The sequence below is a fragment of the Flavobacterium sp. Arc3 genome (assembly GCF_041431375.1).
Taxonomy (GTDB): Bacteria; Bacteroidota; Bacteroidia; order Flavobacteriales; family Flavobacteriaceae; genus Flavobacterium.
On the sequence record NZ_JASMRI010000009.1, the window covers coordinates 1 to 174,636 of the forward strand.

163 protein-coding genes and 1 pseudogene are annotated in these 174,636 nt (G+C 33.5%); 77 read left to right on the top strand and 87 right to left on the bottom strand.

Annotated features, from left to right (window positions below; all coding sequences use genetic code 11):
• Positions 1-607: 607 nt before the first annotated feature.
• From QO200_RS07980 to QO200_RS08145, 34 genes are all read right to left on the bottom strand, one after another.
• Positions 608-2,008, bottom strand: a complete 1,401-nt coding sequence (locus QO200_RS07980; protein ID WP_371538520.1) for an exopolysaccharide biosynthesis polyprenyl glycosylphosphotransferase — start codon at positions 2,006-2,008, stop codon at positions 608-610.
• Positions 2,001-2,411 (bottom strand): VanZ family protein, encoded by a 411-nt coding sequence (locus QO200_RS07985; RefSeq protein WP_371538522.1) that lies wholly within the window; start codon positions 2,409-2,411, stop codon positions 2,001-2,003. The genes QO200_RS07980 and QO200_RS07985 overlap by 8 nt, the downstream gene beginning before the upstream one ends.
• A 280-nt stretch (positions 2,412-2,691) precedes the next feature.
• The gene (locus QO200_RS07990; RefSeq protein WP_371538523.1) at positions 2,692-4,998 is read right to left on the bottom strand and encodes a GumC family protein; all 2,307 of its coding nucleotides are present in this window, start codon (positions 4,996-4,998) and stop codon (positions 2,692-2,694) included.
• A gap of 4 nt (positions 4,999-5,002) precedes the next feature.
• Positions 5,003-5,767: a polysaccharide biosynthesis/export family protein gene (locus QO200_RS07995; protein ID WP_371538524.1), complete on the bottom strand. Its 765-nt coding sequence runs from the start codon at positions 5,765-5,767 to the stop codon at positions 5,003-5,005.
• A gap of 136 nt (positions 5,768-5,903) precedes the next feature.
• Entirely contained in the window at positions 5,904-6,650 is a 747-nt protein-coding gene (locus QO200_RS08000) for a glycosyltransferase family 2 protein (RefSeq protein ID WP_371538526.1), read from the bottom strand.
• Positions 6,651-6,776: 126 nt separating this feature from the next.
• Entirely contained in the window at positions 6,777-7,718 is a 942-nt protein-coding gene (locus tag QO200_RS08005) for a UDP-glucuronic acid decarboxylase family protein (RefSeq protein ID WP_371538527.1), read from the bottom strand.
• Positions 7,719-7,735: 17 nt separating this feature from the next.
• Positions 7,736-8,551, bottom strand: coding sequence for a glycosyltransferase family 2 protein (locus tag QO200_RS08010; RefSeq protein ID WP_371538529.1), 816 nt, complete (start codon positions 8,549-8,551; stop codon positions 7,736-7,738).
• Positions 8,544-8,699 carry a hypothetical protein gene (locus QO200_RS08015; protein ID WP_371538531.1) on the bottom strand — a complete coding sequence of 52 codons (156 nt, stop codon included), beginning with the start codon at positions 8,697-8,699 and terminating at the stop codon, positions 8,544-8,546. Before QO200_RS08015 ends, QO200_RS08010 begins: the two co-directional genes overlap by 8 nt.
• A gap of 305 nt (positions 8,700-9,004) precedes the next feature.
• The gene (locus QO200_RS08020; RefSeq protein WP_371538532.1) at positions 9,005-9,550 is read right to left on the bottom strand and encodes a hypothetical protein; all 546 of its coding nucleotides are present in this window, start codon (positions 9,548-9,550) and stop codon (positions 9,005-9,007) included.
• Between the two features lie 370 nt (positions 9,551-9,920).
• Entirely contained in the window at positions 9,921-10,454 is a 534-nt protein-coding gene (locus QO200_RS08025) for a putative colanic acid biosynthesis acetyltransferase (RefSeq protein ID WP_371538534.1), read from the bottom strand.
• On the bottom strand, positions 10,435-11,439 hold the full coding sequence (locus QO200_RS08030; RefSeq protein ID WP_371538536.1) for a glycosyltransferase: 1,005 nt from the start codon (positions 11,437-11,439) through the stop codon (positions 10,435-10,437). The genes QO200_RS08025 and QO200_RS08030 overlap by 20 nt, the downstream gene beginning before the upstream one ends.
• A gap of 71 nt (positions 11,440-11,510) precedes the next feature.
• A complete protein-coding gene (locus QO200_RS08035) occupies positions 11,511-12,599 on the bottom strand; it encodes a glycosyltransferase (RefSeq protein WP_371538538.1) in 1,089 nt (362 codons plus the stop codon).
• Positions 12,596-13,762, bottom strand: coding sequence for a glycosyltransferase (locus QO200_RS08040; protein WP_371538540.1), 1,167 nt, complete (start codon positions 13,760-13,762; stop codon positions 12,596-12,598). The genes QO200_RS08035 and QO200_RS08040 overlap by 4 nt, the downstream gene beginning before the upstream one ends.
• Entirely contained in the window at positions 13,763-15,055 is a 1,293-nt protein-coding gene (locus tag QO200_RS08045) for a hypothetical protein (protein ID WP_371538542.1), read from the bottom strand. It abuts the gene before it with no gap.
• Positions 15,056-16,312, bottom strand: coding sequence for a glycosyltransferase family 4 protein (locus QO200_RS08050; protein ID WP_371538544.1), 1,257 nt, complete (start codon positions 16,310-16,312; stop codon positions 15,056-15,058).
• A complete protein-coding gene (locus QO200_RS08055) occupies positions 16,309-17,394 on the bottom strand; it encodes a glycosyltransferase (RefSeq protein ID WP_371538545.1) in 1,086 nt (361 codons plus the stop codon). The genes QO200_RS08050 and QO200_RS08055 overlap by 4 nt, the downstream gene beginning before the upstream one ends.
• A 214-nt stretch (positions 17,395-17,608) precedes the next feature.
• Complete coding sequence (locus tag QO200_RS08060) at positions 17,609-18,628, bottom strand: glycosyltransferase family 4 protein (RefSeq protein ID WP_371538547.1); 1,020 nt, start codon at positions 18,626-18,628, stop codon at positions 17,609-17,611.
• A 454-nt stretch (positions 18,629-19,082) separates the two neighbouring features.
• Positions 19,083-20,231, bottom strand: a complete 1,149-nt coding sequence (locus QO200_RS08065) for a hypothetical protein (RefSeq protein WP_371538548.1) — start codon at positions 20,229-20,231, stop codon at positions 19,083-19,085.
• 4 nt (positions 20,232-20,235) lie between these two features.
• Positions 20,236-21,126 carry a hypothetical protein gene (locus QO200_RS08070; RefSeq protein ID WP_371538549.1) on the bottom strand — a complete coding sequence of 297 codons (891 nt, stop codon included), beginning with the start codon at positions 21,124-21,126 and terminating at the stop codon, positions 20,236-20,238.
• Between the two features lie 189 nt (positions 21,127-21,315).
• Entirely contained in the window at positions 21,316-22,308 is a 993-nt protein-coding gene (locus QO200_RS08075) for a glycosyltransferase family 2 protein (RefSeq protein WP_371538551.1), read from the bottom strand.
• Positions 22,309-22,393: 85 nt separating this feature from the next.
• A complete protein-coding gene (locus QO200_RS08080) occupies positions 22,394-23,371 on the bottom strand; it encodes an exostosin family protein (protein ID WP_371538552.1) in 978 nt (325 codons plus the stop codon).
• A 938-nt stretch (positions 23,372-24,309) separates the two neighbouring features.
• Positions 24,310-25,281, bottom strand: coding sequence for a hypothetical protein (locus tag QO200_RS08085; protein WP_371538553.1), 972 nt, complete (start codon positions 25,279-25,281; stop codon positions 24,310-24,312).
• A 19-nt stretch (positions 25,282-25,300) separates the two neighbouring features.
• On the bottom strand, positions 25,301-26,299 hold the full coding sequence (locus QO200_RS08090) for a hypothetical protein (protein WP_371538554.1): 999 nt from the start codon (positions 26,297-26,299) through the stop codon (positions 25,301-25,303).
• Between the two features lie 10 nt (positions 26,300-26,309).
• Positions 26,310-27,233 carry a hypothetical protein gene (locus QO200_RS08095; protein ID WP_371538556.1) on the bottom strand — a complete coding sequence of 308 codons (924 nt, stop codon included), beginning with the start codon at positions 27,231-27,233 and terminating at the stop codon, positions 26,310-26,312.
• Positions 27,230-28,300 carry an acyltransferase family protein gene (locus QO200_RS08100; protein WP_371538557.1) on the bottom strand — a complete coding sequence of 357 codons (1,071 nt, stop codon included), beginning with the start codon at positions 28,298-28,300 and terminating at the stop codon, positions 27,230-27,232. The genes QO200_RS08095 and QO200_RS08100 overlap by 4 nt, the downstream gene beginning before the upstream one ends.
• A gap of 3 nt (positions 28,301-28,303) precedes the next feature.
• Positions 28,304-29,209, bottom strand: a complete 906-nt coding sequence (locus QO200_RS08105) for a glycosyltransferase family 2 protein (protein WP_371538559.1) — start codon at positions 29,207-29,209, stop codon at positions 28,304-28,306.
• A gap of 3 nt (positions 29,210-29,212) precedes the next feature.
• Complete coding sequence (locus QO200_RS08110; RefSeq protein WP_371538560.1) at positions 29,213-30,502, bottom strand: lipopolysaccharide biosynthesis protein; 1,290 nt, start codon at positions 30,500-30,502, stop codon at positions 29,213-29,215.
• A gap of 62 nt (positions 30,503-30,564) precedes the next feature.
• Entirely contained in the window at positions 30,565-31,977 is a 1,413-nt protein-coding gene (locus QO200_RS08115) for a nucleotide sugar dehydrogenase (RefSeq protein WP_371538561.1), read from the bottom strand.
• An 80-nt stretch (positions 31,978-32,057) separates the two neighbouring features.
• The gene (gene gmd / locus QO200_RS08120) at positions 32,058-33,182 is read right to left on the bottom strand and encodes a GDP-mannose 4,6-dehydratase (RefSeq protein WP_371538562.1); all 1,125 of its coding nucleotides are present in this window, start codon (positions 33,180-33,182) and stop codon (positions 32,058-32,060) included.
• A 149-nt stretch (positions 33,183-33,331) separates the two neighbouring features.
• The gene (locus QO200_RS08125; protein WP_371538563.1) at positions 33,332-33,484 is read right to left on the bottom strand and encodes a hypothetical protein; all 153 of its coding nucleotides are present in this window, start codon (positions 33,482-33,484) and stop codon (positions 33,332-33,334) included.
• Between the two features lie 1,521 nt (positions 33,485-35,005).
• Positions 35,006-35,143 carry a hypothetical protein gene (locus QO200_RS08130; RefSeq protein ID WP_371538565.1) on the bottom strand — a complete coding sequence of 46 codons (138 nt, stop codon included), beginning with the start codon at positions 35,141-35,143 and terminating at the stop codon, positions 35,006-35,008.
• Positions 35,144-36,589: 1,446 nt separating this feature from the next.
• Entirely contained in the window at positions 36,590-39,037 is a 2,448-nt protein-coding gene (locus QO200_RS08135; RefSeq protein WP_371538567.1) for a fibronectin type III domain-containing protein, read from the bottom strand.
• Complete coding sequence (locus QO200_RS08140) at positions 39,034-39,774, bottom strand: hypothetical protein (protein ID WP_371538568.1); 741 nt, start codon at positions 39,772-39,774, stop codon at positions 39,034-39,036. The genes QO200_RS08135 and QO200_RS08140 overlap by 4 nt, the downstream gene beginning before the upstream one ends.
• A 4-nt stretch (positions 39,775-39,778) precedes the next feature.
• Positions 39,779-40,309 carry a T9SS type A sorting domain-containing protein gene (locus QO200_RS08145; RefSeq protein WP_371538569.1) on the bottom strand — a complete coding sequence of 177 codons (531 nt, stop codon included), beginning with the start codon at positions 40,307-40,309 and terminating at the stop codon, positions 39,779-39,781.
• Between the two features lie 442 nt (positions 40,310-40,751).
• On the opposite strand from QO200_RS08145, the pseudogene QO200_RS08150 reads away from it, so the two are divergent.
• The 7 genes and pseudogenes from QO200_RS08150 to QO200_RS08180 all read left to right on the top strand — a co-directional run.
• A pseudogene (locus QO200_RS08150) lies at positions 40,752-41,063 on the top strand (AMP-binding protein); the annotation flags it as partial.
• A gap of 160 nt (positions 41,064-41,223) precedes the next feature.
• On the top strand, positions 41,224-41,490 hold the full coding sequence (locus tag QO200_RS08155; RefSeq protein WP_371538784.1) for a hypothetical protein: 267 nt from the start codon (positions 41,224-41,226) through the stop codon (positions 41,488-41,490).
• Between the two features lie 6 nt (positions 41,491-41,496).
• Positions 41,497-42,564 (top strand): thioesterase domain-containing protein, encoded by a 1,068-nt coding sequence (locus QO200_RS08160; protein WP_371538570.1) that lies wholly within the window; start codon positions 41,497-41,499, stop codon positions 42,562-42,564.
• A 286-nt stretch (positions 42,565-42,850) separates the two neighbouring features.
• The gene (locus tag QO200_RS08165; protein WP_371538571.1) at positions 42,851-46,849 is read left to right on the top strand and encodes an amino acid adenylation domain-containing protein; all 3,999 of its coding nucleotides are present in this window, start codon (positions 42,851-42,853) and stop codon (positions 46,847-46,849) included.
• A 114-nt stretch (positions 46,850-46,963) separates the two neighbouring features.
• Complete coding sequence (locus tag QO200_RS08170) at positions 46,964-49,624, top strand: amino acid adenylation domain-containing protein (protein ID WP_371538573.1); 2,661 nt, start codon at positions 46,964-46,966, stop codon at positions 49,622-49,624.
• Positions 49,611-50,414 carry a 4'-phosphopantetheinyl transferase superfamily protein gene (locus QO200_RS08175; protein ID WP_371538575.1) on the top strand — a complete coding sequence of 268 codons (804 nt, stop codon included), beginning with the start codon at positions 49,611-49,613 and terminating at the stop codon, positions 50,412-50,414. The genes QO200_RS08170 and QO200_RS08175 overlap by 14 nt, the downstream gene beginning before the upstream one ends.
• Positions 50,415-50,572: 158 nt before the next feature.
• Entirely contained in the window at positions 50,573-50,728 is a 156-nt protein-coding gene (locus tag QO200_RS08180) for a hypothetical protein (protein ID WP_371538577.1), read from the top strand.
• A 456-nt stretch (positions 50,729-51,184) separates the two neighbouring features.
• Here QO200_RS08180 and QO200_RS08185 read toward each other — a convergent pair whose 3' ends face one another.
• The 18 genes from QO200_RS08185 to QO200_RS08270 form a co-directional block, all read right to left on the bottom strand.
• A complete protein-coding gene (locus QO200_RS08185; protein WP_371538579.1) occupies positions 51,185-51,481 on the bottom strand; it encodes a DUF721 domain-containing protein in 297 nt (98 codons plus the stop codon).
• Positions 51,462-51,905, bottom strand: coding sequence for a lipocalin family protein (locus QO200_RS08190; RefSeq protein WP_371538581.1), 444 nt, complete (start codon positions 51,903-51,905; stop codon positions 51,462-51,464). The genes QO200_RS08185 and QO200_RS08190 overlap by 20 nt, the downstream gene beginning before the upstream one ends.
• Before the next feature lie 658 nt (positions 51,906-52,563).
• A complete protein-coding gene (locus QO200_RS08195; RefSeq protein WP_371538582.1) occupies positions 52,564-52,686 on the bottom strand; it encodes a hypothetical protein in 123 nt (40 codons plus the stop codon).
• Positions 52,683-53,099, bottom strand: a complete 417-nt coding sequence (locus tag QO200_RS08200) for a GreA/GreB family elongation factor (RefSeq protein WP_371538584.1) — start codon at positions 53,097-53,099, stop codon at positions 52,683-52,685. Before QO200_RS08200 ends, QO200_RS08195 begins: the two co-directional genes overlap by 4 nt.
• Before the next feature lie 90 nt (positions 53,100-53,189).
• Positions 53,190-54,470, bottom strand: coding sequence for a Glu/Leu/Phe/Val dehydrogenase (locus QO200_RS08205; protein ID WP_371538586.1), 1,281 nt, complete (start codon positions 54,468-54,470; stop codon positions 53,190-53,192).
• Between the two features lie 6 nt (positions 54,471-54,476).
• Entirely contained in the window at positions 54,477-54,698 is a 222-nt protein-coding gene (locus QO200_RS08210; protein ID WP_371538588.1) for a hypothetical protein, read from the bottom strand.
• A 211-nt stretch (positions 54,699-54,909) separates the two neighbouring features.
• The gene (locus QO200_RS08215) at positions 54,910-56,244 is read right to left on the bottom strand and encodes a sigma-54-dependent transcriptional regulator (RefSeq protein ID WP_371538590.1); all 1,335 of its coding nucleotides are present in this window, start codon (positions 56,242-56,244) and stop codon (positions 54,910-54,912) included.
• Positions 56,244-57,344: a sensor histidine kinase gene (locus QO200_RS08220; protein ID WP_371538591.1), complete on the bottom strand. Its 1,101-nt coding sequence runs from the start codon at positions 57,342-57,344 to the stop codon at positions 56,244-56,246. Before QO200_RS08220 ends, QO200_RS08215 begins: the two co-directional genes overlap by 1 nt.
• Positions 57,345-57,598: 254 nt before the next feature.
• Complete coding sequence (gene ftsY, locus QO200_RS08225; protein WP_371538592.1) at positions 57,599-58,552, bottom strand: signal recognition particle-docking protein FtsY; 954 nt, start codon at positions 58,550-58,552, stop codon at positions 57,599-57,601.
• Between the two features lie 128 nt (positions 58,553-58,680).
• Positions 58,681-58,833 carry a DUF4295 domain-containing protein gene (locus tag QO200_RS08230; RefSeq protein WP_371538595.1) on the bottom strand — a complete coding sequence of 51 codons (153 nt, stop codon included), beginning with the start codon at positions 58,831-58,833 and terminating at the stop codon, positions 58,681-58,683.
• 75 nt (positions 58,834-58,908) lie between these two features.
• Positions 58,909-59,091 (bottom strand): 50S ribosomal protein L33, encoded by a 183-nt coding sequence (gene rpmG / locus QO200_RS08235; protein ID WP_016988713.1) that lies wholly within the window; start codon positions 59,089-59,091, stop codon positions 58,909-58,911.
• 29 nt (positions 59,092-59,120) lie between these two features.
• Positions 59,121-59,357, bottom strand: a complete 237-nt coding sequence (gene rpmB, locus QO200_RS08240) for a 50S ribosomal protein L28 (protein ID WP_007138096.1) — start codon at positions 59,355-59,357, stop codon at positions 59,121-59,123.
• 72 nt (positions 59,358-59,429) lie between these two features.
• Complete coding sequence (locus QO200_RS08245) at positions 59,430-60,683, bottom strand: CinA family nicotinamide mononucleotide deamidase-related protein (protein WP_371538597.1); 1,254 nt, start codon at positions 60,681-60,683, stop codon at positions 59,430-59,432.
• A 102-nt stretch (positions 60,684-60,785) separates the two neighbouring features.
• The gene (locus tag QO200_RS08250; RefSeq protein ID WP_371538598.1) at positions 60,786-61,130 is read right to left on the bottom strand and encodes an Hpt domain-containing protein; all 345 of its coding nucleotides are present in this window, start codon (positions 61,128-61,130) and stop codon (positions 60,786-60,788) included.
• Entirely contained in the window at positions 61,130-61,741 is a 612-nt protein-coding gene (locus QO200_RS08255; RefSeq protein ID WP_371538600.1) for a fumarylacetoacetate hydrolase family protein, read from the bottom strand. Before QO200_RS08255 ends, QO200_RS08250 begins: the two co-directional genes overlap by 1 nt.
• Before the next feature lie 123 nt (positions 61,742-61,864).
• On the bottom strand, positions 61,865-62,635 hold the full coding sequence (locus QO200_RS08260; RefSeq protein ID WP_371538602.1) for an exonuclease domain-containing protein: 771 nt from the start codon (positions 62,633-62,635) through the stop codon (positions 61,865-61,867).
• A gap of 173 nt (positions 62,636-62,808) precedes the next feature.
• Positions 62,809-64,119: a dihydrolipoamide acetyltransferase family protein gene (locus QO200_RS08265; RefSeq protein ID WP_371538603.1), complete on the bottom strand. Its 1,311-nt coding sequence runs from the start codon at positions 64,117-64,119 to the stop codon at positions 62,809-62,811.
• Between the two features lie 84 nt (positions 64,120-64,203).
• On the bottom strand, positions 64,204-65,367 hold the full coding sequence (locus QO200_RS08270) for a glycosyltransferase family 2 protein (RefSeq protein WP_371538605.1): 1,164 nt from the start codon (positions 65,365-65,367) through the stop codon (positions 64,204-64,206).
• Between the two features lie 161 nt (positions 65,368-65,528).
• Here QO200_RS08270 and QO200_RS08275 point away from each other — a divergent pair, with 161 nt between their 5' ends.
• The 18 genes from QO200_RS08275 (at position 65,529) to QO200_RS08360 (ending at position 85,047) form a co-directional block, all read left to right on the top strand.
• Complete coding sequence (locus tag QO200_RS08275; protein ID WP_371538606.1) at positions 65,529-66,497, top strand: T9SS C-terminal target domain-containing protein; 969 nt, start codon at positions 65,529-65,531, stop codon at positions 66,495-66,497.
• Between the two features lie 191 nt (positions 66,498-66,688).
• A complete protein-coding gene (locus tag QO200_RS08280; protein WP_371538608.1) occupies positions 66,689-67,960 on the top strand; it encodes a DUF445 domain-containing protein in 1,272 nt (423 codons plus the stop codon).
• A gap of 230 nt (positions 67,961-68,190) precedes the next feature.
• Positions 68,191-70,053 carry an ABC-F family ATP-binding cassette domain-containing protein gene (locus QO200_RS08285; protein WP_371538609.1) on the top strand — a complete coding sequence of 621 codons (1,863 nt, stop codon included), beginning with the start codon at positions 68,191-68,193 and terminating at the stop codon, positions 70,051-70,053.
• 360 nt (positions 70,054-70,413) lie between these two features.
• Entirely contained in the window at positions 70,414-70,869 is a 456-nt protein-coding gene (locus QO200_RS08290; protein ID WP_371538611.1) for a MarR family winged helix-turn-helix transcriptional regulator, read from the top strand.
• Positions 70,870-70,879: 10 nt separating this feature from the next.
• Entirely contained in the window at positions 70,880-71,512 is a 633-nt protein-coding gene (locus QO200_RS08295) for an NAD(P)H-dependent oxidoreductase (protein ID WP_371538612.1), read from the top strand.
• 35 nt (positions 71,513-71,547) lie between these two features.
• Complete coding sequence (locus tag QO200_RS08300) at positions 71,548-72,114, top strand: YceI family protein (protein WP_371538613.1); 567 nt, start codon at positions 71,548-71,550, stop codon at positions 72,112-72,114.
• Between the two features lie 332 nt (positions 72,115-72,446).
• The gene (locus QO200_RS08305; RefSeq protein WP_371538615.1) at positions 72,447-73,847 is read left to right on the top strand and encodes an anthranilate synthase component I family protein; all 1,401 of its coding nucleotides are present in this window, start codon (positions 72,447-72,449) and stop codon (positions 73,845-73,847) included.
• An 85-nt stretch (positions 73,848-73,932) separates the two neighbouring features.
• Positions 73,933-74,499, top strand: coding sequence for an aminodeoxychorismate/anthranilate synthase component II (locus QO200_RS08310; RefSeq protein ID WP_371538617.1), 567 nt, complete (start codon positions 73,933-73,935; stop codon positions 74,497-74,499).
• 112 nt (positions 74,500-74,611) lie between these two features.
• Positions 74,612-75,604 (top strand): anthranilate phosphoribosyltransferase, encoded by a 993-nt coding sequence (trpD, locus tag QO200_RS08315; RefSeq protein ID WP_371538619.1) that lies wholly within the window; start codon positions 74,612-74,614, stop codon positions 75,602-75,604.
• Between the two features lie 85 nt (positions 75,605-75,689).
• Complete coding sequence (trpC, locus tag QO200_RS08320; RefSeq protein WP_371538621.1) at positions 75,690-76,475, top strand: indole-3-glycerol phosphate synthase TrpC; 786 nt, start codon at positions 75,690-75,692, stop codon at positions 76,473-76,475.
• Between the two features lie 122 nt (positions 76,476-76,597).
• Complete coding sequence (locus QO200_RS08325) at positions 76,598-77,278, top strand: phosphoribosylanthranilate isomerase (protein WP_371538622.1); 681 nt, start codon at positions 76,598-76,600, stop codon at positions 77,276-77,278.
• Positions 77,279-77,296: 18 nt separating this feature from the next.
• Entirely contained in the window at positions 77,297-78,478 is a 1,182-nt protein-coding gene (gene trpB / locus QO200_RS08330; protein WP_371538624.1) for a tryptophan synthase subunit beta, read from the top strand.
• Between the two features lie 207 nt (positions 78,479-78,685).
• Positions 78,686-79,006, top strand: a complete 321-nt coding sequence (locus QO200_RS08335; RefSeq protein WP_371538626.1) for a gamma-glutamylcyclotransferase family protein — start codon at positions 78,686-78,688, stop codon at positions 79,004-79,006.
• A 53-nt stretch (positions 79,007-79,059) separates the two neighbouring features.
• On the top strand, positions 79,060-79,821 hold the full coding sequence (gene trpA / locus QO200_RS08340) for a tryptophan synthase subunit alpha (RefSeq protein ID WP_371538627.1): 762 nt from the start codon (positions 79,060-79,062) through the stop codon (positions 79,819-79,821).
• Positions 79,822-80,972: 1,151 nt separating this feature from the next.
• Positions 80,973-81,425, top strand: coding sequence for a DUF1569 domain-containing protein (locus tag QO200_RS08345; RefSeq protein WP_371538628.1), 453 nt, complete (start codon positions 80,973-80,975; stop codon positions 81,423-81,425).
• Positions 81,426-82,244: 819 nt separating this feature from the next.
• Complete coding sequence (locus QO200_RS08350; RefSeq protein ID WP_371538629.1) at positions 82,245-83,081, top strand: carboxypeptidase-like regulatory domain-containing protein; 837 nt, start codon at positions 82,245-82,247, stop codon at positions 83,079-83,081.
• Positions 83,082-83,256: 175 nt separating this feature from the next.
• A complete protein-coding gene (locus QO200_RS08355; protein WP_371538630.1) occupies positions 83,257-84,330 on the top strand; it encodes a serine hydrolase domain-containing protein in 1,074 nt (357 codons plus the stop codon).
• A 165-nt stretch (positions 84,331-84,495) separates the two neighbouring features.
• Positions 84,496-85,047 carry a peptide-methionine (S)-S-oxide reductase gene (locus tag QO200_RS08360; protein WP_371538631.1) on the top strand — a complete coding sequence of 184 codons (552 nt, stop codon included), beginning with the start codon at positions 84,496-84,498 and terminating at the stop codon, positions 85,045-85,047.
• A 99-nt stretch (positions 85,048-85,146) separates the two neighbouring features.
• Here QO200_RS08360 and QO200_RS08365 read toward each other — a convergent pair whose 3' ends face one another.
• Positions 85,147-86,022 (bottom strand): EamA family transporter, encoded by an 876-nt coding sequence (locus QO200_RS08365; RefSeq protein ID WP_371538632.1) that lies wholly within the window; start codon positions 86,020-86,022, stop codon positions 85,147-85,149.
• A gap of 793 nt (positions 86,023-86,815) precedes the next feature.
• On the opposite strand from QO200_RS08365, the gene QO200_RS08370 reads away from it, so the two are divergent.
• The 4 genes from QO200_RS08370 (at position 86,816) to QO200_RS08385 (ending at position 90,407) form a co-directional block, all read left to right on the top strand.
• Positions 86,816-87,250, top strand: coding sequence for a hypothetical protein (locus tag QO200_RS08370; RefSeq protein ID WP_371538634.1), 435 nt, complete (start codon positions 86,816-86,818; stop codon positions 87,248-87,250).
• Positions 87,251-87,536: 286 nt separating this feature from the next.
• Positions 87,537-88,028, top strand: coding sequence for a hypothetical protein (locus QO200_RS08375; protein WP_371538636.1), 492 nt, complete (start codon positions 87,537-87,539; stop codon positions 88,026-88,028).
• Positions 88,029-88,254: 226 nt separating this feature from the next.
• A complete protein-coding gene (locus QO200_RS08380; protein WP_371538637.1) occupies positions 88,255-88,488 on the top strand; it encodes a hypothetical protein in 234 nt (77 codons plus the stop codon).
• Between the two features lie 1,022 nt (positions 88,489-89,510).
• Positions 89,511-90,407 carry a metalloprotease gene (locus tag QO200_RS08385; RefSeq protein ID WP_371538639.1) on the top strand — a complete coding sequence of 299 codons (897 nt, stop codon included), beginning with the start codon at positions 89,511-89,513 and terminating at the stop codon, positions 90,405-90,407.
• Positions 90,408-90,607: 200 nt separating this feature from the next.
• On the opposite strand, the gene QO200_RS08390 is transcribed toward QO200_RS08385, so the two are convergent.
• Positions 90,608-91,174: a DUF4494 domain-containing protein gene (locus QO200_RS08390; RefSeq protein WP_371538640.1), complete on the bottom strand. Its 567-nt coding sequence runs from the start codon at positions 91,172-91,174 to the stop codon at positions 90,608-90,610.
• A 181-nt stretch (positions 91,175-91,355) separates the two neighbouring features.
• A complete protein-coding gene (locus QO200_RS08395; protein ID WP_371538641.1) occupies positions 91,356-91,760 on the bottom strand; it encodes a hypothetical protein in 405 nt (134 codons plus the stop codon).
• Positions 91,761-91,987: 227 nt separating this feature from the next.
• On the opposite strand from QO200_RS08395, the gene QO200_RS08400 reads away from it, so the two are divergent.
• Genes QO200_RS08400 through QO200_RS08415 form a run of 4 tightly spaced genes read left to right on the top strand, consistent with a single transcriptional unit; the run spans position 91,988 to position 96,620 of the window.
• A complete protein-coding gene (locus tag QO200_RS08400; RefSeq protein WP_371538643.1) occupies positions 91,988-92,620 on the top strand; it encodes a TetR/AcrR family transcriptional regulator in 633 nt (210 codons plus the stop codon).
• Complete coding sequence (locus tag QO200_RS08405; RefSeq protein WP_371538644.1) at positions 92,610-93,941, top strand: TolC family protein; 1,332 nt, start codon at positions 92,610-92,612, stop codon at positions 93,939-93,941. Before QO200_RS08400 ends, QO200_RS08405 begins: the two co-directional genes overlap by 11 nt.
• An 11-nt stretch (positions 93,942-93,952) precedes the next feature.
• The gene (locus QO200_RS08410; protein ID WP_371538646.1) at positions 93,953-95,032 is read left to right on the top strand and encodes an HlyD family secretion protein; all 1,080 of its coding nucleotides are present in this window, start codon (positions 93,953-93,955) and stop codon (positions 95,030-95,032) included.
• A 1-nt stretch (position 95,033) separates the two neighbouring features.
• Positions 95,034-96,620, top strand: coding sequence for an MDR family MFS transporter (locus QO200_RS08415; protein WP_371538647.1), 1,587 nt, complete (start codon positions 95,034-95,036; stop codon positions 96,618-96,620).
• 122 nt (positions 96,621-96,742) lie between these two features.
• On the opposite strand, the gene yaaA is transcribed toward QO200_RS08415, so the two are convergent.
• A complete protein-coding gene (gene yaaA / locus QO200_RS08420) occupies positions 96,743-97,501 on the bottom strand; it encodes a peroxide stress protein YaaA (protein ID WP_371538649.1) in 759 nt (252 codons plus the stop codon).
• A 635-nt stretch (positions 97,502-98,136) separates the two neighbouring features.
• Here yaaA and nhaA point away from each other — a divergent pair.
• Entirely contained in the window at positions 98,137-99,327 is a 1,191-nt protein-coding gene (nhaA, locus tag QO200_RS08425; protein ID WP_371538651.1) for a Na+/H+ antiporter NhaA, read from the top strand.
• Complete coding sequence (locus QO200_RS08430) at positions 99,308-100,660, top strand: TIGR00341 family protein (RefSeq protein ID WP_371538652.1); 1,353 nt, start codon at positions 99,308-99,310, stop codon at positions 100,658-100,660. The genes nhaA and QO200_RS08430 overlap by 20 nt, the downstream gene beginning before the upstream one ends.
• Before the next feature lie 173 nt (positions 100,661-100,833).
• Here the strand turns inward: QO200_RS08430 and QO200_RS08435 are convergent, their stop codons facing one another.
• Complete coding sequence (locus QO200_RS08435; RefSeq protein WP_371538653.1) at positions 100,834-101,079, bottom strand: hypothetical protein; 246 nt, start codon at positions 101,077-101,079, stop codon at positions 100,834-100,836.
• A 119-nt stretch (positions 101,080-101,198) separates the two neighbouring features.
• The gene (locus QO200_RS08440) at positions 101,199-103,679 is read right to left on the bottom strand and encodes a zinc-dependent metalloprotease (protein ID WP_371538655.1); all 2,481 of its coding nucleotides are present in this window, start codon (positions 103,677-103,679) and stop codon (positions 101,199-101,201) included.
• Between the two features lie 225 nt (positions 103,680-103,904).
• Here QO200_RS08440 and QO200_RS08445 point away from each other — a divergent pair, with 225 nt between their 5' ends.
• The 3 genes from QO200_RS08445 to QO200_RS08455 all read left to right on the top strand — a co-directional run bounded on the left by QO200_RS08445 (position 103,905) and on the right by QO200_RS08455 (position 105,431).
• Positions 103,905-104,234 carry an Ada metal-binding domain-containing protein gene (locus QO200_RS08445; RefSeq protein WP_371538656.1) on the top strand — a complete coding sequence of 110 codons (330 nt, stop codon included), beginning with the start codon at positions 103,905-103,907 and terminating at the stop codon, positions 104,232-104,234.
• Complete coding sequence (locus QO200_RS08450) at positions 104,210-104,821, top strand: alpha-ketoglutarate-dependent dioxygenase AlkB (RefSeq protein WP_371538786.1); 612 nt, start codon at positions 104,210-104,212, stop codon at positions 104,819-104,821. Before QO200_RS08445 ends, QO200_RS08450 begins: the two co-directional genes overlap by 25 nt.
• A gap of 349 nt (positions 104,822-105,170) precedes the next feature.
• Complete coding sequence (locus QO200_RS08455; protein WP_371538657.1) at positions 105,171-105,431, top strand: hypothetical protein; 261 nt, start codon at positions 105,171-105,173, stop codon at positions 105,429-105,431.
• A 147-nt stretch (positions 105,432-105,578) separates the two neighbouring features.
• On the opposite strand, the gene QO200_RS08460 is transcribed toward QO200_RS08455, so the two are convergent.
• The gene (locus tag QO200_RS08460) at positions 105,579-106,619 is read right to left on the bottom strand and encodes an RluA family pseudouridine synthase (RefSeq protein WP_371538658.1); all 1,041 of its coding nucleotides are present in this window, start codon (positions 106,617-106,619) and stop codon (positions 105,579-105,581) included.
• A complete protein-coding gene (locus tag QO200_RS08465) occupies positions 106,609-107,226 on the bottom strand; it encodes a PASTA domain-containing protein (protein WP_371538659.1) in 618 nt (205 codons plus the stop codon). The genes QO200_RS08460 and QO200_RS08465 overlap by 11 nt, the downstream gene beginning before the upstream one ends.
• Positions 107,227-107,522: 296 nt before the next feature.
• Between QO200_RS08465 and QO200_RS08470 the strand changes: the two genes are divergently transcribed.
• The 8 genes from QO200_RS08470 to eutC all read left to right on the top strand — a co-directional run bounded on the left by QO200_RS08470 (position 107,523) and on the right by eutC (position 114,081).
• Complete coding sequence (locus tag QO200_RS08470) at positions 107,523-108,494, top strand: D-alanine--D-alanine ligase (protein WP_371538660.1); 972 nt, start codon at positions 107,523-107,525, stop codon at positions 108,492-108,494.
• Positions 108,495-108,503: 9 nt separating this feature from the next.
• Positions 108,504-108,725: a hypothetical protein gene (locus QO200_RS08475; RefSeq protein WP_371538662.1), complete on the top strand. Its 222-nt coding sequence runs from the start codon at positions 108,504-108,506 to the stop codon at positions 108,723-108,725.
• Between the two features lie 48 nt (positions 108,726-108,773).
• The gene (locus QO200_RS08480; protein ID WP_371538664.1) at positions 108,774-109,169 is read left to right on the top strand and encodes a YetF domain-containing protein; all 396 of its coding nucleotides are present in this window, start codon (positions 108,774-108,776) and stop codon (positions 109,167-109,169) included.
• 72 nt (positions 109,170-109,241) lie between these two features.
• Positions 109,242-109,697, top strand: coding sequence for a pantetheine-phosphate adenylyltransferase (coaD, locus tag QO200_RS08485; protein WP_371538666.1), 456 nt, complete (start codon positions 109,242-109,244; stop codon positions 109,695-109,697).
• A gap of 101 nt (positions 109,698-109,798) precedes the next feature.
• Positions 109,799-110,377: a PhnA domain-containing protein gene (locus QO200_RS08490; protein ID WP_371538667.1), complete on the top strand. Its 579-nt coding sequence runs from the start codon at positions 109,799-109,801 to the stop codon at positions 110,375-110,377.
• A 223-nt stretch (positions 110,378-110,600) separates the two neighbouring features.
• On the top strand, positions 110,601-111,902 hold the full coding sequence (gene eat / locus QO200_RS08495) for an ethanolamine permease (protein WP_371538668.1): 1,302 nt from the start codon (positions 110,601-110,603) through the stop codon (positions 111,900-111,902).
• A 47-nt stretch (positions 111,903-111,949) separates the two neighbouring features.
• Entirely contained in the window at positions 111,950-113,326 is a 1,377-nt protein-coding gene (locus QO200_RS08500) for an ethanolamine ammonia-lyase subunit EutB (protein ID WP_371538669.1), read from the top strand.
• 14 nt (positions 113,327-113,340) lie between these two features.
• Positions 113,341-114,081, top strand: a complete 741-nt coding sequence (gene eutC / locus QO200_RS08505; RefSeq protein ID WP_371538671.1) for an ethanolamine ammonia-lyase subunit EutC — start codon at positions 113,341-113,343, stop codon at positions 114,079-114,081.
• 98 nt (positions 114,082-114,179) lie between these two features.
• On the opposite strand, the gene QO200_RS08510 is transcribed toward eutC, so the two are convergent.
• A complete protein-coding gene (locus tag QO200_RS08510) occupies positions 114,180-115,526 on the bottom strand; it encodes a DEAD/DEAH box helicase (protein WP_371538673.1) in 1,347 nt (448 codons plus the stop codon).
• Positions 115,527-115,663: 137 nt separating this feature from the next.
• Here QO200_RS08510 and QO200_RS08515 point away from each other — a divergent pair, with 137 nt between their 5' ends.
• Entirely contained in the window at positions 115,664-117,391 is a 1,728-nt protein-coding gene (locus tag QO200_RS08515) for a M14 family metallopeptidase (protein WP_371538674.1), read from the top strand.
• 7 nt (positions 117,392-117,398) lie between these two features.
• Here the strand turns inward: QO200_RS08515 and QO200_RS08520 are convergent, their stop codons facing one another.
• The gene (locus tag QO200_RS08520; RefSeq protein WP_371538676.1) at positions 117,399-118,001 is read right to left on the bottom strand and encodes an NUDIX hydrolase; all 603 of its coding nucleotides are present in this window, start codon (positions 117,999-118,001) and stop codon (positions 117,399-117,401) included.
• 7 nt (positions 118,002-118,008) lie between these two features.
• Here QO200_RS08520 and pyrE point away from each other — a divergent pair, with 7 nt between their 5' ends.
• Together pyrE and QO200_RS08530 are read left to right on the top strand one after the other, a co-directional pair.
• Positions 118,009-118,659, top strand: a complete 651-nt coding sequence (gene pyrE, locus QO200_RS08525) for an orotate phosphoribosyltransferase (protein ID WP_371538678.1) — start codon at positions 118,009-118,011, stop codon at positions 118,657-118,659.
• 12 nt (positions 118,660-118,671) lie between these two features.
• On the top strand, positions 118,672-119,064 hold the full coding sequence (locus QO200_RS08530; protein WP_371538679.1) for an SRPBCC family protein: 393 nt from the start codon (positions 118,672-118,674) through the stop codon (positions 119,062-119,064).
• An 83-nt stretch (positions 119,065-119,147) separates the two neighbouring features.
• On the opposite strand, the gene QO200_RS08535 is transcribed toward QO200_RS08530, so the two are convergent.
• Positions 119,148-119,876: a biotin--[acetyl-CoA-carboxylase] ligase gene (locus tag QO200_RS08535; RefSeq protein ID WP_371538681.1), complete on the bottom strand. Its 729-nt coding sequence runs from the start codon at positions 119,874-119,876 to the stop codon at positions 119,148-119,150.
• 96 nt (positions 119,877-119,972) lie between these two features.
• Between QO200_RS08535 and rsfS the strand changes: the two genes are divergently transcribed.
• From rsfS to QO200_RS08570, 7 genes are all read left to right on the top strand, one after another.
• A complete protein-coding gene (gene rsfS / locus QO200_RS08540) occupies positions 119,973-120,344 on the top strand; it encodes a ribosome silencing factor (protein WP_074722868.1) in 372 nt (123 codons plus the stop codon).
• 18 nt (positions 120,345-120,362) lie between these two features.
• Positions 120,363-122,285, top strand: a complete 1,923-nt coding sequence (gene ftsH / locus QO200_RS08545; RefSeq protein WP_371538682.1) for an ATP-dependent zinc metalloprotease FtsH — start codon at positions 120,363-120,365, stop codon at positions 122,283-122,285.
• Between the two features lie 113 nt (positions 122,286-122,398).
• Positions 122,399-123,004 (top strand): lactate utilization protein B/C, encoded by a 606-nt coding sequence (locus tag QO200_RS08550; RefSeq protein WP_371538683.1) that lies wholly within the window; start codon positions 122,399-122,401, stop codon positions 123,002-123,004.
• A 1-nt stretch (position 123,005) separates the two neighbouring features.
• Complete coding sequence (locus tag QO200_RS08555; RefSeq protein WP_371538685.1) at positions 123,006-123,851, top strand: phosphatidate cytidylyltransferase; 846 nt, start codon at positions 123,006-123,008, stop codon at positions 123,849-123,851.
• A complete protein-coding gene (locus tag QO200_RS08560) occupies positions 123,841-124,494 on the top strand; it encodes a phosphatidylserine decarboxylase family protein (RefSeq protein ID WP_371538687.1) in 654 nt (217 codons plus the stop codon). The genes QO200_RS08555 and QO200_RS08560 overlap by 11 nt, the downstream gene beginning before the upstream one ends.
• Positions 124,494-124,763, top strand: coding sequence for an acyl-CoA-binding protein (locus QO200_RS08565; protein ID WP_371538688.1), 270 nt, complete (start codon positions 124,494-124,496; stop codon positions 124,761-124,763). The genes QO200_RS08560 and QO200_RS08565 overlap by 1 nt, the downstream gene beginning before the upstream one ends.
• Positions 124,764-124,771: 8 nt before the next feature.
• Positions 124,772-125,548, top strand: a complete 777-nt coding sequence (locus tag QO200_RS08570; protein WP_371538690.1) for a superoxide dismutase — start codon at positions 124,772-124,774, stop codon at positions 125,546-125,548.
• A 107-nt stretch (positions 125,549-125,655) separates the two neighbouring features.
• Here QO200_RS08570 and QO200_RS08575 read toward each other — a convergent pair whose 3' ends face one another.
• On the bottom strand, positions 125,656-127,524 hold the full coding sequence (locus QO200_RS08575) for an alpha-amylase family protein (RefSeq protein ID WP_371538691.1): 1,869 nt from the start codon (positions 127,522-127,524) through the stop codon (positions 125,656-125,658).
• A 322-nt stretch (positions 127,525-127,846) separates the two neighbouring features.
• Here QO200_RS08575 and QO200_RS08580 point away from each other — a divergent pair, with 322 nt between their 5' ends.
• The 7 genes from QO200_RS08580 (at position 127,847) to hemN (ending at position 137,755) form a co-directional block, all read left to right on the top strand.
• Positions 127,847-129,475: an OstA-like protein gene (locus tag QO200_RS08580; RefSeq protein WP_371538692.1), complete on the top strand. Its 1,629-nt coding sequence runs from the start codon at positions 127,847-127,849 to the stop codon at positions 129,473-129,475.
• Positions 129,476-129,526: 51 nt separating this feature from the next.
• Complete coding sequence (gene lgt / locus QO200_RS08585) at positions 129,527-130,363, top strand: prolipoprotein diacylglyceryl transferase (RefSeq protein ID WP_371538693.1); 837 nt, start codon at positions 129,527-129,529, stop codon at positions 130,361-130,363.
• A 41-nt stretch (positions 130,364-130,404) separates the two neighbouring features.
• On the top strand, positions 130,405-131,601 hold the full coding sequence (locus QO200_RS08590) for an aspartate aminotransferase family protein (RefSeq protein ID WP_371538694.1): 1,197 nt from the start codon (positions 130,405-130,407) through the stop codon (positions 131,599-131,601).
• A gap of 132 nt (positions 131,602-131,733) precedes the next feature.
• A complete protein-coding gene (locus QO200_RS08595; protein ID WP_371538695.1) occupies positions 131,734-133,128 on the top strand; it encodes a tetratricopeptide repeat protein in 1,395 nt (464 codons plus the stop codon).
• A 2-nt stretch (positions 133,129-133,130) separates the two neighbouring features.
• Positions 133,131-133,883, top strand: coding sequence for a shikimate dehydrogenase (locus QO200_RS08600; protein WP_371538697.1), 753 nt, complete (start codon positions 133,131-133,133; stop codon positions 133,881-133,883).
• Between the two features lie 340 nt (positions 133,884-134,223).
• The gene (locus tag QO200_RS08605) at positions 134,224-136,248 is read left to right on the top strand and encodes a DUF349 domain-containing protein (RefSeq protein ID WP_371538698.1); all 2,025 of its coding nucleotides are present in this window, start codon (positions 134,224-134,226) and stop codon (positions 136,246-136,248) included.
• A gap of 142 nt (positions 136,249-136,390) precedes the next feature.
• Positions 136,391-137,755, top strand: coding sequence for an oxygen-independent coproporphyrinogen III oxidase (gene hemN, locus QO200_RS08610; protein ID WP_371538700.1), 1,365 nt, complete (start codon positions 136,391-136,393; stop codon positions 137,753-137,755).
• A 384-nt stretch (positions 137,756-138,139) separates the two neighbouring features.
• Here the strand turns inward: hemN and QO200_RS08615 are convergent, their stop codons facing one another.
• The 8 genes from QO200_RS08615 to QO200_RS08650 form a co-directional block, all read right to left on the bottom strand.
• Positions 138,140-138,841 (bottom strand): sulfite exporter TauE/SafE family protein, encoded by a 702-nt coding sequence (locus tag QO200_RS08615; protein WP_371538701.1) that lies wholly within the window; start codon positions 138,839-138,841, stop codon positions 138,140-138,142.
• Positions 138,842-138,897: 56 nt separating this feature from the next.
• Positions 138,898-139,347 carry a FixH family protein gene (locus QO200_RS08620; RefSeq protein ID WP_371538703.1) on the bottom strand — a complete coding sequence of 150 codons (450 nt, stop codon included), beginning with the start codon at positions 139,345-139,347 and terminating at the stop codon, positions 138,898-138,900.
• Positions 139,348-139,391: 44 nt separating this feature from the next.
• Positions 139,392-140,810 carry a cytochrome c oxidase accessory protein CcoG gene (gene ccoG / locus QO200_RS08625; RefSeq protein ID WP_371538705.1) on the bottom strand — a complete coding sequence of 473 codons (1,419 nt, stop codon included), beginning with the start codon at positions 140,808-140,810 and terminating at the stop codon, positions 139,392-139,394.
• A 21-nt stretch (positions 140,811-140,831) separates the two neighbouring features.
• Positions 140,832-141,743, bottom strand: a complete 912-nt coding sequence (locus tag QO200_RS08630) for a cbb3-type cytochrome c oxidase N-terminal domain-containing protein (protein WP_371538708.1) — start codon at positions 141,741-141,743, stop codon at positions 140,832-140,834.
• A 24-nt stretch (positions 141,744-141,767) separates the two neighbouring features.
• Positions 141,768-141,938: a CcoQ/FixQ family Cbb3-type cytochrome c oxidase assembly chaperone gene (locus tag QO200_RS08635; protein WP_371538709.1), complete on the bottom strand. Its 171-nt coding sequence runs from the start codon at positions 141,936-141,938 to the stop codon at positions 141,768-141,770.
• Positions 141,939-141,943: 5 nt separating this feature from the next.
• Positions 141,944-144,133: a cytochrome-c oxidase, cbb3-type subunit I gene (gene ccoN, locus QO200_RS08640; RefSeq protein ID WP_371538711.1), complete on the bottom strand. Its 2,190-nt coding sequence runs from the start codon at positions 144,131-144,133 to the stop codon at positions 141,944-141,946.
• 2 nt (positions 144,134-144,135) lie between these two features.
• Positions 144,136-144,327 carry a cbb3-type cytochrome oxidase assembly protein CcoS gene (gene ccoS / locus QO200_RS08645; protein WP_091432391.1) on the bottom strand — a complete coding sequence of 64 codons (192 nt, stop codon included), beginning with the start codon at positions 144,325-144,327 and terminating at the stop codon, positions 144,136-144,138.
• A gap of 95 nt (positions 144,328-144,422) precedes the next feature.
• Positions 144,423-146,801, bottom strand: coding sequence for a heavy metal translocating P-type ATPase metal-binding domain-containing protein (locus QO200_RS08650; RefSeq protein ID WP_371538714.1), 2,379 nt, complete (start codon positions 146,799-146,801; stop codon positions 144,423-144,425).
• Between the two features lie 103 nt (positions 146,802-146,904).
• Here QO200_RS08650 and QO200_RS08655 point away from each other — a divergent pair, with 103 nt between their 5' ends.
• Positions 146,905-147,585, top strand: coding sequence for a Crp/Fnr family transcriptional regulator (locus tag QO200_RS08655; RefSeq protein ID WP_371538717.1), 681 nt, complete (start codon positions 146,905-146,907; stop codon positions 147,583-147,585).
• Between the two features lie 8 nt (positions 147,586-147,593).
• On the opposite strand, the gene QO200_RS08660 is transcribed toward QO200_RS08655, so the two are convergent.
• The 4 genes from QO200_RS08660 to def all read right to left on the bottom strand — a co-directional run bounded on the left by QO200_RS08660 (position 147,594) and on the right by def (position 151,295).
• A complete protein-coding gene (locus tag QO200_RS08660; protein ID WP_371538720.1) occupies positions 147,594-149,042 on the bottom strand; it encodes an APC family permease in 1,449 nt (482 codons plus the stop codon).
• A 236-nt stretch (positions 149,043-149,278) separates the two neighbouring features.
• A complete protein-coding gene (mazG, locus tag QO200_RS08665) occupies positions 149,279-150,061 on the bottom strand; it encodes a nucleoside triphosphate pyrophosphohydrolase (RefSeq protein WP_371538722.1) in 783 nt (260 codons plus the stop codon).
• A 110-nt stretch (positions 150,062-150,171) separates the two neighbouring features.
• Positions 150,172-150,618, bottom strand: a complete 447-nt coding sequence (locus QO200_RS08670) for a DUF5606 domain-containing protein (protein WP_371538725.1) — start codon at positions 150,616-150,618, stop codon at positions 150,172-150,174.
• 89 nt (positions 150,619-150,707) lie between these two features.
• Positions 150,708-151,295 (bottom strand): peptide deformylase, encoded by a 588-nt coding sequence (gene def, locus QO200_RS08675; protein WP_371538727.1) that lies wholly within the window; start codon positions 151,293-151,295, stop codon positions 150,708-150,710.
• Positions 151,296-151,494: 199 nt separating this feature from the next.
• Here def and QO200_RS08680 point away from each other — a divergent pair, with 199 nt between their 5' ends.
• Entirely contained in the window at positions 151,495-153,723 is a 2,229-nt protein-coding gene (locus tag QO200_RS08680) for an FUSC family membrane protein (protein WP_371538730.1), read from the top strand.
• Between the two features lie 24 nt (positions 153,724-153,747).
• Here the strand turns inward: QO200_RS08680 and QO200_RS08685 are convergent, their stop codons facing one another.
• From QO200_RS08685 to QO200_RS08695, 3 genes are all read right to left on the bottom strand, one after another.
• Positions 153,748-155,244: a malate:quinone oxidoreductase gene (locus QO200_RS08685; protein ID WP_371538733.1), complete on the bottom strand. Its 1,497-nt coding sequence runs from the start codon at positions 155,242-155,244 to the stop codon at positions 153,748-153,750.
• A 121-nt stretch (positions 155,245-155,365) separates the two neighbouring features.
• Positions 155,366-155,782 carry a Holliday junction resolvase RuvX gene (gene ruvX, locus QO200_RS08690; RefSeq protein WP_371538735.1) on the bottom strand — a complete coding sequence of 139 codons (417 nt, stop codon included), beginning with the start codon at positions 155,780-155,782 and terminating at the stop codon, positions 155,366-155,368.
• Positions 155,783-155,804: 22 nt separating this feature from the next.
• The gene (locus tag QO200_RS08695) at positions 155,805-156,044 is read right to left on the bottom strand and encodes a hypothetical protein (RefSeq protein WP_371538738.1); all 240 of its coding nucleotides are present in this window, start codon (positions 156,042-156,044) and stop codon (positions 155,805-155,807) included.
• Between the two features lie 110 nt (positions 156,045-156,154).
• Here QO200_RS08695 and QO200_RS08700 point away from each other — a divergent pair, with 110 nt between their 5' ends.
• From QO200_RS08700 to QO200_RS08710, 3 genes are all read left to right on the top strand, one after another.
• Complete coding sequence (locus QO200_RS08700; RefSeq protein ID WP_371538740.1) at positions 156,155-156,970, top strand: 2,3,4,5-tetrahydropyridine-2,6-dicarboxylate N-succinyltransferase; 816 nt, start codon at positions 156,155-156,157, stop codon at positions 156,968-156,970.
• A gap of 65 nt (positions 156,971-157,035) precedes the next feature.
• Entirely contained in the window at positions 157,036-158,109 is a 1,074-nt protein-coding gene (locus QO200_RS08705; protein ID WP_371538742.1) for a glycosyltransferase family 9 protein, read from the top strand.
• On the top strand, positions 158,099-158,893 hold the full coding sequence (locus QO200_RS08710; RefSeq protein WP_371538744.1) for a glycosyltransferase family 2 protein: 795 nt from the start codon (positions 158,099-158,101) through the stop codon (positions 158,891-158,893). Before QO200_RS08705 ends, QO200_RS08710 begins: the two co-directional genes overlap by 11 nt.
• On the opposite strand, the gene QO200_RS08715 is transcribed toward QO200_RS08710, so the two are convergent.
• A complete protein-coding gene (locus QO200_RS08715; protein ID WP_371538746.1) occupies positions 158,890-159,660 on the bottom strand; it encodes a lipopolysaccharide kinase InaA family protein in 771 nt (256 codons plus the stop codon). The genes QO200_RS08710 and QO200_RS08715 overlap by 4 nt on opposite strands.
• Positions 159,661-159,883: 223 nt before the next feature.
• Here QO200_RS08715 and QO200_RS08720 point away from each other — a divergent pair, with 223 nt between their 5' ends.
• From QO200_RS08720 to QO200_RS08750, 7 genes are all read left to right on the top strand, one after another.
• Positions 159,884-160,996, top strand: a complete 1,113-nt coding sequence (locus QO200_RS08720) for a glycosyltransferase family 4 protein (protein ID WP_371538748.1) — start codon at positions 159,884-159,886, stop codon at positions 160,994-160,996.
• Positions 160,983-161,552, top strand: a complete 570-nt coding sequence (locus QO200_RS08725) for an L-threonylcarbamoyladenylate synthase (RefSeq protein WP_371538751.1) — start codon at positions 160,983-160,985, stop codon at positions 161,550-161,552. The genes QO200_RS08720 and QO200_RS08725 overlap by 14 nt, the downstream gene beginning before the upstream one ends.
• Positions 161,553-161,616: 64 nt before the next feature.
• Positions 161,617-162,000, top strand: a complete 384-nt coding sequence (locus QO200_RS08730) for a GxxExxY protein (RefSeq protein ID WP_371538754.1) — start codon at positions 161,617-161,619, stop codon at positions 161,998-162,000.
• Positions 162,001-162,065: 65 nt separating this feature from the next.
• Positions 162,066-163,487 carry a CCA tRNA nucleotidyltransferase gene (locus tag QO200_RS08735; RefSeq protein ID WP_371538756.1) on the top strand — a complete coding sequence of 474 codons (1,422 nt, stop codon included), beginning with the start codon at positions 162,066-162,068 and terminating at the stop codon, positions 163,485-163,487.
• Between the two features lie 49 nt (positions 163,488-163,536).
• A complete protein-coding gene (locus tag QO200_RS08740; RefSeq protein WP_371538759.1) occupies positions 163,537-164,559 on the top strand; it encodes a COX15/CtaA family protein in 1,023 nt (340 codons plus the stop codon).
• 61 nt (positions 164,560-164,620) lie between these two features.
• A complete protein-coding gene (locus QO200_RS08745; protein ID WP_371538761.1) occupies positions 164,621-165,394 on the top strand; it encodes a CDP-alcohol phosphatidyltransferase family protein in 774 nt (257 codons plus the stop codon).
• A 220-nt stretch (positions 165,395-165,614) separates the two neighbouring features.
• Positions 165,615-165,797, top strand: a complete 183-nt coding sequence (locus QO200_RS08750; RefSeq protein ID WP_371538763.1) for a CsbD family protein — start codon at positions 165,615-165,617, stop codon at positions 165,795-165,797.
• 110 nt (positions 165,798-165,907) lie between these two features.
• Here QO200_RS08750 and QO200_RS08755 read toward each other — a convergent pair whose 3' ends face one another.
• The 7 genes from QO200_RS08755 to QO200_RS08785 form a co-directional block, all read right to left on the bottom strand.
• Positions 165,908-166,663, bottom strand: a complete 756-nt coding sequence (locus tag QO200_RS08755; RefSeq protein WP_371538765.1) for a LytR/AlgR family response regulator transcription factor — start codon at positions 166,661-166,663, stop codon at positions 165,908-165,910.
• A gap of 52 nt (positions 166,664-166,715) precedes the next feature.
• Positions 166,716-168,206, bottom strand: coding sequence for an ArnT family glycosyltransferase (locus tag QO200_RS08760; RefSeq protein ID WP_371538767.1), 1,491 nt, complete (start codon positions 168,204-168,206; stop codon positions 166,716-166,718).
• A gap of 35 nt (positions 168,207-168,241) precedes the next feature.
• Complete coding sequence (locus QO200_RS08765; RefSeq protein ID WP_371538770.1) at positions 168,242-168,595, bottom strand: 2TM domain-containing protein; 354 nt, start codon at positions 168,593-168,595, stop codon at positions 168,242-168,244.
• A 15-nt stretch (positions 168,596-168,610) separates the two neighbouring features.
• Positions 168,611-168,934, bottom strand: a complete 324-nt coding sequence (locus tag QO200_RS08770) for a 2TM domain-containing protein (RefSeq protein ID WP_371538772.1) — start codon at positions 168,932-168,934, stop codon at positions 168,611-168,613.
• Positions 168,925-170,262 carry a 2TM domain-containing protein gene (locus QO200_RS08775; protein WP_371538774.1) on the bottom strand — a complete coding sequence of 446 codons (1,338 nt, stop codon included), beginning with the start codon at positions 170,260-170,262 and terminating at the stop codon, positions 168,925-168,927. Before QO200_RS08775 ends, QO200_RS08770 begins: the two co-directional genes overlap by 10 nt.
• A 39-nt stretch (positions 170,263-170,301) precedes the next feature.
• Positions 170,302-170,952 (bottom strand): hypothetical protein, encoded by a 651-nt coding sequence (locus tag QO200_RS08780; protein WP_371538776.1) that lies wholly within the window; start codon positions 170,950-170,952, stop codon positions 170,302-170,304.
• A gap of 195 nt (positions 170,953-171,147) precedes the next feature.
• Positions 171,148-173,307 carry a TonB-dependent receptor domain-containing protein gene (locus QO200_RS08785; protein WP_371538778.1) on the bottom strand — a complete coding sequence of 720 codons (2,160 nt, stop codon included), beginning with the start codon at positions 173,305-173,307 and terminating at the stop codon, positions 171,148-171,150.
• A gap of 209 nt (positions 173,308-173,516) precedes the next feature.
• Here QO200_RS08785 and QO200_RS08790 point away from each other — a divergent pair, with 209 nt between their 5' ends.
• Both QO200_RS08790 and QO200_RS08795 read left to right on the top strand, forming a co-directional pair.
• Positions 173,517-174,074, top strand: coding sequence for a sugar O-acetyltransferase (locus QO200_RS08790; protein ID WP_371538780.1), 558 nt, complete (start codon positions 173,517-173,519; stop codon positions 174,072-174,074).
• A gap of 3 nt (positions 174,075-174,077) precedes the next feature.
• Entirely contained in the window at positions 174,078-174,467 is a 390-nt protein-coding gene (locus QO200_RS08795) for a VOC family protein (RefSeq protein WP_371538782.1), read from the top strand.
• The last annotated feature ends 169 nt before the right edge of the window (positions 174,468-174,636 follow it).

The window sequence follows — 174,636 nt, forward strand, 5'->3', positions numbered from 1 at the left end:
ATGGATGGTGTACTTTGCAGCGGAATCGTGGTGCACTTTGTAGCGGAATCGTGGCGACCTTTGCAGCGGAATATCCACAATTCTTAACTTCGATAAGAAAACACTTTTTATTTTCCAACTGTACGGTTACTGTTTTAAAAACTGCAGTAGATTTTAAAAAAAATCAATCATAATACACGATAAACTACAACCTCCTTATTTTAATAATACACTGACTATAAATAAATTATACTTAAAAAGCAGAATTAAAATAAGATCACATAAAACAAAAAACACTTACAAAAACGTTTTGCAAGTGTTTAATTAAATATTTTTGTCTAATAATCTGTATAGATAATTTAGGACGAGACAGCATGAGTATCAGTGAAAAAAAATAACGAAGAAAATAAATCTATAGATCAGGATTAGGAGTTTTTCCATAATCCACATCGTTCATTTTCAGTATCTTATCATTAAGTTTTATTATACGATCTAATTGTTTTCGTTGTACCTTGTATTTTATATAATACTTGTACAATTCTTTACCTACGAAGTATGAAGATAATGATGCTCCTGTAAGTAAGCCAATAAAATAATAGGTAATATTCATAAGTACTATTTTTTTAATTTAAAATGCATTATCATCTCCTTTTAGAGTTACAATAATCGTCATAAAACAAATTTTAATATCAGTGATTATGCTCCAAGTTTGAACATACTTGATGTCTGTTGTAACCCTGCGTTTCATATCCGATACTTTTTTAGTTTCACCTCTAAGCCCTGAAATTTGAGCAAGACCAGTAATACCTGGTTTAACAAAATGTCGAACCATAAAATTATTGATATGATCATTGTAATCAGTAGTATGTTTAATCATGTGAGGACGTGGCCCTACAACACTCATACTTCCTAACAGTACGTTAAAGAATTGAGGCATCTCATCCAGACTAGTTCGGCGAATGAATTTTCCAATTGGAGTTGTTCGAGAATCTCCCTTCTTAGCTTGTTCGCTTTCGTCGCCTACATTTATATACATGCTTCTAAATTTATAACACCAGAAAGGCTCATTTTTCTTACCCGTTCGTAATTGTTTGAACAAAACAGGTCCTTTACTTTGTTTTTTAATTATAATTGCCAAGATAGGATACAACCATGACATAATAAAGACAATGACTAACACACTAAAAACAAGATCAAATATTCTTTTAAATAATCTATTATTAGCATCTTGCAGCGGTTCATTACGAGGTTTTATTACGTGAAAATTATTTACGTGACTAACACTAAAATGAGCTCTTGAAATTGTTGAAAAGTCAGGTATAAATTTCAAGCGCATACAATGCTTGTCTCCAAGTTCAAAAAAGTAGTTTAAATCAATAATAAAATCAGGCTTTGTTACAATATATAATTCATCAATATTCTCTTCAGATGCACTGTGAATTGCATTAGCAAGTGCAAAACTAAAAGCTTCTTTAGTCTTATAATTTACAGATGAGTTTTCGTTCAGGATTCCTATAAAATCAATAAAATAGGCATTGGTTTCTAATTGTGATGCTAGTTCAATACTCGTTGAATTAAACCCCCATATTGCAACGGTGTATCGCTTAGTAATCCATCTTTTAATTTTCACTATTACTAGTGTGAATAAAACTCTAGAAAATAAAAAATACAACATCAAAAAGCATAGTTGAAACAAACTAGCTGTACTCAAAACAACATAAAATATATCATCATGAAAAAAGAAAATATAAGTGTGCCAAAGAATCCTTTGTGTTAAAAAGGCCCGCCAACTATCACCGTAAAATTGCTCTAAATCAAAAAGAGAATCAACACGATAAAGACGAAAATAGGTAACTGAAAAAAACCAACTTAGTATTGTAATAGGCATCAATGTGTTAAGGAACAATTCCTCCCACCTAACATCTTCATTACTTACAAACTTCAAAAATATTAATGTACCAACGACCATAGCGAGCATGTCTATTATTAGACAGCACATCATAAAAGTAAATTTATGTCTATTACGCATTTCTCAATTTTTTATTAAATAAATTGTACCCAAAGGCTCCTACTAAACTTCCTATAATTCCAAAATAAATATCCATAAAATCGGGGCTCCTATTTTTAATTAGAAATTGACCACATTCGGCAATAATAACAACAACTGCTGATACTCCCAAATTTCGAATAAAAACAAACTTTCTATCTACATTTTTATTCTGTGAATTCTTCTTAAAGGAATAAGCCTCTAGTAAGTAACCAAAAACAACAAATGGAATAGCAGTCCGTACATTAAAGTTTTCATTACTCCAATTCAATAACCATTGAGGCAAATAGTTCTCAGACCTCATATTAGGATCAGGCAACCAAGAATAGTAAAAAACAGCAACAATAACAAGTAGTAATAAAAATCGAATTATTTTTTTTGACATTTTATGCTATTTAACTTAAATAAAACCCTTTTGGCTCGCTCTTTTCTACCATTTTTTTCGCATAATCTCATTTAAAACAGAAAACTACATGAAAAATAATTCCATCAAAAAACACCCTTATCTAAAAAATGTATGTTCTACAGATGCAAATCATAATGTTGCATTTTAGCTCTAATTCTCTCTGTAAAAAAGTTAAATAGAAAGAGTAGAATGTTAGCCCACCAATCAAATAAAAACTTTTTAATTGTATTCAACTTCATTTTTTTTAACCAAGTCTTTATTAAGCTTTTTTGAACCAAGGTTTCTTTTCTTTCTGGTCTTTATAAGTGTAAGCGTAATCATAGCCGTAACCCATGTTTCTGCTCATTCCATTGATAGCAATACCAACATTCTTTAATTGTCCTTTCTTTATAAAGTTATTGAGATATGTTAGCGTTTTCTTATCTGAATAATCAGCTCTTGTAATGTAAACAGTAACATCAGCTAAAGCACTAAAATTAAAAGTATCAGATACAAATTGAAGAGGAGCCGAATCTATAATAATAAAATCATATAAACTTTTAGCTTCTTCGATTAAAAGTTCAAAATTAGAATTCGTTAACAATTGAGTAGGATTAGGTGGAATTTCACCTGAAAGTAAAACATCAAGGTTTTCAGAAAAACTTCCTTCTTTCACCAGAGAGCTCTTCCAGTCTTCACTTCTATTAGATAAAAAACTGGTAAGTCCTGGTACGTCTTTGTCTTTATTAAAATAATCGTGTAGTTGAGGATTTCTTAAATCGGCACCAATTAGTAAAACTTTTTTATTTAAATTACTAATTGTTATGGCATTATGAAAGGCACAAAAAGATTTTCCCTCTCCCTGAACAGAAGAACAAAACAATACTACGTTTCCTTTCTTTTCGTCTTTATTGGGTAATAAATAGGAAATATTAGAAAACAAGGTACGCGTTGCTTCTGCAATTACAGAGCGAGAATTTGCTGAGTTATCTAGTTTTTCATTATCATCTACTTTAGGAATCGTTCCTAAAAATGGAACATCAGCTAGTTCTCCTAGGAAATCCTCCTCGCTATGAATGGTAGAATCCATCTGAAGCATTAAATAAACAATACCAAATGCCAAAATAAAACCAAATAAAACACCACCTAGCATAAAAGTTTTCCTTTTTGGAAAAGTGTCTGAATAATTAGTTTGTGGAGAATCGAGAATCCTTAGATTGGATTCTAAAACGGCGCCATTTAACAACATTTCTTCCCTCTTTTGCAATAAAGACAAATAGGTCTCCTCCTTCAAGCTCAAGTTATTATTAATATTTCCTAACACTTTGTCTTTTGTAGGAATACTTTTTGCTGCAGAAGCGGCGATATTTTTCTCTGTCCTATTAACAGCATTCGTTTGGTTCAAATAGTTTAAATAATCGCCTAAGGCATTTAATATTGCTTGTTTTCGACCTTTCAATTGTGCCATTAAACTCAGGTAAGCAGGATTATTTTTTTGTGCTCTTTGCAAGAGTAACTCACTTTCCATAAGACTTGAATTGTAACTTATAAGCATTTGATTGACTGATGGAGATTCTAAATTATAATCTGTCCCCAAAGCGGAAGTACTATTACTTCTTCTAATGTCATTTATAGCCAATTTGGTCAAATAGATTTGTCTTTCATTGAGCGCTGAATTAGCTGCTGTTGTACTTTTTTCACTTGTTTTAGCAGTAATAAATTGATCTAAAACATAGATATTATTATCGCGCAAATAACTCTCTTTGACACTTTGAATAGAGTCTTTTTGTTTTGCAAAAATAGCTATACGTTCGTTTAAATAAGCAATTGACTTGGAAAATGATTTTTGTTTATTAACAACAATGTTTTTATCAAGCGACTCAATAATTTTCTTTAGAATTTTTGTTGAAAGCTCCGGATTTATTCCTCTATAGCTCAAAACCAAGTTATTATTAGGACTATCAAATGACTCAATTTCTAGCGTTGCTTTTAAATTATTTACTGCTGTCGCAGTTGGCTCAATCGTTACAACATATTCTTTATTTATGTAAGAACCCACTTCACTTTTAGCTTTTTCTGTCAATTCAATAGTGAAAGGCAAACCTGTAATAACTCGACTAGTTTTATATCCATGTAACAAATATTGCTTTTCAGTAGTTTGATCACGTACCAAAAAACCTTCGCTCACAACCTGAACGTCATAGCCTTTTTGTGGTAATGAATCATTGGATCTAGCTGCCTTAACTATAAAAGGAATGTCATCTATGAATTTATTTTGTAGATAACCCTTCTCATAATAATTAATGTTCAGTTTTAAATCAGTGACGATCTGAGCCAAAAAATTATTAGAAGTGATCATCATCTTTTCTTCTTCGAGACCTACCTCTTTGTCTTTTTGAGTATTAGTAGCGGTGATTATCTGTGAGTCTCTTTCTTTCTCTTTATCAATATTGATTAAGGCAGATGTTTCATAAGAAGGAGATACTGCCTCTAAATAATAATAGGCCGCAACCAAACTTATTATTAAGCAAATTAAAAACAAAGGCCAATACTTTACATATTTTAAAAACTCTTTCTTAAAATCCATAGTACTAATTTCTAATAATTAAAAATATTGCTAATACAGTACTCAAAACACCCAATATCTGCAATGGATCTTTTATGGTACGACCACTGTTTATTTTTAGCTTATTAGGCGTTACCATAATAACATCATTTTGCCTAATGCGATAATCTGGATTAGACATCCACGAAGCCGTCGTTAAATCAATATGATATACCAAACGTTTACCATCTATTTCTCGAATTAGCGTTACATCTTTTCTAAGTCCTGAATAAGTTAAATCACCAGCCATACCTATCGCGTCTAATAAGCTGATTGATTGTTCTGTAAAATTAATAACACCTGGACTATTTACCTCCCCCAAAATAGTAAACTTATTATTTAGAACACGAACTTGTACCGTTGGATTTACTAAGTATCCTTCATCAATTAAGGTTTGTTTAATTTTTATCTCTGCTTGAGACGGAGTCAATCCCCCAACGCCCATTTCATTTAAAATAGGCATCATAATTGTTCCTTGAGGAGTCACTAAGTAGCCACTTAACTTCATCATATCTGCAGATGTTTGTCCTGCTCCAGATCCCATTATATTAAAAGGTGCCGCTACTATAGGATTCAAATCGCTCACTTCTACTTTTAGTATATCGTTGGGTTGTATCTTTGTTGTAGTGTAGACTAAAGATGTATTAGCGTATTCATCTAAATCTTGCAAGTACAAAATCTTTTTCTTACTACCGCAAGACTGCATCACTACTAAAAGTAATAAAAGTAACGAAATCGGGATTTTTTTCATGGTTATCATAGTTTATAATTGTATTTTGGTTTAGGTTTACGTTATTTCTTTCGAAATATAAAGAACAATACGTACAAATGTATATAATCTATCTTTAAGAAATTAAAGAATCTATTATATATTGTTTTTGAATGTTTTAACGAACTAAATATTGTTTTAAAGCAATTGTTTTTTTAAGAAATACGACGCGCAAAGCAGATAAACCATGGTACTTATAGATTTTATAATCCTCCTGCAAAACTTCAAAAGCACGTTTTGCATTAGTACTCATCCCTCCCATTCGCATCTTAACAAAATAATGGTTAACATAACTCATTTTAATTTTGTACTTGTACAAATAACGTAATAAAAATTCTGTATCCGAAGCGATATTAAAATCTAGGTTGTACATCCCGTATCTATCGATTATAGATTTTTTCAAATAAACTGTAGGATGCAAAGGTAACCAACCCGATTTTACTCTACTAAGACTAAAATCCCCTCCAATACGATTACGAATCAAACGTTCTTTTGTATCATTAGACACATACACACCGTCACCATATACTCCTTCGATAGTGGCATCCAATTTAAAACGTTCTACTATTTTACTAATTGTCGTATTGTCATAAAACTCATCATCAGAATGCATCAAACCGATTGCATCGCCTGTGGCCATTTGAATTCCTTTGTTGATGGCATCATACATGCCTTTATCTGGCTCCGAGATATATCGACTTATTCTATCTTGATAAGACTCGATAATTTCTTTGGTTCCATCTGTAGAATTACCATCAATTACTATATATTCAATGTTGGGATAATTTTGATCCAAAACACTTTGAATGGCTTTGGCCATAGTATCTTTTCGATTGTAACAGACAGTAATTACAGTAATTCGCATAAAATTTATTTAAAAATTTAAAAGGGGGTAGTCTATTAAAAATATAACGAGAATTATAATCTCTGTACACAATTGAATCAAACACCACCAAACATCAATCAAGATGACTTACAAAAATAGACTTTATTATTTTATTAATAAATTATCAAAATAATTAATGGTCGTAATCAAACCTTCACGCAATTGTATTTTTGGTTCCCATCCTTCAAGTTTTGCTTTCGCAAGAGAAATATCTGGCTGTCTTTGTTTTGGGTCATCTTGTGGTAAAGCCAAATGTATAATTTTCGATTTAGACCCTGTCAATTCAATTACAGCCTGCGCCAATTCAAGCATCGTAAATTCATTGGGGTTTCCTAAATTCACAGGACCCAAAAAAGTTGGATCCGATCCCATCATTCTAATCATTCCTTCTACTAAATCATCTACATATTGAAAAGAGCGAGTTTGCAAACCATCTCCAAAAATAGTAATATCTTGGCCTTGTAAAGCTTGTACAATAAAATTAGAAACCACTCTCCCGTCAACTGGGTTCATATTAGGGCCATAAGTATTAAAAATTCGAATAATCTTAATAGCTACCTTATTCTGATTGTGGTAATCCATAAACAAAGTTTCGGCGCAACGCTTTCCTTCATCATAACAAGAACGAATCCCTATGGGATTTACGTGCCCCCAATAAGTCTCAGGCTGTGGATGTACCAATGGATCGCCATATACCTCACTAGTGCTTGCTTGTAGCACTTTTGCTTTTACTCGTTTGGCCAATCCTAAAACATTGATTGCTCCCATTACCGATGTTTTAATTGTTTTAATGGGATTGTACTGGTAATGTACTGGAGAAGCCGGGCACGCTAGATTATAAATTTCATCAACCTCTGCATAATAAGGTTCTGTTATATCATGACGTACCATCTCAAAATACGGATGATCTAATAACTCAATAATATTCGATTTGGCACCAGTAAAATAATTATCTAAGCAAATCACTTCATTACCTTCACTTAATAATCGTTTACATAAATGAGACCCCACAAAACCGGCTCCTCCTGTTATTAATATTTTTTTCATTTTTTATTTTTTATTTTTTATTTTTTTAGTGAATTAACTTTTGTTTGAATTTGAAAGAAGTAATGGGATTTAAAACGTGCTAAGTAAAAACCTTCCTTACCGTCTAAAAAACCTAATTTCAAAAAATAGGCTCCTACAAAATAAACAGCAGGAAGAAGCCCTGTGTTTAACAATCCATATTTTATTTTTTGGTTCAAAGATAAATGACTGTTTTTTGCTTCTTTGAGTTGCAAATATCTTTTGGCTTCCCAGGTAGAATAGGCATTGTGTTTGGCAATATAATGCTCCAAATCTTTAAAATCTTTATGAATGATCTTAGATTTGATCACACCCACCTGACCTTCAATGATTGGGTGTTCATGTACTTCCATGTCCAAATGACTCCATAAATCTTCGTCAATTTTTTCATAGGCTCCTTTGGACTTCTTAAATAAGGCTGATTTTTTAAAACCATAGCCATAACACAGTTTTTTACCCATAAAATAGTTTTCAAACTGAATCGTAAAACCATTAAAATTAGGATCTTTCGTCTTAATCGATATTTCATCCACAAAAGCCTCTGTTACAAATTCGTCAGCATCAAGAAACAAAACCCATTCGTGCTTAATAATGGCATTTTGTAAGACCCAGTTGCGTTTTTTTGGAAACTTACCATTCCATTGAAACTGCAAAACTTCAGCTCCCTTTGCTAATGCAATAGTCATTGTTTGATCTGTACTCCCTGAATCAACCACAATAATTTGATCAAATCGTACTAATTTATCTAAACAAGATGGTAAATTTAACTCTTCGTTTTTTACTGAAACAATTACTGTAATAGGTATATTATTCAATAGTTCTAAATTTTATATGTTTAGCAGGATTCCCTCCTACAATTGAATTCGTTTCGACGTTTTTGTTAACTAGACTCCCTACTCCAACAATAGTGTTCTCTCTTAGTGCAATTACTGGCTTAATAAAAGCTCCTACTCCAATAAACACATTTTTGAAAATCGTGTGATGTTAGTAGATATCAAATGCATTGATGGTTTATGAAAGTACTTTGACCTTATTTAAGCTTTAATTGCATTTGAGACGACATTATAATTAGCTCTTAACCATGTATTTTAGTATGAAATTTCATTTGACTATTAGGCATTCTTGCCAAATTGATCATGCACTTCTTTTGCTATTTCAATGATAAAACAAAAGTCAACCAAAAACTAATAATGATGATAATAGATACTGCTAAAACTTTAAGTAATACTGTATAAAATTAAGCTCCATTTCATTTTCCTTTAATAATTTCAAGATTCTTGATACCCTCCTATTTGATCAATTGAATCATAAAACATTTTTTTATTATAACCTTTCAATTGATTTTTAAAAATTAAATAGTTGTTTGCAATAATAAAAACATCATAAATTCTACATTCCCATAACACACCTGAAGTCCTGTAATAGTAATCATCCTTATCATAGTCAAGAATTACAATTTCTGCATTTTGTAACATATTAAGAAACACCTCTTTTGATTGAGTCCCATAACTAATAAGGTTTTTTCCTATTTCCCTATTAGTATTTGATTTTCTATTTGGTATTAAAACTGTATATCCTTCAAAAATATTTGTTTTAATAATTTCGAGATATCTTTTTGAAAAAATTACAATTTCCTTTTTTTTACAATTTATTGTTTTTGGAACTATTTCAGAATCAATATTAATTCTATTCTTAAATAATTTTTCATCACTTAAATTAAATTTGCTATCAATAGTCAATAATTGAATCCCTACTGAATCCAAAAAAAGATGTAATTTTAAATTCGGGTCATGTGCAAGATTATGATTTATCAAAAATAACAGCTTACTTTTAAATATATATATAAAAGGAAACATTATTAAAATTTGTGAATTTCTATATTCCCTAACTACGCAAGGAAGATGATCTTTAGATGATTTTTTAATCCCATAATAAATAACTCTTGTTAATCGATATAAACATTTAAAGTACGAATCCTTCATTTGAACCACTGGATACTTTTCTAAAATCGTATATATGGTTAAATAGGCTTTATTTGACTTTAAAATAATGTCAAGTATACCATGTACATCTTGTTTGTGTAATCTATTCATTTAAATATAAAATAATGCATGTTTTTATACTCCTTTTTAAGTATCCAAATAACTACTTTTTATGCGACTTTACTGAATACTTAATCTAAATTTAAATTCTATTTTTAATTTTAATAGCAGGATTTCCACCAACCACCGTATTTCCGTCTACATTTTTCACTACTACAGCTCTAGCCGCCACAACAGCATTGCTACCTATTGATACTCCCGGACCTATAAAAGCATCCGCAGCAACCCATACACCATTACCGATAGTAATATTTTTTAAAATCAAAGGAAAATCTTCTTTTGTATAATCATGAGATGAAGCACAGAGATAAGTTTTTTGGGAAATAATGGTATTGTCTCCAATTCTAATTTTTCCTTGATTATAAATATCAACATCGGGGCCAACACAGCAATTATTACCAAGTTCTAAATTCCATGGTGCCCAAATTTTTGCCGAAGCATTTACTTCGCATGACCATTTAATTTTTGCTCCAAAACATTTTAAGACCAAAACATGCCATCTTTTAAAAAGCCGAGATGCTAAAGGACGGAATAATAAAAGATAAACAATATTCCACAATAATCTATAGGCTTTATTTTTAAAACCAAAACTATGACTATATTTCTCTAGATCCATTTCTATTATTTAATTCAGATTTAAGTTTTTTCGTAAAAACATCAGTCGTAAAGCATTTAGAATAGTCCATTAACGATTTATTCAGTTTTGTTTTCTCTATGCTACAAAAATCAATAATTTGAGAATTAGCTTCTTTTATATCATTACTTAAAAGGAGACCACATTTAGATGTAGTAATATGATATTTATGTGCAATATTATCCGATAATATTGGAGTTAACCCATATGACATCGCTTCTACAATACTAATTCCAAATCCTTCATATTTACTTAATGAAATATAATAACTTGATTTTTTTAAAATTTCATCAATTTCTAAGTCACTTATTTCTCCAAAAATTCTTATGTTTTTTGTGATTGGATTTAACTCCTTCGTACCTCTACCGATTATATTTAACCTAAAAGTTTGCATAGTATCTTGATTGAATAGTAAGATAAGTTTTTTTAAATTCTTGTTTTTATTATTAGGGCCAATGTATACAAATTCACCATTAAAAGTTAGACTTTCTAGTGGGCCGTCGTAAATCCTTTTGACTGGATTCCATAACAAAGATGCATTGGGCATATCATTACCATCAATTGCTATCAAATCTTGGGGACTTACACAAAAGATTCTGTCTATACTTGACAAAGATACTTTAGAAAGTATTCTAAAAATTAATTTCCTTGAAAAACTTCTTGAATCATGAAAAATCCATCCATGAGAAAAAAGAATTATTTTAAATTTTTTATTTAAAATGGTATACCAAGTTAGCCTTCCAATATGAGGGTCATTCAGAATAACAATGTCATAATCTTTAGCAAAATTCAATCCTTTTGGCTTTGTAGGAAGATAGAAATTTATAAACGAGTTCTTCCCATCATTTAACACATATATTTCAACTTTAAACCCATTGTTTTTTAAAATTTCAATTAAAATATTTTGTTGTGTTAGTATTCCACCTGATTGTTCTGAGCTTATACTTGTTAAAATTAATGCTAGCATAATAATTAATGTTATAAAAACGATAATGAAAATCATTGTTTTTTGGCAATCTTCAAATTTGATAAATTTATTTAAATTCCATTATTTAGTAAGTGTTGATACAATTCATTCATTTTTATAGCTATTGCTTTTATTTCATATTTATCCCTCACTAAGTGTTGTCCATTATCACCCATATTTTTAATTTGAGATGCAGACATACGCATAATTTCTTCAAGAGTAAGTTTAATATTAAAAACAGATAAATGGATCCACCAACCGCAATGGTGTACTTCTAGATCTTCCCAAGGAGTTCCTTGGGTTGTTATCACTGGAACACCAACTGCCAAAGCCTCCGCAACTACTATCCCAAAATTCTCACTATACGTGGGAAGAAGCATAACATCCGCAGATCGTAAAAAGTCCCATTTGGCTTCACCAAATTTTGCTCCTACAAAACTAACGTTTTTTAAATCTTGAGCACTCTGAGTTAAGTTTTCTATATAATTTTCATCCCCATTACCAGCAATTTCTAAAGTCCATCCATCAGTATTACTATTTCGCCACGCCTCTAGTAGCAATTCAATACCTTTTTTAGGATGAATGCGAGACAAGAACACCACTTTTTGGCTACCGTAATAGTCTTTAATTTCTTTAACATCCCTCAAATCAATTCCATTTGGAATAATAAAAATAGGATTTTTAAAACCTAAAGCCTGAATATTCTCAGCTTCCATTAGAGCCGTTGCATGCAAACAATCAGCTCTTTCTATTGCTTTTTTTTGATACAAAAATAAACCTAATTTTTTCTTCCAAGGATTTTGAGCCAATATCCAAGGTTCCAACATGCCGTGAGGAGATAGGATTACTTTAATCCCTAATTCTTGAGCTACTTTTTGGAAACCCCAGTTTTGAGGACTCCAAATACCATTAACATGAACTAGATCTGGTTTTTCAGCTACTAAAAATGTATGAAACTCTTTTAACATAGAAAACCATCTTACAACATTGGTGTTAAAAAATTGTATTTTAACACCTTTAATTTTAATCGGACTTTCAGATATTCCTGTTGCAACAATTAGCTCCGTATGATTTTTTAACTCTGTACCCAATAATCGCATATATTCGGCTGTTCCTCCTTCATTCTTATTAATTCCGGCAATAAAATGGATTACTTTCATTTAATTTGACTTATTTGTTTATAAATAACCTCAATAGCATTTAAGGAATTTTCAGTAGTAAATTTTTGAGATTGATTTAATGAACTTTCAATAGTTTCTTTTCGTTGGACCATATCTAGTGATACAAGCTTTTCTAATATGCCGGCGGATTCCTCTTTCCATTTACCCCAAAGTATTTCATCATTGGGTTTTTTATCAATATAAAAAGCTGCCGTACCTCCAACTTCGTTCATAGGGTCTTTATTGGTAGTAATTACGGGACAACCTGAAGCCATAGCTTCTACAATAGGCCAACCAAACCCTTCATCTAATGAAGGAAACAACAAACAAAACGCTCCAGAGTAAGCATTATTAATATATTCATCCGATAAATCAGTAAGAAAATGAATATCCTCTTTAAAAATTGATTTCTGTCTCAGATAAGACAATTCACCTGATGGCTCTGAACCAATCAAAATCAATGACATTTTTTTATTATATATCGTACGCCAAGTATCGTATATTTCTATTACACCTTTTCGGTTTTTATAATATTGATTTCCACCAATATGCATAAGATACCCTTTTGATAATGTAATGTTTAATTTTGTTTCTAATAAATTACGCGAGTCAATTGGAGACAATTCATAGAAAGGACGATTTAAACCGTTGTAACATACTACCGAACTTACAATTTCACCTTGATGTAATTCATGCAAATCGTGTTGAGTTTTTTTAGAAATAGAAATGAAATGCTTCCCTTTTGAAAACCCTTTCCTAATATAATTTTGATATAGCTTACCCGTGTATGACGTTGGGTTTTCTGGAATAGTGCCTAGGGCGGATTTCAATGCTAAAAAATCATGACAATGCACTACATGATTCCTATTTTTCACTAAGGGTACCCATGGCCCTAAAGCTTGATCAGCAAATACAAAAAGAGCATCATTTGCACAATTACGTAGTTTTAATTTTACTTCAATTGGAAACAGAACATACTGATCAATATAGCTAAGCCATTTTTTTAATGACTGCATAACTGGCAGTTTATAAAAACGTGCTTTGGGACTCCAAACTTCCACTTCATGCCCTCTTTCTTGCATGCCCTCGAGCAACATGTTTGCGTAACGAGGCATGCTTTGATGAGCTAAAAAAGAAGGATGAGTAAAAAGGACAATTTTCATCTATTCCGTTTTTAAATTATTATTAATACTTGCCTCTAACAAACCTGCTGCAATCACAGCACAGCCTAGGATACTGGGTTGTGCCCATTGTCCTTGAGTAATCAAAAATAAAGCAGTACCGCACAAAGTTAAAGGCAATAATTTGGAGGCATTAGGCAAACGGATTGATTTAAAAAATAAGGCAAGAGCTAAAAATAATCGTAAGGCAATTAGCCCACCTCCAAAAACAAGACCTTGCTCGCCTCCTAATCGCCCTAATTCCCCTTCTGAAATTAAATATTTAGTTTTTCCTGTGAGCATCTTCGCTCCCGCATTAGTCCCCATTCCTAAATTACCAGCAAATAAAGGTTGATTCAATAAATCAGCAATTGGATCCGTAAATCCTTCCACCGATCTTAAAATAATAGACCCTCCTTTCTGACTGCTAGCCGTGTCAACGCGATCCATAAAAACCTCAGTCCCTAAATTAAAAATCGTAGTTGTTTTTTGCAAAATAGTAAATAAACCAAAAAGTATAACGACAGTAAACACCGTTTTCATAATAGATTTAATACTGGTAGAAGAACCAATAAAAGCGAAAACGCCTACTAATAAAACCCCAACAACCGCTCCACGACTTATAGTTAGAGGCAATCCAATCACTAGAGCAATCGTACTAGCCAAAAGCAATAAGTGGGAACAAGACTCTTTAGACAACCAAAAATAAAATACAAATACTGAAGACAAAATATAGAAAGAAGACAAACCCGATATAAAAGAGAAAGTTCCTGATGGCCGAAAATAGCCCATGGCCCCATCAAAACCAGCACTCCCTTCCCCTCCGATCCCAATGTTGATATAAGCAGATTGTGGACTGGTAAATTGAAAATAAATCAATACCGTCATCAAGATATTGATCCAGAGCATCAGACGTCCCATTTTAAGCACATCCACTTTGGTAAAAACGGTTCCGATGATAAAAATAATTGGAAAATGAAACAACATAATTCGTGCCCCATAAAGCCCAACAAATAGATTTTCATGTCCAAAAGTGAGGGTTATGGCCAAACCTAAAAGGGTAAATAGCAACCCTAGAACTACATAAGGATTCATAAATTTAACATTCAAATAGAGTGCTCTTACAACGATATATATTGCAATAGGGTCACGTACTACCAATAAGGGGGTCGCCAAACTGGGTAAAATCCATTTACGCAAAGCCCCTTCAAAAATCCATAGCAAAAAATACAACCAAATAGCCATTTTTAATGAACTGTAATTGGGTTCTGCTGCTGGTACTGTAATTGTATTCATTTATAACTTTTTTTTGTCAATTGCTAACGAAGAAAGGGCAGCAGCCATTTCTTGGCCATAAACCGACCATGGTCGGGTTTGAGCCTTAGTTTGAGCAGCTAATCCTAATTGTTCCAATAATTCTGGTTTTTCAAGTATCTTTTGCAAAACTTCTTGTATGGCATTGGATGAGCCTGCTGGCACAATCCAGCCGTCCACTCCATCTTCAATCAAATCAGGTCCAGCAGTTCGATCGGTTGTGATAACAGGAACCCCTTGAGACATGGCCTCCGTAATAACCAAGCCAAAACCTTCAAATAAGGAAGGAAATACAAATACATCATGCTCTCGCATACAGCCTAAAACTTGTTCATGAGACAACGAGGGAATCCAATGGTGTTGCTCTAAAGCCCAATTCAATGCATTGCAATTGGAAACGGCTTTATGACCAACAATGGTCAACTCTACCGTACTTTCCATTCCTTCAACCGCTTCAAACAAATAAGACAAGCCTTTTCGTTGCGATAGGCCACCGATAAATAAAATCTTAAGTTTTCGATTAGCAAGAGGTCGGTATTCTTTTTGATGTTGAACCTTTGGAAAACCATAGGGAATTACTTTTATTTGAGCTAAAATTCCCGGATAGGCTTCTAATGTTTTTTTGGTAAAACTACTGGCTACAAAAATAACATCGGCCAAAGCCAATTCTTGGTCTTTTTTAGCCAACTTGGCTGGAGAGTCACTAAAACCAGTGAGTGTGCTGGACCATTCAGGGTTAAGATCAAATTCCTTTTGCATTAACAAACGCGCACTTTTCCAATACCCTATCGGTAAATCATAAATACATGTGATACCCAATGATTTTGCTTTGGTAAAAGTAGCTAATGCGCCATCCTCATAGGCATACACTCCTGATAATCCTTCTTTTTTTGCTTTTGCTAAAGAATGAGCGACCCATTCATCGTGCATTTGATATACCCGATCAATACAAAAAAAACCTTTTTCATGCCGTATTAAAAAATCCAATTTCAATTTGGATGCCAATAAACGACCAAATTCAAAAAAAGAATTAGATCTAGTATAAGCTTGCCAGGATGGATCTAGTCTTCTTCTTTTTAAATCTTTTAATTTGGGATAGTCTCTTAACTTATAGGCCAATTGCCCCGGAAAAATAGCAACACAAGTAAACAATCGATATAAAATTTTATTTTTCAATAATCCATTTACGAGATTTTTAGAATTTGCATTTAAAGTGGGATGAGAAACAACTATCTTCATTTGATCGTAATTGAATTAATAAATTGATTTGCAATACTACTTAAATCAAATACCTCCATGTCCCCCTTTGATATTAAATCTAAATTATTTTTTTCGTACTTAATAATCTGTGGTGTGGAATGGAATCCATTTATCGGTGTCCATTTTCGAGATACGCAAATAGAATTCAATTGATGCTCTTTGTAGGCCGCATAAATGCCGCTTTTTTCGGTTTGAAAATAAGGCGTAGTCGATATGCCGTAATTGCTATCGATCAATATTTGCGAAATTACACTTTCAGCTTGTATGCCCAAAACTTCGTAGTCTATCTTAAAAAGATGTAAAACAGCTTTATAACTAGAAAGTTCCGAACCACTTTTACCAATAAAAAAAAATTTTATGGGCCTGGAAAGCGAGTCTTTATTGATAACTAAATCTTCGATAAAATCTTTAAAAGGAGCTCCAGGATGAATAGTTCCAAACAAAACAAATTGGGTAATTTCCTTCTTACCTCTTTTAATCCCAGTCAAAGGAATATTGCTACAAATAGGCAAAACACTTGCATTAATATTGCACTTTTTAAGGCTAAAAAGATACAATTCATTTTGGGTGTTAATCCGTTTTGGGGAAATATTCCCTAGGACTCTTTTGATTATATTTTTTTGTAGTACACCAATGCATTTGTGTTTAAAAGAAGCCTCCCGATCGATTCCCAACCACAATTCATGAAACATAACATGCCAATGGTACTTTCCCTTTAGTTTATTCAAAAATGAGGGCAACCAAAAGGGCAACCCCTTGGGATTAAAACTATACGGTACAAATTGCAAAGAAATCCAATCGGGCTGATATTTCGCTACAATATCCTGCGCAATGGTATACCGTTTGCTATGAGAATAGCATAAAGGAAGCCTATTTACGACCACTTTATTCCCACCTACCTCTTGTATTTCATTTAGATACTCAGAAACATAAGGATCACACAAAGACAAAATCTGTGCCTCATGCCCTAGTCTAATTAGTTCACCACATAAAAGACGGGTATAATCACCCACCCCATCATTACCGTATTCTACTGAACCACAAAAGAATAGTATTCTCATTTATTTAAACCTTTTTTTAATTTTACTGACAATCTGCAATAAAGTTATTATTTCTAATTCTAAAATCATTGCTTGTTTGTCAAATTTTATATTTTGAAATAATACCAAATACAAAAAATGTACAAATAGAAATCTGCTTATTAAATCTAAAATCTCGAGACTTATTCTAAAACAGCTTATTTTTTTTATATACCAAGATTCTACATTTGAAACCTCATGTCTTTGAAGCTTTTAATATTAAATTAAAATATTGCTGACACACCTCTTCTTCTGTATGTTCCCCGAGATGAGCTTTGGCATTTCGCAAGAGGCTTTGCTGTAACTTGGTATTCTCTAAAAGTTGGACCGTTTTTTGAACGAAAGATTCGTGCGAATTACGCTCAAAAACCACTCCTGCATTTCCTACCGCATCAGGCAAACCACCACCATCCGAAACAATCGGGATACAACCACAAGCCATCCCTTCTAGTACGACAATACCAAAAGGCTCTTCCCAACGAGAAGGCACCAATAAAAAACGATTTTCATTTAATTCATATGCTATCGCTTCAGCAGATAAAAAACCCAAAAAACGAATTTGACTTGTCAGTTTGTAACGGGAAGTCAATTCCTTTAATTTTACCATTTCTGGACCATCACCAATAATTGCTAAGGAATATTTTTCATCTTGAATTGTATTCAATTCATGCAATAACTCAATACACATATCAGCACCTTTGTCTGAAACCAAACGCCCAACAAAGGCAAAATCTTTTGTTTTCTTAATAGTAGTTGCTTTAAAAACAGCTGCTTCATATGAATTTTCAATAACAGTGGCTTTCTTAAAAGTATGTTCCTTTATTTTTTTACTACAAGCAATTACAGCATCATAGTCGTTTAGAAAAAATGTTTTGGCTTTTTGATGGATTAATTTCTTTTCTTTTGGTAATCCGATCCAAGTGTGCAATGCCACTATCTTGGGTTTCCTCACTATAAAGTTTAACCAACTCATTCTAAAACAGGGATTATTTTCAAAAACAACATCACACCATTTCAATAAATTATAAATCACTTTAATGGAAGGATCTCTAACTACTTTAAACGGTAATTTTTCAGTACCATCCTCTTTTGTATGAGTTACTACAATTACAGAGACCTCTCTTTTATTTTGAAAATTTTTAGCCAACATTAATGAAACTGTTTCAATACCACCAATGCGAGGATAAAAGGAATGACTGAATAAGAGTATTTTCATAATCAATTAGGGTTCTATTTTTTTGAATAAAAAAGATAATTTAATCTAATCCATTTTCTTTTTTTTTATCTGAAATTAAAATAACTACCCTAAAGCGAATTTAGAAATATAAACTCTTAGTAAAATAATCAATAAATTACTTTTTATATCAAACAGCTAACGTATTTTCTTAGCTAAGATGACACGACTAATATTGCGTTTAAGAAAAAAACGAAATAGAATACATTTACGTTAAACACAGAATTAACAATCAACTAAAGCACTCATTTTTTTTACAAAAGTAAGGTAGGTATGTTAGTTTTCCTGGTATAAAAAACAATTATAAGTCCTCCATACACGAAAAGAGCTAATAAAATGGATTCTTTACTGCTTTTTTTTGTAGCACTTGAAAGAGTAAATTCGTTTAAAAGCTTAAATAAATAACAAATTTACATTATTAAGTCCTCATTAACCCTTAAGTTGATGTTTTGGTAATTTCAACTAAATCATTCATAAAACTAATGCTTGTGTATTCAACGGTAAACAGTTGCTTATGCTGGAAAGCGGCTTTTTGAGCGGCATGCAGCGCATTTAGACTTGGATTTGTCAAAATGGCTTTGCTCCAATTATCATCAAAAAAACCAATACCACTATCCGTATATTCTTGATTTACTATGGGTGCAGCCACAGGAATCCCATGGGCTAAAAAAGTAGCTGCGCTCCCACTCTTTCCAAGGGCGTGTTGAGGTACTGGTGTAATCCCCATATCACAAGATGTTACTAGGTCTGAGATTTCCGTCTCGTTCAAAAACCCAGTGCACGAAACAGTGATTAGCAAAGGACAGTGATTTTTAAAGTACTCCACATAGGGTAACATTCTACTTTTATTCCCTCCAATGAAAATCAACTCAGTAACAATTCCTTTTTCTTTTAGCGCAATATTAAAGCTGTTTATAAAATCGATGATGGAAATTTCTATTTCTACCTGACTAAAAAAGGCCCATCTAAAGGTACTAAGTGGTTTATTTTCCAAAACGCCTGCTGATATTGGACTAATATTCGAGAACAGCGGCAATGCTTTTACCCTATACCCCAATTTTTCAATATTCGATCGATAGGCTGGCAAATGCGTATGAATCAATTTTGGATTAATTTTCTTCAACAATTGCTTGATGATGTGTTTTTGAAAATAAGATACTACTTTATTTTTAAACGCACCCTTTTTTGCCGTCCCCATCCATAACTCATGAAACATAATGTGCCATTGCTGCACTCCCTTCAGCTGATCTAAAAAACCAGGCAACCAAAAGGGCAAACCCTTAGCATTATAGCCATAGGGTACAAACTGCAAACTTACCCAATCTGGACCAAATTCATTGACAACTTCTTGAACCCTCAGAAATCGTTCGTTTTGTGAGGTTTTCCCTGAAATTCGCGTTATTGTACAAGATGAGTTTTCAACATTTTTTGTTTCTTTAACAATACCTTCGACATGGCTATCACACAAAGCAAGAATATGTACTTGGTAACCTTTTAGAACTAAAACACTTCCCAAAAGTTTGGTATAGTCTCCAACACCATCTTTTCCTGCTTCAACAGAACTACATAAAAATAAAATTTTCATTGACCTAGCAGTTTAATTCTTTAAATAAGGGCTCACAAATAATATGACAACTGTTTGCTTTTATTTTTTGCATCTCTTTTATATCAATGCGATACCCTAAATGCCATAAATCTAATAATTTTTCAGAAGTATACTCATCACCACAAGCAAAATCATTATTTTCAATATTTACTCGATTGAGTGCAAAATTTAAGATGATAGGGTGTTGTAAACAAAGCCCTTTTCTGTATTTAAATTTAAATCGATAGGGGCCAAATGCTTTTTCTAAAGTGTTTGGTGCTTTAAATTGGGTTCGTTCCAAAAGAAATAGAATTTCTTTGGTGTCAAATACATTTCCATCTACAGCTAATGGCATAGACCAATAACCGGATGATTCCATCCAAGAAAAACTAGACCAAGGCTCCATTGCGAACGGACTAAGATAAGGAGCTGGACTAATCGAATCACTAGGTTGCGTATAATTGATCCCTGACCACAATCGAATGCTTGGCACATTTTTTCTTAAATCGATATCGTTTAACCATTCAATAGAAAAAGGATTCACAAATAAAATATCATCAACTAAAAACATCAAGCGCGAAAATTTGATGTTTTTGACTACATTTATTAAATCCGATTTGAAGTTTGTTTCTTTTACATGTTCGAAAATGATATCCGAGTATTTTTTTAAAACTTGCCCATAGGCCTTTTCAAAATCAGCAGAAGAGGTTTGCCATTGAATAACAATCTGACAGTCGCCTGATATGCATTGCTTTATAGATTCAAGCAAAGCCTCTAGCTGCATCGGCCTATCCTTACTAAACAGTACAATACCAAGTCCACCACCTGAAGCAGGAGCTGATTTAGTAAAAAATAGACCAATAGAATTTAGTATACGTTTGTATGTACCAATCATTGATTATGCTATAAAAATTAATATTTACTTTAGTTACAACTATCTCAATTTCTTTTTTAGAAGCTAGAAATTACAGCTTAAATTTGTGTCTACATCCTCATATCATAAAAAATATACTTTACACCCTATCTATCATGAAATTAATAGAAATAACACTTTGTCTACCCGTCTCCTTAGTGTTTAGAAAAATTATCTTTTTCTAATATTTCTCCATTTTAATGTTATAAAATTCAGTAAACTAAAATATAAGTCTATAGATTTTACATAAAATTTATTAGGTTTATTTATAGGTTTTCCAGGTATTCCTTCAATGCCTCTATTTAATCCTTCTAATCGGCAAGATTCCCAATCAAAATACCATATAGGCTCATTATAAAATAATCTTTCCCCATATTTACTGAATAATTTTAAAACTTCAAAATCCATATAATAGTAGGTATCATTTTTAAAATCCTTCAAATTAAGCCCCATTTCATCATATAACTTATACCAATTAGTATCAATTTTTTCTGTGTTGCCTAACTTGACATAATCGTCAGGTTTAAAGAAACTATACATTAATCTACGAATTCTAACTTTTTGTTTCTTTTGTATTTTTTCTAAAGAACAATAATATCTGTTTTTTGAAAATTGAATATTTTCCCTTACAAAACATAAATGCAAAAATGAAATATTTTCAATTAGTATATAAGTTGCATGTATAGGTGTTGGTATTCTTACACTATGTATTTCAGAAGGAAAATGTTCTGAACCATCATCAACAAATCCTAATGGAAAACCCTCACGATAAATCAAGGCCAAATTCAAGTTGAACAGCGGGGTTGGCTTGTCAAACAAAAAAACTGTACCAAGTGCAGCCTGTTTTATTTTTTCCCAATCTTTAGAATATAAGCTATTCGCTGTTATTAATTCGTCCGCATCTAATGCCAATAAAAAGTTCCCCAATCCAAATAACTCTCTAGCTGTGTTAATTAATAGCTTTTGTCTATCTCCTTCATTAAAATCAGTATTTTCATTTTTAATTAAAGTAACTTTATCATAATTTAAGGCTATTTCAACCGACTTATCACTTGAATTTTGATCAGCAATAATAATATGATCAGCAAAAAGTGAGCAAGTCTTAAGAAATTTATCCAAAATCCACTCTTCATTTTTTATTGGAGTTAAAACGACTATTTTCATAAATTTTATTTTACCTAACTGACTAATCTTTAATCAATAAAAATGTGTTCATAAAACGATATTTAATTAAATACTTACAGAATATTTAATGTGTAATTTTGTTTTTATAATATCTTAATAAATTTCGAAAATGAAAAGGTTCTAAAAATCTCAAATATTCTTTTAAATAATCAAATGCAGTTACTTGTTTTCTAAAAGTATGTAATTCAGCTGCCGCTTCAGAAAGATAATGGAACTGATTTTCAAACGAAAGGAATTGTTCATAATTTTTTCTTGCATTAATACCTAATTCCAAAAAATCTTTTTCTCTATTTTTAAGTATATTGTGTATTTCACTAACATCTTTTTCTTTTATTCGAATCGAACAACTTTTCCAATCAATAGCCTTGGTTTCAATCCATTCGTTAGAAATAATAACAGGAGCAATTCCCATTTTCATACTTTCATATTGTCTATATGAACTTGGACCAATACCCCTAGGACATAAGATAAATTTACTCTGAAATAAAATTTTCGCATAATTTTGAAAATATAAATCACGCTCCTTTTCATCTAATTCCCAAGAATTACAATTATTTGTGTCTAGCACATTTTCATCACCTTGAAATATTTTTATAATATTCTCCCTTACTTTAGGATAAGTCCGACTTGCACCCATAAAAGAAAACAAATATTTTTTTTCAATAATTTTATTAGGAATAAATTCAACGTAAGGGTTTAATGAAATTTGTTCAAGGTAATGATAGGAAAAATGCAGTTTTTTATTGAAATGACTAACGCATATCGAAGGTGAAATTGTTGGAATAAAAGTTAGATTAATATCACTATCATGGTACAAATAACATTTTTTTTTATATTTTTTATACAAAGAATGCTGTAATACTTGAAAAAAATATGGATCAGACCATGGATGATGTTCAACAAAAATAATTAAATCTGCAACTTCAGGATTAACTTCTAATTTGTGTTTTTCAAAAGAATCAAATAAACTTGATTTCTTTATATTTTTGTACGCAAAATTATGTTTGTGCTCAGGATAAGCGGATAAAATAAATATTTTCATACTAAAAACAATTCTGCTATATTAAAAGAAACTCTAAAAAAATTCAGTTGTACCGCGTAGATAATTTTAGCAAGAATACAAGTTTAAATTAAAAATTGACTCATTCAATTCAATTCATTTCATAAACACAAAATTTCATTGATTTGCAAAATTTTAAATTACTCAAGAAATTTATGATTTTTAGGCTAAAACTTTTTAAGAATCAACAATCATTAAATTTATTTATGATAGTTATGTTTTCAGGTATAAATCATTTGAATGAAGTTTTTCTTAAATTCTGATAATATAAATATTTATAAGGATGATTACTTCTAAAATTCCAAGGTTTAATTGCACCTGTGAAATGAACTATTATTGGCAATTTAGTGGATTCCTCAGCTTCTGTATTTGAAAATTATTCAAGTAATTGCTTATTATCTTCCTCAAAAATAACAGATTGTTGATCATAGCGTAAATACATCCTTTTCCATTTTCCATCAATGATTGCATCAAGCCCACATTTATCAAGATACCTGACTACACTTGGATTAGAGGATATAAAATTTATATTTAACTGAGTATCTTTCCATAATTTCAAATTAATTACATTACACCTGCATTAAAATAATATGAATCCAAGCTCATTTTTGACTCTAGACGCATGTCAAAACCGGGATTTTCAATTGCTACAGTAATAATCTTCTAAATCAGTTTGATAAAATTCTTTTATTCAATCATTTACAACTAAATCTGAATCAAGACCAAAATTTTATTTTCGTTAATATAATCTGAAATTAACAATCTATAATAATTAACTTTTCTAAAATGATGTGTTAAAACTAAATTATCAAATATTTCATCATTAATAGCAATAAAAAAAATCACATTGATAATTAAAAGTAACTTTCTTCAAATAAGATACGTTTTTATCAACTAAACCTTCACTTATTACATAAATTTTAAACTTTATAAAACCTTCCAATAAACTTACCTACAATAACACTAATTTTCTTTTTAAAAATTTCGAATTTAGTATGTACAAAAATTGGACTCTTTGTATTTTCCCAGTAAAAAGTATCTAAAATTCTAGGAGGTCTTCCTTGAATAGCTCTTAGTAAATGATAAGTGTTCCATGGTTTTGGACTTCCTAATGCATGAAACATGGTTACATGGCCATACTTAAAGCCCATACCTTCTTTACCTAAATAACTTATAGAACCATCAAAAGCTTCAATAGTAGCGTTCAATGCGTCTTGATCTGATTTGTCAAAAATAGTAAAACCTTCCATTTCCACTAACATTAAACTGTGTGATTCATTTGAAAAAATAGAATTTTCTAACCCTCCTATTGCTGCCCCCATATTTACTTGAATTTGATTCCACAATTTCAAAAAAGAAATATCTTTTTTTAGCAGTCCGACAAAGCCTCCATTTACATAGGTTTGATTTTTATATTCTAAATCGATATTGAATTTTTTAAAATAATTTCTCCATCCTACTCTCCGGGGATGAAATTCTTGTAGAGGAGAATCGATATCCTCACAAAGTCCTACTCCACATTGTACCCATTGCTCAAAACAAACCCATGAGTCATTGACCACAATATCGGGATCAAAATAATAAAGCGCTTCTGCATTCTTAGCTGGACCTTCCCATAATTCCAGCATAAAGTCAGGTTTATAATTGGTTAAACTATAATTCGTTTCTAATTTTAAGAAAACCAACTTCAATCCTTCTATTGGTGATACGATTATAGCTTCTTTCCATTTATCAATAGCCTCTTTTTTTCCCTTTAATGCCCAACTAGGTAATGAACCACGATACCCTACATATACAGTTCCTCGAAACCCATTTTTATAAAGAGAGTTGGAGAGTGTAGCCACTCCATAGTGATAATGTCCTTCGAAAAGAGTGCAAATTGCTGCAATCATATGTCTTGTTTTATTGTAATTAGCGGTTTAAATATCGTTTAACTCGTTTAAATTGATTTTTCATAAAAGTGATGTAAAACATATCAGCTAGTTGTATTTTAAAAAATCCCATCATCCTATTTTCATCTGTTTGGCTCGAAAACATCAAATCATCAATGGGTTCACTACCTAGACGACCTCGTCCTGAATAATGCAAATGACTGATTGAAGCATTCTTATATTCTTTTAAAGATTGTTTCTCATATTGCTTTTTATTTTCATCCGACAAAGTCGCATACCACGAACGGAATGAAATCGACCTTCTTTCTTCATTTCCTTGAATGGCTTGAATTAAATCCAAACTATTTTTATAATCTCCCGACCAAGAACTCAACCAATTATAGGGAGGTTTGCATAAATTCAGTAATTTCCATTCTCCAAGTTGTGTTGCAATATGCAATAAGGATTGGTCGTGTTTTTTGGGTATTTCAGGATACTGTTTAAACCACTCAACAGCGGCATTCATATCTGCAATCATTTTGGGATTCTTTTTTATCAGAATGTGGCCTGCAGTAATAGCCGTGCTCAAACTACCTTTGCCAAACAGTTCTTCTATTTTATTAGGTATTAAATAATTAAATATGCCTTGTGTCGTATATTCTTCGTCAGCATGAACTAAATCATATCCTTCGGCATAATCAAACAATCGTTCCCAATTCATCAAGGCGACAATATCATTGTCTGAATAAATAAATTCGTCCCAATCAGAAAACCATGCTAAAAAACGGTAGAGAAACCCCATAGGACAATCTGTCAATACACTTCTTAAATTGGCAATAAACACCTTGGCCTCTTCTGGAAAATCATCCACGGTCATAAATTCTACTTCATCTAAGATTTTTTTTGAATTGATAGGGGCTCCACCAAAGTGAATCAATCGAATAGGAAGTCTACAACCACTTTTTCGAATGGAAAAAATTAAATTTTCACAATACCACTGACTCTTTAAATTGGCCACTAAAACAATACCTTTTTTCATTCTATATATTTTATAATCCTAAATGCCATTTGTAATCCTTTTGCCACATCTTATGACGAACGGGTCCCGTATAATGACGAACAGCCATTTCACTTGGTTTATGCAAATAGGAGAAATCAAATTGATCTCCTGTGTCTAAAATAAAAGTTTTAGGTGTTAATGGCATAAATTTATTATCCTTTAGCAAAATATTAATTATAGTCTGTTCACTAAAATATTCATATTTTGATTCTAAAACTTTATAAAACTCAAGAGCGTTTTTATATTTCTCAAACTTTCTTATCACAAACATTAAACCCGCATTTACTTGCAATGATTGTTCTGTGTGAGTAGCTATATATCTGCTATCCAAACAACCCCATCCTACATCTGGCATAAACCATCCATTTTCTGCAGGCATTTCCTTAATCATCATTTCGAACTTATTTGCTTTTTCATAAAATAAAATATCCGAATCAATAAACAAGGTAGGACTATTAATTGGGTGATTCAAATAATAAAACAATCGTTTTCCAAATGCATGATTTAATGCATAATCTAAAATATAGGAATGATACGGTTTTAATTCCTCACAACATAATTCTTCAATTGAAGCCATTCCCCCCCATTTAATACTTTTGATTTCAACATATTCAAAATCGTTTGCTATTTGTTGTTTTTGTGCATCAGTATGTGACCCATCAGAATAAATGGTCCATTTTATTGGAATACCAACATGCTTAATAAATGATAGTATTGACAATAATTGCTCAGGAAAATCATTACAAGAAGAAAAACTTGCCACTTCCATTGCAATAGTCTTTTTTTGATTGACTTGTGCTAATAAATTTCTCAAATCATCTGTTACCTTCTTTGCAAATTTCTCACGATTCCTTTTGCCAATCGCTGTCGCCGTCTTTTTAGTAAGACCACTTTGTCCTGGTATCTTTCTCATGCTTTAAGGTTTTTAATAGAAATCGATTTAATCTTATATTCATTTAATTGTGAGTCTAATTTATTTACTAATGGTTTCCAAAATATTTTTTTTAACCAATCATCAAAAATATAATTAAATGGAATACAAAGTAATATGGCTAGACCTACAAAAAGATAAGATTCTCGAATACCTAGATGGTATAACAATAAATATAATGGTATATGTATCAAATACATTGGATAAGAAATAGTTCCTAAAAAATTAAATATAGTTTTGGTGTTTTTTGATAAACTTATTTTAGAAAACAAGATAATGAAAATGATTAATACTGAAATTAAAAACCAAACAAAAGAATACTTTTCAAATACTGTCTCTTTTAAAAAATTATAATAAATACCACAAGCACCTATTAAAACTAAAGGAATAATTCTCCAAAATTGTTTTCTAACGGCAATTAAAAAACCTAAAATAAATGGCCAAGCATACATTAAATGTTGTACTCCATATAAAGATATTGAATATAAATGTGCATGATAAAAATAAAAAAATAATGAAATCACTACAATCAAATAAAGATAACGCAATCGAATTGCAAAAAATAAAGGAAGTAAAAGGTATAAAAAAACTTCTACACTTAAAGACCAAACAGGTACGTTATACATTATGTTTAAAGAAAAGATACCTTGTAATAGTAAAAAATTTGCAATACTTGTTGCATTTCCCGCTGCTACAAAATGCATGTTATTTACTGGATATGGTGACCCTAAATAGTATTGTAAAAAAACTGTACCTAAAACAGCCATAAAATACAAGGGATAAATTCGTAAAAAGCGACGTTTAAAAAACCCAATTTTATTTTTATCAAATGAATAACCTACAGAAATACCAGAAACCATAAGAAAAACCATCACCGCAGTTTTACCTCCAAAATTACTTAAATTGTTAAATATATCACCCTCATGTGCAAAATTACTTAAATGCCCAATAGAAACCATCACTACCAATGCTAAGCAAAAACGAGTTATAGCCAAAAGTGCCCAAGTACTTTCAGTAAAAGTAGGAACTTTATAAAAAATATTTTTCATGTTTTATAGTTTAATAATTGACAAGCAGGTAAAAGCAAAAAAATAGCATGCGTTTTTTAAACTTTTTTTAATTTTCAATGCATTCAAACTATTCTCAACTCCCTTATTTAAATCATTATGTCTTATTAACCTAGCATATGATAAGTACGCATCAGACAATTGATTAATTCTAATTTTTAATGGAATAGCATCCCAGTCAAAATGTTTTTCATAAATATACAGAGAACCCAATGCCATTTTAGAATCATTATTTGAAGCTGCTGACACATTAGAATGTTTTCTATATAGAGCAGTATGTTGATTTGAAAATTTAAATCTATAATTCATTTTTGCTAATCTGATAAATAAGTCTTTATCTTCTGCATGCTGAAGATTTTGCACCATGCCTCCAACCCTATTCCAAGAATTTGTATCTAACAAAACAGTACAAGGATTGATCCCAATTTGATGGGTAAACAAGGAAACGTTAAAATTGTTCAACATGTCCTCACTGATTTCTTGTTTAAATATAATAGTTTCTACAGTATCTAAAAAAACCAAACAGCCCGCATAAACCAAGTTTAATTGGGGATCTTTGTCCACTTCATTCATCAAAGTTTCTAAATGATTGGGCAACCACACATCATCACTATCGAGCAATGCCAACCACGTTCCAGAGGCATTTGCCACCGCAACATTACGAGAAACACTTACACCTGAGTTTTTCGCATTGGTAATCAATTTTACAGAATTGGAAATACCTTTTGAAAATTCATTTACAATTTCGATGGTATTATCTGTAGAGCAATCATTGACCAAAACAATTTCCCAATTGGTATAGGTTTGTCTTTTAACGGACTCCAGAGTTTCAAGTAAAAATTTACTTGCATTATAGGCGGGAATTATAATACTAATTAGTGGATTTGTCATTGACTACTTATTTAAAATTAATTTATAAAAACTAAAACTATAATTAACAGTTAAAGAAATACACTGGTACAAAATACTATAATACAAAATACCCTGTAGTGTAGACAAATCCCAAATAAAAAAGGCAGCCGTTACCGTACCCAAATTCATGACAATAACCAATATGGGGTTTAAAAAATGCCCTCTGCTTCCAATCAACTGTCCGGTCATAGAAGTGATAAGCCCAATACAATTGGCTAATAAGATTAAAAACAATTCGGTAGACAAACCACTATAAGAAGCCCCCAACACCCATAACATTTGTGTTGGAAAAAGAAAGACAATGAACATTACAAAACCCGTAAATAAAAAGAGTAGTATTTGAAAAACGATAAAAGCTTTTACTATTTTAGATTTATTATCTTCTAATCTTGAAAATCGAGGAACAAATAAGGTAGATAATAAACTGGTAAAAAGCCCAATTAGTATAGAAAATCGGCCCAAGGCTCCTATACTCGCTAATTCGTTGGCATTCCCAAAAACCGATAAAATCCAGATCACAATTTGACCTGAAAAGGCAAAGAAAATAATATTGGGGAGTATTCGAGCAACCACTCGCAAAATTTCTTTCCGAACTACGGGGTCTGGTTTTTGATTAGTATCAACAAACTTCGCATTTATTTTTTTTAATTTATGATTCCCATAAATTCTGGGGATTCCCGAGGCTAACAAAATGACAAAAGTAAAAGGAAAAATAAATACAGTTAATACTGTTAGTACTAATCGTCCAACGTTAACAGTTATTTGATTTTTTTGCAAACTAGCGATGTCCTGATGCAATTTGGGTGTAATTTCTAGTAAAGAATCAGACAAATCCGCATAAAAAGCAGGAATTAAAGAAAGTACAATCAAAACCGCTGTCAACCAACTGGCCTTATTAATAAGTAATAAATAAATTATAATGGGTACAACTACAATTAAAGTGACAACAGCAAACTTTTTTCTAAGGTCCAATCCTGTGGCTAATACCGACCCTAATTTTTGAGGATCCTGCCAAACCTTACCACTCATGGCTAATACTCCGTTTGAGACCCCACCATCGGTCAAAACAATCAAAGTACCCACCATCGTATTGGCTAAGGTATACCATGCATATTCCTGAACAGGCAACATTCGTACAATCAAAATCCCAGTTACAAATCCGATTCCCTTTAGTAGAATTTCTGTACTACCTACTAAAGATACTAACTTTAGAATATTAATACTTTTATCGTAATGCCGGTGTTGCTTTATTTTATTAAAAGACTTCTTCATTCTTTACTATTTGTTGATAACAATAAAACAACATAATCCTGATTTTTATTTATAATACTTTTTTACCCTTTCCCAATCCCCTTAACTTGAAAACCTATAACGGTTAATGCATCCGCATCTAAAATATTACGACCATCAAATACAAAGGCAGGTTTGTACATGTTTTGGTAAATAGTTTCCCAATCGTAAGTTTTAAATTCGTCCCACTCAGTCAATAGAGCTACTGCATGGGCCTGATCCAAAGCTTCCAAAGGCGTTTGGTAAACAAATAGTTGTTTGAGTTTGGCGGCTATTTTTTGCTCGCTTAGCCCATTCAATTCCCATAAATAAGTCATGTCGGCTTTTATTTTGGCCTCAGAAACCTTAGGGTCGTATACGTGTATTTGAGCACCATCTTCAATAAGGTGATCGGCTACATAAATGGCTGCCGACTCCCGGGTATCATTGGTGTCTTTTTTAAAAGCCCATCCCAAAAAAGCAATCTTTTTATCACTAACCGTATTAAACAGCGAACTGATGATATTTTTGGCAAAACGGTATTTCTGATAATCGTTCAGAATAACCACTTGCTCCCAATAATTGGCGACTTCGGGTAGGTTGAAAAAACGACACAAATACACCAAATTCAAAATATCTTTTTGAAAACAAGAACCTCCAAATCCTACTGATGCCTTAAGAAACTTAGGCCCTATACGACTATCGGTTCCAATGGCATTCGCCACCTCATCCACATTAGCTTCCGTGGCTTCACACAAAGCAGAAAGCGCATTGATCGAAGAGATTCGTTGCGCCAAGAAAGCGTTCGCAGTTAATTTTGACAATTCCGAGGACCAAACATTCGTAGTCAAAATCTGTTTCGGCGCTAACCAATGCGCATATACATCCACCAAAGCTTGAATCGCTTCTTTTCCTTTTGGCGTTTGTTTTCCCCCAATCAGTACTCGATCCGCATTTAATAAATCTTCGATCGCAGTTCCTTCAGCTAAAAATTCTGGATTGGATAAAACCTCAAAATGAACGCCATTCCCCGTACTGTCTAAAATAGTCTGTAACGTTTCTGCAGTACGAACGGGTAAAGTCGATTTCTCTACAATAATTTTGTCGTTTTTAGCAATACGCGCGATTTGTCTAGCGCATAATTCCACAAATTTCAAATCAGCAGCCATCCCCTTTCCTTCACCATAAGTTTTGGTTGGGGTATTGACCGCAATAAATATCATATCCGCTGCATCAATTGCAGCATCAACATCGGTAGAGAAAAAAAGATTCCGACCACGTGCTTCCCCTACTACCTCTGCCAATCTAGGTTCGTATACGGGTAAATTATCTAAATTGACATCATTCCATGCGGCAATACGCGCTTCGTTTAAATCGACTACAGTCACTTTAATTTCAGGACATTTTAAGGCGATAACGGACATAGTTGGACCTCCAACATAACCAGCACCCAAACAACATATATTTTTTATTTTCATTTTATAATTTTATAATTGCTAACAATTAAATTTAATTAGTAGTTGCTAAACGCTTTTTTAAGCAATAGGCAAAAGACAAACTACTCGAAATAATTCAAAGTCGTATAACCTCCCTCTTTCAAATACTGGTCTTTTTTCATCAGTTTCAAATCCGATTGCATCATGTCTTTTACTAATGCTGCCAAGTCGTATTGGCATTCCCACCCTAGTTTTGTTTTTGCTTTGGTAGGATCCCCTATCAACAAATCCACTTCCGTAGGACGGAAATATTTAGGGTCAACCGCTAATATTTCTTTACCTATTTCTAGTTGGAATTTTGGGTTGTTACAAGCTTTAACAAATCCTTTTTCATCGATTCCATCGCCTTTAAACTCTAATTCGATTCCAACTTCAGCAAAACTCATACGAACAAATTCTCGAACAGGAGTAGTCGTTCCAGTTGCAATAACCCAATCTTCTGCTTCGTCGGCTTGTAAAATCATCCACATCATGCGAACATAATCTTTAGCATGTCCCCAATCACGTTTAGCATCTAAGTTTCCTAAGTAAAACTTATCTTGTAAACCTAAAGCAATTCGTGAAGTCGCTCTTGTAATTTTACGAGTTACAAAAGTTTCTCCTCGTATAGGGGATTCGTGATTGAACAAAATACCATTGCATGCATACATCCCATAAGCCTCTCTATAATTTACAGTAATCCAAAAAGCATACATCTTAGCTACTGCATAAGGCGAGCGTGGATAAAAAGGAGTAGTTTCAGATTGAGGTACTTCTTGTACTTTACCATACAACTCTGAAGTCGAAGCTTGGTATATTCTAGTTTTCTTTTCTAATCCTAATAAACGTACCGCATCCAGAATTCGTAAGGTTCCTAATCCATCCGCATTTCCAGTATACTCAGGAGTTTCAAATGACACAGCAACGTGACTCATAGCAGCCAAGTTATAAATCTCATCTGGTTGGATTTCCTGAATTAAGCGAGTCAAATTTGTGCTATCTGTCATATCGCCATAATGCAAAATGAAGTTCCTCTTTTCTACATGAGGATCTTGATACAAATGATCAATTCTATCTGTATTGAATAATGAAGAACGTCTTTTTAATCCGTGAACGATATACCCTTTTTTTAATAAAAATTCACTTAAGTACGCTCCGTCTTGTCCTGTTACTCCCGTAATGAACGCTATTTTTTGTAATGGTTTCATGATGTAATTATAAAGCACAAAGGCATTGTGTAGCAAAGTTGCAAAAACTATATATATAGTTCTAGAAATGATATTATGAAAAAATATTAGTAACTAATTTATTTGAAATTTTCAATGTTTTCTAAAAACCAATTGTAGGTTCTCTGAACTCAATCTTCTAGATTAAATTGGTGATTCCAACCGATAGCATACATCTTAGAAATATCCATTAATTTTAGAGGAGCACCGTCAGGTTTGGTATCATCCCAAAGGACAACCCTAGTCTGTCCCACAATCTTTTGAATTGGAAGAGCTAACTCCATTATTTGTTAAATCTAATTCTTTGTTATAAGCACCAATAAGATGGGTATAGCCTTTCGCGGTCAAGATTCTCCAAATGGCTCTTACTAACATGCCATTGTGACCTGCTATATGAATGAGGAAAGCTTTATTTATCAATGAGGAACTAATTTTTTAAAGTAAAGTGGGATCTAACAACTCTAGTTGCGGGTTAATTTGCGTTACCGCTTGCTCATTATTTTAAAAAAAGCTACTAATCCTGCACAAGTTGCACGCGGAATAACATTAACGACAACTGGAAACAGCCTTTTCAATTTTGACAGCGTCCTTCACCTTGTTGAAACGCAATAAAGCAGACTATTCTTAGGCATCAATAAATAATGTTTAAAGTTCTTTCGAATCGGCAGTAAACTACTTTTGACCCATCAGACGACCAAATTGAAACTAACTCTAATCCAATAAAACATGGTAAACGAATAAGTAAAGACAATTTTTTATTTAAAATTTTAATATGGGTACCCCATCAATAGTTACATAATAACTATCCAGTAGAGAAAAATTTTTCAACCCATTATTCTCTTTATTAATGTAAACGATTTAAATAGTATCGTCAAAAAACATCGATCCCTAAATCAGGATTAACCTCCAGTAAATAATGAAAACAGCCACAAATATAATAAAATAAAAAGCACAACTACATTGTATTTAATAATTAAATAGCCTTGAAAAGACCAAATTACTATAAAACACCAATTAAATCGTTTTTTTAAAAATTAAATTTACAGCTGTAATCCCTTGGCGACTTCCTATTCAAGCATCAGCAGTAAAGCACTAAGAGTCAAATCAGAACACCAAATAAAAAAAGTATAGAAAGCCCACTATAATAAAAAGAAACTTATAAACTAAAAACTACGAAATAGCATATAGTATACACAAGACCAAAATTGTAAAAAAAAGAGGCGGAACAATTAACCCAGTTTCAGGTAAATTACTACTCTCCGATGTTAAAAAAAGTACAACAAAAGTCTGAGAGGAAAATAGAGGCCGAAGTCCCTTTATTCAATAATTACACTTTTTTCAGTTACCTGAAAAAGACAGGAACCTAATATTCAATTCGCCCGGGTTATAGTTTACGTATTCTGGTTAAGAAGTCATGCTACCGTAAAAGACAAAGAAATTAATATCATCAAAAATGGCTTAATAGTAACGATACGGCAACAGGGTTTTCAGTAATACAGTACTAAATTGGACAATAAACAAAGTTAAACTCAGGCCCATTTTATGAGCAAAATGGGCCTGTCAAAGACATCACAAAAACACAGTACGCTTTAATAGTAGAATCTTTAGGATATGCGCTAAAAGTAAAACACATTTAAAAATAATTCGGGGATCTCAGCCAATAATAGCTAAATCCCTAAAATTCAACTCCCTATTTGCAGCTTATAAAATAAGAGTTTAAGTGGTGAAAGTAGGTGATGAAAAACAAAGAATTAATACTCCATTTTAAAAATGGCACTCATTTTGACCCCTAAAAATTTGGAGAACTAATCCAATTTTGAGAATTTCAAGTTCACCCCTCCTTTTTCAATTTGCGCATACGTTTTAACGCTCATCTCCATCTGAATCATTTCCTCTACTTTAAAGATTCCGCTTATTTTTTTTAACGGGTTCTTTGGACTCATTAAAAAAAATGGAAAAATCAAATTTAAAGATAAACTCAATAAAAGCCTCTACAAATTTTGGGTATTTCAATCAATTTTGAAGCACTCAAATCAACATCGCATTTTTCTATTTTACCATAACCATTGATACTCATTTTTAATTCAGATGCAACATACTCTCTGGTTAAATTTTTTAATTCTCTTATTTTTATTATATTTTGGTATACATTATATTTCATAAAAATAAACAATATAAAATTCATATTTAAAACCTCCTTCCTAATTACTTAAACTTGTAACAAAAGCTACCACCATAGCACAACAATTTGCTTTAGCGTTACTTAGTTATACACATTCTATTTTTTAAATTCACAATCGATATATTAGATATAAAACCCACTTAATGGCAAGTAAAACCCACAGCGCTCTTTGCATAGTACCATATTATATCAGTACTAAGACTAACCACACGGAAACAGAAAACTGCTTGTGTAGTCTTCCTGAGCGTCTCGAAGGACATTCCCACCCATAGGCGAATACCCTGAACGGCTAAAAGCAACTTTTTTTCATTGCGCTCTTTTTATTTTTTTTCAAAAATATAGTAAATTGCATAAGGTTTAAAATTTTAAAGAACAAATCGGTTCAAAAGGATTTTAAAATCCGATGAAATACATTTTTGACTAATAGCAGTGCGATCCAATAAAAAAAGGAATAGGTTTTCTAAACTAAACGACAAGGAACTCGAGGTATTAGGTGCCCTCAACAGACTAAAAGACCTCAAGAGGAAATCCATTTATGAAACCGAAGAATAAAAGGAGGTACACGAACGCATCCCCGTTGTGAACTCCAATCAGCCACAAAAACAGCTAGAAGCAAAAGCCAAAACCCGCCATTCAACGGCAGTTTCATTGTTAGCGCTAAGCACCCAACGAAACTCTTAGCTCTTGGGTCTAATTATTAAAGCATAAGCCTGAATATTTTTTTTACAAAAAAGGAATATAAAATAACGCACGTATAGTTAGAAGCACTCCTACCCCCCCTTTTAGGCGGCTGGGAGGGGGCAGGGAGGTGTTTTTTCTATGAAATTGTTCTTGTTCTCGATACAACCCCGCCCAAAATAGAAGTCGAAACTGACGAAAAACTATCATCACAAACTAATTAAAGCCAACGGGCTTTTAGAATCCATTACTTATACCAATATAGTTAATCAAATAAAAGCAAACGGAGTTACCAAAACACCTAACCGCTGCAAAGTGAAAATACTTACTGAATCTTATTCGTAAGATGTAGTTTGGCCCAACGAACAGATAGTTTTTAATAGAATTGCCTTTTTGTTTAAAAAAATTATTTAGAAGGATCTGATAAAAACAAAGGTTCCAATTAATTAAGCTTAATCGGAACCCCTGTTTATATTATTATTTATTTTAGAAAAATAAATGGTATTTAAACCTAAATAGTTCTATTTTTTTATTGAGTCACTAAAAGTTGTGGGTAAGGATTAGGAATTGCATCTATAAATACTGTAGGTACATCTATAGCTGTTCTTGATAAAAGTTTACTAAAAGTAGAGTTTGACAACAACTTACTATTTATGTACAGCGTATAAGGAGGAGATCCTACAGCATTACTAATAATCGCTTCTCCAGTTATTGTTGAATTGAATACGTGTACATTTGAAGTATTATAACTGTAAGAGCGCATAAAGTTTATGTTATCTAGAAAATTACAACCTTCTATGTCAGCGTATAAAGATTGAATAGTGGCTATAGCATTTGTGTTATCATAAAAATTACAACTAATTATATTTACATTACCACAATCAAAGGTATAATCTCCTGTGAAACGTGTAAAATCACAATTGGCAAAAATAGTAGATTCCGCAGACATCTTTACTGCCGTTTTTCCTCCATCATATTTACATTCTACCCAAGCATTCATATTGGATGTTCTATTCCCATGTAAATCCATTGATGTATCACAATCTATAAATTGACATTTATAAAAAACGTTTTTATCCATATAGGCACTTCCTAATATTTCTCCATTAGCTTGTTCTATATTAGACTCATTAAATATGCCTTTTGTACAATTTACAAAAGATAAATGCTCCCAAAAGTTATTATCTGTACCGTATATATTTTTAGTATGAATACCATTAACCTGATCTCTAAATACGACATATTTCATACTTTGATAAGCGGTCATTAAATTTGGATTCGTAGTGTACAAACCATCACTACCACCTTGTAAAGTTAAAAAACCTAAATTAATATTTCCGAAATTTCCAACAGTAACGGTCAATAAAGGGAAATCATCCGCCAATCCACAAATAACAGTCTTTCCTGTACCTTTTCCTACAATTCCGCTATGACCATCATTAGGTATATTCAAAGTTGAACTTATATAAAATACACCTTCCGGTAACTCTGCTACTCCATTAGTATTAATTAAATTTTGAATGTAACTTGTACTATCGGGCTTACCAATTCTTTCTTTTCTCCAGTTCACACCCAATGGGTCGGATAAAGCCTCAAAATTAGGTCTTGCCCAAGGTGTATACTTAGTACTTAAAATACTATTACTCAATTTTGAAATGATAGTAGGGTCAGTAATAGTTGAAGATTGCTCTACACCATTATATTCAAAATGCTGAGTATAGACTCTTTCAACTTCATCAGTGTAAAATGAACTTAAGTCTCCTGTAACTTTACCATCACCCCTAACGAAAGCATCATTTGAAAAACCAAAATTTAATTTGTTAGTCCTAGCTGATAACTTTGACGCTGTAGAAGCTCCTCCATCACCTCTCACAGACCAAACTTCACCAGCATCTATACTGGAGTACCCGTAACCACTATCATAATTTATTCCTCCTTGAACAGCTATGATTTTCAATCTATCTACCTTATTAAAATGTAATAATTCTCTTGTAACTCCTCCATAGGTTTCACAGTCTACACCTACAAATGTAGCTGACTCAAGATTGTCAATGTCCATTGTCTCAAAATTAGAACTCAGGAAATTTGAATGTATATTCACATTTCCATAACTAGGTGTTATCCTATTTCCCCTCATTATAAGAATATTAGCATTATAACCCATGTGTTTAATAATTCTATTATTTCTAAAATAACCTGATGCACTACAATCAAAATGTATATTTCCAATTACATCAAGGAAGATGTTATTTTCAAGCATTGCATTAGTAGCTGTTATTAGCGCATACTTTAGGGTCTTAAAAGTGCAATTAGTGATAGGACTTCCTGCCTGAAAATCTATAAATAATACACTATCCTGAGCAGGTTTTAAAGACTCTACATGTACATTAGTACTTCCTGCTGCAATTGTTATACTCGTTATGTTATTTGTAGTAGGGTGTCCGTATAAACTTTGATTACTATGCAGAACTACAGCTACGCCAGCATAATCTCCTTTTTCCAATCGTACAGCCCCATAAGTATCAAGCGCTTGTTGCAAATTAGCTTTTTGTGCTAATGGCAATAAATATGCCTTGAAATATTCAATCTCTTCTGGTTGATTTTTTACTCCTGTATATTCTTTTGTTGTTGTCAATGTTTGACTGTTACTATCTGCCGTTAAATTACCATCGGTATCACTGGCTTTTACAGTTAAACTATAAGTTGTTTCTGGAGTAAGTCCAGTTATGCTATAACTAGTGCTTTTACCAGAGGACTTTACCAGCAAACCAGTTTTGCTGTAAATCATATAATCAACTACAGACGACGCATTGGTCGAGGCTGTCCATGTCAAATATGCACTCGTGCTGGTAACGTTGCTTACGACTAAATTAGTTGGTGCTCCTGGCGGCTTTTTAACCTCCTCAAGAGCATACTGATAATTTTGTGAAAAAACCGCTGTCGAAAAGAGTAAAAAATAGTATGTTAATTTTTTCATTGTCCCGATATTATATAGGCGTTTTGTCCCGTTTTTCTAAGAAAACCAAACCTTACGTTTCCACTTGTGCTAGTAAACTTTGCACTTCCACTTGCATTATAATTTATTGTCACACCTGATGCCGCCTGTATTGTTAATACAGCACCATTATGTGCTTCTAGATTGATAGTATCTCCTATTCCCATAGTTCCAAATGCAGCCGTTAATGTTAAAGTAGCAGCCGTTGTACATTCTATCGTATTATTTACATCCGTACTAGTAATGTTTCTAGAAGAAGTAAATGGAATAATTGCAGCTTTAGAAATAGTGTTTGTAGCGCTACTACCCACTAATCTATCAGCCGTTTTTGCATGTAAAGCATAAGGCACACTCAATAGTTGGGTAATCCCAATAATATTATAATTAAGCCCACCTGCCACGTCTACTTGTGTTTCTATAAAATAAGGTCCTTTTTCCCAAGCTATGCCACTAAAAGTGCCTACAACAATTTTTCCCGTTCCTATTTCAAGAGAAACTAAACCATTATTATTTGTCTTAACCGAATGTGTTTCTTGGTAAACAATAGTTCCCGTTGCCGTACCTTGATGTACAATAATTTTAAGACTTATTTTTGAATTCGTTACCAAGCTATTGTCTTGTCCTCGAATAATTGCTTGATAACTCATTTTTTCTGGTGACTGTGCAAAAGCACTGAGCGTAACAGTCACAAATAATAATATAGTAAGTATAAATTTCATTATTTTAATTTTTTATTATTTTGAATGTTTTTATAATTTCATTATCACCATATACTTGAAGTATATATATAGAGGAACTAAGATAACTTAAATTAATCTGAGTTTCAGTTTGACTGATTGTATTTTGTTTTAAAATCCTACCTTGAATGTCATATAGCTGATAAGATCGCTGTACATATCCCAACTCAAGTCCTTCCATATTTATAGTAATAAAATCTGTTGTGGGATTCGGAAAAATGAATATTTCTATTTTAGGTTCAATACTATTCTCTGCTGTACTCAGAATATTATCCGGTAGGTCATGCTGTACGCCTTGGGCTACATTGTAAACTGATTGTCCAATGTAGGTATAGAATACTTGCCCGATTGAATAAGAAACTGAACCATAGCTACCACTTGCGTCGTCACCAGATGCAATTATGGTTCCCATAACATTCGTTGTGCTTTCTTGAGTATTTTGACTAACACCTTCAAAAGAAAAAAACATCATCATAATTACGATGAGGTTAATAAATTTTAATTTTAGATACTTCAAAGGTTATAGCGCTTTTAATTAATTCTAGTTATTCACCCCGCTAAAATATATAAACAAAAAAATAAAATCGACATAATAGCACTTTTTTCCGATAAAAAGCATAACATATATATTATTAATAGCTATATACTTACAATAATGCTCATTAGTAAAAAAATAGATGTGTCAAGTAAATCCTACAATTAAAAGCATATCGTAAAATATTACTTAGACAAAAAACAACACATTTGAAAAATCAATTGTTAATAAAAAACAGATAATATTAATTACCCAAAATAACGATGATTTATTTAATTTAGTATTATACTAAACACTTCATATTTAATTTTTAATATACCTATGATTATTATTTATATTTCAAAATCATTAGGGCTATAAACAAAACATTAAATAATTATTTCACTGGTTTTAAACCACTTTAAATAAAAAAACAAAGAAAAATAAAATTACCCATTTAGATATTACACCAATTTTTTTAGAAACATTAGGTGACATTTCACATTTACAATCACTTAAAATAATAATAGTTGGAGGAGAAGTATGTTCTTTAAAATTAGCCAAAAGACTGGGGAGCGTTTTTGAATTTTATAACCATTATAATCCAACAGAAAATACGATCACATCAACTACTTTTAAATATTCTGCTGAAATTAAAACCTCAAATTCTCTTTCTATAGGAAAACCAATCAGTAATACAGGTGCTTATCTTTTATCAGACTCTTTACAATTAAAACCTATAGGTGAAATAGGCTAGTTATGCCTTTCAGGAATTTATTGATAATCCTTATGTAGAAAACAGTAAACTATTTCTAACAGGAGATTTTGCAAGATGGCTTCCTAACGGTGATATTGAATATATTGGACGACAAAACGATCAGGTAAAGATTCGTGGTTACCGTATTGAACTAGGCGAGATTGAACAAACTCTTGAAAATATTGATAATATTAAAACTGCATTTGTATTAGGTCATAATGACATGCTTATTGCTTATATATTATTAGAAAATTATGAAGAGGTAGGTAATACTAAAATAAAAGAATGGAAAAACTATTTAGCTAGTTGGTTACCCGAATATTTTATACCGCATAATTTTAATATAGTAAAAGAACTTCCAATTACCCCTAATGCCAAATTAGATCGAAATGCACTCTTAAAAATAAGTAATTCCAAGCCTATTTAAAATGGTATGATTACCAAACCTAGAAATTACAATAAAAAATTAGTAGCTACAATTTGGCAAGAAGCCCTCTCAATCGATTCAATAGATATTACTAGTAACTTTTTTAAAATGGGGGGCCACTCCATCATGGCTGTAAAAATAATGATTAGAATAGAAAAAGAAACAACTAAAAAGATACCTTTATCAGCATTGTTTCAAAATGCAACTGTTGAAAAATTCGCCAAATTACTACATGCAGATATCGAAATTGACTCAGATTGTTTAGTTCCTTTAAAACCAAACGGAAGCAAAGCACCTCTCTTTATTATTCATGGAGCAGGCCTTAATGTACTAAACTTTATTGATTTGAGTAAGCATTTTGACGAAGACCAACCTATTTATGGTCTTCAAGGTACCGCAAAAAAGTATGACGACTGGTATGAATCAATTGAAGCAATGGCTGGACATTATATAGAATCAATAGTAAAAATTTATCCCGAAGGGCCTTATGCTTTGGCTGGATTTTCTTTTGGTGGTGTAGTTGCTTTTGAAATGACCCGTCAATTAAAAGAACAAGGGAGAAAAGTCATATTGACAGCTTTACTCGATACTTATGTTGATACTTCTTATTACTATAAAACATATAGACAAAAGAAACTTGTTCAATACTGTAACCTTACTCGTAGAAGGTTAGATTTTTTAAAAGAAATAGTAACGAGTTGGAAGTCATTAAAGCTGCGTACTAATGGAAAAAAAGAGTATTTGTTAAAAAAATATTTTGGACAAGACAACACAATGACTGAAATGGAAACTTTAGCTCTTGAACAATTTACAGAAGCGAATCATATGGTTAACATAATCGTTGATCGTTATCATCTTAAACCTCAAAACTTTGTCATAGATTTATTTAGATCAAAAGATGACATGGAATATAAGTTAGACCCTCAATATATGGGATGGAAAAAAGCGACATTACAAGATATCATAATCCATAATATTTCTGGAAATCATTTAGATATTGTTGCGCCACCACATGATAAGGTTTTAGCGGGATTACTTCAGGATATTTTAAATAAAAAGCATAAGATTAGTTAATCGTAATTATTACTAATACAAAATTTAAAGAATTAAAATTTAACTAAATAATATTTTTTCAACACGAATAATATAAAAAGTAAGAGTTAATCTATCTACAAATACCTAATTTAAAAAAACCTATAAAAAACAACCGTTTTTAGTAAAATATAAATTTTATACTATTTCGTTCTTAACCAAAATTAAAGTTGACTTATTTTAATTATGCTAAAGTTTTTGATAACTATAAATAATTAACTTACTTTTATGATTCCCAAATCAATATTAAATATAAATCCTACTAAAAATGGAAGGTCAAGCGCATAAGTACAAAAAAACGCAATTCGATCCGCTTTCTACTGAGATTGAAAGTGTCATTCATACGACCAATACACAGTTAGAGATATGGACGGATTGTTTAATTGGAAGCAGTGATGCAAATAAGGCCTATAACCTATCTTATACTATTTCATTCAAAGGAGAATTAATCTTTGCAGCATTGCAGCATGCCGTAAACACTTTAGTTCATCGTCATGAAAGTTTGAGAGCTTCTTTTAGTTCAGATGGGGCTTATATGAATATCTATAAGGACCGTACCATTAAAATATCCCATAATGACGTTTCTCCACTTGCATCAAATCAAAAAGAAAAGGCCTTAGAAATTATAATTAATGAAGAAGTTAATGCCCTTTTTGATCTTGTCAAAGGTCCTTTATTTAAAGTTAAATTAATTAAATTTGATGATTTAGAAAATAAAGTAATACTAACTCACCATCATATTATTGGAGACGGTTTAAGTATTAATATAATGCTTGAAGAACTTAGTATCCTTTATTCAGCATCTATTAAAAATACGGTACCAAAACTAAAAACCCAAGAGCGCTTTAGTGACTATGTTACAAAAGTAAATTCGTTGAAACAAAACGATGAACTGAAAGAAATCGAAGATTTTTGGCTTGCGATTTATAATGAATCTGTTCCAGTTGTTGAATTACCGATAGATTATACTAGACCTCCTTTACGAACTTATAATAGCGAACGTCTTGATTATACTATTGATGCCAAACTCATAAATTCACTTAAACATCTGGGGAGCAATGCAGGTTGCAGTTTAGTAACAACTTTGCTTGCAGCATACGAGGTGTTTTTATACCAACTTACAGGTCAAGATAATTTAGTCGTAGGAGTTCCAATTTCAGGAAATACTCAATACGACATGAAGCATTTGATTGGTAATTGTTCAAACCTTCTACCTATACGAAGTAAAATAGACCCAAATAACAGCTTCTTAGAATACTTAAAACAAAGAAATCCAGAGGTTTTACAAGCAAAAATACATCATCAAATTAGTTTTGGACATCTTCTTACTAAGTTGACACTTGCTAGAGACCCTTCTAGGGTACCCATGGTTCCCCTTACATTAACCGTTGATTTAAATCGGGATATCGAAAGTGATTTTTCATTTATTGGACTCACTTATGATTTTAAAATTAACCCCCGAAAATACTCTTCCTTTGAACTGCATCTTCATGCTTGCATGTCAAAAAATGTTCCCACTTTTCAATGTTCTTATAACTCTTCCCTTTTTAAAGAAGAAACTATCCATAAAATGATGGTTTCATTTGAAGACATTATAAATAAATTAATAGTAGAGCAAAACAGACCATTAATTGATCTTTTAAAACGTGATTATTTAGCAGACTACACAACTCTTAATGATACAGAAACTCCATACCCTAATGTTTCATTATCAGAATTACTAAATGAACGAGGAGAAGTTTCATCAAATAATATCGCTCTTGAATATAAAAACACTAAAATAACATATCGTGATTTACACATTAAAGTAAATCAATTTGCGCATTTTTTAGAAGCAGAAGGTGTTAAATCAGGTGATTACATAGCTGTTTCGTTTCCACGAAGCCCAGAGTTAGTATATGCTATTTTAGCAATTATCCAGTGTGGTGCTGCATACCTTCCCCTCGACCACGAGTACCCAAGTAAACGTGTAGAATACATGATGGAAGACTCCCAAGCTACATTTTTATTAACGAGTAGCGCTTTAGCTTTAACATTACCAAAATGTTCCAATACAATTTTGATAGATGACGCGATTCAGTCATTAGATCAATATCCATCTACAAAACTAGATAGGTATGTCGATCCAGAAAATGTACTGTACCTTTTGTACACATCTGGTTCTACCGGAAAACCAAAAGGAGCTAAAATAACCAATAAAAATATAGTTAATTTACTTTGCTCTTTAGAAAGTGAGCCTGGCATAAAAGAAACAGATAGAGTTCCCTTTATCTCTACCATTTCGTTTGATATTGCTAGTTTTGAATTGTTTTTTCCTTTATACAAGGGAGCCGTATTAGTATTACCTGACCATGAAACATCAAGTGACGGTAGACTATTTTATGAAATGCTAGACAAAGAAAAAATATCCTTAATTGTAGCTACACCTACTACGTACCAAATGCTTTTGGACTCTGGATGGTCAAAAAAACTGCCTATAAAAATATGGTGTTGTGGGGAACCGCTACCTGCTAAATTGGCTAAGGAATTAATACAAAAAAGTGAGGAACTATGGACCTTGTATGGGCCGACTGAAGTAACCATTTTTTCTTCTTGTAAACATATAAAGAGCGAAGAAACAATAATTTCTGTTGGAGCTCCCATTGCTAACATGCAATATTATATCGTTGATGATAAAATGAACCTGCTACCACCTAATGCGATTGGTGAAATTGCCATTGGAGGTGATGGAGTTGGGAAAGGATATTTGGGAAAACCAGAATTAACTGCCGCAAAATATATTCCTAATAAATTTTCTGATAAAAAAGATGCTATCATGTATCTGTCTGGTGATATAGGGAAGTTACTTAAAAGCAATGAAGTAATGTGCTTAGGGCGTATTGATCATCAAGTTAAAGTAAGAGGCCATCGAATTGAAATTGGTGAAATAGAACATGCTTTGACATCAATAGAAGGAGTAAAATCAGCAATTGTATTAGCTAAAAATGATATTCTTGTTGCTTTTATTGTAGTCAATTATGAATTTCTGTCAGAACTTGATGAGATTAGATTATGGCGAAATGAATTGGCATCACAATTACCTACTTTTATGGTTCCGCATGTTTTTCATATCCTTGACACATTGCCACGAACACTGAACGATAAAGTAGATCGTACAGCTTTATTAGAATATAAATCCAATTCAGAAAGCGAAGAAAAATACACTGCTCCACGTACAAAAGAAGAAAATCTAGTCGCAGAAGTTTGGCAAGAAACTTTAAAAAAAGAGCGTATTGACATTTTTAGCAACTTTTTTGAAATTGGCGGACACTCTATCATGGCGGTAAACGTAATGGTAGCGATAGAGAAAAAAACAGGTATAAGAATTCCTCTTTCTGCATTATTTCAACACTCAACTATAGAGAAATTTGCAAAATTATTAAATGTCGAAAACGAAATTCTGGCAGATTATCTGGTACCACTTAAACCGAAAGGTAGTAAAACGCCTCTTTTTATCGTTCATGGGTCTGGACTTAATATTTTAAATTTTGCACATGTAATTCATCACTTTGATGAAGACCAACCAATCTATGGTTTTCAAGGGATAGGACCTAATGGTTATGAAAATTGGTTTGAATCCGTCGAAGCTATGGCGGCTACCTATATTAAATCAATTGTTAAAATAAATCCAAATGGTCCTTACGCAGTAGCTGGATTTTCATTTGGAGGTATCGTTGCTTTTGAAATAGCTCGTCAATTAAAGAAACAAGGTAAAACAGTAAGTTTAATTGCAGCATTAGATACCTATGTAGATTCATCGTATTATTATTCATCCTCTTTACAGAAAAAACTAGTACGATATTATGATCGCACCTACAGACGATTAGATTATTTAATTCAAATGTTCACATGCTGGAAGTCTTTAATATTACGTTTTAACTCGAAAAAAACACATCTACAAAAAAAATATTTAGGTCTAAAAGATAATATAACTGAACAAGAGGCTGTCGCACTTGAACACTTTATAGAAGCGGATCATATGGTTAATAAAATAGTTGATCGCTATCATCTTATTCCCCAGGATCTTGAAGTGGAATTATTTCGAGCAAAAGATGATCAGAACTACAAATTAGACCCAACTCACTTAGGATGGGAAAAAGCAGCTTTAAACGGAGTTAACATTCATAATATCACTGGCAATCATCTTAATATTGTAGCCCCTCCAAATGATAAAGTTTTAGCGAGAATGCTTCAAGAACTATTAGATAACAAACATGCAAAAATCTAATTTGTGCTTTAAAACTATTAATAAGCATTTATTGCAATATTAAAAAGACTTATTAAATTTTATTTAAGCTCATTTGAGCTGTATATAACAAAAACATTATGATATTAAGAAATCATGAATAACTCATTATATGACCTAAAGGATCCATTAGCAAGGCTAATAGGAACTGATTATTTAGCTGATTACAGTATTCTAAATAATACTGATATTCAATATCCAGAGTTAACTTTGATTGAATTGCTACGAAAGCAAGCAGAGCTGACTCCTGGCAATATTGCTTTAGAATTTCATAATTCTAAAATTACTTATCTTGAGTTACATAAGAAGGCAAATCAATTAGCACATTATTTTAAAGATCAAGGTATTCAGTCCGGTGATTTTATTGCAGTATCATTTTCAAGGAGTCCAGAGCTGATTTATACTTTATTAGCTATTATGCAATGTGGCGCTGCCTACATTCCATTAGATCCTAATTATCCTAAAGAACGTTTAGAATTTATGCTTACTGATTCTGGGGCTAAAATTTTATTAACCCATAAATCGCTATATCAATCTTTACCTTCATGGCCAAATACTCTATTTATAGAAGAGGCCATGAACACATTAGACCATTATCCTACAGTGTCAATTGACTTTACTATTTCTACAGATGATTTGGTATACATACTATATACCTCAGGATCAACCGGTAACCCAAAAGGAGTTCCTATTACGAATAAAAATTTAGTGAACTTTCTTTGTAGTATGGCATTGGAACCTAGTATTAACGAAAGTGACAGAGTACTCGCCATCACTACAATCTCCTTTGATATTGCGGGCTGCGAATTGTATTTACCGCTTTCTAAAGGAGCAACATTAATACTATGTGAAAATGAAACTGCTAAAGACGGAAGGCTCTTGTTGGAATTAATAGAGCAAGAAAACATTAGTTTTTTACAAGCTACACCTACAACTTGGTCCATGCTTTTAAATTCTGGCTGGTCTAAATCATTACCAATTAAGGCGCTATGTGGCGGTGAGGCAATGCCCACAGATCTTGCAAAAGAACTTTTAACGAAATGTGATACACTTTGGAATGTCTATGGACCTACAGAAACTACAATATACTCAACTGTTAAACAAATAAAAACTGACGATGAAATAATTACCATTGGTACTCCTATCGCAAACACACAACTTTATTTAATTGATGATCAAAATGAACTTGTCGCACCTGGAGGTATTGGTGAAATTGCCATTGGTGGTGATGGGGTTGCAATAGGGTATTGGAATAGACCTGAGCTTACCGCTGAAAAATTCATTGACAACAAATTTTCTAATAGTAAAAATGATATCTTATATCGTACCGGTGACTTAGGGAAACTCCTTCCCAATAATGAACTACAATGTTTAGGCCGTATAGACCAACAAGTTAAAATAAGAGGCCACCGTATTGAACCTGGTGAGGTTGAGCAATCACTACTTTTACTTGATGGTGTGAAAAATGTTGTTGTCCTAGCTGATGAAAATTTCCTTATAGCTCATATTATACCTGTTTCTAGCGTAGAAAGTGCAAAATTGCAAATACCTTTATGGCAAGAAGAATTGGCAAAAAAATTACCAGTACACTTACTCCCTCATGATTTTAATATTCTGGAGGAAATGCCAACCACTCCTAACGGGAAGATAGATCGCAAAGCATTATCACAATATAAAATAAATACACAAACCCAATTTACTGCACCTCGAACAGAAGATGAAAAGATAGTGGCTGATATTTGGAAAGAAAGTTTAAATTTACAAATTATCGATATTTTTAGTAATTTTTTCGAAATTGGCGGACATTCCATCAAGGCAGTAAAAGTTATGTTTGAAATAGAAAAACATACTGGCAAAAGAATTCCTCTATCTGCATTATTTCAACATTCAACAATTGAAAAATTCGCTAGACTATTACAGGATAGCGAAATTAATTCAGATTGCTTAGTTGCAATAAAACCTAACGGAAATAAAGTACCACTTTTCATTGTTCATGGAGCAGGATTAAATGTTTTAAATTTTTATAATTTAGGTAAACATTTTGATGAAGACCAACCTATTTATGGACTTCAGGGTAATTCTAAGCCATATGATAAATGGTATGAATCAATTGAAGATATGGCATCTCATTACATAGATGCTATTATAAAAATAAATCCAAAAGGTCCTTATGCTTTAGCTGGTTTTTCATTTGGTGGGATTGTTGCTTTTGAAATGACCCGCCAATTAAGGGAGAGAAGTAAAACAGTGAGTACTATTGCATTATTAGACACTTATGTAGATTCATCTTATTACTATGGATCTCATAGGCAAAAAAAATTAGTGAAATATTATGACTTTACTTATAAGAGGTTGGATTATTTAAAGGAAATGCTGACTAGCTGGACGTCTCTTAAATTGCGCATTAGATCGAAAAAAGAGTATATACAAAAAAAATATTTTGGCATGCCTGATATTATGACTGATCAAGAAGCGTTAGCACTTGAGCAATTTATAGCTGCTAATCATATGGTTACGAAAATCGTTGATCGTTACCACCTTAAACCACAAAACATTAAAGTAGATTTATTTCGATCAAAAGATGATACGAAATATAAAAGAGATCCTATGTATTTAGGGTGGAAAAAAGCAGCACTAAAAGGTGTTACAATTCATGATATCTCAGGTAATCATTTAGACATTGTAGCACCACCAAATGACAAAGTTTTAGCTAAAATAATTCAGGATCTTTTAGATAAAAACCATGCAGAAATCTAACGTTTTTATTTCTTTTTCAAATATAATGGCGGCTCCATTAAGTCCTAATAAAAATCATTCATTGAGTTCTAATGATTTGATTATTTATAGCATTTACTTACCCCATTTTATCGAATTAAAATCTGACTTAGTTAAGTTTCTTAATTCCAAAGAAGTAGAAAGAGCCGAACGATTTCACAAAGAAATAGACAGAAACCGATTCATTATTTATAGGTCAATTTTAAAATTTGTTTTATCAGCTCACACTCAATTGGATGTAAAAAGTACGCACTTTGATTACACCGTCAATAAAAAACCCTATTTAGCCACTCACCCTTGGTTACATTTCAATATTTCGCATTCTGAAGATTATGCCGTTATTGCAATTTCACGTAAAAAAGTTGGAATCGATATTGAATATATGTCTAAAGATTTTGACTTTGCAAACGTAGTTCCAGATGTTTTTGAGGATAAGGAAATTTCGATAATTCAAAATGCTATTAATAAAAAATCTGCCTTTTACACATTATGGACAAGAAAAGAAGCTTTTGTGAAGGGGTTGGGAAAAGGTATCGATGAAGATTTTAAATACATTCCATGTTTAGATGGAAACCATATTATAGATTCTAACCTATTAAAAAATACTGAAAACTGGCAGCTTTACAGTTTTGATCTTGCAGAGCATTATTTGGGTACAGTCGCTTATAATAGCTTGTCCACAATTTCTGAAAATTTAGTAGTATATACTATCCCAAATACCATGAAAGATTTACTGGAAATGACTCGAATAAGAAATAATATCGCAGATTAACGATTGAAATTCAATTCATTAAAACTATAACCGATAAATTATTTGATATACTCGAATCTACTTTTTATTTATACAACCAAAGCGTAGTTATCATATAACCACTAATTCAAATCATCGTTTTAGAAAGCATCAAAATTACATTCTTAGTTTAAAAATAAATGATCCTAATCAGTTTAGGTTTTAGAAACAACAGACTACACTATATTGTAGCGAATATTCTAGGACTAAATGAAACCATGACCCAAACCCAGTTGTTTGTACTGCTCGAATTCCCCCCTTTTATTCTTTCTAATGTTGTTGAACCAAATATTTAAGAATATCCTGCCGAAGCTGTAATGCCTTTTTGTAGAGCAGAACTTGTAGTGAAATATAGTTCTGTTCCTAAACAGCTATCCATTTTTTCATTGGAGACATCCAAAACTGTATTTGGAGCTGAGAATAAATAATGAAAGCATAAGTAGCCCTAAAAGTTACAATAATGAGGAAACTTTGATAATTTAAAAGCGTTAACAAATAACTTAAAAAAATAACACCTCCCTATTGAAGTCAAACTGATAAAAAACACAATTTATAATTGGCACTATTTTCCTCAGAATTAAAGAGGAGAATAGTTCAAAATTGCAATGGTACCGAAATAACTTAAATAGCGCTATTTCAAAACAGCAAACTAGAAAAGAGCAAATTGTGTCAAAAAAGAAGTGTGTTTTTAGAACACCTCAAATAGCTTAAACGTACTATTTTTAAGTTCAAAACAGAAAACTAAAAAATAGTTACCTTAAAACCACATCCTTTACCACATCGCGACGCAGTTCTTCATTGATCATTTTTACAATTTTACTTCTTCCGTGGCTTAATTCTTCACGAAGTACTGACGAACTTAACTCAACATACAACGTACTTCCTTTCAATACCACATTTTTAGTATAACTGTTAACCCCGTTTCCCATCAGGTTTTTCCAAGCGTCCTTAACGTCAATCTGGTCCATTCCTGGTTGCAGTTTATTCACTTGGATAATTTGCTTTAAAACATCCCCTACTGTACTTTGATTATTTAGTCTTTTCGCCATCGCCTGTCAAATTTATTGGTCCCGTTTTCTTATAATGATATTCCTTCTTCTCTTCATTTCGAACCACTAACTCGGTATCCGATATAGTGATTAACTCTTCACTCCATTTTGCATATGGAGTGGAATAATCCAAGAACACTTTATCATCCTTAAATCGTACCCCAACATTCTCATACGTGTCATTAACTAAAAAACTACCATCTAATTGTGGCATTACTTTCTTTCGGGTTCCCTTATTGTTCTTGGAAATATCAAAATAATCATAACTTTCATTCATTTTATAATCCTTGTCTTTCCCTTCATCAAAGACCACTTTTTCTATTTCCCAATACCCATTTATCTTGGCAATATCAGCAGGTTCAATCTTTTGCTGACAACCCACAAAAAACAATGACAGCACTAAAATTCTAAAGGTATTTTTCATATCAATTATATGTTTTATTTGAAGCTTTTTCCCGCTTTCCGCTATAATCTTTTCATTTTTAAAAGAAAAATAAAAAGGATTTCCGCTTCAATCAGGGCTAGGTATTTTGAATAAATAAGTTTGTTCTTTTTATGCCACAAAGTTAACCTTATAAAATTCAAAGAAAACAAAAATAGCAAAACACATTAAATTATTTTGTTTATTTTTTATCAAAGAGGTTAGTGAAATAAAGATCCCATAGAACGAACTCATTTTAGATTTTAGGCCTAAGATAAAAATAAACACAAAACCTTACTGCTCACCGCTAGTAAAAAAATGCAATTCCGTTTACTTTTTCGATAACAAAAGCCAAACTTTTGTTTTAGGCAACGTCTTCTAAACAAATATCAAAAAACAAAATAACATTCATCTTGTAAAATCGATAAGCTGAAAAATGACTCTCAATATCTGCCCTAAATCTAGTATGATTATTTAAATAAAAAGTCTCACACTGCACATCATCACACTCTCTAATCATTTCTAATTTATTAACGAATTCGACTAAACTATCACTGTAGGATTCGTTTATATCTTTAACGTTAGTTAAGTCAGTGATCAAATTTCCCTTCTTTTGCTGATTCGAATTCAAAACTCTAAAAATGGAGGAATGTAACATCCTTTAAAAAAAAAGAATCTCTACTCTAACAATAGAAAGGTCTTCTTTCCACCGCTCAATATCTCTGTCCATGAACTTCATTTGAATGTCGTCAATTGTCTCGTGCTTATAAATTAAATCTTTCATATTGTTTCAGTTCCTATAGTTCGACCTTGTTGCTTTACTCCAATAATTTTAATCGTATTCATTCCTGATGGAAACTGCCATACAATTTCATCTCCTGTTGCATAGCCAAAGAGAGCCAATGTCATAGGGGACAAAATAGATATCTTGTTTTGTTGAATATTGCTTTTTTCAGGAGTTACAATTTGATAGCTGCGTTCAACATTAAAAGAAGTTCTAATACATACAATAGAATTGTACCGTATTACATCTTCTGGCACCATTCTATCTTCTACAATTTTAGCCGTTTCCAGCTCTAATTTTAATTTTTTAATTGAGTCTCTGTATATTTTATCTTCATGGCTCCTTGAGTTTTCTATGTTTCCTTTTAGTAAATCATACTCACTCTTATCTATTATTATTTGACCGTATTTCATAATTTAGTTATAACGTATAAATTTTAAACCTTTATAGAAATGGGTAATAACTATAAAGGTTTTTAAAATCTAACAGAATTAATAAAAAGATTAAGGAAAAATACCTCTTTGAATATAAGCGGTTTCTATTCTTGTAATTGCTAAAATATAAGCTGCTGTTCTCCAGTCTATTTTACCTTCCTTAACAAGCCCTTCCACTTTATAAAACACCTCTGAAAGTTTTTTGTCAATCTTTTGCATCACCTCTTCAAGTTGCCAAAGTTCTCCATTCCTGTTTTGCAACCACTCAAAGTAGCTTCCTATTACACCTCCAGAATTACATAAAATATCAGGAATAATAGTAATTCCATTCTGCAGTAATATCTTTTCACCTTCGGTATCGATTGGTCCATTAGCACCCTCAGCGATAACATTCGCTTTAACTAAATAGGCATTATCCTCTGTAATTTGATTTCCTAATGCAGCAGGAATAAGAATGTCACATTGAAGCGCAAAAAATAATTCTGGATCAATTTCTTCTGCACCTGCGAATCCTTGAATAGATCCTTTTCTTGGTTTAGAATGCTCAAATAATTCCTCTACTGCGATTCCATTTTCATTGATGATAGTGGCGTGAGCATCTTGTACAGCGAGTAGAACAGCTCCTTCTTGTGTTAAAAAATGAGAAGTCCAATATCCTACATTACCAAAACCTTGAACAATAAACTTTTTACCTTCTAAACTTTCTCCTCGGCTTTTGTACAACAATTTAATTGTCAAATACACTCCGTAACCAGTAGAGCGGTTTCTTCCTTCTAAACCACCTGAACCAACTGGTTTCCCTGTTACGACATGCTGATTACGAGAGCGCTCTGATGATGACTTAGTAGACATGAAAGTATCAGCCATCCAAGCCATAGTTTGCTCGTTAGTATTGACATCTGGTGCCGGAATATCATGTTCAGGCCCTATGTTTTCTCCTAAAGCATACGTAAAACGGCGTGTAATTCGTTCTAATTCACCTATCGAATAATCACGAGGATCTATTTGGATTCCTCCTTTTGCACCACCATAAGGCAAGCCCGCTAGTGAAGTTTTCCAAGTCATCCACATCGCAAGTGCTTTGGCATCATCAACATTTACAGTTGGATGATAACGCAGTCCTCCCTTATATGGTCCCAATGCATTATTATGCTGGACACGATATCCTGTAAAAATCTGAACTGCACCATTATCCATTTTTACAGGAAAGTGAAGTATAATTTCATTATTTGTTATTGATAAAATTTTTCTAATGTTTGAATTTAAGTTAATAGAATCAGCTGTTTTATTAAACTGTTCCATTACGTTGTCAAGCATGCTTCTTTTTGTTGCTTCTTTTATAGCTATCATATTAATTTATTGATAATGTTCACAAAATATTTTGTTATTACGCTGCCAAGTACAATGCATATTCCTATCACAATTGATACACAATCCCACATTCACTTCTCCTTTAAAAACCGATTCTTCGTTTGCACCGACAGAAAAATCCAAGTCAATTATCACTTTATCTCTTTTGACTTTTCTTTTAATGGCTGCAGGAATAGAACTAATTCCTTGTTTCTCTAGAATGTTCATTTCATCTAATTTTAATGTTTGTTTAGTAAAAAACAGCAATTGTTTCCATGACAATAGACAAACTACATGCCAATGGGACATACGAGAACAGCACAAACAACAAAACCCTTGTAAACAAAGGGTTTATATAAAATGTAAAATATATTATGGTAAAAATCAGTGGGGAGAAATTCCCCGAAAGAGGAGAAATTCCTCGAGTAAATAGGAGATATTACTCAATTTTTTGACGTAGTGTTTTTCTATCAATTTGAAGAATTTCCGCAGCTCGGGTTTTATTGTTATCAACCGCCGCAAGTACTTTTAGAATATGAGCTTTCTCAATATCTTTTAATGTTCTAAGTTCTTCTTTTTCAAAAGGCATAGGATATTTTAAGTATTCAGGAATATCTGCTACTTCAATTTGATCACCACTCATGATAATCATTCTTTGAATAACGTTTTCTAATTCCCTAACGTTTCCTGGCCAAGAATGACGCATTAAAACCAAAATAGCCTTCTCTGCAATAGTAATTTTAGGTTTATTATACTCGGCACCGTATTTATTAAGAAAAGTTGTTATCAATAGCCTTATGTCGTTTTTACGATTACGGAGCGGAGGCGTTTCAATATTCACTACATTTAATCTATAATAAAGATCTTCACGAAAGCTGCCTTTACTAGACATTTCATATAAATCATTGTTAGTAGCAGCTATAATTCTCAGCTCTATTTTTTGGGTTTTCTGAGAACCAATCATACTTACCTCCTTTTCTTGTAATACTCGTAACAATCTGGTTTGAACTGCTAACGGAGCTGTTCCTATTTCATCCAAAAATATAGTACCACCAGCTGCGGCTTGAAAAAAACCATCTCTGGTATCATTAGCACCAGTAAAAGCCCCTTTTACATATCCAAAAAGTTCCGATTCCATTAAATTCTCTGGTATAGCACCACAGTTTACGGCAATAAAAGGCTTAGAAGAAAAAGCGCCTTCATAATGAATCGCTCTGGCTACTAATTCCTTTCCTGTACCACTCTCCCCTTGAATCAATACGGTAGCTCTGTTATCTTTAACCCGTTGGATTAAATCTACTAATTGCACAATCTGTTGAGACTGCCCCACGATTCCTGCGTATTCATTTATTTTATTGGTAGAACTGATACTAATTTCCTCTGTACTCTTTTTAGTATCCCATTTTGAGTCAATTAAAGCTTGTACAGCCTTTTTTAACTCATCATTAGTAAAAGGTTTTGCTAAATAATCTAAAGCTCCTGATTTTACGGCTTCAACAGCACTATCTACTGAAGGAAATCCGGTAATAACGAGTTTTGGAATAGTAGGGAAATGTTCCTGAACATATTTTATCAGTTCAATTCCATTAATACCAGGCATTTGCAAATCAGTAATTAACAAATCTATAGTACTGAATTTTAATATCTCTATTGCCTCCACAACAGAAGAGGCTTTATAAGTATGAAAATTTTGAGCTTTCAAATTGCGATGAAGCAATTCCAGCATATCATAATTATCGTCAACAATTAGAATATTTTCTTTCTTTAATTTCATTACATCATCTTTAAGGGTAATCTTACCTGGAAAATAGTTCCTTGTGGTATATTATCAATAGAGAGAATATCCCCTTTATGACTTTTAACAATTCCATGTACTACACTAAGTCCCAAACCAGACCCTTCACCAATAGGTTTTGTAGTAAAAAAAGGTTCAAATATTTTAGACTTCAATGCTTTGTCTATACCAGGTCCAAGATCGGCAATTTCAATAACAAAATTCGCCTCTTCTGAATATACCTTTACTTTAATGACCGTATCTTTAGGAGCCGCATAAATAGCATTTATCAGAATGTTAAATAAAACTTGGGTAAGTTGAATGGGATCGAGCTGTGCTTCTAATTGCGCATCTTTAAAGTCAAACTCATATCTAATTTCGGCTTTTTTAAAATTTGGTCCCAATAGACTTAATGCTTCCGAAATGATAGGTATAACTTTAACAAACTTCATGTTTTGTGGCATTTCGCATGAAAAAAACATAAGCTTCTTAACCACTTCTCTAGAATAAATGGCAGCCTTAATAATCTTATCACTGTCTAGTTGCGATTGTTTATCTTTAGTTCGTTCTCGGATGAACTCAGCAAAACCAAGAATATTTCCTAGTGGCGTATTTAATTCGTGAGCGCTACCTGCAGTAATTTCTCCTAAAATAGAGAGACGATCTGCCCGTTCTACACTTCGTTTCAACAGTTCTTCTTTCCCTATATTTAATTGTCGCTCATAAAATACACTAATATCTGAAGAGACTTTATTAAGCAGCTTTTCTTCATCGTCTAAAAAGTTTTCTTTGGAAAACTGATTTGATGGATAATGCACTTTTACATATCCTTTACCTTCATTAAAAATGATTAAAGATGACTTTTGAAAAACAGTATTTTCGGGAATTACACTTGTGCAATAATAGTAATCCTCCAGCTGCAGTTCTACTATTGACTGCTCTGAAAATCGCCAAGCATTTTTTAAAATAGAACAAATCTTATCTAAAGTCTTCGAGATCGATTCTTCATGCTGAACAATCACTGACGAAACATCATATAAACAAGACAATTCTTTAATTCGCTCCTGAAGTATTTCTTCTGTAGATATAGTGGAATCCATAGTTCTCAAAGTGATAGATTATATAGAAAATCAGCTTAAACAAAAGCTGTGCTTACAACACTACTTTTAAGTCACTTTTTCCTGGCTTTAAAGAAACCAAAAATAAAAAATAATGCCCCTGCAATTAACAATACGTAATAAAGAACATCATTTTTGTCTCGAATTACATTTGACAAAACAAAGCAAATAACGCTGATTAAGTACAAAACGATCGGATGTATATTCTTAATGGAAGATAAATTCATAAAGATATTTTATTTAAAGAAAGAATCTACAAATTCATGTTTATTGAATACTTGCAAGTCTTCTATTCCTTCACCAACACCAATATATTTTACGGGAATTTTAAATTGATCTGAAATACCAATAACGACACCACCTTTTGCAGTACCATCTAATTTGGTTACAGCAAGAGATGTTACCTCAGTAGCCGCTGTAAACTGTTTCGCTTGCTCAAAAGCATTTTGACCAGTTGACCCATCCAAAACTAACAAAACGTCATGAGGAGCATCAGAAATAACTTTTTGCATCACACGTTTGACTTTTGTCAACTCATTCATCAGATTAATTTTATTGTGCAAGCGTCCTGCTGTATCGATAATTACGACATCAGCATCCTGAGCCACCGCAGATTGCAAGGTGTCAAATGCTACAGAAGCGGGATCAGACCCCATATTTTGTCTAACAATAGGAACTCCTACTCTGTCAGCCCAAATTTGTAATTGATCTATTGCAGCGGCACGAAACGTATCTCCTGCACCTAAAACTACTTTATAGCCTGCTTTTTTAAATTGGTACGCAAGTTTTCCTATGGTGGTTGTTTTACCAACACCATTTACACCCACTACCATTAAAACGTAAGGTTTTTTATCTTTTGGAATTACAAATTCTGTTGCTTCCCCAGTATTGGTTTCGGAAAGCAAACCTGAAATTTCTTCTTGAAGAATTTTATTGAGTTCATCAATACCAAGATATTTATCAGCCGCAACACGACTTTCAATACGAGTAATGATTTTAAGAGTGGTATCAACCCCTACATCGGAGGAAACAAGAATTTCCTCTAAATTATCCAACACAGCATCGTCAACTTTAGACTTTCCTGCAACAGCTTTACTTAACTTAGAAAAGAAAGTTGTTTTTGATTTTTCAAGACCTTTATCTAAAGTCTCTTTTTTTTCCGATGAAAATATTCTTTTGAAAAAACTCATTGTATTAACAGTGTTAGGAATGAAGCATTAGACACAATGAACTAACACTCTCTTCAGAACGGTAAAGATATAAAATAAAAAAGCTACTTCCGAATGAAAGTAGCTTTTCTATATAATGCTTTTATTAATTAATTCTTTTTCAAGAATTCATCAACTAGTTCAGGTGCCATTATAGATTCTACGAATGTATAAGCGCCAGTTTTTGGAGATTTCACCATTTTGATGGCTTTTGATAATCTCTTAGAAGATGTTTGTAACGATGCTACGGTTTTCTTTGCCATGATTCAAATGTTATTTAAATTTAAATATAATCTTCAAATGTTACCATTTCAGATTTTTATTAAAATCTCTAATTATTATTTAATTTCTTTGTGAACAGTTACACGTTTCAAAACTGGATTAAATTTCTTAATCTCTAATCTATCAGGTGTATTTTTTTTGTTCTTCGTTGTTATGTATCTTGAAGTTCCTGCCACACCACTTGTTTTGTGCTCAGTACATTCTAAAATTACCTGGATTCTATTACCTTTCTTTGCCATCTTGCTATTTTTTTTTTAGAATTTAAAGATTATTTAATAAATCCTTGTGCTTGAGCTTTTTTCAAAACTGCAGCAATTCCATTTTTATTAATTGTTTTTACCGTAGATGCTGCTACTCTAAGAGTAATCCATCTATCTTCTTCTGGAAGATAAAAACGCTTTTTCACTAAGTTAACAGAAAATTTTCTCTTAGTTTTATTCATAGCGTGAGAAACGTTATTTCCTACCATCGCTCTTTTACCTGTAAGGTCACAAACTCTTGACATTATGCTTATCTTTTATCGTTATTCAAAATCAGGGTGCAAAGAAAAGAAAAATAAACCTATAAACCAACAAATTTACAGCACATTTTTAAAAATTTCTTCCTTTAACATTTCTAAACTTTTAATCACCGCCCTATCTATCACTTTTTCACGGGGTTGGCCAAAATTATATTCTTTTACAATAACTGCATTCGGGGTGGCGATTGCTATAAAAATAGTTCCAATTTCGGCATTTTCATCCCCTTTTGATGGTCCTGCATTTCCGGTTGTCGCAATTGCATAATCCGTATTCATAATTTCTTTTACGCGCAAAGCCATCGCCGAAGCCACTTCTTTGCTTACTACAGAAAACTCTTTTATAACGCTCTCAGGAATCCCTAAAACGTCTATTTTAGCCTCCGTAGCATAAGAAACGACGCTACCCTTGAAATATGCAGAAGCGCCCGCTATCGAAGTTAACACCGCAGCAATTTTACCTCCAGTACAACTTTCAGCGGTAGCCACTGTTTTTTGTTGTTGCTTCAGCATTTTTCCTACTAAGAACTCGATCGTTTCCTCTTCTTCAAACCCAATAATTATATCGTTTATAATCGCATTTAAAGAGCTAATGTACTGTTCCAATGCGCTTTCTAAAAATTCTTTATTTGTACCTCTCGCTGAAAGACGCAAACGAACGCTTCCTGGACTTGGCAAATAAGCCAACTTCAAAAACGCTGGAAGATTGTTTTCCCAATCTTCAATCCGTTCTGAAACCATACTTTCCCCTTGCCCGTAAGTAAGAATTGTTTTATGTATGATATAGGGACGACTGTACTCTCGTACTACTTTTGGTATAATTTCGCTTTCAACCAAATACTTCATTTCGTAAGGCACTCCCGGTAGCGAAATAAAAACAGTACCCTCTTTTTTCATCCACATTCCCGGAGCCGTTCCTACTGCATTGTGGAGTACCGTACATTTTGAAGGAACAAGCGCTTGGTCCTTATTGATTTGTGTAATCGTTCGTTTATAAAAGCCTTCTATCAGCTCGGTAACATGCACCAAAACAGTTTGATTCACGACCAATTCATCTTCGAAATAATCACAAAAGGTCTTTTTAGTAACATCATCTTTTGTAGGTCCAAGACCACCAGTGATAATAACTAAATCTACCGTATTTTGAAGTTTCTCAAACGTATCCAAAATATGCTGTTTATCGTCACTAATCGATATCATTTCGTTGATTTCGACGCCAATTTTATCTAACGATTTGGCTATAAAAGCCGAATTTGTGTCAACAATTTGACCAATTAAAATTTCATCCCCAATAGTAACTATGGTTGCTTTCATTTTTATGATATGGATTTAGGGTTTGCTTTATACCTAAAATTCAACATCCAAATAATTTGAATGTTGAATTTTAGTGTTTAAAAAATAAGGATTGATAGCACTTTACAAATCAAAATCCTTTTTTATCTCTTTGATCGCATCTTTAACCTGAGACTTTATACTCTTGAAAGTATGATCTATATCTTTTCTTTTTCCTTCAATTTTTGTCCATGCTTCCACCTGAAGAATTTCTTCAAACGCAACATTCAACCCAAGCAAGTCCAAGGTTGGTTTTATTTTATGTGCATAAGCATAAGCATGCTTGTGATCTTTCTTTTTAATTCCTTCTTTGATTTGCAATAAATCTTCTGGAACTTCTGTAACGAATAACGTTAGAATTTCATTTACAAATTCTGGGTCATTATCCGAAAGCGCGTACACTTTTGCAAGGTTGTAGTTTAAAGCCATTATTTTACTTGTATTCTAAATAGTTTTTGTCCCTCTAAAAATCCCTCTAACACGTCGTCTGATTTCACTGCAGCAACCCCTTCTGGAGTTCCCGTAAAAATAATGTCTCCTATTTTCAATGTGAAAAATTGAGAAACATATGAAATAAGCTCATCAATTTTCCAAAGCATGTAGCTAGAATCACTTATTTGAACCGTTTTACCGTTATTGGTTAACTCAAAAGTAAGATTTTCTAACGAACTAAATTGTTCTTTTGGTAAAAAATCTCCAATTACAGCAGAACCGTCAAATGCCTTGGCTTTTTCCCAAGGCAATCCTTTAGCTTTTAACTTCGCTTGTAAGTCTCTGGCGGTAAAATCAATCCCTACACTAATCTCCTCATAATACTTATGAGCAAACTTTGGCTCTATGTATTTCCCAACCTTATTTATTTTGACAATAATTTCAATTTCATGATGAATATCTTCCGAAAATTCAGGGATTACAAAAGGATGTTGTTTTAATAAAATCGCCGAATCGGGTTTCATAAAAATAACTGGCTCCGTAGGCCGCTCGTTCTGCAATTCTTCTATGTGGTTAGCATAATTTCTACCAATACAGATTATTTTCATTTTTTATTTTTTAGTCCTTAGTTATTACGTCGCGCTTTGTGTTTGGTTCAAAAACAATGAATTTGGAATTATATAAATGTTAACTAATTATTTTTTTCTTTCCACTAAGGACTAACGCCTATCTTATTTCGTATTTAATTTTCTAAGTTTGATCGCTGTCAACACCTTTTTAGTATACAAAGGGAAATCTGCATTTTGAATCCAACTAAAATAGCCCGGTTCTGTTTCTAAAATCTTATCAACCTTCACTCCTTTGTGCTTACCAAAAGCAAATATTTCATTATCCTCTTTATCAAATGCAATCATTCCTGCAAAATCAGCAATTTTCTTTCTTGTCGAAAATTCCGATAATGCTTTCATGTCATTTTGCAAATCTGGATAACGTTCTAACTGCGCTTTTAATATCTCGTAAGTCGCCATAGTGTCTGCTTCCGCTGAATGCGCATTTTCTAAACTTTGCCCACAATAGAATTTTAAAGCAGCACTTAACGTACGCTCTTCTTTTTTATGAAAAATCGTTTGAACATCTACCGAAACACTATTTTTCATGTCAAAATCAACTCCTGCACGAAGTAATTCTTCTGCCAGCAAAGGAATATCAAAACGGTCAGAATTAAATCCGGCCAAATCACAATCTTTTATCATGCCATGAACTTGCGAAGCTAATTCTTTAAAAGTAGGCTCATTCGCTACCTTTTCATCCGTTATTCCATGTACCGCAGTGGTTTGCGCCGGAATAGGAATCGTAGGATTCACTAACCATGTTTTACTTTCTTTGTTTCCGTTAGGAAAAACTTTAAATATTGATATCTCTACAATTCTGTCTTTTCCAACATCAATTCCAGTGGTTTCAAGGTCAAAAAAGCAGATTGGTTTATTAAGTTTGAGTTCCATTTTTTGTTTTTATTATCATACAAATGTAAATTTTAAAGCTGAGTTTTACCAATTATCAGGCATTAATTTCCTCTAAAATTACAAAGCTTTTTGATGTCGCAATCTATCTGTAAAAAACAAAACCCAATAAATTTAAAAAATCTATTGGGCTCTATTATGTATTTATTTCAATATTAAATATCTCTATTCACATCAAATGCTTCTAGGTATTCAGCAACTCTTTTTACAAAACCACCTCCTAGCGCTCCATCTACAACACGATGGTCGTAACTGTGCGAAAGAAACATTTTTTGACGAATTCCAATAAAATCACCTTCTGGTGTTTCTATAACAGCAGGTACTTTTCTAATGGCTCCAAGAGCTAAAATCCCAACTTGCGGTTGATTCAAGATAGGTGTTCCAAAAACACTTCCGAACGTCCCAACGTTTGTAACAGTATAAGTCCCTCCTTGCGTATCATCTGGTCTCAATTTCCCTGCTTTAGCACGTCCTCCTAAATCATTCACTGCTTTTGCCATACCCACTAAGTTCAATTGATCTGCATTTTTAATAACAGGAACAATTAAATTACCGTTAGGCAATGACGCAGCCATACCTAAATTGATGTTTTTCTTTTTGATGATATAGTCACCGTCTACCGAAATATTCAAACCTGGAAAATCTTTCAATGCTTTAGCCACCGCTTCCATGAATATTGGAGTATAGGTTAATTTCTCCCCTTCTCTTTTTTCAAAAATATTTTTATTTTTTTCTCTCCACTTAACAATATTAGTCACATCTACCTCGATAAAAGACTGAACGTGTGCCGAAGTTTGCACTGAAGCGACCATATAACCCGCAATAAGCTTACGCATTCTGTCCATTTCAACAATCTCATCACCACCGTTTACAGAAATAGGTGCTGCTTTTTGTGCTACAGGAGCCGCTACTTGCGCAGCTTTTGGAGCTTCTACCGTTTTTATCGGAGCAACAACAGCTTGACTTCCTTTATTTTTAACGTACTCTAAAATATCATTTTTAGTAACTCTACCGTCTTTTCCCGTACCATTAATCTGTTCCAATTCAGCTACAGAAACACCTTCTGCTAAAGCAATATTTTTTACTAAGGGAGAAAAGAATTTATCCGAATCAGAAAAATCAGTCGCTGTTGCAACGCTATCTTTAGCTGCATCAACCGTTTTAGTTACTTCAGCAACAGCTTCTGGACTTGCAGCCTCTTTAACTACAGCAACCATCTCACCACCTTCGGTTTCAATAATAGCAATGGTTTGACCCACTTGAACTAAATCATCTTTACCAAATAATTGCTCTACCAAAATACCTGAAACTTCACTAGGTACTTCACTATCAACCTTGTCAGTTGCAATTTCAAGTACCGCTTCATCCGCTTCAATTTTATCGCCAACTTCTTTCAACCAATTTGTAATAGTTGCTTCTGCGACACTTTCTCCCATTTTAGGAAGTTTTAATTCAAATTTTGCCATATTGTTAACCTAAGAAGGCGTTTTTGTTTTCAGTTTGCGAAATTACTAAATATTTTAAACATAAATTACATTTAGTGCAATTTATCACTCTAATTTTACGATCACTCCTCTTTCATTAGAATTATCACTTCCAATAAAAAAAGCAGTGCTTTTTGGTAACACTTTAAAAGATATCCCCCTGTTTTTTAACGATTCTATAAAATTTATAATCTCTTTAAAAGAAATATAATGACCATCCAGCAACATTTCTGTATTGGTTAGCGATGAAATCTTTGACGAAATTACCATTTTTTCTGTTTTCAAATCGTGCAAAAGCACTTTTTTTTGAAGTATATACGTTATTTTGTTAATTAGCTCATCATTAGAAGAATATAGAATATATGACTGTGGGAGTTTTTTTACTTTGGCCTTACCTTGAAACATTTTGATAAAAGAAAAGAATAGAATTCCTGTTTTCATAAAAAATGAAAAAAACGTCGAAACCTTGAAGTGCTTTTTATAGAAAAACTCCATCGCCTCCTGAAAACGCTTCATATATACCCCATCCTTAATAGTACTTTCCCCCTTATAATGGATCACGGTTGTTTCGTGAAAATAGTAGTTTAACTTTCCGTTAAGCAACATTCTATAAGATAAATCTATGTCGTCTGAATACATGAAACAGTTCTCATCAAACCCGCCTAATTCCTGATATAAATCCCGTTTCATCAGCATGAATGCACCAACGAGAATATCGACTTTCGCTGTTTCATTTTCTGTGATATGTTGAGCATAGTACTTTCCAAATGCATTCACTTTTGGAAACAACTTGTACAAGCCCATCATTTTTGTAAAAGCAACAAAAATCGTAGGAACTCCCCTTTTACTTTCAGGCAAAAAATTTCCTGCTCCATCAATGAGTTTGACCCCCACTATTCCTAAGTTGTTTTGCCTTTCGGCAAAAGCCAACACTTTCGTAAAAGTATCCTCGGCAACCACGGTGTCAGGATTCAGAATGCAAATATATTCGCCCTGAGCACTGCCAACTCCTATATTATTCCCTTTTGGAAAACCTGAATTGTCTTTATTTTCAATGAGTTTTATATTGGGAAAACGTCGCTTCATCATTTCAACGCTGTCATCTTGCGAATTATTATCGACAACGATTATTTCGCTGTCAACATGCTCTAAAGCACTTTGAACACTTAAAACACACAATTCTAAAAAATAGCGGACGTTATAGTTGAGAATAATTACTGACAATTTCATTTTTCAAAGATATATTTTAAGATGCAAAATTACAACGGCAAAGTCATCTACCGCAGTAGTCGACCAAATAAAACATGATGATTCCTCCAAATACTAATTTTAATCCCGGGAAAAAATTACTTTTGGAAAACAAAACACCGTAACAAATCCATTCCAAGTCATTGAAAAAAGTATTTTTATTAGCATTCGTATTTTTCATCAATCAAATCCATGCCCAAATTTCGGGATGTACTGACCCGCTGTCTAAAAACTTTAATCCCTCAGCAACTATAAATGATGGTAGTTGCGTATATCGTTCGGCAAAAGTGAAGCTGAAATATTCGAAACAATTAGCAGCTGTACTTCATGAAACATCAGGCTTAGTTTTAAGTGACACTCTTTTATGGACGACAAATGACGATAAAGACACTACAATCTATGGCATAGATACTCTCGGTGTGATTCAAAAGAAAATAGCCCTTAAAAACGTAAGCAACAAGGACTGGGAGGAGATTACGCAAGACAGCAGCTATTTTTACATTGGGGATTTTGGCAATAATGTCTCAGGAAACAGAAAAGACCTGCATATTTTAAGAGTTGAAAAAAAATCTATTGAAGGGAATACTCCAAAAATCGATACCATTTCATTCTATTATTCCGACCAAAATAACTTCAATAAACTGAAGTCCAACACTACTAATTTTGATTGCGAAGCCTTTGTTGTTCTAGATGATAGCATCTATTTATTTACAAAACAATGGAAACAAAAAAGAACAGCAGTATATGTCATACCAAAAACGCCCGGGAATTATAGCGCACAATTGAAAGATACTTTTAATGTAAAAGGCTTAATTACTTCGGCTACAATTGTACCCGATAAAAACCTACTTGTCATTAGCGGATATAGTACATTATTGTCTCCGTTTGCCTATCTGTTTTATGATTACGACCATTCAAATTTCTTTGCAGCCAATAAGCGAAAAATCAAAATAGCCCTTCCTTTTCATCAAATCGAAGGAATTACTACCAAAAATGGACTGCAGTATTATCTAACTAACGAAAATTTTACAAGAAAACCATTTTTAGCCATACCCCAACAATTGCATCAGTTGGATTTAAGTCCTTTTTTGTCTCATTATCTTCAACGCTAAACTATAAATAACTCATCCACGTTTCCATTTGGCAAAAAGGAATATGAAGTCTCTCGATAAAATATTTTTTTAAGTAATCAAAGTTATTTATTCTTTTTAATTTTAAAAAAATTTAGATTTCGGCAAAAATATTCCACTATAATTACTTACATTTCTACTACTTAAGGAGTCTTTTAAAAATACGAAAAAACATGAAAAACAAGCTCGGATCGATCTCATTACTTGTTGCCTTTGGAGGTCTGGTGCTTTTTGAAGTACTGCTGCGTTTAGATATTCTCAGTCATCAGGGATGGAAAATTGTCACAGCAGGTTTTGAGGCGGCGACTATCGGTGGATTTGCAGACTGGTTTGCAGTTAGTGCTTTATTTCATGAAATTCCAATTCCCTTTGTCCGTAAACACACGAACATTATTGCTAAAAACAGAGAAAAACTGACCGAAGGAATAGTTGATTTAGTAACGAATAAATGGCTTTCCCCAGATATTATTGCCGAGAAATTAAACGAAGTCGACTTGGCTAAAACCATTTTAAATTTCATCCAACAACCAAAAAACCAACAGAATGCGATTGGTTTAATTCAAAATATAGTCTTAAAATTAGCAAATGAATTAGACAATCCAAAATTTGCAGATGCCTTACAAAAAATACTAAGAGAACAGATTGCAGGTATAGACTTAGCTTCCCCTCTAGGGACTTGGTTGGAAAAATCTATTAAAAATGGCGACCATCACCAAATATGGAAATTAATTATCGAGGAGAGCACGACCGCTCTTACTAACCCCGAGACAAAAAAATTGCTTCTTTCTAAACTCAAAGATGCAGCCGATGAATACTCTGATAAAGGTTTTTTTAAAAAAACAGCCTTGTTTTTAGCTGAGAAAAGCGGTGGAATAGATTTAGACCTTATCGCTGACGAGCTTCTCACTAAAGCAAAAGAGCTCATGTCTGAAGCCAAAACAGATGCTAACCACCCCATTCGTGCCAAGTTTGATGACTGGTTGCTTGATTTTGCGCAACAACTTACGTCTGGCGATGAAAAGTCACTCAACCTCATCCAGAATCTTAAAGAACGTGTTATGCAACATGTAGAAGAGGAAAAAGTCATCCATACACTTTTAATTCGCTCTAAAGAAACTCTTTCGGCGCAACTAGAAAATAACGATACTCCGTTGATGCAATTCTTGATTTCTAATCTTAATCGCATGCTGACTGATTTACAAGAAGACGCAGCAGCTCAGCAAAAAATAAATCTGTGGATACGAGAAACCGTTTCGCAACTGTTGGTGAAATTCCACAGTGAAATTGGAAATATGGTACGCAGCAGTATGATGAAGCTTAACAATAAAGAACTGGTGGAGCAAATTGAAGACAAAGTAGGTAATGATTTACAATACATTCGCTTAAACGGAGCTGTCGTAGGAGGTTTAGTAGGTATTGTGCTTGCTTTGCTAAAATTGCTTTAATTTAAGACTAGAAAATCATACAATCTTCCAAATATTCGCACTAAATATTCATTTAAGCAACTTAAAGTGGCTGAATTCGAGAAAGTTCTTCTTTGCAAATAATTTTAACCTAAAAATAATAAACTACCTTTGCACGGTGGTTTTTTTTTGGCTCCTCGTAATTAGGCAACTAATTAGCGATTGGAAACTAAAAAAGCCTCTAATTATAACAAATACATCTAGTTACAAGCATGAATTACTTATCTGTTGAAAATATCTCGAAATCTTATGGTGAGAGAACGCTTTTTGAAAATATCTCTTTTGGGATTAGCAAAGACCAAAAAATTGCTTTTATAGCCAAAAACGGCTCTGGAAAAACTACCATAATGAGTATCATTAATGGCTTAGACGAATCAGACACTGGACAGGTAGTTTTGAGAAAAGGAATCAAAATGGCTTTCTTATCACAAAACAATAACCTACAGGACGAACTGACCATTGAGGAAAGTATTTTCGCCTCGGATAATGAAACTTTGAAAGTAATTGAAGCCTACGAAAAGGCTTTGGAACACCCCGAAGACGAAGAAGCATACCAAAAAGCTTTTGACGGAATGGACCAACACAATGCTTGGGATTTTGAGACCCAATACAAGCAAATTTTGTTCAAACTGAAGTTGGAAGATTTCAAACTAAAAGTAAAAAACCTTTCGGGTGGACAACAAAAACGTTTGTCACTGGCTATCATTTTGATCAACCGTCCAGACTTATTGATTTTGGATGAACCTACGAATCACTTAGATTTAGAGATGATCGAATGGCTGGAAGCCTATTTTGCTAAAGAAAACATTACCTTATTCATGGTAACGCACGACCGTTTCTTCTTAGAGCGTGTTTGTAACGAAATCATCGAACTGGACAATGGAAAACTATATTCCTACAAAGGGAACTACTCTTACTATTTAGAGAAAAAAGAAGAACGCATTGCTTCTGAAAATTCAAGTGTGGACAAGGCTCAAAACCTGTTCGTTAAAGAATTAGAATGGATGCGACGTCAGCCAAAAGCGAGAACGACCAAGTCAAAATCGCGTCAGGATGATTTTTACGACATTAAAGAAAAAGCACAAAGCCGCCGTAAGGAAAACAAGGTAGAGCTGGAGATCAACATGGAGCGTATGGGAAGCAAGATCATCGAGCTTCACAAAATTTCTAAGAAATTCAAAGACCATGTGATCATGGATAATTTCAGTTACGACTTTCAGCCGGGAGAACGTATTGGAATTATTGGGAAAAACGGGACAGGAAAATCAACCTTTTTGAACTTATTGACTGGTGCACTTCCTCTTGATGGTGGAAAAGTGGTGATTGGTGAAACGATAAAATTAGGGTACTATACTCAAAGTGGAATTAACCCAAAACCAGGACAACGTGTAATTGATGTCATCAAGGAATACGGAGAATTTATTCCGTTGATGAAAGGAAGAATGATTTCAGCATCACAATTGCTAGAGCGTTTCTTATTTGATGCTAAAAAACAATACGATTTTGTGGATCGATTGAGTGGTGGGGAATTGAAACGTTTGTACTTATGTACTGTTTTGATTCAGAATCCTAACTTCCTGATTTTGGATGAGCCAACCAACGATTTGGACATTGTGACCCTGAACGTTTTAGAAAGCTTCCTTTTGGACTACCCTGGGTGTCTATTAGTGGTATCGCATGACCGTTATTTCATGGATAAAATTGTGGATCACTTGTTCATCTTTAGAGGTGATGGAGTAGTCGAAGATTTTCCTGGAAACTACTCTGATTTTAGAGCCTACGAAGACAGTACAGATGTAGCTCAAAAAGAGGAAAACAAAGCGGAAAAGAAAGACTGGAAGCAAAATAACCCAACAGGGAATTTGACTTTCAACGAGCAAAAAGAATATCAAAAAATAGAAAAAGAAATCAAGGATTTAGAAGTTCAAAAAATTGCAATTGAGCAATTATTCACTGACGGAAAAGTACCCGATAACGACATTTCAAAAAAAGCAAAAGAACTAGAAAATATCAACAATAAAATTGAAGATAAAGAAGAGCGCTGGTTCGAGCTTTCGGCTAAGATAGAAGGCTAAAAACACGTCATCCCGTATATTTATAATCCCAACACTTACAGCTCTATTGCTGTACGTGTTGGGATTATTTTTTAAGTAAAAAAAGCACGCTACGGTTTAATAAGAAAAATTGCAGTTAACAAACAGCCTAGTGCCAATTTATAAACTAATAACCTTTATGTTTGAAAAGAAAAGGACGTTACATGTCTTATAAATTCAGACTGCTTCGAAAAGCAATCTGGTTAGGGAAAAATGTATAAAGCTAAATCTTGATTAAAATAACGGCACTTTTAATTATTTTAACAAAAAAACAAGAAGACACTTGTATATACAAATAAAATAAGTGTTACATTTGTACCAACAAATAAAAAACGTGTTGGTATGAAAATTGAAGACATTATAAAAACTACAGTCATTTTGAATAATTCGAAACGAATTATCCTCAATGTAATGTATACGCAAAATGTAGTCAATGAGAAATTCAATGAAATTTTGAAACCGTATGACTTATCTGGGGAACAATACAATGTGTTACGGATACTACGAGGACAAAAAGGAAACCCAGCTAATATGAGTGTCATCCAAGAGCGCATGATTGCCAAAACGAGTAACACCACCCGTCTGGTAGATAAATTATTATTAAAAGAGTTGGTTACCCGTAAAGTTTGCCCCGAAAACAGAAGAAAAATTGAGGTTTTGATTACGCAAAAAGGATTGAACCTTTTACAGGAGTTAGACCCTAAAGTAATTAATCACGAACAACACTTCTCTAAGAATTTAAACGACGAAGAATTAGAGCAATTAAATACACTATTAGAAAAATACAGAAATCAATAAAATATAAATTATGAGTACTTTCTTAGAACATCAGAATTGGAGATACGCAACAAAGAGATTTGACGCCAGCAAAATAATAAACACTGAAGATTTAAATACTTTAAAAGAAGCAATCCGTTTAAGTACTTCTTCTTATGGATTACAACCATACAAAATTATCATTGTTGAAAACCCAGAATTAAGAGCTAAAATCCAACCTGCTGCATGGGGACAAGCTCAAATAGTGGAAGCTTCACATCTTATCGTTTTTGCAAATGAAACTCAAATAGCGGAAAAATCTATTGATAGTTATGTAGAAAACATAAGTGCTACCAGAAACATCCCAATTGATTCATTAACTGGATACTCAGACTTCATGAAGTCAAAAATAATAACGCTTGATGACAGTTCAAAAAACATATGGGCGTCAAAACAAACCTATTTAGCAATGGGTAACTTATTAAATGCGGCTGCCGAACTAAAAATTGATGTTACTCCTATGGAAGGTTTCGTTCCTGAGTTAGTAAACGAAATATTAGGTTTAGACAAATTAGGTCTTACCGCTTCTTTATTAGCAACTTTGGGTTATCGACATGATGAAGATGCTACTCAACATTACAAAAAAGTTAGAAAATCAAACGAGGATCTATTTATTACACTCTAATTATTATTTCAAACCAAATTAAACAAATTAAACTCATGAAAAATTTAAAAGCAATTGCATTAGCATTAACTGTAGTATTCTCTACTCTATCAGTAGCAGCACAAACAAAAAAAATTGATGCTTCAACAAGCACAATCAGCTGGGTAGGAAAAAAAGTAACAGGACAACATAATGGTACTGTAAACCTAAAAAGTGGGACTTTAATCTTCAAAGGAGACAAATTAGCTGGCGGAACTTTTATGGTTGATATGACTTCATTAACTTCAACAGATCTTTCTGGTGAGTACCAAGGAAAATTAAACGGTCACTTGAAATCAGCAGATTTCTTCGGAACTGAAAAATTCCCAACTTCGACTTTAGTTTTCAAAACTATCGCAGCTAAATCTAAAACCGTATATACTGTAACGGCAGACTTGACTATAAAAGAGAGTACAAATCCAGTAACGTTTGATATTACTGTAAATGGAAATACTGCTACAACAGCTTTCAAAGTTGACAGAACTAAATATGACATTAAATATGGTTCAGGAAGTTTCTTTGACAATTTAGGAGACAAAGCAATTTCTGATGATTTTGAATTGGCAGTAGCCCTAAAATTCTAATATTTTTCAAAATAAATACATCAACCCCTGCACGTATTTGCTGGGGTTTTTTATTACTTGCTGAAAAATAATCTAACAAAAAAGACGAAAAATTTAGTTTTTTTTTATTCCTTTCCGATTGAAAAACCAAATTACATTTATATCTTTGTCATATGAAAACAACAATGAACAATACTTGGTGGTGGAACAATTTACGTCAAACGTCGTGAACTAAGCTCCTATGGTATTATCAACTATAAATATAAAAGGCTTGTCATCACGACAAGCCTTTTTTTTATGCTTATTTATTTTCAACATCACTCAAAACTTTAAACCTTAAAATTTAAAAAAAATTGAAACCTTTTATACTCAACACAAAATACAAACAAATACTCGCTGATACCATAACTCCTGTTAGTGTGTATTTCAAAATTCGCGACAAATTCCCAAATAGCCTCCTTCTAGAGAGCAGTGATTACCATGGTAGTGACAACAGTTTCTCTTACATTTGTTGCAATCCGATTGCTTCTATAAAAATAGAAAATGAAACGATTTATAAAACCTTCCCTGACGGTACTGAAGAAAAAATAGCTATCGATGCCAACACGAATATTCCTGAAGTAATCCAAGAGTTTTCAGGACAGTTTAAATCAGAGAAAAACGACTTTAAATTTATCAATAATGGTTTGTTTGGATACATTTCCTATGATGCCGTTCGTTATTTTGAAAAAGTAAACATCGCTAAAAAAGACAATAGTATTTCGATACCAGATGTGTATTATGCGGTATACCAAAATATTATAGCCATCAATCATTTTAAAAATCAAGCCTATATCTTTTGCCATAGTTTAGACGGAAAAAACAACATTTCTGAAATCGAGCAATTATTGCAATCCAGAAATATTGCTTCCTATAAATTTTCAAAAGAAGGTGAAGGTTTTTCAAATTTGACTGACGAAGAATTCAAACATAATGTGGCTTTGGCCAAAAAGCATTGTTTCCGTGGAGATGTGTTTCAATTGGTTCTGTCCAGAAGATTTACTCAAGGTTTCAAAGGAGACGAGTTCAATGTATACAGAGCGTTGCGAAGCATTAACCCTTCCCCCTATTTATTCTTTTTTGATTACGGGGATTTCAAAATATTTGGTTCTTCGCCCGAAGCGCAAATTATTGTCAAAGACCGTAAAGCTGAAATCCACCCTATCGCTGGAACCTTCAAGCGCACAGGTAATGATGAAAAAGACGCGATACTGGCCAAACAACTATCCGAAGACAAAAAAGAAAACAGCGAGCACGTAATGTTAGTCGATTTAGCTCGAAATGATTTAAGTAGAAATGGTCATGATGTAAAAGTTGAAAAATACAGAGAAGTGCAGTTTTTCTCGCATGTGATCCATTTGGTTTCCAAAGTAATTGGCCATTTACATGATAAAGCTACTACAATGCAAGTGGTCGCCGATACTTTTCCAGCTGGAACATTAAGCGGAGCTCCTAAACATAGAGCAATGCAACTCATCGAAGAATATGAAAAAACAAATCGTAATTTTTATGGTGGTGCAATAGGCTTTATGGATTTTGAAGGAAACTTTAACCATGCTATTATGATTCGAACTTTCCTGAGCAAAAATCACCAACTACACTCTCAGGCAGGAGCTGGAATTGTAGCCAGTTCAGACGAAGAAAGCGAAATGCAAGAAGTATACAATAAACTCCTTGCCCTAAATAAAGCGCTGGATTTAGCCGAAACAATATAAAAAATAAGTGGTCCGTTTTTAGTGATTTAGTATCAATTGGCAGAACCTGAAACTTTAAACTTTAAACTTTAAACAAAAAGACAAAATGAAAAAAGTATTAGTTATAGATAATTACGATAGTTTTACTTACAATCTAGTCCATTATTTGGAAGATTTAGAGTGTGAAGTGACAGTGTACAGAAACGATGAATTTGATATCGATGAGATTGCAGCATTTGATAAAATATTGCTTTCTCCTGGTCCTGGAGTTCCTGATGAAGCGGGATTATTAAAAGATGTAATTCGCAAATATGGACCTACCAAAAGTATTCTTGGCGTTTGCCTAGGACAGCAAGCAATAGGTGAAGTCTTTGGAGGGACATTATCAAATTTAGATAAAGTATATCACGGGGTTGCCACAATAGTAAAAACATCAGTTAATGATGAACTTTTATTCGAAGGGCTCGGAAGTGAGTTTGAAGTGGGACGCTACCACTCTTGGGTTGTCGATGCGACTTTACCAGAAATGCTTGAAGCGACTTCCTTTGATGAAAATGGTCAGGTAATGTCGTTGCGTCACAAAACCTTTGATATCCGTGGGGTACAATTTCACCCAGAAAGCGTGTTGACGCCAAACGGAAAAAAAATATTAGAAAACTGGGTAAATAGTTAAATCCTCCCCCCGACCCCTCCGAAGGAAGAGGAGCCAAAACAGATACTTAGATTACAGTTTTGAGGTCAAGCAATAAAACTTTAAACCTCAAACTTTAAACAATAAAATCAAAATGAAAAATATATTAAACAGATTGATCAATCATGAAACGCTTACCGCAGTGGAAGCAAAAGAGGTTTTGGTTAATATTTCCAACGGAAGTTATAATCCAAGTCAAATCTCCGCATTTCTTACGGTATTTATGATGCGTAGCATTAGTATCGAGGAACTTTCAGGTTTTAGGGAAGCCTTATTAGATTTGTGTATCCGCGTTGATCTATCAGATTATAACACAATCGATTTATGTGGAACAGGTGGTGATGGAAAAGATACTTTTAACATTTCGACCCTTGCCTCTTTTATAGCTGCTGGAGCAGGAGTAAAAGTTGCTAAACATGGTAATTACGGAGTTTCGTCTATTTCTGGTTCCAGTAATGTGATGGAGAAACTTGGCATCAAGTTCAGTAATGATGCCGATTTCTTAGAACGAAGTATTGACAAAGCAGGGATTTGTGTTTTACACGCCCCTCTATTTCACCCTGCCATGAAAAACGTTGGTCCAATCCGAAAAGAACTGGCAGTGAAAACCTTTTTTAATATGCTGGGGCCTATGGTAAACCCATCATTCCCAAAGAATCAATTAGTAGGGGTTTTTAATTTGGAACTAGCTCGAATATATTCTTACCTATATCAAAATACCGATGTGAATGTAACCATTCTACATTCATTGGATGGCTATGATGAAGTTTCACTGACCGGCCCCACAAAGATTATCACTAGTTCGATGGAAGGAATCCTAAACCCAGAGGATTTTGGTGTTAGTCTCTTAGCACAAAGTGAAATCGAAGGCGGAAAAACAATTGAAGAATCAGCACAAATGTTTACGGACATTATTTCTGGAAATGGTACGGAAGCCCAAAACAATGTGGTTTGTGCCAATGCTGGACTGGCAATTGCAACAGTAACAAAATGTACGCCGTTGGAGGGGTTTCAATTAGCAAAGGAAAGCTTACTGTCTGGAAAAGGATTGAAAGCATTAACGACTTTACAGGAATTGAGTAAATAAAATAGTTTAAAGTTTAATGGTTAAAGTTGGTGGAACGTTCAGCAACTTTAAACCTTAAACAAAGAAAACTTTAAATAAATTAAAAATGAACATTTTAGATAAAATAATAGTTGATAAAAGAAGAGAAGTCATTCTCAAAAAATCAATCATTCCAGTTTCTCAATTAGAAGCCTCCGTTTTTTTTTCGAAAAAGACTATTTCATTAAGTGATAATTTACAAAATAGTACTTCTGGAATTATTGCCGAACACAAACGACGTTCTCCTTCAAAAGCGGAGATAAATTATAGTTTCACGGTGGAAGAAGTGGTAAAAGGATATGAAAATGCGGGTGCATGTGGAATTTCGGTATTAACGGACGGGAAATATTTTGGTGGTTCTTTAGATGATTTACTTTTAGCGAGAGCCTCGGTAGCGATTCCATTGTTGCGAAAAGAATTTATTGTAGACGAATACCAAATCCTTGAAGCCAAAGCCTACGGAGCCGATTTAATTTTGCTAATAGCGGCGGTATTAACTAGAGATGAGATAAAATCTTTATCAGAATTTGCAAAGAGTTTGGGACTAGAAGTATTATTAGAAGTACACAATCAGGAAGAATTAGAAAAATCAATTATGCCTACTTTGGACATGATTGGAGTCAACAATCGAAACTTAAAAACTTTTGAAGTAAGCTTGGATTTCAGCAAACAATTAGCGGCACAAATACCGGACGAATTTGTAAAAATATCGGAAAGTGGTATTTCATCTATTGAAGCGATAACAGAATTAAAACCGTTTGGCTACAAAGGTTTTCTAATAGGCGAAAACTTCATGAAAACGCAAAATGCCGGAAAAGCAGCAACCGAATTTATTAGGAAACTAACCCCCTAACTCGGCAGGGGAACGTTCCTTTTGTGAGAAAGATGTAAGAAGAAAGAGCAAAGAGTAGAGAGTAGAGAGTAGAGAATAAAATTAAGCAAAGCTTAGTGAACTTAGCGGTTAAATACAACACAATGAAAAACCCAAACAAAGATAACACAACGTCTCCCTCACCTCCGGGGAGGGCTGGGGTGGGGATAAAAATCTGCGGCATGAAATACCCCGATAACATACTCGAAGTAGGATCACTCCTACCCGATTATATGGGTTTTATCTTTTGGGAAAAATCGGCTCGGTATTTTAATGGTCTGATTCCTGAACTGCCAAAATCGATTAAAAAAGTTGGCGTTTTTGTCAATGAAACAGCGGCCATTATTACCGAAAAAGTCGCAAAACACGATTTACAGGCCGTTCAGTTGCACGGAAAAGAATCAGCTAGTTATTGTGAAACATTGCGCAACCAACTGCCAAAAGACATCCAAATCATCAAGGTGTTTTCTATACAAGATGAATTTGACTTTAGCACTTTAGAACCGTTTGAATCCCTTTGCGATTATTTCCTTTTTGATACTAAAGGAAAATTACCCGGAGGAAACGGAACTACTTTCGATTGGAAAGTATTGGAAAATTACCCTTCGACAAAACCCTTTTTTCTTAGTGGAGGCATAGGATTGGAAGAATTGGAGGCCGTTAAACAAATATTAAAAATGAATTTACCCGTTTATGCTATTGATGTAAACAGTAAATTTGAAACAGCGCCGGGATTAAAAAACATAAAATTAGTGACAGAGCTTCAACGAAACTTTAAACTTTAAACCTTAAACAAAAAAATAATGTCATACCACGTAAACGAAAAAGGCTATTACGGCGAATTTGGAGGAGCCTACATTCCTGAAATGTTATATCCAAATGTTGAAGAATTACGCCAACAATATTTAAAAATCACTGCAGAACCAAGCTTTCAAGCAGAGTTTGATGCACTTTTAAAAGATTATGTAGGACGTCCTACTCCTCTATATTTTGCAGAACGCTTATCTGAAGAATACAATACAAAAGTATACCTTAAAAGAGAAGATTTATGTCACACTGGAGCGCATAAAATCAACAATACAATTGGCCAAATTTTACTTGCCAAACGTTTGGGTAAAACACGTATTATTGCCGAAACTGGTGCAGGTCAACATGGTGTTGCGACAGCAACTGTCTGTGCTTTAATGGGATTGCAGTGCATCGTCTATATGGGCGAAATTGACATCGCGCGTCAGGCGCCAAATGTAGCGCGTATGAAAATGCTAGGTGCCGAAGTGCGTCCGGCACTTTCAGGATCAAAAACCTTAAAAGACGCGACAAACGAAGCTATTCGCGACTGGATCAACAATCCAGTAGACACCTATTACATCATTGGTTCTGTGGTAGGACCGCATCCATATCCGGATATGGTAGCTCGTTTTCAAAGTGTCATCTCTCAAGAAATAAAAACACAATTACTGGAAAAAGAAGGAACAGAAAAACCTGATTATGTCATTGCCTGCGTTGGTGGCGGAAGCAATGCTGCCGGTACCTATTACCATTTTCTGGATGATGAAGACGTAAAGATCATCGCTGTCGAAGCGGCAGGTCTAGGAGTAGATTCTGGAGAAAGTGCAGCTACCTCCGTATTAGGAAAAGTAGGTGTGATTCACGGTAGCAAGACCTTATTGATGCAATCTACAGATGGCCAAATTACCGAACCGTATTCCATTTCGGCAGGATTGGATTACCCAGGCGTTGGCCCTATGCACGCTAATCTTTACGCAACGGGAAGAGCACAGTTTATCTCGATTACTGATGAACAAGCAATGCAATGGGGATTAAAACTTTCTAAAATGGAAGGACTTATTCCGGCAATTGAAAGCGCTCATGCCTTTGCCGTTCTCGACGAAATGAAATTCAAACCAGAGGATATTGTCGTGATTAATTTGTCTGGACGTGGCGACAAAGATTTAAATACGTATATTGACTACTTTAAATTGTAAAATGGGTTGCTCCTGAATCATTTTCAGGGCGTTCCCGCGTACCCTGAAAAAAGTTTCAGGGCAAGCGGGCGGGCTGTTCGCTATATTCCCGATTAACAAAAACTACGGCAATTGCCTTGTTTTTCTAAATCGGGAGATGCCGCTGCCATCCCTAACGCAATCCACTTAAGAAGATCAGATTTAAAAATAAATTATAAATAGAAAAAAATGGAAAATTTATTTGCCTACGGTTCATTACGAGAAGAAGAAGTACAAAAAACTGTTTTTGGAAGAATTCTAAAAGGGGTTCCAGAAAAACTATCGGGATATGCGGTAAAACAAATTGAAATTGAAGAAGAATTCGGAATAGAAACCTACCCAATTATTGTTCCTTCCGAAGATAATGAAGATGCTATTCATGGAATAGTGTACGAACTAACACTAGAAGAACTATCGCTTTCTGACACTTACGAAGGAAACTCTTATACCCGAATCCAAGTCCCATTGCAATCCAAACAAATGGTATGGGCTTATAGCGCCAAAGTATAAAACAATCAAAAACAGGCTGCAAAACAGATTCACAATCTGATAAAACAATAAAAATGAACAGAATAAATCAAAAATTACAGGCAGACAAAAAGATACTCTCCATCTACTTTTCTGCTGGATATCCTAACTTAGATGATACCGTACAAATCATTCAGGATTTGGAAAAAAATGGCGTAGATATGATCGAAATCGGATTGCCGTTTTCTGATCCCTTAGCCGATGGACCTACAATACAAGCCAGTTCCACTCAGGCGTTGCATAACGGAATGAATACTCAAATGTTGTTTGACCAACTAAAAGACATTCGGAAATCAGTTGCTATTCCTTTAATAATCATGGGATATTTCAACCCAATGTTACAATACGGCGTGGAAAATTTCTGTAATAAATGTGCTGAAATCGGTATTGATGGCCTAATCATTCCTGACCTTCCAGTTGATGTCTATGCCGATGAGTACAAAGATACTTTTGAGAAATACGGACTAATTAACGTACTCCTAATTACACCGCAAACTTCTGATGAGCGCATTGCTTTTATCGACAGCGTGTCTGATGGGTTTATTTATATGGTCAGTTCAGCCAGTGTAACGGGATCACAATCTGGATTTGGAAGTACACAAGAAGCTTATTTCAAACGTATTGCCGACATGAACCTAAAAAACCCACAAGTCATTGGTTTTGGAATCAATAACAAAGAAACTTTTAATCAAGCCACACAATTTGCCAAAGGCGCTATTATAGGCAGTGCTTTTATCCAGTACCTAACCGAAAATGGAACTGGAAAAATCGAAGAATTTGTAAAAGCGATTCGATAAGGAATATCCTTTCTATATAAAACAAGCGGTGTTTAAGTAATTTAGACGCCGTTTTTTTTTGACTTTTTTATCAAACGTAATAAAAAGTCTATTTGATAATTTATACTATTTTATTTATATATTAGTAAAATAAATAACAGCTACTATTATGGCACAAAGCCAACCTAAATTGGGTGGATTGTAGTTATTTTATGGCTAGTATATACTAGTTGTGCGTCATACTGCAAGACTCGGGAGAATACAACAACTACTTGTACCAAGTAATAAAATTTTGATACTAATTATTAACCTTTAAATATTAATTCTTAAAAGAAGAAAATAAAAAAAAGAAAATCACTAATTCTAATGTCAATTGGAATGTTCGAAATTGCAGTTTCACAAATCTAATCTCATTTTGTAGAATTACCTGATTTGACAGAAGGTTTATTTTTTGGAATTGGAATTGGAATGTTATTATTGGCAATAATTTTCAGCAATTTTAAAACTGCTAAATAAAATTAAGTTTAAATCCAAACTGTGAAAAAGTACGAACGCACAACCGCCGTTTTGATATAGTATGTGATTTAGTGGAATTACCGTTTCGCATCATGATTTCGTTAAGCCTAAAATAGTTCGTTATACAGACAAAACAAGCTGTTGCTTTGCAGGGTGAGTTCCATTTTTTGAGTTTGGCAATTAAATCAGCCACGCCCAGTATATTGACCGAGCATTTTATGTTGTATACCAGAATAATTAAACTGTGTTCCCCATTTACTTTTTCGAGTCCCGTTAAATTAGTGTGATTATAACCCCATTGTCTTTTTATAGTGCCGAATATATGTTCGTTTATCTATTGTCATGTTCGGTATAACTGTGGATTTTCCTGATAGCGTTTGTTATTTTCTTCAACGCCTTGCGCGTACTCGCTCCGATCGATTTCTCTTCCTGCTGGTCTAGAGGTACAAAGGTGTTTTACGGTAAAATAGTGTCTTCTAAACTAGAAAAAAATAGCTGATTGCGAGGAATTCCTGTGACGTGTTGCATCATTAAATATACAACTTTTCTTGCTTTAATATTCAAAATATACATTATATTTGAAAGAACATAACGGCGGTTTTTTCACAGACTGACGTTGTGCGTCAGTTTGAAACTGATAGAAACCTAATCAATAAATGAGAAATAATTTACATAATAAATCCGATGTTATAGAAATTTTATCAAGAATTGAAAAATTATCTTCAAGTTCTGAAAACCTTTGGGGAATAATGAATGTTGAACAAATGTTATCTCATTTAAATGCATTTCTTGAAACATCATTAGGTGTTAATTCTCCTAAAAGACTATTTATTGGAACAATAATTGGAAAATTTTTTAAAGCGAGATATATCCGTGAAATACAATTTTCTAAAAACTCAAGAACACATAAAACGTATATATTTACAGATTTACGAGATTTTGAAATTGAAAAGTTAAGATGCGTTAAATTACTTAATCAATTTCAAAAAGGTGGAATATCAAAATGTACGACCAAACCTCATTCATTTTTTGGTCACTTAACTCCAGAAGAATGGGCAATTGTACAATGGAAACATTTTGACCATCATTTACGACAATTTGGAGTTTAAAAAAAAATGGAATTAAAACATAATTGACCAAATATAAATGGAAAATAAAACCGAACGCACAATCGAGTAGACGGCTCCGCCAGTAACTGACGGAGTGAGCCTCTCACACCACCGTACGTACGGGTCTCGTATACGGCAGTTCGTTATTCATAAACTAATTGCTATTTACACCAATTAGGCTATCTGCGACTTTATAAATAAACTAAGAATATCTTTCTTATTATGATTTTACAGAGAATAACGTTCAGTCCTTCCTTGTTTGTGAGCCCTATGTGGTATCTATTCGCAACTCGTTACCCCAAGTACTATGACTTCTGCTGACTTCTTCACTTAACCAACTCGTGGTTGTGAAGACCTCCCTCGGTAAGCACTTCCTCTTTCCGTCTATCCCCGACGCATCTACTAACTAAACCTGTTGTCTTTAGGCTGTGCATTGCTGTGCATGCTTACCCAATTCAGCTAGCCTCTTATGCGCTTTGTGTTCCTCGGTACAGACAAAAATTAAGGAAGGTATTGCTTCGCTATAATCTTCACTGCATCGATCACTCCAAACCAGCTTGTCAAGTGCTAATCAGCTCAATATAATACAACAACTTGCCGAATAGGGACTTGCACCCTATAGATAAAATTCCTACTTTTGAAGGAATTGGAAGTGCATGCAAGGCACATACAGCCATTTTGATATAGCTGGAATTTAGTGGAATTACCGTTTCGCATCAAGTTTTCGTTAAGCCGAAAATTGAAAGGTTACGAATTTCCAGCCATCTTAAAGGGGCTAAACTAAAACGTTATCTGTCATTTTAAAAAAAATCGTCATAAATGAAAAAAATTAAATTTACATTACTATTTATTTTAATTACAATTAGTTTTCACGCTCAAAAACTTTCAGGAAAAATTTTGGATGAAAATAACAATCCCATTTCTGAGGCAAGAATCGGAGTTGAAAACAAAGAAATTGGCGGTGTAACAGACAGTAATGGACATTACACTATTGACTTAACTAACATTGATAAAACCGAAACTTTCAAAGTAATAGCTAATGAATATGAACCTTTTAAAGTTTCAATTGCTGAATTTATCAAATCTCAAAATCATACTTATTATTTAAAGAAAAAAATTATTAATCTTGAAACAGTAATAATCAATCCCAAAAAACATGTCTATAAGAATTTAGGAACTTCAAATACCAAAAAAGCATATTTCGGAATTGATTCAAATGACCCAGACGATATTTTTATAGAACACGCCATAAAAATTAAAAACAAAAAGAAACTCAAGATAAAGAACATAAATATTAATATTGTTGATTTCAAATTTAAAAAAACTGCAACATTTATTTTTGACATACAAAATGAAAAAAATGGTTTCCCTGATGATTCTCAATCTTTAGTTAATGAAACTTTAAAATTGACGGTTACCGAAGATGACTTAAAAAACAAGAAATTGTCTATAGATATATCTGATAAAAATATTTGGACAGATAAAGATTTTTTTATCTTAGTAAGAATTGCAGAAGACTTTAAAGGAAAACTTTCTTTTGGTGGAAATATTTTTGCATTTTCAAAAGATACTTATTACAGAAATTATTTTGGAGAATGGAAAAAATATTCAGGAGGAGAACCATCAATAAATGTTGATGTAATGATAGAGAAATAAAAAACGACAGATAACCGCCGTTTTGATATAGTATGTGATTTAGTGGAATTACCGTTCCGCATCAAGTTTTCGTTAAGCCAAAAAATGAAAGGTTACGAATTTCCAGCCATCTCAAAGTGGCATAACGTTGGCAGTAATTGCACCACAGAGTCAAGAATTTAACAAATAAAAAAACATGAAAAAAATAACGTTTTTACTTACCTTTTTTGCATTAAGTAATTTTACTTATTCACAAGTCGACAAAGTTGATGATGTAATAAAAAACATAATGCAAAAAAATAGAATTGTTGGTTTGCAATTAGCAGTAATTAAAGATAATGTGATTGTTAAAACAAGTCATTACGGACTAGCATCAGTTGAAGATTCGATTGCAGTTGATAGCCAAACTATTTTTAGCATTAATTCTATTACTAAATCATTTACAGGAGTAGCTATTATGCAATTAGTAGAAAATGGTAAATTAAATCTTGACGAACCTATTTCAAAATATTTGGATAAGCTCCCTAAAACTTGGCAAAATATTACAGTAAAACAAATAGTGACTCATAAATCGGGGCTTCCTGAAATTTGGGACTCACAAGGAAATTTGTTATCTGAAAATAGTGAAACTTTATTACAAAAAATAAAAGAATTGCCTCTTATTTTTAAACCTGATAAAGAATTTAGAGACAGTCAAGCGAATTATCTGCTGCTTGGAATGCTTATTGAAAAAATAAGTGGACAGTCATTTGAAAAATTCATTACTGAAAACCAGTATAAAAAAGCGGGAATGAAGAATTCCATCAAAGCTGGGATAGGCGATTTTTACAACATAATTAAGCACTCCGCAAAGCCCTATTCTTATTTTAGAAATAATATTCTAACCAATGTGTATCAACCGATACCTTCAAATTTGTATCCAGCCGGTGGAATCTATTCAACGGCAACTGAAATGGCACAATGGGTAATCGCATTACAAAGTAATCAATTAATTAATGCCGAAAATCTAAATACGCTTTGGACTCCAATCCGATTAGATAATGGAGAAATATATCAAGAAAACGGTTTTCTGAATCAGAGTTCGATTGGTTTTTATTCCTCTTCAAGCGAAAAAATTCCTGTAATTGCTTCGCTTGGTGGTAGTAGAAATGCTTTATACATTTATCCAAAAGATAATATTTCAGTTGTGATTTTGACAAATTTAGTGGGTTCTCGTCCTGAAAATTTTATAAAAGAAATTGCGAATTTATATTTAGCGGAGAAAAAATAACGGCAGTTTTTTTACAGACTGACGTTAGCAGCAATTCCTCTCTTCTCCAAAAAAAATGATTACTTTAAGGTAACGTTTTTTACGGAAAAATTTGAATAATTTGAAAACCAATAAACAAAAAACTGATTTTCATAACATTAAAAAAAACGTTACTCAGAATTAAAAATGACAAAAAAAGAACAATTAATTGAACAAATAGTATCAATGGAAACGATATATATTGCAGGAGGCTGCCTTTGGGGCGTACAAGAGTTCTTAAAATACCTACCTGGCGTACTTGAGACCCAAGCCGGCAGAGCTAATGGCTTCACGAAATCCACTAAAACAGCCTATGATGGTTACGCAGAATGTGTCAAAACAACCTTTGACTCTAAGGTTGTTTCAATTGAAGATTTAATTCATTACTTTTTAGAAATCATTGACCCTTATAGTATCAACCAACAAGGAAACGATATAGGAGAAAAATATCGCACAGGTGTCTACTGCGATAATCAAAATCACTTGCTAAAGGCAAAAAATTGCATTAAGAAAGTAGAACAGACACTAAATCATAAAAATAAAACAATAAAAGAGATAGCTATTGAAGTGCTTCCTTTAACAAATTTTATCCCAAGTGACGCAGAACATCAAGATAGATTAACCTTACACCCAAATGACTACTCTTATTGCCACATTCCTTTAGACTTACTGTATAAGTATAAAAAAAATAGCAACTAATATTTAGATAGGTGGCTAGAATTTCGTCAAGACTGTAATTTAAACTAAGAATAGAAAAGCCAATCTTTAGCAGTCATTCTATTCTTAATTAACAAGAACTTAGCTATTCTTATATGTATTTCTTTTATTTACGTATTCATTAAGCGCAAGAGAAGCGAAAATAAGACTACCACCAATTAAAATCTTCTTAATATCTGCCTCTTTATTCCATATAACAAGGTTGACAATTAATCCTACTGGAATTAATGCATTATTCATAATCGCTAATGAGCCTGTATTTACCTTAGTAACACCTTTGTTCCAAAAAAAATAACCTGCACCTGAAGCCACAGCACCTAGGTATATTATTATTCCCCACTGCACTGATGTAGTTGGCATCTTTTCTGTTGAGCCAAGAATGGAAAAAGCAATTAGTGCTACTAAAAACGCACCAATAAAGAACAATCCAAAAATAGTATGCTTAGGTGTACTTTCTAATTCAGGTGTAGATTTTAATAAATACTTGTAAGCAACTTGACCAACAGCAAAGCAAAGGTTAGCACCTTGCGTGATCAAAAAACCTAAAAACACATTTTCACTAATGCTTGAATATTGAATATAAGCAGCTCCTAAAACAGCTATTAAAGCAGTAAGTAGATGTCTTTTATGAAATCGCTTACTTAAAATGTCATTTAATAAAGTAATGTAAATTGGTGTCAATACACTAAAAAGTAACACTTCAGGCACAGTAAGAAATCTAAACGACTGAAAGTAAAAACAATACATCAAACCTAATTGAACCGAACCAACTGCGATAAGTCTGAAAATTGTTTCTGCTTTAATTCCCTTCAGCCTTAAAAAAGGCAAAAATATCATTGTAGCGATACCTATACGCATCAATACTAAAAACCATGCATCAACATACCCAGAAAGATATACACCAATTAAGCTAAACGAAAAAGCCCAGATAATAGTAACGCCAAATAAATACCTCATAAATTAATCATACATCACTTAAGACAAAAATTCTTTACTTAAAAAAACGAATGTATAAAATTATCTAAATAAAGACAATGAACTTTAATTAATACTTTAGCTACAATTAACAAAGCGCTAAAAAAAGAGTCTCTATTGAATGTGATGATAGAACAAATAAAAAAAATGACAAAGTTTCAAATGACTACAACAAATAAAGTTTTTTTTGAAGGTACTAATAAGTACATTGCTCTATGGTTAATAAGTCACATTTTGACCAAATAACTAATTGTAGTACTACACCTAGCTGCGCTAAGTCTCCTGACTTTTAGCTCTTTTAAAAATCAACTTCTAAGATACAATCACAATTAATTCTTCAGACTTTAAAACTATGTATTGTTGCTTTTACTTTACAAAACCATTCCAATATAAAACCTCTAAAAGTCAGGAGACTTTATATCGTTTCCACTTAAATCAAATTACAAAAATTACGCAAAGTCAGGAGACTTTGCGCAGCACTTTAGAGAACTCCCCTGCAGCCTGCTTCATCATTCCTCTTTGCCGCTGCAGGTCAAGCTGTCCGTTGCAATCTTTTATTTTGCTTCGCTTGGTAAAAGGATTTCCACTGCCATCCTTCACGCGGAACGAAGTGCTCAGCAATATAAAGATTTTTGACTATTTATAAGATAAATAGTATATATTTGACATTGGATAAAGTCTGACTCTAGTCAGACCTATCCGCCCTAAATTGGGGTAATAGGTCTGATTTTATCAGACCTATATAAGAGTTAGCAATAATATTAACTAAAAAAAAATGAAAAAAATACACTTCAATCAATTACCATTTAAAAACTGGACATCAATTTTAATGTTAATTTCATTGGTTTTTATCATTATCGGTAGTTTTGAAATTATTGACTTTGAATATAAAAAAACTAATAAAATTTTAGCTTCAATTGGTTTTCTTTCCCAAGCTATATACTACAGTAAAATGTTTTGGTATAAAAATTATGTCGAATGGAATAAAATCGGGATGAATCTAAAAATAAACAGAATAATTGCGGAATCGATTAAATTTACTGATGTCCAAAAATTAGAATTAGACAAAAATAATTTAATAATAATTCAGAAATCAGGACGCAACAAAATATTTGAAATAAATAATATCGAAATTAGTGATTTGGAAAAACTTCTGAAAATAATTAGACAAAATAGCGGAATTGAAAGCAGTGAATTCTCTACAAATTGAAAAATGGAATAAGGATGAACATCCAATTTTAATGAAAAAATTAACCGCATAATTAATAATCGAAATTTAGAACAACTCTCTTGTTTTATAGGGGTCAAAACATATTGCTAACCGCCATTTGAGCTAGCTCGAATTTAGTGGAATTACCGTTTCGCATCAAGTTTTTGTTAAGCCGAAAATTGAGCGGTTACGAACTTCCTGCCATCTCAAAGTGGCATAACGTCAGGCGTCACTTTACCAGAATCGAGAAAAACACTTTTTTTCATTTCAACATAAATAATTAATAATGAAAAGAATAATATTAATTTTAGTGTTTTTTTTACTTTTTAACTGTGCGGAAAAAGAAGAAAAAGATAAAATTTTTCAGCCAACTATACTTTTAAAAGAAATAACAAAAAATGAAAGAGTTAAAAAAATAATTTGGAATTTTAGGCTTACCAATATTGAAATTAATCGAAGTGGAAAACAAAACAAAGAATATGAAATTTTCCGCAACAATCTAACTGAAAACGAATTATTAGAAATTACAGAATGTGAAGTTCCTTTGTTACGCTGTATCGCTTTTAAAACTTTAGTCGAAAGAGAATATAGAAATATTAGAAACATACTTACTCGACACAAAAATGACAATGATTTAGTTAAAGGACATTATTACGACTTGCTTAGAAGTGAACCTGTCAGAGATTTTATGATTAATGAATTAAGTCCATATTCAAATTCGAAATATAGATTTTCAAAAAAAGAGTTTAGAAAAATACAGGATGAATATTATAAGTAGAAATTAATTAAACGAAAACAAACCGAACGCCTAACAGCCTTTTCACGCAATTGTGAATTTTGTTGTAAGTTCACGTTTTGCGTTTCGCAAGAAGTTTTAGCTTTAACAGAAAATAATCGGTTACGAAGCTCGCAACCTTGCAAAGCCGAGAAACGTAGCCGCCATACTAAAACCGAGATGGGCAATTGATAAATTAAATGGAAACAATTTTATCAGGAAATGTACTTTGTGTTTTGATTTTGAAATACAAAATCGAAACAATATTAATGATTTTGCTTTTCACTTTTCTGGCGTAAAACCTTCTCATTGCCATTATGGAGAAATTTTTCTTACTGAAAATTCAATTAAAATTATTGGTAATGATGAAATAGAAATTCCACTTGACGATTTAGGTCAATTGTATTTAGGATTTGATGAAAACTATAATGCTTCATTGTCAAAAAACTTTGGATTATTCTAGCAATCTTTAAGGTTAACTCTTTACAATAAACAAACTATTTATTTAATTATTGACTATAATTTTATTGGTGCAAAGACTAAATTACGGTTCAATAAATTGCAAGAATTATTATCCTAAGTACTGCAAGCTAACCGCGCATTTACGCAATCGCTGGTTTTCGGTAAGTTTAGTTCAGCGGTTACAAATTTCCAACCATCTCAAAGCCGAGAACCGTTGACAACGGTTCGTAAGCGCCATGAAGAACTAATCAAGTTCCGCAAAGAGTACTTCTAAAAAATATTTTCCTCTTATAAGCTGCGAAAAGTCTTCAGACTTTGCTTATTTTTTGATTTTGTAAATTTCCATCTCTAAAGTCTCTTAATTTTTTATCAAAGCATTCTTAAAAGGAAAGTCAAAAAAAAAAAACGGAGTGTTTATAGTGAAAAATAAAAACAGCATACAATTCCAAAATGAACTCCCACTTTACAAAAACCAACTGAAGGAAATAATCCCTATTTGGTAAATTCTTCAACAAGCTCTATTTCGAAAAAAAAGACGGTAACAATCATGCGCATTATTTCGTTTAGCACGAAGTGATTTCATCGTTACAATACACCAAAAAAAGAGAACTAAACCCTATTTCATATACCGCTACTTCCCTCAATAATACTAATCCATTTTTTTTGACTACAAAAAGGCCATTTTAGATATTTTTTTTAGGTAAACTGCATAAAAAACAGATTAACTACCTAAATAATAAATTTTAACAAGTATATAATTACTTTTAAATAGCTCGATTCTTCGTTTTTAGGTAAAAAACAAGCTTAAAAAACATTTTTTTTTATTTTTTTTTATTACAATTTTTTTTACAAAAAACAGCCTGAACCCGCATCAAACCTATCGATTTAATAGATATACAAAATAAATAATAACCATTTTATTAAACGATAACTAATATTATTATCTAATAAAAGCCTATTTTCTTAAGAATATGGTATTTTTCACTATGTTTACAACATTAATTAAACCCCAAATTATTCATAATGAAAAAAACAAAATTCAACAGAATCACCACTATTTTCTGTACCGTAGCATCATTATCGCTATTAGCCGCTTGTTCAAGCAACGATGAAACAACAATCACTGAATCAGCATCTGCTTTAGAAGCGACTGATTTACAAATCACCGATTTTAATGCTCAATGTAGTTACGTAGATGGTAACTGGAGTTCAACAGCCTTCTTGAACTCCACGATGATTAACACCACTCAAACCAACTTTATCTATGCGCAAAACAATAAAATTGCAAGCGTTTTTGGTCAAAGTGCTGTAACCCTTAAAATGGTTCATGACAACTCTAATCCAAGCTCTACTTACAATGCGATTTCATACTCTAATCCTAAGAAAATTTATTTTGGAGAAGCAATATATGTCGCTGCGCTTAACAAAGGTCAAATTGTACCAGCAATGATTTTGGCTCATGAATTTGGTCATCAATTGCAATACACTTATAATTTACCATCAAAGCCAGAAGCGACAGCAAGACCTAATGAATTAGAAGCTGATGGTTTTGCCGGTTATTACATGAAAAGACCTACAGGCTATAACGCTACATGGGAACAAGCTGGACCAGGATTTGAATTTGCTTATGCTATTGGAGACAATAACACTACAAGTCCTGGACACCACGGTACACCTTCACAAAGACGATCTGCAGCACGTTTAGGATGGTATTTAGGAGATTATGCATTATCGGCTAGCGACTTTGATTATAATTTCTTTTACTATTACAACAACGTATTAACAGGATCTTACCGTACGACAACTCCTGAACGAATCAATCCAAAAATTGATGCTTTTATCAAGTCTAAAATGAGTGAATTACAAAAAATTAAATCAGGTGAAATTTCTGCCGAAGAATTTACAAAACTTCAAGACTAATTTCATTTCATAAACTTTAAAAAGAACTATTTTAAACGTCCTTTTATTAAAGTAAAAATACAAAAGAGAGAACGTAGCCGTTCTCTCTTTTTATATGGTATAATCACTGAAATGCACATCTTTACTTCTCATAAACTAAAAAACGACAATTAAATGCTTTATTTAATTGTCGTTTTTTTAAAATATATAGATTACGATTCTTAAGAAACTTCTTCTTCTTCTACCTTTTCTTCTTGAACAGCAAATTCCATGGTATCTTCAGCTTCCGTTGCAACTTCAGGTCTAGACGCTTTAAGTGCATTAAACTTTTCTATTTTTTCTAAATCTTCTTCTTCTCCAGAGAAATATGGAAATACATCCATAATAGGAGATTCTGAAACAGCTGGAATACTATATTCACCCATGGTGCTTTGCATGATTCCCATTGTATTATCAAAAGCCTCTTTTACATCGTTTGCCTGTACTAAAAAATACATATTAGTTTTGCGTTCTTTACCACTTTCTTCGTCATAAGCCAATAAAGAAATTTTTGATTTAAACCAGCGATCACAATTTTCAAAAGGATGAATCTCTGCATAATTAGCCACTTTTATATTGGTGATTTTAAATTCTTCACTGATATAAGCTGACATTTCTTCATTAATTCTACTTTCGGCTTCAGTATAAGATAAAGCATCTACTAAATAAGGTTCATTCGTAATCTTTTGTCCTCCAGTTTCATCAGTTTTTCTATATTTTACCTTGCATTCGTACCAAGTTGTGCTCATCTCTTTATTTTTTAGGATGTCAAAGATAGATTTTAAAGGAAAAAAAATAGAGTATTCATAAAATAGATATTCACAATTTTAGATACTGAATATAAAACTATTATTGTCAGTGCTTTAGCTAATTGACATATACTCCATCACAACCTTAGTTTAGATTGCTATTTAAGGACAGGTTTAAAGTTTAGTGACCCGCTTCTTCTACATCAATATCGATATTTACAATATCAATTGTTTTATTCGCATAGATATAAATGACTACGCCTAAACACACAGAAAGACCCGTTTTAATGTAGTACCCAAAATCGATGTTTTCAAATCCATCAGCAATATCTTTAAGAAATTGACCGAAAAATTGTAATCCCGATGCGATAATTAAAAAAATCATCGCCCAAATTTTAATTCCATTTTTTGCAAATTTATTCTTGGTCATAGTTAAAAAAAGCAAAGTAGACAAAATCAGTAAGGGTAGTAAAACCATTAAATTAAAACCAACTATTGCTACATATAAATTGTTGGCTAATAGAAAAATAAAAATCGTGATTACAGTCCAATAATAAGTCGTATTGTTAAATATCGTCTTTTCCATAATTAATTTTGATTACTAATAACTACCGCTAATATATTAAAAACCTACAGGTAAAATAGAAATGTCATAATTATTTTCTCACACGATTTAAAGTTCCATACCTGAATAAAGCTCTCTATCATATCCGAAAGAAAACAGATAATACTCTTGTTAATATTATGTTAAATAAAAATTAAACAAGCGTTTAATTTAAACGGTTGTTTAATTTTGCAACATAATAAACACCTATGTCTGGAATTCCTGATTTTAACGAAAAACAAATTCATATTCTCCAAGTAGCGGAATCGCTATTTGCTGAGAAAGGATTTGATGGTACTTCAATTAGAACGATAGCAAAGATAGCAAAGATTAATATTGCTATGGTGTCGTATTATTTTGGATCAAAAGAACGCCTATTAGAATCACTGGTACTATTTAGGACGTCAAATTTAAAATTATTAATTGATAATTTACTGACAGAAAATGGCCAACCTATTGACAAGGTTAATAAACTGATAGAAATTTACATTCATCAGATAAATGCTAACAAAGGTATTTATAGAATATTACATTTTGAAGTTGCCACTAAAAAGCGGGATTTAAACGTCAAGGCTTTTAATGATTTAAAGAAAAGTAATCTTAAATCATTAGAAATAATTATTAAGCAAGGTCAAGCAGAAGGCGTTTTTAATAAAGAGGTTTCAATTCAATTAATTACCCCTACAATTTTAGGTACTTTTTTTCATTTTCATATGAATAAAGAATATTTCGTTGAAATATTAAACCTTACAACCGAAGAATTATACAACAATTACATATTAACCAATCTGACAAAACACATTCAACAAACAATCAAAGCACTTCTTATATATGAAAGTTAGTCAATTCATGCTTTTTGGAATTTTCTTCATTGGGATTTCCTCAGTACAAGCACAAGAGAAAACAAGTTTAACATTAGATGAAGCCATTCATTTAGCTTGGGAGAAAAGTAACCAAGTTTCACTGGCCAATACTAAAGTAGAAACTAAAAAACAGGAGTTACAATCCGTTAAAAACAGTAGCTATCCCGATTTTAAAATTTCAGGACAGTACCAATATTTAACGAATGCTTCGGTGGATTTTAAACTTAATAAGGATGCAAGCAGTACTGATACAGCTACTCCTGCTCCTAACCAATTATTGTTAGGTCAAGTGAATGCAAGTTTGCCATTATTTGCTGGTTTTAAAATTCAAAACAACATCAAGGCATATAATCATTTATATGAAGCCGAAAGTGCAAATGCACTGCAAACTAAGGAAGATATAGCGATGCAAGTAGTGAATTACTATGCTACTCTTTATAAAGCAGAAAAAACGGTTGAGCTTTTAAAAGAAAATCAAAAAAGTGCTGAACAACGTGTTACTGATTTTTTAGCTTTAGAAAAAAACGGAATTATTCCGCGTAATGATTTACTTAAATCACAATTACAAGCTTCTAAAGTGCAATTGTCATTAGATAATGCAAAAAGTAATTTAAACGTGATTAACTTCGAATTAGTGAACCTTTTAAAAATGGATCCTAGTACAAAATTAACCGTTAATGAAAGTGACTTTGCTAACTTTGAAATGAACAACATTCCTACGTCTGACGTTAGTGCATTTGAGAATCGTAAAGATTTAGAAGCTGTTCGTTTACAACAACAAGCTAGTTTAGATTACATAAAAGTAGCTAAAAGTGGTTATTATCCTTCGATTGCAATCATAGGTGGTTACACTGCTTTAGACCTTAAAAATGTAATTACAGTTCAAAATGCTATGAACATAGGTGTTGGCGTTTCTTATGACTTAAGTGGTATTCTTAAAAACGGTACAACAGTAAAAATTGCCGAAAGCAAATCATTAGAGGTTAAAAATCACGAAGCATTGTTAACGGACCAAATCAAAGTTCAGGTTCAAAAAGCAATAGAAGATTATGATTTAGCTTTAAAACAAGATATTGTTTACAACCAAGCCGTTGAACAAGCATCAGAAAACTACCGAATCATAAAAGATAAATACGATAATGGATTATCTGACACCAATGATTTATTAGAAGCAGATGTTGATCAATTAGAGTCAAAAATCAATAAGACTTTATCTAAGGCAAATGTTATTCAAAAATATTACGAACTACTTTCTGTAAGTGGACAATTAAACCAAACCTTCAATCTTTCAAAAATATAATCAGCATTAAAATGGAAAAGAAAAAAACCAATACCAAGTTTATCATAATAATTACTTCATTAGTGTTAATAGGTGTTATTTATGGTTCATATAAATATATTCACTCACTTTCTCACGAAACTACTGATGATGCTCAGATTGAAAAAAACATGAACCCTATTATTCCTAGAGTTTCTGGTTATGTATCAAAAGTTTTTATTAAAGACAACGATTTTGTAAAAAAAGGAGATACTTTATTTACTATTGATAAGAAAGATTACCAATTAAAAATTGACGAAGCAACAGCATCATTGGCTGCAGCCGAAGGAAATTTTGAAGTTTCAAAAGCTGATTCAGGAAGTATTTTAGCTTCGGTATCTGTATCTGATGCAAATGTAAAATCTGCTGCTGGAAATATCGAAACTGCAAAAATTAGATTAGGTCGAGCAACAAGTGATTTTGCTCGTTACGAAAACTTATATAAAAGCCACACCATTACTAAGCAACAGTATGAACAAGCTTTAGCAACAAAACAAGAAGCAGAGAGCCAAGTGCGTATTTTACAACAACAAGAAAAAGCTAGCTCTTTTCAAACATCAGTTATTAAAGCAAAAGGAAATGTTTCTAACAAACAAACAGATGTTGCTGCTGCAAATATTAAAAGAGCACAAGCAATGCTAGAAACAGCACAATTGAACTTAACCTACACAGTAATTACTGCTGCAATTGACGGTCAGGTATCTAAAATTGATATTCAACCAGGACAATTAGTTCAACCAGGGCAATCTCTTTTTTACATCATCAATAACAATGAGGCTTGGGTAGTTGCTAATTTTAAAGAAACGCAATTGAACAAAATGGTTACGGGTCAAAAAGTAACAATCAAAGTGGATGCTTATCCTGATTATGATTTCAAAGGTACCCTTACTTCATTTTCTCCCGCTACTGGATCTCGTTTCTCTATTTTACCTCCTGATAATGCAACTGGTAACTTTGTAAAAACAATTCAACGTTTACCTGTTAAAATAAGCATTGACACTGATAATGATATCGAAAAAATAAAACTATTGCGTCCAGGTATGAACGTGGATGTTGATGTACATATAAAATAAAATGGTACAAGGACAAGGAGAAGACGATTTAGTAGAATATGGCTTTAGAAGGGTTATTATTACGGTAACAGCAGTACTTTGTGCTTTGCTTGAAATTGTAGATACCACTATTGTCAATGTTGCGCTAACGAATATGAGAGGAAGTCTTGGTGCTACACTTACAGATGTTGCTTGGGTAATTACTGCCTACGCTATTGCAAATGTAATTGTGATTCCAATGACGAGCTGGTTGTCACAACAATTTGGTAGACGTAATTATTTTGCTGTTTCCATCATAATATTTACTGTCGCTTCCTTTTTATGTGGAAATGCAACTAATATATGGGAACTAGTAGCTTTTAGGTTTATTCAAGGTTTAGGGGGTGGAGCGCTGTTAGTAACTGCACAAACAATTATTACAGAGAGTTATCCTATTGCAAAACGTGGAATGGCACAAGCAATTTACGGAATGGGTGTAATTGTAGGACCTACATTAGGACCGCCATTAGGAGGATATCTAGTTGATAATTTCTCATGGCCTTACATTTTTTACATCAATATTCCTTTAGGGATTATCGCTACGCTTTTAACATTAAGTTTTGTAAAAAGTCCTAAATATGGTGAGAAATTAAAATCTAATCAGGTTGACTGGTGGGGAATTATTTTACTGGCCACTTTTATTGGCTCATTGCAATTTGTTCTAGAGCATGGTCAACAAGATGACTGGTTTAACAACAAACTGATTGTAACGCTTTCTGCTACCTCACTTTTTGGATTTATTTTATTTATTTGGAGGCAATTAACCTATAAATATCCTATTGTTAATCTAAGTGTTTTAAAAGATGGGAATTTAAGGATTGGTACTTTGATGAGTTTTATATTAGGGTTCGGACTTTACGGTTCTACGCTAATTATCCCCATCTACACGCAGTCCGTTTTAGGATGGACCGCTACTGATGCAGGATTACTCTTAATTCCGGGATCTATTACTACCGCTTTTATGATGCCTATCATTGGTAAATTAATTCAGCGTGGCGTTCCTCAAGGATATATGGTTGGTGCTGGATTTTTAGTGTTTTTTATATTCACTTATATGATGCGTAGCGCCATGACGCCAGATACTGGAGTGGAACATTTGTATTGGTCATTGATTTTAAGAGGTGTTGGTTTAGGATTACTTTTTGTACCTATAACGACCTTGTCTTTATCTACTTTATCTGGTAAAAATATTGGTGAAGGTGCTGCTTTTACTGGAATGATGAGACAATTAGGAGGCTCATTTGGTATTGCAATTATCACCACATTTATTACCCGTTTCAGTCAAGAACACCGTGTAAATCTAGTAGCTCACTTAGATGCTAGTAAGTTTCAAGTTCAAGAACGCGTTCACTTACTGCAACAAGGTTTTATGGCTAAAGGTTTTACAACAAATGAAGCCTTAAAGAAAGCCTACCAAGCCATTGATTATTCGGTGATGAAACAAAGTACGGTGTTGTCTTACATGGACATCTTTAGTTACTTAGGAATTATGTTTTTATGCTGTATCCCAATTGTGTTTTTAATCAAAAAAGGTAAAAACAAAATCAATCCGGCCGATGCAATGCATTAAAAAAATAGATTATAAGCTTGTAAAATAGCTATAAAAAACTTCGCTAAAACCATTCTTAAAAAGAACGGACTTAGCGAAGTTTTTAGTTAAAATAGGTTTATATTTTTACCGCAAACAGTACATTATCTCGTGAAGACTAGGTGATTGTCTTTTGAGAGATTTGCATCAAATTGATAGCCATCATAATTGAAGCCTTTTAAATCTTCTATTGTTTCTGCTTCTTTATCAATAATATAACGCACCATCATACCACGTGCTTTTTTAGCATAAAAACTGATTATTTTTAACTTTCCATCTTTATAATCTTTAAAATCAGGAGTGATTACTGGTACTTTTAATTCCTTTACGTTTACCGCTGAGAAATATTCATTACTAGCAAGATTAACAAACAGTTCATCGTCTTTAAGCTCTTTATTTAAGCTTTTAGTAATGTCCTCTTTCCAAAATTCATATAAATTACTCGCTTCTCCAATAGGCAATTTCGTTCCCATTTCTAAACGATACGCTTGCATTAAGTCTAACGGTTTTAAAACTCCGTACAAGCCTGATAAAATTCTTAACTGATTTTGTAATAAGTCTAATTTATCTGTTGGAATCGTATAAGCATCTAATCCAGTGTAAACATCACCATCAAAAGTATATACCGCTGGGCGAGCATTTTCTGTCGTGAAAGGAGTTTTCCAATCTTTATTGCGTTTCCAGTTTAAGTCGGCTAATTTATCTGAAATATGCATTAATTCAGATAGTTCTTTAGGCGACTGCTGCTTTAACACTTTTTGGATTTGTCTTGATTCTTTAAGGAAGCTAGATTCTGTATATTTTGAAGTAGGTAGTTCCTTCTCGAAATTTAAAGATTTGGCTGGTGATATAACAATTTTCATAAGTAATCCTGTTTCAGGTTCTTTTTAATACAAACTCAAAAGTACAAATTGAAAAACAGTAAACATAACTTTCTAAATCGATTTGTATAATGGTGAGATAGAAAATAAAAATTACAGCAAAATTTAAATATGTAGTTTTTGATTCTGAATTGTATTAGACTACTGCTATTTATAGATTACATTTTTGAGATAGCACATCAAACTCAAGTTAATTACATTTGGTTGTGAGTTTGCGAAGAGTATTAAAAAGCGCTCGGGTCTTATTTTAAAAATGGATTTGATGAATTTAACAAACATATTTTCATATTGGGTAACATGCACAAACCGACTTACTAATATTCAATCTAGATTAACTTTCTTTATTAATATCCTGCTAAATAAGTACTCTGTCAATGTCATTTTTAAGAAACCTATCAACTAAATCGTATAAAAATCACTTTGCATTAGTATCCGATTATCAAAAAAAAAGAATTCAAATTCCTGTTTTAGGATTGTTAATACCGTAACTTCTGATAATATTATGGATTTCTAGGAGGAGATTAGTAACTATTTAGCTATTTTTGTAAATCTAAGAATTAGTCCATTAAATTAGTAACAAAGCGGAAATTCTTCCGGTTTTAGGGTAAAAAGAATACATGAAGACAAAAATAGAAAAAACAATAAAGCGCATTTACAATTCAGATTTATTTAATGAATTTTTTGAAAGCGAAAAATCAACTGGACTTATACTTATAGCTTGCACCATATTTTCTTTGTTTATGGCAAATTCAATATTTGGGACGCAATATATTAACACCTGGCATATGAAACTGGGAGGAGAAAGTTTGGAATACTGGATTAATGATGGATTAATGACCATCTTCTTTTTATTAATTGGTTTAGAATTAGAAAGAGAAATATACGAAGGTGAATTATCAAACATAAAAGATGCTTTATTACCAATATTTGCAGCCTTAGGAGGAATGCTTGTTCCTGCAGGACTGTATTTAATGCTTAACTACGGAACTATTGCACAGGCCGGAGCTGGTATCCCTATGGCAACCGACATTGCTTTTGCATTGGGAATTTTATCTTTATTAGGTAATCGCGTACCACTATCTTTAAAAATATTCTTAACAGCATTAGCGGTAATAGACGATCTAGGAGCTATTATGGTTATTGCCATATTTTATACTAAAACTATTCTTTGGGCTAATCTATTTTATGCATTAGGTACAATGTTAGTATTGTTTGTGCTTAATCGTATGAAAGTTAAAAGTCTTATTCCTTACCTTGTTGGTGGGGTTATTATGTGGTGGTTTATGCTACACTCAGGAATACACGCTACTGTTACAGGAGTATTATTAGCCTTTGTTATCCCGTTTGGGAATGGGGATAAGGAATCTACCTCATCTATTTTACAGCATTTTCTACATAAACCGGTTGGGTTTTTTATACTTCCGCTTTTTGCGCTGGCCAATACAGCAATTGTTATCAGCTCAAACATTGGAGAAACTATCGCTCAGCATTACAGCATTGGAATCGCTTTAGGGTTAATTGTAGGTAAACCATTGGGAATTTATATCTTTAGCCTTTTAGCTGTCTCTTTGGGGATTTGTAAACTCCCTTCTGATTTGAATTGGAAAACAATTATTGGTGTCGGATTTTTAGGAGGTATTGGGTTTACAATGTCTATCTTCATAACGTTACTTGCTTTTGATGACCAAACTATAATTAGCAATGCTAAGTTTATCATTCTTCTTTCTTCTTTAATAGCAGGAATAATAGGCTTCCTCTTTTTGAAAAACACTTTAAAAGAAGGCGTTGATGAAAACAATATTAAATAGTCTTTTTGCTTACATCAACCTAAGCAAGGGAGAAGAAGAAAAGAACAAAGTCTTGGACTTCGTAAAGTCTAACATCTCCTTCAGAGGGTCTAATTTATGGATTTTAGCTTGTGCTATTGTTGTGGCGTCTATAGGATTAAATGTAAATTCTACCGCCGTGATAATAGGCGCGATGTTAATATCGCCGTTAATGGGTCCCATTATAGGAGCCGGTTTTGGACTAGGTGTTTACGACTTCAATTTACTGAAGAAATCCTTAAAAAACCTACTGATTGCGACCCTTGTTGGTCTCGTGGTTTCTACCCTCTATTTTTATATCAGCCCATTTAAAGAAACGCAACCCGAATTATTATCTAGAACTTCACCCAATATCTACGACATTCTTATTGCCTTTTTTGGTGGTTTGGTTGGTGCGATTGCCATAACAAGAGTAGAAAAAGGGAATCCTATACCTGGTGTTGCCATAGCAACAGCGCTTATGCCACCGCTATGTACCGCAGGATATGGTCTGGCATTAGGGAGTTTTAAATTCTTTTTTGGCGCCATGTATTTGTACTCTATCAACTGTGTGTTCATTTGCATTTCTACTTTTTTCATCGTAAAATATTTAAACTACCCTATCAAAAGGCAACTAGATGAGAAAGCACAAAAACAGGTGAAGTATATTATTTCAGGTTTGATCACTGTATTAATCTTACCCAGCATCTATTTTGCCTACCAATTAATTGAAGAAAAAAAATACCAACACCAGGTTGATCTTTTCACGGAAAATGAGTTTTCAAATAAAGGAATTGCCGTTTTGTATAAGAAAACCAAATTCAATCAAAATCCAAAAAAACTGGAACTTGGATTTCTTTCAAAAAGATATAGTGCAGCTGAAATTAAAAAATTAAATCAAAAACTTACAGAGTACGATATAAATAATACTAAGCTTGTTATAATGCAAGACACAACAGATCTTAAAAGTGACATCCTAAACGAAATTAATTTTAACAAATCACAACTAAGTCAAAAAGACGTTTCAATTTTGAGCCTGAAAAATCAGCTTACCGCAAACAAGTACAACAATAAAGCCTTATTAGCTGAAATACAAATCTTGTTTCCTGAGGTAAATAATATTTCAATGTCCAATCATACTTTTAATGAAAGTACAGACAGCACTAAAACGGTACCCGTATTAATCTACAAAAGTATAAAGGGCCTTCCGCAAACCTCCGAAGAGAAATTATCTCTGTGGTTACAAAAACGCTTAGTTAAAGATGATGTTGAAGTCTACAGGCAACCTATCAAATCGGTTAATAAAATAGAAGTAAAAGGAGTCGTTAAAAAATAAGATTATTTAGATACTAGACCTAAAAAAGTTCACATCGTAAAGCTTCATTTTCTATAAGAAGTGCTTCTTTTCACCTTAATAGCTTATAAGATTTGTGGTTTTTGCGTTTAAAATTAGACATAAATTTGGGGCTGCCTGTTGGTTTAAATCCTTCAATACTCAAATTAGCAAAATCATTCTTCCATTTTATAATAGTAGATTCTAATAGTATACAACAAACAGCTTTTACTTAAAGATAGATATTCTGGTGATAATGATTTTAAAATCAATGGAACAGATTCTGTTTTTAGAAAGCGATAACCTATTGCCTCCGTATTAATTGCATAATCTAATCCCTTTTTGCAGTTGGGATTTTGAAAGTCCGTTTTGCTTTGAAAAACAACACCGCACGATTGATGTTCGTCTAAAACCGATTGCACACATTCAAGTTTAAAGGTGTAAATATTCTTAACTTTTCTTTCCATAAAAAATGCCCCAAATAGTTGCTAACTTTTTGGGGCATTTCTAATGTGAGACTCTTTTATGTCTATTTTTTTCTTTATTTAGGATCTAAAATCAAAGCGATTCGTTGAATACAATCCGCATAATGGTATTTAGTTTCTGTGCTTACAGCGCTATTCTTTGCTGTTCCCAATACCGATTTTAAGTTTGTTAACTCACCTCTTACTAAAGCTCTAACATCAGATTGTGATACATTGTAATAATCTCCAGAACGACTCGGTTTAATTTCCTCCGTCATAAGGTATTCCATTCTTTCAATATAGGCACGTTGTAAGTTTCTGCGGTAAATTGACACTGTTGTAACAGTACTAGCTTCTTTCCAGATTCCTTTTCGCATATCACGAAGTAAATCCAAAGCAGTATAATTAGCTGTTCCTAAAATTTCAGCATCCATTAATCGCCCAATACGATCAAAACTCAAGACATTATTCAAATGTCTTGCTTGTAAATTTCTAAAACGATCTGTATAACCAGAATAATCTGTATTTCTTAAAGTCTTCACATTCACCAACCAAGTAGGCGAAGCAAAAGCATTCTTTTGCAACCACTGCATCGCTTCTTGCTGCTGTGCTTTAGGAACGACCGTATAAATAACCCCTTTTTGATTTGGCTTTTTAGTATCTTCAAATACGCCCCCCACATTGGTAACAACATGACCTACGTACCTGCTCCAGACATCCAGCATTTCTTTATATAATTCATCTAAATCCTCGTAACTATTAGTCACATCACTAGTCCATTCTGACAAATGTGTCGCAACGTATTCTAAATTTTTAAGGCCGTAGCTACTCGCTTTCATCGAGCTATTCCCAATATCTTCTGTCTGTGAAGTAGGATCAAAACTGCTACTTTGTTTACCAAACTTATACATTGGGTCTCCCGCTTTTTCCAGAATCCATTTATCTAAAGTAGGTACTTCTGCCTCTGGAGAAACCGAGTTAGGAATTACTCTGTAGCCCCAATTTACTGCATAATGATCGTACGGTCCCATTTGACGAATAAAGCGCACTCCTTCGTCTCCTGGTTGCGCTATATAATTGAAACGGGCATAATCCATTAAACTCGCTGCTATTCCGTTTTTTTGTGTAAAAGCTGCATTTCTATAATTCTCGGTATCATAGGCGCAACTCGCTCCCATATTGTGTGGAAAACCAAGTGCATGTCCTACTTCATGAGCAATAACAAAACGCATCATCTCGCCCATTTCCTCATCACTAGTATTTAGTGTTCGTGCCGATGGATTAGCAGCTCCTGTTTCTAATAAATAGCGATTACGGTACGAGCGCAGGTGGTTGTGATACCAAATTACGTCACTCTCAATTATTTCTCCCGTGCGGGGATCAGAAACACTCGGCCCTACTGCATTACGCGTTGTGCTAGCTACATAACGTATTACAGAATAGCGCATATCCTCCGGACTAAAATCAGGGTCTTCTTCCTTTGTTGGTGGATCTTTGGCGATAATAGCATTTTTAAAACCTGCCGTTTCAAATGGTTTTTGCCATTCTTCAATACCTTGTTTGATGTATTTACGTAATTTTTCTGGTGTGGCGGGATCAATGTAATATACGATAGGCTTTATCGGTTCTACCAGTTCCCCTCTGGCGTAAGCCTCAGGATCTTTTGGTTCTAATCGCCATCTACGGATGTACGTTTTACTATCTGATTTTAACTCCTCACTTCCATAATCATATTGACTCATGGTAAACCAGCCCACCCTTGGATCGGCGAGACGAGGTTGCATCATTTTTTCAGGTAGTAAGATCATCGATTGGTTCATCTGGATACTAATCGTTTCCGTATCTTCAAGTACGGGAGGTTTACCCGCATTATATGTAAAATCCTGAATTACCTCAATATTCATCGGAAAACTTTTCATAGCAGTAATAAAACTGCGGGAGTCATCCATGCCTTTTACTTTATAAGCTTCTCTCATATTAGCCGATAATCCACTAATAGCTTTAACATCACTTCCATAAAATTTGGTTACATCAATCACCGTATTAGCTGAATCTTTACTGAAAGCAACAATATCAAAGGCGAAAAGAGTGGGTTCGTAATTATTGTTTCTCACAGAAATACTAATTGGCAAACTATCATTGGCCACCGCAGTATAAGACTTTAATTTGATTAAAATTTTATCTTGGAAACGTTGCCAAACAACCAATTGCTCGTTTGTTTCTGAACCCGCATTAACATAACCACCGCCCAAATTAGAAGGTAACTTCGATAGTCTGCTGACTAAAAGCATATCCTTATCCAATAATTTATTGGGGATTTCAAAATAATATTTTTTATCTACTTTATGCACTGTAAACAAACCGTCATCTGAGACAGCACCTTTAGTAATTACCTTATCATAGGGTTTAATTGTTGCCTCTGGTTTTTTCTCGGCTGGAGCAACGACTTCTGCTTTTTTATTCTTTTTCTGATCGATGTGCCACTTTTTTTGGGCGAATGCTAGACTTGGTGCAAATATAAAAGCAGCCAATGTACTTAAAATGAATATTTTCTTCATTTAATGGTTGTTTAATGATTAATCAGCACCAAAAATAATTTTAAGCCTCTCTATAATCGTTTTAATAAGCACATTTAACTTATAATTAACAACTGTACAAGAGTCCATTTTACGTAGACTGAACGTGTTTTTTTAGTTAATGCTCTTTCAATACTACAATGGAGCAAGTTTCAGATTTTATATTAACATAATACTTGCGATATTTGCTTTATAATATGAAATAGAATGAATCCGCAGCAAACTATTAATGACAATCGCATTGCAGCAGCAATAGACTATATCATCCAGAATTTTAAAGACAAACTCAACCGTGATGAAGTTGCTGCCATAGTACATCTGAGTCCCTTCCATTTTCAAGGCCTTTTTTCAGAGTGGGCAGGAAACAGCAACCTTAAAATTCAAGGAACTTCGCGCTTCAAATCAGGCAAGCGACTAAAAAAAGAAAATCGAGTGTTTTTTACCTCTGAGGCAGAAGCAATTCAAAACAATTTCCGACCTTGTGGTCATTGCATGAAAACAGCATACAAACAATGGATTTATTCAGCACCGGATTAGACGAAAACCAAAACCTGCTCCCTAAAGACGGAACGGTGCTCTATTATGGCCACATCATGCCGTTGCAGAAAGCCAACTTTTATCTAAAGAACTTATTGGAAACCATTGCCTGGAAAAACGACGAAGCGATCATCTTTGGCAAACTCATTATTACTAAAAGAAAAGTAGCTTGGTACGGCGATACCAATTTTAACTATACCTATTCTAACACCACCAAGCAAGCCTTAATCTGGACTCCCGAGTTACTGAAATTAAAATCCCTTGTAGAAGAAAAAACAGGGGAAACATACAATTCCTGTCTGCTCAATTTATACCATAACGGTAATGAAGGTATGGCTTGGCACAGTGATGGCGAGAAAGATCTTAAGAAAAACGGAGCAATTGCCTCAGTGAGCTTTGGTGCAGAAAGAAAGTTTGCCTTCAAACATAAAGACAGCAAGGAAACTGTATCAAAAATCTTAGCCCACGGCAGCTTGTTAGTGATGAAAGGTACAACTCAGACTCATTGGTTGCACCGCCTACCTCCTACTACACGCGTCACTACTCCGAGAGTGAACCTCACTTTTAGAACAATTGAGTTGAAGTAAGCTACTGCTTGCGTTAAGAGTATATGCCAATATCACTAAAAGGGGGTATTGGATTCCAACTTTACAATCCTTTTATTTACGAATAAGCTAAAATACTTTTGGATATCATTTTTTGTCGTGGAAAATAATCCAGAAGTAAAATCTAGTAATCAACATTGTTAAAAATTGTTGAAGTATTCAAAACATCAAAATATCAAGTATTTCCACATGTCCTTTTTAGAGATATAATCATAAATGAAGAACGCATTTTAAAAGCACTGAATAAGTAAACAGTAACTCTATTTACATTAACACTGTTAGTTAGTAAATAATTTGTTTCCCATAAACATAACCAAAAAACAATACTATTATGAAAAGTGAATGGATTGCAACCTATGAAGGTTCTGAAATAAAAGTACGTAACGGCTGGTTTACTGGCGAAAAATTATTTGTAAATAATCAATTACAGGACGAACAATTAAATTTCATTACTCCAAGTCAAATGACCGGAAAACTAACAGCTACAAATGGAGCAGAACTAAATATTAAAACCAATCTCTCAGGTTTTTTCTCTGTAAGCTGCAGACTGTTTGTAGACAATAAAAAAGTTGAATTGCAACAAACCAAGTAATTAGTTTACTATATATTAATCATTGCTGGATTTAACTCAGTCCTATTACTAAAAGTAATTAAAACATAAAAAATCCCTCTCGATTGTTATCAAGAGGGATTTTCATTAACGTCAATATCTGAGACAATCCTACAGTAGGCCAAGACTTTACTCGCCTTCTTCTGTTAAATTAGTTTTAGAATACCCTCTCCATTTCTCAATACAATCTTGAAAATCTTGAGGCAGTTCCGTATCAAAACGCATCATCTCACCCGTTGTAGGATGAACAAATCCAAGCGTTTTGGCATGTAAAGCCTGTCTTGGTAATATTTTAAAACAATTGTCTATGAACTGTTTGTATTTAGTAAACGTCGTTCCTTTCAAAATCAAATGACCGCCATAACGCTCGTCATTAAATAAAGTATGACCAATGTGCTTTAAGTGAACACGTATTTGATGTGTTCTTCCCGTTTCCAGTTGGCATGATATCAATGTCACATAACCAAAACGTTCCAAAACCTTATAATGTGTAACTGCTGGCTTCCCTATTTCAGGATCAGAAAAAACAGCCATTTGCATACGGTCTTTTACGTGACGCGCCACATTACCTTCAATAGTTCCTTCATCAGCAACTACATTCCCCCATACAAGAGCCACATACTCCCTTTCGGATGTTTTAGCTTCAAATTGTTTGGCCAAATGTGACATGGCAGCTTCCGTTTTAGCAATAACCAATAATCCTGAAGTGTCTTTGTCAATTCGGTGTACTAGTCCAGGTCTTTCGCTGCTGTTCATTGGCAAATTATCAAAATGATAAGCCAACGCATGCACTAAAGTTCCAGTATAATTTCCGTGTCCGGGATGAACAACCATTCCTGGTTTTTTGTTAATCAACAACAAGGTATCATCTTCATAAACAATATCTAGCGGAATATTCTCCGGTATAATATGATTTTCATAAGGCGGATGCGTCAGCATCACACGTACTACATCAAAAGCTTTTACTTTGTAATTTGACTTTACGGTCGCATCGTTCACAAAAATATTTCCTTCCGTAGCTGCAATTTGAATTTTATTTCGGGTTGCATTTTGAATCAAGCTCATCAAGTATTTGTCAATTCGCAAAGGCGCTTGTCCTTTAGGAACTTCAAATTTAAAGTGTTCGTATAATTCTTCTTCTAAGTCAACTGACTCTACATTATTGTTCATTTGGTAATTCTTCTGTTGGATTTGCACTCTCATCCGTTCCTAAATCTTCTTCATAACTCGCTTTCCCGTCACCTAAAACCAAATCGATTTTAGAAGACTTCAAGACTTTATCCCCCGGTTTTATATTTCTACCCTTGAAACGCATTTCTAGCACCATGTCTTTTCCAAGATTTGGCACATAGGTAATCGTTCCTTCTTCAAGTCCTAACGCTTTTAAAGTAGGAACCGCTTCACGATACGTTTTATTTATTAAATCAGGAATTTTCACGGATGAAAACCCAGAACTGTTAATTTTAATATAGACTTTTCTCCCTACTTTCACTTTAGCCCCTGGCAAAGGATCCTGTTGTACCACAGAAAACTTAGGGTAGTCGCTTTTATAATTCACGCTATCCAGTAATACATAATCAAGATCTAACTCATCCAGTTTTTCTTCGACTTGCTCCTCCGTTAATTTACTCAAATTAGGAACTGTAATTTCATTTCCGTGATCTGTAGTAAAAGTCAACCAGTGCATAAAGAGAAATCCCAAAACGGCAATTATCAAAACGGCTAGAAATACTTGAACAAGAAACACACGGCTGGTAAGATATTTACGTAAACTCATAAATTTATTTTTATAATACGGCAAAGATATACCTTATTCGTTTCAAAAAAAATGATAATTTTGTTTAATACTATTTAACGTCCGTTAGCAGCCTTGTTAGAAATACATTTTTAAAATGTTACTTAGCAAAGCAGACATTAATTAGGAGCTATTTCCTGCTATCCGCTATATCTTTTCCTGCTCTCGTTAAAAAACGAGAACAAGAAAAGGATGTCGCTTCTATCAGGGCTAGTTCAATTCGTTTTCAAAACATAAATTTGAGTTGAAATAATACTCTAAACCTAAAACAAAAAAGAATGAAAAACATTGCCATTATCATGGGCGGTTATTCCAGTGAATATAAAATATCCCTAATCAGTGGGAATGTAGTATACCAATTTTTAGATAAAAACAAATACAAAGGGTTTTGCGTCCATATTTTAAAAGAAAAATGGGTTTACGTAGACGATGCCGAAACAGAATTCCCCATCGATAAAAATGATTTTTCAGTTACCGTTGACGGAACTAAGATTAATTTCGACTGCGTTTTCAATGCCATACATGGAACTCCAGGTGAAGATGGACTTATGCAAGCCTATCTTGAATTGCTAGAAATTCCACAAACCTCTTGTGATTACTACCAGTCAGCACTTACCTTCAATAAAAGAGATTTTCTTTCTGTGTTAAAACCATACGGTATAAAAAGTGCCGTTTCGTATTACTTAAATAAAGGGGACAAAATCTATACAGACGAAATTGTAAAAAAAGTAGGATTGCCTTGTTTTGTAAAACCAAATAAAGCAGGATCCAGTTTTGGAATTTCAAAAGTAAAAACCGAAGCTGAATTGCCTATTGCCATCGAGGTGGCTTATCAGGAAGACAACGAAATCATCATAGAAAGCTTCCTTGACGGGACCGAGGTTACCGTGGGTGTTATCAACTACAAAGGAATAATAACCGTTTTACCTATCACTGAAATTGTTTCAGACAATGATTTCTTTGATTACGAGGCAAAATATCTTGGAAAATCACAAGAAATTACACCGGCCAGAATTTCTGATGAAATGACGGAGAAAGTAGGTGCTATCGCTAAAAGAGCCTACGAACTGCTAAAAATGAAAGGCTTCTCTAGAACAGAATTTATCATTGTAAATGACGAGCCCTTCATGTTAGAGATGAACACTATTCCAGGTTTGACACCAGAAAGCCTAATTCCGCAACAATCGTTGGCAGCGGGAATTCCTCTGAAAGATTTGTTTACCAATGCAATAGAATTAGCTCTAAAATAATAATAATTCATGAAGGATATTTTTGAATGGAGTCGCATTTTATTTAACGATCTACCCGAAATTTTTCTTTTCGAGGTCATTTTTCGTTCCGTAATAATGTTTACTGTGCTTTTGCTGACCTTAAAAATTGCAGGAAAAAGAGGCGTTAAACAACTTTCTGTTTTTGAAACTGTAATTATTATTGCATTAGGATCTGCTGCCGGTGACCCCATGCTTTATGAAGACGTTTGAATTCTTCCCGCAATTACAGTGTTTGTAGTTATCATTCTTCTGTATAGAATGATAACTTGGCTAGCTGCAAAGAACAAAACTTTTGAAGAATTTATAGAAGGAAAAACAGAATGTATAATTAATGAGGGGAGATTTTCAATCACTACATTCAAAAAAGAAAGCTTAGCGCAAGATGAATTTTTCTCGGAACTCCGTCTAAAATCTATTGAACATTTAGGGCAAGTAAAAAATGCTTTTATGGAAACTTCTGGCGAAATCAGCACCTTTTACTATGAAGATGAAGAAGTAAAATTTGGCTTACCCATACTCCCCTTTTTGTTTAATGCTAAGAGTAAAATGATAGCTGAAAGCGGAATCTATCCCTGTACCTTTTGTGGTTTTACAGAAGAAAAAAAAACCAGGAGTAGCGATATGCCACCACTGCAAAAAACAAGAGTGGGTTAAAGCAATTAAAACAACTCGTATAACTTAAATCTAATTTATTATTTTAAATTTGATGATTAAGAATAAACCTCAATGAGAAAAGCCATATTTCCTGGATCGTTTGATCCTATAACATTAGGACACGAAGACATTATAAAAAGAGGAGTCTCTCTTTTTGACGAAATAGTTATTGCAATTGGTGTTAATGCCGAAAAAAAATACATGTTTTCCCTAGAAGACCGAAAGCGTTTTATCGAGGAAACATTCAAAGACGAACCAAAAGTTACGGTGATTACATATGAAGGACTGACGATTGATTTATGTCATAGAATCAAAGCGGATTTCATTCTGCGTGGTTTACGTAACCCTGCCGATTTTGAATTCGAAAAAGCCATCGCACACACAAACAGACATTTGTCAAAAATAGAAACGGTATTTTTACTTACCGCAGCACGTACTTCCTATATCAGTTCCAGCATTGTCCGTGACGTATTAAGAAACGGCGGTGAATACCAAATGTTAGTTCCAAAAGCCGTGAGAGTTAAGTAGTCATTAGTGTTCCGTTTGCAATAAACAGACACTAAATAGCATAAAACTAGAGGAAATACTTAAATAACCGTATTTTCGCCAAATCATAACAAATTTCAACAATGAGCATAGAAAGAGAATTAAACAAAAGAAGCGGATCGAAATGTGAACTTTGTGCAGCAACTGAAAACCTAAAAGTATACGAAGTTCTACCTACTAAAAAAGGCGGATTAGACGAAAGTATAATGGCTTGTAGTACCTGTATTGACCAAATCGAAACACCGGGAAATGAAGATCTAAACCATTGGAGATGTCTTAACGACAGCATGTGGAGCGAGCATACTGCAGTGCAAGTAGTTTCTTGGAGAATGTTGAGCCGTTTGCGTTCTGCGGGTTGGCCTCAAGAATTAATCGACCAAATGTATTTTGACGAAGATACTTTAGCCTGGGCTCAAGCGACGGGTGAAGGAGAAGAAGATGAAAACAAAGTCATCCACAGAGACAGCAACGGAGTTATTCTGGAAATTGGTGACTCAGTAGTTTTGATCAAAGATTTAAAAGTAAAAGGTTCAAGTATGGTAGCAAAACAGGGAACTGCGGTGCGTAACATCAGACTAGATCATGAAAATGCCGAATTCATTGAAGGTAAAGTAGACGGGCAAACGATCGTAATCATTACACAATACGTGAAGAAAATATAGTTTTAAAATTCAGATTGCATAAAAAAATACGTTTTGAAAATTCAAAACGTATTTTTTTTGTTTTAACCTTAAATATATTATTATATCCGTATTCAAAAGTTAAAAAATAAATTATTCATCAATAACACCAATGCCACATAACAATAATCCGTCAAAGTGAATTTATTTGAAATAATATTTATAGTTTTAACTTCTTAACTACAAATAATTCAAAATATATTTTATGAGTGCACATCTAAAAAAAACACTTTCACCCGTATTACTGTGGGGGCTTGGAGTAGGTTATGTGATTTCAGGAATGTATTTTGGTTGGAATTTAGGATTGGAGAAAGGAGGCACTTTTGGAATGGCAATCGCCACTTTCATCATAACAATCATGTACGTTTGTTTTAGTTTTTCCTATTGTGAATTATCTTGTGCCATCCCTAAAGCAGGTGGTGGTTTTGATTATGCTAACAGAGCATTTGGCAAAGACATAGGGTTTATTACTGGACTGGCACAAATTATAGAATTTGTATTCGCCCCACCTGCAATTGCTATAGCTATTGGCGCGTATTTAAATCTTTCTTTCCCTCAAATCCCCATTTTACCTACAGCAATTATAGCATATCTATTATTTACAGCTCTAAATATTTTTGGCGTAAAAATCGCCGCTACATTTGAATTATTTATTACCATATTAGCTGTCGCCGAATTAATACTATTCTTTGGCGTAACAATTCCTCATTTTTCTTCCGAAAAATTCACCCTTAATGCAAGTATAAATGGTTGGGAAGGTGTTTTTGCTGCTATCCCTTTTGCAATATGGTTTTTTCTTGGTATTGAAGGCGTGGCAAATGTAGCCGAAGAAACGATAAATCCTCAAAAAGATATTACCAAAGGATTTGGGAGCGCCATACTGACTCTTGTGGTATTATGCGTTATGGTTTTTACAGCAACCATAGGCGTTGGAGACTGGGAAAAAGTAGTTTACAAAGGAGATGGCAGTTTATCCGATTCTCAGTTACCAATGGCTATGGGAATGGCGCTATCAACAGATAGTATGATGTACCATTTACTGATAGGAGTTGGACTTTTTGGTCTAATAGCGTCTTTCCACGGACTAATACTTGCTGGAGGAAGAGCCACTATGGAATTTGGAAAAATAGACTTCGCGCCAAAATTCCTAGGCAAAGTACATCCTAAATTTCTAACTCCTGCCAACGCGTTAATTGTAAATACACTTATAGGAATTGCCGCTTTATTTACCAATAAAACGGGCGAAATAATAACTATAGCTGTTTTTGGAGCGCTTACATTATATATTCTTTCGATGATGTCGCTACTTCGATTAAGAAAATCAGAACCCAACTTAGAACGTCCTTTTGTTGTACCTTTATATCCTGTTCTACCCATTACTGCATTATTAATTGGTCTTATTTCATTAATAGCAATGATTTATTTCAATCCTATTTTGGCTTTATGGTATTTTGGAGCAATACTTTTAGGCTATTTATTGTTCAAGATTTTCTATAAATCAGAATAGTAATTTTATACCTCTTCCAACATTATTAAGCATGATAAATCATAACAATGTTTAAACATACTGTAAATAATACTGTTTTTGTTTTCAATTCTTTAGCCGAATTAATGGCGAAAGCCACTCCCTTGCGTTCTGGCGATCAACTGGCTGGGATTGCTGCACAATCTTATCAAGAACGGGTAGCCGCTCAAATGGCATTGGCTCACTTACCCATCAGTGAATTCTTGAACAATCCCTTAATTCCGTATGAAATTGATGAAATAACCCGCTTGATTTTTGATACTCACGATAAAGAGGGTTTCAAAAATATAGCACATCTTACCGTAGGTGATTTTCGCAATTATTTACTCGACAATAAAATACAAAAAAAAGAACTCACTGCTTTGCAGAAAGCAATAACTCCGGAAATAGCAGCTGCTGTTTCAAAAATCATGAGCTTGCAAGATCTAATTTTGGTGAGTTCAAAATGTGAGGTGATTACAAAATTCCGAAGTACCGTTGGTCTGAAAGGACATTTATCCACACGACTTCAACCTAATCACCCAACAGATGATGTCAAAGGAATTTTAGCCTCAGTAATTGATGGCTTATTTTATGGAAATGGAGATGCACTGATTGGTATCAATCCTGCTTTTGATAATATCACCACTCAAATAAATTTATTGAAGATGCTCGACGATATGCGATTGCAGTATCAAATTCCCACACAAATGTGCGTCCTTAGTCATATAACCAATACCATTATGGCAATTGAACAAGGCGCTCCCGTAGATTTAGTTTTTCAATCTATTGGAGGAACCGAAAAAACAAATGCGAGTTTCGGAATCAATTTAGCGCTACTAAAAGAAGGATATGAAGCCGCACAATCTTTATCCCGAGGAACTATTGGTACTAATGTTATGTACTTTGAAACAGGACAAGGCAGCTCTCTTTCTTCTAATTCACACTATGGAATAGATCAACAAACGCTCGAAGCACGTTCTTATGCCGTGGCCCGTGCCTTTGATCCTTTTTTAGTGAACTCAGTAGTGGGTTTTATTGGACCTGAATATTTATATGATGGAAAACAAATAATTAGAGCTGGTCTAGAAGATCATTTTTGTGCCAAAATAATGGGTTTACCAATGGGCTGTGACGTTTGCTATACCAATCATGCCGAAGCAGATCAAGATGATATGGACGTTTTATTGACGCTTTTAGGAACTGCAGGTTGTAATTTCATAATGGGAATTCCGGGATCAGATGATATTATGCTTAATTATCAAAGTACTTCCTTTCACGATGCCTTATATATTAGAAAATTGCTGGGTTTGAAACCCGCACCTGAATTTGAAGAATGGCTTATCAATATGGGAATTATGAATCACAAAAACGAACTCTTGCTTTCCCAAAATCAGAATAAATTATTAGAACTAATAAAACGGTAATACTATTTAAAAGTATGGAATTAGACAACTGGCATCAATTAAAAGAATTTACCAATGCAAGAATTGCACTTGGTAGAGCTGGAAATGCACTACCTACCAATGAAGTATTACAATTGCGGATGGCACATGCTCTTGCAAAAGATGCGATAAGTACCGAAATAGATGTTCTAAATATCAAGGAAGATGCAAAAAAAATTGGATTAAACATCGTTTTCACACAAAGTCAGATTACAAATACCAGTGAATATCTTCGAAATCCAAATAAAGGACGGGTACTCCATGATCAAAGCTGTACCCAACTAAAAGAATATCCCCAAAAAAAAGCAGATTTATGCATCATTATTGCTGATGGACTTTCGGCAGAAGCAGTGAATCTTCATGCAATGAAGCTAATCGAAGTGTTGCTTCCGAAACTAAAAATCAAAGATATCGGACCCATAATTGTTGTGAAATATGGAAGAGTAGCCATTTCGGATGAAATTGGAGAAATTTTAGATTCTAAAATTGCTTTGATATTAATTGGAGAAAGACCAGGTTTGAGTTCCCCTACAAGTATGGGAGCTTACATCACTTTAAATCCAAAAAAAGGAAACACAGATGAAAAAAGAAATTGTGTTTCTAACATTCAACGTGATGGATTACCCTATGAATTTGCGGCTCAAAAATTAACCTATTTGATACAACAAATGGTTAGCAGACAAATATCGGGTGTGGCTTTAAAAGATGATTTTACTGATTATTACGTATCTGAATAAATTTAAATTAATAAAAAAACTACAACTTTAGACGTTCTTTAAACATCAAAAATTGTAGGTTTTTAAATTATTAAATAGATTTAAGATTGCTACTAAATCTATTCCTCTTCTTTCTTAATCACTTTTCTAGCCACTTCGATTTTGAACTTTTTCCCTTTCATTTTTTCATCCTGGATGTTATGAAGCAAGTCTTTTACTTTATTAAATTTGACTGCCGCAAAAGAAATAAAATCTTTTACTTCAATTAATCCTAAATCGCCTTTTTCTAATTTTCCTTTTTGAGAAAAGAAACCTACAATATCGATTTTATTTAATTTATTCTTCTTTCCGCCACTTATGTAGATCGTTTGAAACTCTGGAGGTTTTGGCAATGAAACCGTATCTTCTACTTTAAAAACTTCCATTCCGTAATTAATATAGTCCACTTTTTTCTCACTTTCATGAGCAATCACATAGGCTGTTCCCGTAGCAAGCATACGCGCCGTTCTACCGTTTCTATGCGTGAACTCATCCTCTTTTGAAGGTAAGTGATAATGGATAACATGATTCATTTCAGGAATATCAAGACCACGAGCAGCTAAATCAGTAGTGATTAAGTAACTCACACTTCCATTTCTAAATTGGATTAAGGCCCGTTCTCTCTCGTCTTGATCCATTCCGCCGTGATAATAAGTAGAATAGATGCCCTTTTCGTTTAAAGTATCACTAATACGCTCTGCAGCATCTCTATGGTTACAAAAAACAATAGCCGATTGCGATTTCAACGAACAAATAAGATTAAACAAACTCCCTATCTTATCTCTTTCCTTAGAAACAACCAATTTTGTCGAAAGATTACTTTCTTGCTCGTTTTCTGGAATAAAGTCTAAAATCGTCGGATTTACAACTCTGGTATATTTTGGAATCTCAATATCTGAAGTAGCCGAAACTAAAACGCGTTTGTTCAGTTTCGTTAGTTTCCCAATTATAAATGACATTTGCTCATGGAAACCCAATTGCAGTGATTTGTCAAACTCATCTAAAATCAAGGTCTGAATTTTATCAGTTCTAAAAGTACCTCTGTCAATATGATCTGCAATACGCCCCGGAGTTCCTATTAAAACAGCTGGCGGATTACTTAAATTCTTTATTTCGGTCTCGATAGAGTGACCTCCGTAACATACATTTACTTTGTAATCTGTACCCATTTTTTTCCAAACTTGCTCAATTTGCAATCCTAATTCTCTTGAAGGAACCAGAATTAAACATTGAACCGAAAGGATTTCGGGTTGTAACATTTCTAATATAGGTAATAAAAAAGCTAGGGTTTTCCCTGAACCTGTAGGTGAAAGCAACAAAACATTGTTATCATTTAAGATCGTTTCTTGTGCTGCTTCCTGCATTTCATTTAGGTTTTCGATCCCTAAATTCAAAAGTATATTATTGGAATGGTGTCTCTTATTCATTTTGCAAAAGTAATTAAAAAAAGTGCTCAGTCCTCAGTTTTTAGTATTCAGACCTCTTTTTCATTTTTATGAAATCTATCTTTTAAATTAGCCTTAAAAAAATATTACATTTGGCTTACACCATAATAAAACTAGATATGAGATTCTTAACTGTTCTATTCCTACTATTTTCTCTGGCAAATTTTGCTCAAAACGATACTAAATACAGTACTTTTTTCGAAAAAGGAAATGGAAATCAATCGGCAACGTATCAGGAAACCATCGATTATTACACTCTATTGGCTAATGATTTTCCTTCCATAAAAATACTAAAAATGGGAGCAACAGATAGTGGAGAGCTCTTACATTTAGTGATTTTTAATTCTAAAAAGTCTTTTAATCTTCGTGAAATTCAAAAAAACAAGGCCATTTTATTGATAAATAATGGCATTCATGCAGGAGAACCCGATGGTATTGATGCTACGATGCAATTATTTCGAGATTTGGCTTTAGGAAAAATAAAAACTCCAAAAAACACAATTGTGTCCACTATCCCCGTTTATAATATCGGCGGAGCTTTGAATAGAAATTCGACTACAAGAGCAAATCAGGATGGGCCAGAAATCTATGGTTTTCGTGGTAATGGCCGAAATTATGATTTGAATCGGGATTTCATTAAATCGGATACGAGAAATACAAAAAGTTTTGCTGAACTCTTTCATAAACTAAACCCCGATGTTTTTATTGACAATCATGTAAGTAATGGTGCTGACTATCAATACAAACTAACCTATATCATGACACAGCAAAACCAGTTAGGAACCGTTTTAGGCCGCTATCTGGATACTGAAATGATGCCTTCGATTGTTCTTGATTTACAGAAAAAAAACGTGGCCACTACTCCTTATGTTAATGCATTCAGCGAAACACCAGACAATGGTTTTATGCAATTTTTTGATAACCCTAGATATTCAACAGGTTACACATCATTATTTAATACCATAGGTTTTGTCGTAGAAACACACATGTTAAAAAAATATGCTGATCGCGTAAAAGCAACCTACGATTACATGCGCTCCACAATTGATTTTATGGATACCAATTACCAAAAAATTAAACAAATGCGCTTGAAAAACGAAGAACAATATGCGCCTAAAAATTCCTATACCATCAAATGGGAAATTGACACCACAAAAACCTCTAAATTTTCGTTTTTAGGTTTCGAAGCTGGACATAAAAAAAGTGAAGTGACTAATGGAAATCGGTTGTTCTACGATAGAACTAAACCATACAAAAAAGACATTCCTTATTTAAAAGAATACAAATCTGTAAACGAAATCATTATTCCTGAAGCGTATATCATTCCAAAAGCGTTTTGGAATGTGATTGACTTATTAAAAAGTAATAATATTGCGTTTTCGCAGTTAAAAAACGACACCCTGATTGAAGTGCAAAGTTATAAAATTGCCGATTATAAGACCTCGGCAGCTCCCTATGAAGGACACTATATTCATCGAGACACTAAAGTAATTACTAAAAACGAAACAGTGGCTTTCACCAAAGGAGATTATGTGGTCAACACCCAACAAAAAGGTGTAAAATATCTATTGGAAACCTTAGAGCCTCAAGGAATTGATTCTTTTTTCAATTGGAACTTTTTTGACACCATGTTACAACAAAAAGAGGGGTACTCTGATTATGTTTTTGAGGATACTGCAGCCCAAATATTAAAAGACAGCCCGCAACTAAAAGCGGAAATGGAACAGAAAAAAATCACCGATTCTATTTTCACAAAAAGTCCCCAGGCACAATTAGAGTGGGTTTACAAACACTCAGTCTATTATGAAAAAGCCCATTTACAGTACCCTATCTATCGTGTTTTATAAAAAAGCACTATTCAACATGAGCTTCTTCTTCAAACAATAATTTGATGTTTTCATACGAATTTTTTAAAGCCATTGGAACTTCCTCTGGCTTCAACCAAGCTACTTTCTCGATACCTTCTTCTAGCTGGCCTTGAGGCACACCTTCAAAATCAGATTGCATCTCAAACCAGTGGGTAATTTTAAGCTTGTATTTCCCGTTGCGTTTGAAAACATGATAGGTTTTTTGAAGTTTTTTTGTAACTCTTAATAGATTTACTCCAGTCTCTTCCTCCACTTCACGCATCGCGGTATTTTCAATTTCCTCTCCTTTCTCAATACCTCCCTTCGGTAAATCCCATTTTCCATTCCTGAAAATGAATAAAATCTCTCCCTTTTTATTATAGACAAAGCCTCCTCCTGCTTTGCAAACAGGAATTTTAGCTTTCAAAGTCTTCATAATTTCCTTTTCATCTGGATGATAGAGATAGGCTTTTTGAATTTTATTTTGAAATATTTTTACGATAAGTTGCTCAATGTCTATACTTTCCAGTAAGAACAATTGAAAATCTGTTTCTTTTGAAATTTTATTTGTCAAAAAAAGTGGTTTGTCGTTAACAAAAACTTTATACATTTGTATTATGATTTTTAATAAAGATACTGCCGAAAAAACAGCCGAATTGCTTTTACAAATAAATGCAATTAAATTGAATCCAGGAAATCCTTTTACATGGGCTTCTGGATGGAAATCACCTATTTATTGTGATAACCGCCTAATCCTCTCATTTCCAACGATAAGAAATTACGTCCGAGATGAATTTTCTAAAAATATTGAAAAACAATTTGGAAAACCAGATGTTATTGCCGGTGTTGCTACTGGAGCAATAGGAATTGGGATACTTGTTGCCGAGAGCATGGGACTTCCATTTGTATATGTACGCCCAGAAGCAAAGAAACACGGACGTCAAAATCAAGTAGAAGGTTTCTTACAAAAAGGACAAAATGTAGTCGTTGTTGAGGATTTAATCAGCACAGGAAACAGCAGCTTAAATGCCGTGGAAGCCTTGCGTGCAGCTGGCGCAAATATTAAAGGAATGGCAGCTATCTTTACCTATGGTTTTGATGTAGCTGAACAAAACTTTAAAGATGCAAAAATTGATTTATACACTTTGAGCAATTATCAAAACTTGTTGAATCTGGCTGTTGCCAAAAGTTATATCACAGAAAAAGAAGAAAAAACACTTAGAGAATGGAGTGTTTCTCCATCTACTTGGGGTGTTGAAAATAAATAAAACAACCACAATATGAACTTAGAAAGTCCAAAAGTTACTGTTCAAAAATCAGCCCAAGAATTATTCGATTTATTGATTGATGTAAAAAGCTTTGAAAAATTAATGCCGGATAACATCGCTAAATTTGAGGTAATCGGAGAAGATGCTTTTATTTTTGGATTAAAAGGGATGCCAGAGATCAAATTAAAAATGAAAGAAAAAGTAGCACCAAGCAAAGTGGTACTTGGAGCTGCAAGCGATAAACTACCTTTCACTTTAATAGCAAACATTGATGCTGTTTCAGATAGCTCAAGCGCCGTGAAACTTGATTTTGAAGGTGATTTCAACCCTATGATGGCGATGATGATAAAAGGACCTATTGGTAAATTTATCGAAGCATTAGCAAACAATATGTCAAAATTATAAATATTGACCCACATAATATTTAAAGCCTTTTAGCACAAACTAAAAGGCTTTTTTTTATCCCCATAGAAATCGACTGCCTGTAATTAGTAAAGTATTTGAATTTCTTTAATACCGTATTCACATATACTATCGTCCTCTAAAAGCACCTGCAGCTTTCCAATTGCAGATACACCCTGAATAATTCCCATGAACTTTTTATCATAATTATCTTTAAAAGGCATTGGAACACCTTTTTTAAAAAGTCTCTCAGTGTACTTTATCCATAAAGCCTCTGGTTGCTTCTGTACTAAAACAATATTTTGCTTCATCTTTTCTATAATATCAAAAAGCAGTTGTTCTTTATCAAACTGACTTTTACAAATAACAGCTAATGACGACGCTTTCGGTAAATTCTCGAAATTTGTTTGATTAATATTTAGCCCTAAACCCACAACAGAAGAAACAGCTCCGTCACTTTTGAGGCTGTTTTCTATCAAAATGCCACCAATTTTAAAATTATATGACATAATGTCGTTCGGCCATTTTATACTTAATTCAGGAATATTATAGCTTTCTAAAACGTTAACAACCGATACTGCTACAGCAATATTGAGATTGTAAATATGATTTACATTTAACAATGGATCCTTGATAAAAACACTCAATATTAGATTCTTACCCTCCTCAGAGTCCCATACAGACCCCATTTGCCCTTTTCCTTTGGTTTGTTTCTCGGCAATTACAACGGTGAAATTATCTAGCTCTTGCCTATTTGATAATCCTTTAAGAAACTCATTTGTTGAATCTATGGCACCGAGTTTGATTAGTTTCATTTTGTAGTTATTTATGGAACAGAATTTAATATTATGTTAAGAGCCAAAAATAATCACAAAAAATGGTAACTTTACAAACTTATATAAAAATAATTCATGGCAAAAAAGACTATAAATAATGATGACCTTCTGGCAAACATTATTAAGGGAATCGAAGAAGTAAAAGGAAATGACATAGATATTCTCGACTTAAGAGATATTGACACCGCAGTTTGCGACTATTTTGTTGTATGCAACGGAAACTCAAACACACAAGTTAACGCAATTGTTAACTCCATTCAAAAAACTGTTTCAAAAGAATTAAAAGATAAACCATGGCATGTTGAGGGATCTGACAATGCAGAATGGGTACTTATGGATTATGTTAATATAGTAGTTCATGTTTTCCAAAAACAAATACGCGAATATTACAATATTGAGAGTTTGTGGGGAGATGCAAAAATAACTACAATAGAAAACAAATACTAAAGAAAGAAAAACAGAAGAATGGCTAAAGATAACAATCCTACTCCTAACAAATTTAAAGTAAGCCCTTGGCTAGTTTATACAGCCATACTACTTATTTTCTTATTTATTAGTTTTGTAACTGGTAGCTCCAGTTTACAAGAACCAGCACATATAACATCATCAAAATTTAATGAGCTTTTAGATAAAGGCGAAATTGAAAAAGTAATTGTTTACAATAAAGCGGACGCTGAAGTTTTCCTTACAGCTAGTGCATTAAAATTAACTGAAAATAAAAAAGTTGCAAAAGATATATTTGACAGCCCTAACAAAGGACCGCACTACACTTTTGTAATTGGTAATGATGAAATATTACAAACCAAGTTAGAAGCAGCAGTTAGTGAAGGTAAATTGCAAGATTTCAATTTCTTGTCAAAAAGTAATTGGTCTGACATCTTCATCAGTTTACTGCCTATCATCATTATCATTGGTGTTTGGATTTTTATTATGAGAAAAATGTCAGGCGGCGGCGGCGGCGGCGGACAAATTTTCAATATTGGAAAATCTAAAGCAAAACTTTTTGACGAAAAAACAGACGTAAAAACTACATTTAAAGATGTTGCAGGACTCGAGGGGGCAAAAGAAGAGATACAAGAAATTGTCGAATTCTTGAAAAACCCAGAGAAATACACTAATCTTGGTGGTAAAATACCAAAAGGAGCCTTACTTGTAGGGCCTCCTGGAACTGGAAAAACTTTATTAGCAAAAGCAGTCGCTGGAGAAGCACAAGTACCTTTCTTCTCTTTGTCAGGTTCTGATTTTGTTGAAATGTTTGTAGGTGTGGGTGCGTCACGTGTACGTGATTTATTCAAACAAGCAAAAGAAAAATCTCCTGCAATCATTTTCATTGATGAAATTGACGCAGTAGGTAGAGCAAGAGGAAAAAGCAATATGTCAGGCGGAAATGACGAAAGAGAAAACACGTTGAACCAATTACTTACTGAGATGGACGGTTTTGGTACCAATTCAAATGTAATTGTATTAGCGGCAACAAACAGAGCAGATGTTTTAGATAAAGCGTTGATGCGTGCTGGTCGTTTTGACAGACAAATCTTTGTAGATTTACCAGACATACGTGAGCGTGCTGAAATATTCAAAGTACACCTTGCACCATTGAAAAAAGTGGAGGGTCTTGATACTGAATTTTTGGCTAAACAAACACCAGGTTTCTCAGGAGCTGACATCGCTAATGTTTGTAATGAAGCAGCATTAATTGCTGCCAGATATAACAAAACTGCGGTTGACAAACAAGATTTCTTAGATGCTGTCGATAGAATAGTAGGTGGTTTAGAAAAGAAGAACAAAATTGTAACTCCTGGAGAAAAGAAAGCAATTGCTATCCATGAAGCGGGACACGCAACAATAAGTTGGATGTTAGAGCATGCAGCACCACTTATCAAAGTAACTATTGTTCCTAGAGGGCAAAGTCTTGGAGCGGCATGGTACTTGCCTGAAGAGCGTTTAATTGTTCGTGCTGACCAAATGTTAGACGAAATGTGCGCTACTATGGGAGGAAGAGCAGCTGAAAAAGTCACTTTTGGTAGAATTTCTACAGGTGCTTTAAGCGATTTAGAAAAAGTAACCAAACAAGCACGTGCTATGGTAACCATCTACGGATTGAACGATAAAATAGGAAATGTTACCTATTATGATTCAACGGGACAAGGGGAATATAATTTCTCTAAACCGTATTCTGAAGAAACTGCAAAAATTATTGATACTGAAATTTCGCTACTTATTGAAGGACAGTACCAAAGAGCTATTGAAATCTTAGAAGAGAATAAAGACAAGCTAAACCAACTAGCAGATATACTAATTGAAAAAGAAGTTATCTTTAAAGATGATTTAGAAGCTATTTTCGGAAAGAGGGCATTTGATAAAAACCTTGAAGAAACAGTATCTTAAATAAAACACTAATTTAATTATTTTTAAAATCTTAATTCAAAATCCGCTTTTGAATTAAGATTTTTTTATCTTTGAACGGTTTCAACTTAATATAAAAAGTACCTTAACATAATATGAGTCTTTTCAGAAAAATTTTTGGTTCTAGTATTTCATCTTCACATGAGGAAAAAGAGAAAGAGAATAGTACTTTCCTTCCAGACACGACAAGTATGTCTATCGATGAACAATTTATCTATAATTTCAAAAAAAACGGTGGTAAGTTTTTATACTGCGAAAATTTAGAAGAGGTTAAAGAACAATTCGAAAATATTCTTCAAGAAAATGACTGGTACGAAAGTAATGTACTGTGTCATGAACCCAAACTTTTCAATATACTGGATGAAAACAAACTCAGTCACGAAAAGAGACCCAACCCTAAGTTCCTTTTTTCAAATTGCGAAAATCTAATTGCAGAAGAAGGTTCTATCTTATTTTGTTCAAAACAGATCAAACAAGACAAACCCAATGAGTTGCCTATTAATATTGTTGTTTTAGCAACAACTTCCCAAATACTTGCTATAAAAAGCGATGGGCTTAGTGCTATAAAAAAGAAGTACGAAGGAGATATCCCAACGAATATTACTGCTATAAAATATTTTGAAAAAGCAAAAGAAGAAGACTTTACCCAATATGGTAGTTCTGCAAAAAATCTTTATTTGCTGCTTTTAGAAGATCTTTAAAATGAATGAAACCCTTAAGAGATCTATTTCCGGCGCTGTTTATGTTATTTTATTAATAACTTGCATCCTATTTTCAACAGAAAGTTTTTTCATTCTGTTTGGCGTATTTCTGCTTATCGCTACCGTAGAGTTTTGTAATTTAGTACAGATTCAAAAAATAATTCCTTTTATACTTGCTGCTGCAACTTATACTTTCTTTTATGAAATAACGATTGCCACAAGCGGCGTACTTTACCAGTTAAAGTTTAACAAAACATTCGACCTGGTTGTTCTTTGTTGTACACTGTTTGTTTTTATTAAATGCATTCATTTTCTTTTTGATAGTAAAACGGTTAAAATAGACTCCTTTTCAAAATACATTTACCTAATAGGTTATATTGTACTTCCCTTTGTTATCATGACAAAAATTCCGTTTGGAATAAATGGTTACAACCCCAAAATTCTTATTAGTATCTTTATACTAATATGGACGAATGATAGCTTTGCTTATATCGTCGGAAAGTCAATTGGGAAAACAAAACTATTCGAACGTATATCCCCAAAAAAAACAATAGAAGGTTTTATCGGTGGAGTTGTCTTTTGTGTTATTGCCAGTTACTTAATTTCAAAATATTACATCCAAATCGCCGAAGGTAAAATCTACATTTGGATTATTATAGCCCTAATTGTTGGCATTTTTGGAACCATCGGTGATTTAATCGAATCTAAATTCAAACGTTTTGCGGGAGTAAAAGATAGCGGAAAAATAATGCCGGGCCATGGTGGCGTGCTAGATCGACTAGATAGTGTTATATTTGTAGCACCAATTGTATTTTTATTTTATCAAATTTTAAATTATGTTTCATAAAGAAGGAACCAAGACTATTGTACTAGGTATAATTTTTACAGCAACTGCCTTATTACTATCTGACTATTTTATTGACACTGTGTGGCTTAAAATGATACTTCAAATTGCTGCTTTTTTAATATTAGTAATCATCTTACAATTTTTTAGAAACCCTAAAAGATCTGTTATACGCAATGAAAACCAAATATTAGCTCCAGTTGACGGGAAAGTAGTTGTAATAGAAGAAGTTTACGAAGGTGAATATTACAAAGACAAGCGTTTGCAAGTCTCGATATTTATGTCACCTATCAATGTGCACGTAACGCGTTACCCAATAAGCGGAATTGTAAAATTCAGCAAATATCATCCTGGAAAATTTTTGGTTGCTTGGCATCCAAAAGCCAGTGAAGAAAACGAAAGAACAACTATCGTAGTTGAAAACAATACATTCGGAACTATTCTATATCGTCAAATTGCCGGTGCCTTAGCTCGAAGAATCGTGAATTATGCTGAAGTAGGTATGCAGGTTGCCCAAGGGAGTGATGCTGGTTTTATTAAATTTGGTTCAAGAGTCGATTTGTTTTTACCTATTGGAACTCCAATCAATGTTGTACTTAATCAAAAAGCAATTGGAGGGAAAACTATTATCGCAACAAAAGAATAATGAATGCAAAAGAATTAGATAATAGGTTCCTGGAAGCCGTTAACGTGGCTTCCAAAATGACCCAAGCATCTTTACCACAAGATGTACAACTGCGTCTCTATGCCAGCTACAAACAGGCTACCTTAGGCACTTTAGAACCTAGACAAACATCAACGTATCATTTAAGAGATGCTTTTAAAACTAATGCTTGGATACAAATCAGTCATTTATCCGCAGACGAAGCAAAAGAGCAGTATATTGAAATAATCAATTCGCTTTTGAAAATATAATACTATCAATGAAAAAAATACCTTTTTTACTATCTTGCTTTCTACTGCTTAACTTTTTAGTTTCTTGTAACAACAAAAAACTAACAGAAGTAGTGGAAGTTCCATTGCCAACTGCCCAAGAAAAAGTAACTATTGGGTTTCCTGACGATGTAAGAGCAAATAAAGGTTCGTTTCAATTAGAAAAACTGCCTTATGCTTATGATGCATTGGCACCTACAATATCACCTTTGACCTTAGAAATGCATTATTCAAAGCATTATCTAACGTACACTAATAATCTTAATAATGCGATTGCCGGGACTGAATATCAAAATCAGCCTATCGAAAATATATTAGCAAAGTTAGACTTGAACAACACTGATTTAAGAAACAATGCCGGAGGTTATTACAACCATACCTTATATTGGAAATCAATGGCTCCTAATAAAGGAGGCAAACCTAAAGACACGTTGGCAAGCATAATATCAAGAGATTTTGGTTCGTATGAAAATTTTGTAACTACTTTTAAAAGCGAAGCGACAAAACAATTTGGTTCTGCCTGGGTTTGGCTAGTTATTGATAAATCTGGAAAACTAAAAGTAACAAGTTCTCAAAATCAAGATAATCCTTTAATGAAAAACGCTCCAATTCCAGGAACTCCAATATTAGCATTGGATTTGTGGGAGCATGCCTACTACCTAGGATACCAATACAGAAGAAGAAACTATATTGATTCCTTTTTTAATGTAATTAATTGGGATAAAGTAGGAGAAAATTACGAGGCGGCCTTAAGGCGAAAATACTAAAAATCTATACTAAATAAAAAAATGCTGATGCAAACTACTTTGGTAGCGCATCAGCATTTTTTAGTTTAATCGCTTAATTTTGAAGAACTAATCAATTAAAAAAGGTCTTACAGTTGGTAAATAAAAGATTCTGAAGGTCCAATATTAACTCGTGCTTTTCCTTCCCCATTAACCACTTGCAACTGTATTGCACTTTTATTATAAAGTTGGTCTGTAATCGTGTACTCACCGTCTTTTAAATTCCATTTTGTTATAATATCTGCGGGGATTTTAAGTTCGAAGTTACTAGTAGTAAGCCAAGAAAAATTAGTAATTACAATTAGTTTTTGAGTATCTGACCAGCGTGTAAATGCATAAATACCTGGATCAAAACCCAAGGTTGATTCTCTATTCACGGTTTGAATTTCTTGAAATTCACCCATTAATGCAGAACTATTGGCAGCCAAATTAAGTAGTCTTTTATAAAAATCTCTGAGTGACTTTTCCTTATCTGTAAGCTGTCCTCCGTCAAATTTACCGTTATTCATCCATCGTTGATGACTTGGTACACCAACATAATCAAAAATTGAAGTTCTAGAATGTGTACCAAAACCACCATTTTCATTAGCGGCCTCGCCCACTTCCTGCCCAAAATAAATCATTGTAGGCGCTGAATTTATTGTTGTGGAAACTACCATCAAAGGTTTTCCTTTTTCTGGCGTACCTGCAAATTCTGGACTAGCCAAACGTTGTTCGTCATGGTTGTCTAAAAATTGCAGCATATGATGTTCAATATCTTTCATTCCGTTTTGAATGTCTGAAAGTCCATCAGGCAATGCCCTTCCCTGAATTACATCTTTTAATTTATCATAGGTTTCTACTTTATCATAGAGATAGTCCATTTTTCCTAAGCGAATATAATTGCGATACTCATTAGGATTGTATACTTCTGCCAATAAAAAAGCATCTGGATTCTGCATCTTAATTGCGGAGTTCATATAACTCCAAAACTCATAAGGAACCATTTCTGCCATATCATATCGAAATCCATCCACTCCTTTTGCTGTCCAAAACAAGGCAATATCCTTAAATTTTTTCCAAGAATTAGGGACCTCTTTACCTTTCCAAAATTCAAAATGCTCCACCACCGATTTTGTATCATATCCTGTAGGAAGTTCCGGGAAATCTTTGGAACCATCCGGACGAATGCCGTAATTCACTTTTACTGTTTCGTACCAGTCGTTCTTATCCGGTTTAGCTAACCTAGAACCATTACCAGTCCATTTAGCCGGAATTTCAGTAAATTTGCCATCGCTTAACGTATTTACTTCTCCATTTAAGGGTGGAGCTGTATCTGGTACTTCAAAATGAGAATTGGGAATATAATAAAAGTTATTGTCTTTTTTATATTCAACTGTTTTATCATCATCAGCACCAAAGTCTCTAACACCTTCAGGATTATTTTTTCCTTCATACTTTCGTGCAATATGATTGGGCACGATATCAATTATCAACTTCAGCCCCGCTTTGTGCGTTCTCGCAATTAATGCATCAAACTCTTCTAACCGTTGTGCTGGATTAACAGCTAAATCAGGATTTACATTGTAATAATCCTTTACTGCATAAGGTGAACCTGCTCTTCCTTTTACAACATCGGGGTCATCATTTGAAATACCAATTGCAGTATAATCTCTCACCAATGCGTGGTGTGGTACTCCAGTGTACCAAATATAACTCACACCTAAATCCTTGATTTCATCAAGTGCTTTATCTGTAAAATCATTAAACTTCCCTACTCCATTTTCTTCAATGGTTCCCCACGGTTTGTTATTTGTATTTTTATTTCCGAATAAACGGGTAAAAACCTGATAGACAACAATTTTATTCTCTGTTGTGGTATTTTCTTTTTCTGTATTCATTGGTAAAGCTGTAGTCTTACAAGCTGCAGTGACAAGAATTAAACTTATCCCTGTAATAAGAATCGTTTTTTTAATCATTTATAGTGGGTATTACTACCTATGCGTCTTCCTTTCCACAAAAGTAAAGACTTAGATAATTAGTTTTTAAATTTAATCTATTTTTTTTAAAATTCACCGTTGATTTTTATAAATCAGGTCGAATAAAGCATCAAAACAAGCACTATAACGAAAGAGTTCCTCTATTTGTTCATAACTTGACAAACGAAATAAAATGGCTTTTGTCACTAATGGCATTGAATCTATAAATAAATGCTAATATAGATTAGGATTGTTTCCTTTTTCTTAAATTTGAAAAAAAATAAATCCATTGAAGAAGTCCTTATTTTTCATCTGTTGTTGCTTGGCAATACTAAGTTCAAAATCCGTTTTGGCACAAGCACCAAAAAAAATTGTTGTTGAACATTCTGATTATTTTGATGTCAATCAAGCAGAAATTCCAGATGCTGCATTACTAACTGGAAATGTGAGAGTTAACCATGATGGCATTGTACTGACATGCAACAAGGCCTATTATTTTCAAAAAGAAAATTACATTAAAGCTTTTGGAAATGTGCAATTAGTACAAGGCGATACTTTATTCCTAAATAGTAAATATGCAGAATATAGTGGCAATGCAAAAAAAGCTTTTGCTACCGGCGATGCTTTCATGAGTTCTCCAGATGCTACATTAGCAACGGATACGATAAATTTTGACCGAAATTCTCAAGAAGTATATTACAACACAAAAGGAACGATTGTCAATAAAGACAATACATTAGTCAGTAAATCCGGGAAATACTATGTAAATCAAAAAAAATTCCAGTTCCTGACTGCCGTTACTATCACTAATCCTACCTATGTAATCAAATCCAATCATGTGGATTATTTTACCAATTCTGGTCACTCTTATCTTTTTGGCCCATCCACTATTACAAGCAAGAAAAATTATATTTATACCGAAAAAGGGTTTTATGACACCAAAAAAAACTTGGGCCATTTTCTTAGAAAATCCTATATAAAATATGAAGACCGACTCATTGAAGGAGATAGTTTGTATTATGATCGAAATAAAGAATTCGCTTCGGCAACTCGTAATGTAAAAATAACTGATTCTATTAATCGTGGAATTGTAAAGGGCCATTATGCCGAAATATATAAAAAACAGGATTCCTTGTTTGTCACTAAGAGAGCGGTGGCTGTGAATTTTGTCGAAAATGACTCCGTTTACATTCACGGTAAAAAATTGATGATTACCGGTAAAGAAGGAGACCGAATTATTCGTGCCTATACTAATGTTAGGTTTTTTAAAACAGACATGAGCGGAAAATGTGATTCGATACATTCGAGTTCAAAAACAGCTTTAACAAAACTTATAGGAAAGCCAGTATTGTGGAACGGAGACAACCAAATTACTGGAGATATAATGCATCTTATAGGAAACAATACCACTCAAGAACTCGACTCACTTAAAGTGATCAACAACACCTTTCTGGTTTCGAAAGATACACTGGGAACGGGCTACAATCAGGTAAAAGGACAAAATCTGTATGGAAAGTTCAAAGAAGGAAAACTATATGATGTCGATATTGTAAAAAATGCAGAGGTAATATACTATATGAGAAATGATGCCCAAGAACTGATTGGTATCAATAAAAATGTAAGCAGTAAAATCAATCTTATTTTAGAAGATAGTGCTGTGGAAACGATTACTTTTTTCAACCAAATTGACGGAAACATTTACCCTGAAGATGAGCTGCCGGAAAACGCAAGAAAACTTAAGGGCTTGGTATGGCGAGGTGATGAAAAGATAAAATCGAAGGAAGACATATTTACCGATGAGGATAACGAACTCAACGATAAAATGATAAAAGAAGGCGAAGCAGAAGATGCAAAAGAAAATGTCCCGATGAAAATCAGAAAGGAAACTTTGAACTACGATAAAAAGAAAAGCCCTCCACCTCCCAAAAATGGAAAGAAGGAAAATAAGTAGTTTTCAAAATAAGAAATATTAAATGCTACTCAAAGATAAATAGACTAGAATATGACTGATAAAATTATTTATTGGAATACTGACTCTACAATTATATGGTTAACGGATAGTTTTCCTTTAAAATATTATGGGTTACTTTTTGCCATTGGGATTTTACTGGGCTATAGTATCGTCAAGAGAATATTTATTAAAGAAAATGTTTCAGTAGAAATATTAGATAAACTTTTGATATATGTTATTGTAGGAACCATTCTAGGAGCGAGATTAGGACATTGTTTATTTTATGAACCCACTTATTTTTTTAAACATCCAATGGAGATACTTTTACCAATAAAAAAAATTGGAGGAGTCTATAAATTCATTGGTTTCCAAGGTTTAGCAAGCCACGGAGGGATAATTGGCGTCTTGATCGCTATTTTATTGTTTTATAGAAAAAATAAAATAAATCTATTATGGCTTTTAGACCGGGTTGCAATCGCAGCTCCAGTTACCGCTACTTTTATCAGATTAGGTAATTTTATGAATTCAGAAATTTATGGGAAACCGACCAATGGGAATTGGGGTGTTGTTTTTCAAAAAGACGACTTAATTCCAAGACACCCAACGCAATTGTATGAAGCTTTCTCTTATTTTTTAATTTTTATAATCTTACAATTTTTATATAAATCCAATCTTACAAAAAGAGGCGATGGTTTACTATTTGGAATTTTTCTAGTACTACTATTTTCAGCGCGATTAATTATTGAGTTTTTTAAAGAAAACCAAGAGGCTTTTGAAAATCAGATGCCTTTAAACATGGGACAACTATTAAGTATTCCATTTATCGTTTTCGGCTTTCTAATAATCCTATGGAAACTCAAAACTCAACAAGTAAGTCCAATAGTTTAAAAACTATTCTTTATCCTTTTTTAAAACTTTAAGCAAACAACGTGAATCAAGATTTCTTAAAATATCAGGCACAAACTTCTCCCTATCCACTGGGTATGGAAGTATCTTTTGCAAAAGGTTCTTATATCTACGACATCAATAATAAAAAATACCTTGATTTTGTGGCAGGGGTCTCGGCATGTACCTTAGGACACCAACCGGCGAGAGTAAACCAAGCCATTAAAGATCAATTAGACAAATATTCGCATGTAATGGTTTACGGCGAGTATTCTCAAAGTCCTGCAGTAGAATATTGCAAGCTTTTAGCTTCACTCCTACCCGCACCTTTAGACAAGACCTATCTTGTTAACTCAGGCACCGAAGCGATTGAAGGAGCTTTAAAGTTGGCAAGACGCGTTACAGGTCGCAGTCAGTTGATTTCTTGTCATAATGCCTATCATGGAAATACGATGGGATCGATGAGCATAATGGGTTTTGAAGAGCGCAAACAAATTTTTCGCCCTTTGATCCCTGATGTTGATTTTATTACTTTTAACAATGAAGCCGATTTAGCCAAAATAACCACAAAAACAGCAGGTATCGTTTTAGAAACAATTCAAGGTGGTGCAGGTTTTATTCAACCCCATAATGATTTTTTAAAAAAAGTACGCGCACGCTGTACCGAAGTTGGAGCTCTTATGATTCTGGACGAAATCCAACCCGGTTTTGGAAGAACTGGAAAACTATTTGGTTTCCAGAATTACGACGTTATTCCTGATGTTATTGTAATGGGAAAAGGAATGGGTGGCGGAATGCCTGTGGGGGCTTTTACCGCATCGACGGCAATGATGGATCTGTTGAGTGATAATCCAAAGCTGGGACACATCACCACTTTTGGAGGTCATCCTGTCATAGCGTCAGCCTGTTTGGCCACTTTGCAGGAAATTACTGAAACTGATCTGATGCCCAAAGCTTTAGAGAAAGAAAAATTATTTAAATCACTTTTGGTACACCCTTTGATACAGGAAGTGCGAGGAAAAGGGTTAATGCTGGCCGTCATGACAAATAGCGCAGCAATAACGAATGAAGTGATTTTAAAATGTCAAGACAAAGGACTTATTTTATTCTGGTTACTATTTGAAGGATGTGCGATAAGAATTACGCCGCCACTTACAATTTCAGACGATGAGATACGTGAAGGCTGCGCAATAATGCTAGAAGTAATGAATGAAATACTATTGTCGACTACAATTGATTAACATATAGCGATAGCTAAATAAATAAATTGTTTTCTTTTTGTTAATTAAATTGTTCACAACAATTCTAAATTTTCTTCCAATAACAACGAAGGATGCCTAATTTTAAATAGGCCAAATTCTAAAAATAAAAGTATGCAATTAAGCAACGAAGAAGAAGACTATAACTTATCCCTTAAAAAATTTGAGTCTATGTTGAAAACCAACAAAGTGCTCTTTTTTGATTCGGAAGAATTTGAAGAAATCATTCTTCATTATCTGGATATGGGTAAGGCCGCACTGGCAAAAAAAGCACTTAAACTTGCACTGGATCAACACCCTAAATCAACTGGTTTAAAACTAGTTCAAGTAGAAATGCTCGTATTTGACGACAAACTGGATATAGCTGAGAAACTACTCAATGAACTATATGCCATCGAGCCTACGAATGAAGAAATTTTTATTCAAAAAGCCAATATCTACTCGAAAAGAGACCAACATGAGAAGGCGGTTGAATTACTAAATACGGCTTTGGAATATACTGATGATTATGCTGATGTATATAATTTAATTGGGATGGAATATCTGTTTATGGATAATCTGGAAATGGCAAAACAAAGTTTTATTAAATGTCTCGAAGAAGACCTTGATGATCAATCTGCACTTTATAATGTGGTGTATTGTTTTGAATTTTTAGATCAAAATTTAGAAGCGATTGCCTATTTAAATAAATACATTGATAAAAACCCGTACAGCGAAATTGCCTGGCATCAAATGGGCCGTTTGTACTATGGAGTAAAAGATTACGAAAATGCCATTCGTGCTTTTGATTACGCTACCTTAATCGATGATGAATTCCTTGGCGCTTTTATGGAAAGAGCAAAAGCTTTTGAGCGATTAAACAAGTATGAAGAGGCGATTGAAAGCTACAGCCGTACCATCGAATTAGACGATGCCACTAGCTATGCTTTGCTTCGAATAGGGAAGTGTCATGAAAAGTTAGGCAACAAAGTTTTAGCACTTAAGTTTTATAATCAAACCGTGCATGAAGATCCACTTCTAGATAAAGGATGGATTGCTATCACCGATTTTTATGTTCGTCAAAAAAACTATCAAAAAGCATTGTTTTATGTAAATAAAGCACTGGCGATTGACAATCAAAATCGGTTGTACTGGAAGCGTTATGCAACTATAAACAAACACATGAACTTTTTTGAAGAAGCTGAATTTGGCTTTAGAAAAGCAGTGGAATTTGGAGATCATGAATTAGACACTTGGTTATTTTGGGTTGACATACTTCAGTTCTTAGGTGAGTTTGAAAGTGCTATTCAAACCTTGTTACAAGCCTCTGAATATTACCCTGAAGAAAATGAAGTAGAATATCGTTTAGCCGGACTATACTTTATGATTCAAGACAACACGAAAGCAAAATTCCATTTGAGCAATGGATTACGTTTAAACTTTGACAACTATATTATTCTTGAAGATATGTTTCCAGTGGTGTGGACAAAAAAAATGGTTCAGAATTACATTGCAAAACATAAAAAATAAAAATGCAGGATATTATCAAAAAACGCTTTGGCTTATTAGGTCGAAATATTAGCTATTCTTTTTCGAAAGGCTATTTTACTGATAAATTTAGGGAAGACAATTATAAAGAATACACTTATGAAAATTTTGACATTCAGAATATTGCTGAATTTGAAGACATCATAAGAAACAACCATCAGGAATTAGAAGGAATGAATGTTACCATTCCCTATAAGGAAGCTGTAATGCCTTTTTTAGATAAATTATCTAAAAAAGCAGCGTTAATTGGCGCTGTAAATACTATTAAATTTACAAAAAAAGGAAAGCTAAAGGGATACAACACCGATTACTATGGCTTCAAGAAAGCACTAAAGCCATTGTTGCAAAAGCATCATAAAAAAGCACTAATCCTGGGAACAGGTGGCGCCTCAAAGGGTATCGCCTTTGCTTTAGATGAATTGCAAATTAAATATACTTTTGTATCGAGAAACGGAAAAGAAAATACGATTTCTTATGAAGAAATTAATGCCGCTACATTTGAAGAAAATCAAATCGTCATTAACTCAACGCCCGTGGGAACAAGCCCTGATAACGAAGCATACCCATTAATTCCCTACGAATACTTTACAGAGAAGCATATTGCTTTTGATTTGATTTATAACCCTGCAGAAACGCAATTTCTAAGAAAAGCAAAAGAGAAAGGCGCACAAATTAAAAACGGCTATGAAATGCTTGTTTTCCAAGCTGATAAAGCGTGGAAAATTTGGAATGAATAAAGAATCACACTTCTAAATATAATCCTGTATTAAATGACTTTACCTGAGTATCGCTATTTGACACAGGATTTTTTATGTCCGAAAATGTAATCTACTCTTCATTAAACAACGGCGTCAAAGATATGAGCCCTGATAGTAGCGGCATCCTTTTTACCCTGCAATTAGTCCCCGATTATGAACTAATTGCAGGATAAAAAGATATAGCGAATAGCAGGAAATTGCTACAAAAAAGCCAAATAAACAACCTAAAACCACTATAAATAAGGTAATTATTTTGTATTTCAATATTCCTTTACTATCTTTCGTTCTCGATAAAATAGGAACCTTAAACATTGAAAAAATGTTAGAAGAAAAGAATGACAACCTGCAAGACGCAGATGGAAATGTAGCTAATGATTCAAATGAATCTGTTCAAGTAGAGACCAAAATCACAGAAACCGAAACGACTACCGAGCATACCGCTCCTGAAACAATAGAGGCTTCAGAAGAGAATACTGTCGCGGCTACTGAAAAAGAAATGATTAACACGGAGGCTGTAACTGAACATGTAAATCAAAAAGCTTTAAACTCAATAGATGATTCTAATGCCGAGGAAAGTGAGGACGAAACTTTAAAAGACCGTCACCAAATCCCAATGCAAGATTATGATACATTGTCAATGGAGCAACTTGTAGATGAACTGCAAATCCTAGTTGCAAACGACAAGGTAATGTCAGTTAAGGATCATGTTGAAGAAATTAAAAAGGCATTTCTAGCGAAATACAACCATTTTATCGAAGAGAAAAAAGAGGAATACCATAATGAAAACCCTGATACAACAGAAGATTTTCAATACCATTTCCCTCTAAAAACAAAGTTTGATCAATCTTACTCTACTTATAGAGACAATAAAAATACCCATTTCAAGAGTTTACAAACGAACTTGAAAACGAATTTAGAAAATAGATTAGCTATTGTTGAAGAACTAAAAGAGCTAATCAACCCACAAGAAAACATCAAAGACACCTTAAAGCATTTTAATGAATTAAGAGACCGATGGAAAAATGCGGGTTCGATTCCAAAAGACAAATACAATCACGTATGGAATAACTACCATTTTCATGTAGAGAATTTCTATGACTACTTGCATCTTGATCGTGAGGCCAGAGACCTTGACTTTAAACACAATTTAGAGCAGAAGCAAAAGATTGTGGCGCGTGTTGAGGAACTAGTGAAAGAAGCGGATGTAAACAAAGCCTTTAGAGAATTACAAGACTTACATAGAATTTGGAAAGAGGATATAGGTCCTATTTCTAAAGAATATCGTGATGTAATCTGGAACCAATTTAGTGATCTAACAAAACAAATGCACGATAAACGTGAGGTTTTATTTGAAAAACAAAGAGGCACAGAACAAGAAAATCTAGAAAAGAAAAAAGAAATTATTGCTGCCATTGAAGTTTTGGCAACGGTGAAAGTAAATGCTCATTCGCAATGGCTTGGTCAAATTGAAAAAGTAGAAGCGTTGAGAACTGCTTTTTTCTCTGCTGGAAAAGTACCTTCGGATGTTAATGAAGAAACTTGGGGCGCATTTAAACTAGCTGTTAGGAATTTTAATTCTTTTAAAAATTCGTTTTATAAAGAAATTAAAAGAGAGCAAAACGAGAATCTAGCCAAGAAAAATGCACTAGTAGCAAAAGCACAAGAGCTACAAGAAAGCACTGATTTTGCTGCTACTACTCCAATCATGAAGAAAATTCAGGACGAGTGGAAACAAATAGGTCATGTTCCAAGAAAATATTCAGATAAAATCTGGAAAGAGTTCAAAGATGCTTGTAATCATTATTTCAACAAGTTAAAAGAGCAAAAAGACGAACATAGCGTTGAAGAAATAGAAGCTTTTGACAAGAAGAAAGCCTATCTAGAAACTTTGCGTGAGTACCAGTTGACAGGAGACCACAAAACTGATTTAGACGCTATAAAATTGCATATCGAAACTTGGAAAAATTTTGGAAAAGTGCCTTTCCCAAGAAGACATATTGAAGGGAAATTTAATAAAATCCTGGATGCTCTTTTTGATAAATTGAGTTTGAGCAAGAAAGATACAGATATGTTGCGTTTTGCTAATCGAATGGATCATTTATCAGAGAATAATGATACTCGAAAAATAGAAAATGAAAAGATTTTCTTGATGCGTAAAATTGATGAAGTTCAAAATGAAATTTTCCAATTAGAAAACAACATTCAGTTTTTTACAAACACAAGAAATGCAAAAAAAGAAAATTCAATTGTTTTAGAAGTTAGAAAAAACATCGCTATCCATAAAGAAAGCTTAGGCGTTTGGAAAGAAAAACTAAAACAACTAAGAAACATAAAGCAAGAATAAAACAATAAAGTATTGTTCAAATAAGCCCCATTCTATTTCTAGAATGGGGCTTATTTTTTAGTACTATGCGTACGAGTATGATAATTATCATTTTAATTTTTCATTAATCAAATTACTTTTGATTAATGAAAATTGATATCTCATGAAAAATTCCTTGATTCAAAAATACAATGTTCCCGGTCCACGATATACCAGCTACCCTACAGTTCCATATTGGAATGAAGCGGACTTCACTTATCAAAATTGGGTCGATACCTTACAAAAATCATTTACGGAAAGTAATACCGAAGAAGGAATAAGCTTATACATACACCTACCCTTTTGCGAGAGTTTATGTACCTTTTGTGGTTGCAACAAACGCATTACCAAAAATCATAGCTTAGAACACCCCTATATCACAGCCCTTTTAAAAGAATGGTCTTTATATTGTAAAATTCTAGGCGAAAAACCTTCAATCAAAGAAATCCATTTAGGTGGAGGAACACCTACCTTTTTCTCTCCTAAAAATTTAGAAGACTTAATTAATGGTATTTTTTGCTATGCTACAAAAACAAAAGACTATGAATTTAGTTTTGAAGGACACCCTAACAATACTACACACGAACACTTACAAAAGTTATACGATTTAGGATTTAGAAGAGTCAGTTTTGGAGTTCAGGATTATTCTGAAAAAGTTCAAAAGGCGATTCACCGCGAGCAGCCCTTCCATAATGTAGCTAAAGTAACTTTTTGGGCAAGGGAGATTGGTTACACTTCGGTAGGACACGATATTATCTTTGGTTTACCATTTCAACAAATTGAAGATGTAATTGATACCGTTGAAAAAACAAAATCATTACAGCCGGATCGATTGGCTTTTTATAGTTATGCTCATGTGCCGTGGATTAAAGGTAACGGTCAACGTGGTTTTAAAGATGAGGACTTACCAAAAGATAGTGAAAAGAGAAAGCTGTATCAAATAGGAAAAGAATTACTGCAAGAGAATGGATATCATGAAATAGGAATGGATCATTTTGCCTTAAAAACAGATAGTTTGTATGAAGCATACAAACACGGTAAACTGCACCGTAATTTCATGGGCTACAGTTCCTCAAAAACGCAATTAATGATTGGTTTAGGCGTTTCCTCAATAAGTGACAGCTGGTATAGCTTTGCACAAAACGAGAAAAAGCTAGAAGACTACTACCAAATCTTAGAATGGGATAAATTACCAGTTTTCAGAGGACATTTATTGACAGACGAAGACCTCATCATAAGAAAACACATCTTAAATCTAATGTGTGAATTTGCAACATCTTGGACAGATGAATCCACTTACTTCAAAGAAATACCCGAAGTTCTTATTCAACTGAAAGAAATGGAAAAAGACGGACTGCTGGAGATAACTAAAAACAGCCTACAAGTCACAGAAAGCGGCAAGCCTTACATTCGTAACATATGCATGGCGTTTGACCTGCATTTAAAACGAAAAGCCCCAGACACTCAACTATTCTCTATGACGATTTAAAAATAGTCAATAAAAGTTTAAACAAAATAATATGTAATAACCATTTAAGGCTATAAATTGCGACAACAGCACTTATAGCCGTAAATGGTTTTCTTTTTCTTAGACAGAGAATTTAAGGATTCTTCCTTTAGCAACATAGAATACAGTTCGCCTTTAATGAATAATTACTTCTCTGTTATTTCATCTGCTTGTTGATTAGTGAGCGCCTAACATCGTATTAAGACGATGAACTAGATATACTACTTCAATTTATCCATCAAATATTTCTTTTTAAAATGATTGTCATCTGTTTTTAATTGATGAATTCTATAATGGAAATTTGGGAATTCGATTTAATATATCGTGTCTTTCCATATTATAAATTCTAAATCATTAAAAATGGTATTAATGACATTGTGGATTTTCTTGCACAAAAAGACTCATATTTGAAGGAGAAACATAAGGTATTCCTAAACCAAGGCCTCTTAATATAAACAGTACCCCAATAAGTACCGCTACATAAGGAATCACTTTTTGGATTTTGTTTCGAATAGGAATAGTCAAATATGAATTGATGTAGATCACGCTGCTCATTATGGGCACAGTTCCCAATCCGAATAATACCATGTATAACACTCCAAAACCGGCATTTTGCATCGCTATTGCGCCAAACAAGGCTACATAGACCATACCACAGGGTAAAAATCCATTTAATAAGCCTATAGTGAATAATGACTTATAGCTTTTATTCCTAAACTGACTTCCTAATGTAGATTTAATTTTAGAAATCAAAACGAAAACAGGTTTTGAAAAGTTGTATTTTGCGAATGTCTTTTCCGGAATCAAAATTACAGCAATCATCGCAACACCAATGAATATTGATAAATTCTGCTGGATTCCTGCCATAAAAAAACCTTTACCAACCAACCCAAAAACAAGTCCAATGGTACCGTAAGCCGTTAACCTGCCTACGTGGTAGGTTAAAATTTGCGTGCCTTTTTTGGTAGGATTATTTCTGTCGACTGGCAACATCATAGCGATGGGACCACACATACCTATACAATGAAAACTACTGATAAGACCGAAAAAAAATGCTGTATATAACATTTGACTCGAATGTTTGAATGTTGATTGTCACTAGTAATGATGCTCAACCTTTATGACTAATTAATGTAAATTGCTTCCTTAGACAAATATTCTTTGCCTTCATATTGCCATTCCATATTAATGTCCCATTGACCGCCTACCAATTTTGATTTAGGTATGAGCAAAGTTGGATTAGACGGTGAAATTGGAATTTCAAAATCTAATTTTTTGTTAGACGGTCTATAAAGGGACACTTTTCCTTTAATCTTACTTGGAATATAAACTGCTGGAAAAACAACAGTTACTCCGGCTTCTGTTTTTGTAAAAATAGGTTTTTCAGTTAAATCGTGTGCATTTTGAATCCTCTCCATTTCTTGCTCAAAAACAGCATCGTGCTTATAATATTCCTCTACAACAAGTTCGTTATCATATTTAGAGTTAGTCTGTACTTTAATGACAAAATACAATATAAAGCTCATAAACAATGCAATTGCAATAACGATTCCTGTTCCCCAATTGATTTTCATAATCCTATTTTTTTAGAAGTTTTTAAACTTCATTTAACATTTCATCAATCAAAACTTCGTGGACTTAAAAAACTAGTGATACTCGTTTCTATTTTTTTATTTCCTTCGTAAACTTCAATCTTAAGTTTCGTTTTTTCACTCTCTAACAAATATTGATTTATTTCTACAAATAAAGTTCCGCTATTCATTCCCTGTTTAGGTACTGTAAGCGTTTGACTACCCACAACTTTTAATGTCCCTTTTATGCCAACTAATTTAAAGTGAATGTCCTTAAAATTATTATTTGTTTTATTAATAATTTTATAGGTAAAAACATTACTGATATTATCTCCTTTGTGTTGATAAAGCTGCCCTGGCAATCGTAAAATAGTAGCTTCAACATCCGTACGCAAAAACAATAGTCCGATCAGGATTCCAACTAATATTGCTAAAATCGCAGTATATCCTTTCATTCTAGCTGTGAACTTGAACGGTGCTTTTTTCTCTATCTCGTCTTCAGATGCATATCGAATCAATCCTTTAGGCAAGCCTACACTTTCCATTATCACATCACATTCATCAATACAAGCCGTACAGTTAACACATTCTAGTTGCGTTCCGTTTCGAATATCAATTCCCGTAGGACATACATTCACACACTGCTTGCAATCGATACAATCCCCTTTTCCCGTAGCTTCTCTATCTTCCTGTTTGTTGAATTTTGCTCGGCCTACTTCTTTTTCACCACGTAAAAAATCATAAGCAACATTAATGGACTTATTGTCTAAAAGAACTCCCTGTAATCTACCATAAGGACAAGCGATAATACAAACCTGCTCTCTAAACCAAGCAAAAATGAAATAGAAAACTCCTGTAAAAATAGACAATGCAATTAACGTACTCACATGACTAGCTGGTCCTTCCTCGATCATCCTGAACAATTCATCGCTACTGATAAGGTAGGCCAGGAAAACATTAGCAATACCAAAAGATATTAATAAAAAAATAGTCCATTTAATCGCTTTCTTTCTAATCTTTTCGGCATTCCATTCCTGCTTTGACAACCTAATTTGAGCTCCTCTGTCACCTTCGATCCAATACTCAATTCTTCTAAAAACCATTTCTAAGAATATGGTTTGAGGACAAATCCATCCACAAAAAATACGCCCAAAAATGACCGTAAACAAGATAACAAATACCACTCCCACTATCATAAACAGCACGAAAATATAAAAATCTTGTGGCCAGAATGGAAATCCAAAAATATTAAATCGGCGTTCCAATATATTAAACATCATGAACTGATTGCCATTCACCTTTATAAAAGGATTTGCAATCAGGATAATCAATAAAAAATAACTAACCCACTTTCTATATTCATAAAATTTACCCGAAGGTTTTTTAGGGAATATGAATTTTCTATTTCCTTCATCATCGATGGTACCAATGGTATCTCTAAAAGCTTCATCTGGTAACTTTGACATCTGTTTTTTTTATTACTATTTTTATTCAGTTACCGCGGCACTTACTGCAGGAACGCTATCATCAACCCAAACCTCACCTTCCGGTGCTTTTGGATCTTTTGGATTGCTGCCTTTCAAAGACAATATATAACTTGCCACTTTCTGCATTTCTTTTGGTTTCAGCGTTCCTTTCCAAGAGATCATTCCTTTTCCATCGCGACCTCCATTAACTAAAGTATGGAATACATTTTTAATTCCGCCACCTAAAATCCATTTGTCATCTGTCAAGTTTGGACCAATTTGTCCTCCCGCATCAGCTCTATGACAAGCGGCACAGTTAGTAGTGAAAATTACTTTCCCTTCTGCCAAATCAGCAGGTTCAATTAGTAAAACAACGGTTTTCTCATCCATTAAATCTGGAGCCGTTTTCATATATTCAGCCACATCAATTTTGGCTTGAGCCAATTCTTTTTTCAGTTCCATTTCTTGGTTGTCACCACCCATAATTTCGAAACGAACTAAATAAACTACGGCAAAAACAATACAACCATAGAACAAATACACCCACCATGGCGGTAAATTATTGTCTAGTTCCTTGATCCCATCGTAATCATGATCTAACAATAAATTCTCCTCGTTTTCTATTGGTTCTGCCTTTGTAAGCAGTTTCATCATTCTTTTATACCACTCTCTATCTCGCATATCTGTAGCAGCTACTTCAACCTTTCTTGCTTTTTCTTCATCGCTAAGCAATTGATAAGTGATATTTTCAACGGCGCTAATGGTAATTTCTATAGCTATTAAAAGAAATAGAAATACGAATAAAAATACCGAAACCATAGGATATTTTATAAATGCTGCGCGATCACCTGAGTCTATAAAGTATTCCATTGCACCAACAATGATGAAGAAAATTACCGGTACTCTGACATATGCTGGAATTAATTTTTTCATTTTAATTATTTTAAAATTATACTATTAATTATCGTTCAATGGCATTTGACTCAGTTCGTCAATCTTTTCCTTTTTATAGGAAAAAACCCAAAACCCAAGTCCCACAAAAAAGGAGAAGAAAATTAATAGTGACAGTATTGGATATATCTCGACTCCCGAAATAGTCTCCATGTTGTGTTTAATTTGTTCAAACATGACTTTTAGTTTTTAGTATTATCTTTTACTTTAATATCAGTTCCTAGTCTTTGTATGTATGCTATTAAAGCTACGATTTCTCTTTCATTCATAGGAACGAATGTTTCTCCTCTAGCTTCTGCTTTTTTCTTACTTTCATTATAACTTTTCACAAAGTCAGGATCGCCCTTCAAGTTCTCTTCAATTTTCAAGGCTTGCGTTCTTAAAGTCTTAAGTCCGTTTGCAACTTCTGCATCAGAATAAGGAACCCCTAATGTAACCATAGCTTCCATTTTTCTTTGCGTCAAAGAGATATCCATCGGTTTATTATCAAATAACCATTTGTACCCAGGCATAATTGAACCAGCGGAGATACTTTGTGGACTCCAGAAGTGATTAAAATGCCAGCTGTCATTGTATTTACCACCTTCTCTTAATAAATCTGGACCTGTACGTTTTGAACCCCAAAGGAATGGGTGATCGTAAACAAATTCACCTGCTTTAGACTGTGGTCCATAACGTTCTACTTCACTACGGAAAGGTCGAACAGATTGTGAGTGACAACCCACACATCCTTCACGAATGTATAAATCACGTCCTTCTAATTCTAATGGTGTATATGGTTTTACACTAGCAATAGTTGGAATATTAGATTTGATCATAATTGTTGGTACGATTTGAATAACACCACCAATTAATATAGCAATTGTTGCTAAAATGGTTAACTGAATAGGTTTTCTTTCTAACCATGGGTGAAATTTTTCTCCTTTAACTCTTCCTTTACTTATTCTTACTAAAGCTGGAGCTTCTGCTAATTCATCTTCAATACTAGAACCAAATCTTATGGTTTGAACAATATTATATACTAATACTAACATTCCAATTAGATATAGAGAACCACCAATAGCTCTCATCCAGTACATTGGCATAATTTGCGTAACAGTCTCAAGGAAATTACCGTATGTTAAAGTTCCATCTGGATTAAATTGTTTCCACATAGAAGCTTGTAAAAATCCCGCTACATACATTGGAAGACAATATAATATAATACCCAAAGTTCCAATCCAAAAATGGAAATTAGCTAGTTTAATAGAAAATAATTTACTTTTAGTCATTCTTGGTATTAACCAATAAATCATACCGAAAGTCATAAACCCGTTCCAAGCTAAAGTACCTACGTGAACGTGTGCAATAATCCAATCTGTATAATGCGCAATTGCATTTACATTTTTAAGAGACAACATTGGCCCTTCAAAAGTCGCCATTCCATAACCTGTAATTGCTACAACAAAGAATTTCAAAACAGGATCAACACGTACTTTATCCCAAGCACCTCTTAAGGTTAGCAAACCATTAATCATCCCACCCCAAGAAGGAGCCAATAACATGATTGAGAATACTACTCCTAAATTTTGTGCCCAGTTAGGCAAAGCAGAATATAATAAATGATGCGGACCAGCCCAGATATAAATAAAAATCAATGACCAAAAGTGAACAATAGATAATCTATAAGAATACACAGGACGATTAGCCGCCTTTGGAACATAATAATACATCAACCCTAAGAAAGGAGTTGTCAAGAAAAACGCTACCGCATTATGTCCGTACCACCATTGTACCAAAGCATCTTGAACTCCTGCATACACAGAATAACTCTTCCAAGCAGAAACAGGTAATTCTAAATTATTAAAAATATGTAAAACAGCAATTGTAACAAAAGTGGCCAAATAAAACCATATCGCAACATATAAATGGCGCTCTCTTCTTTTTATCATGGTTCCAATCATATTGATCCCCATAACCACCCAAATTATGGTTATAGCAATATCGATAGGCCATTCTAATTCAGCATACTCTTTTGAAGAACTATACCCTAGAGGCAACGTAATTGCTGCGGCTACTATAATTAACTGCCAACCCCAAAAATGAAGATTACTTAAAAAATCACTATACATCCTTGCCTTTAGCAATCGTTGCAATGAATAATACATTCCCGCAAAAAAAGCATTACCTACAAAGGCAAAAATAACTGCATTCGTATGTAAAGGCCTAAGCCTTCCGTAACTTAACCACGCAATTCCGTCTGTTAGGTTAGGAAAAAGATAAAAGAACGCTACTAATAGCCCTACTGACATTCCCACTACACCAAAAATGATGGTAGCGTAAATGAATTTCTTTACAATTTTGTTATCGTAATAAAATTGTTGCATTTCCATAATTAATTTTGTTTTTCTTCTGTTATTTGTTTTGGTTTTGGATTCTCAACTTTGAGCTCATCGTCAAAAAGCATTCTGACTGATGGTGTATAATCATCATCATATTGACCTGTCTTTACTGCTCGTATAAAAGCAATAAAAAAGCCAATAGCTATTATTATACTGATGGAAATTAATAAATAAATGACACTCATACCTAAAATTTGTGTTTACAAAGGTAATATTCACCTTTTTTATAAAGTATGACAATTATCATACTTCCTTACTATTTGTTAATATTTATCTAAAATTATCTTAATTTTTTAGCGTAAAAATTACTCATTATCGTTACAAAACTGACAATCGTTATGGTACTCAGCGGCATAATTATAGCCGCTACTAACGGTTGCAAATGCCCTGTAATAGCAAATGACAACCCTATTATATTATACAGTAAAGACATACCAAAACTCATTCTAATTGTTGTCATCGCCTTTTTAGATAACTTTAAAAAGTAATGTAATTTTTGGAATTCGTTTGCTTCCAAAATCCCATCACAAGCTGGCGAGAAAACATTAACATTTTCTGAAATAGAAATCCCTACATTACTTTGCGCCAATGCACCAGCATCATTCAAACCATCTCCCACCATCATCACGTTTCTACCCTCTTCTTGTAATCTCTTGATAAACTCCAGTTTTTGCTCTGGTTTCTGATCAAAAATCAGTTCAGTCCCTGCAGGCAAAAGCGTTTCCAGAGAAGATTTCTCTCCCTCGTTATCTCCAGACAAAACTTTGATTTGATAATTCTCTTTTAAACTTTTAAACAGATTCTCTAAACCTGCTCTGTATTGATTATTAAAAACATATTTTCCGCAATAATTACCATTAAGAGTGATGTGAACTGCAGTTTGCAGCACAGTACTATCGTCTGCACTTCCTGCAAATACTGCTGATCCGATTACTACCTCCATTCCCTGAATCGTAGCCCGAATCCCTTTACCAGTTATTTCCTCAAAATCAGTAATAACTACATTTTTCATATCCGGAAGAAAATCGTACAGCATTCTGCTTAACGGATGATTAGAAGCGCGAAGTACTGTTTTAATCTTAACTAGATCCTCGCTGGATAATACCTTCCCTTCATAAGAAATTTGTGCTTTTTTATTAGTGGTTATGGTTCCCGTTTTATCAAAAACAATAGTATCGACTTTGGCTAATTGTTCAATAACCAGCGCATTTTTAAGGTAAAACTTCTGTTTCCCTAAAATTCGCAATACATTCCCCATTGTAAATGGAGCGGTCAATGCCAGAGCGCAAGGACAGGCTACAATCAAGATTGCCGTAAAAACATTAAAAGCAGTATTTGTATCAATAAAAATCCAATACCCAAATGACGCAAAGGCAATCAAAAGTAAGACAGGAGTAAAATACCTGCTTATTGTATCAGTTATACTTTTATGTCTTTGGGCCACAGTTTTCTGGAAAACATCATTACTCCATAATTGGGTGAGGTAACTTTGAGAAACAGAAAACAACACTTCCATTTCAACAACTTTCCCAATCTGTTTTCCTCCAGCAAATACTTTATCACCAGAATTCTTTGTGATAGGAACTGCTTCACCAGTAACAAAACTATAATCGATGGCGGCTTTTTCGCTAATTAATATCCCATCAACAGGAATTAATTCCTGATTTCTAATGAGTAGTCGATCTCCTTTTTGAATATCATAAACAGGTACACTCTCTTCAGAAGAATCGCTATTAATTCGAGTAATTGCAATTGGAAAATAAGATTTAAAATCTCTTTCAAAACTTAAGAAACTATAGGTTTTAATTTGGAACATCTTCCCTAAAAGCATAAAGAAAATCAAGCCAGTCAGACTATCAAAAAAGCCCGATCCATAATCAAAAATAATATCAGTAGTGCTTCGTACAAACATGACAATAATTCCTAATGCAATAGGAATGTCAATATTTAGCATTTTTGATCTAATACTTTTATAGGCCGAAACATAATAATCAGAGGCTGAATACAAAAATGCAGGTAAGGATAAGATAAAAATTAACCAACGAAAGAATGGTTTATACGTATCCAACCAATATTCTTGCACCTCAAAATATTCTGGAAAGGAAAGCAACATAATATTACCGAAGCAAAAAAAAGCAACTCCTAACTTATAGGTCAGACTTCTATCTACATTCTTTTTCCCAGTTTCATAATTCTCCAGACTAATGTAAGGCTCGTAGCCAATAGAACTCAGTAAATAAACAATTGTACTAAGCGAAACAGCTTGCGGATTATACGTTATTCGTACCTTTTTTTCAGGGAAATTAACCTGTGAAGTACTTATTCCTTTTTGAAGTCGTTGTAAATTTTCTAAAATCCAAATACAAGAACTACAATGGATATGAGGTATGCTAAGTGAAACAATAGCTGTACCCTCTTCTTCAAACTCTAATAATTTTGAAACGATACTTTCGTTTTCTAAGAAATCATATTTACCTTTAATATCAAGGGGGGTTGCTCCAGGGGATTTTTCAAAATCATAATAGCATGTCAAATCATTGACACTGAAAATTTCGTACACCGTTTTACAACCGTTGCAACAAAAACTTTTATTATCAAAAATAATTTCTTCTGCTTTAATAATATCTAAACCACAATGGAAACAGTTTTGTGTATCCATAATTTTGCTCATTTTACCTGCCGCAAGGTCATAAACAAATGTTAATAAAAATATGATATATGTCATATTAATGCGTAAATTTACCAAACTAACACTCCTCACAATGTCAAAATGCGAACAATGTATTGTTAGAGAATTCAGCTCGCTGAAGGCTCTTAATAAAGATGAACTGGTAAAACTTGCCGGTTGTAAAACATCGCGCATTATCCGAAAAGGAGAAGTGATTTTTGAGGAAGGAGAAAATGTAAATGGAATATTCTGCATTAAGGACGGTGTTTGTAAACTTACTAAACTAAGTCCTAACGGAAAAGATCATATTGTCAAACTAGTTACAAAAGGAGAATTATTAGGGCAACGTTCTATGATTAGTGACGAGCCCGTTCACTTAAGTGCTGTTGCGCTTGAAGATATGGAAGTGTGTTTTATTCCAAAAACCGAAGTTATGGGGTTCTTTGATAAAAACAATCAGTTTTCGATGAATGTGATGAAAACGATATGTGGCGACCTAAAAGAAGCAGATAGCCACACGGTTAATATGGCTCAAAAAACCGTCAAGGAAAGATTAGCACAAACGTTACTGTACCTAAACGATACCTTTGGAAAAAATGAAGATGACTCCTTAAAAATTCAACTTTCAAGAGACGAATTAGCCAGTATAATAGGAACAGCGACGGAAAGCTGTATTCGTTTACTGTCTGACTTTAATAAATTAGGATTAATCAATTTAGTAGGCAAAAAGATTACGATTACAGATATCAATAAATTAAAAAAGATCTCTGAATAAGAACTTCATTATTCTTTTTTATTCATCAATAAATAGTAAACTGGAATCCCTAACAACACAATTCCTAAGCCTAAACCAGTATTTAAAGTATCATGTATCAATAATACGATACAAATTGCCGTAGTGACAAGTAAGTATAGTGCAGGAACAATTGGATAGCCAAAAGCTTTATAAGGTCGCGCAGCATTTGGCTCCTTTCTTCTAAGAATAAAAACACCTAAAATCGTCAATATATAAAAGAGTAAAGAGGCAAAAGTGGCATACGTCAACAAGTCCCCAAACTTACCCGAAACTGCTAATACACAAGCCCAAATACATTGTACCCACAGCGCTTTGGCCGGAACTTGATTTTTATTTAATTCTGTTGCTTGTTTAAAAAACAAACCATCTTTTGCCATAGCATAAAACAATCTACCCCCCGAAAGAATCAGCCCGCTATTAGCACCAAAAGTAGATACCATAATTAACGCTGCCATTACAAAAACACTAACATTGCCCATAATCATACCTGCGGCAGCTGCTCCAACTCTATCATTATTTGCAAACATAATTCCGCCATCAAAAATAGAAGTGGCTCCTGGCGTTCCCTGCATTGGTAGTAAAGCTAAATAAGCTACGTTAGCCAAAACATAAATAATCGTTACGATCAATGTTCCTAAGAATAAACTTCTGGGAATATTCTTTTTTGGTTCTTTAATTTCTCCGGCAATAAAAGTAACATTATTCCAGGCATCGCTTGAAAACAAGGAATTAATCATAGTCGCTGCAGCCGCTCCTAGCAATGCCGTTCCTGCCAATTTAGTAACCGTTACAGTTCCGTCAGGATTAAGCACCGTTTTACTTGCGTCCCACATATTAGTGAAATTATTCGCCAGAACATCCGTTTTTAACCCCACATATATTCCTAAAATAATTAAAGCGAATAAAGCGATCAGTTTAGCCGAGGTTAGAATTAGTTGCACTATTTTTCCAGATTTGACCCCTCTGGTATTAATATATGTCAGCAAAACAATACTCAAAATAGCCAGTAACTTACTGTTTGTGAAATTTACAGAACTACTAATTTTAAACAAAGTATCATCTAAAAACGGAAAAAATATAGCGGCATAACTTGCAAAAGTCACCGCTATTGCGGCAATAACTCCTGTTTGAATCACGGTAAAAACCGTCCATCCATATAAAAAAGAAACTAGTCGTCCGTAAGCACGTTGAATGTAAACAAATTGGCCGCCAGCATTAGGCATCATTCCGGCTAACTCACCATAACTTAGTGCAGCAGCCACAGTAATTAATCCAGTAACCACCCATATTATCAATAACCAAGCAGCAGAGCCAATGTCACGTGCCATAGCTGATGTTACTATAAAAATCCCTGAACCTATCATCGAACCCGCTACTAAACTAGTAGCATCAATTAATCCTAACGAGCGTTTTAACTCGGTTTTATTTTCCGACATATTTAAATGTGTATTGACTTAAAAAAAATGACAGCCTATTATGACTATTTCGCTTCTTCCCAATTTGGAATATTTTAAAATCACAGATTTTCTAATTCCTAATTTTTTGGGAGTCGCTTCGCTTCTTCCCAATTTGGAATATTTGAAAATCACCGATTTTCTAATTCCTAATTTTTTGAGAGTCGCTTCGCTTCTTCCCAATTTGGAATATTTGAAAATCACCGATTTTCTAATTCCTAATTTTTTGGGAGTCGCTTCGCTTCTTCCCAAAAAACATCCATTTCAGCGAGGGTCATGTCCATTAGTGGTTTTCCAAGTTCACCTGCTTTGCTTTCTAAATACTGAAAACGCTTGATGAATTTTTTATTGGTGCGCTCCAAAGCATCTTCTGGATTTATATTTAAAAAACGGGCGTAATTAATCATCGAAAATAAAACATCGCCAAACTCGGATTCTATTTTATCTTGATCGCCTGCCTCTACCTCTACTTGCAGTTCATCTAATTCTTCTTGTACTTTATCCCAAACTTGATGTGGTTCATCCCAATCAAACCCTACAGCCTTTACTTTGTCTTGGATTCGGCTTGCCTTCACTAAAGCAGGTAAACTTTTAGGTACTCCTTCAAGAACGGAACTTCTTCCTTCTTTTAGTTTTAGTTTTTCCCAATTTTGTTTTACTTCTTCTTCATTGGCAACTACAGTATCCGAGTAAATATGTGGGTGACGGTGAATTAACTTATCGCAAATTTCATTGCAAACATCGGCTATATCAAAGTCATTTGTTTCGCTTCCTATTTTAGCATAAAAAACAATATGCAACATTAAGTCTCCCAATTCTTTTTTTACTTCAATCAGATCATTATCAAGGATAGCATCGCCTAGTTCATAGGTCTCTTCAATGGTGAGATGGCGCAAAGTTTGAAGCGTTTGCTTTTTATCCCATGGACATTGCTCACGCAGCTCGTCCATGATAGTTAACAATCTGTCAAAAGCCTTAAGTTGAGTTTCTCTTGTAGTCATAATATTTGTTTTTTCTTTGCCAGTTTGGTCTTTGAATAAGGCTTGTAAAAATAAGAAATCCCGTCTTCTAAAATTAGAGAAGACAGGATTTTTTTAAAATTGAGAATGTATTATTCTTTAACTTTTTTTTCTTTTTCGGCAGGAGTTTCTTCTGCAACGGCTGCAGCTGGTTCTGCATCAAGAACCAAACCTTTTGCCTCAAGCATATTGTACCAATTCAATATTTTTTTAATATCTGATGGATATACTCTTTCCTCATCATAGTCAGGTAAAACTTCTTTAAAGTAAGACGCTAATGTAGCATTGTCTTCTTTATGTGAAATTGCAGGACCATTGCTTTCTTTGGCAGCGATTTTGTCCATTATTTCTGCTAATGGCTTCTCCCCTTCATAAGTGTAAACTGAAATTTCAGATAATAAACTTACATTGCTTTTTAAGTTGACCGTAATTTTTTTTCCATCTGCTAATGATTCTGCAACAAAACCACTACGCGTTTGCACTTTAAGTACATATAAACCTGGTTTCCCAGAAATGGCTAGTATTTTTTCTAAATTCATATTATTTTAATTATTATTAAGAATTCGATTTGTATATATTTTTTATTAAACTCCAAAAGCCATGCCCAAATATAGCATAAGGAATAATATTACCTTCCTTTTTTGGCAATAAAACGCATTCTATAATCTTGGAATGTCTTACCTTCAGTAATATTCTTTAGTTTCTTTTGAATTAAACGTTTTTTAAGTGAAGAAATTTTATCCGTAAACAAGACCCCTTCGATATGATCGTATTCATGCTGAATAACTCTAGCTATCAAACCTTCAAAAACTTCTGTTTTTACAACAAAATCCTCTTCACAGTACTCAATTGTAATTTTTGGATTTCTGTAAACATCCTCGCGAACGTCTGGAATACTCAAACATCCTTCATTAAAACACCATATTTCACCCTCTTCTTTCAACATTTTTGCATTGATGAAAGTTCTTTTAAACCCTTTCAATTCATTTTGTTCTGACGATTCTAAATCTTCATCTTCACTAAAAGGTGTCGTATCAATTATGAACAAACGAAGTGCTTTCCCTACTTGTGGCGCAGCAAGACCTACTCCACATGCATTATACATCGTATCATACATGTTAGCAATCGTTTCTTTTAACTCAGGGTGCTCCTGCGAAATGTTCTCTCCTACTTTTCTTAAAACAGGATGGCCATATCCTACAATTGGTAAAATCATTATTGTTATTTTAAGTATTATCAGCCATAAATTAAGGATTTTCACTCCTTAAATACGGTTGGCAAAAATAGTAAAAATTTAGACAATGAATAATTCCTAAAGGATATTTAGCATTTATTTCTACTTTAAACTTAAATCAAAGCCTTTTCCGCTATGGATAAATCGTACAATTCCTATATTTGTATGCAATACTTATTATATGATTCCTAAAGTTAAAAAGAATATAGACAGTACTTATTTTACAAATGCTTTAAAAATAACTATAGCAGCAGCTATTCCCGTTTTACTATTTTCTTACTTAGGTAATTTCCAAATTGGTTTTACTATAGCCTTAGGTGCTATTCTCGTGTATCCTAGCGATATTCCCAGTAATCTGAAACATAAAATTAACGGAATTCTTGTTACTATTCTAATCGTATCTGGAGTCAACTTATCGATAAACCTTATCTATCCCTACTCCTGGCTGTTTTATCCGTTCTTTACTATATTATTGTTTTTTCTATCAATGATTTCAGTCTATGGACAAAGAGCAACGATGGTTTCGTTTTCAGCTTTACTAACAATATCATTGGCTTTTGCTCACCTACAAACAGGATGGGAAAGATTTCAATATTCTGGACTACTACTTTTAGGTGGTTTATTCTACCTACTTATTTCTTTAGTCTTTTTCCAAATAAGACCACATCGCTACGCTGAATTACAAATTGCCGAATGCATCAATTTAACCTCCAAATATTTAAAATTAAGAGGAGATTTATGGGAGTTAAATTCAGATCGAAAGGCAATCACTAAAAAACAATTGCAGTTGCAGGTACAGCTAAACGCTATTCATGAAAACATAAGAGAAGCTCTTATCAGGAATAGAACAAATTCTGGTTCCTCTAATCAAAATCGAAAAATGCTGCTGGTATTTATTTCTTTAGTTGAAATTATGGAGCTGGCTATCGCTACTTCATTCGACCACAATAAGCTACATCAAAAATTTGACGCCCATCCAAGGGTTTTAGCAACCTACCAAAATCTTGCTTACAACCTTGCCCAAAGCCTAAAAAAAGTATCTGAAAGCATTGAAAACGGGGAGAAATACGTTTCAAAACACAACCTTCTTACTGATTTACAAGATTTAGAAATAGCAATTACAAATTACGAAAATAATTTAGGAAAAGAGAAGGCTTCCGAAGGAGTTTTAATGCTAACAAACATGTTGCATTATGCAGAGAAACAAGTGGAGATAAACAAAACACTGGAGCGCGCTTTTACAACGGTTGTAAAATCACAAGACTTAAAAGGAAAAGATAAGGATTTAGAAAAATTTATAACACCTCAGTACTACCCAATTAGTACATTGATTGAGAACTTTAGTTTCTCTTCCACTGTTTTTAGACATTCCCTTCGGCTGACAATTACTATTTTGATTGGTTTTCTTATTGGAAAAATACTCCCCTTTCAAAACGCTTATTGGATTGTGTTAACTATTGTCGTTATAATGAGACAAGGGTATGGCTTAACAAAAGAACGAACGTTTCATAGGATCTTTGGAACAATTGTAGGTGGTTTTATTGCTTTCGCGATACTTTTCTTAGTTCATGACTCGACAGTCATTGGTACATTAGCAATCATAGCGATGCTTTTTGGTTTTTCATTTACACCAACCAACTATAAAGTTGGAGCAACATTCATAACCATTTATGTGATTTTCATTTATGCGATCTTAACCCCAAATATCGAAAATGTAATTCAATATCGCGTAATAGACACATTGGTTGGAGCTACTTTATCTTTTCTAGCCAATTACTTTTTATGGCCTTCCTGGGAGTTCGTAAAAATACCAGTGTATCTGGAAAAATCAATTGAAGCAAACAGAAATTATTTAAAGCAAATATCCCTGTTTTACAATAAAAAAGGTGAAGTTCCTACCTCCTATCGTCTAGCTCGAAAACATGCTTTTATTGAAGTTGGAAATCTGATGGCCTCTTTTCAAAGAATGCTTCAGGAGCCTAAATCGAAACAAAGCAAATTAGCACAAGTCTATAAACTAACCGTACTTAATCACACATTATTATCGTCTGCTGCCTCCTTGGGAACCTATATCCAATCTCATAAAACATCTGAGGCATCAGAAGCTTTTAATGTTGTCGTGGACAAAGTTATTAGAAACCTAAAAGACGCTATAACTATCTTAAAAGAGGATAGCATAGAATCTAAAACAATTACAGTTAATGAGGATTTAAGTAAACGATTTATTGAATTAAATAAAATTCGAGCCAAAGAATTAAAAAAAGGAAATACTATTGATGAAGAGGCATTTCAATTAAAAATGCAGGAAGCACAATTGGTAATCGAGCAATTAATCTGGTTAACTAATTTATCTGAAAATATAGTTAGAACTACCCGGGTATTAATAAAAACAGAAAATGAACTTCAATAAAATATTGAAGTTCATTTTTATTATTTAATTTTTTAGTTTTAAAACTGCAGCTGTATTTTTTCTTATTTCATCTGATAGCGCCGGATTATCATTTAATGCCTGACCATAGGAAGGAATCATTTTTTTAAGTTTTGTTTGCCATTCAGCAGAAGCTAACTCTTCCTTAAAACATCTTCCTACTAAGTCAATCATAATAGAAACTGCGGTAGAAGCACCTGGCGAAGCGCCAAGCAAAACGGATAATGATCCGTCAGAAGTAGTTATTACCTCAGTACCAAATTCAAGTATCCCACCTTCTTTTTTATCTTTTTTAATAACCTGTACGCGCTGTCCCGCTCTTTCAATCACCCAGTCCTCAGCCTTTGCGCTAGGAACGTATTCCCGTAAAGCATCTATCCTATCTTCAGTAGATTGACGCACTTGCTGAATCAAATATTTTGTCAGCGGTATGTTTTTAATTCCTGCAGATATCATTGGAAAAATATTATCTGTAGTTATCGATAATGGCAAATCAGAATAGGAACCGTTTTTCAAAAAACGAGTTGAGAATCCGGCAAATGGGCCAAATAACAATTGTTTTTCTCCATTAATCATTCTTGAATCTATATGCGGTACAGACATAGGTGGCGCACCTACACTAGCTTTACCATATACTTTTGCGGCATGTTTTGCAATAACCTCAGGATTTATACATTTAAGCCATTGTCCACTTACTGGAAAACCACCAAAACCGCCCCCTTCAGGAACATCTGCTTTTTCTAACAGCGGTAATGATCCACCACCGGCACCTATAAATACAAATTTAGTATATACTTTTCTTTTTTGGCCTGTAGCCAAATCAGTTATTTTTATTCTCCAAGACTTATCGTCACGTTGTTTCAATTTTTGAACTTCATGATGATAATGAATAGTTACTCCGTCAAGAGTAGCTAAATAGCTAAAAATACTTCTGGTTAATTCTCCAAAATTCACATCAGTACCTATAGCCATTTTGGTGGCAGCCACTTTTTCTGACTCGTCTCTACCTTCCATTACTAGAGGCATCCATTCTTTCAATTGAGATAAATCAGTACTAAAAACCATATCCTTAAACAGTTGGTTTTTTTGTAAAGCTTCAAATCTTTTCTTTAGGTATTCAACATTTTTATCACCCCAAACAAAACTTAGATGTGGGATACTTTTTATGAAATTTTCAGGAGAAGGAACTTTATTTTCTTCTACTAAATAAGACCAGAATTGTCGCGACACCTCAAAAGATTCAGCAATACTAATTGCTTTTTTTGGGTCAATAGTTCCATCCTCTTTTTCAGGAGTATAATTCAGTTCACAAAAAGCAGAATGCCCCGTTCCCGCATTATTCCATGCGTCAGAACTCTCGGCAGCTGCAATGTCTAATCTTTCGAAAATCTCTATTTTGATATCTGGTTGTAGTTCTTTCAGAATTAATCCAAGTGTGGCACTCATGATTCCAGCACCTATAAGAACTACATCAGTATTTGAGCGAATTGTTGTGTCTGGCATAGCAAAAAATTTAAAGCACAAAGATACTTTTTATAATTGCAAAAAAAACTATAAATTAATAGAGAAAAGTTACAAACTACGAAAACGTTTTAGACCTTTATACTCCTTTAAGTATGACTATTTAAAACATTTTTCGGTTCAAGTAATCTTGGAGCATTATTGTGGCAGAAATTTCATCAATCAACGCTTTATTCTGACGTTGTTTTTTTTTCAAGCCACTATCTATCATGGACTGAAAAGCCATTTTTGAGGTAAAACGCTCATCTACCCGAATTACCTTCATATCTGGAAAATGATTAGTAAAATGAGTAACAAAACCTTTAATTATCGAAGCACTTTCTGAAGGCTGGCCATTCATTTGTTTTGGCTCACCAATGAGAACTGCTTCTACCTTCTCCTTAGAAAAATAATCCTTTAAAAAGGCAATGGCTGTTGGACTTGGAATAGTTGTTAATCCAGACGCAATGATTTGCATTTCATCTGTCACCGCAATACCGGTGCGTTTTTGTCCGTAATCTATAGCAAGTACTCTAGGCATTTTTATTTTTTTTCAAAGATAACTATTTTAATTTTCCGATTCTCAGCAACAACGGAAATGTTGCTTTTTTATCACTTTTTTGCCACGAACCTTTCAACTCCTCTTGAATTAATTCTAACGGATTGCGATTATTCTTTTTAATATAGTGTTGAGTTGCAGGCCATGTTTCGAGATACCCCATAAGTTCCTTAAAACTCCATACTGCATTAATTTTTTCTGCATCCTCAAATTTACAATAATCGATAAAAAACAAAACGATCATTATCCTTATTCTTTAATAACAAATCTGAATCGAGTTTTGTAACATTTTCAAAGCAAATTGACTTTTTGTTTTTGCATTAAAAACTTATATTTGCCTAAAAATTATCACACATGACTTCATTACAAACAATTATAGAACAAGCCTGGGAAAACAGAGCTTTGTTACAAGAAGAAACAACAACAAAAGCCATCAGAGAGGTTATAGAATTATTAGACTCTGGTAAATTACGTGTTGCTGAACCAAAAGGAGATGCATGGCAAGTAAACGAATGGGTTAAAAAAGCAGTAGTTATGTATTTCCCTATTCAAAAAATGGAAACATGGGAAGCGGGAATTTTTGAATACCATGACAAAATGGAATTGAAAAAAGACTATGCTGCCAAAGGAATTCGTGTAGTTCCAGGAGCATCTGCTCGTTATGGAGCTTATATTTCAAGTGGCGTAATTATGATGCCTAGTTATATCAATATAGGTGCTTATGTAGACGAAGGAACTATGGTAGATACCTGGGCAACAGTAGGAAGTTGTGCTCAAATAGGTAAAAATGTACATTTAAGTGGCGGAGTAGGAATTGGTGGGGTTCTTGAACCTTTACAAGCTGCGCCGGTAATTATTGAAGACGGTGCCTTTATAGGTTCTCGTTGTATTGTTGTTGAAGGAGTTCATGTTGGGAAAGAAGCTGTTCTTGGTGCTAACGTTTGTTTGACTGCATCTACAAAAATTATTGACGTAACTGGTGATGAACCAGTGGAGATGAAAGGTTTTGTTCCTGCTCGTTCAGTAGTAATTCCAGGAAGCTATACTAAAAAGTTTGCAGCTGGTGAATTTCAAGTTCCTTGCGCATTAATCATTGGTACTCGCAAGCCATCTACTGATTTAAAAACATCTTTAAATAACGCTTTACGCGAATATGACGTAGCGGTTTAAATTTATTTTGTAATAAAATATTATATTGTATATTCCTCCCTCAAAAAGGGAGGTTTTTTTATCTTATGAAAATACTAGTTATACAGCAAAAAATGATTGGGGACGTATTGGTAAGTAGCATCATATGCAACAACCTTAGACTCGCCTACCCTGATGCTCAAATTGATTATTTGGTGTATGAATCAACAACTCCTGTTTTAGAAGGCAACCCAAATATTGATACGATTATTCGTTTTGAAGAAAAGCATCGAAAAAGCAAAAAAGAATTCCTAAATTTAGCCCTCGAACTTAGAGCTAATAAGTACGATTTAGTAGTTGACGCCTATTCAAAATTAGAGAGCTGGTTAATGGTATTATTAAGCGGTGCCAAAAGAAAAATATCTTACAAGAAAAAAGGACGCACTTTTCTATATACTGACAATGTGCCGTTTGAGGAATTCCCAAAAACTAATCTGGGTTTAGCGATTGAAAGAAGATTATCGCTTCTAGAACCGCTTCATTTATCAGTAAAGATTGATCCTCTACCAAAACTATTTGTTACTCCCGAAGAAAATCAACACGCTATTGCCCTTTTTAAACAACATCGGCTTAAAAAAGATAGAAAAACGGTTATGATTAGCCTTTTGGGTAGTGAAAACTTAAAGACCTATCCATTAAACTACATGACATCTGTTGTTGACACTATTGCTGACAATGCTGATGTGAATATACTTTTCAATTATTTTCCAAAGCAAATCAACGATGCTAAAATTGTTTTTGACAATTGTAAACCATCGACCCAAGAAAAAATATATTTTGATTTATTGGGCGGTGATTTGAGAGCATTTATTGGCGTATTGAATCAATGTGATCTCATTATTGGCAACGATGGCGGAGCCATAAACATGGCAAAAGCACTAGGAAAACCCTCTTTTATTATCTTTTCTCCATGGATTGAAAAGAAAATCTGGGCCACATTAGAAGATGGAATTCAACACGTTTCAGTACATTTAAATGATTACAAACCGGAGCTGTTATCAAAAAAAACAGAGAAGGAACTTAAACAGGACGCTCTCTCCTTATATAAAGAATTTAAACTCCAATTATTTAAAGATAAACTAAAGTCTTTTCTACTAAAGAATCTATCCGATGTCAATTAATAGAAATAGAGACAGAATATCATCCAATAAAGTATTTTTGAGTGCCTTAATTATTACCCATAATGAGGAGCATAATATAAAAAATGTATTAAGCAATTTGGATTTTGCCGATGAGATAATTGTCGTGGATTCTTATAGTACAGATAAAACGGTATCGATCGCGACTGCCCATAAGAATGTAAGAGTGATACAACATACATTTGAAAATTATCCCACCCAAAGAAATTATGCCATTAGCCTAGCTAGTCATTCCTGGATTCTTTTTTTGGATGCCGATGAACGAATTACCGCTGAACTAAAAGAGGAGATCATTAGAACTATTCATGACACAGATTCCTTCTCAGCCTATTACTGCTACCGCACCTTCATGTTTAAAAACACTAAGCTTCGCTTTAGCGGATGGCAAACTGATAGAATTATGAGAATTTTCAATAAAGAAAAAGCCCTATATGATTTAGAAAAGATTGTTCATGAAAAATTAACAGTTAGCGGAAAAACTGGCAAACTGAAAAACAAACTGATTCATTACTCGTATCGCAGTTACAATGATTACAAACAAAAAATGGATGCTTACGGAAAGTTAAAAGCAATAGAAGAATTTAACAAAGGAACAAAACCGACTTTTTTCCATTTTTACCTCAGACCGATATATCAATTTTTATATCAATACATCATTAGAATGGGTATATTAGACGGTCAAAAAGGGATTGTTATTTGTTATTTAAATGCCTATAGTGTTTATATTCGTTTTCAGGAATTGAAAAAAATCCGAGTAAACAACTAAGATTTCCAAAACTTCAATTTCTTTTTCAACCTGCGTTTTCTCGCAAATTCATCCTGAAACTGAATGGTAAATTGCCACATTTTTTCAAACACTTCACTTTCACTTTCCGTGTAATATTTAGCATACTCGTTACTCATTACGGCAATCATTTCCTTCTTTGGCGTAAGCCTACTGAAGTTTTTCATTCGCATATCAAAATCCATTGATTCATGAAAATTCATACGGTTTAAATCCACTAGGTAAAAACTATAGGTATTATTCTCTTCATTCTTAATCAATGTATTTCCTGGAGAATGATCTAAGAATTCTATCCCTTTTTCATGTAAATCGAAAGTGAATTTTGTAAACTGTCTTAAAATGTTCTCATTATCTGGATAATCTGGAATTTCTACTAATTCTCTAAAAGTAAGATTAGCTTCTAAATGTTCGCTAACATAATAACTATCTCTTAAGCCTATGCTATTAAAATTCTCAAAGTAAGCCAATGGTTGTGGCGTACCTATCCCATTTTTCAACAAAATAGTAGCATATTCAAACGAACGCTTAGCCTTAGATTTTCTAAAATACTTATAGGCTATTTTATTAACGATATTCGGAATCTTGAAGGATTTGATATTGATTGTCTTCCCATCTAAGTCAAACAATTTAATTACGTTTCTGTCTCCATCTCCAAAAACAGTTCCTAGATCAGAATTGAATTCTTTAATAAAGCGAAGGATTTCCTTAGAGTTTTGAACCGCATTCGAAAACATCAGTTTTATCGTCATTTTTATTTTTTTAAGTACTTTATTTTATGCTTTAAAAAAGCAATCCTAGTTTAGAGATGGGATAAAAAACAGCAAAATCCAAATAAATCTGTGCCATTTTAGAAAACCTCTAGAGTTACAAGCAAATTTCAAATTCAAATTCTCAAACCACTACTAAGCAACAAAACTACACATACCATTTTAGACTTCAAATTATTATTGTAATTTCGGCAAAAAAATAACAATGACTATATTACATGTGTCAGCTGTAAAAAATTGGGGTGGCGGCGAAAATCATATTGAAAACCTTTGTTTCGAATTAAAAGCTACTCATCCAGAGGTCAAAAATATTGTTTTATGCGTTGAAAACGGCCTTTTTCATAGTCGCCTCATGAAAACTGACATTACGTATGAGACAGCTCCTTTAGCCTATAATTTAGACATCCGATTTTCTAAAAAAATCATTGCAATCTGTAAAGAAAATAAAGTTGATGTAATTCACATTCATGATCCCTCAGCTATTGCTTTATGCATTATTGCTGACAAACTTTATAGCTTACCTCCTTTTGTCTTTAGTAAAAAGACCTCTTTTCCAATAAAAAAGAAGAAGTTAACTCTTTATAAGTACAACTATCCAAAAATCAAAAAATATTTTTGCGTTTCTAATGAAACAAAAAGGGTTACCGAAGAGTCCATTTATGATAAAAATAAGCTTATCACTATTTATCACGGAACGAATTTAAAAAATAAAAGTACAGAGACTCCTTTTTTACTGCGTGAAAAATTTGCTATAGATCATGCTAAAAAAATTATTGGAATCATAGGCAATCACATTCGAGCTAAAAATTTTGAAACGCTAATTGAAACGGTCAACATAATAATCAACGAAGAAAAAAGAACAGATATTGTTTTTGTCCAAATTGGAAATTTCACAGAAAGAACGCCAGAATTATTAGAATCTGTTAAGAAATACAACTTAGAAAAGGACATTGTTTTTTTAGGTTATACCCCTAATGCATCTAATTTCATTCCGCAATTTGACGCATTATTGGTCACTTCTCAAAGCGAAGGAATACCTCAGGTAATCTTTGAAAGTTTTTACCATAAAAAACCTGTCATAAGTACAAGCGTAGGCGGGATTCCGGAAATTATCGAAGATGGTGTTAATGGATTATTAGCCCCGAAACACGATCCAAAAGTTTTAGCTGAAAAAATAATTCATTTATTTGACAGCCCAGAACTAATTCCTAGTTTCACTTCAATCTCACACGAAAAACAGCTAAGTCTATATACTACCACTATTATGGCTGAAAAAACATTAGAACAATATAAAAAAATTATCGATGGAAAATCTTAACGAAGAAATACATAAAGCATTCGAAGTCATAAAAGAAGGCGGAATAATCCTCTACCCTACAGACACTGTTTGGGGAATTGGCTGTGATGCTACAAACCCAGAGGCAGTTGCTAAAATCTTCAAGCTAAAAAAAAGAGTAGAAACCCAAAGCATGATTGTTTTGATGAATGGGGAAAGAATGATGTACAACGTCTTTAAAGATATTCCTGAAGTCGCCTGGCAAATCATGGATTTATCTGAAAACCCTACCACAATCATCTTGGACAGCCCGAGAAACGTTGCTCCTAATTTAATCGCTCCAGATAAAACTTTAGGAATCAGAATCGTAAAAGAACCTTTCTGTTTCAAATTATTGGAGAAGATGAAAAAGCCATTGGTTTCCACATCGGCAAATATTTCAGGGCAACCTACTCCAAAAAGTTTTAAAGAAATCAGTCCAGAGATTATCAAAGGTGTGGACTATGTTGTAAATTTGCACCACGATAAAATTGCCGGAAAACCATCTACAATTATAAAATTGTCGAATGATGCCCAGGTAAAAGTGATTAGAAAATAGTTTTATAACACCGCAGATTCACAGATTTTTTTCAAGAAAGGTATAAACAAAGATTTAAAAATTTATGTCTCAGTATTTATTTGAACAAGAAACATATCAGATAATTGGAATTTTATTTGAAGTACATAAAAACCTAGGAAAAGGATTCTCTGAAATAGTATATAAAGATGCTTTAGAATTTGAGTTTAATAGTGCTCAAATTCCATTTGAAAGAGAAAAAGAATATGCAGTAAGTTACAAAGACACTATTTTGAAACATAAATTTTACGCAGATTTTATAGTTTTTGACAATATAATTCTTGAAATAAAATCTTGCGAGTCTTTTAGTAATAGTCATATTTCACAGTGTCTTAATTATCTAAAAGTATCTGGAAATGAATTAGCCATTTTAGCTAATTTCAATAAACCCTCGTTAGAACACAAAAGAATAGTACTGTCTAAAAATTAACTAAAATCATTTTTAAAAATCAGCGAATCCGCGGCAAAAAACAAATTCGTGGCGAATAAAAAATAATGAATTACACAAAAGCCTTAAATAATAGAATTTTCGAAGTCATTTCACAAGCTTCCCAAGAACTTAACGTTGATAGTTATGTCATTGGCGGATTTGTGCGAGATTTGATATTAAAAAGAGATTTTAAAAAAGACATCGATATTGTTGCCGTAGGTAGCGGAATCGAGTTAGCCTTAAAAGTATCTCAATTACTTCCGAACAAACCAAAAGTTCAGGTATTCAAAACCTACGGCACAGCCATGTTGCGTTTTGAAGATACCGAAATTGAGTTTGTAGGAGCCCGAAAAGAGTCCTATCATTTTGAAAGTCGCAATCCAGTTGTAGAAAACGGGACATTAAAAGACGATCAAGACCGTCGTGACTTCACAATCAATGCACTGGCAATTTCATTGAATTCAAGTAGTTTTGGAGAACTTCTTGATCCATTTGATGGTCTGAAGGACATGAAAAGTAAGATCTTAAAAACACCTCTTGACCCAGATATCACTTATTCTGACGATCCTCTAAGAATGTTGCGAGCGATCCGTTTTTCAAATCAATTGGGTTTTGAAATAGAAGCAAAATCATTCCAATCCATTGCAAAAAACGCAGAAAGAATTAAAATTATTTCAGGAGAACGCATCGTTGACGAGTTGAATAAAATCCTATCGACTAACAAACCCTCTGAGGGGTTTTTACTGTTATATAAAACGGGACTCTTAGACATTATCTTACCAGAACTAACCGCCTTGAACCAAGTAGAAGAAATAGAAGGTCAAACTCATAAAAACAATTTTTATCACACACTTGAGGTCGTAGACAATATATGTCCAAACACTGATGATGTATGGCTTCGATGGGCCGCTTTATTGCACGATATAGGAAAAGCGCCAACTAAGCGTTTCAACAAGAAACAAGGATGGACTTTTCATGGACATGAGTTTCTAGGCGGAAAAATGGTCAAAAAAATATTTGAACGTTTGCACATGCCGTTGAACCAAAAAATGAAATTTGTTCAAAAAATGGTAATGATGAGCTCGCGTCCTATTGTTTTATCACAGGAAACGGTTACAGATTCTGCTGTCCGTCGTTTGGTATTTGATGCAGGAGAAGATGTAGAGAACTTAATGACCTTGTGTGAGGCTGATATTACTACTAAGAACCCAAGTAAATTCAAGAAATACCACAATAATTTTGAAATCGTTCGAAAGAAAATTGTAGAAGTAGAAGAGCGCGATCAGGTACGTAATTTTCAACCTCCAATAACAGGAGAAGAGATTATGAAGATTTTCGACCTGAAGCCTTCAAAAGAGATAGGAATGCTTAAAGAAGCCATAAAAGAGGCCATATTAGAAGGAGAAATCGCTAATGAATACCAATCTGCTTATGACTTCATGCTAAAAAGAGCCAAAAAAATTGGGCTAAAGATTAACGATTGTTGAGTTAAGATTTTCTGTAATTTAAAATATCTTTGCCAAAATTAGTTTCAAAATGAAAAAAGAGAATAGATCTGTTATTATTTGGTTATTATCCGGTTGTGTCTTATTATTTTTAATGGTCACCGTAGGAGGAATTACAAGATTAACCAATTCCGGCTTATCAATGACCGACTGGCATTTAGTTACAGATACTTTTCCCCCATTATCAGAAGCTAAGTGGCAAGAAGCATTTGAAGAATACAAGAAGTTCCCTGAATATCAAAAAATCAATATTCATAACGACTTCCAACTCTCGGATTATAAGTTTATTTATTTCTGGGAGTGGTTTCACCGCTTTATTGGCCGCATAATCGGATTAGTATTTATAGTTCCTTTTATTTATTTTTTAATCCAAAAGAAACTAGACAAAGCAACAATAAAAAAATCTATCGTCCTTCTAGGAATGGGTGCTTTCCAGGGATTTTTAGGATGGTTTATGGTTCGAAGTGGTTTAATCAATGATCCAGACGTGAGTCATTTCAGACTGTCCCTACACCTTACTTTTGCGTTTATTACCTTTGCTTATACTTTTTGGGTAGCCTTAGATTTAATCTATCCTAATCGAAAAAACAGCGTACAACCTTTAAAAACAATCGCGAGATACGCTTTAGTTTTTTTGCTCATTCAAATTATTTATGGCGGTTTTGTTGCGGGATTAAATGCGGGATTAATTCACAACCATTGGCCAATGATGAATGATGGACAATTCATCCATGACAGTGTTTTTCTAGAACAAAAAAACTTACTATTAAGCTTTACAGAAGGCAAAAGTGGCGTGCAATTTATCCACCGAACCCTAGCTTATTTGGTCGTTGGTTTTATAGTTTTTCTTTACTTTAAAAGTAGAAAACGCACTTTAGACCGCGGACAATCCCGAGGTATAAATCTACTTGTAATTCTTGTTTTTGCACAGTTTGCATTAGGGGTTTTTACCTTGTTATATGGTGTACCATTATGGTTAGGACTAACTCATCAAATCAATGCTTTTTTTCTTTTATCAGCTATGACATTTACTTTACATAGGTTGTCAAAATAACAACTTATCGCTATATTTACCTCTGACTATATTGTCACATTTATCTTTGTTCCTATAAAAAATGTCTAAACTTGCTGCCCAAGATAGCTTCCTTGACCTATCAGATTACGGAAGACCTTTTGGAAAAATGCTCGCAAATCAGTTGAAAAATACTCGATTTACGCCTATTCATGTCACCCTTCTTTTTGGCATGTCTGGACTACTTGCGATTTACTGTATTTTGGAAAATCACTATTACCTCGCTGGTTTTTTCATCATTTTAAAATCAGGTATCGATGCTGCTGATGGCGAACTCGCTCGGTTAAAAAACACCCCTTCTTATACCGGAAGATACCTCGACAGTGTGTTTGACATCGTCTTAAACTTCCTTTTTCTAAGCGCTATTTGCTACGTTTCAGAGACCTCTTTCCTGCTGACTTTGGTCGCCTTTTTTTGTATTCAATTGCAAGGAACTTTATACAATTATTACTATGTAATTTTGAGAAATAAATCAGTAGGAGGAGATAAAACGAGCAAGATTTTCGAATACAAATCACCTAGGGCATTAGCCGGTGAAACTCAAAAATCAGTCGATATTTTGTTCAAAATATACACAGTCGTTTATGGAGTCTTTGACAAGATTATTCACACTTTCGACAGCAAAGCGTACAAGGTAAAAACATTTCCAAACTGGTTCATGACTATCGTCTCATTGTATGGACTAGGGTTTCAATTACTGATAATATCGCTACTTTTAGCAATGGATTATATCGAATATATTGTCCCTTTTTTTATTGGATATTCTTTCCTTATATTTGTCATGATTGGTGTAAGAAAATCCTTTTTTAAGATCTAAAAGCCACCATAGGCAAAATCTATATCGAATAATAATTAAACTATTTACCAGCACATTAAGACACATTACCTACCTTTTTTATTCAACTAAACAAACTGCCTTTCAAAAATCCACAATTAAAGTAATTCCATAATAATTTCAACGAATTATATAACACTTTTTCTTTTCCTTTTTTTGAACTTTGTAAAAGATATTTTATTAACTATTAAAGTATACAATTATGCCGAACTCAGAAGAAATTAAAGGAAACTGGAATGAAATGAAAGGTAAATTAAAACAAAAATTTGCCGACCTTACTGATGACGATTTGTTATTTGAAGAAGGACAAGAAGATGAAATGTGGGGAAAACTACAACAAAAATTAGGTAAAACTAAAAAAGAGATTAAATCATTATTTGAGTAATTAAAGGATTGCTTAGTATTAAAAAACGGCTTCAAAAAACAGCTTTATTTTGCGTGTCTATTCAAACAAAATACAGCGACTTTCGAAACCGTTTTTTTTGTGCTTTTTTACTACCCAATCCATACCTTAAAATCGGCTACTTTTTCTCTACTTACTATAACCTCATCTTCTCCATAAGAAGGTAAAATCACTTTCAATCGAGAGTTACTATAAAGTACAATTTCTTTAATTGCTTTCATAGAAATTATGAATTTTCGACTTATTCTATAAAATTCCTTTGTATCTAATTCCTGTTCTAAAACTTCTAAAGTTGATTCAACAAGGTAATTTCTATTGTCGAATGTGTGAATATAAGTCCCTTTATTTTCGCTGAAAAAACATTCGATTTCTTCAATCGAAATAACTTTCAAATACTGACCTATTTTTACAGTGAACCTTTTTTTGTATTCTTTCTCAAAAGGATTTCCTAACATTTTTTTTATCTCATCAAAATCCAATTGTAACTTTTCTTTTTTGGGCAGTCGCTGTTTAAATTTAGAAATTGCCTGCTCTAAATCCTCCTCGTCAATTGGTTTTAAAAGATAGTCAATACTGTTTAATTTGAACGCTCGTAAAGCAAATTCATCGTATGCTGTTGTAAAAATTATAGCACTCTTAATTTCGACTTTTTCAAAAATTTCAAATGACAATCCATCCGATAATTGTATGTCTAAAAAAATTAAATCCGGATGCTCATTTTTAGAAAACCAAGCGATGGATTCTTCAACAGAATGAAGCATCACTTCTACCTCAACATTTAGTTTTTCGAGCTTTCTTTGCAACAGTCTTGCAGCTGGTTTTTCGTCTTCAATTATGATTGTAATCATAGTTTTAAATTTAAATTATTAGGCAGGCTGATTTTTAATTTTTATTAAAGGATTAATCAAAAACATGCTTTTCTAGTGATTTCCAATTTTGCTTAATATCTATTTTTGGATTCGAACAAAGATACACTGGGATATTATTTTCCTCATCAATAGCATATTTGTGTTTTATCATTTTTACTAATTTGAAATCAGAAAAAACACGTGCAACGGCTTCTTCTTCATTTCCTATACTGATGCAAATTTCACCCTTTGTATTTCCAGTTCCCCACGTCCAAAAACTTCCATGACTGGATACTGGATTAGGCAAGTTGTATTTCTTTCCTAGTATTTCAATTGCACCTGCTTCTCCATAATTCTCCGCCCATATCATGCATTTTTCTCTTTGGTTTAAAGGTAATGATTGATAAAGGCTATCCACTAATTGCACTTGCTCCTCCCAACCAAACATATCAGCAAAATCATCCGTAATTATCACACGCCCATTTTTTTCCGGTTTTAGATCTAAATAAGATACATAAGTTGAAATGGGAAGAATAGGAATGGCGCTAGGTATAAAAGGAATTACAGGCAAAATTAGAAGGGCGGCAACGGCATAATTCCATTTTGGTTTACGTTGCAGTAATTTTTCAATTTTCACTGCGCCCGCAGCAAATAAAACAGGGTATATTGCGAAGAAATAATAGCCTTTTGACTGTGTTGTCCACATGATGCAAAATATGACCACTGCAGCGATGCCTATTGCCTTATACTTTTTTAAATTCGAATCAAAAAAATAAGCGAACAGTCCGATCAGACTTATCGTCAATGTAAACGGATGTTTCAATTGTTCTACTGCAAAATCAAAAGGTCCTTTTTTGTCTAACTGACTTTCCTTTAATTTTTGTAAATGCAATAGCGCTGGGACGTCATGCTGCCATTGCCAGATAATATTGGGTAAAAAGATTAAAAGAGTGATTAGTCCCGCTGCATAAAATATTTTATTCTTGAACAAGACTCCCTTATCATAAAAGAACAACCCAACAACTATTCCCAATAGCCAGATTAAGAAAGTATATTTATTCATTAGTCCGCAACCAGCGGTTATCCCTAAATAAATAAGAAATTTTACATTTTTAGAATTAAAATATTTAATTAAGAAGTAAAAACCCAATGTCCAAAACAACTGATCGAAGACCACTGGTTGAAACAACATATGATTTCGATAAAAAGGAACAAAGGACAAAACGGTAAGCCCAGCTAACATAATAGCTTTCTTTTTTCCGCCAAGTTCTTTTGCGATTAAACAACACAAAATAAGAATCAAAACACCCGCCAATGTTGCGAAAAACCGAATACCCGATAAAGAGTAACCAAAAATAAAATGAGCCACTTTACCCACCAATGCAATAAAAGGAGGAAACTCAAAATACCCCCAGTCCAAGTGCTCGCTTACAGACAAATGTAGCAGTTCATCCCTATGAAAACCATAATTTCGATTTCCGATTAAATGAATCAGCAATTTAACAAAAGACAAGGCTGCAATAAGAGGTAGATATTTTTTCATTTAGTGATTTAAGGTTGACTTCATTGCCTTTGCGTTTACTCCCATTTATTATTCTTGTCCTTATCCATAAATTCTTGAATTTTATTTTCTTCCCAATTAGATCCAAAAAACACATTTCTTCCAAAAACAGATAATCCATGTGCCACTAAGCCAATTCCCCAGAAGAAAACGGTATTCCAGGTTTGCCATTGCCAAAAAACTTCATCACCAATCATACTTCTGTTAAAAATAGAAATCAATATAAAGGCATTTACCAAGACATAAACCAATAAATGAACATAGAACCCTTTAATCCTTTTTACTCTTTTATACGCTATTTCATAACGTGCATCAGGGCTATCCATGTCTGCACTATGATTTTTGAACATTCTCTTTCTATATCGTCCCATTTCGTTTGAATAAAATTATTGCCAGTTCCCTTTTTGATCTTTCTCTTTTTCTTTGTCCATAAACTCTTTAATTTTTTGCGCTTCCCAGTCTTTTCCTAAAAACGGCATATAGTTAAAGACTTTCATTCCGTGAAAAAACACTCCCACTCCCCAACCTATCATGGGCCAATAGAACCATAAATGATTAGGAGAGGTTAGCAAATTAATTGCTAAAAGTCCCAAATTGACCACTACATAGGCGATCAAATTACCATAAAACCCCTTAATTTCTTCCACTCGCTTTTTAGCTTTAAAATAGCGGTCTTCGTTTTGATATTTATTTTCCATGACTATTTCCATGTTTGTTTATTATCTTCTTTTCGTAAAATCTCCTGAATTTTTCTTTCTTCCCAGTTTGAACTGTACCCAAAAACTTTGAATGCATGCATCGCCAATCCAAAACCCCAACCAGCAGCAGAGAACCAGAACCATTGAAATTGTGGCGAAAATCGTAGATTGATAAAAATCAAAAACGGAATCACAAAACAATAAGAAATCAGGTTTCCATAAAATCCTTTCAACTCATCCACTCTCTTTTTTGCTCTATAATAAGCGTTGCTTTCATTATAATCTGTCGTTGTTTCCATGACTGCTATTTGTTTGGTCAAAATTGGTATTTTAACCGTGAATGTTTTGTCATTTTGCCCAATCAATACTTTCCTGTCGGTTATAATTCCGTATCGATTGATTATATTTTGTAAGCCTACTCCTTTGCGATCTTGCAGTACTTCTTTCTTTTGATAATCATTTTCTACAACTAAATAGCCGTTTTCAACAAAAATCCGAATATGCAATGGCCTTTTTTCACTTACCACATTGTGCTTTACTGTGTTTTCGAGTAACAACTGTAAGGAAAGCGGAACCACTTTGGCTTCCGGGTCAATGATTGATGTGGGTAACTCATAAAACAAACTGTTCTCAAAACGCATTTTAAGTAAATTCATATAGGTTTTGGCGAAAGCCAATTCCTCATCGACTGAAACCAACTCTTTGTCTTTTTGTTCTAATACGTAGCGATAAATCTTAGACAACGAAGTGGTAAATCGCTGCGCATTTTCAGGGTTTTCTTCGATCAAAGAACTCAACACATTCAAACTATTAAAGAGAAAATGAGGATCTATTTGATTCTTTAAACTCTCAAATTTAGCGGATGCAGTTCCAGCAATTATTTTCTGCTCTTTGACTTTGTTCTCATTATAGGCTTTGTAAAAGAAAAGTGCATGAATTCCTAACAGGACAATAAACGAGACAACTGAAGCAACAATATAATTAGAAGGTTTCTCCTCTTTTAAAAATGTACTTAAAGTGTTTTCTTCAATTATTACATCTTCAAAAATCCTTAATAAGAATATTACAAATAAGGAAACAACAAACGAACTTAAAAACCCAATAACCAATCTTTTAACAGCATATCTATTGTTTTTAAAAATAGAATCTAAATACATAAAAAGTATAGCATTCACATAATATAACGCCATCCCATAAAGCAGGGTATACAAGAAATTAACCTTTAAATGATTATCGAAAGTTACTTCACCTCCATTTACAACAGGTATTATTGTTAAAACAATGAATATTAAGATCGATATAAATAAAGCTCTTGGAAATTCCCTTATTAATTTATTCATTTAAGTTTATTATTAAAAAGTTCAATAGTGCCTCTCGGCTTATTTACAATTTTTCTGTGCTATTAATGCTCTATCCAATCCCCATTTTGGAGAGAAAGCAGTTTCAGGTTTAAAAGTAGCAAAAAGTTCGATGGCTTTGTCTATTTGAGTACACATCGGTTTAGTGTCTTGTCCCCAAAACTTAGCTCCACCAATTTCAAACTCCGCTTTAGAGAAAACCACTCTAGGATTATTAGGATCAATGGCCAACGCTTTATTGTAAATTTCGATGGTAGGTCCAGATAACTTTTGTCCATTAGTCATGGGGTCAAAAACGATCCAGGCCGTATTTATCATGGCTTGCATCACGTACAATTCGGCATTATTTTGATCTTTTATCATTTCGACATCCAAAGCGTTTTGTGCTTTCGAAAGTAGTGAATTTATTTTTTCTTTATCTTTTGTTCTAAAAGCGGTGGTTGTATTAACCAAAGCTACATAGTAATTAGGAAGCCAATTTGTTGTTTCTACTGCAGCAATTCTTTCAAATCCATCAGAAGCTTCAGAGTCTTTTTCTTCTTCCCAAAGTTCAAAGGCTTTTCCCATTCCTTGTTCAAACTTGCTTACTTTTGTTTCAGTAGTTGGTGCTTGGCCTTGAGCCGACAATAACGTAATAACGAATAGTGCGAATGCGGTGATTAACTTGGTCATAATTTCTAGTTTTTAAGGTTGATTGATTTTTGATGATTGAAACGAATTGTTAATTTATACTTTAAAAGTATCACAGAAATACTGCTGTAAAAATTTATAATTACTGAACTGTTGAATTTGAAGGATGAACTGCTTAATTAGTTGAAAGTGGCAAACTCACTTTGAGACTTTGATACTTTCAACCTTAAGACTAGCTTACAAATTCTTCAACTGATTGTCTTTTTTATTTTGGCTAATCGTCCAAAAGAATCCCACAAAGAAGAAACGATCAGCAGTAGGCGTAATTTCTTTTCTCTTATAAAAACCGCTGGAGTCAGGAGAATTAGCATAATCATATCCAAAGACGTTTTGCGTTCCCAAAACATTCGAAACAGAGAAGTACAGTATCTTTTGTTGGCTAATTAAATACGCCCAATTGAAGCTTAGATTATTGTACGCTTTCGTTTTTCCGTTCATGAATTGCGTTTCATTTGGATTATTATAGGGTCGTCCCGAACTAAACGAATTTGTAAAACCTACTTGCGAACGCCAATCAGTTATAAAATATTTAGTAACAACAGACAGAGAATGATCAGCTACAAAGCTTGGCGTAGCAGTTGTTGGGTAGTTTTTATAATCCCTTTCGGTATCGATGTATGAGTAGGAAACCCAATATTCTAGATTTTTAATGGACTTACCATCACGCCAAAATAAGTCTAACCCTTTGGCGTAAGCCGACCCTTTATTATTAAAAATCGAATTATAGGCAATCTCTTGCGTATCGTATTTTACTAAATTACTATAATCCTTGTAATAGGCCTCAGCTCTAAAAGTTTGATTATCCTTACTATATTGAAAATTCAGAATGTAATGTGATGTTTTCTCACTTTCAAACTGATGGTATTTAGAATATTTGATGTAATCTCCATTTGGACTTTGAGAAAAATCTCCGTAGGCTATAGAAAACTGACTATTCTTAGCCACTTTGTACGCCATTGAAATTCGTGGCGAAATTGTACTTTCTTCCAGCAAATCATTGTAAGAAGCTCTTAAACCAATTTTAGCAGCAAATTTTTTCGAAAATAAAACATCTGCTTCTGTATATGCTGCCGCAATATTCGAATTATACCCATTCGTTTTTGCTGTTCCCAAATTTTCGGTGAAGCTTTCATCAAATTTAGTACTGAAATAATCAGCTCCAAACGACAACTTAAAATAATTTGAAACATTTTTCTTTAATTTCAATTTTAGATGGGTAGCATTTTCATCGTTATCTACATTGTCTAAATTTAGTCCGATTTTATTTTTGCTATAACCATAACTCATTCCGGTTGTGATTTGCCAATTGGCTCCGAAATTCCCTTTGTACGAAGTATTAAAATATAAATTATCGTTTTTTAAATTTACTCTCATCTTCTCAGCTGAATTTATATTTTCCTGATTAATATCGAATTTAGAAGAATCAAAAGCAGCATAGAGTTTCAGAATTCCGTTGTTGAAGTTATAGCGATACACGCTTTCTCCAGACAACGATTGAAATGGCCTATTCCAGTCCAGATTTTGAGGAATAGCGGCCTGATAAGGCGCTAAATTGGTATAAGAAGCATTTACACTGAGGGAGCTTTTTTTCCATTTTTGGGTGTTTCCTAATCCTAAACCAACGGTCATTAAGGAGACTTCCGTTTTGTTTTGATCGGGATTATCTTCGGTATTTAAAAGTAACACGCTAGACAAGGCTTCACCGTATTCAGCCGAATATCCTCCTGTCGAAAAGGCGATTCCGCTAAACAGAAATGGAGAAAACCGACCGCGTGTAGGCAAATTATTAGTAGTTGCTCCATAAGGTTGCGCTACACGAATACCGTCTACAAAAGTTTGGGTTTCATTTGCTTCTCCGCCACGTACAAATAAACGACCATCTTCACCTACACTTTGTGTTCCTGGCAAAGTTTGTAAAGCGGCAATAATATTCCCTGCAGAACCTGCCGTTGTGACAATATCCACAGGTTTCAAAACTGAAACTCTTGCTTTCTCCCCAGATTCCATTGTTCCTGCAGTGATAACAACGGCATCAAGCGCATTAAAATTTTCTTTTAAAGTGATGGTTTTCTCTTGGAAATTGGCAACATCTATCTCCGTTTTTAAAGTCTCATAGATAAGAAAGCTAACGACTAGTGTTTGATTTCCTGTAGCATCAGTTTCGAATGAAAAATTTCCCTTTTCATTAGTTGTCGCTCCGTCATAACTTCCTTCGATAAAAACATTGGCTCCAGAAACGGGTTTGCCTTTTTGATCAACTACTTTTCCCGAAAGCTTTGTTTGGGAAAATAGAAAAGTGGTAAAAAATAAAATGATTACTGTTGTGATTGATTTCATGAGGTTTGATTTTGATACTCCAAATGTATTTTGATTGTCTCTTTTTAAAAACTTAAACTAACTGAACTGTCAAATTATAGGGATGAGTTGTACTGGATTTTATTTTCTGCTATATTTACAGCAAATCGCCATGGTTAACGCAACCCCTAGCTATCGGGGTTGAGAAGGCATACCCAAAAAAGAATTAGAAACGAAATGATCAATAGAATATGAAAACGGAAAAAGAAAAAATGATTTCTGGAGAACATTATCTGGCTGGCGATTCGGTTTTAGTAAAAGATCGACGAAGAGCTAAAAACCTGCTGCATCGATTGAATGTTACCGAATATAGAATTACTAAAAAAGCACGTGAAATAATAAAGGAATTAATTCCAAATGCAGGCGCTAACCTCTATATTGAGCCGCCTTTTCATTGTGATTATGGTTATAATATTAGCTGTGGAGAAAATGTCTTCTTTAATGTTAATTGCGTCGTTCTTGACTGTGCTCCAGTTACCATTGGTTCTAATGTGTTTTTTGCTCCAGGCGTTCAACTTTACACGGCTACTCACCCACTGGATGCTGAATTACGAAAAACGGTTGAAAGTGCGTTACCTATAACTATAGGCGATGATTGCTGGATAGGTGGGAATTCTATAATTTGCCCTGGAATTACTATTGGCAAAGGCTGTGTAATAGGCGCTGGATCTGTGGTTACAAAAGATATCCCAGATAATTCATTGGCGGTAGGAAATCCAGCAAAAGTGATTCGGAAACTAAATCAATAATCTATGTTAGCCTTAAACAAAGTATATCATACTGCCATTATTTGTTCTGATTATAAAAAATCAAAAAGTTTTTATACGCAAATCCTAGGACTGAAAGTAATTCAGGAAATTTATCGAGAAGAACGCGATTCATACAAACTCGATTTAGCTTTAAATGGAAATTATATCATCGAACTTTTCTCCTTTCCTAATCCGCCACAAAGACCGTCCCGTCCAGAAGCTTGTGGCTTACGCCATTTGGCTTTTGAAGTGAATGATATCGAACAAACACGTGATTTTTTAGTAAAAAACAACATCTCTGCAGAAACGATAAGAATAGATGAATATACTGAAAAACGTTTTTTCTTTATCGCTGACCCAGATGGTTTACCTATAGAATTTTATGAATTTTAATTTTGTAAGATTCATTACAACGATTGCAGTCACAAAAATTTCATAAAAAAAATCAACTGTTACTTACTAGCAAGTCTTGTTATATTTTAATTGCTGGATTCAAGTTACTAATGCAACTTTTTGGTTAAACATATAATTTGGTGTTTCAAAATTAAATCTTTTTCTCGGA

Excerpts from the sequence above, each read along its gene's own strand:
- QO200_RS08050 (WP_371538544.1), bottom strand. The coding sequence starts at position 16,312 with ATGAAGATAGTTGTTTCTCATCCCACTTTAAATGCAAATTCTAAAAAT.
- QO200_RS08725 (WP_371538751.1), top strand. The coding sequence starts at position 160,983 with ATGGAAAATCTTAACGAAGAAATACATAAAGCATTCGAAGTCATAAAA.
- QO200_RS08715 (WP_371538746.1), bottom strand. The coding sequence starts at position 159,660 with ATGACGATAAAACTGATGTTTTCGAATGCGGTTCAAAACTCTAAGGAA.
- QO200_RS08190 (WP_371538581.1), bottom strand. The coding sequence starts at position 51,905 with ATGAAAAATACCTTTAGAATTTTAGTGCTGTCATTGTTTTTTGTGGGT.
- QO200_RS08170 (WP_371538573.1), top strand. The coding sequence starts at position 46,964 with ATGAATAACTCATTATATGACCTAAAGGATCCATTAGCAAGGCTAATA.
- QO200_RS08075 (WP_371538551.1), bottom strand. The coding sequence starts at position 22,308 with ATGAAAATAGTCGTTTTAACTCCAATAAAAAATGAAGAGTGGATTTTG.
- QO200_RS08745 (WP_371538761.1), top strand. The coding sequence starts at position 164,621 with ATGTCTAAACTTGCTGCCCAAGATAGCTTCCTTGACCTATCAGATTAC.
- eat (WP_371538668.1), top strand. The coding sequence starts at position 110,601 with ATGAGTGCACATCTAAAAAAAACACTTTCACCCGTATTACTGTGGGGG.
- QO200_RS08415 (WP_371538647.1), top strand. The coding sequence starts at position 95,034 with ATGGTACAAGGACAAGGAGAAGACGATTTAGTAGAATATGGCTTTAGA.
- QO200_RS08095 (WP_371538556.1), bottom strand. The coding sequence starts at position 27,233 with ATGAGAAAGATACCAGGACAAAGTGGTCTTACTAAAAAGACGGCGACA.
- QO200_RS08440 (WP_371538655.1), bottom strand. The coding sequence starts at position 103,679 with ATGAAGAAAATATTCATTTTAAGTACATTGGCTGCTTTTATATTTGCA.
- QO200_RS08730 (WP_371538754.1), top strand. The coding sequence starts at position 161,617 with ATGTCTCAGTATTTATTTGAACAAGAAACATATCAGATAATTGGAATT.
- QO200_RS08570 (WP_371538690.1), top strand. The coding sequence starts at position 124,772 with ATGAAAAAAATACCTTTTTTACTATCTTGCTTTCTACTGCTTAACTTT.
- QO200_RS08195 (WP_371538582.1), bottom strand. The coding sequence starts at position 52,686 with ATGAAAGATTTAATTTATAAGCACGAGACAATTGACGACATTCAAATG.
- QO200_RS08475 (WP_371538662.1), top strand. The coding sequence starts at position 108,504 with ATGAAGGATATTTTTGAATGGAGTCGCATTTTATTTAACGATCTACCC.
- ccoG (WP_371538705.1), bottom strand. The coding sequence starts at position 140,810 with ATGTCAAAGTTACCAGATGAAGCTTTTAGAGATACCATTGGTACCATC.
- QO200_RS08355 (WP_371538630.1), top strand. The coding sequence starts at position 83,257 with ATGAAAAAAATAACGTTTTTACTTACCTTTTTTGCATTAAGTAATTTT.
- QO200_RS08345 (WP_371538628.1), top strand. The coding sequence starts at position 80,973 with ATGAGAAATAATTTACATAATAAATCCGATGTTATAGAAATTTTATCA.
- QO200_RS08100 (WP_371538557.1), bottom strand. The coding sequence starts at position 28,300 with ATGAAAAATATTTTTTATAAAGTTCCTACTTTTACTGAAAGTACTTGG.
- QO200_RS08620 (WP_371538703.1), bottom strand. The coding sequence starts at position 139,347 with ATGAAAATCAATTGGGGAACAGGAATCGTTATTGCAATTGCATTGTTT.
- QO200_RS08385 (WP_371538639.1), top strand. The coding sequence starts at position 89,511 with ATGAAAAAAACAAAATTCAACAGAATCACCACTATTTTCTGTACCGTA.
- QO200_RS08600 (WP_371538697.1), top strand. The coding sequence starts at position 133,131 with ATGCAGGATATTATCAAAAAACGCTTTGGCTTATTAGGTCGAAATATT.
- QO200_RS08560 (WP_371538687.1), top strand. The coding sequence starts at position 123,841 with ATGTTTCATAAAGAAGGAACCAAGACTATTGTACTAGGTATAATTTTT.
- mazG (WP_371538722.1), bottom strand. The coding sequence starts at position 150,061 with ATGACTACAAGAGAAACTCAACTTAAGGCTTTTGACAGATTGTTAACT.
- QO200_RS07985 (WP_371538522.1), bottom strand. The coding sequence starts at position 2,411 with ATGTCAAAAAAAATAATTCGATTTTTATTACTACTTGTTATTGTTGCT.
- QO200_RS08250 (WP_371538598.1), bottom strand. The coding sequence starts at position 61,130 with ATGGCTTTAAACTACAACCTTGCAAAAGTGTACGCGCTTTCGGATAAT.
- QO200_RS08490 (WP_371538667.1), top strand. The coding sequence starts at position 109,799 with ATGAGCATAGAAAGAGAATTAAACAAAAGAAGCGGATCGAAATGTGAA.
- trpB (WP_371538624.1), top strand. The coding sequence starts at position 77,297 with ATGTCATACCACGTAAACGAAAAAGGCTATTACGGCGAATTTGGAGGA.
- QO200_RS08105 (WP_371538559.1), bottom strand. The coding sequence starts at position 29,209 with ATGACAAATCCACTAATTAGTATTATAATTCCCGCCTATAATGCAAGT.
- QO200_RS08080 (WP_371538552.1), bottom strand. The coding sequence starts at position 23,371 with ATGAAAATATTTATTTTATCCGCTTATCCTGAGCACAAACATAATTTT.
- QO200_RS08360 (WP_371538631.1), top strand. The coding sequence starts at position 84,496 with ATGACAAAAAAAGAACAATTAATTGAACAAATAGTATCAATGGAAACG.
- QO200_RS08055 (WP_371538545.1), bottom strand. The coding sequence starts at position 17,394 with ATGAGAATACTATTCTTTTGTGGTTCAGTAGAATACGGTAATGATGGG.
- QO200_RS08260 (WP_371538602.1), bottom strand. The coding sequence starts at position 62,635 with ATGGAACTCAAACTTAATAAACCAATCTGCTTTTTTGACCTTGAAACC.
- QO200_RS08265 (WP_371538603.1), bottom strand. The coding sequence starts at position 64,119 with ATGGCAAAATTTGAATTAAAACTTCCTAAAATGGGAGAAAGTGTCGCA.
- QO200_RS08755 (WP_371538765.1), bottom strand. The coding sequence starts at position 166,663 with ATGATTACAATCATAATTGAAGACGAAAAACCAGCTGCAAGACTGTTG.
- QO200_RS08065 (WP_371538548.1), bottom strand. The coding sequence starts at position 20,231 with ATGAAAATTTTATTTTTATGTAGTTCTGTTGAAGCAGGAAAAGATGGT.
- QO200_RS08035 (WP_371538538.1), bottom strand. The coding sequence starts at position 12,599 with ATGAAAGTAATCCATTTTATTGCCGGAATTAATAAGAATGAAGGAGGA.
- QO200_RS08300 (WP_371538613.1), top strand. The coding sequence starts at position 71,548 with ATGAAAAATTTAAAAGCAATTGCATTAGCATTAACTGTAGTATTCTCT.
- QO200_RS08680 (WP_371538730.1), top strand. The coding sequence starts at position 151,495 with ATGATTCCTAAAGTTAAAAAGAATATAGACAGTACTTATTTTACAAAT.
- QO200_RS08660 (WP_371538720.1), bottom strand. The coding sequence starts at position 149,042 with ATGTCGGAAAATAAAACCGAGTTAAAACGCTCGTTAGGATTAATTGAT.
- QO200_RS08040 (WP_371538540.1), bottom strand. The coding sequence starts at position 13,762 with ATGAAAATTGTCCTTTTTACTCATCCTTCTTTTTTAGCTCATCAAAGC.
- QO200_RS08750 (WP_371538763.1), top strand. The coding sequence starts at position 165,615 with ATGCCGAACTCAGAAGAAATTAAAGGAAACTGGAATGAAATGAAAGGT.
- QO200_RS08595 (WP_371538695.1), top strand. The coding sequence starts at position 131,734 with ATGCAATTAAGCAACGAAGAAGAAGACTATAACTTATCCCTTAAAAAA.
- QO200_RS08785 (WP_371538778.1), bottom strand. The coding sequence starts at position 173,307 with ATGAAATCAATCACAACAGTAATCATTTTATTTTTTACCACTTTTCTA.
- QO200_RS08460 (WP_371538658.1), bottom strand. The coding sequence starts at position 106,619 with ATGAACAATAATGTAGAGTCAGTTGACTTAGAAGAAGAATTATACGAA.
- lgt (WP_371538693.1), top strand. The coding sequence starts at position 129,527 with ATGACTGATAAAATTATTTATTGGAATACTGACTCTACAATTATATGG.
- eutC (WP_371538671.1), top strand. The coding sequence starts at position 113,341 with ATGGAATTAGACAACTGGCATCAATTAAAAGAATTTACCAATGCAAGA.
- QO200_RS08700 (WP_371538740.1), top strand. The coding sequence starts at position 156,155 with ATGACTTCATTACAAACAATTATAGAACAAGCCTGGGAAAACAGAGCT.
- QO200_RS08760 (WP_371538767.1), bottom strand. The coding sequence starts at position 168,206 with ATGAAAAAATATCTACCTCTTATTGCAGCCTTGTCTTTTGTTAAATTG.
- QO200_RS08000 (WP_371538526.1), bottom strand. The coding sequence starts at position 6,650 with ATGCGAATTACTGTAATTACTGTCTGTTACAATCGAAAAGATACTATG.
- QO200_RS08200 (WP_371538584.1), bottom strand. The coding sequence starts at position 53,099 with ATGAAATACGGTCAAATAATAATAGATAAGAGTGAGTATGATTTACTA.
- QO200_RS08520 (WP_371538676.1), bottom strand. The coding sequence starts at position 118,001 with ATGTATAAAGTTTTTGTTAACGACAAACCACTTTTTTTGACAAATAAA.
- QO200_RS08390 (WP_371538640.1), bottom strand. The coding sequence starts at position 91,174 with ATGAGCACAACTTGGTACGAATGCAAGGTAAAATATAGAAAAACTGAT.
- QO200_RS08630 (WP_371538708.1), bottom strand. The coding sequence starts at position 141,743 with ATGAAAAAATTAATTCCAGCATATGTCAGAGTACCGGTAATTTTCTTC.
- QO200_RS08765 (WP_371538770.1), bottom strand. The coding sequence starts at position 168,595 with ATGGGACGATATAGAAAGAGAATGTTCAAAAATCATAGTGCAGACATG.
- QO200_RS08185 (WP_371538579.1), bottom strand. The coding sequence starts at position 51,481 with ATGGCGAAAAGACTAAATAATCAAAGTACAGTAGGGGATGTTTTAAAG.
- QO200_RS08405 (WP_371538644.1), top strand. The coding sequence starts at position 92,610 with ATGAAAGTTAGTCAATTCATGCTTTTTGGAATTTTCTTCATTGGGATT.
- QO200_RS08735 (WP_371538756.1), top strand. The coding sequence starts at position 162,066 with ATGAATTACACAAAAGCCTTAAATAATAGAATTTTCGAAGTCATTTCA.
- def (WP_371538727.1), bottom strand. The coding sequence starts at position 151,295 with ATGATTTTACCAATTGTAGGATATGGCCATCCTGTTTTAAGAAAAGTA.
- QO200_RS08410 (WP_371538646.1), top strand. The coding sequence starts at position 93,953 with ATGGAAAAGAAAAAAACCAATACCAAGTTTATCATAATAATTACTTCA.
- QO200_RS08230 (WP_371538595.1), bottom strand. The coding sequence starts at position 58,833 with ATGGCAAAGAAAACCGTAGCATCGTTACAAACATCTTCTAAGAGATTA.
- QO200_RS08795 (WP_371538782.1), top strand. The coding sequence starts at position 174,078 with ATGTTAGCCTTAAACAAAGTATATCATACTGCCATTATTTGTTCTGAT.
- QO200_RS08165 (WP_371538571.1), top strand. The coding sequence starts at position 42,851 with ATGGAAGGTCAAGCGCATAAGTACAAAAAAACGCAATTCGATCCGCTT.
- QO200_RS08110 (WP_371538560.1), bottom strand. The coding sequence starts at position 30,502 with ATGAAGAAGTCTTTTAATAAAATAAAGCAACACCGGCATTACGATAAA.
- QO200_RS08365 (WP_371538632.1), bottom strand. The coding sequence starts at position 86,022 with ATGAGGTATTTATTTGGCGTTACTATTATCTGGGCTTTTTCGTTTAGC.
- QO200_RS08650 (WP_371538714.1), bottom strand. The coding sequence starts at position 146,801 with ATGGATACACAAAACTGTTTCCATTGTGGTTTAGATATTATTAAAGCA.
- QO200_RS08530 (WP_371538679.1), top strand. The coding sequence starts at position 118,672 with ATGAACTTAGAAAGTCCAAAAGTTACTGTTCAAAAATCAGCCCAAGAA.
- coaD (WP_371538666.1), top strand. The coding sequence starts at position 109,242 with ATGAGAAAAGCCATATTTCCTGGATCGTTTGATCCTATAACATTAGGA.
- QO200_RS08575 (WP_371538691.1), bottom strand. The coding sequence starts at position 127,524 with ATGATTAAAAAAACGATTCTTATTACAGGGATAAGTTTAATTCTTGTC.
- QO200_RS08335 (WP_371538626.1), top strand. The coding sequence starts at position 78,686 with ATGGAAAATTTATTTGCCTACGGTTCATTACGAGAAGAAGAAGTACAA.
- QO200_RS08160 (WP_371538570.1), top strand. The coding sequence starts at position 41,497 with ATGATTACCAAACCTAGAAATTACAATAAAAAATTAGTAGCTACAATT.
- QO200_RS08445 (WP_371538656.1), top strand. The coding sequence starts at position 103,905 with ATGAATCCGCAGCAAACTATTAATGACAATCGCATTGCAGCAGCAATA.
- QO200_RS08220 (WP_371538591.1), bottom strand. The coding sequence starts at position 57,344 with ATGGATTCCACTATATCTACAGAAGAAATACTTCAGGAGCGAATTAAA.
- QO200_RS08375 (WP_371538636.1), top strand. The coding sequence starts at position 87,537 with ATGAAAAGAATAATATTAATTTTAGTGTTTTTTTTACTTTTTAACTGT.
- QO200_RS08465 (WP_371538659.1), bottom strand. The coding sequence starts at position 107,226 with ATGAGTTTACGTAAATATCTTACCAGCCGTGTGTTTCTTGTTCAAGTA.
- QO200_RS08005 (WP_371538527.1), bottom strand. The coding sequence starts at position 7,718 with ATGAAAAAAATATTAATAACAGGAGGAGCCGGTTTTGTGGGGTCTCAT.
- QO200_RS08430 (WP_371538652.1), top strand. The coding sequence starts at position 99,308 with ATGAAAACAATATTAAATAGTCTTTTTGCTTACATCAACCTAAGCAAG.
- ftsY (WP_371538592.1), bottom strand. The coding sequence starts at position 58,552 with ATGAGTTTTTTCAAAAGAATATTTTCATCGGAAAAAAAAGAGACTTTA.
- yaaA (WP_371538649.1), bottom strand. The coding sequence starts at position 97,501 with ATGAAAATTGTTATATCACCAGCCAAATCTTTAAATTTCGAGAAGGAA.
- hemN (WP_371538700.1), top strand. The coding sequence starts at position 136,391 with ATGAAAAATTCCTTGATTCAAAAATACAATGTTCCCGGTCCACGATAT.
- pyrE (WP_371538678.1), top strand. The coding sequence starts at position 118,009 with ATGATTTTTAATAAAGATACTGCCGAAAAAACAGCCGAATTGCTTTTA.
- QO200_RS07990 (WP_371538523.1), bottom strand. The coding sequence starts at position 4,998 with ATGGATTTTAAGAAAGAGTTTTTAAAATATGTAAAGTATTGGCCTTTG.
- QO200_RS08555 (WP_371538685.1), top strand. The coding sequence starts at position 123,006 with ATGAATGAAACCCTTAAGAGATCTATTTCCGGCGCTGTTTATGTTATT.
- QO200_RS08280 (WP_371538608.1), top strand. The coding sequence starts at position 66,689 with ATGAAAAACAAGCTCGGATCGATCTCATTACTTGTTGCCTTTGGAGGT.
- QO200_RS08140 (WP_371538568.1), bottom strand. The coding sequence starts at position 39,774 with ATGAAATTTATACTTACTATATTATTATTTGTGACTGTTACGCTCAGT.
- rsfS (WP_074722868.1), top strand. The coding sequence starts at position 119,973 with ATGGCAAAAAAGACTATAAATAATGATGACCTTCTGGCAAACATTATT.
- QO200_RS08270 (WP_371538605.1), bottom strand. The coding sequence starts at position 65,367 with ATGAAATTGTCAGTAATTATTCTCAACTATAACGTCCGCTATTTTTTA.
- QO200_RS08395 (WP_371538641.1), bottom strand. The coding sequence starts at position 91,760 with ATGGAAAAGACGATATTTAACAATACGACTTATTATTGGACTGTAATC.
- QO200_RS08450 (WP_371538786.1), top strand. The coding sequence starts at position 104,210 with ATGGATTTATTCAGCACCGGATTAGACGAAAACCAAAACCTGCTCCCT.
- trpC (WP_371538621.1), top strand. The coding sequence starts at position 75,690 with ATGAACATTTTAGATAAAATAATAGTTGATAAAAGAAGAGAAGTCATT.
- QO200_RS08255 (WP_371538600.1), bottom strand. The coding sequence starts at position 61,741 with ATGAAAATAATCTGTATTGGTAGAAATTATGCTAACCACATAGAAGAA.
- QO200_RS08045 (WP_371538542.1), bottom strand. The coding sequence starts at position 15,055 with ATGAATACAATTACAGTACCAGCAGCAGAACCCAATTACAGTTCATTA.
- QO200_RS08455 (WP_371538657.1), top strand. The coding sequence starts at position 105,171 with ATGAAAAGTGAATGGATTGCAACCTATGAAGGTTCTGAAATAAAAGTA.
- QO200_RS08470 (WP_371538660.1), top strand. The coding sequence starts at position 107,523 with ATGAAAAACATTGCCATTATCATGGGCGGTTATTCCAGTGAATATAAA.
- trpA (WP_371538627.1), top strand. The coding sequence starts at position 79,060 with ATGAACAGAATAAATCAAAAATTACAGGCAGACAAAAAGATACTCTCC.
- QO200_RS08325 (WP_371538622.1), top strand. The coding sequence starts at position 76,598 with ATGAAAAACCCAAACAAAGATAACACAACGTCTCCCTCACCTCCGGGG.
- QO200_RS08500 (WP_371538669.1), top strand. The coding sequence starts at position 111,950 with ATGTTTAAACATACTGTAAATAATACTGTTTTTGTTTTCAATTCTTTA.
- QO200_RS08090 (WP_371538554.1), bottom strand. The coding sequence starts at position 26,299 with ATGAAAAAAGGTATTGTTTTAGTGGCCAATTTAAAGAGTCAGTGGTAT.
- QO200_RS08210 (WP_371538588.1), bottom strand. The coding sequence starts at position 54,698 with ATGAACATTCTAGAGAAACAAGGAATTAGTTCTATTCCTGCAGCCATT.
- nhaA (WP_371538651.1), top strand. The coding sequence starts at position 98,137 with ATGAAGACAAAAATAGAAAAAACAATAAAGCGCATTTACAATTCAGAT.
- QO200_RS08605 (WP_371538698.1), top strand. The coding sequence starts at position 134,224 with ATGTTAGAAGAAAAGAATGACAACCTGCAAGACGCAGATGGAAATGTA.
- QO200_RS08565 (WP_371538688.1), top strand. The coding sequence starts at position 124,494 with ATGAATGCAAAAGAATTAGATAATAGGTTCCTGGAAGCCGTTAACGTG.
- ftsH (WP_371538682.1), top strand. The coding sequence starts at position 120,363 with ATGGCTAAAGATAACAATCCTACTCCTAACAAATTTAAAGTAAGCCCT.
- QO200_RS08780 (WP_371538776.1), bottom strand. The coding sequence starts at position 170,952 with ATGACCAAGTTAATCACCGCATTCGCACTATTCGTTATTACGTTATTG.
- QO200_RS08400 (WP_371538643.1), top strand. The coding sequence starts at position 91,988 with ATGTCTGGAATTCCTGATTTTAACGAAAAACAAATTCATATTCTCCAA.
- QO200_RS08245 (WP_371538597.1), bottom strand. The coding sequence starts at position 60,683 with ATGAAAGCAACCATAGTTACTATTGGGGATGAAATTTTAATTGGTCAA.
- QO200_RS08135 (WP_371538567.1), bottom strand. The coding sequence starts at position 39,037 with ATGAAAAAATTAACATACTATTTTTTACTCTTTTCGACAGCGGTTTTT.
- QO200_RS08370 (WP_371538634.1), top strand. The coding sequence starts at position 86,816 with ATGAAAAAAATACACTTCAATCAATTACCATTTAAAAACTGGACATCA.
- QO200_RS08310 (WP_371538617.1), top strand. The coding sequence starts at position 73,933 with ATGAAAAAAGTATTAGTTATAGATAATTACGATAGTTTTACTTACAAT.
- QO200_RS08720 (WP_371538748.1), top strand. The coding sequence starts at position 159,884 with ATGACTATATTACATGTGTCAGCTGTAAAAAATTGGGGTGGCGGCGAA.
- QO200_RS08350 (WP_371538629.1), top strand. The coding sequence starts at position 82,245 with ATGAAAAAAATTAAATTTACATTACTATTTATTTTAATTACAATTAGT.
- QO200_RS08550 (WP_371538683.1), top strand. The coding sequence starts at position 122,399 with ATGAGTCTTTTCAGAAAAATTTTTGGTTCTAGTATTTCATCTTCACAT.
- QO200_RS08295 (WP_371538612.1), top strand. The coding sequence starts at position 70,880 with ATGAGTACTTTCTTAGAACATCAGAATTGGAGATACGCAACAAAGAGA.
- QO200_RS08085 (WP_371538553.1), bottom strand. The coding sequence starts at position 25,281 with ATGATTGCAGCAATTTGCACTCTTTTCGAAGGACATTATCACTATGGA.
- QO200_RS08115 (WP_371538561.1), bottom strand. The coding sequence starts at position 31,977 with ATGAAAATAAAAAATATATGTTGTTTGGGTGCTGGTTATGTTGGAGGT.
- QO200_RS08215 (WP_371538590.1), bottom strand. The coding sequence starts at position 56,244 with ATGAAATTAAAGAAAGAAAATATTCTAATTGTTGACGATAATTATGAT.
- QO200_RS08615 (WP_371538701.1), bottom strand. The coding sequence starts at position 138,841 with ATGTTATATACAGCATTTTTTTTCGGTCTTATCAGTAGTTTTCATTGT.
- QO200_RS08285 (WP_371538609.1), top strand. The coding sequence starts at position 68,191 with ATGAATTACTTATCTGTTGAAAATATCTCGAAATCTTATGGTGAGAGA.
- QO200_RS08790 (WP_371538780.1), top strand. The coding sequence starts at position 173,517 with ATGAAAACGGAAAAAGAAAAAATGATTTCTGGAGAACATTATCTGGCT.
- QO200_RS08125 (WP_371538563.1), bottom strand. The coding sequence starts at position 33,484 with ATGGAGTTAGCTCTTCCAATTCAAAAGATTGTGGGACAGACTAGGGTT.
- QO200_RS08070 (WP_371538549.1), bottom strand. The coding sequence starts at position 21,126 with ATGATTGGTACATACAAACGTATACTAAATTCTATTGGTCTATTTTTT.
- QO200_RS08535 (WP_371538681.1), bottom strand. The coding sequence starts at position 119,876 with ATGAAACTAATCAAACTCGGTGCCATAGATTCAACAAATGAGTTTCTT.
- QO200_RS08175 (WP_371538575.1), top strand. The coding sequence starts at position 49,611 with ATGCAGAAATCTAACGTTTTTATTTCTTTTTCAAATATAATGGCGGCT.
- QO200_RS08060 (WP_371538547.1), bottom strand. The coding sequence starts at position 18,628 with ATGAAAATACTCTTATTCAGTCATTCCTTTTATCCTCGCATTGGTGGT.
- QO200_RS08025 (WP_371538534.1), bottom strand. The coding sequence starts at position 10,454 with ATGGATCTAGAGAAATATAGTCATAGTTTTGGTTTTAAAAATAAAGCC.
- QO200_RS08130 (WP_371538565.1), bottom strand. The coding sequence starts at position 35,143 with ATGAGTCCAAAGAACCCGTTAAAAAAAATAAGCGGAATCTTTAAAGTA.
- QO200_RS08510 (WP_371538673.1), bottom strand. The coding sequence starts at position 115,526 with ATGAATAAGAGACACCATTCCAATAATATACTTTTGAATTTAGGGATC.
- QO200_RS08775 (WP_371538774.1), bottom strand. The coding sequence starts at position 170,262 with ATGAATAAATTAATAAGGGAATTTCCAAGAGCTTTATTTATATCGATC.
- trpD (WP_371538619.1), top strand. The coding sequence starts at position 74,612 with ATGAAAAATATATTAAACAGATTGATCAATCATGAAACGCTTACCGCA.
- QO200_RS07995 (WP_371538524.1), bottom strand. The coding sequence starts at position 5,767 with ATGAAAAAAATCCCGATTTCGTTACTTTTATTACTTTTAGTAGTGATG.
- QO200_RS08705 (WP_371538742.1), top strand. The coding sequence starts at position 157,036 with ATGAAAATACTAGTTATACAGCAAAAAATGATTGGGGACGTATTGGTA.
- QO200_RS08180 (WP_371538577.1), top strand. The coding sequence starts at position 50,573 with ATGATCCTAATCAGTTTAGGTTTTAGAAACAACAGACTACACTATATT.
- QO200_RS08635 (WP_371538709.1), bottom strand. The coding sequence starts at position 141,938 with ATGTTTGAACAAATTAAACACAACATGGAGACTATTTCGGGAGTCGAG.
- QO200_RS08740 (WP_371538759.1), top strand. The coding sequence starts at position 163,537 with ATGAAAAAAGAGAATAGATCTGTTATTATTTGGTTATTATCCGGTTGT.
- QO200_RS08030 (WP_371538536.1), bottom strand. The coding sequence starts at position 11,439 with ATGCTAGCATTAATTTTAACAAGTATAAGCTCAGAACAATCAGGTGGA.
- ccoS (WP_091432391.1), bottom strand. The coding sequence starts at position 144,327 with ATGAGTGTCATTTATTTATTAATTTCCATCAGTATAATAATAGCTATT.
- QO200_RS08480 (WP_371538664.1), top strand. The coding sequence starts at position 108,774 with ATGATAACTTGGCTAGCTGCAAAGAACAAAACTTTTGAAGAATTTATA.
- QO200_RS08655 (WP_371538717.1), top strand. The coding sequence starts at position 146,905 with ATGTCAAAATGCGAACAATGTATTGTTAGAGAATTCAGCTCGCTGAAG.
- QO200_RS08670 (WP_371538725.1), bottom strand. The coding sequence starts at position 150,618 with ATGAATTTAGAAAAAATACTAGCCATTTCTGGGAAACCAGGTTTATAT.
- QO200_RS08685 (WP_371538733.1), bottom strand. The coding sequence starts at position 155,244 with ATGCCAGACACAACAATTCGCTCAAATACTGATGTAGTTCTTATAGGT.
- rpmB (WP_007138096.1), bottom strand. The coding sequence starts at position 59,357 with ATGTCAAGAGTTTGTGACCTTACAGGTAAAAGAGCGATGGTAGGAAAT.
- QO200_RS08515 (WP_371538674.1), top strand. The coding sequence starts at position 115,664 with ATGAGATTCTTAACTGTTCTATTCCTACTATTTTCTCTGGCAAATTTT.
- QO200_RS08695 (WP_371538738.1), bottom strand. The coding sequence starts at position 156,044 with ATGATCGTTTTGTTTTTTATCGATTATTGTAAATTTGAGGATGCAGAA.
- gmd (WP_371538562.1), bottom strand. The coding sequence starts at position 33,182 with ATGAAACCATTACAAAAAATAGCGTTCATTACGGGAGTAACAGGACAA.
- QO200_RS08290 (WP_371538611.1), top strand. The coding sequence starts at position 70,414 with ATGAAAATTGAAGACATTATAAAAACTACAGTCATTTTGAATAATTCG.
- rpmG (WP_016988713.1), bottom strand. The coding sequence starts at position 59,091 with ATGGCAAAGAAAGGTAATAGAATCCAGGTAATTTTAGAATGTACTGAG.
- QO200_RS08770 (WP_371538772.1), bottom strand. The coding sequence starts at position 168,934 with ATGGAAATAGTCATGGAAAATAAATATCAAAACGAAGACCGCTATTTT.
- ruvX (WP_371538735.1), bottom strand. The coding sequence starts at position 155,782 with ATGCCTAGAGTACTTGCTATAGATTACGGACAAAAACGCACCGGTATT.
- QO200_RS08710 (WP_371538744.1), top strand. The coding sequence starts at position 158,099 with ATGTCAATTAATAGAAATAGAGACAGAATATCATCCAATAAAGTATTT.
- QO200_RS07980 (WP_371538520.1), bottom strand. The coding sequence starts at position 2,008 with ATGCGTAATAGACATAAATTTACTTTTATGATGTGCTGTCTAATAATA.
- ccoN (WP_371538711.1), bottom strand. The coding sequence starts at position 144,133 with ATGGAAATGCAACAATTTTATTACGATAACAAAATTGTAAAGAAATTC.
- QO200_RS08205 (WP_371538586.1), bottom strand. The coding sequence starts at position 54,470 with ATGATAGCTATAAAAGAAGCAACAAAAAGAAGCATGCTTGACAACGTA.